Source organism: Rhodococcus sp. 27YEA6 (assembly GCF_044908235.1).
Classification (GTDB): domain Bacteria; phylum Actinomycetota; class Actinomycetes; order Mycobacteriales; family Mycobacteriaceae; genus Rhodococcus_F; species Rhodococcus_F qingshengii.
Genome location: NZ_JBIYCY010000006.1, coordinates 112608 through 313448, shown reverse-complemented (window position 1 = coordinate 313448; position 200841 = coordinate 112608). Strand labels below are relative to the sequence as shown.

Annotated in this window: 202 protein-coding genes and 2 pseudogenes (1 of these 204 cut by a window edge); 121 read left to right on the top strand and 83 right to left on the bottom strand. The window is 62.9% G+C overall.

The annotated features are described in order from the left end of the window. The first annotated feature begins 23 nt into the window (after nt 1-23). The 3 genes from ABH939_RS18820 (at nt 24) to ABH939_RS18810 (ending at nt 3343) form a co-directional block, all read left to right on the top strand. Complete coding sequence (locus ABH939_RS18820; protein ID WP_047268852.1) at nt 24-794, top strand: ABC transporter permease; 771 nt, start codon at nt 24-26, stop codon at nt 792-794. A 132-nt stretch (nt 795-926) separates the two neighbouring features. After that, entirely contained in the window at nt 927-2378 is a 1452-nt protein-coding gene (locus ABH939_RS18815; protein WP_007730129.1) for a M20/M25/M40 family metallo-hydrolase, read from the top strand. Nucleotides 2379-2491: 113 nt separating this feature from the next. Further along, nucleotides 2492-3343 carry an adenylate/guanylate cyclase domain-containing protein gene (locus ABH939_RS18810; protein WP_404649940.1) on the top strand — a complete coding sequence of 284 codons (852 nt, stop codon included), beginning with the start codon at nt 2492-2494 and terminating at the stop codon, nt 3341-3343. An 18-nt stretch (nt 3344-3361) separates the two neighbouring features. On the opposite strand, the gene thiD is transcribed toward ABH939_RS18810, so the two are convergent. Beyond that, nucleotides 3362-4204 carry a bifunctional hydroxymethylpyrimidine kinase/phosphomethylpyrimidine kinase gene (gene thiD, locus ABH939_RS18805; protein ID WP_003945044.1) on the bottom strand — a complete coding sequence of 281 codons (843 nt, stop codon included), beginning with the start codon at nt 4202-4204 and terminating at the stop codon, nt 3362-3364. 156 nt (nt 4205-4360) lie between these two features. Between thiD and ABH939_RS18800 the strand changes: the two genes are divergently transcribed. Beyond that, entirely contained in the window at nt 4361-4792 is a 432-nt protein-coding gene (locus tag ABH939_RS18800; RefSeq protein ID WP_231915197.1) for a GNAT family N-acetyltransferase, read from the top strand. A gap of 44 nt (nt 4793-4836) precedes the next feature. Here ABH939_RS18800 and ABH939_RS18795 read toward each other — a convergent pair whose 3' ends face one another. The 3 genes from ABH939_RS18795 to ABH939_RS18785 are packed head-to-tail and all read right to left on the bottom strand — an operon-like array spanning nt 4837 to nt 7205. Then, nucleotides 4837-5637 (bottom strand): exodeoxyribonuclease III, encoded by an 801-nt coding sequence (locus tag ABH939_RS18795; RefSeq protein ID WP_042926198.1) that lies wholly within the window; start codon nt 5635-5637, stop codon nt 4837-4839. A 16-nt stretch (nt 5638-5653) separates the two neighbouring features. Next, the gene (locus ABH939_RS18790) at nt 5654-6565 is read right to left on the bottom strand and encodes an N-acetyltransferase (RefSeq protein ID WP_081557539.1); all 912 of its coding nucleotides are present in this window, start codon (nt 6563-6565) and stop codon (nt 5654-5656) included. 40 nt (nt 6566-6605) lie between these two features. Then, nucleotides 6606-7205 (bottom strand): peptide deformylase, encoded by a 600-nt coding sequence (locus ABH939_RS18785; protein ID WP_003945053.1) that lies wholly within the window; start codon nt 7203-7205, stop codon nt 6606-6608. Between the two features lie 244 nt (nt 7206-7449). Here ABH939_RS18785 and ABH939_RS18780 point away from each other — a divergent pair, with 244 nt between their 5' ends. The 5 genes from ABH939_RS18780 (at nt 7450) to ABH939_RS18760 (ending at nt 11936) form a co-directional block, all read left to right on the top strand. After that, nucleotides 7450-7800, top strand: coding sequence for a DUF3263 domain-containing protein (locus ABH939_RS18780; RefSeq protein ID WP_007730120.1), 351 nt, complete (start codon nt 7450-7452; stop codon nt 7798-7800). A 53-nt stretch (nt 7801-7853) separates the two neighbouring features. Then, on the top strand, nt 7854-8450 hold the full coding sequence (locus tag ABH939_RS18775; protein ID WP_003945058.1) for a LytR C-terminal domain-containing protein: 597 nt from the start codon (nt 7854-7856) through the stop codon (nt 8448-8450). A gap of 95 nt (nt 8451-8545) precedes the next feature. Beyond that, on the top strand, nt 8546-9247 hold the full coding sequence (gene sodC, locus ABH939_RS18770) for a superoxide dismutase[Cu-Zn] (protein ID WP_007730117.1): 702 nt from the start codon (nt 8546-8548) through the stop codon (nt 9245-9247). 89 nt (nt 9248-9336) lie between these two features. Beyond that, the gene (locus ABH939_RS18765) at nt 9337-10461 is read left to right on the top strand and encodes a glutamate--cysteine ligase (RefSeq protein ID WP_003945034.1); all 1125 of its coding nucleotides are present in this window, start codon (nt 9337-9339) and stop codon (nt 10459-10461) included. 107 nt (nt 10462-10568) lie between these two features. Further along, nucleotides 10569-11936, top strand: coding sequence for a phosphatase PAP2 family protein (locus ABH939_RS18760; RefSeq protein ID WP_042926204.1), 1368 nt, complete (start codon nt 10569-10571; stop codon nt 11934-11936). Here ABH939_RS18760 and mnhG read toward each other — a convergent pair. From mnhG to ABH939_RS18730, 6 genes are read right to left on the bottom strand one after another with little or no spacing between them, the layout of a single operon-like run. Then, nucleotides 11902-12246: a monovalent cation/H(+) antiporter subunit G gene (mnhG, locus tag ABH939_RS18755; protein ID WP_003945045.1), complete on the bottom strand. Its 345-nt coding sequence runs from the start codon at nt 12244-12246 to the stop codon at nt 11902-11904. The two genes, ABH939_RS18760 and mnhG, sit on opposite strands and share 35 nt — an antisense overlap. Then, nucleotides 12243-12512: a monovalent cation/H+ antiporter complex subunit F gene (locus tag ABH939_RS18750; RefSeq protein ID WP_003945061.1), complete on the bottom strand. Its 270-nt coding sequence runs from the start codon at nt 12510-12512 to the stop codon at nt 12243-12245. The genes mnhG and ABH939_RS18750 overlap by 4 nt, the downstream gene beginning before the upstream one ends. Next, the gene (locus ABH939_RS18745; protein ID WP_003945063.1) at nt 12509-13081 is read right to left on the bottom strand and encodes a Na+/H+ antiporter subunit E; all 573 of its coding nucleotides are present in this window, start codon (nt 13079-13081) and stop codon (nt 12509-12511) included. The genes ABH939_RS18750 and ABH939_RS18745 overlap by 4 nt, the downstream gene beginning before the upstream one ends. Continuing rightward, nucleotides 13078-14778: a Na+/H+ antiporter subunit D gene (locus tag ABH939_RS18740; RefSeq protein WP_003945059.1), complete on the bottom strand. Its 1701-nt coding sequence runs from the start codon at nt 14776-14778 to the stop codon at nt 13078-13080. The genes ABH939_RS18745 and ABH939_RS18740 overlap by 4 nt, the downstream gene beginning before the upstream one ends. Continuing rightward, nucleotides 14775-15407: a Na(+)/H(+) antiporter subunit C gene (locus ABH939_RS18735; RefSeq protein ID WP_003945054.1), complete on the bottom strand. Its 633-nt coding sequence runs from the start codon at nt 15405-15407 to the stop codon at nt 14775-14777. The genes ABH939_RS18740 and ABH939_RS18735 overlap by 4 nt, the downstream gene beginning before the upstream one ends. Then, entirely contained in the window at nt 15404-18241 is a 2838-nt protein-coding gene (locus tag ABH939_RS18730; protein ID WP_404649939.1) for a Na+/H+ antiporter subunit A, read from the bottom strand. The genes ABH939_RS18735 and ABH939_RS18730 overlap by 4 nt, the downstream gene beginning before the upstream one ends. 181 nt (nt 18242-18422) lie before the next feature. Between ABH939_RS18730 and ABH939_RS18725 the strand changes: the two genes are divergently transcribed. Then, nucleotides 18423-18857: an NUDIX domain-containing protein gene (locus tag ABH939_RS18725; RefSeq protein WP_207624522.1), complete on the top strand. Its 435-nt coding sequence runs from the start codon at nt 18423-18425 to the stop codon at nt 18855-18857. Here ABH939_RS18725 and ABH939_RS18720 read toward each other — a convergent pair. From ABH939_RS18720 to ABH939_RS18710, 3 genes are all read right to left on the bottom strand, one after another. Beyond that, nucleotides 18814-20193, bottom strand: a complete 1380-nt coding sequence (locus ABH939_RS18720) for a hypothetical protein (protein WP_223304380.1) — start codon at nt 20191-20193, stop codon at nt 18814-18816. The two genes, ABH939_RS18725 and ABH939_RS18720, sit on opposite strands and share 44 nt — an antisense overlap. 67 nt (nt 20194-20260) lie before the next feature. Continuing rightward, complete coding sequence (locus tag ABH939_RS18715) at nt 20261-21688, bottom strand: hypothetical protein (protein ID WP_073512164.1); 1428 nt, start codon at nt 21686-21688, stop codon at nt 20261-20263. 9 nt (nt 21689-21697) lie between these two features. Further along, entirely contained in the window at nt 21698-22333 is a 636-nt protein-coding gene (locus ABH939_RS18710; RefSeq protein ID WP_042926208.1) for a TetR/AcrR family transcriptional regulator, read from the bottom strand. A 128-nt stretch (nt 22334-22461) separates the two neighbouring features. Between ABH939_RS18710 and ABH939_RS18705 the strand changes: the two are divergent. The 3 genes and pseudogenes from ABH939_RS18705 to ABH939_RS18695 all read left to right on the top strand — a co-directional run bounded on the left by ABH939_RS18705 (nt 22462) and on the right by ABH939_RS18695 (nt 25550). Then, nucleotides 22462-23729, top strand: a pseudogene (locus ABH939_RS18705) (cytochrome P450). A gap of 46 nt (nt 23730-23775) precedes the next feature. Next, nucleotides 23776-24528 (top strand): isocitrate lyase/phosphoenolpyruvate mutase family protein, encoded by a 753-nt coding sequence (locus ABH939_RS18700; protein WP_007730096.1) that lies wholly within the window; start codon nt 23776-23778, stop codon nt 24526-24528. 2 nt (nt 24529-24530) lie between these two features. Beyond that, nucleotides 24531-25550, top strand: coding sequence for a DUF2804 domain-containing protein (locus ABH939_RS18695; RefSeq protein ID WP_073512162.1), 1020 nt, complete (start codon nt 24531-24533; stop codon nt 25548-25550). A gap of 88 nt (nt 25551-25638) precedes the next feature. Here ABH939_RS18695 and ABH939_RS18690 read toward each other — a convergent pair whose 3' ends face one another. Further along, a complete protein-coding gene (locus ABH939_RS18690) occupies nt 25639-26877 on the bottom strand; it encodes a DUF222 domain-containing protein (RefSeq protein ID WP_404649936.1) in 1239 nt (412 codons plus the stop codon). A 198-nt stretch (nt 26878-27075) separates the two neighbouring features. Here ABH939_RS18690 and ABH939_RS18685 point away from each other — a divergent pair, with 198 nt between their 5' ends. After that, the gene (locus ABH939_RS18685; RefSeq protein ID WP_003941486.1) at nt 27076-27228 is read left to right on the top strand and encodes a hypothetical protein; all 153 of its coding nucleotides are present in this window, start codon (nt 27076-27078) and stop codon (nt 27226-27228) included. A 90-nt stretch (nt 27229-27318) separates the two neighbouring features. On the opposite strand, the gene ABH939_RS18680 is transcribed toward ABH939_RS18685, so the two are convergent. From ABH939_RS18680 to ABH939_RS18650, 7 genes are all read right to left on the bottom strand, one after another. Continuing rightward, nucleotides 27319-28941 (bottom strand): amidohydrolase, encoded by a 1623-nt coding sequence (locus ABH939_RS18680; protein ID WP_404649935.1) that lies wholly within the window; start codon nt 28939-28941, stop codon nt 27319-27321. A gap of 9 nt (nt 28942-28950) precedes the next feature. Continuing rightward, the gene (locus ABH939_RS18675; RefSeq protein WP_003941536.1) at nt 28951-31128 is read right to left on the bottom strand and encodes an AAA family ATPase; all 2178 of its coding nucleotides are present in this window, start codon (nt 31126-31128) and stop codon (nt 28951-28953) included. 21 nt (nt 31129-31149) lie between these two features. Then, entirely contained in the window at nt 31150-31980 is an 831-nt protein-coding gene (locus ABH939_RS18670) for a phosphatidylcholine/phosphatidylserine synthase (protein ID WP_029254795.1), read from the bottom strand. A 59-nt stretch (nt 31981-32039) separates the two neighbouring features. After that, entirely contained in the window at nt 32040-32753 is a 714-nt protein-coding gene (locus ABH939_RS18665; RefSeq protein ID WP_003941540.1) for a phosphatidylserine decarboxylase, read from the bottom strand. Nucleotides 32754-32825: 72 nt separating this feature from the next. Beyond that, a complete protein-coding gene (locus ABH939_RS18660; RefSeq protein WP_042450437.1) occupies nt 32826-33845 on the bottom strand; it encodes a MerR family DNA-binding transcriptional regulator in 1020 nt (339 codons plus the stop codon). Next, nucleotides 33835-34287 (bottom strand): hypothetical protein, encoded by a 453-nt coding sequence (locus tag ABH939_RS18655; protein WP_007733713.1) that lies wholly within the window; start codon nt 34285-34287, stop codon nt 33835-33837. Before ABH939_RS18655 ends, ABH939_RS18660 begins: the two co-directional genes overlap by 11 nt. A gap of 34 nt (nt 34288-34321) precedes the next feature. Then, the gene (locus tag ABH939_RS18650; RefSeq protein WP_003941500.1) at nt 34322-34792 is read right to left on the bottom strand and encodes an SRPBCC family protein; all 471 of its coding nucleotides are present in this window, start codon (nt 34790-34792) and stop codon (nt 34322-34324) included. A gap of 189 nt (nt 34793-34981) precedes the next feature. On the opposite strand from ABH939_RS18650, the gene ABH939_RS18645 reads away from it, so the two are divergent. Continuing rightward, complete coding sequence (locus tag ABH939_RS18645) at nt 34982-36373, top strand: amino acid permease (RefSeq protein WP_019744479.1); 1392 nt, start codon at nt 34982-34984, stop codon at nt 36371-36373. On the opposite strand, the gene ABH939_RS18640 is transcribed toward ABH939_RS18645, so the two are convergent. Next, entirely contained in the window at nt 36345-37598 is a 1254-nt protein-coding gene (locus tag ABH939_RS18640; protein WP_256083081.1) for an FAD-binding oxidoreductase, read from the bottom strand. The two genes, ABH939_RS18645 and ABH939_RS18640, sit on opposite strands and share 29 nt — an antisense overlap. Before the next feature lie 156 nt (nt 37599-37754). After that, the gene (locus tag ABH939_RS18635) at nt 37755-38900 is read right to left on the bottom strand and encodes a CdaR family transcriptional regulator (protein WP_003941492.1); all 1146 of its coding nucleotides are present in this window, start codon (nt 38898-38900) and stop codon (nt 37755-37757) included. Nucleotides 38901-38982: 82 nt separating this feature from the next. On the opposite strand from ABH939_RS18635, the gene ABH939_RS18630 reads away from it, so the two are divergent. From ABH939_RS18630 to groL, 3 genes are all read left to right on the top strand, one after another. Next, a complete protein-coding gene (locus ABH939_RS18630; protein ID WP_020906711.1) occupies nt 38983-39768 on the top strand; it encodes an HAD-IIA family hydrolase in 786 nt (261 codons plus the stop codon). An 81-nt stretch (nt 39769-39849) separates the two neighbouring features. Then, a complete protein-coding gene (locus ABH939_RS18625) occupies nt 39850-40407 on the top strand; it encodes a DUF6764 family protein (protein ID WP_019744475.1) in 558 nt (185 codons plus the stop codon). A 273-nt stretch (nt 40408-40680) separates the two neighbouring features. Then, entirely contained in the window at nt 40681-42306 is a 1626-nt protein-coding gene (groL, locus tag ABH939_RS18620) for a chaperonin GroEL (protein ID WP_003941476.1), read from the top strand. Between the two features lie 154 nt (nt 42307-42460). Here groL and ABH939_RS18615 read toward each other — a convergent pair whose 3' ends face one another. Beyond that, entirely contained in the window at nt 42461-42976 is a 516-nt protein-coding gene (locus ABH939_RS18615) for an endonuclease domain-containing protein (RefSeq protein WP_256083080.1), read from the bottom strand. Between the two features lie 885 nt (nt 42977-43861). Between ABH939_RS18615 and ABH939_RS18610 the strand changes: the two genes are divergently transcribed. From ABH939_RS18610 to ABH939_RS18580, 7 genes are all read left to right on the top strand, one after another. Then, nucleotides 43862-44005 carry a hypothetical protein gene (locus tag ABH939_RS18610; protein WP_153212751.1) on the top strand — a complete coding sequence of 48 codons (144 nt, stop codon included), beginning with the start codon at nt 43862-43864 and terminating at the stop codon, nt 44003-44005. Between the two features lie 49 nt (nt 44006-44054). Next, a complete protein-coding gene (locus ABH939_RS18605) occupies nt 44055-44186 on the top strand; it encodes a hypothetical protein (RefSeq protein ID WP_003941467.1) in 132 nt (43 codons plus the stop codon). 55 nt (nt 44187-44241) lie between these two features. After that, entirely contained in the window at nt 44242-44436 is a 195-nt protein-coding gene (locus ABH939_RS18600; protein WP_031331808.1) for a hypothetical protein, read from the top strand. A gap of 467 nt (nt 44437-44903) precedes the next feature. Further along, entirely contained in the window at nt 44904-46364 is a 1461-nt protein-coding gene (locus tag ABH939_RS18595) for a wax ester/triacylglycerol synthase domain-containing protein (protein ID WP_058038503.1), read from the top strand. 136 nt (nt 46365-46500) lie between these two features. Further along, complete coding sequence (locus ABH939_RS18590) at nt 46501-47946, top strand: wax ester/triacylglycerol synthase domain-containing protein (protein WP_404649934.1); 1446 nt, start codon at nt 46501-46503, stop codon at nt 47944-47946. 212 nt (nt 47947-48158) lie between these two features. After that, nucleotides 48159-48344 (top strand): hypothetical protein, encoded by a 186-nt coding sequence (locus tag ABH939_RS18585; RefSeq protein WP_223304379.1) that lies wholly within the window; start codon nt 48159-48161, stop codon nt 48342-48344. Between the two features lie 63 nt (nt 48345-48407). Then, nucleotides 48408-48551 carry a hypothetical protein gene (locus ABH939_RS18580; protein WP_003941503.1) on the top strand — a complete coding sequence of 48 codons (144 nt, stop codon included), beginning with the start codon at nt 48408-48410 and terminating at the stop codon, nt 48549-48551. A gap of 93 nt (nt 48552-48644) precedes the next feature. On the opposite strand, the gene ABH939_RS18575 is transcribed toward ABH939_RS18580, so the two are convergent. Then, nucleotides 48645-48848: a PspC domain-containing protein gene (locus tag ABH939_RS18575; RefSeq protein ID WP_003941534.1), complete on the bottom strand. Its 204-nt coding sequence runs from the start codon at nt 48846-48848 to the stop codon at nt 48645-48647. A gap of 145 nt (nt 48849-48993) precedes the next feature. Between ABH939_RS18575 and ppk2 the strand changes: the two genes are divergently transcribed. Continuing rightward, a complete protein-coding gene (ppk2, locus tag ABH939_RS18570; RefSeq protein WP_024487730.1) occupies nt 48994-49908 on the top strand; it encodes a polyphosphate kinase 2 in 915 nt (304 codons plus the stop codon). A gap of 51 nt (nt 49909-49959) precedes the next feature. Further along, complete coding sequence (locus ABH939_RS18565; RefSeq protein WP_020906717.1) at nt 49960-50793, top strand: alpha/beta fold hydrolase; 834 nt, start codon at nt 49960-49962, stop codon at nt 50791-50793. A 4-nt stretch (nt 50794-50797) separates the two neighbouring features. Here the strand turns inward: ABH939_RS18565 and ABH939_RS18560 are convergent, their stop codons facing one another. From ABH939_RS18560 to ABH939_RS18550, 3 genes are all read right to left on the bottom strand, one after another. Continuing rightward, nucleotides 50798-52849 carry a prolyl oligopeptidase family protein gene (locus ABH939_RS18560; protein WP_075832594.1) on the bottom strand — a complete coding sequence of 684 codons (2052 nt, stop codon included), beginning with the start codon at nt 52847-52849 and terminating at the stop codon, nt 50798-50800. Between the two features lie 84 nt (nt 52850-52933). Next, entirely contained in the window at nt 52934-53950 is a 1017-nt protein-coding gene (locus ABH939_RS18555) for an alpha/beta hydrolase family protein (protein WP_003941485.1), read from the bottom strand. 255 nt (nt 53951-54205) lie between these two features. After that, nucleotides 54206-55255, bottom strand: coding sequence for an alpha/beta hydrolase family protein (locus ABH939_RS18550; protein WP_021343370.1), 1050 nt, complete (start codon nt 55253-55255; stop codon nt 54206-54208). Between the two features lie 233 nt (nt 55256-55488). Here ABH939_RS18550 and ABH939_RS18545 point away from each other — a divergent pair, with 233 nt between their 5' ends. From ABH939_RS18545 to ABH939_RS18535, 3 genes are all read left to right on the top strand, one after another. After that, on the top strand, nt 55489-56475 hold the full coding sequence (locus tag ABH939_RS18545) for a dipeptidase (protein WP_285181723.1): 987 nt from the start codon (nt 55489-55491) through the stop codon (nt 56473-56475). A 49-nt stretch (nt 56476-56524) separates the two neighbouring features. Beyond that, on the top strand, nt 56525-57928 hold the full coding sequence (gene lpdA, locus ABH939_RS18540; RefSeq protein WP_003941477.1) for a dihydrolipoyl dehydrogenase: 1404 nt from the start codon (nt 56525-56527) through the stop codon (nt 57926-57928). A 183-nt stretch (nt 57929-58111) separates the two neighbouring features. After that, nucleotides 58112-59104, top strand: a complete 993-nt coding sequence (locus ABH939_RS18535) for an iron-siderophore ABC transporter substrate-binding protein (RefSeq protein ID WP_378637962.1) — start codon at nt 58112-58114, stop codon at nt 59102-59104. On the opposite strand, the gene ABH939_RS18530 is transcribed toward ABH939_RS18535, so the two are convergent. Continuing rightward, on the bottom strand, nt 59080-59529 hold the full coding sequence (locus ABH939_RS18530) for a helix-turn-helix domain-containing protein (RefSeq protein WP_007735410.1): 450 nt from the start codon (nt 59527-59529) through the stop codon (nt 59080-59082). The genes ABH939_RS18535 and ABH939_RS18530 overlap by 25 nt on opposite strands. A 118-nt stretch (nt 59530-59647) precedes the next feature. On the opposite strand from ABH939_RS18530, the gene ABH939_RS18525 reads away from it, so the two are divergent. After that, nucleotides 59648-60499 (top strand): SDR family oxidoreductase, encoded by an 852-nt coding sequence (locus tag ABH939_RS18525; protein WP_404649933.1) that lies wholly within the window; start codon nt 59648-59650, stop codon nt 60497-60499. Nucleotides 60500-60550: 51 nt separating this feature from the next. Here ABH939_RS18525 and ABH939_RS18520 read toward each other — a convergent pair whose 3' ends face one another. Beyond that, nucleotides 60551-62152, bottom strand: a complete 1602-nt coding sequence (locus ABH939_RS18520; protein WP_064074219.1) for an MFS transporter — start codon at nt 62150-62152, stop codon at nt 60551-60553. A gap of 68 nt (nt 62153-62220) precedes the next feature. Between ABH939_RS18520 and ABH939_RS18515 the strand changes: the two genes are divergently transcribed. After that, nucleotides 62221-62796, top strand: coding sequence for a TetR family transcriptional regulator (locus ABH939_RS18515; protein WP_003941498.1), 576 nt, complete (start codon nt 62221-62223; stop codon nt 62794-62796). Nucleotides 62797-62799: 3 nt separating this feature from the next. Here the strand turns inward: ABH939_RS18515 and atzF are convergent, their stop codons facing one another. The 6 genes from atzF to ABH939_RS18485 all read right to left on the bottom strand — a co-directional run bounded on the left by atzF (nt 62800) and on the right by ABH939_RS18485 (nt 68933). Next, nucleotides 62800-64509: an allophanate hydrolase gene (gene atzF / locus ABH939_RS18510; RefSeq protein WP_404649932.1), complete on the bottom strand. Its 1710-nt coding sequence runs from the start codon at nt 64507-64509 to the stop codon at nt 62800-62802. Nucleotides 64510-64526: 17 nt separating this feature from the next. Beyond that, nucleotides 64527-65228: a GntR family transcriptional regulator gene (locus tag ABH939_RS18505; RefSeq protein ID WP_075832604.1), complete on the bottom strand. Its 702-nt coding sequence runs from the start codon at nt 65226-65228 to the stop codon at nt 64527-64529. 76 nt (nt 65229-65304) lie between these two features. After that, complete coding sequence (locus ABH939_RS18500) at nt 65305-65838, bottom strand: carboxymuconolactone decarboxylase family protein (protein ID WP_404649931.1); 534 nt, start codon at nt 65836-65838, stop codon at nt 65305-65307. After that, nucleotides 65835-66641, bottom strand: coding sequence for an SDR family NAD(P)-dependent oxidoreductase (locus ABH939_RS18495; protein WP_404649930.1), 807 nt, complete (start codon nt 66639-66641; stop codon nt 65835-65837). The genes ABH939_RS18500 and ABH939_RS18495 overlap by 4 nt, the downstream gene beginning before the upstream one ends. Before the next feature lie 96 nt (nt 66642-66737). Beyond that, complete coding sequence (locus ABH939_RS18490) at nt 66738-67934, bottom strand: MFS transporter (RefSeq protein ID WP_075832608.1); 1197 nt, start codon at nt 67932-67934, stop codon at nt 66738-66740. A gap of 9 nt (nt 67935-67943) precedes the next feature. Next, complete coding sequence (locus ABH939_RS18485; RefSeq protein WP_039973481.1) at nt 67944-68933, bottom strand: LLM class flavin-dependent oxidoreductase; 990 nt, start codon at nt 68931-68933, stop codon at nt 67944-67946. A gap of 227 nt (nt 68934-69160) precedes the next feature. Between ABH939_RS18485 and ABH939_RS18480 the strand changes: the two genes are divergently transcribed. The 3 genes from ABH939_RS18480 to ABH939_RS18470 are packed head-to-tail and all read left to right on the top strand — an operon-like array spanning nt 69161 to nt 71034. Continuing rightward, nucleotides 69161-69790: a SipW-dependent-type signal peptide-containing protein gene (locus tag ABH939_RS18480; RefSeq protein ID WP_007735401.1), complete on the top strand. Its 630-nt coding sequence runs from the start codon at nt 69161-69163 to the stop codon at nt 69788-69790. Nucleotides 69791-69797: 7 nt separating this feature from the next. After that, nucleotides 69798-70415 carry a hypothetical protein gene (locus ABH939_RS18475; RefSeq protein ID WP_230359616.1) on the top strand — a complete coding sequence of 206 codons (618 nt, stop codon included), beginning with the start codon at nt 69798-69800 and terminating at the stop codon, nt 70413-70415. Between the two features lie 10 nt (nt 70416-70425). After that, nucleotides 70426-71034 (top strand): signal peptidase I, encoded by a 609-nt coding sequence (locus tag ABH939_RS18470; RefSeq protein WP_338927749.1) that lies wholly within the window; start codon nt 70426-70428, stop codon nt 71032-71034. A 352-nt stretch (nt 71035-71386) separates the two neighbouring features. Here the strand turns inward: ABH939_RS18470 and ABH939_RS18465 are convergent, their stop codons facing one another. The 8 genes from ABH939_RS18465 to urtA form a co-directional block, all read right to left on the bottom strand. Further along, complete coding sequence (locus ABH939_RS18465; RefSeq protein WP_042923314.1) at nt 71387-71608, bottom strand: hypothetical protein; 222 nt, start codon at nt 71606-71608, stop codon at nt 71387-71389. Between the two features lie 114 nt (nt 71609-71722). Then, on the bottom strand, nt 71723-72253 hold the full coding sequence (locus tag ABH939_RS18460; RefSeq protein WP_338927751.1) for a hypothetical protein: 531 nt from the start codon (nt 72251-72253) through the stop codon (nt 71723-71725). Between the two features lie 190 nt (nt 72254-72443). Beyond that, nucleotides 72444-73133 carry a GntR family transcriptional regulator gene (locus ABH939_RS18455; protein ID WP_020906727.1) on the bottom strand — a complete coding sequence of 230 codons (690 nt, stop codon included), beginning with the start codon at nt 73131-73133 and terminating at the stop codon, nt 72444-72446. A 1-nt stretch (nt 73134) separates the two neighbouring features. After that, nucleotides 73135-73827, bottom strand: a complete 693-nt coding sequence (gene urtE, locus ABH939_RS18450) for an urea ABC transporter ATP-binding subunit UrtE (protein WP_003941544.1) — start codon at nt 73825-73827, stop codon at nt 73135-73137. A gap of 3 nt (nt 73828-73830) precedes the next feature. After that, on the bottom strand, nt 73831-74667 hold the full coding sequence (gene urtD / locus ABH939_RS18445; RefSeq protein WP_064688302.1) for an urea ABC transporter ATP-binding protein UrtD: 837 nt from the start codon (nt 74665-74667) through the stop codon (nt 73831-73833). After that, nucleotides 74664-75770 carry an urea ABC transporter permease subunit UrtC gene (gene urtC, locus ABH939_RS18440; protein WP_007735392.1) on the bottom strand — a complete coding sequence of 369 codons (1107 nt, stop codon included), beginning with the start codon at nt 75768-75770 and terminating at the stop codon, nt 74664-74666. The genes urtD and urtC overlap by 4 nt, the downstream gene beginning before the upstream one ends. After that, nucleotides 75767-76651, bottom strand: coding sequence for an urea ABC transporter permease subunit UrtB (gene urtB, locus ABH939_RS18435; RefSeq protein ID WP_003941514.1), 885 nt, complete (start codon nt 76649-76651; stop codon nt 75767-75769). The genes urtC and urtB overlap by 4 nt, the downstream gene beginning before the upstream one ends. Before the next feature lie 54 nt (nt 76652-76705). After that, complete coding sequence (gene urtA, locus ABH939_RS18430) at nt 76706-77962, bottom strand: urea ABC transporter substrate-binding protein (protein ID WP_054781649.1); 1257 nt, start codon at nt 77960-77962, stop codon at nt 76706-76708. Nucleotides 77963-78229: 267 nt separating this feature from the next. On the opposite strand from urtA, the gene ABH939_RS18425 reads away from it, so the two are divergent. From ABH939_RS18425 to ABH939_RS18385, 9 genes and pseudogenes are all read left to right on the top strand, one after another. Continuing rightward, the gene (locus tag ABH939_RS18425) at nt 78230-78970 is read left to right on the top strand and encodes a TetR/AcrR family transcriptional regulator (RefSeq protein ID WP_003941474.1); all 741 of its coding nucleotides are present in this window, start codon (nt 78230-78232) and stop codon (nt 78968-78970) included. A gap of 126 nt (nt 78971-79096) precedes the next feature. Continuing rightward, nucleotides 79097-80281 (top strand): ABC transporter substrate-binding protein, encoded by a 1185-nt coding sequence (locus ABH939_RS18420; RefSeq protein ID WP_404649928.1) that lies wholly within the window; start codon nt 79097-79099, stop codon nt 80279-80281. 15 nt (nt 80282-80296) lie between these two features. Beyond that, on the top strand, nt 80297-81172 hold the full coding sequence (locus ABH939_RS18415) for a branched-chain amino acid ABC transporter permease (RefSeq protein ID WP_064688304.1): 876 nt from the start codon (nt 80297-80299) through the stop codon (nt 81170-81172). Beyond that, on the top strand, nt 81172-82200 hold the full coding sequence (locus tag ABH939_RS18410; protein ID WP_064688305.1) for a branched-chain amino acid ABC transporter permease: 1029 nt from the start codon (nt 81172-81174) through the stop codon (nt 82198-82200). Before ABH939_RS18415 ends, ABH939_RS18410 begins: the two co-directional genes overlap by 1 nt. Further along, nucleotides 82197-82970, top strand: a complete 774-nt coding sequence (locus tag ABH939_RS18405) for an ABC transporter ATP-binding protein (protein WP_064443299.1) — start codon at nt 82197-82199, stop codon at nt 82968-82970. The genes ABH939_RS18410 and ABH939_RS18405 overlap by 4 nt, the downstream gene beginning before the upstream one ends. 1 nt (nt 82971) lies before the next feature. Then, on the top strand, nt 82972-83676 hold the full coding sequence (locus ABH939_RS18400; RefSeq protein ID WP_210378194.1) for an ABC transporter ATP-binding protein: 705 nt from the start codon (nt 82972-82974) through the stop codon (nt 83674-83676). 9 nt (nt 83677-83685) lie between these two features. Beyond that, entirely contained in the window at nt 83686-85326 is a 1641-nt protein-coding gene (locus ABH939_RS18395) for a class I adenylate-forming enzyme family protein (RefSeq protein ID WP_404649927.1), read from the top strand. Between the two features lie 68 nt (nt 85327-85394). Beyond that, entirely contained in the window at nt 85395-86414 is a 1020-nt protein-coding gene (locus tag ABH939_RS18390) for an alpha/beta hydrolase (RefSeq protein WP_042923295.1), read from the top strand. Nucleotides 86415-86545: 131 nt separating this feature from the next. Then, a pseudogene (locus tag ABH939_RS18385) lies at nt 86546-87559 on the top strand (alpha/beta hydrolase); the annotation flags it as partial. Nucleotides 87560-87561: 2 nt separating this feature from the next. Here ABH939_RS18385 and ramB read toward each other — a convergent pair. The 4 genes from ramB to ABH939_RS18365 form a co-directional block, all read right to left on the bottom strand. Further along, on the bottom strand, nt 87562-88974 hold the full coding sequence (ramB, locus tag ABH939_RS18380; protein ID WP_003941547.1) for an acetate metabolism transcriptional regulator RamB: 1413 nt from the start codon (nt 88972-88974) through the stop codon (nt 87562-87564). A gap of 125 nt (nt 88975-89099) precedes the next feature. After that, entirely contained in the window at nt 89100-90359 is a 1260-nt protein-coding gene (gene fmdA, locus ABH939_RS18375) for a formamidase (protein WP_042923284.1), read from the bottom strand. Between the two features lie 94 nt (nt 90360-90453). After that, nucleotides 90454-90741, bottom strand: coding sequence for an FmdB family zinc ribbon protein (locus tag ABH939_RS18370; protein ID WP_037129638.1), 288 nt, complete (start codon nt 90739-90741; stop codon nt 90454-90456). Nucleotides 90742-90820: 79 nt separating this feature from the next. Beyond that, on the bottom strand, nt 90821-91444 hold the full coding sequence (locus ABH939_RS18365; protein ID WP_404649926.1) for a serine/threonine protein kinase: 624 nt from the start codon (nt 91442-91444) through the stop codon (nt 90821-90823). A 503-nt stretch (nt 91445-91947) separates the two neighbouring features. Here ABH939_RS18365 and aceA point away from each other — a divergent pair. The 4 genes from aceA to ABH939_RS18345 all read left to right on the top strand — a co-directional run bounded on the left by aceA (nt 91948) and on the right by ABH939_RS18345 (nt 97829). Then, the gene (gene aceA, locus ABH939_RS18360) at nt 91948-93237 is read left to right on the top strand and encodes an isocitrate lyase (RefSeq protein ID WP_003941533.1); all 1290 of its coding nucleotides are present in this window, start codon (nt 91948-91950) and stop codon (nt 93235-93237) included. 184 nt (nt 93238-93421) lie between these two features. After that, on the top strand, nt 93422-94318 hold the full coding sequence (locus tag ABH939_RS18355) for a 3-hydroxybutyryl-CoA dehydrogenase (protein ID WP_003941541.1): 897 nt from the start codon (nt 93422-93424) through the stop codon (nt 94316-94318). Between the two features lie 91 nt (nt 94319-94409). Beyond that, nucleotides 94410-96716, top strand: a complete 2307-nt coding sequence (gene metE, locus ABH939_RS18350; protein ID WP_003941510.1) for a 5-methyltetrahydropteroyltriglutamate--homocysteine S-methyltransferase — start codon at nt 94410-94412, stop codon at nt 96714-96716. 72 nt (nt 96717-96788) lie between these two features. After that, nucleotides 96789-97829, top strand: coding sequence for an NAD(P)-dependent alcohol dehydrogenase (locus ABH939_RS18345; RefSeq protein WP_003941488.1), 1041 nt, complete (start codon nt 96789-96791; stop codon nt 97827-97829). Between the two features lie 37 nt (nt 97830-97866). Here the strand turns inward: ABH939_RS18345 and ABH939_RS18340 are convergent, their stop codons facing one another. Next, nucleotides 97867-98661, bottom strand: a complete 795-nt coding sequence (locus ABH939_RS18340) for an RNA polymerase sigma factor SigF (protein ID WP_003941515.1) — start codon at nt 98659-98661, stop codon at nt 97867-97869. Then, nucleotides 98658-99089: an ATP-binding protein gene (locus tag ABH939_RS18335; RefSeq protein ID WP_003941553.1), complete on the bottom strand. Its 432-nt coding sequence runs from the start codon at nt 99087-99089 to the stop codon at nt 98658-98660. The genes ABH939_RS18340 and ABH939_RS18335 overlap by 4 nt, the downstream gene beginning before the upstream one ends. Before the next feature lie 247 nt (nt 99090-99336). Here ABH939_RS18335 and ABH939_RS18330 point away from each other — a divergent pair, with 247 nt between their 5' ends. Then, nucleotides 99337-99924, top strand: a complete 588-nt coding sequence (locus ABH939_RS18330) for an STAS domain-containing protein (protein WP_308216553.1) — start codon at nt 99337-99339, stop codon at nt 99922-99924. 55 nt (nt 99925-99979) lie between these two features. Here ABH939_RS18330 and ABH939_RS18325 read toward each other — a convergent pair whose 3' ends face one another. Next, the gene (locus tag ABH939_RS18325) at nt 99980-101248 is read right to left on the bottom strand and encodes a glycosyltransferase (RefSeq protein ID WP_404649925.1); all 1269 of its coding nucleotides are present in this window, start codon (nt 101246-101248) and stop codon (nt 99980-99982) included. A gap of 120 nt (nt 101249-101368) precedes the next feature. On the opposite strand from ABH939_RS18325, the gene ABH939_RS18320 reads away from it, so the two are divergent. Further along, on the top strand, nt 101369-101782 hold the full coding sequence (locus tag ABH939_RS18320) for a DUF6292 family protein (RefSeq protein ID WP_063314786.1): 414 nt from the start codon (nt 101369-101371) through the stop codon (nt 101780-101782). A gap of 22 nt (nt 101783-101804) precedes the next feature. Here the strand turns inward: ABH939_RS18320 and ABH939_RS18315 are convergent, their stop codons facing one another. Further along, entirely contained in the window at nt 101805-102374 is a 570-nt protein-coding gene (locus ABH939_RS18315) for a DUF2231 domain-containing protein (RefSeq protein ID WP_007735369.1), read from the bottom strand. 114 nt (nt 102375-102488) lie between these two features. Between ABH939_RS18315 and ABH939_RS18310 the strand changes: the two genes are divergently transcribed. After that, on the top strand, nt 102489-102710 hold the full coding sequence (locus ABH939_RS18310) for a hypothetical protein (RefSeq protein WP_039973486.1): 222 nt from the start codon (nt 102489-102491) through the stop codon (nt 102708-102710). A gap of 16 nt (nt 102711-102726) precedes the next feature. Here ABH939_RS18310 and ABH939_RS18305 read toward each other — a convergent pair whose 3' ends face one another. Both ABH939_RS18305 and ABH939_RS18300 read right to left on the bottom strand, forming a co-directional pair. After that, nucleotides 102727-103581, bottom strand: coding sequence for a polyphosphate kinase 2 family protein (locus ABH939_RS18305; RefSeq protein ID WP_054827968.1), 855 nt, complete (start codon nt 103579-103581; stop codon nt 102727-102729). A gap of 57 nt (nt 103582-103638) precedes the next feature. Continuing rightward, entirely contained in the window at nt 103639-104373 is a 735-nt protein-coding gene (locus ABH939_RS18300) for a TetR/AcrR family transcriptional regulator (RefSeq protein ID WP_003941527.1), read from the bottom strand. A 170-nt stretch (nt 104374-104543) separates the two neighbouring features. Between ABH939_RS18300 and ABH939_RS18295 the strand changes: the two genes are divergently transcribed. The 5 genes from ABH939_RS18295 to ABH939_RS18275 all read left to right on the top strand — a co-directional run bounded on the left by ABH939_RS18295 (nt 104544) and on the right by ABH939_RS18275 (nt 108846). Next, nucleotides 104544-105824 (top strand): DUF445 domain-containing protein, encoded by a 1281-nt coding sequence (locus ABH939_RS18295; protein WP_020968906.1) that lies wholly within the window; start codon nt 104544-104546, stop codon nt 105822-105824. A gap of 103 nt (nt 105825-105927) precedes the next feature. Beyond that, on the top strand, nt 105928-106434 hold the full coding sequence (locus tag ABH939_RS18290; RefSeq protein WP_003941483.1) for a helix-turn-helix domain-containing protein: 507 nt from the start codon (nt 105928-105930) through the stop codon (nt 106432-106434). Further along, nucleotides 106427-107254, top strand: a complete 828-nt coding sequence (locus ABH939_RS18285) for a heparin-binding hemagglutinin (RefSeq protein WP_003941552.1) — start codon at nt 106427-106429, stop codon at nt 107252-107254. The genes ABH939_RS18290 and ABH939_RS18285 overlap by 8 nt, the downstream gene beginning before the upstream one ends. A 95-nt stretch (nt 107255-107349) precedes the next feature. After that, nucleotides 107350-107646 (top strand): DUF2516 family protein, encoded by a 297-nt coding sequence (locus ABH939_RS18280; protein ID WP_003941505.1) that lies wholly within the window; start codon nt 107350-107352, stop codon nt 107644-107646. A gap of 168 nt (nt 107647-107814) precedes the next feature. Next, entirely contained in the window at nt 107815-108846 is a 1032-nt protein-coding gene (locus ABH939_RS18275) for an alpha/beta fold hydrolase (RefSeq protein WP_021333908.1), read from the top strand. Nucleotides 108847-108858: 12 nt separating this feature from the next. Here the strand turns inward: ABH939_RS18275 and purU are convergent, their stop codons facing one another. Continuing rightward, on the bottom strand, nt 108859-109746 hold the full coding sequence (gene purU / locus ABH939_RS18270) for a formyltetrahydrofolate deformylase (RefSeq protein WP_214514553.1): 888 nt from the start codon (nt 109744-109746) through the stop codon (nt 108859-108861). 64 nt (nt 109747-109810) lie between these two features. Between purU and deoC the strand changes: the two genes are divergently transcribed. Continuing rightward, entirely contained in the window at nt 109811-110476 is a 666-nt protein-coding gene (gene deoC / locus ABH939_RS18265; RefSeq protein ID WP_047268935.1) for a deoxyribose-phosphate aldolase, read from the top strand. On the opposite strand, the gene ABH939_RS18260 is transcribed toward deoC, so the two are convergent. Continuing rightward, the gene (locus ABH939_RS18260; protein WP_075835195.1) at nt 110473-111243 is read right to left on the bottom strand and encodes a DUF2993 domain-containing protein; all 771 of its coding nucleotides are present in this window, start codon (nt 111241-111243) and stop codon (nt 110473-110475) included. The genes deoC and ABH939_RS18260 overlap by 4 nt on opposite strands. Nucleotides 111244-111370: 127 nt before the next feature. Between ABH939_RS18260 and ABH939_RS18255 the strand changes: the two genes are divergently transcribed. The 3 genes from ABH939_RS18255 (at nt 111371) to ABH939_RS18245 (ending at nt 115820) form a co-directional block, all read left to right on the top strand. Beyond that, a complete protein-coding gene (locus ABH939_RS18255; protein WP_003941523.1) occupies nt 111371-111949 on the top strand; it encodes a hypothetical protein in 579 nt (192 codons plus the stop codon). A gap of 310 nt (nt 111950-112259) precedes the next feature. Further along, on the top strand, nt 112260-113696 hold the full coding sequence (locus ABH939_RS18250) for an Ig-like domain-containing protein (RefSeq protein ID WP_404649924.1): 1437 nt from the start codon (nt 112260-112262) through the stop codon (nt 113694-113696). Between the two features lie 81 nt (nt 113697-113777). Further along, entirely contained in the window at nt 113778-115820 is a 2043-nt protein-coding gene (locus ABH939_RS18245; protein ID WP_214514552.1) for an Ig-like domain-containing protein, read from the top strand. A gap of 70 nt (nt 115821-115890) precedes the next feature. Here the strand turns inward: ABH939_RS18245 and ABH939_RS18240 are convergent, their stop codons facing one another. The 3 genes from ABH939_RS18240 to ABH939_RS18230 form a co-directional block, all read right to left on the bottom strand. Beyond that, nucleotides 115891-116679, bottom strand: a complete 789-nt coding sequence (locus tag ABH939_RS18240) for a class I SAM-dependent methyltransferase (protein WP_404649923.1) — start codon at nt 116677-116679, stop codon at nt 115891-115893. Nucleotides 116680-116686: 7 nt separating this feature from the next. Next, nucleotides 116687-117187, bottom strand: coding sequence for a DUF2505 domain-containing protein (locus tag ABH939_RS18235; RefSeq protein WP_007735352.1), 501 nt, complete (start codon nt 117185-117187; stop codon nt 116687-116689). 76 nt (nt 117188-117263) lie between these two features. Next, nucleotides 117264-117761, bottom strand: a complete 498-nt coding sequence (locus ABH939_RS18230; protein ID WP_042452956.1) for a DUF2505 domain-containing protein — start codon at nt 117759-117761, stop codon at nt 117264-117266. A 74-nt stretch (nt 117762-117835) separates the two neighbouring features. Between ABH939_RS18230 and ABH939_RS18225 the strand changes: the two genes are divergently transcribed. The 4 genes from ABH939_RS18225 (at nt 117836) to ABH939_RS18210 (ending at nt 122522) form a co-directional block, all read left to right on the top strand. Beyond that, nucleotides 117836-118879, top strand: coding sequence for a UDP-N-acetylmuramate dehydrogenase (locus tag ABH939_RS18225; RefSeq protein WP_214514551.1), 1044 nt, complete (start codon nt 117836-117838; stop codon nt 118877-118879). Nucleotides 118880-118911: 32 nt separating this feature from the next. Next, a complete protein-coding gene (locus tag ABH939_RS18220) occupies nt 118912-120108 on the top strand; it encodes an Ig-like domain-containing protein (RefSeq protein WP_042452959.1) in 1197 nt (398 codons plus the stop codon). Between the two features lie 120 nt (nt 120109-120228). Beyond that, nucleotides 120229-121767: a hypothetical protein gene (locus tag ABH939_RS18215; RefSeq protein ID WP_214514550.1), complete on the top strand. Its 1539-nt coding sequence runs from the start codon at nt 120229-120231 to the stop codon at nt 121765-121767. Next, nucleotides 121764-122522: an ESX secretion-associated protein EspG gene (locus tag ABH939_RS18210; RefSeq protein WP_054187843.1), complete on the top strand. Its 759-nt coding sequence runs from the start codon at nt 121764-121766 to the stop codon at nt 122520-122522. The genes ABH939_RS18215 and ABH939_RS18210 overlap by 4 nt, the downstream gene beginning before the upstream one ends. 15 nt (nt 122523-122537) lie before the next feature. Here the strand turns inward: ABH939_RS18210 and ABH939_RS18205 are convergent, their stop codons facing one another. The 3 genes from ABH939_RS18205 to ABH939_RS18195 are packed head-to-tail and all read right to left on the bottom strand — an operon-like array spanning nt 122538 to nt 126598. After that, nucleotides 122538-123287 carry an SDR family NAD(P)-dependent oxidoreductase gene (locus ABH939_RS18205; protein WP_003942076.1) on the bottom strand — a complete coding sequence of 250 codons (750 nt, stop codon included), beginning with the start codon at nt 123285-123287 and terminating at the stop codon, nt 122538-122540. Nucleotides 123288-123302: 15 nt separating this feature from the next. Then, entirely contained in the window at nt 123303-125624 is a 2322-nt protein-coding gene (locus ABH939_RS18200) for an arylsulfatase (RefSeq protein ID WP_404649922.1), read from the bottom strand. After that, entirely contained in the window at nt 125621-126598 is a 978-nt protein-coding gene (locus tag ABH939_RS18195; protein ID WP_042452972.1) for a TauD/TfdA family dioxygenase, read from the bottom strand. The genes ABH939_RS18200 and ABH939_RS18195 overlap by 4 nt, the downstream gene beginning before the upstream one ends. Before the next feature lie 342 nt (nt 126599-126940). On the opposite strand from ABH939_RS18195, the gene ABH939_RS18190 reads away from it, so the two are divergent. Continuing rightward, nucleotides 126941-128212, top strand: a complete 1272-nt coding sequence (locus ABH939_RS18190; protein ID WP_074447122.1) for an ROK family transcriptional regulator — start codon at nt 126941-126943, stop codon at nt 128210-128212. 15 nt (nt 128213-128227) lie between these two features. On the opposite strand, the gene ABH939_RS18185 is transcribed toward ABH939_RS18190, so the two are convergent. Then, entirely contained in the window at nt 128228-128587 is a 360-nt protein-coding gene (locus ABH939_RS18185; protein WP_404649921.1) for a YybH family protein, read from the bottom strand. Nucleotides 128588-128657: 70 nt separating this feature from the next. On the opposite strand from ABH939_RS18185, the gene ABH939_RS18180 reads away from it, so the two are divergent. Then, on the top strand, nt 128658-129527 hold the full coding sequence (locus ABH939_RS18180) for a LysR family transcriptional regulator (protein WP_404649919.1): 870 nt from the start codon (nt 128658-128660) through the stop codon (nt 129525-129527). On the opposite strand, the gene ABH939_RS18175 is transcribed toward ABH939_RS18180, so the two are convergent. The 3 genes from ABH939_RS18175 to ABH939_RS18165 form a co-directional block, all read right to left on the bottom strand. Beyond that, a complete protein-coding gene (locus tag ABH939_RS18175) occupies nt 129493-130497 on the bottom strand; it encodes a tocopherol cyclase family protein (protein WP_007735336.1) in 1005 nt (334 codons plus the stop codon). The two genes, ABH939_RS18180 and ABH939_RS18175, sit on opposite strands and share 35 nt — an antisense overlap. Then, the gene (locus ABH939_RS18170) at nt 130494-130886 is read right to left on the bottom strand and encodes a PaaI family thioesterase (RefSeq protein WP_003942017.1); all 393 of its coding nucleotides are present in this window, start codon (nt 130884-130886) and stop codon (nt 130494-130496) included. The genes ABH939_RS18175 and ABH939_RS18170 overlap by 4 nt, the downstream gene beginning before the upstream one ends. A 64-nt stretch (nt 130887-130950) precedes the next feature. Next, nucleotides 130951-131724 (bottom strand): PIG-L family deacetylase, encoded by a 774-nt coding sequence (locus tag ABH939_RS18165; RefSeq protein ID WP_003942001.1) that lies wholly within the window; start codon nt 131722-131724, stop codon nt 130951-130953. Nucleotides 131725-131835: 111 nt separating this feature from the next. On the opposite strand from ABH939_RS18165, the gene ABH939_RS18160 reads away from it, so the two are divergent. The 8 genes from ABH939_RS18160 (at nt 131836) to ABH939_RS18125 (ending at nt 140327) form a co-directional block, all read left to right on the top strand. Further along, on the top strand, nt 131836-133062 hold the full coding sequence (locus tag ABH939_RS18160) for an MFS transporter (RefSeq protein ID WP_003942019.1): 1227 nt from the start codon (nt 131836-131838) through the stop codon (nt 133060-133062). Beyond that, the gene (locus ABH939_RS18155; RefSeq protein ID WP_404649917.1) at nt 133008-133835 is read left to right on the top strand and encodes an alpha/beta fold hydrolase; all 828 of its coding nucleotides are present in this window, start codon (nt 133008-133010) and stop codon (nt 133833-133835) included. Before ABH939_RS18160 ends, ABH939_RS18155 begins: the two co-directional genes overlap by 55 nt. A 42-nt stretch (nt 133836-133877) precedes the next feature. Next, nucleotides 133878-135206, top strand: coding sequence for a D-inositol-3-phosphate glycosyltransferase (gene mshA, locus ABH939_RS18150; RefSeq protein WP_065352118.1), 1329 nt, complete (start codon nt 133878-133880; stop codon nt 135204-135206). Further along, a complete protein-coding gene (locus ABH939_RS18145; RefSeq protein ID WP_338927764.1) occupies nt 135203-135700 on the top strand; it encodes a YbjN domain-containing protein in 498 nt (165 codons plus the stop codon). Before mshA ends, ABH939_RS18145 begins: the two co-directional genes overlap by 4 nt. Nucleotides 135701-135839: 139 nt before the next feature. Beyond that, entirely contained in the window at nt 135840-137441 is a 1602-nt protein-coding gene (locus tag ABH939_RS18140) for an AMP-binding protein (RefSeq protein ID WP_064688317.1), read from the top strand. Between the two features lie 46 nt (nt 137442-137487). Next, nucleotides 137488-138243 carry a phosphoglyceromutase gene (locus tag ABH939_RS18135; RefSeq protein WP_003941992.1) on the top strand — a complete coding sequence of 252 codons (756 nt, stop codon included), beginning with the start codon at nt 137488-137490 and terminating at the stop codon, nt 138241-138243. A 162-nt stretch (nt 138244-138405) separates the two neighbouring features. Then, nucleotides 138406-139641: a cell wall metabolism sensor histidine kinase WalK gene (locus ABH939_RS18130; RefSeq protein ID WP_003941938.1), complete on the top strand. Its 1236-nt coding sequence runs from the start codon at nt 138406-138408 to the stop codon at nt 139639-139641. Continuing rightward, nucleotides 139638-140327 (top strand): response regulator transcription factor, encoded by a 690-nt coding sequence (locus tag ABH939_RS18125; protein WP_003942020.1) that lies wholly within the window; start codon nt 139638-139640, stop codon nt 140325-140327. Before ABH939_RS18130 ends, ABH939_RS18125 begins: the two co-directional genes overlap by 4 nt. A 101-nt stretch (nt 140328-140428) precedes the next feature. On the opposite strand, the gene ABH939_RS18120 is transcribed toward ABH939_RS18125, so the two are convergent. Continuing rightward, nucleotides 140429-141214 (bottom strand): hypothetical protein, encoded by a 786-nt coding sequence (locus ABH939_RS18120; RefSeq protein WP_404649916.1) that lies wholly within the window; start codon nt 141212-141214, stop codon nt 140429-140431. A 66-nt stretch (nt 141215-141280) separates the two neighbouring features. Between ABH939_RS18120 and ABH939_RS18115 the strand changes: the two genes are divergently transcribed. From ABH939_RS18115 to ABH939_RS18105, 3 genes are read left to right on the top strand one after another with little or no spacing between them, the layout of a single operon-like run. Further along, nucleotides 141281-142231 (top strand): Ppx/GppA phosphatase family protein, encoded by a 951-nt coding sequence (locus tag ABH939_RS18115; RefSeq protein WP_003941975.1) that lies wholly within the window; start codon nt 141281-141283, stop codon nt 142229-142231. Continuing rightward, nucleotides 142231-143349: a hypothetical protein gene (locus ABH939_RS18110; protein WP_404649915.1), complete on the top strand. Its 1119-nt coding sequence runs from the start codon at nt 142231-142233 to the stop codon at nt 143347-143349. Before ABH939_RS18115 ends, ABH939_RS18110 begins: the two co-directional genes overlap by 1 nt. A gap of 7 nt (nt 143350-143356) precedes the next feature. Then, nucleotides 143357-144241: a sugar phosphate isomerase/epimerase gene (locus ABH939_RS18105; RefSeq protein WP_003941889.1), complete on the top strand. Its 885-nt coding sequence runs from the start codon at nt 143357-143359 to the stop codon at nt 144239-144241. On the opposite strand, the gene ABH939_RS18100 is transcribed toward ABH939_RS18105, so the two are convergent. The 4 genes from ABH939_RS18100 to ABH939_RS18085 form a co-directional block, all read right to left on the bottom strand. After that, nucleotides 144221-145654: an HAD-IB family hydrolase gene (locus tag ABH939_RS18100; protein WP_003941905.1), complete on the bottom strand. Its 1434-nt coding sequence runs from the start codon at nt 145652-145654 to the stop codon at nt 144221-144223. The two genes, ABH939_RS18105 and ABH939_RS18100, sit on opposite strands and share 21 nt — an antisense overlap. Continuing rightward, a complete protein-coding gene (locus ABH939_RS18095; RefSeq protein ID WP_218696068.1) occupies nt 145651-147987 on the bottom strand; it encodes a glycerol-3-phosphate 1-O-acyltransferase in 2337 nt (778 codons plus the stop codon). The genes ABH939_RS18100 and ABH939_RS18095 overlap by 4 nt, the downstream gene beginning before the upstream one ends. 3 nt (nt 147988-147990) lie before the next feature. After that, complete coding sequence (locus ABH939_RS18090) at nt 147991-149457, bottom strand: wax ester/triacylglycerol synthase domain-containing protein (protein ID WP_003941881.1); 1467 nt, start codon at nt 149455-149457, stop codon at nt 147991-147993. 155 nt (nt 149458-149612) lie between these two features. Further along, nucleotides 149613-150236, bottom strand: a complete 624-nt coding sequence (locus tag ABH939_RS18085) for a TetR/AcrR family transcriptional regulator (RefSeq protein WP_003942051.1) — start codon at nt 150234-150236, stop codon at nt 149613-149615. Between the two features lie 150 nt (nt 150237-150386). Here ABH939_RS18085 and ABH939_RS18080 point away from each other — a divergent pair, with 150 nt between their 5' ends. The 7 genes from ABH939_RS18080 to ABH939_RS18050 all read left to right on the top strand — a co-directional run bounded on the left by ABH939_RS18080 (nt 150387) and on the right by ABH939_RS18050 (nt 155811). Continuing rightward, nucleotides 150387-151025, top strand: coding sequence for a MerR family transcriptional regulator (locus ABH939_RS18080; protein WP_042453006.1), 639 nt, complete (start codon nt 150387-150389; stop codon nt 151023-151025). Beyond that, nucleotides 151022-151867: a thioesterase family protein gene (locus ABH939_RS18075; protein WP_042923249.1), complete on the top strand. Its 846-nt coding sequence runs from the start codon at nt 151022-151024 to the stop codon at nt 151865-151867. The genes ABH939_RS18080 and ABH939_RS18075 overlap by 4 nt, the downstream gene beginning before the upstream one ends. Before the next feature lie 34 nt (nt 151868-151901). After that, nucleotides 151902-152717, top strand: a complete 816-nt coding sequence (proC, locus tag ABH939_RS18070) for a pyrroline-5-carboxylate reductase (RefSeq protein WP_003941923.1) — start codon at nt 151902-151904, stop codon at nt 152715-152717. A gap of 126 nt (nt 152718-152843) precedes the next feature. Next, complete coding sequence (locus ABH939_RS18065) at nt 152844-153080, top strand: helix-turn-helix domain-containing protein (protein ID WP_003941845.1); 237 nt, start codon at nt 152844-152846, stop codon at nt 153078-153080. Between the two features lie 244 nt (nt 153081-153324). Beyond that, nucleotides 153325-153426: a 30S ribosomal protein bS22 gene (locus tag ABH939_RS18060; protein ID WP_003402602.1), complete on the top strand. Its 102-nt coding sequence runs from the start codon at nt 153325-153327 to the stop codon at nt 153424-153426. A gap of 217 nt (nt 153427-153643) precedes the next feature. Further along, complete coding sequence (locus tag ABH939_RS18055; RefSeq protein ID WP_007735316.1) at nt 153644-154777, top strand: NAD-dependent epimerase/dehydratase family protein; 1134 nt, start codon at nt 153644-153646, stop codon at nt 154775-154777. Further along, the gene (locus ABH939_RS18050) at nt 154774-155811 is read left to right on the top strand and encodes a lysophospholipid acyltransferase family protein (protein ID WP_042923247.1); all 1038 of its coding nucleotides are present in this window, start codon (nt 154774-154776) and stop codon (nt 155809-155811) included. The genes ABH939_RS18055 and ABH939_RS18050 overlap by 4 nt, the downstream gene beginning before the upstream one ends. Before the next feature lie 39 nt (nt 155812-155850). On the opposite strand, the gene ABH939_RS18045 is transcribed toward ABH939_RS18050, so the two are convergent. Further along, nucleotides 155851-156846 (bottom strand): HAD family phosphatase, encoded by a 996-nt coding sequence (locus tag ABH939_RS18045; protein WP_003941873.1) that lies wholly within the window; start codon nt 156844-156846, stop codon nt 155851-155853. Between the two features lie 200 nt (nt 156847-157046). Here ABH939_RS18045 and ABH939_RS18040 point away from each other — a divergent pair, with 200 nt between their 5' ends. The 12 genes from ABH939_RS18040 (at nt 157047) to ABH939_RS17985 (ending at nt 165801) form a co-directional block, all read left to right on the top strand. Continuing rightward, complete coding sequence (locus ABH939_RS18040; protein WP_003941953.1) at nt 157047-157307, top strand: glutaredoxin family protein; 261 nt, start codon at nt 157047-157049, stop codon at nt 157305-157307. 140 nt (nt 157308-157447) lie between these two features. Next, complete coding sequence (locus ABH939_RS18035; protein ID WP_007735314.1) at nt 157448-158335, top strand: redox-sensing transcriptional repressor Rex; 888 nt, start codon at nt 157448-157450, stop codon at nt 158333-158335. Next, a complete protein-coding gene (locus tag ABH939_RS18030) occupies nt 158332-159693 on the top strand; it encodes a glutamyl-tRNA reductase (RefSeq protein ID WP_003941867.1) in 1362 nt (453 codons plus the stop codon). The genes ABH939_RS18035 and ABH939_RS18030 overlap by 4 nt, the downstream gene beginning before the upstream one ends. After that, on the top strand, nt 159690-160664 hold the full coding sequence (gene hemC / locus ABH939_RS18025) for a hydroxymethylbilane synthase (RefSeq protein WP_019744374.1): 975 nt from the start codon (nt 159690-159692) through the stop codon (nt 160662-160664). Before ABH939_RS18030 ends, hemC begins: the two co-directional genes overlap by 4 nt. Before the next feature lie 60 nt (nt 160665-160724). After that, nucleotides 160725-162287 carry a bifunctional uroporphyrinogen-III C-methyltransferase/uroporphyrinogen-III synthase gene (locus tag ABH939_RS18020; RefSeq protein WP_003941969.1) on the top strand — a complete coding sequence of 521 codons (1563 nt, stop codon included), beginning with the start codon at nt 160725-160727 and terminating at the stop codon, nt 162285-162287. 75 nt (nt 162288-162362) lie between these two features. Continuing rightward, nucleotides 162363-163337, top strand: coding sequence for a porphobilinogen synthase (gene hemB / locus ABH939_RS18015; RefSeq protein WP_404649912.1), 975 nt, complete (start codon nt 162363-162365; stop codon nt 163335-163337). A 49-nt stretch (nt 163338-163386) separates the two neighbouring features. Continuing rightward, the gene (locus tag ABH939_RS18010; RefSeq protein WP_003942024.1) at nt 163387-164049 is read left to right on the top strand and encodes a hypothetical protein; all 663 of its coding nucleotides are present in this window, start codon (nt 163387-163389) and stop codon (nt 164047-164049) included. 57 nt (nt 164050-164106) lie between these two features. Then, nucleotides 164107-164262: a hypothetical protein gene (locus ABH939_RS18005; RefSeq protein WP_003941930.1), complete on the top strand. Its 156-nt coding sequence runs from the start codon at nt 164107-164109 to the stop codon at nt 164260-164262. Between the two features lie 15 nt (nt 164263-164277). Beyond that, complete coding sequence (locus ABH939_RS18000; protein WP_003942066.1) at nt 164278-164715, top strand: hypothetical protein; 438 nt, start codon at nt 164278-164280, stop codon at nt 164713-164715. Beyond that, nucleotides 164708-165223 (top strand): hypothetical protein, encoded by a 516-nt coding sequence (locus tag ABH939_RS17995; RefSeq protein ID WP_003941872.1) that lies wholly within the window; start codon nt 164708-164710, stop codon nt 165221-165223. Before ABH939_RS18000 ends, ABH939_RS17995 begins: the two co-directional genes overlap by 8 nt. Then, a complete protein-coding gene (locus tag ABH939_RS17990) occupies nt 165216-165488 on the top strand; it encodes a hypothetical protein (protein WP_007735305.1) in 273 nt (90 codons plus the stop codon). Before ABH939_RS17995 ends, ABH939_RS17990 begins: the two co-directional genes overlap by 8 nt. Nucleotides 165489-165519: 31 nt before the next feature. Continuing rightward, the gene (locus tag ABH939_RS17985; RefSeq protein WP_003942012.1) at nt 165520-165801 is read left to right on the top strand and encodes a metal-sensitive transcriptional regulator; all 282 of its coding nucleotides are present in this window, start codon (nt 165520-165522) and stop codon (nt 165799-165801) included. Nucleotides 165802-165813: 12 nt separating this feature from the next. Here ABH939_RS17985 and ABH939_RS17980 read toward each other — a convergent pair whose 3' ends face one another. Beyond that, nucleotides 165814-166425, bottom strand: coding sequence for a TetR/AcrR family transcriptional regulator (locus ABH939_RS17980; RefSeq protein WP_003942004.1), 612 nt, complete (start codon nt 166423-166425; stop codon nt 165814-165816). Nucleotides 166426-166679: 254 nt separating this feature from the next. On the opposite strand from ABH939_RS17980, the gene ABH939_RS17975 reads away from it, so the two are divergent. The 9 genes from ABH939_RS17975 (at nt 166680) to ABH939_RS17935 (ending at nt 176271) form a co-directional block, all read left to right on the top strand. Then, on the top strand, nt 166680-167426 hold the full coding sequence (locus ABH939_RS17975) for a 3'(2'),5'-bisphosphate nucleotidase CysQ (RefSeq protein ID WP_064074197.1): 747 nt from the start codon (nt 166680-166682) through the stop codon (nt 167424-167426). After that, the gene (cysD, locus tag ABH939_RS17970) at nt 167423-168328 is read left to right on the top strand and encodes a sulfate adenylyltransferase subunit CysD (protein ID WP_042453017.1); all 906 of its coding nucleotides are present in this window, start codon (nt 167423-167425) and stop codon (nt 168326-168328) included. The genes ABH939_RS17975 and cysD overlap by 4 nt, the downstream gene beginning before the upstream one ends. After that, entirely contained in the window at nt 168328-170229 is a 1902-nt protein-coding gene (gene cysN / locus ABH939_RS17965) for a sulfate adenylyltransferase subunit CysN (RefSeq protein ID WP_007735300.1), read from the top strand. Before cysD ends, cysN begins: the two co-directional genes overlap by 1 nt. Nucleotides 170230-170253: 24 nt before the next feature. Continuing rightward, nucleotides 170254-170613, top strand: a complete 360-nt coding sequence (locus ABH939_RS17960) for a nuclear transport factor 2 family protein (protein ID WP_283309987.1) — start codon at nt 170254-170256, stop codon at nt 170611-170613. Continuing rightward, nucleotides 170607-171398 carry an SDR family oxidoreductase gene (locus tag ABH939_RS17955; RefSeq protein WP_064074195.1) on the top strand — a complete coding sequence of 264 codons (792 nt, stop codon included), beginning with the start codon at nt 170607-170609 and terminating at the stop codon, nt 171396-171398. The genes ABH939_RS17960 and ABH939_RS17955 overlap by 7 nt, the downstream gene beginning before the upstream one ends. Nucleotides 171399-171420: 22 nt before the next feature. Then, complete coding sequence (locus tag ABH939_RS17950; RefSeq protein WP_311094558.1) at nt 171421-172566, top strand: sulfotransferase; 1146 nt, start codon at nt 171421-171423, stop codon at nt 172564-172566. Nucleotides 172567-172654: 88 nt separating this feature from the next. Beyond that, complete coding sequence (locus ABH939_RS17945; protein ID WP_404649911.1) at nt 172655-173716, top strand: DUF1214 domain-containing protein; 1062 nt, start codon at nt 172655-172657, stop codon at nt 173714-173716. Nucleotides 173717-173740: 24 nt separating this feature from the next. Beyond that, entirely contained in the window at nt 173741-175399 is a 1659-nt protein-coding gene (locus tag ABH939_RS17940; RefSeq protein ID WP_404649910.1) for an ABC transporter substrate-binding protein, read from the top strand. Beyond that, nucleotides 175396-176271 (top strand): TIGR03619 family F420-dependent LLM class oxidoreductase, encoded by an 876-nt coding sequence (locus ABH939_RS17935; protein ID WP_125050483.1) that lies wholly within the window; start codon nt 175396-175398, stop codon nt 176269-176271. The genes ABH939_RS17940 and ABH939_RS17935 overlap by 4 nt, the downstream gene beginning before the upstream one ends. Here ABH939_RS17935 and ABH939_RS17930 read toward each other — a convergent pair. Then, the gene (locus ABH939_RS17930) at nt 176262-176822 is read right to left on the bottom strand and encodes a TetR family transcriptional regulator (protein WP_003941925.1); all 561 of its coding nucleotides are present in this window, start codon (nt 176820-176822) and stop codon (nt 176262-176264) included. The two genes, ABH939_RS17935 and ABH939_RS17930, sit on opposite strands and share 10 nt — an antisense overlap. Before the next feature lie 131 nt (nt 176823-176953). Between ABH939_RS17930 and ABH939_RS17925 the strand changes: the two genes are divergently transcribed. After that, nucleotides 176954-177970 (top strand): hypothetical protein, encoded by a 1017-nt coding sequence (locus ABH939_RS17925; RefSeq protein ID WP_404649908.1) that lies wholly within the window; start codon nt 176954-176956, stop codon nt 177968-177970. 40 nt (nt 177971-178010) lie between these two features. On the opposite strand, the gene ABH939_RS17920 is transcribed toward ABH939_RS17925, so the two are convergent. After that, complete coding sequence (locus ABH939_RS17920; protein ID WP_404649907.1) at nt 178011-179942, bottom strand: acyl-CoA dehydrogenase; 1932 nt, start codon at nt 179940-179942, stop codon at nt 178011-178013. A gap of 59 nt (nt 179943-180001) precedes the next feature. Then, nucleotides 180002-180349 carry a hypothetical protein gene (locus ABH939_RS17915; RefSeq protein WP_007735283.1) on the bottom strand — a complete coding sequence of 116 codons (348 nt, stop codon included), beginning with the start codon at nt 180347-180349 and terminating at the stop codon, nt 180002-180004. A 110-nt stretch (nt 180350-180459) separates the two neighbouring features. Here ABH939_RS17915 and hemL point away from each other — a divergent pair, with 110 nt between their 5' ends. From hemL to ABH939_RS17880, 7 genes are all read left to right on the top strand, one after another. Beyond that, complete coding sequence (gene hemL, locus ABH939_RS17910) at nt 180460-181785, top strand: glutamate-1-semialdehyde 2,1-aminomutase (RefSeq protein WP_019744354.1); 1326 nt, start codon at nt 180460-180462, stop codon at nt 181783-181785. 66 nt (nt 181786-181851) lie between these two features. Beyond that, nucleotides 181852-182511: a histidine phosphatase family protein gene (locus ABH939_RS17905; protein ID WP_003941868.1), complete on the top strand. Its 660-nt coding sequence runs from the start codon at nt 181852-181854 to the stop codon at nt 182509-182511. Then, nucleotides 182508-183113: a TlpA disulfide reductase family protein gene (locus tag ABH939_RS17900; RefSeq protein ID WP_007735280.1), complete on the top strand. Its 606-nt coding sequence runs from the start codon at nt 182508-182510 to the stop codon at nt 183111-183113. Before ABH939_RS17905 ends, ABH939_RS17900 begins: the two co-directional genes overlap by 4 nt. A gap of 2 nt (nt 183114-183115) precedes the next feature. Then, entirely contained in the window at nt 183116-183964 is an 849-nt protein-coding gene (locus ABH939_RS17895) for a cytochrome c biogenesis CcdA family protein (RefSeq protein ID WP_007735278.1), read from the top strand. Next, on the top strand, nt 183961-185625 hold the full coding sequence (locus tag ABH939_RS17890) for a cytochrome c biogenesis protein ResB (protein ID WP_042453041.1): 1665 nt from the start codon (nt 183961-183963) through the stop codon (nt 185623-185625). The genes ABH939_RS17895 and ABH939_RS17890 overlap by 4 nt, the downstream gene beginning before the upstream one ends. Then, on the top strand, nt 185622-186584 hold the full coding sequence (gene ccsB / locus ABH939_RS17885; protein WP_003941951.1) for a c-type cytochrome biogenesis protein CcsB: 963 nt from the start codon (nt 185622-185624) through the stop codon (nt 186582-186584). The genes ABH939_RS17890 and ccsB overlap by 4 nt, the downstream gene beginning before the upstream one ends. A gap of 143 nt (nt 186585-186727) precedes the next feature. Next, nucleotides 186728-188371 carry an AAA family ATPase gene (locus ABH939_RS17880; RefSeq protein ID WP_404649905.1) on the top strand — a complete coding sequence of 548 codons (1644 nt, stop codon included), beginning with the start codon at nt 186728-186730 and terminating at the stop codon, nt 188369-188371. Nucleotides 188372-188396: 25 nt separating this feature from the next. On the opposite strand, the gene ABH939_RS17875 is transcribed toward ABH939_RS17880, so the two are convergent. Next, nucleotides 188397-188603: a hypothetical protein gene (locus tag ABH939_RS17875; RefSeq protein WP_003941996.1), complete on the bottom strand. Its 207-nt coding sequence runs from the start codon at nt 188601-188603 to the stop codon at nt 188397-188399. A gap of 165 nt (nt 188604-188768) precedes the next feature. After that, nucleotides 188769-188981 (bottom strand): BldC family transcriptional regulator, encoded by a 213-nt coding sequence (locus tag ABH939_RS17870; protein ID WP_003942029.1) that lies wholly within the window; start codon nt 188979-188981, stop codon nt 188769-188771. Between the two features lie 291 nt (nt 188982-189272). Between ABH939_RS17870 and ABH939_RS17865 the strand changes: the two genes are divergently transcribed. Both ABH939_RS17865 and ABH939_RS17860 read left to right on the top strand, forming a co-directional pair. After that, nucleotides 189273-189659: a DUF4229 domain-containing protein gene (locus ABH939_RS17865; protein WP_030535490.1), complete on the top strand. Its 387-nt coding sequence runs from the start codon at nt 189273-189275 to the stop codon at nt 189657-189659. Then, on the top strand, nt 189656-190759 hold the full coding sequence (locus ABH939_RS17860; RefSeq protein ID WP_003941980.1) for a PLP-dependent cysteine synthase family protein: 1104 nt from the start codon (nt 189656-189658) through the stop codon (nt 190757-190759). The genes ABH939_RS17865 and ABH939_RS17860 overlap by 4 nt, the downstream gene beginning before the upstream one ends. On the opposite strand, the gene ABH939_RS17855 is transcribed toward ABH939_RS17860, so the two are convergent. Then, a complete protein-coding gene (locus ABH939_RS17855) occupies nt 190657-191280 on the bottom strand; it encodes a GNAT family N-acetyltransferase (RefSeq protein ID WP_007728507.1) in 624 nt (207 codons plus the stop codon). The two genes, ABH939_RS17860 and ABH939_RS17855, sit on opposite strands and share 103 nt — an antisense overlap. Before the next feature lie 122 nt (nt 191281-191402). On the opposite strand from ABH939_RS17855, the gene ABH939_RS17850 reads away from it, so the two are divergent. The 4 genes from ABH939_RS17850 to ABH939_RS17835 are packed head-to-tail and all read left to right on the top strand — an operon-like array spanning nt 191403 to nt 193447. After that, nucleotides 191403-192140, top strand: a complete 738-nt coding sequence (locus ABH939_RS17850; protein WP_003941959.1) for a 1-acyl-sn-glycerol-3-phosphate acyltransferase — start codon at nt 191403-191405, stop codon at nt 192138-192140. A gap of 54 nt (nt 192141-192194) precedes the next feature. Then, complete coding sequence (locus tag ABH939_RS17845) at nt 192195-192446, top strand: HTH domain-containing protein (protein ID WP_003941869.1); 252 nt, start codon at nt 192195-192197, stop codon at nt 192444-192446. A gap of 5 nt (nt 192447-192451) precedes the next feature. Continuing rightward, entirely contained in the window at nt 192452-193018 is a 567-nt protein-coding gene (locus tag ABH939_RS17840; RefSeq protein ID WP_003941949.1) for a Clp protease N-terminal domain-containing protein, read from the top strand. Between the two features lie 48 nt (nt 193019-193066). Beyond that, nucleotides 193067-193447, top strand: coding sequence for a phage holin family protein (locus tag ABH939_RS17835; RefSeq protein ID WP_003941998.1), 381 nt, complete (start codon nt 193067-193069; stop codon nt 193445-193447). A gap of 12 nt (nt 193448-193459) precedes the next feature. Here the strand turns inward: ABH939_RS17835 and ABH939_RS17830 are convergent, their stop codons facing one another. Then, nucleotides 193460-194329, bottom strand: a complete 870-nt coding sequence (locus tag ABH939_RS17830) for a 1,4-dihydroxy-2-naphthoate polyprenyltransferase (RefSeq protein ID WP_007728497.1) — start codon at nt 194327-194329, stop codon at nt 193460-193462. 49 nt (nt 194330-194378) lie between these two features. Here ABH939_RS17830 and ABH939_RS17825 point away from each other — a divergent pair, with 49 nt between their 5' ends. Next, the gene (locus tag ABH939_RS17825; RefSeq protein WP_003941972.1) at nt 194379-197627 is read left to right on the top strand and encodes a BTAD domain-containing putative transcriptional regulator; all 3249 of its coding nucleotides are present in this window, start codon (nt 194379-194381) and stop codon (nt 197625-197627) included. A gap of 21 nt (nt 197628-197648) precedes the next feature. On the opposite strand, the gene ABH939_RS17820 is transcribed toward ABH939_RS17825, so the two are convergent. Both ABH939_RS17820 and ABH939_RS17815 read right to left on the bottom strand, forming a co-directional pair. Then, nucleotides 197649-198476, bottom strand: coding sequence for an ABC transporter permease (locus tag ABH939_RS17820; RefSeq protein ID WP_003941848.1), 828 nt, complete (start codon nt 198474-198476; stop codon nt 197649-197651). After that, the gene (locus ABH939_RS17815; RefSeq protein ID WP_003941960.1) at nt 198473-199480 is read right to left on the bottom strand and encodes a daunorubicin resistance protein DrrA family ABC transporter ATP-binding protein; all 1008 of its coding nucleotides are present in this window, start codon (nt 199478-199480) and stop codon (nt 198473-198475) included. Before ABH939_RS17815 ends, ABH939_RS17820 begins: the two co-directional genes overlap by 4 nt. Nucleotides 199481-199634: 154 nt before the next feature. Between ABH939_RS17815 and ABH939_RS17810 the strand changes: the two genes are divergently transcribed. Then, nucleotides 199635-200528 (top strand): hypothetical protein, encoded by an 894-nt coding sequence (locus ABH939_RS17810; protein ID WP_404649902.1) that lies wholly within the window; start codon nt 199635-199637, stop codon nt 200526-200528. Between the two features lie 54 nt (nt 200529-200582). Here the strand turns inward: ABH939_RS17810 and menE are convergent, their stop codons facing one another. Beyond that, nucleotides 200583-200841, bottom strand: partial view of an o-succinylbenzoate--CoA ligase gene (menE, locus tag ABH939_RS17805; RefSeq protein ID WP_404649901.1) — the end only. It continues 881 nt past the right edge of the window; the window shows 259 of its 1140 coding nt (coding positions 882-1140); the start codon falls outside the window, past its right edge — the gene reads right to left on this strand; it ends in the stop codon at nt 200583-200585.

Sequence of the window (200841 nt, the reverse complement as noted above, 5' to 3'; positions counted from 1 at the left end):
CAGGCTATGGGAGGTGCACTGTAATGGCTGTTCTCAGTGCTGAACGTATCAAGATCACCACGACCAAGTCGCCGCTGTGGTGCTCGGTCATCATCGTCGTGCTCGCGCTCGGCTTCGCGGCCATCATGGGCGCGGTTGCCAAGTCGGCTCTGACGTCCTCCGACGTCCAGGGAGCACCGGACCTCGACACCGCCGTTGCCACGGCCGGCATCTCGGGTTTCGGAATCATGGTTCTCATGATCATGGCGGCCCTCGCGGTCACCAGTGAGTACCGCTTCGGGACCATCCGCACCACCTTCCAGGCCGTTCCGAACCGTGCCTCGGTTCTGATCGCCAAAGCCGGCCTCATCGGTGCTTTCGGTGCTGTACTGACATTTGTTCTCGCCTTCGGCGCGTACGCCATGGCCAAGGCCATCGCCGGTACCGAGGCGAGTGCCGGATTGACTCTGTCGAGCGGCAGTGACTGGCGCGCGATCTACGGCATCCCGATCTACGCCTTCCTGTGCGTGATTCTCGCTGTCGGCGTCGGATCGATCATTCGCCAGTCGGCCGGCGCTATTGCGTTGCTCCTGCTCTGGCCGCTGCTCATCGAGAGCCTGTTCGGACTGTTCGGCAGCTTCGGCGAGAAGATCACTCCGTTCCTGCCGTTCGCGAATGCAAACCACTTCCTCAGTGCGAGCAGCGGTGGCGTCGACTTCCACTGGGGACCCTGGGGCAGCCTGATTTACTTCGCGGCCTTCGTTCTGGTGATTTTCGGAGCAAGTATCGTCATCGTGAATCGTCGCGACGCCTGATCTTGTCGCTCCCTCGGTAGGTGTTGTCGGGAGACCTACCGAGAACAAGGAGTGACAGCAGAGTAGGGACCCAGTACGAAAAACCATTCGTACTGGGTCCCTTTCCTGTGCTCCGGCCGATATCCTCCGAAGATGAGACTCTTCGGTGTGGTTGTGGTCGCAATGGCTGGAGCACTCGTGGTGAGTGGATGCGCGTCGGGAAGTGAAGCGGCCGTCCCGACAGACCCGGTTGCATTCTCCGAGACCGTCACGGTCGACGCCGTGACCGGGCATCTGGAGCAACTCGAGAAGATCGCCGCCAACAACGAGGGCAATCGATCGGCCGGTACCCCCGGCTACGACGCCAGTGTCGACTACGTGGCAAACCTGCTCGAAGACAAGGGTTTCGAGGTCAGCACCCCGGAATTCGACTTCAGCTCCTTCGATCCCGGCACCGAATCCCTGAAAGCCGCTGACGGCTCCGATGTTCCGGTGCGGGCGCTGACATATTCCACCTCCACGGGACCGACCGGAATCACGGCGCGTCTGGTGGCGATTCCCGCCGACGAGACCCCCGGTTGCGAGGCCACCGACTACGACGGCCGCGACGTGAACGGTGCAATCGTGCTGGTCACCCGCGGAGTGTGCCCGTTCGGCGACAAGCAGAAGATCGCCGCTGATCGCGGCGCGGCGGCGTTGCTGGTTGCCAACAACGAGGACGCAATGCTGGGCGGGGCTACCTTGGGTGAACCCGAAGACGCCCGCATTCCGACCGGCGGGGTGAGTAAGGCGTCGGGCGAGGCTCTTGCCGCAGCGCCCGGAGACCTCACGCTGATTCTCGACACGTCGACGGAAACGACGAAGTCGCGCAACGTGATTGCGCAGACCAAGACCGGCGCGACCGACAACGTGGTTGTCGTGGGCGCCCACCTGGACAGTGTGCCGGAAGGTCCCGGAATCAACGACAACGGAAGCGGTACCGCAGCCGTACTGGAAACCGCGCTGCAGATGGGAAGCTCACCGAGCATCGAGAATGCCGTGCGTTTCGCTTTCTGGGGAGCGGAAGAAGTGGGATTGGTCGGCTCCACCCGCTACGTCGAGGGTCTGAGCGATCAGGAACGGGCCGACATCGCCCTGTACCTGAATTTCGACATGCTCGGTTCGCCCAACGCCGGATACCTGGCTTACGACGGCGACAACTCGGATGCCGTCGGGGAGGGGCCCGGGCCCGAGGGGTCGGCGGGCATCGAGCGCACCTTCGTCGATTTTCTCGCCGGGCGAGGGATTGCGGCGGACGGAACGGACTTCGACGGGCGCTCCGACTACGGCCCGTTCATCGAGATCGGGATCCCGGCGGGTGGCGTGTTCAGCGGCGCGGACGAGCGCAAGACGCCGGCACAGGCCGAGAAGTGGGGCGGAGAAGCGGAGGAGACCTTCGACCCGAACTACCACAGTGCCCAGGACAACCTCGCGAACATCGATCGCGAAGCGCTCGCTGCCAACGCTTCTGCAGTAGCCTTCGGAGTTGCGACGTATGCCCAGGATTTGAGCGGGCCGAACGGAGTTCCCGTCGGCGATGCCCGGACACAGGCCAGAACCGAATGATCGACTGACCGAATGATCGACTGACCGAATGATCGACTGCGCGAGCGACCAGGAGGCCACTGTGCGAGAACCGCGGCAGCACACTGTCTGTAACTCTGAGTTACGCTTGAGTTATGGCTGATCTGTCCCCGGAGAGCACCGACACGACAGGTGCTTCTTCCTCCTCGGTTCGAGGCGTCGTCGACGTCGTCTTGAATTCTGCGGCAGAACTGAACCGTCGACAGCAGCTCATCGATGCGCTACGGCGGCTCAGGCGGGCATTACCCGGCGATCCCGGGTTCGGGGACCCGCTCTCGCTCGCCGGCCCCGGCGGTGCCCGCGCCGTGGCCCGCGTCGCTGACAGATTGCTCGATCAGAAACCGGCAGCCACTCGCGAAGTGAGCCTCGGAGCACTGCAGGTCTGGCAGGCAGCGCTGGAAAAGATGGGCCGCGGCCGCGGGGATCAAGAACTGACCATCGTCTTCACCGATCTGGTGGGCTTCTCCACCTGGTCGCTCGCAGCCGGTGACGGCGCGACGCTGACCCTTCTGCGTGCGGTGGCGCAGGCCGTGGAAACTCCGATCACCGACAACGGCGGACACGTCGTCAAACGGATGGGCGACGGTCTGATGGCAGTGTTCATTCGCCCGGATGCGGCTTTGAAGGCGGTGTTCACCGCGCAGGACGCGCTCGCGGAAGTCGATCTCGACGGATACACCCCACGCATGCGCGTCGGCCTACACACGGGTACCCCGCGTCAGATCGGTGACGACTGGCTCGGCGTCGACGTGACCATCGCCGCCCGCATGATGGGCCTGGGCGGCGACGGCAACGTCATGATGTCGGCGACGACTCTCGAGGAACTCGAAGCCGGCACCCTCGAGGATCTCGATCTCACGATCCGGCCATGGCGACGAGGGTTTTTCGCCACGACGCCCAACGGGGTTCCCGTCGACCTGGGAATCTGGCGCGTGCGCCGGAACTAGCGCCCTGGACCTCGAGCGCTAGACCTGGAGCCGCCAGAGCGGGGACACCGGACCGTGTCCCGCGCCGAGGTCGTACGACGCCTCGAGGCACTTGGTCACCCACTCTTTGCCGAACGCCACCGCGTCCGGAACGGAATAGCCGTGTGCGAGAGCGCAAGTGATCGCAGCAGCCAGCGTGTCTCCGCCGCCGTGATCGTTGCCGGTGTCGATCCGGGCACTGCTGAATTCGAGGAAACGGTCGCCGTCGAACAACAGGTCGGTGGACAACTCCGAAGTACGAAGGTGGCCACCCTTGACGATGGACCATTGAGCGCCGAGCGCATGCAGCGCTTCTGCCGCTTGGCGGGCGCTCTTGTCGTCGACGACCTCGATACCGGTGATCAACCGAACCTCGTCGAGGTTCGGAGTGACCACCGTGGCTGCCGGAATCAAGGTGTTGCGGACCGCGTCGAGAGCTTCTTCGTGCAACAGCGGATCGCCGTGCATCGACGCGCACACCGGGTCGACCACGAGCGGAATCGGACGGTCGCGGCCGATCCCAACCTCGGCGGCAACCGCGGCCACCGCTTCGATGATCGTCGTCGACGCGAGCATTCCCGTCTTCGCCGCACCGACGCCGATGTCCGAGACCACGACGCGCACCTGGTCGGCGACGATCTCCGGCGGAATCTCGTGGAATCCGCTGACTCCCACCGAATTCTGGACCGTCACTGCGGCGACGGCCACGCAGGCGTGCACTCCGCACATCGCCATCGTGCGGGAATCGGCTTGAATGCCGGCTCCGCCACCGGAGTCGGTTCCGGCGATGGTCAATGCCCGAATCGGGGTCTGTCCGGCGGGGGTCAGGGGCAGCAGCTTCACGACGACGAGCCTACCGATCGGACCTGGGGAAACGGCAGCTCGGTCCCACCTCTCGCGGGAACGACGGCGCGAACTGCGATTGCGATCCGGTCGTTCCCGGTGCAAAAATTGGTCGAACCCGGGACAGCGTCGTCGGTAGCTGATTCTATGAGTGGCATGGATCACAGTTATGGAGAGCGTGCGAACGCAGCTGTCGCCGATCGCGCAGGTGCACATCGTGCCGTGGAGGTCGCCGCAATGAACGACATCGAAAATTCGAAAACCGGAACCTCACCGGAAGTCACGCTCGTGGACAATCCGTCGCACGAACGATTCGAACTGCTCTCCGACGACGAGTTGGTCGGCATCCTCGGATACCGCGACGAAGACGAGATTTCGGGGAGCGGAGCCGAAGCGGGCGACGTGGTTGCGTACATGCATACCGTCGTCAAAGAGGAGTACGGCGGGCAGGGACTGGCAGCCGTACTCGTGCAGTTCGCAATGGACTGCGCCCGTGAACGTGATTGGTCGGTACGGCCCGTGTGTACCTATGTTCAGCGGTACCTCGGCGAGCATCCCGAGTATCTGGAACTGCTCGTCGAGGACTAGAAGCCCGAGGGTGCAAACAGACGATCAGGCTCCGAGATTCACGATCACCCGAGATTCACGATCACCGGAGCGTGATCGCTGGCGCCCTTGCCTTTTCGCTCGTTTCGATCGATCTCGGCCGCCTCGACGCGTGCTGCGAATGCCGGTGAGCCGAGGATGAAGTCGATTCGCATACCCTGCTTCTTCGGGAAGCGAAGCTGCGTGTAATCCCAGTACGTGTACACGCCGGGACCGGGTGTGTACGGGCGAACTACGTCCGCGAACCCGGACTCGGTGAAGGCGGTGAACGCAGCTCGTTCCGGCTGCGACGTGTGGGTCTTGCCCTCGAAGAAAGCGGGATCCCACACGTCGTCGTCCGTGGGAGCGACGTTCCAGTCGCCGACCAGGGCGATCTGCGCGTCGGGATCCTGCTTGAGCCAGCCCTCCGCGTCGTCGCGCAGCTTGGCCAGCCAATCCAGCTTGTAGGCGTAATGCGGGTCTTCCAGCTCACGGCCGTTGGGGACGTACAGGCTCCACACCCGCACACCGCCGCAGGTGGCACCGATCGCACGTGCCTCGCGGACCGGGTCTGCCTCGGGATCCTTGTCGAATCCGGGCTGATCCTCGAATCCGATCTGCACGTCGTCCAAGCCGACGCGGGAAGCGATGGCGACACCGTTCCACTGGCTCAACCCGACGTGGGCGACCTCGTAGCCGATTTCCTTGAAGCGTTCGTACGGAAACTGCTCGTCCTTGCACTTGGTTTCCTGCATTGCCAGGACGTCGACGTCGGATCGACCGAGCCAGTCGATGATCCTGTCGGTACGGGCACGGACGGAGTTGACGTTCCAGGTAGCGATGCGCACGAGGGCAAGCCTAGCGTCAGCCGCCGACAGGATCGGTGGCGTATCGGTAGCGGTGGTGTTCGACGAATCCGAGCTGCTCGTAGAGCGCGATCGCCGCGAAGTTGTCCGCCGAAACCTGGAGGTACGCGTGCGTCGCACCGTTCTCACGACCCCAGGAGAGTAGATCTCCGCAGATCAGCGACCCGATTCCGTGACGACGGTGTTCAGGGGCGACGTGAATGCCGGTCAGTCCTACCCAGCGTTTGTGGTCGGGTGCCTCGGTGAGCGCAGCGCGCCCGATGGCAAGCGTCGTGTCGGTGTTTCCGATCGCGCCGAAAGTTGCAGTGCCCACGACAGCCGTGAGGACCGCCTCGACGTACGCCGGATCGCCGTGGGTGTCGTACATCGACAGCCAGTTGTGGTCGGGGCGGTCGGCGAACGAGGTGACCGGAGGACCGAGCGGCAGCGTGACATTGCCCAGATCGGCGGCCATCACGATGGTTTCCTTCTCGCTGCTCCACCCGTCCGGAGCGGTGCCGAGTCGATCGGGGAGGAGCAGCAGGGTCGGCAGGCCGCGGTCACCGAACCACTGGCGTATCCGCTCGATGGTGCTCGCGTCGAAGCCTGCAACCGCCCCCGCACCACCGAGCGGCAAAGCCGAATTGGCGCGGCCGGTGACACCGTGACCGGCGCGCAGCAACCAACCGTCGATCCACGCCTGCTCGACCCCCGGCCACGCCGCCGCAGCAGCCGTTTCGAGGTTTCGAATCTCGCCGATGCGAATCGGGCGGGCCGAGAGACTCTTGAGCGCGATCACCTGATCGGCGGAGACCTGGACCAGCCGACCGTCGCCGGCGCGGACGGCGATGGGATCGGCGCCCTCGAGGATGCCGATGACGTCGGTCATGGGATGCGAATAGCCGGGTGGGAGCTTGTATCGCAAAACCACCCGGCTACCGATCGAAATGTTGCCGTTCAGAGCAGAATTCTCAGTCTTCGTAATCGTCGTCGTCGTGACCGAACGGATCGTCGACGGTCCCCGGCGTCCAGGTCAGACCGGGCTTGCCCCAACCGGAACGCTTGATGATCTTCTTGGCAGCGCGCGCGTTGCGGCCGATGAGTACGTCCGTGTAGAGGAAACCGTCGAGATGCCCGGTCTCGTGCTGGAGCATCCGTGCGAAGAATCCGGTGCCCTCGACCTCGATCGGGTTGCCGTCGGCGTCGGTGCCGGTGACCTTCGCCCAATCGGCGCGACCCGTCGGGAACTGCTCGCCGGGAACGGACAGGCAACCCTCGAAGTCTTCGTCCGGGTCGGGCATCGTCTGGGGGATTTCGGACGTCTCGAGTACCGGGTTCACGACGACGCCGCGTCGACGCTCGCTGCTGCGGTCGTCGCCGGGGCAGTCGTAGACGAAGACTCGCAGTGGAACACCGACCTGATTGGCCGCCAGACCGACGCCGTTGGCAGCGTCCATCGTCTCGTACATGTCTGCGATCAGTTCGGCGATCTCGGCCGGGGACTGAGTGACCGGCTCTGTCGCCTTGTGCAGTACCGGGTCGCCGACGATTCGGATGGGGAGGATAGCCATGCGGACAAGGATAGTGCGGCGCGCCCGCGTAGTTATCACGGCCCGCACACTCGATCATGGTTCAATGGTTGCTGAAGAACAGCGATGTAATTCGTTGCTCGGTCGGAACGTGGGCCGCGGGGGAAATTGTGAGTTACCTTCGGGCCAGGGGACCGGGAAACTCACGGCCGCGAGAATTCGGTCGGAAAAAGAACACCGGGCATACGAGTCTCGCTGACGCCGAGCACAGCAGTCGAGGAGTGACATGGACGGCGCAACCGCGCGTAGTCGGAACCAGTCCGAAGGCACTGGCGCCGACGATTCGGTAGTAGATACAGCAGGCATGCACGAGGTGGGCGAAGACGGCCTCACCCGCCGGGAGCACGACATCCTCTCCTTCGAGCGTCAGTGGTGGAAGTACGCCGGTGCGAAGGAAGAAGCCATCAAGGAGTTGTTCGACATGTCGGCAACCCGCTACTACCAGGTTCTCAACGCCTTGGTCGATCGCCCCGAATCCTTGGCGGCTGATCCCATGCTGGTCAAGCGCCTGCGTCGTCTGCGCGCCAGCCGTCAGAAGGCCAGGGCCGCGCGTCGCCTCGGCTTCGAGGTCACCTGAATCACGCGTACATATGATCGGGCTGTCCACGCACTGGCGATAAGGTCGACATCGTGAGTACCCCGAAAGAGCAGCCGTCCGGACCTCCGCTTCGCGCAATCGCCATGGTGTTGATCGCGTTGGCGATCGTGTTCATCGGTCTCGGAGCAGCCTCACTGGGTGGATCGAGCGACGGTGGATCGGGCGACGAGAACACCGCAGCAGAGCAGACCGAATCCTCGGCGCCTGCCACGACGAGCGCCCCCGCGCCGGCACCTGCCACTTCCAAGCCGGCAGCGACGACGCAACCCGCTTCGGGCGATACCACCACCACGTCGCGACCCTCGGGAACTGCGACGACCACGACTTCCAGCTCCGCGAGCGGCACCGACACGTCGAATGTCAGCGTTCGAGTTCTCAACAACAGCACCGTCTCCGGTCTGGCAGCAGGCACCGCCGAGGAATTGACGGCAGCAGGTTGGAACGTCGAGGAGACGGGTAACTACAGCGAGGGCACCGTCAGTACGACGACGGTGTATTACGGATCGTCCGCGGCGGAGAAGGCAGCGGCGCAGAAGATCGCGGCTGAACTCGGAGTCTCCGCAGAGCCTCGATTCGCCGGCATCGCGAACGCGTCACCTGGCGTGATCGTGATCGTGACCTCCAACTGACCGGTCGTGAAGGTGGAACTGACCCGTCGGTTCCAGCTACTACACGCGCCGTTATGATCAGAAGCACTTTCTCGCCACCTCAAAGGAGCGGTTCGATGGCCCCCAGCAGCACCCGGCGTATGTCCTGGCGCGTCGTTGCCCCTGTAGTCGCGATTGCCGCTTTCGGCTTGACCGCTTGCAGTAACAGCGAAGAGCCCAGCAGCGTCCCCGGCACGACTCCTCCGGTGTGGACCGGTGCAGCCGATCCCAGCGCGCACGAAAGCGCGGGCGGCCACGGTTCCGAGACGGCTCACGCCGGCGCTTCTGCCGAAACGGTCACCGCAACGCTGAACGGCACCGACGGCGCCAAGGTCGGAACGGTCACGTTCGCGCAGGAAGGTAGCGACGTCAAGGTCACCCTCGACGCCAAGGGCCTCACCCCCGGCTTCCACGGATTCCACGTCCACCAGGTCGCCAAGTGCGAGACCAATTCCGTTGCCCCCAGCGGCGGAGAGCCGGGTAACTTCCTCTCGGCAGGCGGACACTTCCAGGCCGAGGGTCACACGGGCCACCCGGCGAGCGGCGACCTCACTTCGGTTCAGGTCCTCGAAGACGGCACCGCCACGCTGGTCACCACGACCGATGCATTCACCGTCGACGAACTGGTCGCAAACGGTGGAACATCCGTCATGATCCACGCCGGAGCGGACAACTTCGGCAACATCCCGACGCGTTACGCGCCGGCACCGGACCAGCAGACTCTAGACACCGGTGACGCAGGCGGACGCGTTGCTTGCGGTGTCATCACCAAGAGCTGACAACTCACCTGAGTTTTGCATCACTTCCGGCGACTACCACGCAGTAGCCAGCACGGTGTTTTTACCGACACTGTGATTGGATTCTCTGCGTGGTAGTTCCATTTCCAGGTTCGCCGCGCCCGACGCTGGGCGTGGAGTGGGAGATCGCGCTGGTCGATCGCAAGACCAGAGATCTCTCCAACACAGCAGCCGAGGTGTTTTCGGCGGTCGAAGAGCTTGCCGGCTCCGAAACCCCGCACATCACCAAGGAACTACTGCGAAATACCGTCGAACTCGTCACGGGTATTCATTCGACGGTCGGCGAGGCGATGAGTGATCTCGACAGGTCACTGGATCTGCTGCGTCGCGCTGCGAATCCGCTGGGCGTCGACCTCATCAGCGCGGGCACGCACCCGTTCGCGCAATGGTCGACTCAGTTGGTCACCCGGACGCCCGACTACGACGAGCTCATCGAACGCACGCAGTGGTGGGGTCGGCAGATGCTGATCTGGGGCGTGCACGTCCACGTGGGTGTCTCGTCCGCGGACCGCGTTTTCCCCATCATCAACGCACTGCTGCAGCGCTATCCGCATTTGCTGGCGCTGTCGGCATCCTCGCCGATGTGGGCCGGTGTCGACACGGGGTATGCGTCCAATCGAGCATTGATGTTCCAGCAGCTCCCCACCGCAGGTCTTCCGTACCAGTTCGAGAACTGGGCCGAATACGAGTCGTTCATCGACGACCAGATGAAGACCGGTGTGATCACCAAGATCGGTGGCATGCACTGGGACATCCGTCCCGCGCCGAAGTGGGGAACCATCGAGGTCCGGGTGTTCGACGGCGTCTCGACACGCGCCGAACTGGGTGCCCTCGTTGCTCTGGTCCACTGCCTCATCGTCGATCTGGACCGCAGACTGAGCGCCGGTGAGACTCTGCCGAACATGCAGCCGTGGCACGTCAAGGAAAACAAGTGGCGCGCAGCGAGATACGGACTGGACGCCGAGATCATCCTCGACTCCGACGCAAACGAGTGCCTCGTCACTGACGATCTGGATCGCCTGCTCGACGACTTGGCGCCGATTGCGGTCTCACTCGGCTGCGCGGACGAGTTGGCGTCGGTGGCGGACATTCCCCGTCGCGGCGCGTCCTACCAGCGGCAACGTCGTGTCGCGGAAGCGACGGGCGGCGATCTGGTTGCGGTCGTCGACGCCTTGGTCGCAGAGTTGGGCACCTAGCAGGTTCACAGTGCGAAGGACTGTTTCGCGGACTGGAAATCCGGGCATACCAACCGTTTGTCCAGTGGGTGTCCATATTCAGTTCACACGCCGTTTACTATTGTCCGGTGTTGATAGACAGTTGGTCCCAACGAGGGGGCGCACCCGGACAGTCGGACCGTTCGTGGTCGAGTTCTCACCGACTCCTTCTGATCGGCACAGCAGCATTGACCGTGCTGGTCCTGGGCGTGCAGGCGTTCGCGTCGTACAAGGGCTATCTCGGTCCGGTGGAAAGCCTGTTCGGTGACTACTTCCTCGTTCCCCGCTCCGCGACCATGCCTTGGGTGGGCCTCGCTCTCGCGCTCGTCGGACTGAACAACAAAGAACGCATCTACGCGGTATCCGCGGCCGTCGTGATCGACGTGGTCGTCGGCGCGATCCGCTGGTTCTCGGGTGGACCGCTGACGATGGGCACCGGCGGCACCTGGGTGCTGACGGCCATCGCGGTGTACGCGGTGTGGAAGTTGTCCGGTGAGCGTCGACTCAGCGTTCTGCACGGCGTCGCTCTCGGCGCGTTGCTCATCATCGCGGCCAAGGTTGCCGAGACGTGGCTGGAGATCACCATTCTCGTCGGCACCGACGTGTGGGACGAGTACGTGTTCCTCGCCGACCAGGCTCTCGGGAATCCGTCGTGGGTGATGGGCCAGATCGTCGACGCCATGGGCCCCGTCGGTGCAGCAGCCCTCGACTGGATCTACGTCGAACTGCCGGTCGCAGTGATCGTGGTTGCTCTCTATCAAGTACGTAAGGGATGGCCGTCGCATCACCTGCTGCGCACGTTCCTGCTCATCGGGCTGATCGGCCCGATCTTCTACGTCCTGTTCCCGGTGGTCGGCCCGGTGTTCGCCTTCGGTCCGCGTGGGTTCGGATTCCAGATCGGTGACTACTGGCCGAACATCGTGCCCAACTTCGACTTCGCATCACCGTCGTCGCTGCCGTTCGACGACGCCGCACCGCGAAACTGCATGCCGAGCCTGCACACCGCGTGGGCAGTCGCGCTGTTCATCCACTCGCGCAGCGGACCGTGGTGGATTCGCAGCCTGGGATCGTTCTGGCTCGTTGCGACCCTGACCGCGACGCTCGGCTTCGGATTCCACTACGGCGTCGACCTCATTGCCGGTGCCGTCCTGTGCTTGACCCTCGATGCGGCGCTACGGGATCCGGAGCGCGGCTGGGGGTGGTTCCGAGTGCGTCTGTTGATCGGTGGCTCGGCACTCCTGGCGGGATTGTTGCTCTCGTACCGGTTCGCTGCGGTGCAGATGGCCGAGTACCCGGCGATCTTCGGGCCGCTGCTGATGGCTGTCCTGGTTCTCATGTCGGTGGCGTACTTCGCCACCTTCTTCGCCCGCCCCGGCACTGCTCTTGCGGTGTGGGGCGAGCGCGACGGCGAGTGGGATGCCGCTACAGCAGAGAGTCCGGGTCTTCCAGCTCGTTGATCTTCATGAGGTCGTCCTCTTCGCGCTGTTCGCGGTAGGCGACTCGGCCGACGCTGTGCGCGATCACGGGCGCCGTCAGCAGCGTGAAGATGCCCACCAGGACCAACATCCAGATGTCGACGCTCCCACGAAGCAGGAACACGGCGCCCATCAGGACCAAGATCAGTCCGACCACCTGAGGTTTCGTGGCCGCGTGCATACGACGCAGAGTGTCGGGGAAGCGAACGATTCCCACCGCGGCGGTCAGCGCGAGCAGCGCGCCGAGGAAGATGGAGATGGCCCCGATCGTGTCGAGGATGTTGCCGATCACTGGTCACTCACCCGGAAGCGCGCGACGGACACCGAACCGATGAAGCCAACCAGCGCCAGCGCGACGATCGCGGGAACGATGGTCGTGTCTTTGCTGTACGCGGCCCAGACCGCGAGTCCACACATCGAGACCGCGATGATCGTGTCCAGGGCGACGAGGCGGTCGAGTGAGCTCGGACCGTCGAGCAATCGGAACGTGGTCAGTACGGCGGCGATCAGCAGAATCACTCCGGAAATGATCAAGATCGTGGTGATGAACCCGTTCATGGTTGGTCCTCCTGCCGGGGTGCATCGAATTCGTAGTCGCGCTGGTGCCATGGGCTGGGTTGCCAGTCCGAATCACGTTCGAACGACGCGATGAACAACCGCTCGAGGTCCTCCACCGAGCGGTAGAACGCGCTGACGGCTTTCTGCGAGCCGACGTCGAGCACGTGGACGTAGACGATGCGTCGGTTCTGGTCGATCTCGAGAACCATCGTGCCGGGGATCAGGTTGAGAACGTCGATGCACAGCGTGAGAACCAGGTCGGACTTGATCCCGAGTTGGTACCGCAGAACTCCGGTGACCGGGGGCGGCGACGGGCGGATCGCCAGCCACGCGACCTGGATACTCGACTGGATCGCGTAGTACACGATCATCCACAACAGACGCAGAATCGACAGCAGATGTACCCGACCCTCGACCGGTACGCGGGGGAGGGGAAGCAGGACCATGATGATCAGGCCTACGGCGAGTCCGCCGAAGATGTTGCCGAAACTGATGTTGCCCCACAACAGGATCCATACGACCATCAGCCACAGCAGGATCCCGACGCGGAGTACCTGTTCGCGTTTCATCGCGGAGCCTCCTCGGTATTCGGGACGTCGGTGTTCGGGGCCTCGGTATTCGGAACGGCTGCGGGGTCGTCTGCAGCGACGGGAGCTTCGTCGACCGGCACGGGCCGGTGGTTGCCGAGAACCGCGTCGATGTAGATGGACCGGTCCTGCAGGTCCTTCGCCGCTCTGTCGCTGATGTCGATGATCCGGCCCGCGAACACCGTCAGTGCCAGACCGACGATGACGAGCCCGACCGTCGGAATCAGCATGAAGAGCGGAATCTTGCCGACATCCTCGCGGTCGACGAACGCGATGTCCTCTTCGGACTCGTCGATCAACGCTGACGGGCTGACGTCGGCGAGGTCACCTTCGGGCGCGTCGGCCCGGGCTCGCCAGAAAGCCTTGGTCCACACGCGGGCGACGGCGTAGAGCGTCAGCAAGCTGGTGATAGTGCCGCCGGCCACCAGAATCCAGGCAAGCGCGCTGGCGTCGGCCGCACCGGCCTGAAGGAGCGCGACCTTGCCGATGAAGCCCGAGAACGGCGGGATACCACCGAGATTCAGCGCCGGGATCAGGAAGACGATCGCGAGGATCGGGCTGGCCGCCGCCAGACCGCCGAGACGGCGCAGCGACGACGACCCGGCTTGTCGTTCGATCAGGCCCACGACGAGGAAGAGCGTCGTCTGCACGATGATGTGGTGGGCGACGTAGTAGATCGCGCCGGACAGCCCGGACGTCGTGGACAGCGCGATACCGAAGATCATGTAACCGATATGGCTGACCAGTGTGAACGAGAGCAGACGTTTGATGTCGCTCTGCGCGATGGCACCCATGATGCCGACCACCATCGTGAGCAGGCCGCACACCATCAGTACGTTGTCGAGTTCTCCTTGCGGGAACAGCAGTGAGTGTGCGCGGATGATCGCGTACACACCGACCTTGGTGAGCAACCCGGCGAAGACGGCGGTGATCGGTGCGGGCGCGGTCGGATACGAGTCCGGTAGCCACGCGGACAGCGGGAAAACCGCGGCCTTGATGCCGAACGCCACGAGCAGGACAGCGAAGATGGCGGTTCGTGTGCCCGGCGGAATGTTGTCGAAGCGCAGGGCCATGTCGGCCATGTTGAGGGTGCCGGTCGCCGCGTAGGCGAAGGCGATGCCCGCCAGGAAGATCAGCGAGGACACCATCGAGACCATCACGTACGAGACGCCGGCCCGGACGCGGTCGGCGCTGGCACCGAGCGTCAGGAGCACGAAACTCGCGGCGAGCAGAACCTCGAACCCGACGTAGAGGTTGAAGAGGTCACCGGCGAGGAACGCGTTGGAGATACCGGCAGTCAATGCGAGATAGGTCGGCAGGAAGATCGAGACCGGCTGGGCCTCGCTGCCGTCGCGAATACCCTGACCGATCGCGTAGATCATGACCGCGAGCAACACCACCGACGAGACCACGAGCATCATCGCCGAGAGACGGTCGACCACGAGTGTGATGCCGATGGGGGAGTCCCAGCCGCCGACCTGAACGGCCGTCGTACCGTCGCGGTCGGCGAGGTAGAGCAGCAAGCCCGACACCGCGACGACGCCGACGAGCGCGATCAGTGTGATCACGCGCTGGAAACGAGGACGTCGGCCGACGACCAGCGTCGCAGCTGCGGCCAGCATCGGGATCAAGACGGGCAGGGGCGCAAGGGCTCCCATCAGGTTGTCCGAGATGGTCATGCGCCTCCACCTCCCTCGATCTTGGTCTGGCGAGCGTCTTTGCGCCGCTTCTCGGATTCCTTCTTACGAGCAAGGTCGGTGGCCCAGTCGGGTACCGGTTCGTCCTCGAAGTCGCCGTCGTGGAGGTCGTCGTAGCATTCGATGTCCTCGAGGTTGACCAGTTGTTCGAGGGGAATAGGGTTGCCGTCCTTGTCGAATGCGTCGCCGCCGATGCTCGGGGCACCGGTGACCGGGTCGTCGGAGCGGTCGTGGTCGGGAGCGTCGGCAGGCAGGCGACGCTTGAGAACCTTGGTGTCCTCGGGATCGTCCTCGACGGCGTCGGCGGTGTTGATCTTGTAAGACCGGTACGCCAGTGCCAGAACGAAGCCGGCGATACCCATCGTGATCACGATCGCCGTCAGGATCATGCCCTGGGCGAGCGGATCCGCTATTTCCTCGTGGACCGAATCTCGGCCGACGATGGGCGGATTCCCGTCCGATCCACCGACGGTCAGGATCAAGAGGTTGATGGCGTTGCCGAATAGAAGTAGACCGAGCAGCATCCGAGTGATGCTTCGTTCGATCAGCAGGTAGACACCGGCCGACGTGAGGACGCCGATCAGGATCAGCATTCCGATGTTTGCGCTCATGGTGCTTTCACCTCGATTTCTGCGTCGAGGCGGGCGCCGAGACTTCGGAGTACGTCCAGGACCAGGCCGACCACGATGAGGTAGACGCCCAGGTCGAAGAACAGTGCGGTGACCAGTTTGACGTGGCCGATGAGCGGGAGTGTGAACTCGAAGACGGCGGACGAGAGCGCCGGGGCGCCGAGGAACAGCGACACCAGGGCGGTGCCCGCGGCCAGCGCCAAACCGAGGCCGAGAATCTTGCCCGCGTCGATGGGTACGGCTTCACCGAGTTCGTAGCGTCCGCCGGCGAGGTACCGAAGTACCAGCGCCAGGCCCGCCGTCAGGCCTCCGGCGAAACCGCCACCGGGGGCATTGTGACCGGAGAAGAAGAAGTAGATCGACAACACCATGATGGTCGGGAAGATCAACCTCGTGGTGACCTCGAGAACCAGCGAACGGTGTCGAGGATCGATGAGGTCTCCGCCGCGCAGCCACGTCGTGTCCGAGTTCGCCGCTGCCTTGTCGACGATGACGGAGGGGGCGTCCGCGACGCGCGGCGCGATACCGAACCGGCGGTTGCGGAAGACGAGGCTGGCGACGCCGGTTGCCGCGACCAGCAGCACCGAGATCTCACCGAGGGTGTCCCATGCGCGGATGTCGACGAGTAGGACGTTGACGACGTTCTTGCCGTTGCCCAGGTCGTAGGCAGCGTCGGGAAGCAGCTCGTAGATCGGACGAGTGTTTCGGGCATTGGTCGCGAAGGCCGCGATGGTGGTGACGGTGATACCGACGGCGACGGCGAGTGCGGCACGCGGCCACTTGAAGCCGATCGCCTTGCTCTCGTCGACTTCGGCGGGGAACTTCCGGAGCACGAGCACGAAGATCACCAGTGTCAGTGTCTCGACGAGGAATTGGGTCAGCGCGAGGTCGGGTGCGCCGTGCAGCGCGAACAACACGCCGCAGCCGTAGCCGGTGAGTCCGACGAGGATGACGCTGGCGAGTCGGTTGCGCATCAGCGTCGCGGCGATGGCGGCCGAGATCATCATCAGCGCGATCGTGAACTGGATGGGTGAATCCCACATCCGAAGGTCGACTCCGCCGCCATCGGTGTCGATGATCAGCAGGAACAGTGGCACAACGACCAGCGTCGCGAGAATCGTCGACTGTGTGCGGGGGAGCGAACCACGCTGAGTGGCACCGGTCAGGCGCATCGAGATGGTGTCCATGCCGCGCAGGGTCGCGTCGTAGATACGGTCGGCGTTGCCGAGCGGCGGGTGCTCGAAGTGCAGTCGGCTGATCTGACGCTGCGCGATGTAGAGCGCGATGCCGCCGGCGATGACGATGCAGGTGAGCAGCAGCGGAGTGTTGAATCCGTGCCACAGCGCGAGGTGGTAGTCGGCGTGCGGTCCGGGGGCCAGCGTGGTGGAGTACGGCGTCAGCAGCTTCTCGAGCTGGGGCGAGAGAATGCCGGCGGCCAGACCGAGAACAGCGAGCAGGCCTGGCGCGAACAGGAACAGCCAACCCGGCTTGTGCATCTTGCTCACGGCTGGGCTCGGCTTGCTCAGGGTCTTACGTCCGAAGGCGCCCCAGATGAAGCGGACGCTGTAGCCGACGGTGAGGATCGAGCCCAACACGATCACCGTGACGACGGCGATGGACGACCAGTGGCCGAGCGCGTTCGTTTCGAGCACCGATTCGAGTGCGGCTTCCTTGCCGACGAATCCGAGTAGCGGTGGCAGACCGGCCATGCTGGCGGCAGCGAGGCTCGCGATGATCGCGAGAGCGGGTGCCGCTTTACCCAGGTGAGCAAGTTTGCGCAGGTCACGGGTGCCGGTCGTGTGATCGATGATGCCAACGACCATGAAGAGTGCGGCCTTGAACATCGCGTGCGCCACGACCATCGTCATGCCGGCCAGGGCGGCGTCACGCGTGCCGATGCCGACCAGGACCATCATGAAGCCGAGTTGGCTGACCGTTCCGAAGGCGAGGACGAGTTTGAGGTCGTACGCGCGCATGGCTCGCCAACCGGCGAGGAGCATCGACAGCAGACCCAAACTGATGATGGTGATGCGCCACGGCGGCGAATCGGCGTACCCGGGAGCCAGGCGCGCGACGAGGTAGATACCGGCCTTGACCATTGCAGCAGCGTGAAGATAACCGCTGACAGGGGTTGGCGCGGCCATTGCACCGGGAAGCCAGAAGTGCAGGGGCACGATTGCCGATTTGGAGAGCGCACCGATCAGGATCAGGACGATCGCGACGGACGGGAGCCACCCCGTCGGCGGGTTCGCGACCAGTTCGGACAGGTTGTAGCTGCCGCCGACCTGGCCGAGGATGATCATGCCGACCAACATCGCCAGACCACCCGCGGTGGTGACCAGCAGTGCCTGGGTCGCGGCGCGGCGGCTGGTGGCGCGTTCGGCGTAGTGACCCACGAGCAGGAACGACAGGACCGTCGTCAGTTCCCAGAACACGTAGAGAAGCAGCATGTTGTCGCTGGTCACTAGCCCGAACATGGCACCCGCGAAGGCGACCATCTCGGCGGCGAAGATACCGAGTCGAGGTTCGTCGTCGGTGAAGTAGCGGGCGCAGTAGACCAGGATGAGCGTGCCGACACCCAGGACGAGCACGGCCATGATGGCCGAGAGCGCGTCGAACCTGAAGTCGATGTCCATCGACAGCCCTGGAACCCAGGTGATGTGCAGCGTCTCGACGGTGCCCCATTTGTCGATGACCCAGCCGAGGCCGGCGAGGGGGACTATCGCGAGGGGGAAGAAGCCGTTTCGCCCTAACCTGCGCACCACAAGCGGAGCCAAGAGGGCGGCAACGGCATGGGCAAGCAAGATAGCGAGCAAAAGGCACTCCGTCGTGTTGTCAGCGGGCGGCGGGGTGTCCGAACAAAATCGAACCTATCGGATTAACGAGACAATTCACCTTGTCGGAGAGGTTGTCTTTGCGTACATATTACCGGGCGTGGCAGTTTCGATGTGCAGCGAGTCGATTCGGACATCATCGGCACTCGCTGATACACGTAGGTTGGACGACGTGAATCCGTCGACACCCACCACGATCATCCGTACCGCTGCCCTTGCACACATTCGTGACCGCAAGCTGATCCAGACCCGCTCCGTGGGCAAGACGGCGTTCTACATGGCCGGCGGAAAGATCGACCCGGGGGAGACGCCCGAGCAGGCACTGCACCGCGAAATTCGGGAGGAACTCGACGTCGATCTGGTCGACGGGACGGTCACGTTCCTCGACGTCTTCGAGGCTCACGCTTTCGGACATTCCGCGGACACGGGCCTGCACATGAGTTGTTATCTGGCGGAGATGGCCGGAGACCCGCACCCGACCAGCGAGATCGCCGAGTTCCGCTACTTCACGCTCGCCGAGTACGCAGCGATGGACGAGGTGGCGCCCGGATCGCTCAAAGTGTTCCATCGCCTGGCGTCGATGGATCTGATCGACTGATCGGCGGAGGAACGGATCGATTGATCCGCCCCAATCGGAGACTCACGTAGGCGCAGACGGCCACGATGATCAGCGCCACGGCGTCGAGTATCAGAATGTCGGTCGAGATTTCGAACGGGCCGACCGTCGTGATGCCGTTGAAGGGCTTGTTCTCGTCGAGCGGCGTGTACGCCGTCCATCCGTAGTCGAACTGCGGATAGACGAGCAGGGCCAGCGCCGTCGGGCCGAAGATGACACCGAGTCCGACGAGTGCTCGCGACGCTCCGGTCCGCGGTGGCTCTCGGTACATCGCGCTGGCGATCGCGTATGTGACGACCGCAGCGGTGAAGGCGACAAGAAGATCGCTGATCGTGAGAACGTCACCGATCTTCGGCGACGGCGACGTGGCGTAGCTGACGATCCCGGCGACCGTGACCGTCAGGAGCAATCCGTAGCCGACGACCCGCGAGGGAGCGATCGCGCCGATCGCTGCCGCGGCGACGATGACGAGTCCGATCACGACGGCGGTGGAGGCGGGGGTTTTCGACCATTCCATGGCTTCGGTTGCGGGACGGTTCGCCGAGACCGCCGCCAGAGTTGCGACGGCAGCGGTACACATCAGCAGGATTCGACTGCCGTCGCCCAGCACCCGCGCGCAGATCACCGTGATCACCAGCGCGACGAGTAGTAGAGGCACCGCCGCCGTGACGGTGGTGATCTCGAACCACCAATTCGCAGCGACCCCGAAGAGAGTGAGCACCGCCGCGATAGTCACCGGTCGAACGGCCATCCGTTCCTTGGGGTGGTCCTTGTCGAAGTCGTGGAACCAGAACGCGGCGACGCAGGCGGCGGCCAAAGCGAGCGCGAGCAGTGTTGCCCCCAACACTGGTGGTTGAAACTGGTTGGTGTTGTCGGCGATGTAGTCCGCGTACCGCCGAGGAATAGCGTCTTCGTCGAGGAGTGAATCCGAGACATGCACGGCAACAATCGTTCCCGCGACGGAAGCGGCTCGGACCCGGGGAGCGGCAGCAACCGTGACCGCGCCGACAGCGACTCCCGCACCGACGGGTGAGAGTGCCTCGAAGTTGTGATCGTAGAGCCCGGGCAGTTCGAGTAGGAGTCCACCGAAGACCGTCATGGCCGCGGTCCGCAACCGGCAGCGGGCCATCATCGCGGCTGTCCCGACCGCGACGACAGCCAAGACGCCGGCGCCTATGGTCGAGATGGACCAGAATCGGTCGCCCGTCGAAATCGACGTCGACTGGCTGTTCACGAACGGTGCCAAGGCGACGACGGTGACGACGAATGCCGTCACACCACTCAGCGCGACGAGCAGCGTCCTGCGGGCGATGGGCACTGCTCCAAAATAGTCAATCCGGTACCAGTTGCACCGCAATAGCAGGTCTCAGTCCGGTGACGGTGTGTCAGTCGACTGGCTCCGGTTCGATCCGAGATTCCGTGGTGTCGACGGGTGGATGGGACCGTCGGAGGATCGCTGCACCGCAGAAGCCGATGATCAAGGCGAAGAGGATTGCAGCGCCGACGGTCTGAGGGGTGACGTAGTCGATGGTGATGCCTATTCCGCGTCCGAATAGTCCTCCGTTGGCGCTGACGTGCGCCGGGATGGGAAGTTCCATCAATCGCTGAATGTCTGCCGCTGTCAACTCTGGCGGCGCGGTGAGCTGATCGGTGAGAATGGCGATCGACGAGAAGGTCATTGCGGCAAAGGGAATGGCGAGTCCGAGTGTGGCGTCGACCAGGCTGCCGGGAGCCAGGGCACCGAACAGCAATCCGGCGGCGAGACCCAGCGAGGCGATCTTCAGTGCGATTGACCAGACACCGTGCGCGGAGTCGAAGGGCAGTAGTTCTGACAGCGGTACCGCAACGAGAACGGCGATGGGAACGAGGTTTGGCACCTGCTTGTGCAGTCGCAATCCGACGGCGACCGGCAGGGCTGCGAAAAGCACCAGTACCCAGGGGGACTTCAGGTCTCCCCAGTGGCCGGAACCCTTCGCGATGTCGACGAACAGCGGAGCCGACGCAGCGGCCAGAGCGGTTGCGGCCCAGAGGAACTTGCCACCAGCACCGGAGGTGTCGCCGAGACGGTAGGCGGCGATCCATGTCAACGCGAGCGCAGCGCCCGCTGCCAAGACCATGACGATCCAGGCAGTTGCCTCGGACGCGTACTGCTGGCGATCGATCACGGCGCCGAGCACTCGATGCCCGATCGCCAGCGCGGCGATCACCACGAGCGCGATGCGGATTTCGCCCGCGTCGGGCTTGCGGATCCGGAAGCCGGATTGCGCGGTCACTGCACAGGCGATTGCTGCTGCGGCCGTGGCGCCGATCAGCCACCACGACGGCTCACCTACCGAAGACGTACTCATTCGGCCCGTCCCGCCGGCGAACGTGCGAACCGCGAGGAAGGCGGCAAGCACGCCGAGGAGGGTGGCGTTCTTCGTGGCGGTGCGATCCCAACTGACGGCAACCACACAACCCAGAATCGCACCGGCTGCAACACTTTTGACGATGATCACGGCGATCAGCAGGTCCAGTGACGCAACCTCGGGCACGACTGCCCGAATGATCGCGATGACGGCGACCCCGACGGTGATCGCGATCCAGGCTGCCCGACGGGAGCCGCGACGCTGTGAGAGTGCGCAGGCAAGCACGGCAACCACGGCGCCGAGCCCGACAGCGGTGGGTCCACTGCTGATCCAGCGATCTACTTCCGACGGAGAGGCCACGATGGCCCAGTCACGGAGAACCGGATTGGTCAGGGCCAGCGCAGCGAGTATCCCGGACAGGAGCGCAGCGACGGTGGTGAGGATCGCTCGAAGATCGAGTGGCATCGGGCCAACCTATCGCGGCGCCGCGACATCGGTCGTGGGCGGCGTGAGTGCCGGAAACCAGATGTCGGTGAGAACGTCTGCTGCGACGTCCGCACCCGCGGTGATCGCGCCCTGTTCCGCCCAGCGAATGAAGAAGCGCTCGACCTGTGTCAGCAGGAGCTCGACCCGGAGTTTCGCCTCGTCGTGTCGGCTCTGCGGCCAGCGTGCCAGGTACGACGGCATAGCGTTGGGCAGTGCTGAGATGCCTTCGCGGGCCAGTGTGCGGAACTCGGGTTCGAGGACCATGGCCTCGTCCCACGCCCGCATCATGTGGTGGTGATCGCGGCACCAGTCGAGAGCGCGGTTGATCCAGCCGGCGAATTCTTCGCGCGAACCGGAATCGAGTACGTGGTCGAGATCCTGGAATATGGCGAGGGTGCTGGATACGACGGTGTTCGAGCCGAGCGCCTTGAGGATGTCGATCTTTCCGGGAAAGTGCAGGTAGAAGGTGGCTCGGCTGCAACCGACCCGGCCGGCGATGTCCTCGACGGTGACAGCCGCGTATCCGCGTTCGGTGAAGAGCGCGCCGGCGGCATCCACGAGGTCTGCGCGGGTTCGCTGCTTCTGCTTCTCTCGCAGCGTCAGTCTGCCGGAGGTATCTGTCATTACCAGGATCCTAGTGCCGCGGGGGCTCTCACGGGTCAGTTGCACGAGACTCTCCGTCTTTCACTTGACAGTCCGTTAGTGAAAGCTACTCTGTGGTGTAGCGCACATTCGACCGATCAGAGGACGCCATGACCATCTCGGACACAACACGCACGCCTGACCTGCCGGCCGGATTCGACGTCACCGATCCTGCTGTCCTCGGGGAGCGGATCCCTTTCGAGGAATTCGCCGAACTGCGTCGCAACGCACCCGTGTGGTGGTGTGAGCAGCCGCCGACGGTCGGTGGATTCCAGGACGAGGGCTACTGGGTGGTCTCGCGTCACGCTGACGTCAAAGAGGTCAGCCAGCGCAGCGATGTGTTCTCGAGCTGGGAGAACACCGCGATCGCGCGTTTCGCCGACGACATGCCACGTGAGGCCGTCGAGATGCTCCGGCATCTTCTGCTCAACAAGGATGCACCGGAGCACACCAAGCTCCGCAAGCTGATTTCGAAGCTGTTCACGCCTCGCGCGATCAACGGCATGCGCGACGAATTGGACCGTCGTGCACGGAGCATCGTCGACACCGCTGTGAGCGAAGGCCCGGGCGACTTCGTGAAGCAGGTTGCCAGCGAGCTGCCGCTCCAGGCGATCGCGGATCTGATCGGTGTACCGCAGGACGATCGAGACAAGCTGTTCAAGTGGTCCAACGAGATGATGGGCTACGACGACCCGGAATACCAGGGTGATCCGGCAGTCGCGTCCACCGAGGTCCTCGGATACGCGTACCAAATGGCAGACGCACGTCGTACCTGCCCGGCAGACGACATCGTCACCACTCTGGTCCAGGCCGACATCGACGGCGACTCCTTGAGCCCGGAGGAGTTCGGGTTCTTCGTGCTCATCCTGGCGGTCGCAGGGAACGAGACCACCCGCAACGCCATCACGCACGGAATGATCGCGTTCCTGGACAACCCCGAGCAGTGGGAGCTGTACAAGAAGGAACGTCCCAAGACGACGGCCGACGAGATCGTCCGTTGGGCGACACCCGTCACCGCCTTCCAGCGCACCGCGCTCGAGGACACGGAATTGGCAGGAGTGTCGATCAAGAAGGGGCAGCGCGTGGTGATGCTGTACAGCTCCGCGAACTTCGACGAGGACGTCTTCGAGAACCCGATGACGTTCGACATCACTCGTAACCCCAATCCGCACTTGGGCTTCGGCGGAACGGGCGCGCACTTCTGCATCGGTGCCAACCTCGCTCGTATGGAGATCGACTTGATGTTCAACGCGATCGCCGACAACGTCCCGGACATCACCAAGATCGGTGATCCGCGCCGTCTGCGCTCGGGTTGGATCACGGCATCAAGGAGTTCCAGGTCGATTACAAGAGCACAGGCTGCCCGGTCGCTCACTAGAGTCGGTAGGTGAGAGGTACACCCCACGATCTCGAGGAGCCACCGCATGACTTCGATCAACGACAAGGCAACTGCTCTATTGGCGTTGCACCAGCCAGGTAATCCGGTCATTCTCCCGACGGTATGGGACGCGTGGTCGGCGAATCTTGCGGTGGCTGCAGGTTTTGCAGCCCTGACGGTGGGCAGCCACCCGGTTTCCGATTCCATCGGCAAGCCGGACAACGAGGGCATCACCTTCGACGAACTTCTGCACCGGATCAAGCAGATCACCGGTGCGGTCGACGCCCCGATCTCGGTGGACATCGAGGGTGGTTACGGGCTCGAGCCGGCAGTTCTCATCGACGGGTTGATCGATGCCGGCGCTGTCGGACTCAACATCGAGGACACCGTTCACAGTGAAGGCGGACGCTTGCGTGAGGCCCAGGAGCACGCCGACTTCGTGGGTGGGCTTCGTCAGGCCGCCGACGCAGCCGGAGTTCACGTTGTCGTCAACGCGCGCACCGACCTGTTCGTGAAGCAGGTCGGTGACGAGTCCGATCGCGTCGATCGCGCCATCGCACGCCTCAAGCTGGCGGCCGACGCCGGCGCCGACGTTCTTTACCCCGTCGGGCGGCATGACGACGCGACCCAGCGCCGTCTGACGTCCGAGCTCCCACTTCCGATCAATGCGATCGGAATCCCGGATCAGGACGACCCGGCAAGTTTCGGTCCGCTCGGAGTGGCACGTGTGAGCTTCGGTCCGTTCTTCCAGATGGCATTGGCCAACCGTGCGAACGAGATCTTGGGACGCTGGAAGTAAGAATGCAGACACTGATGTCGCCCGGCCCGCTTCTCGACGATGGCGGACATTTGGTCGAGACGGGTTGGGCCCCATCGGAGATTCGCAAGTATCGACGCTCTGCGATCGCCGCTCCGAAGTTCCGGATCAAGGAGTGGGACTACTACTGCGTTCTTACTGCGGATTACGGCATCGCGTTGACCGTCGCCGACAATGGGTACATGGGCTTGCTCGGAGTCTCCTGGCTCGATTTCCGAACACCACACGAGATTACCGAAAACGTGATGCTGCCGTTCCCGATGGGAAGGCTCGGCCTGCCCGAAAGCGCGGACGACGGTGATGTGGTGGTGTCGAAAGGTAAAGCTCGCTTCGAGTTTCGCCATGTGGACGGTGGGCGCCACCTGATTGTCGACTACCCGGCTTTCGACGGTGGACGAGGTCTTCATGCCGATTTGTTCCTGGCGAGTCCTGCCGATGACCGGATGGTGATCGCCACACCGTTTCCGAAGGCGTCCCGTTCGTTTTACTACAACCAGAAGATCAACTGCCTGCCCGCTGCCGGGACCGTGCGAATCGGGAGCGACGACTTCACATTTCGCTCGGAGGACTCGTTCGGCGTTCTCGATTGGGGCAGGGGAGTCTGGACTTACGACAACACCTGGTACTGGGGTTCTGCATCCGGACTGGTGAACGGCGAGCGGTTCGGATTCAACATCGGTTACGGCTTCGGCGATACTACGGCGGCCAGCGAGAACATCGTGTTTGTCGGAGGGCGGGCACACAAACTGGACAGGATCGACTTCGGCATCCCGCAGGGAACGTACGACGGCGCTCCCTGGAACTTCTCGAGCAACGATGGTCGCTTCGAGATGACTTTCGAGCCGATCATCGACCGTGCCGCGACTTTCGACGTCGGGGTGCTGCGTTCGATTCAGCATCAGGTGTTCGGAAAGTTCTCCGGCACAGTGATCCTCGACGACGGTACCTCCGTGGTGGTTCGAGATCTCCTCGGATTTGCCGAGGAGGTTCGGAACCGCTGGTAGGCCGTACGTCTCCGCGAAGATGACGGAACGCAGCATGAGCACCGGGGCATGATCGTGCCCCGGTGCTCGCGTCTCGAGTTGTTTCACTTCAGGCTGCTGTCGGTGGGCCGTTCCCGCCGATCGGCTGCTGATACGGATCGATCGACATCGGTGGATAGAACACCGATTTGCGATCCGGCCCGATCTCGACCCGCCATTCGGTGTGGTGCAGTGTCCGATGATGATGACCGCACAACAAGATCAGATTGTCGAGATCTGTTGGGCCACCATCGTTCCAGTGAACAATATGATGAGCATCGCACCACCCCGACGGCGTCCCGCACCCCGGAAACGCACACCCGCCATCCCGAACCGCCAACGCCCGCCGCTGCGGAACCGTCGCCGTTCTCGCTTCCTTACCGCAGTCGAGCGGAACACCATTCGCATCCAACAAAATCCGCGTCACGGTGCAGTCGCACGCCAACATCCGCGCAGTATCGATACTGATCGGGCCCACCCAATCCGCCCACGCGAACCCCAACTCCTCAGTGGACGGCAGGAGGTCTTTCAGAACTTTAAGGTCCGTCATATCTTTTGCCGACGCAGTCACCGTGATGTGCGGTTTCACCCCGCCCTCGATCGGACCCAACCCCGCCCGCTCGTACCGCCGCAACAATTCGCAAAACCCATCCGCCCGCCGCAGCGCCGGCGTACGGGTGTCCTTGACCCCGTCCTTCTCCGGCGTCGGAGCCGACAGGCTCGACAACAACGTGATCAGACGCGCCCCGTTCACAGCATCCAAGTCACCCTTCGCCGACACGCGCCCGTACAAACCTTTCGACGCGTAGAACTCGTTACGCTCCGAATCCTCACCGACCGGAACCCCGTCCTCGCGCTTGCCGTACTGCTTCTCGATCCGCCGGATCGCCGCCCGCACCGCATCACAATCCGCAATGTTCTGCGACGCCAACCCCAACAGAATCCCGCGAGCCTTGTCCACATCCGCCAGGGTCATGTTCTTGGGCGGATGCTGACAAAACGACGCCACCTGCCGCGCCTTCAACGCATCCACGTCACCACGATGAAACGCATCCGCGACAACAGGTTCGAGCATCAACAACCGCGCCAACCCGACCAGCAGACTGCACTCACCGATCTCCAGATTCGTCGAACCGTGCAACCACTGTGCGATCGCCCGAAAACCCTTCCCGCCGAGAACTTCCCGGGAAAACATCTCCACGATCAGCAACACCATCCGCGACTGCAACTCGTGTCGGGCGCGCACCAGATCCAGAACCTCGCTCTTGAGGCCCTCGCCATCCAGCTGCCACGCTTCCCGACTGTCCATGCTAAAAGCCTAATCGAACAAAGTTTCGAACACAAGACTTGTATCTCGAAAACTGTTCCTATGCAATAATTTTCGACAATTCCGATTTTTGGGACTTTTCGGATCTTCATTCGATTTGCGGCAGGCAATCTCGACTGCCTCATTGCATGGACTCTGCTGACGCCGAGCACTCGGCATACATTCCGGCTTCATGTTGACGTGGACGAGGGCACTTGGACGCGTGGCCGCGCATGGGCTCTGTCGATTGCATTGGTTGCCTTGCCGTACTACCGCGACACGAACGAGCAGATCACGGCCTGGGCGAAACATGCGATCGCTCAGGTCGTTGACGACATCCGCACCGGACCCTGAGACCACTTGCGCCGTCTCCGTTTTCGCAACAATCCTTGGAACTCGAGCAGAGAAGGTTATCGGCCTTTGTCCACGGCGTTCGGCGACCGATCAGCCGATCGCGCTCAGGTCTCCGTACACCGTCCGACCCTCCAGGATGGTGGCGAGCACCGTGATGTCGGCCAGCCTGGTCGGCTCGACGTCGAGGGGATTTGCCGACAGCACAACAAGATCCGCGTAGGCACCGGGAAAGATGGACCCGATGTGATCTTCGCTGAACAGCTGCCACGCGGCGTTGGCCGTATGGGCGCGCACGGCGGCGTCCACGGGGATCCGTTCCTGGGGTGCCACGACGCGGCCGCTGGGCGAAAGCCTGGTGACGGCGTCCTGCATGTTTCGTAGCGGATTGGCGGGGGTGACGGGTCCGTCGTTGTGGAAGGTGAACCGTTGCCCGGCTGCCAGCGCAGAACCTGCTGCGGCCCAGACGGATCCGTATTCGGGGCCGAACAGGTCATCCACCAGAACGTCACCCCAGTAGTGCAGGTGGTCGATGAAGATGCTGACCGTGACGCCCAGTTCCGCCGCGCGGACGAACTGATCCGGACGCATCGCGCCGACGTGTTCGAGACGCAACCGGTGATCGGGCCGGGGGTGCTCCTTCAGAAGTCGTTCCCACGCGTCGAGAACCATGGTGATCGCGTCGTCGCCGTGGGCGTGGCACGCCATCTGCCACCCCTTGGCGAAGTAAGCGGAACTGATGTCGTGGATCTGTTCGCCGGTGTAGTTGGCATGCCCGTGCGTGCAGGCGATCCCGAGCGCACGGGTGGCTTCGGTATCGAGATACGGGAAACTGGTGGCGATGTTGCCGACCCACGGCGAACCGTCGGACCAGACCTTGATGCCGATCTGGCGCACCAGGTCGTTTCCGTCGCCCGGCGACGCCTCGGTAGTGCGTGCGTCGTTGGACATTTCGTAGAGCCGCAGGCGGGTGGTGAGCAGTCCGGCGTCGGCTATCGCTGCCAGGGCGGGCCGCATCTTGGGGTCGAACGACAATTCGGCGATGGTGGTGATTCCGGCGGCGTTCATTCGGGCGCATTCGGCCGCCACCAGTGCGGGGAAGTCGTCACCGATAGTGACTGCGTGGCCCGCGACTGCGAACACCGCAGGCATTTCGTACGCGGCTCCGTCGAGTGCGCCCGTCGCGTCGTGGCCGTACGATCCGCCGATCGGATCGGGGGTATCGCGGGTGATGCCGGCCTGCACTGCTGCCGCCGTGTTGAAATACGCGACGTGTCCCGAGTTGTGCATGATCACGAGGGGGTACTCCGGCGCTACGGAGTCCAGCCAGTCGATGGTCGGGTCGGGTAGGCCCTTCTGCAGCAACGGGTCCCAACCGTTCAGAGAAGCGCCGGCAGCACCTCGCGAACGAACAGTGTCGACGACGGCAGCAACTACGGCGTCCGCCTCGGCGATCGTGACAGGCCGGATGTCGACGACGTCAGGCCCGAGCACGATGGCTTCTTCCAAAGGGTGACCGTGTGGCTCGATGAACCCCGGCAGAACAGTGGCACCTCCGACGTCGACGACGCGGGTATCCGGCCCCACCAGTTCCTCGACGTCCGTGCGCGCGCCGACGGCTGTGATCCGGCCGCCCGTCACGGCGAGCGCCTGGGCGCGTGGTGCTTCCTCGTGCATGGTCACGATGTCGCCGTACAGAACCAGATCAGCAGCCATGGTCAGTCCTTATCGGTTGTCCGCGTACGCCTGTAGGTGTGCCACCTGCTCGGGATCGAGTGAGGGACGTACCTTCTCACGGGCGGTTGCCACGTCCGCGGCCGTCACGTCGGCCGCGTCCATGCTCCGACGCATGGCGGCGAGTGCAGCCTCACGCAGGAGAGCCGAGCAGTCTGCTGCCGAGTATCCCTCGAGATCGACGGCCAGAATGTCCAAATCGACATCTTCGGCGAGCGGTACCGACTTGCCGGAAGCACGCAGAATCGCTTTGCGGGCCTCCGCATCCGGCGGCGGTACGAATACGAGACGTTCGAGTCTGCCGGGGCGCAGAAGAGCCGGGTCGATCAGATCCGGTCGGTTGGTGGCGCCCAACACCACGACGTCGCGTAGCGGTTCGACGCCGTCGAGTTCGGTCAGCAACGCGGCTACGACGCGATCCGACACCCCGGAGTCGGAACTTTGACCACGACGCGGGGCAAGGGCGTCGATTTCGTCGAGGAAGATCAACGAGGGCGCCGAATCGCGTGCGCGCTGGAACAACTCTCTTACGGCCTTTTCGGAGGCGCCGACCCACTTGTCCATCAGCTCTGCGCCTTTCACGGCATGAACGCTGAGGTGCCCCGAGCTGGCAAGGGCACGAACGAGATACGTCTTGCCGCAGCCAGGAGGGCCGTAGAGGAGCACGCCGCGGGGTGGGTCGACACCGAGGCGCGCGAAGGAGTCGGGGTGCTGCAGCGGCCACAACACCGCCTCGGTGAGCGCCTGTTTGGTTTCGACCATGTCGCCGACGTCGTCGAGGGTGACGCTGCCGATCGACAGTTCTTCGGTACTCGAACGAGACAGTGGCCGAATCACTTCGAGGGCACCGACAAGATCTTCCTGCGTGATCTCCGGAGAATCACCGGATTTGGAGGCCCGCGTCGCCGCTCGCAAGGCAGCTTCACGGCAGAGCGCCGCGAGGTCGGCGACCACGAATCCCGGTGCGCGCGAGGCGATGGCGTCGAGTTCGAGGGTTCCGGTGGGCACGCGGCGGAGCAGGAGTTCGAGCAATGCCTTGCGGGTTGCGCCGTCCGGCAGGGTAAGTGCGAGTTCTCGATCGCAGAGATCCTGGCCGCGAAGGCGCGCGTCGACGGTCTCCGGATGGGCGGAGGTCGCGACGAATGCCACGCCCGGGGTTGCGACGGCGCTGCGCAGTTGTTCGAGGATCAGTGCGGACACCGGTTCCGCGGTGGCCGGAAGCAGAGCGTCGATGTCACTGATCAGCAGTACGCCACCGCCGCGCACGGCAGCAACGGCGTCGACGATTCGCTGCAGGCGGGTATTCGCCTCGGTGGCACCGACTCCCGGGCCGTCGAGTTCGACCAGTTTGCGCGAGGACAGGACCGAGCGGGCCAACGTGGCTTTGCCTACGCCGGCGGGGCCCGTGATGAGGACGCCGAGGTGCGGTGAGGCGCCGAGCGTACGGAGCAGTTCTGGTTCGTCGAGTGCCAGGCCGAGCCACTCGGTCAGCTTGGCTGCCTGCGCTTGCGCGCCGACGAGGTGATCCAGCGGAACCGACGGTGCAGGCTCGATCGCGACGGCGGCCGGACTGGAAACAAGCGCACTCGGTGTCAGTGTGCCCGCCGAGCCGGAACCCCAGTTGACTGCCGAATTCGGCTGGACGCTGACCGGACCACCGGCAGGTTCGACGGCCGTGACGGTGAGCAGTTCGGATGTCCACGCGACGCCGAAGGTACGGGAAAGCGCTTGGGTGGCTTCGGAAGTGCTCGTACCCGGACCGAGATCGCGGGGGAGGAGCGAGACCGTGTCGCCGACGCTGACGACCTTGCCCAGAAGGGCTTGTCGCAGAACCGTCGAGCTGATCGAATTTGTCGCCATGGACGAGCCGGTGACGGAGACGGATCGCGCTCCGTACACCGTCACCGGACCGACCACGACGGATGAGTTCTCGGTCAGGCCGACGTTCGACATGGTGACGTCATCGAGAAGGATCGTGCCTGCCGGGGTTCCGGTGGGCGCACGGCCCGCGACGGTCGCGGTGCCGCGGGCTCCCATGAGTGCGATGGCATCCCATTCGCGGATGCCCAACGCCGCCAACGCTTCGGGGTGCAAGCGCACTACCCCGCGGCGTAGGTCGGCGGCAGAGGTGTTGAGTCGAACGGTGAGGGCGAGTTCCGGCGAAGTCACCTCTCGAGAGTACGTCGTGGACTAGCGGGGTCGCCGCAATCCGAGACGAGCGGCCGAGCGGCGGCCACCGACGTTGGGTTGGCGTCGGATCGCGCGGCGTTCGGAAGGCTTGATGTCCCAGGTTTCGGGACGTGCTGCCACCCACCGCTTCGAGTGCACGGCAAACGGGATGTGCACCAGGTAGATCGCGATGAGAACGATCAGCAGGATGTACGGGTAGGTGATGAGTGCGGCCGCAGCCAACGTCACCAGGACGAGCAGGCCGGCCGCCATGTGCGGCGGCACGGATACCGACTTCATCGCCAGCGTCGGGATGCGGCTGACGATCAGTGCAGCCGAGAAGAGCGTCCACACGATGACGACGAAGTGCGAAGACCACCAGCCGTCACCCCACTGAGCCGTCGCGGCCAGGGGAGTGAGGGCGATGAGTGCGCCGGCCGGAGCCGGAACGCCGACGAAGTACTCACGTGCGTACGCGGGGACGTCGTCGTCGTCGAGCAGAGTGTTGAAACGTGCGAGTCGCAACACGATGCTGACCGCGTAGATCAACGCGATGATCCAGCCGATGCTGGTGCCGTCCAGCAAGGTCACGTACAGGACCAGGGCCGGGGCGACGCCGAAGGAGATGGAGTCGGCCAGTGAGTCGAGTTCGGCGCCGATCTTGCTGGTGGCGTCGAGCAGTCGCGCGATGCGGCCGTCGAGTGAATCGAGGACGGCAGCGGCGCCGATCATCGCGAGCGAGGTACCGGGTTGTCCGTCGAGAGCGAATTTGACGGCGGACAGCCCGGCGCACAGCGCCAGGATGGTGATGACGGACGGCAGCAACCGCACCGCCTGGGTGCGTTTGGGCATCTTCGCGCCGGGTTGGGCTGCTCCCGGCTTCTTCACGGCTGACTTCATCTTCGGCGTCTTCACGGCAGTTGCGCGATAACTGTTTCAGCACCGATCGTGCGTTGTCCCGGCTCGACCAGGAGTGTGGTTCCGGCGGGGAAATAGGTGTCGACGCGTGAGCCGAAACGGATCAGTCCGTACGTGTCGCCGATCGGCAGGACGTCACCGACACCGGCGTAGCAGACGATGCGGCGTGCAAGCAGTCCCGCGATCTGGACAACCGCAACGTCGTGACCATCGGCGGTTTCGATCAGCATGCTGTTGCGCTCGTTGACCTCGCTGGCGTCGGCGAGATCTGCGGAGAGGAACTTGCCTGCCTGGTGAACGACCTCTTTGACCGTTCCACCGACAGGGCTGCGCTGGACATGCACGTCGAGAACCGACAGGAAGATGCTGACGCGCGGGCGCGGCTCGCTTCCGAGATTGAGCTCGGCGGGCGGAACGGCGTTGTCGACCAACGCCACCTCGCCGTCGGCGGGTGCGACGACGACGCCGATGCGGTTGGGCGGCACCCGGTGCGGGTGACGGAAGAACGTGGCGCATGCGGCGGCGGTGGTCAGACCGGCTCGGCGCACCCACTTACGGTTGCGGCCCAGAGCTGCAACTCCCAGCGGGGCCAGCACGAACGGCAGGCCGGCGGGATGAAGTGGCGGAATCGCATGGCGAACCAGATCGACGATATGTCCGATCCCGGTGGGTTGCGGGGTTCCGGGGGGTGTGGGTCGGCGTGCCACAGGCTCCTCTAACTACTCGGTAGGTCTTCTGCTGGTCGCACTGACAGTACGGGGTGGTAGAGCATCCATAGATTACGTGAACGCCTTCTCTCCTACAGGCTGTAGTGGCATCAAGTACGAGTAGTACCCGACACAGTCGCCGGTGCGTATCGCCAGCGGGAGCGTCGCACCGCTTACTCGGATCACCAGTTGCCGCCCCGGTTGGGCTGCGGCGGCGTCGCGCAGTCGCTGCCGGTCGACCAGTACTCGGAACTTCTCACGGGGATCCGTTCCGCCCGGATCCACCCGGGCACCACCGTCTTCGCCGACGCTGACGACGGCACTGTCCTCGGTGCCGTTGAGCAGGGCGGCAAGGTGGTCGCCGCTCAGTTCGACGGCGTTGTGGTGCTCGCGCAGGATTCGGTGATCGGGGAACTCTCCGTCCTCGATCAGGGGGCTGGACACCTCACCTCCCGGATACGACGCAGTCACCGTGCGCGCGGAGAAAGTCAGCGTCACGACGCCGGCGACGTCGCGCAACAATCGCGCGAAGGTGACGGGAACGACAGCGGACACCGTCAGAGCGGAGTGAACTGTCACCTCGGCGACCGCGAGCCGGAACTGATCAGTGGTGACAAACGCAGCGACGCCGTCGTGAATGTCGAGGTGGACGCCGCGAAGTATCGGGAACTCCGATTCCTCGTTCACGGCGAACAGCACGGCGTCGAGTGCGCGTCGTAGATCCCACGAGTCGATGTCCACGCCGCCGGAGATAGGTAGCGCGTCGATCAGGCGGTGGATTCGTCCCAGTTCGGCCCGGGCGTCGGCGAGACCGTCCTCGAGGTTGCGCAGATGGGCGTCGAGGCACGAATGGGGTTCCGGTCCGGTCAGGACGGCCATCATGTCGCGGATCGGAACACCGACGCGCCGCATACCGGCGATCACGCGTGCGTCGCGGAGTTGGTCGTCGGTGTACCAGCGGTAACCGGTGTGCGGATCGACGGAATGCGGGACGAGCACGCCTTCCTTGTCGTAGAACCGCAGCGCGCTGATCGGGAGCGCCGACGCCCTGGACATCTCGCCGATCGTCAAGAGGGCGGAACTAGTGGTCACGGATCAATTCTGCCCGCAGTCGCTCGATAGCGCCCCTGATCATCCGGCCGTAACCGTCGTCGGCGAGTGTGCCGACCGACGCCTCGGCCTTCGTCAGATGCTCGACGGCCTCGGCGTCGCGTCCGAGTTTGCGGTAGTCGGCAGCCAGGTTGAGGTGCAGCGATGGATAGAAACCGGCGACCTGCAGCGATGCGTGGTGTTCCTGGGCTCGCGCGTCGGTCAACGAATCTGCAGCGTCGAGGGCGCGCAGGTCCCAGCAGAGCTCTTGAGCCGGATCGTCTTGAACGTCGGCCATGTAGTGCGCGAGGGAGACGATGTGGAGCGCATCGGGGGCGGCGCTGATCTCTTCCCACACCTTCTCGAACGCAGAGCGAGCCCCGGCTCGATCGCCGGAGCTCGCCAATTCTTGTGCCTGCGCTATCTGTGTCATCACGGGATCCATGGAACGGATCCTGATGCCTCGACCAGGTCGAGGGTCAAGCAGAGGTGCGTGCAGCCGCCTCGGCCTCGCTCTTCACACGCTTCAAGGTGGCATTCATGCCTTCAACGAGCTCGACCTCGAAGTCGGCGTTTCCGCCCAGGACGGTCTTGACGAGGAACTGCGAGACCTTCGACGTTCCGGTGGGAGCCTCGCGACGCTCGGTCACTTTGGTGCCGGTAGCGGTCGGCTCGAGTTCGTAGGACCAGATCGTGCGGTTCTCCGCGATGCGGAACGCCACCGACTTGTTGGGCTCGAAGCGAACGACCTTCGACGACGTCGGCCAGACCAGCAGGCCCTTGCGGTTGACGTTGATCGTCTTGGCGCCCTCACGCACGGTCCCGCCGATTACCTTCATCACCTTGCACTGGGGGCTCCATTCGCCCATGCGCTGCAGGTCGGCGACGATTGCCCACACGTCCTGCGGTGATGCGTCGATGTCGATGCTTGCTTCGAGGGTGTTGGACACAGTCTCTCCAGTCGAGTTGATGCTACGTAAAGTTACAAACACTTTTGTCGATCGTAAGCGATCCGTCAATGGACCATGTGTGTCAGGTCACTGTACGGCCGTCCAACAGGGTCGTGCGGGAACACGCGCGGTGGTAGCGGACAATGGTTCGCGCACGTATGACGATCCATCCGACTGGAGTACCGAGAAGTGAACAGCGACGCCGCGACGCAGGATGGCCTCAAGCGAGGGCTGACAGCGCGCCATATCCGCTTCATCGCCCTCGGATCAGCCATCGGAACCGGACTGTTCTACGGCAGCGCCGAGGCCATCAAACGAGCCGGCCCGTCGGTGCTCCTGGCCTACCTGATCGGCGGTATCGCGGTCTACCTGGTGTTGCGAGCGCTCGGCGAGATGGCGGTCCGTAACCCGGTTTCCGGTTCGTTCAGCGAGTACGCGAACAAGCACCTCGGACCACTCGCCGGTTTCATGACCGGGTGGACGTACACGTTCGAGATGGTGATCGTGTGCCTCGCCGACGTCACCGCCTTCGGCCTGTACATGCAGTTCTGGTTCCCGGACGTACCGAGATGGATCTGGGTTCTGGCTGTCGTCTTCTTCATCGGCGCGATAAACCTGTTGAGCGTCAAGGTGTTCGGCGAACTGGAATTCTGGTTCACGCTCGTGAAGATCACCGCCATCATCGCGATGATCGCCGGCGGCATCGCGATCATCGTGTTCGGATTCGGCGTTCACGACACCGATGCCGGAATCAGCCACCTCTGGTCGGACGGCGGGTTCTTCGCGACGGGCTTCGGCGGATTCGTCGCGTGTTTCGCGATCGTCATGTTCGCGTTCGGTGGCACCGAGATCATCGGTATCACCGCGGGCGAAGCCGAGGATCCGGCGCAGACCATCAGGAAAGCCGTCAACACGGTCCCGGTGCGCATCATTCTCTTCTACATCTGCACCCTCGCCGTCATCATGGCGATCATTCCGTGGCAGACCATCAACTCCGACAACAGCCCGTTCGTCCAGATCTTCGAGAACCTCGGATTGGGAACGGCCGCATCGATCCTCAACATCGTCGTCATCACCGCGGCCCTGTCCGCCATCAACAGCGACGTTTTCGGTGCGGGTCGCATGATGTTCGGAATGTCGCATGCCGGTCAGGCCCCGCAGGTGATGAAGAGAGTCTCCGCCAACGGTGTTCCGTGGATGACCGTTGTCATCATGACCGGTGCCCTGTTGGTGGGAGTACTGCTCAACTACCTGATCCCGGACCAGGTGTTCCTCGTCATCGCCTCGCTGGCGACCTTCGCCACCATTTTCGTCTGGATCATGATCCTGCTCTCGCAGTTCCGTTCCCGCGCTCAGATGAGTGCAGACGAAACAGCGGCACTGAAGTTTCCAGTGCCGCTGTGGCCGTACGGTCAAATCTTCGCGATCGTGTTCCTGGCTTTTGTCATCGTGTTGCTCGGCGTCATCGCCGATACCCGAGTTGCGCTGCTCGTCGGTGCCGGATGGCTGGTTCTGCTGACGGGCGCGTACTACAAGTGGGTGAAACCGGCTGTCAGCGCAGCGGATCGAAGTGGCGCATGACGGTCGGCGTCTGAGCGCCGGTCATCGAGTCGGCCACCATCTTTCCCGTCAACGGACCCAGAGCGATTCCCCACATCCCGTGACCACCGGCGACGTGCACGCGCGGCGAGCGCGTGGCTCCGATCAACGGCAAGCCGTCGGTAGTGCACGGTCGTGATCCCACCCATTCCTCTTCCCGCGCAGTCCAGTCGATGCCGCTGAGCATCGGCTTGGCTGCATCGATGATCGCCTGCACGCGGCGCGGATCCAGCGGCGCGTCAGGGCTGCGGAATTCCATCATTCCGGCCACTCGGAAGCGATCGTGCAACGGAGTGCATGCGACGCGCTGGGTGGGGAAATACACAGGGTTCTTGGGGAGGTGCTCGGGCTTGACACTGAAGCTGTATCCGCGTCCGGCCTGCACCAGTTTGCGCACACCGAACGGTGCTGCGAGCTTGTTCAAGCGGGCACCGCTCGAGATGACTACGGAGTCACCGTCGCGTGAATCACCGTGTGCACTGCGAACAGTGACTCCGCCGACCCGATCGTCGATCTGCGTGACGTCGAAACCGCTGACGATTTCTCCACCGCGTTCACGAACCGCGTCCGCCAACGAGTTCACGAACAACGGGGGATCGATGAAACGCTGATTGCGCAGGCGCAAACCGGCTTTCACACCCTGGCCGAGTGAAGGCTCGAGCGAATGAATCGCGTCGTAGTCGAGGAGGTCGAAGTCGACCTCGCCGCCCGCGGCCTCGACGTGATGGAACTCGTCCACCAAAGTCTGTCGGTCCTTCTCGGACGCAAACGCGGCGAGGAAAGGATCGGCCAGGCGGGTCAGCTCTTTGACGCCACCGTCGGCGAGTTCGTCGTACGCGCCCAAGGCTGTTCGGTTGACCTCGGTGTAGACCGACATCGCTTCCTGCCACTTCGACGGCGTGCAGTGGCGCGCGAACCCGACCAGGAACCGAATCAGCTTCAGATCGGTGGTCAGTGGCACGTACACCGGGGACGACGGGCTGAGCATCGCGCGCAAGCCGTATTGGAGCACTGCGGGTTCGGGCAGCGGAAGCGTCAATGCGGGGGCAAGCCAACCGGCGTTGCCCCAGCTCGCGTCGGCTGCGACGCCGTCGCGATCGACGACGGTGACCTCGACTCCACGTTCCTGCAAGAACCAGGCCGTCGACAATCCGACAACACCCGCACCGACCACGACCACACGATCGGGGCTCTGACGAGTTCCCATGACGCACTCCTTCTACAGACTCTGCTCGAACCGAGACGCCGGTCACATCCGGCTCTTCTCTCAAGCATGAATCGCGGGGGCGGCAAAAGGACTGGCCGTTCGGCCATCGTCGGAGCTACCTCGTTGTGGATTCGCACAACGCACCGCCGCGCCTGCTCAGCGAGCGAGTTTGAACTGCAGCATCAGAATCAAGCGGGTGTCGGCGTCGGTCAGGTCGACGCCGCACATCTCCTTGCCTCGACGCAGGCGGTTGCGGAGCGTGTTGGGGTGAACATGCAGTGCGGCAGAAGAATTCGCCACGTCACCGCCGTGCTCGAGAAAGGCCTTTGCCGTCGCGACCAGATCGCTGCCGTGCTGAGAGTCGTGACGTTCGAGGCTTCCGAGTGGTGTGGAGTCTCCGAGTCCGTCGATGATGTCGGCGACGTGCAGGGCGAGAACGGAGGCCAACGTGTCCCTCATTCCCGCGACGGTTCCGCCGGACCGGCCATGACGAAGCGCTCCGAGAACATGGTCGGTGTCCGAGCGCGAAAGATGTGATTCGCTTGCAGACTTCACTGTCCGACCGACGGCCACTGCCAGGAATTCGCGGCCACGGGCGCGGGTGAGGAAGTCGGCGGACAATCGGCGAGCGTTGGTCTCGTCGGTCGCGATGACAAGGTAGATGGTCTCGGACAGTTGAGCGGCAACGGCGTCGACGGCCAGAGTGTCGAGGTACAAGCTCAAGGACGCGACCAACCCCGCCGGCAGTGGTCCCGCAACGGTTCCGACGGCGACGACGGTGAGCGGGCCTGCCAACCGCAAGTCGTCTGCGGCGCGGAATGCGGGTTCGCCACCGCCGATCAGAGCTTGGACGCGCTGGGATTGGCGACGGCGTGTGCTGTCGACCCGGTCACGCTCCGAGGCGATTCTCTCGGCCACGACAGATACCGCGGATCGAAGTATCGATTCCTGTGTGGGCGTCGGTGTTCCGGCGAGTGCGACCCAGATCGAGCCGACGGGGTGATCGTTCTCGCGAACTGCGATGACCAGGCGCGGCGTGATCGCAGGGTCTTCGAGATCAACGTAGATTGGGTCGCTCTCTCGGTGGAGACGATCGAATACTCCTGCATCGGAGAGTAATTGGCGGAATCGGCTAGGTACCTGCCGGCCGAGGATCGTGCCGATGCGGGCTTCGTCCACGGCCTGCTCGCCGCCGGAGTACGCGAGGACAGTCGAGTTCTCGTCCTCGATCGTGACGGGAGCGCCGAGCAATTCGGCCAGAGAACCGGCAACGGAGAATAGGTCGTCGTCGCGCAGGTCCATGGGTGGGAGCCTACTGAGCGATCGACGGATTTCGGGTTCCGACGCCTCGGCAGGACCTCGATGGCGAATATAGGCTGGTGCAATGGCCGACATCGAAGGTGTTCTGTTCGATATCGACGGAGTCCTGCTCACGTCCTGGCAGCCGATCGAGGGAGCAGGGGAAGCCGTACGCGAAGTTCGGCGGCGGGGATTGGCCTGTGGGTTTCTGACCAACACCACTTCGCGCAGTTCGTCGCTCATCGCGCAGGGGTTGTGCGACGCCGGTATCGAGGTCGAGGCGAGCCAGATAGTTACTGCCGCCAGGCTCACAGGGGAGTACGTGCGGGCGACGTATCCGGACGCGCGGGCGTGGGTCCTCAATCACGGTGACGTGTCTGCCGATCTCGAGGGAATCGAATTCGACGACGCCGATCCTGAGGTCGTGATTCTCGGCGGTGCCGGCCCGGAGTTCACTCACGAGGCGCTGAGCCGAGTGCTCGAACTTCTGCTCGCCGGTGTGCCCGTCGTCGCGATGCACCGCGGGATGATGTGGGAGACCGTAGACGGCCTTCGGATCGACACCGGAACGTACTTGCCGGGCTTCGAGGAAGTGGCAGGTGTAAATATCGCCGCAGTGGGTAAACCGTCTCTCACGGGGTTCCTGACAGCCACGGAGCTGATGCATGTCGAACCTGAGGCGACGGTGATGGTCGGCGACGACCTGATCGGGGACGTCCTCTCCTCACAACGAGTCGGCTTGACCGGAGTTCTGGTGCGCACAGGCAAGTTTCGGCAAACAGTGCTCGATCTGTCGGTTCAGAAGCCTGATCATGTCATCGATTCGGTCGCGGATCTTCCGGCCCTTCTCGGGGTCGTCCTCGAGGCTTGACCAGGCGGGGGTGACGGACTTCACTCGAGCGGGTACTCTCGCGCCCGAATCCAATGAACTTGTTCCACGAAGGAGTTTTCTATGCCCTTGATCTCGTCAGTCTGGTTCCGTCGCTCATCCTCTCGAGTCAGCGGAATTTCCAGTAGTCGGTTGGGGGGCCGCCTGGCGAGAACAGGGGCTGTGATGACTGTAGGTATGGGGCTCGCCGCCGGGCTGGCGCTGACCGGTGCGGGAGCTGCTTCGGCAGCCCCCGTCACGTGTGTCTCGCCGCCGTCGGCCAATGACATCCAGGTCTCCGAGACCGCGAGCTGCGGCGCGCAGTCCGTCGGAGCCGGCCGTTCGCAGGCCGGTGCTGCCGAGAGCGGTACCGCTGTGAGCGTCGCCGCCGACAACGGCTACTCCAATTCATATGCAAACGGCTTCGGAACCGCGCTGGGGGCTTCTCGCGGTAACGGTCAGGCGCAGGCATTTGCGCTCGGCGGCGGTATCGCGCGGGCCGGGGCGGCTGACGGCAACGTCACCTTCGCCATCGCCGGTTACGGAGCGGGCGCTACGGCCGATGCCAACGGCGTCGACTGCGTCGGAGTGCTCTCGTTTGCGGTCAATTTGAGTAACGGACAGTTCTGCATCGCGGGCTGAGGCTCAACCTTGCACTCGGCACGCTCGAGTGCTAAAAATGCAGTTGGCACTCGCGAACCGTGAGTGCCAGGTCGAGGCAGTGAGACCGGGAACCATAGACACCCCCGGTCGTCCGTCGCGGGCACTGACTAGACCACAGGCGTAGATGGGTGACCAGGCAAATCGGTCGCCCGTGTAATGAGGTGACTGGTCAAACGGTCGCCTTGTGCCGATGAGGTGACCCGACGAGCGGTCACCTTGTGTGTCACCCCCTATCCGGAGGATCACTTCGCAATGGCAAAGATCATCGCGTTCGACGAAGAGGCACGTCGTGGCCTCGAGCGAGGCCTCAACGCCCTCGCCGACGCTGTCAAGGTGACGTTGGGCCCCAAGGGTCGCAACGTCGTTCTCGAAAAGAAGTGGGGCGCCCCCACGATCACCAACGATGGTGTTTCCATCGCCAAGGAGATCGAACTCGACGACCCGTACGAGAAGATCGGCGCCGAGCTCGTCAAGGAGGTCGCCAAGAAGACTGACGACGTCGCTGGCGACGGCACCACCACCGCTACCGTTCTCGCACAGGCTCTGGTCCGTGAAGGCCTGCGCAACGTCGCAGCCGGCGCGAACCCGCTCGGCCTCAAGCGCGGCATCGAGAAGGCTGTCGAGGCTGTCACAGCTCGCCTGCTCGAGACCGCCAAGGAGATCGACACCAAGGAGCAGATCGCTGCTACCGCCGGTATTTCCGCCGGCGACCCGTCCATCGGTGAGCTCATCGCCGAGGCTATGGACAAGGTCGGCAAGGAAGGCGTCATCACGGTCGAGGAGTCCAACACCTTCGGCCTGCAGCTCGAGCTCACCGAGGGCATGCGCTTCGACAAGGGCTACATCTCGGCGTACTTCGCCACCGATGCAGAGCGTCAGGAAGCCGTCCTCGAAGACGCGTACATCCTGCTCGTCAGCTCCAAGATCTCCACGGTCAAGGACCTGCTGCCCCTGCTGGAGAAGGTCATCCAGTCCGGCAAGCCGCTCCTGATCATCGCCGAGGACGTCGAGGGCGAAGCTCTCTCCACCCTCGTGGTCAACAAGATCCGTGGCACCTTCAAGTCTGTTGCCGTCAAGGCTCCCGGCTTCGGTGACCGTCGTAAGGCTCAGCTCGCCGACATCGCCATCCTCACCGGTGGCGAGGTCATCAGCGAAGAGGTCGGACTCTCCTTGGAGACCGCAGGCCTCGAGCTCCTCGGCCAGGCACGCAAGGTCGTCATCACCAAGGACGAGACCACCATCGTCGAGGGTGCCGGCGACGCCGACGCAATCGCCGGTCGTGTCAGCCAGATCCGCGCCGAGATCGAGAACAGCGACTCGGATTACGACCGTGAGAAGCTGCAGGAACGTCTGGCCAAGCTGGCCGGCGGCGTTGCAGTCATCAAGGCCGGCGCTGCTACCGAGGTCGAGCTCAAGGAGCGCAAGCACCGCATCGAAGATGCAGTGCGTAACGCAAAGGCAGCCGTCGAAGAGGGCATCGTCGCCGGCGGTGGCGTTGCACTTCTCCAGGCAGCTCCCGCACTGGACGACCTCAAGCTCGAAGGTGACGAGGCAACCGGCGCGAACATCGTTCGCGTTGCACTGTCCGCTCCGCTCAAGCAGATCGCATTCAACGCAGGCCTCGAGCCCGGCGTTGTTGCGGACAAGGTCTCCAACCTGCCCGCAGGTCACGGCCTCAACGCTGCGACCAACGAGTACGGCGACCTGCTCGCTGCAGGCATCAACGACCCGGTCAAGGTCACCCGCTCGGCACTGCAGAACGCAGCGTCCATCGCGGCTTTGTTCCTGACGACCGAAGCCGTTGTCGCTGACAAGCCCGAGAAGGCCGGAGCGCCTGCAGGCGATCCGACCGGCGGCATGGGCGGCATGGACTTCTGAGTCCATCTCCACCTAGCTCCTAGAGCCCGGCCCACCATTCGGTGGGCCGGGCTTTTGCTTGTGCGGAGGTATTTGCGGGCATTTTTGTCCACTACTGCGACGCGATCGCGGTTTCCCGTTGCGCGCTCGATGCTGTGTGCGTTTACGCCCGCGCTTACGCCCGGTTGTGTCGGCGTCTTCGGACCACTGTGATGATTTCGTCCGCCACAGCGTCGAGATGGGCCATCGCGGTGGCGGCGGAGTAACGCAACACCATCCATCCGTCGAGAACGAGTGCGTTCTGACGCCGTCGATCGTTGTTGAAAGTTGCGGGGTCGGTATGGAATTCGCGCCCGTCGATCTCCACGATCACCCGGGCTCGCGTGTCGACCAGATCGCCGAAGTAGGGTCCGACCCGAGCGTTGATCTCCAGGTGAACGTTGCGCGCAGTCAGTGCACGGGCGACTGCTCGCTCCGGTTCCGAACGAGTGAGCGGGCAACAGGTGCGGAGTTGTTCGCGTACGGCGGGGATCCCGTGCCTGCCGCGGCTCGCATCACACAGTTGGGCTATCGACTTCCACGGCACTCGGGTCGATACCGCCGCGTCGAAGAAGGCCTCGAGTGCGGGCCGTGGCAACGTGGTCGCGACGTCGATGAAGCACTGCTCGATCGGCACGATCGGTAAACCCATCCACTCATCCGACGAGACTCCTGTTCGTCGGTGAAGCCGTACCCACTGCGGACTGGCTGCTCGGACGCTGGGAGCCACGGTGGCCTCGACGAAGAGTGGTTCCTCCGGCAGGAGATCCCACAGCCAGGCTGCGCTGGTATGGCTGAGGACGGCCTCAGGCTTCCACAGTGTGACCGCGACGCACGCTCGAAGTATCCAGGTTCTTCGGTGGAGTACACCGACGGCAGGATTCGATGGAGTCGCCCTGACCGCGTGGATCGGGAGATCGAACTGCGCGAAGTGCCCTGCTCGAGCAACTGGTTTCTTGTGACAACTTCCACGTATGCACTGTGGCGGCAAGAGCCTGACGACGCGGATTCAGAAGCCACTTTGTGGATGGCCGCGTGTGTGTGGACAACCTCATGGCGTAACAGGTGTATCGAGAAGGTGGGGAACGAGAAGCTTCATCTATCCGAATGTTGAAGGATGTTTGATATTTTCCGTCCCGATTGTTCGCCTCCGCTAACCTGTGAAGTGCGGATACGTCTAGTTCTTTTGGTGGATAATTCTGTCCTGAATACCCTCAAGTACTAAGCCTTTCGGACGACGTAAATTCCGGTTGCTATTCCATTTTGCTCGATTTTCAGGCGTCTTGGACGCTAGACCTGCGAATATGGAACAGGTTTCAGATCCATCTGAAATTCTTGGGCAAAAAGCACCCAAACCGGATCCTATTGCACTACCTTGATGTCAGTCACAGCCGCGGAAAGTGGGCACCAGCCCCGGAGGATCTCGGCTTCATCGTTCGACTGGGATTCTTTAATTGCTGCTCGGACCGGTTCTTTGTGGGCTGCATCAAGCATTCCAATGTAAATGTTCCGTGAGTATTCGCGGCCAATCGAAAGCGTGGGATTCAATATGATCGTCATGTTCCTGCAGACAACGGCGGCATTGTTCACCGACCTGCTGGGTAACGTCTGGTCCGGTTCGCTCATGCCGGGAATCGACGGGGTCACCGGATCGTTGGTTTCGGCAATCGACCTCAGTTGACGGCACCTGCAAGTTCTTCTTCCAATGTTTTTGATGACAGGAGCGAATGATGGATCTGGGATCGATTGCGGACGTTCTCGAGGGCGAGGCCGGGGGGTTGATCAAAAACATTCTCGGGATGGCTTTGTTTACCCCGTTTATCGCCTCGGTTGACTTCGGCTGGTTCCCGAACGTCGACTGAGAAGTGAATTGCTTTAGCCAGTGAACGAAATCAATCTCAAGGAGTGTGAAATACGGTGGACACAGCTAGTTTGATAGGTGCGCTCGCAAGCGTTGACGTCGGATCCCTCGTGGATCCACTGTTCTACTTGGTCAAGGTCGTTGACGGAATCTTCGTGTCGATCACCGGAAGCCTCAACATGGGCGGTGCGCTCGGTGAGGCTGCGGCGGGCAGCGTCCAATCGGTCCTCGGCTCCGTAGCCGGCCTGTAAAAGGAGAAGGAGAAAAGATGTTCGATCTCTTCCTGGACTACCTGTCCAAGATCGTCGATTTCGGATCGGTCGATCTCGTGGGCACGTTTGTGAAGTATTTGAACGCGCTGTCGTCTTCCCCCACGCCATAGAAAGAACGGAATCGGTCATGCTGCAAACTTATTTAACCGGAATGATCACGTGGGTATCGAACATGCTTGGTCTCACTTCCACTGGAAGCAAGATCATCAAGGATCCTCCACAAAAGCCGTGATCACTCCAGCGACTGCATCATATTGTTCGGTTGTCGAGGACAGCATCGTAGCGGAGCAGTCAGGCGAACCTGCACAACCTGCACTTGCTTGAAACTTTGGTCCCCGTAGCCCTCTGGCTTCGGGGACCATCGGTTTTGCAATCACTGGCCTCATAGTCACAAGCTTTGCACTCAGGCGAATGTGCGGGCAACCAGCCGCGATACAAGGAGTTCAATGGGCGCGTCCAACACGTCAGGCGCAAGGATGGCGCAGCTGAACCCACGCGATGCCGAATTCATCTATCACGAGGGCGCTGGTCACCTGAACCATCTGATCGCTGTGTACTTCTTCGAGACATCGTTGCACCCAAGCGCGGAATTCACGGCAGAACAGGCAGTGGACTGGGTTACCGCACGCCTCGGATGTGATCGCATGTTCACTCAACGAGTCCAACGGACTCCGTTGGGACTGGACCATCCCTACTGGGTGACAGACCCTGACTTCGACGTCCGAAAGCACGTGTACGTCAACAAGATCAACGACACAGGATGGGCAGCGCTGCAAAAGCCGTTGAGCGCGTTGTTGACCACGAAGATGGACCTGCGCCGTCCGCCGTGGGAACTGCACTTCTTCGTAGGTTTGGAGGGACTTGAAGAATTGCCGGGCCGACTGACGGCGGTGGTGCTCAAGTCTCACCACAGTGCAGCTGACGGTATCGCCATCAGGACGTTGGGCGAGGCTATCTTTTCGGGCAAGGTGCAGCAGGCTGGGTCCGAACCGTCTGTGCCGTTTGTGCGAGCGAGGATATTCACCAAGTCGCTACTGGGGTTTCCCGGCCGAATATATCGCTTCGCAAGGCAGGTACCAGGCAACCGACGCGCTCAGAGAGATGCTGACGCTGCGAAGAAGGCAGGAGAATGGGTGGAGAGCCTCAACGAGAGGCCTGCAATTCGATTCAACGGCAAGGTGAGTGGAGCTGCCTCACTCGAACCGATGACAATGTCCGGGGAGCAGGTCCGTGAGATCAAGGATTCGGTGCCCGGTGCCACTGTCAACGACGTTCTACTCGCCGTTGTCGGAGGCGCTCTGACGCGCTACCTCACGGAAAAGGATGAAAGGCCAAGCGATTCCTTGATCGCGATGGTTCCTCGCTCGGTGCGTAAGGTCGAAGCGTGGGAGTCGGCGAATCAGTTGGTGGCTCTGCTGGTGGATATGCACACCCAGGTCGAGTCCCCATTGGAGAGGTTGGCGCTCATTTCGAGTTCGGCACGGTCGGAGAAGGCGCGCACGTCCCATCCCGCGGTCAGGCGTGCCGGGGCCGCAGTCGAGACCACGCCCGCGCCTTTGATGAGATTGATGGCGTATGCGCGCAAGCAGAACGATCACAGCCTCGATCGACCGCGTTACCAGCACACGATGGTGAGTAACATTCCACTCTCGGTCGAAGGGTTGACGCTTGCCGGCGCCCCGGGCGCGGCTGTGCTTGCAGTGCAAGCGCCCATCGACGGGGATGGGCTACGGCATTTCATGGTCGCCGCAGCAGGTGGGGGACTGACCCTCAACGTCATCGCGGATACCGCGACCATGCCCGATCTCCACCATTACATCGAACTACTGCGAGCAAGTTTCGATGACTTGGCAGCGGCAGCCGCGATGCAGACTGCGGATTCACCTAACCAAGAGGTTGCCTCCTGATCGATCGGAATCGCAGGCACCTTCTCCGATTGCTGGATTTGGTGACACCCAACGATTCCGAGCAGAACCCAGAGGATCTGCATGTCAGCTCGCTACAATTCGGACATTCGTTCAGCGTCGGAATTGAGGGGCATGCATGATCTTTCGGAACTCGTTGCCAGCCGCGGTATCTCAGATGGGACCGCGAGACGCGGAGTTCGTCTACAACGAGTCCGGCGGACATCTGAGCCACATGGTCTGCGCCTACTTCTTCGACACGACGGGCCATCCGCTCGCAGAGATGACGCACGACGACGCGGTTCGGTGGATCACCGAAAGATTCGGGTACTGGCCACTGTTCACGAGTCGACTCCAGCGAGTTCCGCTGGATCTGGACTATCCCTATTGGGTCCCGGCCGATTTCGACGTCGATGATCACGTGCACGTCCATCGTGCCCCTGTTGCCGGGTGGGCCCCGGTTCGTGAATTGCTCGGGCGCTCGCTCGGGGAGCCGATGGACCTGTCCCGGCCGCCCTGGGAGTTGCACGTCATGACCGGCGTGCACGGGATCGACGAGCTGCCGGGCAATCTGACGCTGATCATGCTCAAGACCCACCACGGGGCTGGTGACGGTCTGGCGATCCGCGATCTGACCAACCTTCTGTTCTCCGGTCCGCCGAAGCCGGAGACGAAGCGTGCCGGTTCGGGGCTTTCGTCGCTGGATTTGATCGGGCGCACGGTCGTCGGTTTGCCCGGCCAGGCGATCCGTTTCGGCCGGGGTCTGTCCGTGACAAAGGTTGCGGCCGAGACGGTTCGGGAGGCGGAAGAGGCCGGAGAGCTGCCTACGTACTCGGCCGACCGCCTACCGACCCGATTCAACGGCGTGCTGGGCGGAGACATCACGATCGATTTCCTGACGCTGGACGGCGCAGACATCAAAGCGATCCGAGCGGCCGTTCCGGACGTGACGGTCAACGACATCTTCCTGACCGTGGTCGCCGGTGCTCTCGACGCATACCTGTCGGAAAAGGGCGAGAAGTCGGCCAGTGGGTTGGCGGCGATGGTTCCCCGATCGATGCGGCAGATAGCCGAATGGGAATCGGCCAACCAACTGGCGCTGTTGACGGTCGATCTGCACACGGACGTCGAAAATCCGGTCGAGCGGCTGACACTGATCAGGGATTCGGCGCTGATGGCAAAGGGGCGGAGTTCGCACCCAGCCGTCCGTCGTTACGGCACACGCATCGAAACCTCGCCTGCGGCTCTGCTCAGACTCACCGGTCTCTCGCGTCGGCTCAACAAGCTGGACCCTTCGCACAAGGTCATTCAGAACACGACGATCAGCAATGTCCCGGTATCGGTCGACGGCAATGTTTTCGAAGGTGCGCCGGCGGTGGCAGTTCTCGGCGGGCAGGCGCCGGTCGACGGAGACATTCTGCGCCACTTCCTCATTGCCGCGCGTGGAGGTTCTCTGACGCTCAATGTCATCGTCTCGCAAGAGACGATGCCGGATATCGAGCACTACGTCGAATTGTTGCGGGTGGGGTTCACGACGCTTTTGCAGGCAGTTTCTGACCAAAATCGTGAGGTAGTCGAACGATAAAGTGCAACTTGCGTCGGAACTTGTGGTGAATCGACGATTTGTGTTCGGGAAATTTCTGTCGAATTCATCCTAATTAAGGTAATTGTCCGTAGTGGTGTCGAGTCGTTATCTCGCGGATTAATGTGACTGTCGACACGTCGAGTGTCTACCGCCGGACTGGTTCGATAATCGTCACCGACGGTAAAAAGAATCACCTACGCGAGGAGCTGAACATGGGTTCGTTGATGGATATTCTCGGTGGTCCGAATGGGGACGGTGCACCGATGCAGGCTTTGCTGACAATGCTGCTGGGATTGGACAATGTCGGTGCAAACCTCTTCGGTTCACTGGCTGACACCGCCGGTGGAATCTTCGGATCTCTCGACACCCTCAGCTTTACGCCGCCTGTCGTTCCCTGAGTTTTCTGATCGGCGTCATTTGCTCGTCCCAAGTGAACCACTGAACATCTAAAGGAGAACGTCATGCTTGAAGGATCTGTCATGGACGCTGCCGGCTCAGTCGGTGCGATCATCGGTCAGGGGTTGGGCAGCGTCAGTGGCCTGGCCGTCAAGGGTCTCGAGGCCCTCGCTGCGCTCAGCGGTGGAGAGTTGAAGGCCGCCAAGTAGATTGTTGATTTCGGGGCCTGCTCGTGTTGGCGCGTAGGCCCCGAAATACCTTTTGTCGGCGCGTAATTCTCGCCATGTCAGGTGCCGGAATCCTCAACCTAACGGCATGAGCATCCAGGCGGCGAGATATACCAAAGCCGCGGTTCCACCCGTGCAAATAGCGGCGATAACGGCGAGTAGACGGACAAGATTGACGTCGGCGCCGAAGTAATCTGCAATTCCGCCGCACACTCCGGCGAACATTTTCTTGTCGTTGGAACGGGTGAAGGGGCGAGGTGTGTTGCTTTCGAATGTCATGCTTCAATTCTGAAGCGAGATGGCACCGCGCACCATCGGGGACGACCCCCATCTGCACCCTGATCTTTTGAGGCCGCCGTGTCATACCCCGGTAGTTCATCCCAGCTTCACCGAACAGTTGCTGCGGGAGACTAACTTGTCGGCGGTGACCGATTTAGCAGAACGCCGACCGTTCCTCAGCGCCTTCGCGGATCTCTCGACCGCCGTCGATCTGGCCGACACCGCCGCCTTCACCGTCGACGACAATGACGACGACGATCCGGTGCTGCTGACGTCGCCGGACGGTTTCGAGGTCGACACCTGGCGGGAGGGCTACCCGTACGACGCACGGATGCCTCGGGACGAGTACGAAATGTCCAAGCGTCTGCTGCAGATCGAACTCCTCAAGCTGCAGAACTGGTCGAAGGAAACCGGCGCACGGCACGCCATCGTGTTCGAAGGACGCGACGCTGCCGGCAAGGGCGGAACGATCAAACGATTCATGGAGCACCTCAATCCTCGCGGCGCACGGGTCGTCGCATTGGAGAAGCCGTCGGCCCGCGAGTCGACGCAGTGGTACTTCCAGCGCTACGTGCAGCACCTTCCGGCTGCCGGGGAACTGGTGATGTTCGATCGGTCTTGGTACAACCGGGCCGGGGTCGAGCGGGTCATGGGTTTCTGCACCGACGAGGAGCATGAGCGATTTCTGCGCCAGGTGCCGTTGTTCGAGCAGATGCTCGTCGACGACGGCATCAGCTTGATCAAGTTCTGGTTCTCGGTTTCCCCGCTGGAGCAGCGCACGCGGTTCGCGATCAGACAGGTCGATCCCGTGCGGCAGTGGAAGCTTTCGCCGATGGACATCGCTTCTCTGGACAAGTGGGATGCGTACACGGCGGCGAAGGAAGAGATGATCCGGTTCACCGATACCGACACCGCTCCGTGGACCGTCATCAAGAGCAATGACAAGAAACGCGCACGGATAAACGCGATGCGTCACGTGCTCAGTCAGTTCGATTACGACAACAAGGATTACGAGATCGTGGGTACTCCGGATCCGCTGATCGTGGGAAGCCTCGAATAGTCGGCGCGTGGGCTCTGCCCATCCGCGGCGTGGGTGGTTAGTGTGAGTTGAATGGAGACCGTACCGATCCAACTCCCCGACGGCACCGTGACCCCGATCCGTCTGTTTCCCGGACCGAACGACGACGCACCCGTGGTGGTGATGTTGCCCGGGCTCGGAGTTCCCGCCGGGTTCTACGATCCGGTGGCGCAGGCCCTGGTCGAAGCCGGCTTCAATGCGGCCATCGGTGAACTGCGTGGCCAAGGTGACAGCAAACCGCGCCCGAGCGCGTCGAGTGTTTTCGGATATCAGGAACTGGTCTCGATCGATTGTCCGGCGACGTTCGAGGTGGTGCGTGAGCGGTTTCCGGCCAGCACACCATTTCTGATGGGGCACAGCATGGGCGGCCAGATCGGGGTCATGTACGCGTCGAGGATTCGGGGCCGGCTCGGCGGACTGATCCTGGTTGCCTCCGGATCGCCGTATCACCGCGGATTCCCCGGAATCCGTGCGCCCGGACTCTATCTGGGTTCGTCCGCGATGTCGGTGACAGCCAACATCGCCGGCTTCTGGCCTGGAGACCGGGTCAACGTCGGCGGCTTCGGTCGACAGTCGAAAGTACTGATCACCGATTGGGCCCGGTTCGCCAGGACCGGTCGCATGGAACCCGTCGGTGCGGATATCGACTACGAGGAGCGGATCGCTCGCCTGACCTTGCCGGTTCTGTCGATCACGATCGAAGGGGACGATCTCGCTCCACGCCGGTCGGCAAAGAACCTGGTGGACAAGCTCTCCGGGGCCCAAGTGACGATGACGCACATCGACGAACCACTCGGTCACAACGGTTGGATACGCAATCCCACCGCTGTGAGCGAGCGCGTCGTCGCGTGGTTGCGCGACCGCTGAAAGATCAGGCGAGTTTCTGCCAGAGGAACTCGTAGGTCAGCGCAGTCTTGAAGGCCAGCTGAGCATTGTCCGCGGCGCCGCCGTGGCCACCCTCGATGTTCTCGAAATACAGCACCGGCTTGCCCAGCTCTTCCAGCCGTGCGGCCATCTTGCGGGCATGCGCGGGGTGGACGCGGTCGTCGCGGGTGGACGTCGCGATCAGGATCGGTGGGTACGACGCGGCGGCGTCGATGTTCTGATACGGCGAGTACTCCGAGATGAATGCCCACTCCTCCGGGACATCGGGGTCACCGTATTCGGCCATCCACGAAGCGCCGGCCAGCAGGAGATGGAATCGGCGCATGTCCAGCAGCGGGACCTGACAGACGATGGCGCCGAAGAGCTCGGGGTACTTGGTCAGCATGATGCCCATCAGCAGGCCGCCGTTGCTACCGCCCTGAGCTGCCAGAAGATCCGGGGTCGTGATTCCGCGATCGACGAGGTCTCTCGCGACGGCAGCGAAGTCTTCGTGCACCTTGTGGCGCCCGGCCTTGAGAACCTGTGTGTGCCAACCGGGTCCGTACTCGCCGCCACCACGAATGTTCGCAACCACATAGGTTCCGCCCTGCGTCAGCCAGGCACGGCCCAGAGAACCGCTGTACGACGGTGTCAGCGAGATCTCGAATCCGCCGTACCCGTAGAGCAGGGTAGGGCCGGGCTCGCTACGCGGACTGCGCACCACGAAGTACGGAACTTGGGTGCCGTCGGCAGAGGTGGCGAAGAACTGCTCCGTGGTGATGCCCTCGGCGTCGAAGAACGCGGGAGCCTGCTTGAGGGCAGTGGGTTCGGTTTCGCCGATCACGCCGTGCAAAAGAGTTGCAGGGGAGGTGTATCCACTCGAATTGACGAAGTACTCGTTGCTGACATCAGGGTCGGTGTCGAGAATTTCGATACTGGTCAGTTCTGGAAGCCCTTCGAAAGGTCGATCCTCCCAGCCGTTTTCGCCCGGCGTCAGGATTCGCAGCGTCGTGCGCACGTCGGTCAGGACCACCAGAATCAGATGATCGCGTGTCCAGGTGTAGTGCTCGAGCGAGGAATGTGCGTCGGGTTCGAAGATCGATGTCAGTGCTCGTGAGCCGGCAAGGAAATCGTCGTAACGGATGGCAAGCAGTGCGCCGGTCGGATATTCGGTGTCCTCGACGGCCCACACGGACTTGGTGCGGATCAACAACCACTCGTGGTGAATCGAGATCCCGGCGTCCTCGGGGACGTCCACGAGCACCAGTTCACCGTCGGGGCGAACTTCGAAATGCTGAGAGTTGTAGAAATCGACCGAGCGAGTGACGAAGTCCCGTTCGAACCCGGGCGTCGGATCGTGCGAAGCCGAGATGGCCACGTCCGTGGCCTGGCCCTCGTAGACGGTCTCGGCGCTGGAGAGGGGAGTGCCGCGCTTCCACCGCTGGGCCAGACGGGGATATCCGGAATCGGTGAGCGACCCCGGTCCGATATCCGTTCCGACGTAGACGGTATCGATGTCGATCCAGTCGATGTCGGTCTTGGCCTCGGGAAGGTAGAAGCCGGGATTCTCGCCCTCGGGAGCGAGGAACTCGCGCTTGTCGATGTCGAACTCGCGAACGACCGCCGCGTCTGCCCCGCCGCGGGAGAGGCTGATCAATGCACGGTTGCGGTGTGGCCGTAGAAGTTGCGTGCCCTTCCAGACCCAGTTCTCGCCCTCGGCCTCGGCCAGGGCGTCGAGGTCGACCAGGACGTCCCATTCCGGGTCGTCGGTGACGTACTGATCGAACGTCGTGCGTCGCCACAATCCGCGAACGTGGGTGCTGTCGCGCCAGAAGTTGTAGAGGAACTCACCTCGACGGCGGACGTAGGGGATTCGCGCGTCGGTATCGAGGATCTCGCGCACGTCGCTCTGTAGTCGATCGAAGCGCTCGTTGTCGGTGAGCTGCTCCTCGGTCACGGCATTGTGCTGACGGACCCAATCGAGTGCAGACTCACCGGTCACGTCTTCGAGCCAGAGGTAGGGGTCGTCGCCGGTGGTGGGCTGCTGATCGGAAGTCATACGTCCATTCTTACTGCTCGCTCCCGACAGCACTCGACCCCGCTCCCGAAACACTGGAGCGGGGTCGAGTGAGAACGAATCGGGTCAGACGCCCAGGGAGTGAGCGAGCATCGGCCAGGAGTTGTGGAGATCGTCCTGCCAGTAGCCCCACGAGTGGGTGCCGGTCGGCTTGAAGTCGAAGGTGGCCGGGATCTTCAGATCGCTCAGGCGGTAGGCGAGGTTGTGGGTGCAGTAGTTGACCGCTGCCTCGATGACGCCGCCGACGATCGCCTGGTTGGCGAGCGCACCGACCTGACCGTTGATCGCGGGATTGGCGAGAGTGTCGTGTGGGCCGGGGAGTCCGGAGCCGGTGGAGACGTAGAGTTCGGTGCCGCGGAGCTTCTCGGCGTTGAGGACCGGATCGTTGTCCTTCCAGCCCTGACCGTCGAGCGGGCCCCACATGTTGGTGATGTCAGCTCCACCGCGGGTACCTGTGACAAGTTCGATCGCACTCTGACCGACGGGGGTGCTGGTCTCAGCGCATCCGCTGTACGCCCCGACTCCCTTGTAGAGGCCGGGAGCCGCGATGGCGAGGTTGAGGACCGAGGTCGCGGTCATGGAGATCGCGGAGATCGACTGGACCTTGTTGGTGTTGAACTCGGCGTCGATGACGGGCGGGAGTTCCTTGGTGAGGAACGTCTGCCACTTCTGGCGACCGAGAACCGGATCGTCGTTCACCCAGTCGGTGTAATAGCTGAACGCGCCTTCGAGTGGAGTGACGACGTTGACGTTCTTGTCCTGGAAGAAGTTCATGACGTCGGTCTTGCGTTGCCAGGTCGCCGAGTCTTCGCCGCCGCCTGCACCGTTGAGCAGGTAGAGCGTCGGGCGGGGTTCGCTGCCATCTGCGGGGAGGATGACCTCGAGCGGGATGTTGCGATCCATCGCCGGGGAGAAGACCGAGATGGTGACCTTGCGGTCGCCGGTCTTGGTGTTGCTCACGACGTGCGATCCGGACGTGTCACCGCCCGCAGAAGCTGTCGCCGGACTGATCAGCATCGGCAGCACCGTGGCCACTGCGAGAGCTGCGATCACACTGCCACGCTTGAAAATTCGAGCACGCATACGTTCGGATCCTCCACCTGAATGTCTTCGGATCCGGAACGGATCGAAGTGCCTGTGAGCCCTTACTGGAACAGGTTCACTTTTTGTTATGTGTCAGTAAAGCAGAGCGGGCGCAGAAAGTGACGCGATTCGATTGCCTGACAATTGAATTGGCCCCGGAACTAACCCCCGAATTAACCCCCGAATCGGCCCAGACAAGCACTCGACCCCGCTCCCGGAAGTGCAGGGAGCGGGGTCGAGTCGGAACGATTTCGGTCAGATACCCATCGAACGAGCGAGCATCGGCCAGGAGTTGTGGAGATCGTCTTCCCAGTAGCCCCACGAGTGGGTGCCGGTCGGCTTGAAGTCGAAGGTGGCCGGGATCTTGAGATCGTTGAGGCGGTAGGCGAGGTTGTGGGTGCAGTAGTTGACTGCTGCCTCGATGACGCCGCCGACGATCACCTGGTTGGCGAGTGTGCCGACCTGTCCGTTGATCGCCTCGTTGTTCAGGGTGTCGTGCGGGCCGGGGAGTCCGGATCCGGTGGAGATGAAGAGCTCGGTGCCGCGGAGCTTCTCGGCGTTGACGACGGGGTCGTTGTCGATCCAGCCCTGGCCGTCGAGGGGGCCCCACATGTTGGTCACGTCAGCGTCGCCGCGCATGCCCACAACCAGTTCGATGGAGGACTGGCCGACCGGTGTGCTGGTCTCGGCGCATCCGCTGTATGCACCGACGCCCTTGTAGAGGCCCGGAGCTGCGATGGCGAGGTTGAGGACCGAGGTCGCGGTCATCGAGATCGCGGAGATCGACTGGACGCCGTTGGTGTTGAACTCGGCGTCGATGACGGGCGGGAGTTCCTGGGTCAGGAACGTCTGCCACTTCTGACGGCCGAGGGACGGGTCGTCGTTCACCCAGTCGGTGTAGTAGCTGAATGCACCTTCGAGCGGGGTGACGACGTTGACGTTCTTGTCAGCGAAGAACTCGTTGACGTCGGTCTGACGCTGCCACGTCGCCCGGTCTTCGCCGCCGCCTGCACCGTTGAGCAGGTAGAGGGTCGGGCGGGGTTCGCTGCCGTCTGCCGGGAGGATGACCTCGAGCGGAATGTCGCGTCCCATGGAAGGTGAGTACACCTTGATGGTGGCGATGCGCCCGTTGTCCGTGCGGCTCGAGAGCTTGGAACCCGTTGTGTTTGCCTTGGCAACAGTTGCCGTGGTGGTCGACGGATCTCCGCCTGCGGACGACACTGCAGGGCTGATCAGCATCGGCAGCACGGATACTGCGGCTACAGCGGCGACCAGACGGCCACGCTTGAAAGTGCGAGCACGCATACGTTCAGAAACCTCCACCTAAAATTCCTTCGAATCCGCCCAGGAGTGAACGGTCCTTTGTTGCTGTTCCCGTACGGGAATTCATGCTGGGTACATGCTCTGTCGATAGGTACAGGGCGTGTGAGTCTTGTAAGTTCTACCGCATCGGTGCGTTATCCGCCAGTGAACCAGAGATTTGCTGAACGTACGACCAGTTTCAGGTGAATTTCCCTGATCATCGACGGGATTAGTGAGTGAACCGGACATATCCACTATGGGAACAACATTGTTGCCTACCTCTGCAGTCGAACGCGTCTGTCGAAGATCTTCTCCGATATCAGCGCCCAGCGGGGAGTTACGTTTCGGTGAACGTCGGTTACTCGCCGCAGACTCGCGCGGACTCGACGGCAATCGCCAAGAGTTTCGCGTGGCAGGCGCGGGTCGAGTTCCCGGAGATCACCCCTGTCTTCACCGTCGACGGCGTCGTCGAGATTCAGGAGTCCGGCGGAATCGCCCTGGCCTTCGACCTGGAGGACTCGAATCCGCTGGAGGGAGACCTGGCCAACGTCTCGTACTTCTACGACCTCGGAGTCCGCTCGATGTTGCCGACGTATAACTACATGAACGCTGCCGGCTGCGGCTGCTTGGACCTGGCGGACACGGGGTTGAGTGGATACGGCCGTGACCTGGTTGCCGAGATGAATCGCGTCGGAATGACGGTCGACGGCTCACATTGTTCTGTACAGACGGGGTTGGACATCTCAGCTATCACCCAGCGAGCAATGATCTACAGCCACTCGAACCTCCGAAGGTTGTGGGAGCATCCGCGCAACATCACCGACGATCAGGCCAGAGCGTGTGCGGAGACCGGCGGCGTCGTCGGGATCAACGGCGTGGGCATATTCCTCGGCGTCAACGGACCGGATGACGACCAGGCTCGGCTGTCCGCGATGGCCGACCACATCGAAGAGGCTGTGGGACTCGTCGGCATCGATCATGTCGGGATCGGCTCCGACTTCTCATTCGACGCCGACGACTTCCGCGAAGAGATCGAGCAGAACCCGTCGTCGTTCTCCGAGGCGTACACCGCGTGGGGGCCACTGCAGTGGACTCCTCCGGAGGACGTGCTGACACTTGATCAGGTATTGCGTGAGCGGGGCTTCGACGAGCCGTCGATCGAGGCCGTGTACGGCGGAAATTTCGCCCGAGTTGCCCGAGAAGTGTGGGCTACCGACGGGTAATACGACCATCTGGGGACAGCGAAACGATGCAGGACTACCCTGGTGAATCGTGACCTCACACTATGACGTCGTTGTCCTCGGAGCCGGCCCCGGTGGGTACGTCGCTGCTATCCGCGCGGCACAACTGGGCCTGAGCACCGCCATCATCGAGCAGAAGTACTGGGGCGGTGTATGCCTGAATGTCGGCTGCATTCCGTCCAAGGCGCTTCTCCGTAACGCCGAACTCGCGCACATCTTCACGAAAGAAGCGAAGACGTTCGGCATGTCCGGAGACGTGTCCTTCGATTTCGGCTCCGCTTTCGATCGCAGCCGCAAGGTCGCGGACGGGCGAGTCAAGGGCATTCACTTCTTGATGAAGAAGAACAAGATCCCGGAGTACGACGGCAAGGGCACGTTCGTCGACGCCAACACCATCAGCGTGGAGCTGAGCAAGGGTGGCACCGAGACGATCACGTTCGACAACGCCATCATCGCGACCGGTTCGTACACCAAGCTGCTGCCCGGTACCTCGCTGAGCGAGAACGTCGTGACCTACGAAGAGCAGATCCTCACCCGTGACCTTCCGGGTTCGATCCTCATCGTCGGTGCCGGCGCGATCGGCATGGAGTTCGGTTACGTCCTCAAGAACTACGGCGTCGACGTTACGATCGTCGAGTTCCTCGATCGGGCACTGCCCAACGAGGACGCCGACGTCTCGAAGGAAATCGCCAAGCAGTACAAGAAGCTCGGCGTCACCATCAAGACCGGTGCCGCTGTGCAGTCCATCAGCGACGACGGCAGCAAGGTCACCGTCTCGATCAAGGACAACAAGTCCGGCGAGATCGAGACCGTGGTCGTCGACAAGGTTCTGCAGTCCGTCGGCTTCGCACCGCGCGTGGAGGGCTTCGGTCTCGAGAACACCGGTGTCGCGTTGACCGATCGCGGCGCCATCGCGATCGACGACTACATGCGCACCAACGTCCCGCACATCTTCGCCATCGGTGACGTCACCGCCAAACTGCAGCTCGCGCACGTCGCGGAAGCTCAGGCTGTCGTCGCTGCCGAGACCATCGGCGGCGCGGAGACGCAGACACTCGGTGACTACCGGATGATGCCGCGTGCGACGTTCTGCCAGCCGCAGGTCGCCTCGTTCGGTTTGACCGAGGAGCAGGCCAAGGCCGAGGGCTACGACGTCAAGGTCGCGAACTTCCCGTTCGCTGCCAACGGCAAGGCACACGGTCTCGGTGACCCGACCGGTTTCGTCAAGCTGATCGCCGACAAGAAGTACGGCGAACTGCTCGGCGGGCACCTCATCGGACCGGACGTTTCGGAACTGCTGCCCGAGCTGACCTTGGCCCAGAAGTGGGACCTCACGGTCAACGAGTTGGCACGCAACGTCCACACCCACCCCACGCTCAGTGAGGCACTGCAGGAAGCGATCCACGGCCTCGCCGGCCACATGATCAACTTCTGACGGCAGGGCCTTCGGCCCCGTGCGCCTTTTCGGTAGTTCGCACTACCGGAAAGGCACACGGGGTTTTTCGTCTTTTGTGTCGAGTTGTGTTGCGAAACCGCCATCTGAGGCCTTCGAGTCGGGGTGTAGGCGCGCAACGCATTAGCGTCCCGAGTCGAACATCCGGCTTTCGAAGGACCACTCATGAAAACTCGTTCCGTACTGCTCGCGGCTTGCGTCGCGCTGACGCTCTCCGCCTGTGGAACCTCAGGTGACTCCGGATCGGACGCCGAAGCTTCGGGTGCCGCCGAGGCGGGGGCGTTCCCCGTGACCGTCGACCACGCCTACGGTTCGACGACGATCGACGCGGAGCCTATGCGCATCGTGACCATCGGATGGAGTGGCCAGGATTCGGTGATCGCACTGAACAAGGTTCCGGTCGCCATGGAGAGCTTCTCCGGCGACGGCATCGAGAACAACATCCTGCCCTGGGATGCTTCGCGTCTGAACGGTGCAAAGCCTGTTCTCATGACGACCAATCCCGATATCCCGTTCGAGCAGATCCTCGGGCTCGATCCCGACGTGATCCTCGCCGTCTACTCCGGCATCGACGAGGGCGAGTACAAGCGCCTCAGTGACATCGCGCCGACCGTCGCGTTCCCCGACCAGCCGTGGGATACCGCGTGGGACAAGCAGATGAGCATGATCGGTGCAGCGCTCGGACAGCCGGAGCAGGCTCAGACGCTGATCGACGAGACCGGGGCGTACTTCGAGAAGCAAGCCGCTGATCACCCACAGTTCCAGGGCAAAACCGCAACGTATGCAATGCGCACCGACGAGGGCCTGATCGTCTTCTGCGGCACCGACCCGCGGATCCGTCTTCTCGGCCAGCTCGGGGTGAAGACCTCGCCCGGTGTCGACGCAGTGTGCACTTCCGGCGACAGTTCGGTGTCCGTGGGCATGGAATCCATCGACACACTCGACGCCGACGTCTTCATTCTCGTCGACGCCGACGGCACCAACCTGGACAAGCTGATGTCCTTCGGTCCGTTCGCGAACATGACCTCGGTGTCGAACGGCCGTCTGGTTCGTCTGGTCGGAATGGACTACGCGATGGCTACGTCCGCTCCGACGGTGCTGAGCGTTCCCTACGCATTCGACGAGTTCATCGCTCAGCTCTCGGACAAGTTGAGCTGATTCCGGGCGTCGTACGACGCTTGTGACGCAACGATTTTCGGCACCTGCGATTCGAGTAGTTCGATCAGGGCCGTGATCTTTGCGGCGACGTCGGCGCCGAGTTCGGTCAGGCTGTATTCCACTTTGGGCGGGATGGTTTCGAGTACCTCACGGTGCACGAGGCCATCCCGCTCGAGTGTTTGCAGGGTCTGTGAGAGCATGCGCTCGCTGACTCCGTCGACGCGTCGGCGCAGGGCACTGAACCGGTACGGGCCCTCGTTCAATGCCGCCAGCGCGAGTGCGCCCCAGCGTCCGGTTGCATTCTGCAATGCCGCCCGAGAGTTGCATCCGCGAGCGAAGACGTCAGCCTCGAGGGTTGGGTCCACGACGTCGGCATTCGGATCAGGAGTCTGGGCAGCACGTGAAGGTGAGTCGGTGCTGGTCATGAACCCAGGCTACTACTGCACGATCCGATAGCGCTAACTCGCCGTGTTGCACTTACGAAAAATAAGTGCATGATGGTTGCAGAACGCATTTACGCTTCAACCTGGATCGGGAGTTCGCATGAGCATTGCAGTCACCGGCGCAACCGGAAACCTCGGACAACTGGTAGTCGAGTCGTTGATCGAGCGGGGAACCGCCGCGTCCGACATCGTCGCAGTGGTCCGCAATCCACAGAAGGCGGAAAGCCTCGCCGCCCGCGGAGTAGTTGTACGCCAAGCGGACTACGCCGATGCCTCGGCGTTGGAAACCGCATTGGCGGGCGTCGACAAGCTGGTGCTGATCTCGGGAAGTGAAGTGGGGTCACGGCTCGCGCAACACACCAACATCATCGACGCGGCGAAGGCTGCCGGCGTCGGATTCATCGCCTACACGAGCATCTTGAATGCTCAGGACACGCCGATGAAGCTTGCGGCCGAGCACAAAGCGACCGAGGACGTGCTCACTCGGAGCGGTATTCCGTTCGCGCTGTTGCGCAACGGTTGGTACTGGGAGAACTTCACCAACGACCTGGCCGGTGTGATCGAACGCGGCGCACTGGTCGGTGCGGGAGCGGAAGGCAAGATCGCGGCTGCGGCGCGTGCGGATTACGCCGACGCCGCAGCAGTAGTCGCGACCACCGATGGCCACGAAGGCGCAGTGTACGAGTTGGGCGGCGACGAGAGGCTCAGCTACGCCGAATTGGCCGCAAAGATCAGCGAATTCGCGGGCAAGCCCGTCGCGTACCAGTTCGTGGACGAGCAGGCATACGAAGGCATTCTCGAGAGCGTCGGACTGCCTGCACCGGTTGCGCAGATCCTCGCCGATTCCGATGCTGCAATTGCCAAGGGGGCGTTGGACACCGAGTCTGGCGACCTGCAGAAGTTGATCGGCCGCAGCAGCACTCCGGTGGCTGAGGTGTTGAGGAAGGCCTGACCTGCTGTGCGCCTTTATTAACCGCGGGCGGTTAATAAAGGCGCACAGGGGTTACCCCATGTGGACTGCACCCTCGGCGGGCAGATCACCCTTCTTGGCGCGGACCAGAACCAGCACTACCGGTGCGATGATCGCCAACAGGACTGCCGCCCAACCGAATGCGGCCGAGTATCCGGATACCTCGGCGCCGAAGAAGTAGTCCGTCATCGAGGCGACGAAGTCCTGCACCGGCTGGGGGAGTAGCGCCAATTGGTCACCAGTCGGGATGGTCGCGTTCGACATGTCGACAGGAATGCCTTCCGGCGGGATCGGCGCCGCGTTGTCGGCGGTGAAGGCCGACTTGGCCGAAGCGTAGATCGTGGTGAACAGTGCGGTTCCGAGTGCGCCGCCGATCTGCAGGGTGGCGTTGACCAGGGCACTGGCAGCGCCGGCGTCGTGGTCGGGGACACCGATCAGTGCGAGGTTCTGCATCGGCACCATCAGCAGACCCAGTCCGAAGCCGAAGATCGCGAGGCCGGGGAACACGTGCGTCCAGTAGGAGCTGTGTACCTCGATCTGGGTCAGCATGAGCAGTCCTACTGCTGCCACCAGCGGGCCGGCGACCATGAGCGGCTTGGGGCCGATCTTGGTGGACAACTGCGCTGCGATGGTCGACGCCAAGACGATGAAGAACGCCATCGGCAGCGATCCGACGCCGGCCATGACCGGGCTGAATCCGAGCACGATCTGCAGGTAGAACGTCAGGTACAACGTGCCGCCGAGCAGGGCGGCGCCCACCAGCATGGAGCCGATCAGAGCAGCGCCGCGATCACGATGCCACGGAACGCTCAGCGGTAGAAGCGGATTCTTGCTGCGGCTCTCGACGACCACGAAGATGGCGAGGAAGACCAGGCCCAGTGCGATGAACAGCAAAGTGTCCGCCTGACCCCAGCCGTGCTCGGCGCGTGTGAATCCGTAGACCAGTGAGCCGAGCCCCAGGGCGATGAGGACAGCGCCGGGAAGGTCGTAGCTCGTGTCGCCGTGCGCTTTGGTTTCCTTGACGATCGGGACGGCTGCAGCGATGGCTATCAGCGCGATCGGGATGTTGACGAGCAGGCACCAACGCCAGTCGACGTACTGCGTCAGCACTCCACCGAGGAGCAGGCCGATGGCAGCGCCACCGCCGGAGATCGCGCCGTAGACGGCAAAAGCCTTGGCGCGCTCCTTCTCTCCGATGAAGGTGGTGGTGAGCATCGACAGCGCAGCGGGCGCGAGCAGTGCTGCGAAGACGCCCTGGCCGGCGCGAGCGATGAACAGTTCGATACCGCTCTGCGCGATGCCGCCGATGCCGGAGGCAACCGCGAAGCCCGCCATGCCGACGATGAAGGATCGCTTTCGGCCCCAGTAGTCCGCGATACGTCCGCCGAGGAGCAGCAGCGCACCGAACGCCAAGGCGTACGACGTGACCACCCACGCGCGGTCAAGGTCGCTTATGCCCAGTTCCTCCTGGGCTGCCGGTAGGGCGATGGAGACGATGGTGCCGTCGAGCACCACCATGAGTTGAGCGAACGCGACGATGCAGAGCACCAGCCAGCGACGTTGATGATTCGGATTCTCGGAGACAGCCGGGATCGGTGGCAGAGTGCCGCCGTCGACGTGGGACGTGGTGGTCATTGGAAAAAGGTATTCCAGCCTTCTCGGGTGAGTCAAACGAAATAGTTCGTTCGGTTACCATCATCACTATGGCTCCCACTGACGTGACCGCGACGAAACAGCGAATCCTCGACGCTGCGCAAGAAGAATTCGGCACCTACGGGCTTGCCGGTGCGCGCATCGATCGGATTGCGAAGAACGGAAACGCCAGTAAGGAGCGCCTCTACGCCTATTTCGGTGACAAGGTCGCGTTGTTCCACGCGGTGCTCGACGTCGACTTCGAGCAGGCGATGGAATCCGTCGAGTTCACCGGTGAAGACATGCCCGCGCATGCCGTCGAACTGTTCGACGCAATGCTCGGCAAACCACAGATTCAACGGATGATGATCTGGGGTCAATTGCAGGGTGAGGCACCACGGATGAAGAAGCTGGCCGAGGAACATTCCAGCTGGGTTCCGCGAATGGCCACGATCCGCAAGGCTCAAGAAGACGGCCTCATCTCGAAGCACTGGGACCCCCAGGACCTGATCACGATGCTGTTCGGCCTCGTGTTCGGCTGGGTGGTGGCCCCCGGTGTGGCCGACAACCAGAACGTCGACGCCGACGAGATCGCGCGCCGCCGTGAAGTGGTGCGCGAGGCCGTCACTCGAATCTGCAAGCCGTGACTGTCAGCGAGAGAGGTACGCGGCCCAACCGCCGTAGTCGGTGATGTCAGCTGCGCCGTTTACGGCGTCATGAGTGCAGCTGAAACCGACTGTCGTTCTGCCGTCGGATAACTCGACGCTCGTGAGCGCCATCGGTGCAGGCAAGGCGGCGAGGAACGTTCCCAGCCCGGCCGGTGAGATTCGGAAGATCTCGCCGACGACCGGTGCGCCGAGTCCAGGGCCACGGCGTACCAGGCCGGGCTTCGGTGGCGTCGTGTCGAGAGCGAAGAGCCGGTAGGCATCCGAGGTCGTGACGGTTTCGACGTACCGCGCGCCGAGGTCGACCAACTGTGTGTTGAGGGGTTGCCCGCGCAGGTGAGCGCCGAATACTGCGAGGTCGATTCCGGTATCGACGAGGGTGGGTGAAGGCGCACCGCCGAGTCGCGCAGCGAGGTCGATGGCGATCTGGTCGTCGAAAGCGGGTACGACGAACATGACGCCGAACGGGTGATCTTCGGCAGTGCGGTGTCCGGGCGCCGCGACGGCCGCCATGTCGAGCAGGTTGCAGAAGTTGGTGAAAGTTCCCATCCGGCGGTTGATTCCGAACGGATCCTCGGTCACGGCGGCAATCGTCGGGTGTTCGGTGGTGGTGGGAAGCAGTAGGGCGTCGAACCCGGCGAGGAGTTCCCGGGCGGCAGCCTTGGCGCGGGTGAGAGCATCGAGATCGTCGACTAGCTGGTATCCGGTGGGGTGCTTCGCACCGAGCACGATGTCGGACACCGCGGGATCTGCTCCGGCAGGACGAGTTTCGAGGAACTCGCCGGCAGCGGCGTACCGCTGCGCCACCACGGCGCCGTCGTAGAGCAATCGGGCCGCGCCGAGCAGTCCGGATATGTCGACGGTCTCGGTCTCGGCGCCGCCGGCTACCAGAGCTGTCACAGTGTCCTGAAATGCTGCTGTATACGACGGGCTCAGTTGAGCGAGATCCTCGATTCGGGGGACGCCGACGCGGGGATTCGGCGCCGCCGCGAGACGAACGTCGGAAGGCCAGACGCGGCTGCGGGGATCCCGAGGTTCGTGGCCGATCATGATTGCCGCTGCCGCGGTTGCCGATTCGAGGTCGTCGGCAAATACCGTCAGAGCGTCGTAGTCGACGCAGGCGGGCACTACTCCGTGGGCGGGGATGACGCCGAGCGAGAGCTTGAGTCCGTAGATCCCGTGGAACGCTGCCGGCACCCGGCCCGAACCGGCAGTGTCGGTGCCGATTCCGATGTCTGCAATTCCCAGCGCGACAGCGACGGCGGATCCGGAGCTACTACCGCCCGAGATCAACTCTTCGTCCCAGGCGCAGCGAACGGCTCCGTACGGACTGCGCGTTCCGACCAGTCCGGTGGCGAACTGGTCCAGATTGGTCTTCCCCAGAACAACAGCCCCGTGCTCGATCAACCGCGCAACGGCACTGGCGGTTTCGTCCGGCGAATACGCGAATTCGGGGCACGCCGCTGTGGTCGGCAGACCGGCGACGTCGACGTTGTCCTTGACGGCGACCAGACGCCCAGCCAGAGGAAGATGCTCGCCCGTGGCGATTCTGGCTTCGACCGAAGCGGCATCGGCAAGCACATCTTCCCTGCGGCGCAACGTGATCCAGACTTCGGGGCGATCTACTTCCTCGATCCGCTGGAATGCCTGCTCGACCCGGGCTGTCGGGGTGAAAACTTCTGCCGCGATGGTCATGGTGTGTACTGCTCCGATCAGTCCGTGATGTTGGCGAGTGAGAGCGCGGTGATCGCGCGGGTCACCCGGTCGAGGACGACGTCGAGAGACTCGCCGATGTGCTGGTGCAAAAGCGTGCGGGCCTCGGGCAGATTGCCGGCACGTAGTTCTTCGAGGATTCGAATGTGCTCCGCGATCGAGGTGTCGATGCGGCCGTTGACCATGAAGTCGTACATCCGAACGTGCCGGATACGGGAATTCACCGACAGCAGCGACGCGACCAGTTCATTGTTTCCCGACGCCCTCAGTACGGCGACGTGGAATTCCTCGTCCAGTTCGACGAACCCCGGTTCCTGAGCGGGCGGATCGAGAGCCAGGGCACGCCACCGCACCAATTCGTCGTCGAGGATTGTTCGGTCGTGCCGGATCGTCGGATCTGCGATCGCCCGGGTAATTCCTTGTAGTTCCAGCGTGATTCGGAGTTCATACAGATCTCGGATCCGCGGGATACTCGGGCGCACGGCGGAGAACCCGTACTCTTCCCGGCGCAGGAGTCCATCGGCGCACAGCATCGTCAACGCTTCCCGTACTGGTGTGCGAGAAATGCCGAAACGCGTGGAGAGTTTCGGTTCCGTCAGGCGCTGATCGAACCTGATAGTCCCGTTGACCAGTTCGGTGCGTAGTTCCCGGTAGACCACCTCACGCAGTGGCTCCGGCGCCGTATTCATCCCTGTCGACATACCTGTATACGCTATTGATCAGGTGTTTCGTCCAGATGTCTTCGGGTTAGAGCTGAGTTACGGCCTCCGCGGAACTTCAGGAGAAGTCGCGCTGAACCCGCAAGGTTCCGATCGTGGTGGCCAGGCCGTCGTACTGGGTGACCAACAAGGTGAATTCGATCAACCGACGATCGTCGAGATGCTGCGAGAGCGTTCCCCACGTGTCGTCGGTGACGTCCTTGGTGGTGACCAACTCGTCGACCGCAGTCAAGATCGCACGGTGACGCGGACTCAACTCGGAAGCGCCAGGGCCCTCGATGATTCGGGCCAGTTCTTCTGCGTCGATTCCGGCTTTGCGGCCGAGCCTGATGTGGTGATCCATCTCGTAACCGCAGTCCCGCAGGTGCGCGACCCGCAGGATGATCAGTTCGGTGTCGTGGCGAGAGATCTTGCCGCCGGGCATGAGTGAGCCGGAGTAGTGCAGCCAACCGCGGAAGAGTCCACCCGTGCGCCCCAAGGTGCTGAACAGATGCGCATCGGGTGCTCCGGCAACCTTCGACAGGACACGCCAGATTCCCCAGTTGATCGGACCGAGGTCCTTGAATCGGCCGGGCGGGATGCGGGGGTTCATGCGACTCCACGGATGTGAGAGGGACGGAGGTCGATAGCTCGTTGCGCGATGTGGCGAACCGCGGCGCTGCGGCGGGGCGCGTGTACGCGTGACTTCCGGCCGACGATACCGCGCTCGAACGCGTCGACGGCGTCAGCGACGGTCGTGGTGCCGACGCTGGCGAGGGTTCCGCGTGCTCCGTCGAACGACAGTGCGGTGGTATCGGTGTCGATGTCGCCGATATACGCGACGCCCACCTTGGTGCCGAGGTGTTTCATTTCCAAGCGCAACGCGTCACCCAAGGCTTCGACGCCGGCGCGCGAAGCACCGAACGGTCCGCGAAACGGATGCTTGGCGGCGCCGTGAGCCGAGGCGACCACCAGGGCGTAACCGTTTTCGTGACTGATGTGCGGACCGGCTGCGCGCAGGGTGTAGTACGTGCCCATGAGGTTGACTTCGACGGCGCGGCGCATGTCCGCAGGGTCGCCGCCGAGGATCGACGAGTTCGCCTCGACACCGGCATTGGCGACGACGACGTCGATGCCTCCCAGCTTCTGAGCGATGTAGTCGACGCCGCGAGATACCTGCTCGAGGTCGGCGACGTCGCACAACTGCCACGGCGCGCGGCCGCAGGAAGTGGCGACTTGCTCGAGAAGTTCCGGCTCGAGGCCGAGCAGTCCCACGGACGCACCACGGTCGTACAGGCGTCTGGCCAGCGAAGAACCGATATTGCGGGCAGCGCCGGTGATCAGGATGCGCCGACCCGTCAGGTCGTCCGCACTACTCTTGGCCGATTCGGCCTTGCCCGCCTCGCTCTTGCCCATTGCTGTGTCCCTACGCAGTGACCTTCTGGTCCTCCGACGCTAACACCGCCGGGTAGCTGCGACTGCAAGTACCGCCAACTCCGTCCGAACGGGTGTTCAGACCGATGCGGCTTCGAGACGCGGATGTGACGAGGAAGCCTGGGTCGACCGCAATCGACGGAATCGGACCACGGCAACGACGGCGGCAACAGCGGCGAGGATCACCAACGGCAGCGACGGACCCATCGTGGGTTCGATGACAACCAGTAGCACCGGCAGTCCGAATCCGAGATAGGTGCCGACGTAGAAGATCCCGGTCAGGGCGCCCCGCGAGGCGGGGGGAGCCAGCGACTCGAGGTCGAGCAGTCCCTCGCGTAGACACAGCCCGTAGGCCGTACCGAGGACGAGCGCGCAGACGATGAACAACCCGAGCGCGGGGTGCGCGCCGCCGACGGCGACCAGGCAGTATCCGAGCGCCGCCAGTGCGGCGCCGACCGTGCCGGCCTGAGGACCCCAATTGCGATGGCGCGCAGCGGTTTGAACCAGGATTCCAGCACCCAGAGTCAGCGCCGCCGCGAAACCCGGAAGGAGAGGACCTGAGTAGCGGTCCCCGAGCCTGGCCGTCATGGTCACGAAAGACACTGTTGCGCTGGCGAACACCCATGGCGCCAACGGAAGTGCCCAGAGCAGTGCGACCTTCACACCGGTTCCCGACCGCTCTGCGCGGTCGGGAATCTGTGTGAACATTGCAGCTTTGGTGGGAGCAGGTGTACGACTCCACACAGCTGCCGCGGTAACCGAACCCACCGACAAGACGGCCGAGACGACAAAGGGCGTAGCGAGTGGGAAGGCGGCAAATTGTGCCAACAGACCCGAAAATAGTGGTCCCAGTGCAAAACCCGAGGTGAGTACTACGCCCGCCATCACGGTTCCGGACTTGCCGCGAAGGTCAGCCGCCCACGCGGTGCCGGCGCCGATTGCCAGACCGGCACCGATACCGACAACGAGGCGCCCGACCATGAGCCCGGGCGCGTCGTGCCAGAGAAGAAGAATCAAGGTTCCGAGCGAGGCTATGAGCGCTCCGGGCAGGACGACTACAGCTCGGCCGACGCGATCCGACAGTGCTCCACCGGTTAACAGGCCGGGTAGGAGTCCGAGCGCGTAGATACCGAAAACACCGTCGAGCACGGTATGCGAAAGACCCTCGTCCACCCGGAGAACCGGGATGAGCGAAGCAAAGTGGTTGGCGGCCCAACCCGTCGAAAGTAGAACTGCCAGTACCGAGATGAACCCGCGACGGGATGGATCGCCCATACCGGCAGCTTAGGCGGGTACCAGATCGCTCACGTCGGCGAGGAGTTCGAACGTGCGCAACCAAGCCTCGCGGTTGGTGCCGGTCGACACCGTGATCAGCTCGTCGGCCTGTGCATGCTCGGTGAACTCGTCGAGGTAGGCGCGGACCTCCGTGGGCGTGCCGATGGCGCTGTACTTGGTCATCTGCAGAACCTGCTGACCCGCGGGGGAGTCGAGCAGCATGTCCGCTTCGTCGTCCGTGAACTTGCGTCCGCGTCCGAGAAGAAGGCTGACGCGCGAACGCTTGGCCGCGAGGAAGTCCTGCTGAGCCTGCTCATGGGTGTCGGCGGCGATGACGTTGACGCCCGCGATGACGTACGGCTCCGCCAACTGCTCCGACGGCTTGAACTCGCGTCGATAGATCGCGACGGCGTCGCGCAGGGCGTTGGGGGCGAAGTGCGAGGCAAATGCATACGGCAGGCCGAGCATCGCGGCGAGCTTGGCTCCGAACAGTGACGATCCGAGAATGTAGAGCGGAACGTGAGTGCCCTTACCGGGAACGGCATTGATTCCGGGGACGCGCGAAGTGTCGCCGAGGTAGCCCTGAAGCTCGAGTACGTCCTGCGGGAAGCTGTCCGAAGAACTCGGGTCGCGTCGCAAAGCCTGCATGGTCTTCTGATCACTACCGGGCGCGCGACCGAGACCGAGATCGATGCGACCCGGGTGCAGAGTCTCGAGGGTGCCGAACTGCTCGGCGATCGTCAGCGGCGCGTGGTTGGGCAGCATGATTCCACCGGCGCCGAGGCGGATTTTGCTGGTGTGCGCGGCGACGTGGCTGATCAGAACGCTGGTGGCCGAAGACGCGATGGAACCCATGTTGTGGTGCTCGGCATACCAGATTCGCTTGTAACCCCACTCCTCGGCACGCTGCGCCAAGGTCACGCTGGCGTCGAAGCTGTCTTTGGCGGTTTCGTTGTCGCCGATGTGGGCGAGATCGAGGATGGAAAGTGGGACGGCCATGAATGTGGTGCCTTTCTCAGCGAATAGAACGCAAACGTCGTTGGAAGGTGCAACCATCTGGCCGGCTTTCCTATTTCCGCCTGGTCAGCGCCCACGGATGGTGGCGAGGCGGACAAGGCGTGAAGTTCTTGTCTCGACTTCGGTCATTTCGGATATTTCGGATGAAATTGGGGGCTAGATTTCCCGAATCGGAGGTTCTTTCGCATTCCAAGTGAATCGAGACCAGCATGGCCACTGATCGGAAGGCTGTAAACAAGCGCAAAGTACGTGCATTACTTGCCGGAGGACTTGTCCTCGGTATCGGCGCCGCTGTCACCTTGGCGGCGTGGACAGACAACGTTTTCGGCGACGCGCAGTTCAAGACGGGAAGTTGGAATCTCCAGGGCAGCTTCGACGGACTGACGACCTGGGGTGAGTATCAAGTGGACGCTTCCGCCGGCCACTTCCAATTCAGCACGGGATTCGACGCACTCTCACCCGGAACGACGGTATACGCGCCGGTAGCGCTTCGGATCGGTCCCACGGCCAGCACTTCCGGCGCGACGGTACAACTACTCGGTGCAACGGGCGGTGATACCGACCTCAAACCCGCCCTGCGGTACTCGGTGTATCGAGGTGTCCCCTCCACGACCTGCACGGCAGCGGGAATTGGAGCAGGAACAGCATGGGTAGGCACGACAGCCAGTCCGGTGGCCTTGACGGCAGGTTCGGGTTCGGATGTCACCTTGCTAGGCACGGGCGTGCCGGTGGAACTGTGCTTCGCGGTCACGCTGCCTGCCGGAGTCGACCCTTCGATCGTGTCGGGCAAGAACACCGGGCGCTTGCTCTGGCAGTTCACCGGCCAGTCCACCCCCTGACGCCTGCGTGGTCACACGGCGAATGCGTCAGGTGTACGCACTGGCGGCCTCGGGACTCGTCCTGGGTATCGGTGCAACCACCGTGGCGGCCAGTTGGGTGGACAGCACGATGGGCGATGCATCGTTTCGCACCGGAACATTCGGAATCGAGTCGAACGTCGGCGGCGGATGGTCGTCGCATTCATCCAGTGCCCCTGGCGTTTTCACGTACACGCCCTCGGCGCTCCTGATTCGCCCCGGTGCGTTCTCGTACGGCCCGATATCTCTTCGAACAGTGCCGGTCTCGCCGGCAGCATCCGTCACTCTGCAGGCGGCCACGGTGGCCGGCGACTCCACTCTGGCGTCGGCGCTGCGGTATCGGGTGGTCAAGTCGACGACCTGTGATGCGTCGGCCTTCTCCACGGGAACACCACAATTCGTGGTGGGAAGTGCGACGGTGTTTCCGTCGCTCTCAACTGGTTCCGCAGTCGGGGCCATCGCGCTACCCACCGGTGGAGCGTCCCCGGGCGCCGCGGTGGCGCTGTGCTTCGAGATTTCGCTGCCCGCAACCTCGGCTAATTGGAGCAACTCGGCGCTGACCGGTAAAACGGCAACTCCCACTTGGCAGTTCAGTGCAACACCCTGAAGGAGCTGCAATGCCAACACATGCCCGGGCAACACATGCCCGGACGAAGAAGCGTTCGATCCCCACGATCATCGGGGACTGCATCCTTCAGGTTCTTGCAGTCGGTGGGGTCATCTGTATCGCTTTGGTGATCTGTGCCTTCGTTTTCGACATCACACTGATCATGTTCAAGACCGGATCGATGTCGCCGACCATTCCAACCGGATCTCTGGCAGTTGTGCGGGAAGTACCGGCAGATTCCGTCGAGGTGGGCGACGTCGTCACCGTCGATCGGGGAGTGTCCGAACTGCCGGTGACCCACCGGGTCGTCTCCGCTCGTACCCAGGACAACGGCATCACGATTCTCGATCTCAAGGGTGATGCCAACGCTTCGGCTGATCCCGCGGTATACGAGGTCACCACGGTCCGAAAGGTGCTCTGGCACGTTCCGGGATTGGCGCGGGTGATCGTCTACTTCTCGAATCCTCTTGTTCTGGGGGCGATCACGCTGACCATGGCCGCTTTGGTGGTCGCGGTATTCTGGCCGCGCAATACCGATGACGACGATGATGCCGACTCGGCCGACCCGAAAACCGAACCCATTCAGGTTCTTCTACCGCCAGACGGCGGTAGACAATGAAGCGTCGCCACCTGTTTTCAGTCATCGTATTGGCAGTTGCGGTTGTTCTGGGCTCTGGTTTCTCGTCTCACCCACTCCTCGGAGAGACAGAAGCGGCGTGGACAGACTCCGAGTACGTTACCGGCCCGATTTCCACCGGTTCATGGACGACGAGTGGGTACGGCAGAGGCGCCGGCGGGCTCGGGTTGTCCAGTGGCGGAATCGTGATAGATCTTTTCGGCAGTTCGATGTTCGAAGGTGTCTCACAACAGAACACGATTGGAAAGGACCTGGACACAACCAATCTGGTGGTTGCAAAGCTACTGGGCGTCAACTCGTTGTCCCGGACCGGATCGATCTCGTCGTGCGCTGCCTACTCGGTCGGGCAGCCAGCGAGCGGCCGCTGCCAGTCGGCAATTGTTTCGGATACCGATGCGACGTCGACACTCACCTCGATGACCGTGACAGTGAACTTGCTGTCTCTACTGGGGGTTGATCTGGTCAGTGCGCCGATAGTCACTGTGGCATCGCCGATTACGGCAGGGGCTGCGTGCGATACCTCGAACAGGGCATCGGTATCGGCGAGTAGCCCCACGAATCAGGTGACGGTGGGATCTCGCGTCCTCACGATTCCACAGCCTGCCGAGAACGCATCGGTGACGGTAACAGGGGCGGACGCCACTGTGAACGCCGCTGGCTTGGCGACGATTCAATACACGAACATCAAGCTCGTGAGCACGCGAACGTCCACGGCAACAACGGCGCAATCGACGCTGAGCGTGAGTCTTTCGATGGCAGCTTTTGCGATTCTGGGGGCGCAGATACTGGGCACCACAAACGTGACATTCAATCTTGTAACGGCCCAATGCGGAATTGGCAGCGCGACATACCCGGTCACGCCGCTGAGCCTCCCAACCGGATTTGCTGCGCGTGCGGTCAGCCCGACGTCTACTTCGGTGAGCGAACCCCCGTCATCGACGACTTCTTCGACCACGGCAGCTGAGACCACGGCAGCTGAGAACACGGCAGCTGAGAACACGGCAGGGATGACGACCACCGCGTCTGTGCCGACACCGACAGCAACCCCGACATCGACAGCAACCCCGACAACGACAGCAACCCCGACAACGACAGCCGCACCAACTACGAGCACACCGGCTCCGGCGGATCCAATCGGGACAGCGATCCACGGCCCCGCCGATTCGAGTATCTCCGCCTTCACCACGGAAGACGGACTCACCTGCGACGTTGCTCCTGATGCGGACTACACGAGCGAAGTTGCAGTCGAATGCTCGGACGGCACAACGGGTACGGTGCCCGGTTCTGTACTCGGCCCGAAGCCAACCGTACCGGGGGAGTACCTCAGGATCCCCCTGACGAGAGACCACGTCACCGAAGTCTTCACCCTGAAGTCAGCGACACGACGCTGATCAGTTCCGCACAGCGTTGGCCATGGCGGCCAACGAGAGGGCCTGCCGAGCGCGGTCGAGGACAACCGCACGAGAGATGTCGATGTGCGACACCAGTGCCTCGTGTGCTTGCGGAATCTTGCCGTCCAGCACCAGTTCGACGACGGAGATATGTTCCTCCACCGTGGCCTTCATACGGTCGGGAGTCAGGTAGTCGAACATCCGCACGGGGCGCAGCTTCGAGTTGACGGCCTGCAAGGCGTCGACCAACGCGTGGTTTCCGGACGAGGCGAGGAGCGCGATGTGGAACTCCTCGTCGAGCGTCACGAAGCCGGCGTCCGGTACCGGCATCTGTTTGAGAAATGCGTACCACTTGTCGAGTTCGGAACCGAGCGCGTCTCGATCATGAGCGGGGGCCTCACCGTCTAGTACCCGCCGAAGCCCGTGCACTTCGAGGAGTATGCGCAGCTCGTAGAGGCCACCCAACTCGTCGAGGTGCGGTCGGTACGGAAAGAGTCCATGTTCGTCGCGCTCGACCAGCCCGTCGGATTCCAACTTCGCGAGCGCTTCGCGCACCGGTGTTCGCGAGACACCGTAGAGATGAGCCAACCGTTCTTCGCCGAGTCGTTCGGATGGCGCGATCTGACCCGACATCAGATCGTTCCGGATCGACCGATAGACCTGCTCGCGCAGCGGCGGGCGCACACTCATGTCAGATTGCCATCGCTCGACGAACCGCCTCGGTGGACGTGGTGCCGCCCTCACCGGTCGAGGTCACGTGTCCCGCCGCGAGAATGCTGTAATGCTGCGCAGATTGGAGCGCGAAACCGATGTGCTGCTCTACGAGGAGGACACCGAGATCGCCGCGTTCGGTGAGTTCCATGACGGTCCTTTCGATTTCGGCGACCACGTTGGGTTGAATGCCCTCGGTCGGCTCGTCCAGAATGAGGATCTTGGGCTCGGTGATCAGGGCGCGAGCGATGGCAAGCTGTTGTCGCTGCCCACCGGAGAGAAGTCCCGCGCGACGGTCGAGGAGCGTGGTGAGTGCGGGAAACAGATCCAATGCCTCTGCGATGAGTGCCTTTCCGCGTTTGCGCCCGTCGGCGACCACCCGAAGATTCTCGGCAGTTGTCAGTTGTCCGAACGACTGCTGACCCTGGGGTACGTAGGCAAGTCCGCGAGCGACGCGGGCGCTCGGCCGTAGACCGGTGATGTCCTCACCGTTCAGAAGTACCTTTCCCCGTGTAGGTTTGATCAGACCGACGGCGGCGCGCAGCAAGGTGGTTTTACCCGCACCGTTGTGACCCATGACTGCCGCAACTCCGTCGCTGGGAACCAGCAGGGATACGCCGTGGATCACTTCGGTGCGTCCGTAGCCGGCGCGGATGTCGACGAGCTCGAGCATGATTCAGTCCTCCGGGGTCGGTTCGGTGTCGGCGCCGAGATCGGTTCCGGCAGCGGCTGTGCCGAGGTAGACCTCTTGCACCTTGGGGTCGGCTTGGACCTCCGCCACAGTTCCTTCGGCGAGTACTTTCCCAGCGGCGAGCACTGTGACGGACGTGGCGAAGGATCGCATGAAGTCCATGTCGTGCTCGACTACGACGACGGTTCGCGCACCGCCGATGCGCCGCAGAAGGTTCCCGGTCTCCTCGCGCTCCTCCAGGCTCATCCCAGCGACGGGCTCGTCGAGTAGTAGCACGGAACAGTTCTGTACCAACAACATTCCGATCTCGAGCCACTGTTTCTGCCCGTGCGCCAGAATGCCCGCGGGAGTGTCTCTGAGGTGCTCCAACCCGGTTGTCTCCAGCGCCTCTTCGATCTCGGGAAGCACACCTTTGCGTTTTCTGAGCAGGTTCCACGGTGATCGGCCGGCTCCGGCCGCGATGTCGAGATTCTGCAGCACCGAGAGCTCTTCGAAGACGCTTGCCGTCTGGAAGGTTCGCCCGACGCCGAGGCGGGCGATCTTGTGAACCTTCTTGCCGAGCAGTTGCTCGCCGGACTTCGTGATGGAACCCGTCGCGGGAACGAGTCCGGTGATGGCGTCGACCAACGTTGTCTTTCCAGCCCCGTTCGGGCCGATGAGAAACCTCAGGTCGCCCTGCATGAGGGTCAAGTCGACGCCGTCGACGGCCTTGAAACCGTCGAAGCTGACCGAAAGATTTCGTACTTCGAGGTACTCGGACGACATTCCGGCGTTGCCACCCAGTGCCGGTGTGGGTTCGCTGGTGGCGGTTGTGTTGGTCATGACGACACCTCCACTGGTTCGGGTTGGGAGACCTTGACCGGCGGGTCGGCCGGGGTCTCACGCTTCTTGCGGTGGCGCATCAGGGCGAACAATCCGGCCACACCTGCCGGGAAGAACCCGACCACGACGATGAACATCAACCCTTGTGCGTAGATCCATCCCGAAGGGAGTTTCTCCGAGAATGTCGACTGCGCCCACGCGACGCCGATCGCACCGAGTACCGGACCCAGAAGCGTTGCGCGGCCACCGATCGCGACCCCGATGAGAAAGGCGATTGACGGAACGATCCCGACGTCGGCGGGGGAGATGATGCCCACGATCGGAACGAACAGCGCACCGGCGATACCGGCGAGGAACGCCGCGGTCACGTAGGCGACCAGTTTGATGTTCGCCGGATCGTATCCGAGGAAACGTACGCGCTCCTCTTGATCGCGGACGGCGACGAGGAGTTCGCCGTATCGGGAGTTCATCAGCTGGCGAATCAGAGCGACCGATGCGAGAAGAACTCCGGCGGCGATGAAGAACAACATCTGCTTGTTCGCCGGATCGTTGAGGTTGAAACCGAAGAACGTGCGAAAGCGGTTGAGGCCGTTGCTGCCACCGATCGACTGCTGGCCGATCAAGAGGATCGCGAAAGCCGCGGCGAGTGCTTGCGAGAGGATCGCGAAGTACGCGCCCTTGACTCTCCGCTTGAACACACCGAGTCCGAGGAGAAAGGCAACAGCGGCCGGCAGGAAAAGGATGGCGAAGATCGCCACGAATGGCGAGGCGAACGGTTGCCAGTATCCCGGCAGTTCGGTCTTGCCGGCGATGGACATGAAGTCCGGGACCGCGTCGCCCTTGAGTTCGGCATCGGCGATCTTGAGGTGCATCGCCATCACGTATGCGCCGATTCCGAAGAAGACGCCCTGGCCGAGCGTGAGCATTCCGCCTCTGCCCCAAGCCAAACCGATACCGACAGCGACTATGGCGAAGCACAGGAATTTGGCCAACAGTGACAGCCTGAAGTCCGAGAGCACAGCCGGAGCGACGGCGAACAGCACGATCGCGGCAAGTGCGAAACCGCCCCACACCCGAATTCGGGAATTGTTCAGGATGCTCATACGAGGCTCCTCGTCTTGACTGCGAACAGGCCCTGCGGTCGAACTTGAAGGAAGACGACGATGATGACGAACACGATCACCTTCGCGATCGACGCTGTCGTCGAGTACTCGATGAACGAGTTCAAGATGCCGAGGGCGAAGGCTGCGATCACGGCTCCCTTCATCTGACCGAGACCGCCGACGACAACAACCAGGAAGGCGTCGATCAGATAGGACTGGCCGATGGTCGGGCTGGTGGAACCGATGAGCGTCAACGCGACACCCGCGACGCCGGCGAGCCCGGAACCGAGGAAGAAGGTCGTGATGTCCGTACGACGAGAGGAGATTCCGCTCGTCTCGGCCAGATCGCGATTCTGGACGACGGCCCGGATGCGTCTACCCATCGACGACTGCTTCAGTGCGACCGAAAGTGCGATCACCGCTGCGATCGCCAACACCAGAATGAAGATGCGGGTTTTCGGCACCACGGCGCCGAAAATATCGACCCCGCCCGAAAGCCAGCTCGGCGCCGAAACATTGACTGCCGGCGCGCCGAAGATGTCGCGCGCCAACTGCTGAAGGATCAATCCGACGCCGAATGTCACCAACAGCGTGTCGAGGGGTCGGTGGTACATCCGCGATACCAGGACCACTTCGAGCACAACACCCATCAGTCCGCCGACGACGAAACCGACGAGCAGAGAAATGATCAACGATCCCGTTGCATTCGAGATCACCTGCTGCACTACGTATGCGGTGTACGAGCCGGCCATGATGAACTCGCCGTGTGCCATGTTGATGACACCCATCTGCCCGAACGTGAGAGACAACCCCAACGCTGCCAACAGGAGAATCGATCCGATACTCAAACCCGTGAACAACTGCCCGATCACAACATCCATGACAGACGCTCCACCTCTCTACTCGTCGATTCCGTCAATTCCGCCTTTCGTCGATCAGCTACCGAGCCCCTCAGCCCAGGGGTAGTTCTTCAGGTACGGATCCGGCTCGATCGGCTGTCCCGAATCCCAGACCGTGTAGATCAGTCCGTCGGAACGGATTTCGCCGATCCGGGCAGTCTTGGTGATGTGGTGGTTGTCGCCGTCGATGGTGACGAGTCCTTCGGGCGCCTGGAAGGTCACACCGTCGGCGTTGTCCTGAATATCCTTGACCGCAAACGAGTTGGCCTTCTCGACGGTGTTCTTCCAGAGGTAGACGGAGGTGTATGCCGCTTCCATCGGATCGGACGTGGGCTTGTCCTGGCCGAACTTCGCCTTGTACGCCGCGACGAACTTCTTGTTCTCGGGGGAGTCGATGGTCTGGTAGTAGTTCCACGCCGTCAGCTGGCCTTCGACGTTCTGGACTCCGATACCACCGATCTCTTCCTCCGCAATGGAGACGGAGACGACGGGCATGTCGGCGGGCTTCAGGCCGACATTCGAGTATTCACGGAAGAATGCAACGTTGGAATCGCCGTTGAGTGTGTTGAACACGGCATCGGCGTCGGCTGTGCGGACCTTGTTCACGATGGTGGAGAAGTCGGTCGAACCCAGAGGCGTGTAATCCTCGCCCTTGATCTCGATGCCGTTCGCTGCCGCGTACGCCTTGATGATGCGGTTGGCGGTCTGCGGGAACACGTAGTCGCTGCCGACCAGATACAGCGACTTGACGCCCTTCTCCTTCAGGTAATCCAGAGCCGGGATGATCTGCTGGTTGGTCGTTGCACCCGTGTAGAAGATGTTCTTCGAATCTTCCAGTCCCTCGTACTGGACCGGGTAGTAGAGCAAAGAGTTGTTGTCCTCGAACACGGGCAGCATGGCCTTGCGGCTCGAGGAGGTCCAGCCACCGAAAACTGCTGCGACGCAATCGCTGCTGATCAGTTTCTCGGCCTTCTCGGCGAACACTGTCGGCTCCGACGCGCCGTCCTCTGCCACGATCTGGATCTTCTTACCCAGTACACCGCCGGAATCGTTGATCTCCTGCACCGCCAACGAGATGGAGTCGCGGACCGTCACTTCACTGATGGCCATGGTGCCCGAGAGTGAATTCAGGGAACCGACCTTGATCGTGTCCCCCGAGGTGTCGACGCACGACGTAGCCGTCGAATCTCCCGATGCGGTGTCTGTTGCCTTGCTTCCGCAGCCGGTGAGAACCAAGCCCAGCGCGGCGAGAGCGGCCGGCGCGGCAAGGGTGCGCTTCGAGAAGGTTCGCATGTACGGGCCTTTCGTGTCGATGGCTCTGGCAGACAATGGCTCTGACAGATCTGTATCCGGAGTGCGTATACAACGCTGTATTCGTCGAGTGCACAGAGTAGGTGGAAGTTGTTGCGGTGGAATGACTGTCGGTGACAAGTGTGTGTCCGGTGTTTCGATTGGGTGTCCAGGACCTCACACCGCAGGTCAGCGAGGGTGCGGTGTTAGCATCGACGAGAAATTGATCAAGCACTCGCTTGACGATCGGAACGTCGGAAGGATCTTCTCGTGCGCTCGACCCGACGGGACGAAATACTCGCTCATGCGGCCAAGCTGTTCAGTGAGCGGGGGATCGCCGCGACGACGGTGCGCGACATCGCCGACGAAGTCGGGATCCTCTCCGGCAGCCTCTATCACTACTTCGACTCCAAGGATGCGATAGCCAACGAGATCGTCGTCCGGTTCCTCGAAGATCTCAACGTCCGGTACGAGGACTCGATCGAACCGGAAGGTTCGGCTCGAAATCGCCTGGCCACGATGGTGTCGGTCTCCTTTGCCTCGGCGGTGGATCACCCGTATGCCACGGAGGTCTATCAGGGAGAAGCCATACTTTCGTCGCAACCGGCGGACGCGCCCATCACCATCCTGGTTCAGAAGGCACACAGCTACTGGCGATCGGCTATCGCTCGCGGAATTGCCGACGCGGAGTTTCGGGAAGACATCGATCCCGAACAGTTTCACCGTCTCCTGCGTGAATCCGTCTGGTCCACCGTCGCGCAGTATCGCCCACAGCTTTCCGAATTGGCCGAAGATCTGCAGCGCAATCTGATTTCGGTTTTCCTGGACGGCTTTGCCGCACGTTCCGTCGACGGTGAGCCGGTGGCACGCATTGCGCGGCGCACGGCGAAGAAGGAAGCGCAGACCGAATCTCCCGACTCGGACCTTGCCGAACTCCGCTCTGATGTCGACGAATTGAAGTCCGTCATTCGCGAACTCAGCTCGTCGATCCGGCAGCTGCAGAAGCCGTAACACCGCAGTTCCTGCGCGTGTAGTTCGGATTTTGACTATCAGTGTGACCCAGTGCATACTTCTGTCCACACTCGTAAATCAAGCGCTTGTTTGATTTACCAAGCACAGTTTGGACGGGAGTTCGATGTGAGACTCGGAAAGGCGATCGCCGTCTGCGCGGCAGTGGTCCTCGGGGCGAGCGCGTGCGCATCTGCCGGTGTCATTCCCGAAGACACCATCGTCATCGGTTTGGACGAGGACTCCACCGGGCCCGGTGCGTCGTACAGCACGATCGCCGGCAAGACGGTGCGGATGACCGTCGACCTGATCAACCAGGCGGGCGGAATCAACGGTAAGCAAGTCGAATTGGTTGTCGAGAACGACGAGAGCAGTCCCACCAAGACCCCGTCGATCATTCGGAAGTTGGTCGATCACGGGTCCAGTGCGGTCATCCTCGCCACGGGCAGCGGGTCGGTGCTGCAGGCCAAGTCGATTCTCCAGCAGTCGAAGATTCCTGCGATAGCTCCGGTCGTTCTCAGCGACGCCTTTGCCTCGGCGCCCGACAACGACTTCTCGTTCATGATTCCGAACTCGTTGAAGCAGTACGCCCAGGTGTACTGCGGGGCTTTCGAGAAGATGGGGTACAAGTCCCTGGGAATTCTCGGTGACGCGAGTGCATCCATCGACGGAATCATCAAGACCCTGCGGCCGGCGCTCGAGAAGTGCGCGAGAGTGACGGGCGTCGAAAAGGCGCCGGTCGATGCCGCGGACATCACCGCACAGGTCTCACGTCTCGCGGAAACCGAACCGGACGCGATTCTGGTCGCCAGTATCGGCGGGCACTTCGAAATCCTCGCGCACAACACCTTGTCGAAAATCACCCCGCAGACGCAACGCTTCTCACTCGCTTCCATCGGAAACCAGCCCGCATCTTGGGCTTTGGCGGACTCGAAGGCGTTGAGCGGCATGGTGTACATGGGCTCGCTCAGTGAGAACAACCCGAGAACCGCCGAACTGCGTCGCAAGGTGCAGGCGGTGAAGGGGCCTGATTATCAACTGACCGCCTACGACGCACAGGCGTACGACGCCGTCATGATGTTGGCCGAGGCAATCGAAATTGTCGGCGACCACCGAGATCGGACGGCCGTTCGTGATGCTCTTCAACAGGTTTCGGCACTTCCCGCCAGCTTCGGCCAGGACGGATTGACACTGTCGTTCTCCTCGCAGGATCACCTGGCTCCGGACAGCCTCTGCGGCCTGGTACTCGTCGAATTCGGTGAGGACAACAAGCCTGCCCGTCCGTGGGATTCCTACCAGCCCCCGTGCGGATAATCGAGGAGCCTTGACATGACAGACGCACAACTGTGGCTCGCAGCCATCGAGATCGGTGCATTCTTCTCACTGATAGCCCTCGGAATGTATCTCGTGGTGGTCGGCGCCGATTTCTTCAACTTTGCGATGGGCCCGTACGCGATGGCTGCGGCCATGGCGTCGAGTTGGGTCGCGATCAATTACGGGCTCGCTCTCTGGATTGCCATGCCGCTGGGGATCGCGGTAGCGGTGGCGCTGTCGATCCTGACGGAAAAGCTTGTGGTCAAACAGGTTCAGAAGCGTTCGGGTCGTGGGGAACTACCGGCGTTGGTGGCGGTGACCGCAGTACTGTTCGGGATCCAGCAGCTCGCCGGCACGGTCTTCGGCCGAACACCACTTCCCGGACAGAAGATCTTCGACTTCGATCCGATATCGGTGCTCGGTGCCACCGTCGACAGTTCGACCGTTGCACTCGTCGTCGGAACTGCCGTGATCTTCGTCGGTATCGGACTGTGGCTGAACCGGTCCACCTCGGGCCGTCTGCTACGCGCCGTCGGCGACAGTCCGGATGCCGCCCGCGTCCTGGGCTTGCCGGTGGATCGGGTACGCCTCATCGCGTTCACCCTCGCGGGTGTGATCGCCGCCGTCGCCGGACTTCTGTTCGCTCCCAAGGCCGGTGTTCAGTTCACGAGCGGTCTGTCCTGGACGCTGACGGCATTCATCGCACTCGTCATCGGTGGTACCGGCCGGAGTTGGGCTCCGCTGATCGGCGGAATGGTGTTGGGCGTCGTCCAGGTATTCGCCCCGTACTACTTCGGTGCGAGTGCTGCGCAAACCGCGATTCTGCTGATTGCCCTGGTGTTCTTCGCTTTCCGTCCGGAAGGCTTGCTCTCGAGGAAGGTTCGCGTCTGATGGCCTCGCTTTCTACCAGTCCGCTGACGTCAAATCCGCCCGCTACATCCGGCCGTTCCCGGACGAGGATGCTCGCCCTGTCACGAGAAGCGCTGATCACCGTGGTCGTGGTTGCTGCCGTGCTGCTGTGGATGGGGCCGAGTCTGTACCGGCAGGATCTGGTGTTCCTCGCTGCGACGTATTCGCTGATCGCACTCGGCATGTACGTGCCATTCGTGCTCGCGGGATCACTGTCGATGGCGTACAGCGCGTATGCGGCGATCGGCGCGTATGCCGTTGCGCTGATCTCGGTTCGGACCGGGTTGTCGATGTGGTGGGGATGGATTCTCGGCGCCCTCGCCGCTGCAGCGGTTGCAGTACTCCTCAGCTTGGCAACGCAGAAACTCTCCGGCTTCTACCTTGCCGCGGTGACCTTGTTGTTCGGTATCGCTTTCGAGCACTGGTTGATCGACGGGCCGAGTTTCACCGGCGGATCGGCCGGGATCTCGGGCGTCGAGACTGTGACGATGTTCGGCTGGGAGCCACCGCGCTACGCATTGGTCGTGTTCGCGATCTTGTTCGTGTGTCTGATCGCGGTCGCTGTCGATCGACTCCGGAAATCGGTGTGGGGGCTGATGTTGCAAGCTGCCCGCGACAATCGTAATGTCGCACGGTCTTCCGGCGTCAATCCTGCGCACCTGACCGTCGTGGCGCTGGCGATCGGTGCTGCGATCGCGTCGACCGGCGGATCGCTGTTCACCGTGTCGGTGCAGGCTGTCACTCCTGAAACCTTCACTCTCAGTATTGTTTTCCTCGCAATCTTCATGCCGATCATCGGCGGTCGCGGTTCGGCGTGGGGTGCTCCGCTCGGTGCATTGATCGTGGTGATCGTGACGCTGAACATGCCTGGGTACCAGGGAAGCGGCGAACTCCTGCTTGCCGGAGCCGTCCTGGTGATCCTCATCGTCGCGCCTGGTGGGGTGATCGGGTGGAGTCAGAACGTTCTGGGTCGAATGAACCGTCTGTACAAGGAGCGTGGCAATCGATGACTCGGCTACTCGAAGTGAGCGGGCTCCACAAGTCCTACGGCGGCGTCCGCGCTGTCGACGATGTCTCGTTCAGCGTCGGACCGGGAGAGGTGATCGGCCTGGTCGGCCCGAACGGGGCAGGCAAGACCACCCTGGTGGACTGCATCTTCGGCACACAGCAAGCAGATTCCGGAACCGTCGCGCTCGCCGGTGCTGCCTTGACGGGGCCGTCGGAGCGCCGTGCACGGCAAGGGCTCTCGCGCACGTTTCAACATCCGCAGCTCGCGGCGGAACTCGACGCCGTCGACAACATCATCCCGGGACTGTACGGGCACAAGATCACCTCACCGCTGCACTCGCTGTGGTGGGCGATCAAAGGACCTTTCGAGAACTGGGACCGGACAGCACAGCGGGCCCGGGAGATTGCTGCGCGATACTCGGTCACCGACGTCGAGAGTGCTTGCGGGGATCTCAGTTTGGGCGCGCAGCGTCTGGTCGAGGTGGCGCGGGCGATGGCGACCGAACCCGAAGTCCTCCTGTTGGACGAACCGTTTGCCGGTGCGGATCACGACGGCATCGCTGCCATCTCCGGTGCCGTGCGATCGATTGCCGCGCAGGGCAAGGGAGTAGTCCTGGTCGATCACAACGTCGATCTCATCGCGGCGCTCGCCACCAAGATCGTGCTGCTCAATTTCGGATCAGTGGCGTTCTACGGACCACCGCAGGAGTGCTTGGCCAGCGACGCGATGCGAGAAGTCTATTTCGGTTCCGAATACGAGGAAGGCGCCTGACATGCTCGAACTCGACAGAGTCACAGTTCGATACGGATCCGCTGTCGCCGTCCGGGAAGTCTCCCTTGTCGCCCCCGCCGGTGAAGTGACAGCGATCGTCGGGCCGAACGGTGCGGGCAAGACCAGCTTGGCGGGATCCATCTACGGCTCGGTTCCCGCCACCGGGACAATCAAATTCGATGGTCGAGAGATCCAGAAATTATCGGCACTGGATCGTGTCCGCAGCGGATTTGCCTACGTTCCCCAAGGCAGGCAACTGTTCATGCGAATGTCCGTTCGCGAGAACCTACGCGTCGGCGCAGACCTGCTGGGATTGAAAGCCGAAGCCGTGGAAACAGCTTTCGAGAGGTTCCCGATCCTGCGTGAACGCTCGGAGAGTTATGCCGGGGTCCTCAGCGGTGGTGAGCAGCAGATGTTGGTTCTGGGGCGGGCCCTTCTGGAAACCCCGAAGGTGTTGCTCCTCGACGAGATGATGACAGGACTGGCACCGAAAATCGTCGCGGAGCTGCGAGCATTGGTCGGGGGTCTGGCCGCCGAGGGTGTGACCGTCATCGTGACGGAACCGGCACTTACTGCACTGAAATCGGTTGTCGACCGCGGATATGTCATGCAGCGCGGCGAACTCGTCCGCGAATGCGATTCCGAAGCGACACTGGACAACGCGTACAAACAATCGATGGGCGTCCTCAGCGCCGACGGGAGATGATCGACGATCATGCTTGAAACGAAGACACTCGACTTCACCGTCGGTGAATTCGCCACGAATCCGGACCGCTTCGCCGGCGTCAGCATCAGCGAAATGGTCAGGCATTGGTCTGAGACCATCCCGGACGAAACCGCCTTTGTCACTCCGGAATCGAGGGTGTCGTGGAAGCAGTACGACGCGGCTGCCGATGCGATCGCGTCGGCGCTGGATCTAGCTGGTGAGGGATACGGACATGTAGCCGTGTTGCTCCCCGACACCGCTGTATTCCATGCGGCTCTCTGCGCAGCATTTCGTACCGGCCGCGTCGCCGTCGGAATCGGTTCGCGCTCGGGCATTCGCGAGATCTCTCATCTGATCGCCCGCTCGGAAGCCTCCGTACTCGTCACCACTCGCACGCTGCGCGGCGTCGATACCGCCGAACTCGTGGCGAGTCTGCGGGCAGAGCATCCCGGACTGGACGTCGTCTTCGCCGACGAACGCGCCGACGTGAGTTTCGAACGCGTGAGCGCGAACGGCGAACTCACCTCGTTGCCGGTCGAGCTAAAGCAGTTCCCCGCACCCAGTCCGTGTTTTGTCACGTCAGCCGTTTCGATGCTGAACTCGACCTCCGGCACAACGGGCCTACCCAAACTGGTCACACAAACCGAGGATCGTTGGGTTGGTTTCTCCGAGATTGCCGCCGAGGCGGCGGCGATCGGTTCGGATGAGGTGTTCCTCGGCGCGGTTCCAGCACCTTTCGGATTCGGCCTCTGGACTTCGCATTTCCTGCCGGCACTACTCGGTGCTCGCAATGTCGTCATGGAACGCTTCGACGTTTCGGTGATGATCGAGTTGATCGAGCGCGAACGGGTGACTGCTTTGAATTGTGTGAGTACACAATTCAAGATGCTGTTGCGTTCGGAGGCCGCGGAATCGGCCGATCTCTCGTCACTTCGTTTCATGTTCACCGGTGGTGAAGCCGTGCCCTATTCGGAGGCGCTGGCATTCGAACAACGTACCGGAGCGGCTGTCCTGCAGTTCTACGGATCGAACGAAACCGGCGCCGTCTCGGTGACGACGGTTTCGGACGATTCCGACACCCGACTGAAGACGTGCGGCCACGTCATCGATCGCATGCAAGTTCGTGTATTCGACGATGCGGCAAAGGAAATGACCGGCTCCGTCCGCCGCGGTCAGCCTGGGGTGAACGGACCGCTGATGTGTCAGGGCTATTGGGGGGACACCGATGCGAACGACGAGTTGTACACCGATGACGGTTGGATGCTTCTCGGCGACATCGTCGAGATCGACGAGACAGGACGGGTGCGTGTGGTCGGGCGCAAAGCCGACATCATCATTCGTGGCGGCAAGAACATCTCCGCGGTCGAAGTCGAGGAGTACGTGCGCGCGCACCCTTCGGTGGAGTTGGTCGCCGTGGTCGGGGTCGACGATCCGCTGTTCGGTGAGAAGGTCTGTGCGGTCGTCGTGTCCGCCGATGACGATCTGAGTTCGGAGGATCTGACCGCCTGGCTGCAGAGCCGAGGAGTGACCCGCGAGTACATACCCGAGTACGTGATGACGGTCGCCGAATTGCCGATGGCGGCAGGCGGCAAAGTAGCCAAGGGTGAAGTCAAGGCACTCGCGCAGAGGCGGATCGCTGAACTCGGCTGATCGCACTTGGCGGTACCGGCTTCGCGTTACGCTGATCCGGACATTGTGCCGAGAGTGAAGGAAACCCGATGACGAACCCTTCACCGCATCGGTGGCGCAGGCGCTTGCTGTGGGCTCTGGCAATTGTGTTCGTTCTGGTCGGAGCCGTGGTTCTGGCCTTCGTTCTGAGCCCGAGACCTGGCGCACTCACCGTGCGATGGGTCTTCGATCGTGATGCGGTGAAAGTCACCGAGGCGCTCGAGAAGCACGCGCCCGAAGGCGTCGACTCGATCAAGGACCAGCAGTACCGCGCCGATGACGACGACGCATACCTGGATGTCTACTTTCCCGCAGCGACGACGACCGCATTGCCTACGGTGATCTGGACTCATGGCGGTGCCTGGATCTCGGGAAGCAAGTCCAACTACGCGCCGTACTACGAGTTGCTGGCCTCGCGTGGCTACACAGTTGTGTCCCTGGACTACTCACTCGGACCTGAGCACCACTATCCGACGGCAGTGCGGCAGCTCAACGACGCTCACGCGTACGTCGTCGCGAATGCGGAACGGCTGCATGTTGATCCGACGACGGTCGTTCTGGCCGGTGATTCTGCGGGAGCGCAACTCTCGAGTCAGCTCGCCACTCTCATCACTGATCCCGCCTATGCGAACCGTGTGGGCGTGGTCCCGTCGCTGCGGCCGGATCAGTTACGTGGAGTAATCCTGAACTGTGGAATCTACGACGTCGGGAACATGGTCGGCGGACCCGGCATCATCGGTTGGGGAGTTGACCGGTCCCTCTGGGCGTATACCGGCGTGCGTGACTTCATGAGTACCGACGCAGCGGATCAGATGTCGACCTTGAACCACGTCACCGATCGATTTCCGCCTGCCTACATCAGCGGCGGCAACGCCGATCCGTTGACGGATTCTCAGTCGAAACCGATGGCTGACAAATTGACCGGGTTGGGAGTTGCGGTCGACACACTGTTCTATCCGGCCGATCACGTTCCGGCGCTCGGTCACGAGTATCAGTTCGATCTGGACAATGCCGACGGTCTCACTGCACTCGATCGCACGGTTCAGTTTCTCGAGGCTCATACCGGCTAAATGTCGGATTGTGGTGAACCACTGCGAAAATGGTCATTTTGGACAAAGCTCCGCGGGTGCGTTGCCAGGGAATTCTCAACTAGTCCTTTTGGTCTAGCCTGGGTGAATCCGATCCGACCCCAGGAGTTGTTGTGCGCGCGTCTTCCCCCGACAGACGGCGAAGGCGCATTGTCGGAACCGCGGCGGTATTCGTCGTCATTCTGCTGTCCGGGGTAACCGCGGCACTCGTCAGTCCGTGGCCAGGAGTTCTCGTCGTACGGTGGATGTCAGCGGGTGGCTCCGAAGCGACACACGCACAACTCGACAGACATGCACCATCAGGAATCGTCTCGGTCCTCGATCAGTCGTACCGCGAAGGCGACGACGATGCACAACTCGACGTCTACTACCCGTCGGAGTCCACTTCGGCGCTACCGACGGTGGTCTGGGTGCACGGCGGCGGCTGGATAGCGGGTTCGAAAACCGACACCGACGGTTACTTCAAACTACTGGCCGATCAAGGGTTCACTGTGATTTCGGTGGACTATTCACTGGGGCCGGACGCGTATTACCCCACCGCAGTGAATCAGCTTAACGACGCGTATCGATTCATCGTGAGCAATGCGGACAGGTTGCATGTCGATTCGAACAACCTCTTTCTTGCCGGAGATTCGGCAGGCGCGCAGTTGTCCAGTCAGTTGGCGACCGTCATGACCAGCCCTGACTACGCGTCGGAAATGGGTGTGGAGCCGGCATTACGTCCCGAGCAGATACGCGGAGTTGTCCTCGACTGTGGGGTCTTCGATCTGAAACCGCTGCTGTCACAGGGGAAGTACTTCGGTTGGGGCGTCGACAAGCAATCGCTGTGGGGGTACCTCGGAACGAGGGACTTCGACGGGTCGACTGCAGTGCGTCAGATGTCGACACTGGGTCATGTGACCTCGGACTTTCCAGCGACGTTCATCACCGGCGGAAATGTCGACCCACTGACCGCCAGCCAGTCGAAACCCATGGCAGAACGGCTCGCCGATCTGGGCGTCGAGGTCGATGCACTGTTCTACCCGGACGATCACGAGCCTGCACTCGACCACGAATATCAGTTCGACCTCGACACCGTGGACGGGATGGTCGCGTTCGATCGCACAGTCGCGTTCGTACGCGACCACGGTCAGCGAATCACGTACGGCGAAATCGAACTCCGGTGCTCGCTGATGTCGAGGTCTTTACCCAGCGGAGGGAAGGCACGCTGCGGACAATTGAGGCGTTCGCAGACACGGCAGCCCGAGCCGATCGGCGTTCCCGGATTCGACTCGTCCAGATCCAGACCGTCGCTGTAGACGAGTCGGTGGGCGTGTCGAATCTCGCATCCCAATCCGATGGCGAAGATCTTTGCGGGCTGTCCGTATCGAGCCGCTCGACGTTCGACCGTGCGCGCAACCCAGAGGTATCGACGACCGTCGGGCATCTGCGCGATCTGAGGCATGATCTTGCCCGGATATGAGAACGTCTCGTAGACGTTCCACAGCGGGCACGTACCGCCGCTGGTGGAGAAGTGGAATCCGGTGGCGGACTGACGCTTCGACATGTTTCCGGCACGATCGACACGCACGAACATGAACGGAACCCCGCGAAGTTTGGGGCGCTGCAGGGTCGAGAGGCGGTGGCAGATCGTCTCGTAGCTCGCGGAATAGAAGGCAGACATGCGCTCGATGTCGTACCGGAAGTCCTCGGCAACCTCGTGAAACTGGCTGTAGGGCAGCACGGTGGCCGCGGCGAAATAGTTGGCCAAACCAAGCTTCGCCAGGGAAACCGACGCTTCGCTGGTGAAGTTGCCCTCGGCCACCAACGAGTCGAGCAGGTCGCCATGCTCGAGGTATGCGAGTTCTGTCGCGAACTTGAAGACCTGTTGCCCGCCGGAGAGTCGTGCGGAAATTTCCAGGACCCTGGTGTCCGGGTCGTAGCGATGAAGTATGTTCTCGCCCAAGTCGACTCGTCGAACGATCTGCACGTCATGGACGGACTCGAGGCGTCTGGCGATCTCGCCGGCGACGTCGCCACGGTGAAAGCGCATCCGGGCAGTGAGTTCTTCGGCCGCGGTGTCGAGATCGTGGATGTAGTTCTGTCGCTGATAGAAGTAGTCGCGCACTTCCTCGTGCGGCATGGTGATCGAACCGCTGCCGCTGCCGTCGGAAAATCGGTCCTCCGTGGCTGCGGCGAGCTGGGCCGTCGTGTTCCGGAAGCGGCGATGCATGTTCACCATCGCCTTGGCCAGGCCCGGGTGTGTGGAGACCATCTCCGCGATTTCGTGGGCGTCGGCGTCGATACCCATCTCCTGATCGAGGGCAACTTCACGCATTTCCGCGATCAGGCGTGTGTCGTCCTGCGGGGAGAAGAAGGTGGTGTCGACGCCGAAGACTTCACTGATTCGCAGGAGCACCGGCACGGTGAGTGGCCGGACGTCGTGCTCGATCTGATTGAGATAGCTTGCCGAGATCTCGAGCGTCTTGGCCAGCGAAGCCTGACTCAACCCGCGCTCGGTCCGCAGTTGGCGGAGCCGGACACCGACAAAGGTTTTCGACATTTTCCCAGGATACGAGTGACAGTCCGGCTTCGCAAAGGTGGGTTCGCAGTCTTCGCACAGGGGCTCCGCCCCCGTGAGTGGTTGAGGAGCCTCGGCACTCCCTAACCACTCACGGGGCCGGAGGCCTAGACCCTGTTCTCCGAACGCGGGGCGCCGATTCCGGGATCGATCTGGAACGGCCCGCTCGACGAGGGTGCAAGGGGGAAGTCGAAGATCGCAGTCGGGAGATAGACCGTCGAACACGAGTTGGGGATATCCACGACACCCGACAGGCGGCCCTCGATCGGCGCCGCGCCGAGTAGCAGGTACGCCTGCTCTGGCGCGTACCCGAACTTGGTCAGGTACTCGATCGCATGCAGGCACGCACGCTGGTAGGACAGATGTGAATCCAGGTACTTCTGTTCGCCGTCCAACGTGACGGAAGTGCCCGAGAACGCAAGCCACTCGGAATACTGCGGATCCGTGTTGCCCGGCATGAAGATGGCGTTCTCGGAAACACCGTAGGTATCCATTCCGCCCTTGATGATGTCCACACGAAGATCGATGAAGCCGCCCATCTCGATGGCACCGCAGAAAGTGATCTCTCCGTCGCCCTGGGAGAAGTGAAGATCGCCGACCGACAGATTCGCACCGTCCACGAATACCGGATAGAAGATTCGGCTGCCCTTGGTGAGGTTCTTGATGTCCTGGTTTCCACCGTTCTCGCGAGGGGGAGCGGTGCGCGCCGCCTCGCCGGCCACGCGTGTGTACTCGTCACCGGTCAAGGTTCCCAGTACTGCATCGCGGGGCTCGGGCGGAAGTGCAAGCGGGGGAACCCGATTGGGATCGGTGGCAATGAGGGCGCCCTCGCGGGCATTCCACTTGGCGAGCAAGGCTGCCGACGGAGCCGTGCCCATGAGTCCCGGGTGGACGATGCCCGTGAACGAGACGTGCGGAATGTGACGCGACGTCGCCGTTTGGCCGGAGAAATCCCAGACGGCTTTGTACGCATCGGGGAACTGTTCGGTGAGGAAGCCGCCGCCGTTGTTCCGAGGGAAGATGCCCGTGTACCCCCAGCCTTGGCCGGCCAACGGACCCGAATCTTCTTGGGGGATAGGCCCGATATCCAAGATGTCGACGATCAAGAGGTCGCCGGGCTTCGCGCCTTCGACGGCAAAGGGGCCGGACAGCGTGTGGACCGTGGTCAGTGGTGCATTGAGAATGTCGTCGGCCGAGTCGTCGTTGTGTATTGCGCCGTCGAACCATTCGCGGCAATGGACACGAAACGCATCACCGGGTTTCACCGTCACCGCCGCTGGGATGTCCGGGTGCCACCGATTGTGGCCGACGATTGCCTGGTCGGTGAATTTCTTGGCGGAATCGAGTGGAAACAGCAGTTCAGGCATATGCACTCCTCATTCTCGAAGAAACGGAAAACTCGTGGCGGCAGGACTTTCGTGTCGGATCGGGCCTCATGGCGAGGACGCGCGGTGAGGACGCTCAGGGGCGAGGTAGCTTGCGGTGCAACGGATTGGACGTCGTCGGGGCAGATTGCCGGCCGCGGCCGGGTAGCGACCCACTGACCACGGCAGGCTCGTGAGCCGATCGAGCAGTGCTGTCCAGTAGACCCATCGCGGCCGACGACGCGTGACTCAACCGGGGAGACGAGACCACCCGCTTGGACTCGAGACTGCACTGGGGGCAAGTAATCGACTGGGGCACTTCGGCCATCGCGAACGACCGCTCGAGCGGGCCGCAGCCGGTACAGCGAAACTCGTACAGAGGCATGCGGTCACGCTATCGGAGGATCCGTAAGTGCGACACTGGAACGACACGCACCGGGTTGCCGATGCCGCAATTGCGCCCGTCAGCGCAAGTACACAACCGCGTTGTCTCCGCCGGTACAGGTGACGATGCCGGAGGTCGCCTTGCATGCCATCGTGTACTCCTTGCCGTTCACCGGACTACGTGCGGACACGGTGCTGGATGCACCGGTTGCACCGGAGTTCCCGTAGGCGATCCGAACCGCCTCGGCAAACTCACATGAAGTTTTGCCCCCACTTGTCGCGGACTCCTTGTAACTTCCGGCCGGCTGCCCGCCGGGGCAGGCGGACGCACCGGCCGGGAAGTTCGCGGCGCGTGTGGTCGTCGGGGATGTCGTGCTGGGAGCGGTTGTCGTGGTGCCGGGTGTGTTCGCGGCGCTGATGGTGGTGTGGGCGGCGCCACCGGCGGCCGAGTTGGGGACGTCCTTCGGCCAGAGGACCCAGGCAAGCCCGCCGAAGAGAGCCAACACAGTGATGACTCCGATTACGGATACCGGAATCACCCAGCCGGGCCGACGCGGCGGCGGATTTCCACGTGGCGGTGCAGGCGGGAATCCCTGGGGCGGGGGATACGACTGCGGCGCGGCTCGGTAGCCCAACTGCGGCGGCTGTGGACCGGATTGCGACCATGCCTGGTTGTTCGGTGGCCGCTGATAGTTGTCGGGCACCGCTTTATCGCCCGGTCGGGGGCGTCGAACGACAAGTCATGGTTCGACAGCATATGGCCGGCGAACGGGTTGTCTCCGGCTTTCCCAGGGGTAGATCCCGGAATTGTCCTAGCGAAGGCTGTTGCCGAGGAGTGATTGCGGTCACTCGCGGGTAGTGAAGTTGGCTCCGAAGTAGCGGACGGGCCTGTTCCGAGTGGCGTGCGAACTGCCGGAATTCGCAAGCGGCGGAGTTGAGTGCATTTCGTTCACAGCCTGCGGTTTCTTTCCTACTCGCCAGTACGGAACCTGTCCGATTGGGTAGTACCAGCCGCGTAGGAATCTTCACAGACTTAGCAAAGTGTGTTGAAAAGGTAGCGAAGATTGGCATTAGCAACAGGTAGACGGCACTTTTTCGATGTGCCATTCTCGGTAAGTACACAAGAAGGGCCTGGCAAGTATGTGAAGTAGTACGCACGTACTGCTCACAACAGGCCGGACCAGCAGATCAAAGAGATGGAGTCTTGATGTCGACCACCGGCACCCCGAAGACCGCAGCTGAGCTCCAGCAGGATTGGGACACCAACCCTCGCTGGAAGGGCGTTACTCGTAACTACACGGCCGATCAGGTCGTCAAGCTCCAGGGCACCGTCGTCGAGGAGCAGACCCTCGCTCGTCGCGGATCCGAGATCCTGTGGGATCTCGTGAACAACGAGGACTACATCAACTCCCTCGGTGCACTTACCGGCAACATGGCTGTGCAGCAGGTTCGCGCCGGCCTGAAGGCCATCTACCTCTCCGGTTGGCAGGTTGCCGGCGATGCGAACCTCTCGGGCCACACGTACCCGGACCAGAGCCTCTACCCGGCCAACTCGGTTCCGACCGTCGTCCGTCGCATCAACAACGCACTGCTGCGCGCCGACGAGATCGCCAAGACCGAGGGTGACACCTCCGTCAGCAACTGGCTCGCTCCGATCGTCGCCGACGCCGAAGCCGGCTTCGGTGGCGCTCTCAACGCTTACGAGCTGCAGAAGGCCATGATCGGCGCCGGCGCTGCCGGTGTCCACTGGGAGGATCAGCTCGCTTCGGAGAAGAAGTGCGGCCACCTCGGCGGCAAGGTGCTCATCCCCACGCAGCAGCACATCCGCACCCTGACCTCGGCTCGCCTGGCTTCCGACGTTGCGGACGTTCCGTCCGTCATCATCGCCCGCACCGACGCTGAGGCTGCAACCCTCATCACCTCCGACGTGGACGAGCGCGACCGCCCGTTCCTCGACGGAACCCGCACGGCTGAAGGCTTCTACGGCGTCAAGAACGGCATCGAGCCCTGCATCGCTCGCGCCAAGGCTTACGCACCGTACGCAGACCTCATCTGGATGGAGACCGGCGTGCCGGATCTCGAGGTTGCAAAGAAGTTCGCCGAGTCCGTTCGCAGCGAATTCCCGGACCAGCTCCTGGCCTACAACTGCTCCCCTTCCTTCAACTGGAAGGCGCACCTGGACGACGCGACCATCGCGAAGTTCCAGAAGGAGCTCGGCGCAATGGGCTTCAAGTTCCAGTTCATCACGCTGGCCGGCTTCCACTCGCTCAACTACGGCATGTTCGACCTTGCCTACGGCTACGCCCGCGAAGGCATGACGGCATTCGTCGACCTGCAGGAGCGCGAGTTCAAGGCTGCCGAAGAGCGTGGCTTCACCGCCATCAAGCACCAGCGTGAGGTTGGCGCCGGCTACTTCGACACCATCGCCACCACCGTTGACCCCAACACCTCGACGGCAGCTCTCAAGGGCTCCACCGAAGAGGGACAGTTCCACTAAGAACTGACTTCGGGTGGGGGAGAGGCTCGGCTTCGGGTCTCTCCCCTGCTTGTATCACCGCACTACTTTCTCTCGTCTTCAAGGCAGTTCCGATTGCGTCGGCCACCAGCGTCGACGCAGTTCGAAGTGCTTGTTTTGCAACACCTTCACCAGACAAACTCCACGAGACAAACAAGGAGCTGACGTGACCAGCGAAAAAATTCAGCGCGTCGGCGTTATCGGCGCCGGAATCATGGGTGCCGGAATCGCCGAGGTGTGCGCCCGCGCACATGTCGATGTTCTGGTCTTCGAGCAGACTCGCGAGCTTGCAGCAGCCGGGCGTTCACGCATCCTGCGTTCGCTCGACCGCGGCGTGAGCAGCGGAAAGATCACAGAACGTGAGCGTGAGCAGGCCGCATGGCGTCTGCGTTTCACCTCCGATCTGGGAGATTTCGCGGACCGCCAGCTCGTCGTGGAGGCCGTCGTCGAAGACGAGAAGATCAAGAGCGAAATCTTCGCCGAGCTCGACGCGGTCGTGACGGACCCGGATGCGGTTCTCGCGTCCAACACGTCGTCGATCCCGATCATGAAGCTCGGCATCTCGACCAAGCGTCCCGAGCGAGTCATCGGCATGCACTTCTTCAACCCGGTTCCGGTTCTGCCGCTCGTCGAATTGGTGACGACGCTCAAGACCAGTGCCTCCGTCTCGCAGCGCGCCGAGGCTTTTGCCAGCGACATCCTCGGCAAGCAGGTCGTCCGCAGTGCCGACCGCTCCGGCTTCGTCGTCAACGCACTCCTGGTGCCGTACCTGCTCTCGGCGATCCGCATGGTCGAGTCGGGCTTCGCGACCAAGGAAGACATCGACAAGGCAACGGTTCTCGGCCTCGCGCACCCCATGGGTCCGCTGGCTCTGACGGACCTGGTCGGACTCGACACCGTCAAGTCCATCGCCGACTCCATGTACGAAGAGTTCAAGGAGCCGCTGTACTCCGCTCCGCCGCTGCTCCTGCGTATGGTCGAAGCCGGCTTGACCGGCAAGAAGTCCGGCGCGGGCTTCTACGAATACGCCGACAACGGTCGCTCCACCAAGCAGGCAAGCTAAGGCCCAACGCCCCTGTGCGCCTTTCTGGTAGTTCCGGCTACCACAAAGGCGCACAGGGCGCTCGCGCCCCTCGGTTAGAAAGGTCGACCGCATGTCCAGCAGCACTGCAGCATTCGGCTCCAGCGTCCTGGGGTATCCGCGCATCGGGCCGCGCCGTGAGCTCAAGCGCGCCCTCGAGTCCTACTGGCACGGCACTTCGGACAAGGACGCACTTCTCGCGGTCGCCAAGGAACTCCAGGAATCGACCTGGAGCGAATTGGCTGCGACGGGATTGAGCCAGGTTCCCGGCAACACCTTCTCCTTCTACGATCACGTGCTCGACAATGCGCTGCTCTTCGGCGCAGTGCCGGAGCGGTTCAAGCCGCTCGAGGGCGCCCTCGAGCCGCTCGATTTCTACTTCACGATGGCCCGCGGCCGCCCGGACTTCCCGCCTCTCGAGCTGGTGCGCTTCTTCGGTACGAACTACTACTACCGTCAGCCCGAGATCGACGCGAACACTGTGTTCTCGCTCAACTCGGATGCACTTCTCGACGAGTTCGAACGTGCGAAGGCGCGCGGCATCGAATTGCGCCCCGTCATCATGGGGCCCGTCTCGCTGCTTCTGCTTTCGAAGGTCGGACCTGCCACCGAGAAGTCCGATCCGAACTTCACCCCGCTCGACCTGTTGGACGCGCTCCTGCCCGAGTACGAGAAGCTCTTCGAGCAGCTCGCCAAGGCCGGTGCGACCTGTGTTCAGTTGGACGAGCCTTCGGTCACCGAGGACCGCACCCCCGAGGAGCTAGCCGCTCTGGGACGTGCGTACGAGAAGCTTTCGACGGCCCCGCTGCGCCCGCGCCTGTTGGTGACGGGTCCGTACGGCAAGTTCGGCGAAGCCCTCAACATCTTGGCGCCCACCAAGATCGAAGCCTTCGGTCTGGACCTGGTGCACGGCAAGATCACGGCCGAGGAACTGGCCGCGGTGCCGAACATCAAGCGCAAGCGCATCTACGCGGGCGTCGTCGACGGTCGCAACGTCTGGCGCGTCGACAGGTTCAACACCTTGACGTACCTGAACGAACTCAAAGACGTTGTGCCTGACCTCGTCGTCTCCACGTCGTCGTCGCTGCTGCACGTGCCGTACGACGTGCTCTCCGAGTACGACATTCCGGGAGACGTCGCAGACCGTCTGGCTTTTGCGAAGCAGAAGGTCGGCGAAGTCGTCTCACTGGCGAAGGCGCTCACCGAAGGTCCTTCGGACAAGTGGCGTAAGCGTCCGACGAAGGTGCACTTCAAGCTCAAGCACGCTGTCCGTGCTCGGGTGAACGCGATCAAGCCCGAAGATCGTGTGCGTGCACCGTACGAGGAGCGTCGTAAGGCTCAGCAGGAACGGTTGAATCTGCCGTTGGTGCCGGCCCAGACACTGGGTTCGTTCCCGCAGACCGACGCGATTCGCCAGGCTCGTTACGAACTCGGCCAGGGGCGTTTGGAGTGGGACGACTACTACAAGCGCATCCAGGAAGAGATCGAGCGCACAATCCGTCTGCAAGAGGACATCGGTCTCGATGTTTTCGTGCACGGCGAGCACGAGCGCAACGACATGGTCCAGTACTTCGCCGAACTGCTCGAGGGCTATGCCTTCACGCACAACGGTTGGGTTCAGGCCTACGGATCTCGGTGCACGCGTCCGCCGATCCTCTACGGCGACATCGCACGTCCGAAGCCGATGACGGTCGAGTGGATTGCGTACGCGCAGTCGCTGACCGACAAGCCGGTCAAGGGCATGCTGACGGGTCCGGTCACCATGATCGCCCGTTCGTTCGTTCGCCAGGATCAGCCGCTCTACGAAACGGCAGAGCAACTGGCACTTGTCATTCGAGACGAAATCGCGGATCTCGAAGCTGCCGGAATCGCCATCATCCAGGTGGACGAACCGGCAATTCGTGAACTGCTGCCACTGCGTGAGGACGGCCGGGAGGCCTACCTGGAGTGGGCCGTCGACGCGTTCCGTCTGGCAACAGGTGGAGCGAAGCCGGAAACACAGATCCACACACATTTGACGTACTCCGCTCGGTCGTCGGTGGTCGACGCCATCGAACGGTTGGACGCCGATGTGACGGCTATCGTCGCGACCCGCTCCATCACGTGGGTTCTCGAAGCACTCAAGGAAGGCGCGCTCACGCACGGCGTCGGCCCCGGTGTCTACGAATCTCGCTCGGCTCGGATTCCCGACATCGACGAACTCGACGAATTGCTCACTGAGGCAAGCGAATCGATCTCTCTCGATCGCTTGTGGGCAAACCCGGACGGCGGCCTCAAGACCCGCCATCCGTGGCAACTCGAGCCTTCGCTGCGCAATATGGTTGCGGCCGCGAGGCGCCTGCGTCGTCGGGCCGAGCAAGCCGAGCGCGACGCCGGGTAAGTCACGTAAAGAACAAGTCATGGAGGGGCCTGCGAGTTGCAGGTCCCTCCATGCACGGGTAGGCATGTGTGCATGGTTACTGCTGCTGCTTATGCCGCGACGTCCGCTGACGGTCCCCTCGAGAAGACCACTGTCGAACGCCGCGAGCTCGGTCCACTGGACATTCTCATCGACATCAAATTTGCCGGCATCTGCCATTCCGACATCCACACCGCTCGCAACGAGTGGGGCGGAGCCAAGTACCCGATCGTCCCCGGACACGAAATCGCCGGCGTCGTCGCCGCCGTGGGGTCCGATGTCACCAAGCACAAGGTCGGCGACCGAGTGGGCGTCGGCTGCTTCGTCGACTCGTGCGGGGAGTGCGACGCCTGCACCGCCGGTGAAGAGCAGTACTGCCGCAAGGGTGTGACGGGTACGTACAACGCCACCGGCCGCGACGGCGAGCGCACTCAGGGTGGCTACTCGACGCACATCGTCGTCACCGAGCACTTCGTGCTCTCGATCCCGGAGGGCATCGAACTCGACGTCGCAGCGCCGCTCCTGTGCGCGGGCATCACCTTGTACTCACCGCTGCGGCACTGGAACGCCGGCCCCGGCAAGAAGGTCGCCATCATCGGTTTCGGCGGCCTCGGGCACGTCGGCGTGAAGATCGCCAAGGCGCTCGGAGCGGAAGTCACCGTCCTGAGCCAGACGCTCGGCAAGAAAGACGACGGGCTTCGCCTCGGCGCCGATCACTACTACGCGACCAACGACCGTGAGACGTTCAAGGCTCTTCGCGGCGAGTTCGACCTGATCCTCAACACGGTCTCGGTCAACCTCGACATCGACGCCTACATGTCCTTGCTTGCCATCAACGGCACTCTCGTCGAACTCGGCCTGCCCGAGAAGCCGATCGAAGTTCGAGCATTCTCGCTCGCCGCAAACCGTCGTAGCCTCGCCGGTTCCATGGTCGGAGGTATCCCGCAGACACAGGAGATGCTCGACTTCTGCGCCGAGCACGGCATCGGCGCAGAAATCGAACTGATCCCGGCGAGCGACATCAACGACGCTTACGAGCGCGTGATCAAGAGCGACGTCCGATACCGATTCGTGATCGACACCGCAACGATCTGACCCGCCCGGTCCTGCTCAGTCGAATTGTTCGCGGAGCTCAGTCGAGTTGCTCGCGAAGATTACTCAATGTCTTCGCGAGCAACCTCGACACGTGCATCTGGGACACACCGACTTTCTCGGCGATCTGTGTCTGCGTCAGATTTCCGAAGAATCTGAGCATCAACACCGTCCGCTCTCGCTCGGGCAGCTTGTCGAGAAGCGGACGCAACGCCTCGTGATTCTCGACGTTCTCGAGAGCTGCGTCGTAGTCACCGAGTGTTTCCACGAGCGGGAGATCGTCGGTGTGATTGGACGCGGCACCGTCGACCGAGACCGTCTGATACGCGTTGCCGGCGATCAAGGCCTGGGCAACTTCTTCGCGTTCGATCCCCAACGTCTCGGCCAACTCGTCGACGGTCGGCGCGTGCCCGAGCTGTTGTGACAGCTCGCTGATGGCCTGCCCGAGTTGGAAGTGCAACTCCTTCATCCGGCGGGGAACCCGCAATGCCCAACCGGTGTCGCGGAAGTGTCGTCGAACCTCGCCCATCACGGTGGGAACTGCGAAGGAGACGAAATCGGATCCGCGCGTGGAATCGAAACGGTCGACGGCGTTGACCAGACCGAGACGCGCCACCTGAACCAGATCGTCGTGTGCCTCGCCACGACCGTCGAATCGTCTGGCGATGTGCTCGGCCAACGGTAGGCATCTGGTGATGAGTGCAGTGCGCACTCGTTCGTACTCCGGGCTGTGGGGCTCGAGGGTCCGCAGTTCCTCGAAAACTGGTATTACGTCCCGATATTCGTCGGTGGACCGCCGACGCGGGCGTGACGGGCCGTCTGCGGAAGCGGTCACAGGCGCCCGCTGAGGGCCTTGGTGAACTTCATGGTGGTGATGTAGCCGACGCCGCCGAGGTTCTCTTCCTGGTCGAGCGAAATCGAATCGGTGAGTTCGGTGAGGATGTGCCACCCGAACGAACGCTGACTGCTGTCCTCGTACTCCGTGGTCGTCGTGGACACGGACACGTGCAATTGCGGGGGCGTGAAGACGAACCGACACACCAGAACCGAATCAGGCGCAGCGCGAACGATCAGATGCGTACAGATTTCGTCCATGGCCAGTTTGATGTCGGCGATGGCGTCGAGGTCGAAGTTTTCCTGAATGGCAACGGTGGCGGCCAGTGCACGCAAAATCGACAGCTGATCGAGAGTCGCTTGAATCCTCAACTCCACAACTGGCTGAGTCTGATCCTGATCGGGCTCGAGTGCGCTGAGGTGTGCCATAAGTTCTCCGGATCGTCGTACCAGGGGTCGCGGTGAAGTCTGGTGCCGAGAACGATACCCATCCCGACCTTCACAGTGACCCCCGAACACGAAATTTGGTCGATGGTGGTGCCGGGGTAAACGACACGATTCTGCTCACGACCGTTGGCGATCGCAACATCGGATTACCTCGCGGAACCGCAGACCAAACCTCATTTTTGTTCGGAACACCGAAACGAATGGTCGCAACGCACTTGTGACGTCCGTCATGCTGGCGTACTGTTTCAAACCGAGGTTGAGCACACAGCCGATGAGGGATTTATCCGTATTTCTGGAGACCCGTTCATCGTGCGTCTCCTTCGGAGGTCCCTTCTCTTTTGCAGAGTGTAAACCGTTGCGGGATGGGAGAACCATGACTGTTGTTCCAGGATCATCTATTTCAGGCTTTACGAACGCGGCGAAGGGATCGGTAGACTACGGACCTCCCGCGACCGGGACAGCGACCGCATCGTTTCACGCGCACCGCATCAGTGCACACACCGCTGTGATCAAAGTTCGTGGTGAGATCGATCTGATGAGCGCCAATGCTTTTCGTGACTTCTTGACGTACCACGTGGCCGCGGACCGGACGCTGGTCGTCGATCTATCCGAACTCGAATTCATGGGGACGTGCGGCTTGTCCGTACTGTCGGTCCTGTCGACGCGATCACGCGACGTGGGCGGCACACTCGCGCTCGTCTGCGCCCGCCCGGTGCAAAGGTTGCTCAAAGCAGCTGGTCAGGAGTCGATGTTTGCCTGCTACGAGTCGCTCGATCATGCAATCGGACTCGAAGAGACCCGACGTTTCCCCGCTTGATCACGCAGTTTCAGTCCAAGCTTCGTGAAATTCAGTTTCGTAGAGCCCGTCAGCGTCAGTGCACGTCACTTCGGTGAGTGCCCTTGTGTTGGCGGGCTCTCGGCGGTGCTGTGACGCAGCGGCCGTAGGTGCGGACCACTTCGGTGGCGACGTGATCCCACGAATACGATTCGCACGCTCGGGCCCGGCTCTGCCGTGCAAACGCCGCGCCTTCGTCCTCGTCGTCGAGAAGATGGCGGACTGCGCGCGCGGTTTCCACCGGGTTGTTGACCGGGACCCGACGCCCGGTGAGTCCGTCGATCACCGTATCCCGCAGTCCGCCAACAGGAGTCGCGACTACGGGAACTCCGCACGCCATTGCTTCCAGTGCCGCGATTCCGAACGGTTCGTATCGAGGGGTGCACACGAGGGCGTCGGCCGATCGCATCAGTTTCGGTAGTTGGCGGTGCGGAACCCGTCCCAACAATTGGACTCGATCTGCGACGCCGAGGCGCTCGGCGAGCTTGACCAAGCGGATCGCCACTTCGTCGGTGCTCAGTTGCGCGACGGGTGGCCCGCCGATCACCACCAACTCCGTATCCGGCAGCGAAGCCAGCGCGGCGACGGCAACATCGAAGCCCTTCTGCTCCACCAGTCTTCCGACGCAGATCAATCGATGCGGTGCGGTTTTCTTCGCGGCGGGTCCCTCCGGGGTGAATGCTTCGGTGTCCACGCCCGAGGGCACCATCGTGGTCCGTGATCGTGGTGATCCCTGCCGGACCAGATCGAAGATTTCGTCCGAACTGGTCGCGATGACATGGGTTGCGCCCCTGGCGATCAACGGTTCCAGGTGAGTCCGCTCCGAGGGGCTGTCGTCGGCTGCTCCGAGGTGGCGGTGCGCCGCAGATCCCAGGGAATGGAATGTCTGAAGTACGGGGATGCCGAGCGATCGGGTCGCGAGTTCCGTTGCCACACCGGACATCCAGAAGTGCGAGTGCACCACATCGGGTCGGTCGGTACTCCACTGAGCGCGCAGAATGCTGGCAAAGGTTCCAAGGTGAGGGAGGATATCGGCATCCGGGAGAGCCTGCGTCGGGCCGGCCTCGAGATAGTCGACGGAGTACCCGGCGCGGGCGCGAACGCGGTCCGGCCCACCGACGTGGGCACGCCTGGTGAAGACGGTGACGTCGTGTCCGGCACGAACCAAGGCGGCAGACAGTTCGTCGACGTGCAGGTTCTGTGCACCGGCTGCCGAGCAGCCCACCGGTGCGAGTGGATCGGCGTTCACCGACACCATGGAGATCTTCAGCATTCGTCCGGGAGCCATAGCGGGCGAGTACTTCATCGGGTCCCCTCTCCACTTGATCGGTTCGTCTGGGGATACCCGGAGTCCGTGATCTGAACCGGGTTTCGACGCGGTCAGCGCTGGGCACATTCCAAACACGATGGCGAGGAGTGAGGTTCGATGACAGAACAAATGCTGGTCGACGCAACCGTCGGACTCGGGTTCGAGCGGTACGTACAACGGGTGGCGGTCGGTGTGGGGGCCGGCATCGAGCAGTGGTGTTGCAGGCGCGAGCACCCTCTGGAGGCTTACATCGCATTGGACCGAACTGTGCCGCGTTTCCCCGGGCGCGAGGTGGCTTTGCTGTGGGAGGAGACGTGCGGTTGGGCCCTGGCCGTGGAGACCAGATCAGGGGAGGACCTCATCGTTCTCGGATATCTGGGCGAACACGCAGTGCCGACCCCGGACGCCGTCGCCGATTTTGCCGCGACACTGGGCGCGCGCAGCCCACACTGGGTCATGAACAGACCATTGGCGGATTCGGACGAGACCGCGCGAGAACTGCGGAGCTACTCCGGAAGTGCTTACGCCTGAACAGTATCGAGGTCCGATCGGCTCAGTTGACTACATCCAGGATGGGATCGAGAACCGGAGTCGCTGCAGCCTCGACGGCCGGATCGTCCATTAGCTTGAAAACGATGTGACCACCGAGCGCGCCACCGACACCGACCGCGGTGAGCCCCAGCACCGACAGCACTCGCGCCAGCGCGAGTGAGTCCTTTCCGCGTAGCCTGTACGACGCCGCAAAAGACCAGATCCCCACTGCATTCGACGCCGCGTGCACCAGCCCCACTCGGCGTGCGACGTCGCCACGTTCGGACCAGTCCAGCCATCCCGTCAGCAAAGCCGGCGGAGTCGAAACCAATCCGAGCCCGATCAGCCGTCGTGCAGTCTGCGGATCGCCTAGAACATCGAAGATCAACGAAGCCGTCCACGCGCCCGCGGGAATGGTCACGAGGGCAGGATGGATGGGATGCCCGACGGCGGCGCCGCGCAGAAGTGCCGCGACAGTGCGCGATCGGTCGGATCGCTCCGTGATCTCGAGGATTCTGCGCCTGAGGCCAGTGGACGGACCGTCCAGTCCGCGAGCGGATTCGATTCCGCGATAAAGAGTTCCGATGTCCATGTAATTCGGCTACCCGGCGTAGACGTCGGGAAACCTCGAGGCGGCAGTGTCTTGTCGACCGTCATGCTCCGGCGTACGGTCGAAACGAAAGAGATCCGACCGGAGGAGCGAACGATGAAGCTCAATCTCTTTGCAGCGTGGGCGTCGTATTTCCTGGTGCTGGCCACAGTGGTCTGCCTCGGCAGTTTTCTGGTGGCGGCAGGTTCAGGCCAGGGTGGTTGGGCATTGATCGCCGGCCTCGCCGGCGTCGCGTGCATCGGCCTCGCGGTAGCCCTGTACGCCAGTACTGTGCGTCACGACCACAAAGTGCACCGCGAATCCCCACACCTGTTCTGATCAGGCCTGCTTCTGATCAAGACTGTGCGAGTCGTGCCTTCTCCGCCTCGATGTCGAAGTCGGCAGGGGGCCAGTCGAGATCGAGCTTTTCCAAAGCGTCGATCAGTAGCTCCGTGACCGCAATGCGGCTGTACCACTTCCGATCACACGGCACGACGTACCACGGCGCGTGCTCGGTCGACGTCTTGTCGAGCATTGCCTGATACGCCTGTTGATATGCAGGCCACAAACCGCGTTCGGTCACGTCGCCGGGGTTGTACTTCCAATACTTGTCCGGGCGGTCGAGACGTTCTTCGAGTCGCTTCTTCTGCTCGTCGAGCGAGACGAACATCGCGACTTTCACGATAGTGGTTCCGGCGTCGACGAGTTCCTTTTCGAACTGGTTGATCTCGTCGTAGCGCTTGCTCCAGACATCCTCCGGGACAAGATCGTGGACGCGCACTACCAGGACGTCCTCGTAGTGGGAGCGATCGAACACACCGAGATAGCCGCCGCGGGGGAGTTCCTTCTTGATCCGCCAAAGGTAGTGATGTTGCTTTTCCTCTTCGGTCGGGACGCCGAAGGCCGCGTGCTGAACTCCCGAAGGATCCACGTGACCGATCACGTGTCGGACCATGCCGCCCTTGCCTGCGGTGTCCATTCCTTGCAGAACCAGCAGGACTGAACGACTGTCCCCTGACCGGCCGTTGGCGTACAGCAACTCCTGCAGGTCGGACAGAACCGCGCCGCGCTCCTCGAGCAGACGTTCGCCGTCAGCTTTGTTTCCGGTGAATCCCGGAGTGCTGTTGCGATCGAGTTGATCGAGTTCGAACCCGGGCTCCGCCCGCAGGGTCTTGGCGGCCGGTGTTTCCCACAGCGAGTCTTGTGCCATGCCGAAAGAGTGCCACAGGATCGCGCCCGGCGGCTCGAAAGTTCGGTCTCGGGCGAGTCAGTCCTCGGCAGGCTTGACGAGGGGATGCGGAACCGACTTGAACTTGGCCGGTGATCCGTTGACCGCCGCTATGCCGGTGATGCCGCCCCACGTCATCATCGTGAGGTAGTCGATCAGCGATTCCGCGGACATCGACTTGTTGGAGATCCACCAGTGCGTCGCGAGCTGAATTCCGCCGACGATCCCGAACGCCCACGGCAGCGAACCGCCGGAATCCATCTCCATCTCGCGAAGACGATTGCCCAACACCGTGGAGAGCAATTCGGCGATCATGCGCTCGGAATCGGCAACGACGTCGCGGTTGGCGCCGGCGCCGTTGGCCATGACGTAGAGGTAGATGTCGGGGTCGGATGCCACCGTCTCGACGTATGCGGTGATGCTCGCCTGGGTGAGTTCGAAATCGTCGAGATCGCCACTGATCGCTTCGTAGATACGCGGCGACAGGATGGTCTCGACGTACCGCATCATCGTGGCGGTCGTGAGGTCGCTCTTGTCGGCGAAGTATCGGTAGAGCACGGTCTTGGAGACACCGATCTCGGACGCGATCTCGTCCATGCCGATCTCACGGCCGCGCGCGCGGATGGCGGCGATGGTGCCGTCGACGAGTTCCTCGCGGCGAGCGATCTTGTGCTCACGCCAACGACGCTTCCGACCGTCGGATTTCTCGGGCTTCGCATCAGCAACGACTGGGCCGTCTACCTGCTCGTTGTCCTGCACGGCATTCTTGGCCACGAGTCATCTCATATCTGTGGTGCGAGCCACGTCCGATCGGTCTACTTTCCGGTCCAGCTTAATGTCCGCGCCTTTATCTCGGGCACTCACATCCGCAGTTCGGGGGATTAGGTCCTGCAGAATCGGACTTCGTGTCGCTCGCGCTACGCCGCGTCACACCTTTCGGCACAATGGCGAGGGTGCAGCAACTGAGCCTCTCCGCCTTCGACGACGCCGCCAAGCGTCGGGACCTTCGCAAGATGAAGGTCTTCGCTACTGGCCTTCTGGGCTTCGCGACGGTGGTCTACATCTTCTGCCGGTGGCAGGAATCCCGCGGCGCCGGAGAGTGGGTCGGGTACGTCCGGGCCGCGTCCGAGGCAGGCATGGTCGGCGCGCTTGCCGACTGGTTTGCCGTCACCGCGCTCTTCCGTCATCCGATGGGCCTTCCCATCCCGCACACTGCCATCATCAAGCGTAAGAAAGACCAGCTCGGAGCCAGCCTGAGCTCATTCGTCGGTCAAAACTTCCTGGCTCCCGAGGTTGTGTCGGCCAAGGTGCAGCAGGCGCAGATTCCGCTGCGGCTCGGCACGTGGATGGCCGAACCTGCCAACGCCGCTCGCGTCGCCGCCGAGACGTCGACGGTCTTGCGCGGCATGGTCGAGGTTCTTCGCGACGAGGACATCGCCCAGATCATCGACAACACGATCGTGAAGCGTCTGGCCGAGCCCATGTGGGGACCGCCGATCGGCCGAGTGCTCGGTGAACTTCTCAAGGACAACAAGCAACTGCCGATCATCGAATTGCTTGCCGAGCGGGCACATCAGTGGGCTCTCGGCAGCCAGGAGACGATCGATCGTGTGATCGTTCGCGATTCGCCCGCGTGGTCGCCGAAGTTCGTCGACGCCATGCTGGGGGAGAAGATATACAAGGAACTCGTCGAGTTCACCTGGAAGGTCCGTTCCAACCCCGAACACGAGGTACGCCTCGCCGCCAACCGCTTCCTGATCGACTTCGCCGATGATCTGCAGAACGACCCGGAGACCATCAAGAAGGCCGAGGGGATCAAGGCCGAGATCATGGGTCGCGAGGAAGTGACGGGTCTGGCGTCGTCGACATGGCAGGTTGCCAAGCGGCTCATCATGGAGTCCGTCGACGATCCGAACAGCACCCTGCGGACCAAGGTCGCCGAGAACGTCGCCGGCTTCGGAGTCAGGCTGCGTGACGACGAGTCCATGCGTGAGAAGGTCGACGGCTGGCTGGTGCAGGGCACCAAGTACATCGCGGAGAACTACACCGACGAGATCACTGGAGTCATCAGTGACACCGTCGAGCGGTGGGACGCCGACGAAGCGAGCCAGAAGATCGAGTTGCAGGTCGGTCGAGATCTTCAGTTCATCCGTATCAACGGCACCGTTGTGGGCTCGATCGCCGGACTGCTGATCTACACGATTTCGACGCTCATCTTCGGCTGAGCTGTCCGGTATGTGACGTCCACCACGAGTGCTAGCAGTAGTGCTTGCAATAGTTAGCACCCTCTCCTATCCTGGGAAATGTCCACTGGAAAGGGAGGACGCAATGCCAGCGAAGTCGACGAACTCCGATGACGGAGATCGTGAATCATCCGGTGCCGCAGCCGGAGCAAGCGACTTGGCAGCTCGCGTCGTCAGCTCTGCGGCACACGACATCGGGGGGTTCATTCGTGCACAGCGGGAAGCCGCCCAAGTTTCGATGCGCCAACTCGCTCAACTCGCCGGCGTCAGCAATCCGTATCTGAGTCAGATCGAACGCGGATTGCGCAAACCGTCGGCGGACGTACTGGCGCAAATCGCCAAGGGCCTTCGAGTCTCATCAGAAGTGCTGTACGTCCAAGCGGGATATCTCGAGCAACGCCCGCACAGTCCCATCAGGGACGCGGTGTTGGCCGAGACGGCCATCAACGAACGGCAGAAGCAAGTACTGCTCGAAATCTACGACTCGTTCTGTCGCGAGAACGAGTCGTCAAGACCAGCCGCAGCGCCCGATTTCGCTGAATCGGCCGCAATTCCAGACACCGAGACTTCACTAGGAGAACAAGATGACTGACAAGAACGCCATCGACAGCGTCAAGACCTCGCTCTACGCCGCCGTCGGCGCAGGCGACCTGGTTGTCCAGGCCGTGGCCGATGTAGTTGCTCAGGTTCGTGAGCGCGCCGAGAACACCCAGGGCGATGTCAACGGCCGTGTCGACGGTGCTCGCGAGAAGCTCGCTTCCGTCCAGGGTGACGTTGCCGAGAGTGTCGATGCGCTGCGCGAGCGTCTCGCCGGCCTGCCGTCCGAGCTGCCCGAAGAGCTTGCCGAGCTACGCGAGAAGTTCTCACCCGAGGAACTCCGCAAGGTCGCCGAGGCATACCTCAAGGTTGCCGGAGATCTGTACAACTCCCTCGCAGAACGTGGCGAAGACGCAGTCGAGCGCATCCGCAAGCAGCCCGCAGTCGAAGAAGGCATCGCTGCTGCAGAGTCGGCACTCGGCGACGCCGTCGAGCTGACCGAAGACGCACTCGGAACCGTTGCTCGTCAGACGCGCGCCGTGGGCGAGCAGGCTGCCAAGCTGGCCGGCCGCGCTGCCGGACGCATCTCCGACACCGCAGAAGAGGTCGGCGAGAAGATCTCTGACGCCGGTGAGAAGATCGCCGACGCAGGCGACGAGGCTGCACTGAAGGTCCTCGACCTCGGTGACCAGGCTGACGAGGCTTCCAAGGAAGCTGCCGCTCGCGTGACCGCTGCTGCTTCCGACGTCCAGGAGCGCGCGACCACCGCCGCGAAGAAGGCCGCTCCGGCCAAGGCTGCACCCGCCAAGGCTGCTCCGGCCAAGGCCACCGCACCGGCTCCGGCCAAGAAGGCTGCTCCGGCCAAGAAGGCCTGATTTGCCCAGCTCCACCTGACGAAGGCTCCCGCGCTCAGCCGAGTGTGGGAGCCTTCGTGTTCGTCGGGAACCGGATGAGAACTTAGGATGTAGTTGTGACTCAAGTCGATGGGCTAGTCGGTCTGATCTTTCTCGCACTCAAAGTGCTCGCATTGGTGGGTGCTGTCTACGCGATCGTTCATGCCGTCAGGCAGCGTCCTGACGCTTTCACCGCGGTCAACAAATTGACCAAGCCGATCTGGCTGGGAATTCTGATCGTCGCGGCATTGATTCTCTTGGCGACGTCCCCTGTCGGGCTCCTGGGCATCATCGCGGTCGTTGCAGTGTGCGTGTATCTCGTCGACGTTCGCCCGCGGGTGGACGACATTCAGCACGGCGGTTCTCGCTGGTAGTTTGCCGCACTCCCGCTCATTCCGAGCCGTGGTTCCCGGCTCATGGTGTGCTGCCCCACTCTTCTCTCCAACGCTGACAACGGGCGTTGTTCGAGTGATAGTGTCGGTTAACGGCAGTCACACATAGATTGCATCCGTCTGTCGTCAGCAGCAGTCAGGGGTAAATGCATGTCCAGTCGTTCGCGCACCACAGAGCTTCGAGTACTGGCAGGCGCCGTCGGAGTGGGAGCACTCGTCGCGGCCGTCGCTGGGATCCGTCATCGGCGATCCACGCGTGGGTTGACTCTGTCGAGCGACGTCGAGCCCAATGCACTCCTGAAGACTCCGACTCTCAAAGCTGACATCAGCGAACTGACCACCGACGACGGTGCGATCATCAATGTCCGGGCTTACGGTCCCGTCGACGGCGATCCGATCGTTCTCAGTCACGGCTGGACGTGCTCCACCGAATTCTGGTACCCGCAGGTCAATGCGCTTGCCGGCGAATATCGGGTCATCACCTACGATCAGCGCGGTCACGGCCGCAGCACCGTCGGCAATCTTCCGCTCGGCCCGGACGTCCTTGCCGACGATCTCTCTGCAGTGCTGGCGGCCACCGTTCGTGAGGACAAGAAGGCCGTCATCGTCGGTCACAGCATGGGCGGGATGAGCATCATCGCCTGGGCGGGTCGTCACCCCGACGAGGTCAAGAAGTACGCGTCGGCGGTCATGCTCGCGAGCACCGCGAGCGAAAGGTTGATCGCCGAGACCACGGTCATCCCACTGCCCAATCGTTTCCCTCGCGTGCCGGTCCCCGTGGGCCGCGCCATCCTCAGTTCGCCCGTTCCGTTCGTCTCCTCGGGCGCCATGACGAAGGCGATCCAGTACGTCTCGATGTCACCGAACGCGACCAAGGCCGAGATTCAGTTCTGCGAGAACATCGTTCGTGAGTGCAAGCCCCGCATCCGTGGAGGTTGGGGAGCAGCGCTGAGCACCCTCGACATTCACGAGGGACTCGACAATCTCGAAGTGCCGACCACCGTGCTCGTCGGTTCGCTCGACCGGCTCACTCCGCCGGTCCATGCGCGCAAGCTTGCGCAGGTCCTCGACGACGCCGGCAACCTCGAACGATTAATCGTGTTGCCGGGCGTCGGTCACATGTCGTCGATCGAGAACATCGACGAGTTCGACAAGGAAATCGTGCGACTGCGCAATCTCTAGCGCAACGCAGCTCTAGCTGAAGACGACCGTCTTGCGCCCGTGGACAAGCACACGATCCTCGAGGTGCCAGCGCAGTCCGCGGGAGAGTACGAGCTTTTCGATGTCTCGACCCTGACGGACCATGTCGGCGACATCGTCGGCGTGGTCCACACGGATCACGTCCTGCTCGATGATCGGACCGGCATCGAGTTCGGCGGTCACGTAGTGGCAGGTGGCGCCGATCAACTTCACGCCGCGGGCGAACGCCTGGTGATAGGGGCGGGCACCGATGAACGACGGCAAGAAGCTGTGGTGGATGTTGATCGCGCGCCCGGCCCAGTGCTCGCACAGTGATTCGGGCAGCACCTGCATGAATCGGGCAAGAACCACGGCGTCGGGATTGTGAGCGTCGACCAGGGCGCGGACCTTCGCGAAGGACGGTCCCCGTTCTGCCGGGTCCTTGGCGAACGGAACATGGTGGAAGTCGATCCCGTGGCGCTCGGTGACACTGCGCAGATCTTCGTGGTTTCCGATGACGGCGCTGATTTCTGCGGGGAGTTCCCCACCCGCGGCGCGGCCAAGGAGGTCATGCAAGCAGTGACCTTCCTTGCTCACGAGCAACACGATCTTCTTGGGTGCGCCGGAGTCGTGAAGAGTCCACTCGGTTTCCGGACCGATCTCGGCCGCAACAGCTTTGAACCGTTCACGAAGCTCGTCGATGCTCATGCTCACCGACGATGCACGGACCGCCTGACGCGTGAAGAACCATCCGGTGTCGGCATCGGCGTGGTATGCGGCCTCCACGATCCATCCACCGACGTCGGTGAGAAAGGTCGAGATGCGTGCGACGATGCCCGTGGTGTCGGGGCAGCCGAGGGACAGAACATAGCGACGATCATCGATCGATGGTGCAGCGGTCATGCGGCCTAGTCTCTCAGGTGCGGCTGCAGCGACGGTCGCGTGGTGGTGTGCCAAGCTTTCCAACATGTCTGAAGCTGCACTCACTCGTTCCCAGGTTGCCGCGATGGTGGACCACACTCTCCTCAAACCCGAAGCCACCGCGGCCGATGTGACCGCCCTGATCGACGAAGCACGCAGCCTCGGTGTGCTGGCTGTCTGTGTCTCGCCGTCGATGTTGCCGATTCGCGCCGAGGGACTTGTGACGGCGGCCGTCGTCGGATTCCCGTCGGGGAAGCATCATTCGCTGGTCAAGGGTGCTGAAGCGCGACTGGCCGTCGATCAAGGCGCAGCCGAGATCGACATGGTCATCGACGTAGGAGCGGCGGTCGCCGGCGACTACAGCGCGGTGTTGGCCGATATTCTCACCGTCCGCGAGGCGATGGGGGAGAGTGCGATCCTCAAAGTGATCCTCGAAACCGCAGCGCTGTCCGACGAGGCCATCGTCGAATGTTGCCGCGCAGCTGTGCGTGCCGGGGCGAACTTCGTCAAGACCTCCACCGGCTTCCACCCCGCGGGTGGAGCGACGGTCGAGGCCGTCGCACTGATGGCGCAGACGGTCGGCCCGGGCGTGGGAGTCAAGGCCAGTGGCGGAATACGTACGACGCAGGCAGCGCTCGACATGATCGCGGCCGGCGCCACCCGCCTCGGACTATCCGGAAGTCGAGCAGTATTGGACGGTCTGGCCGACTAGGTCAGCAGGCCGCAGCTGTCCGGAACCGCCGAGGTGTTCTGGTTGTTCGCGTCGGCGACGGGCATGGCGTAAGCGCCGCCCTCCAACGAGATCAGGATAGCGTCGTCGGTGACGGTCAGCTTCGTGGGCTTCATGTCCAGCGGGTAGGTCTGCAGGCTGTCGGTGAGTGTCTGGACGATGCCGTCGACCAGATCGGTCGGCAGACCCAATCCGAGAATCTCGGCGCCGACGGTCTGGACGTCGACCACACCGTTGGTGACGGTGGGCTTGACCGTGAGCTTCGCGAGCCCGACCGGACCGACGTCGAACGCGAGTGTTCCGGCGCTCGAGTCGGCGGTGACGCCGGAGACGAGCCCGCCGAAGGTCTGTTCCTGCAAGGTGGCGAGAATGCCTGCGGTAGACCAGGTGACGTCGGCGCTGGAGCTGCCGATGGTGCCGCTGTTGCCCGCCGAGGGCTGCAAGTTGATGTCGTTCACCTTCGCGTGAACCTGCATTCCCGTTGCGGGGCCGAACGAAGAGTCGTCACTGTCGATGCTGATGTACGGCACCTTCTTGTCGACTGCCTGCAGGAGTACGGGCTTCCAGCTCAACCCGACGTCGACCTGGGATCCCAGTTCGCTCTGGAACTGATCGGCCATGCAGGTCTTCACCTGGTTGCGTACGTACAGTTCTCCACCGACGAGCGCCGCGACGAGTACGGCGATCACCACGAGAAGGATGATGAGCACTCGGTTGCGCGGACGAGGGTTGTTCGCTGCGACAGTCATTCGCCAGATTCTTCCCGACGAGTCTGAACGAACTCTGTGAATACGCACTTCCTCATTCCTGTGATGCGCGACACACTCGCCCGTAGTCTGTTCGAAACGGCGTTTTCGACGGTCACCGGAGGTGGTCATGGCTTCGGACTACGAATCACTCGAGCTGCTGGCGCTGCGACAGTGCGGATTTGTCACGGCTCTCCAGGCATCCGAACTGGGTTTCGGTCTGGCGTTGATGGAAGAAATGACGGAATCCGGAACATGGACATGTGAGTGTCGCGGACTTTTTCGCCTCGAACGCGTCAGACATACCGCCTTGGACGAGTTCGCGAAGTGGTGCACGTGGTTCGCCGGTAGCGCCACCGTCTCGCACTACAGTGCCGCAGATCTGCATGGCCTCGGGCACCTGCAACCTCGCTTCATTCACCTCTCCGTTGCGCACCCTCTCGCGGCGCCGACCCGTCAGGTAGCGCTGCACCGACTGCCGCTCGCGGACGACGAGTGTGAACAGATCGGGCCCATCCGCATCACCACGCCTTTGCGTACCGTGCACGACCTCGCTTCCGGTGGAATTTCTCAAGTCCTGCTCAACGAAGTAGTCGCCGATGCGGTCGCGATAGGTCGACTGGACGCGCACGAGCTGTATCTCTCGTGTGAGAACGCGAGCGTCGACGTTGCTGTTCGGGTCGAGTTGGCTCTGGCCGCAAGCCTGTAGCCGAGAGAGATCTTCGAGGCTCCTGCGACCTTCTGGCATCACGCCCGAAATCGAATATGACGCCGATATCAGAGATTTGTAAATCGCTATTTTCGGGCGACTGTTTTGTCTTTAGCGCAGGTAAGAACGCATCCAGATGTGCGGTTCGGGACGTTCAGCCCACTGTTATTGCAGTTCGGCGATGTCGCCGATGAACTAAATCTGCGAAAAGCGTAGTTACTTTACAGTCAATGGGATAACGTCACGGCATCGAAAGCAGACGGACGCTTGTCCTGGACGCCTGTCTGCCCCGTTGTCGAGAGGGATCTGGATGTCCGTGAGTGGTGTTCGTCGTGTTGTCGGTGGGTTGAGTGTTTTTGCTGTTTCTGCGGGCTTCGCGGTGGTTGCGGGCGTCGGGGTTGCTGGTGCGGCTCCGGTGACGGCGGAGTTCAATTCGAGTGGTTACAAGATCACACGAACGATCAGTAACGCGACGCCGTCGGAAGGTGATGTGATCACCTCTACGACAGTGTTCAAGCGGACCGACTTTGTGGTCAATTACCTCTACGCGGTTCGGGATTTTCATCCGTCGTGCATGACGTATGTCGAGGGCTCGGCGAAGGTGAACGGGAAGGCCTATTCCCCGGAAACGCCGGTGAGCGCTGATTCTGTGCGTGTGAGCGCGAGCATCACGGATTGGCCGTTGTATCAGAACAATACGAAGTCGTTCGAGTTTCAGTATCGGGTCGGCGCAGGATGTGAGCGCGGGACCGATCTGGCAAGCACAGTGCATTTCGACGGTTCGGCTTGGGTGAATGACACGACAAATGGTCGTGGTCCTTCGGTCAACATTCAGAAGAACGTCTCGACGACAGCACTTGCGCCCGTCGGTGGCGCTCAGGTGGGGCAACCGGTGACGCTGAGCGCGACGGTGACCGGTGGTGCCGACTGTGATTCGGTGGAGTTCTTCGACGCCGCCACCAAGATTGGTGCGGGTACCCTCGCCAATGGTGTTGCAACACTTGCCTGGACACCGACCACCCGTGGAGACCACTCGATCACAGCGAAGTTCGCCGACACGGCGCGTGCCGTCGGCTCCGCTTCGGCAGCGCTGATCGTGAACGTTTCGCAGGCCGATGCTCAGTCCAGCACGACTCTGGCGCCGATCTCGGGCGCGCAGGTCGGCAAGTCGACCAATCTCAAAGCGACTGTGTCCGCGTCGGGCACCGGTGGAACGGTCACGTTCAAGGTCGGCGGAACGGTGCTCGCTTCGGTGCCGGTGGCAGGCAACGGTGAAGCGACCTATGCCTGGGTTCCGACGGTCGCCGGTGCACAGACGGTGGAAGCCGTATTCGCCGGTCGATCCGGTGTCACCGGGTCGAGTACCACCGCGAATGTGACAGTCGCCGAACAGCCCGCCGGAACAACAAGCTCCACAACAGATCTCAGCGTAGTAGCGGGCCAGGTCGGCGTTGCCCAGACGATCTCCGCTCAAATCAGCCCCGCCAATGCGGGTGGCACAGTCACCTTCAAGGACGGCGAGACCGTCATCGGCACGGCCACGGTCGATTCATCCGGAAAGGCCAGCCTTTCGTGGAAGCCCGCAACTCAAGGGCAGCGAGTTGTCGCGGCGGAGTACTCGGGCGCCGGCACGGTGACGGCATCGTCCGATCAGGTCTCCGTCCAGATCGCCGCACCCGTCGACGGTGAAGAACCAGGCAACGGCACCGGTTCGCTCGGCAGCCTCGGCAACATCTTCGGCTCCTAGCAATCGATACCCGGTGATGCCCCGCCCGCTTCAGGTGGTGGGGCATCACCCATATCCCTCACTTCTCGAGAAGGAAAATCTATGTCTGTAGGTTCTGCACGTCGTGCAGTTGCAGGTCTGAGTGTGTTTGCTGTTGCTGCGGGTTTCGCGGTGGTTGCGGGTGTCGGGGTTGCGGGAGCTGCGCCGGAGACACCGGGTTCGTTGACGTGGAATGCGAACAACTACGAATACACGCGGACGATCAGCAATGTGACTCCGTCCGAGGGCGAGACGATCACCGTGAAGACTGTGTTCAAGCGGAAGAACATCGTCGTGGATTACCTGTATGCGATCAAGGATGTTCATCCGACATGTCTGACGTACGTCGAGGGTTCAGCGAAGGTGAATGGTTCGACGCGGAGTGTCGAGTCCAAGGGTGCTGATTTTGTTCGTGTGAAGGGGTCACTGACAGAGTGGCCGCTGTACAACAACGACTCGAAGACTTTCGAGTTCAAGTACACGGTGGGCGCGGATTGTGCGCGTGAGGTGCCGTTGGATACTTCGGTGCATTACAACGCGTCAGTGACGAGTTCCGATTTCCAGAACAAGGGCCCGGCGGTGACGGTGTCGAAGAACATTTCGACGACGACGCTGTCACCGACCAGTGGCGTGAAGTTGGGACAACTTGTTCCGCTGAGCGCGACGGTGACCGGTGGTGCCGACGGTGATTCGGTGGAGTTCTTCGACGGTGCCACCAAGGTCGGTGCGGGCGCGCTCGCCAATGGTGTTGCAACGCTTGCCTGGACACCGGCTGACGTCCGAACCCACAGCGTGACGGCCAAGTATCTCGGTAATGCAAAGGTGGCGACCTCCACGTCGTCAGCTTTCGACGTCGTAGTGTCCGAAGCGGACAAGAGCACTGCAACCGCGATCACCGGTCCCGCAAGTGCAGTTGCAGGTGAGTCCGTGACCGTCGAGGCTACGGTGTCGCCCACTCCGGCGGGTGGCACGGTGCAGTTCAAGGACGGTGCAACCGACGTCGGCGGCGCCGTTCCCGTCGATGCCAACGGCAAGGCTTCGCTGACGAATTCCTATGTAGTCGGAGCGCATTCGATCGTGGCGGTGTACTCCGGTTCCGGTGTCTACCAGACTTCGACATCGGCGCCACATGCGCTGACAGTCGCTCCGGTGGTGGTCGAGGAGAACACAACGACTACCCTCGTCGGCCCGTCGACAGGTTCGACAGGGGAGGCCTTGTCGTTCACTGCCTCCGTCTCGACCGGTGCTGCAGGCGGAACCGTGCAGTTCAAGGAAGGTGGCAGGGATCTGGGATCCCCGGTTCCCGTGGATGCCTCAGGTAAGGCAACAACCACGCCGACCTTCAACGTGGCGGGTGAGTACGGCATCACCGCAGTGTTCTCGGGTTCGGGTAACTACTTGGGTTCGACATCGAACGCCCAGACCGTGAACGTCAAGGCGCCGGCTCCCACCGACCAGCAGACCCAGACGGTCTTGACCGTTCCGGCGGATGCAAAAACCGGTACGGCAGTTGGTCTGTCCGTAACCGTCACGCCGACGCCGGTGGGCGGCACAGTGCAGTTCAAGGACGGCTCGGGCAATCTCGGCTCGCCGGTGCCGGTCGTCGAGGGCAAGGCGTCGATCATGCACGAGTTCGCGAGCGTCGGCACGCACGACATCACGGCCGTCTACTCGGGTGCAACAGGATCCCTCACCTCTACCTCGGCCGCTCAGTCGGTTTCGGTCACGGCTCCGGCCGCGGAGGATCAGGAAACGTCCATCACCGTGAGCGCTCCGGCGTCAGCGGTCAAGGGCGCGAAGGTCGATCTTGTTGCGGCAGTGGTACCTACGCTCAGCGCAGGAACGGTCCAGTTCATGGACGGAACCACCCCGATCGGTGGACCGGTTGCGGTGGTGAACGGTAAGGCCACGCTCTCGCACACCTTCACTGAACTCGGAGATCGCCGAATCACCGCGGTGTTCAGTGGAACTGACGGCTATCTCGGTTCCGAGACCCAGGCCGCAGTCACCGTCAAGGTAACGGCAGCGTCCGACGGCGGCGATCCCGGCAACGGCGGCAGTTCGACCGGTTCACTGGGAAGCCTGGAAAACATCTTCGGGTCCTAGCCCGACGCCTGCACACGGACGCCCCGCCGCGGAGAACGCCTCCGCGGCGGGGCGTTTCCCGTCTGTGAGTTCAGGGATTCGGCGCTACGACGTGCCAGGGCACGGTCAGGATGCAGTCACGAAGACGTCGCCGCGCGGGTTGCACGGGAATTCCTTGTGCCCGAAGAATTTCCAATGCGGCGGCCCAACGATGGCGAGGTCCGAACGAGGCGTGCGGCGCGGCGGTGGCCCAGGCTCGATCGGCCGCGCTGAGCAACGCGTGGATCGGCTCACCGGGAACGTTGCGGTGGATGAGAGCCTTCGGGAGACGTTCCGCGATGTCGGAAGGACGCTCGATGTCGAAGGGGTCCCAGGCCAGTGTCAGGGTCAATGGACGATCAGCGTCGAGAAGCACCCAAGCGCAACGCCTCCCGAGTTCGTCGCAGGTTCCGTCGAGTAGCAGCCCGCCCGGTGCGAGACCGGACTGAATGTGTGACCACGCAGAGTCCACAGCCTCCTCCGGGTACTGCCGGAGCACGTTGAAGGCGCGTACGAAGACGGGTGTGAGACCGGCAAGTTCGAATCCACCACGGGCGAAGCTGACACCGTCACGACTCTCGACCACGCGGGCGGGGTCGATCTCGAGCCCGATGACGCGTCGATCCCGCCGGACAGCGGTGAGGCGGCTTGCCATCTCGAAGGTGGTGTCCGGCCTCGCCCCGTACCCGAGGTCGACGATCAACGGATCGGTCGCGTTGTTCAGGGCGTGCGCGATAGTGCGGTTGTGCACGATCCACCGGTCACTACGTCGCAGTCTGTTGATTCCCGTCGTGCCACGGGTGATGACCCCCTCGAGCTTCGGGGGTGGAGCTTTCTTCACGCCGGGTTCAGCGTGCGGCGAGCCAGGTCGCGGTGACCTGGGCTTCGGTGCGGAACAGATCTACGAGGTTGATGAGCATCAGTTGCTCCAACTTCGCGCCGATGAACGGTATGAAGACCTTGGCCTCGGACGTGGTTCGCAGCGTGGACCCGGTATCGGTCGCGAACAACTCCATGGTGCCGGACAAACTCCCCGGCCCGGCCGGGATGGACGCTTCGTACGTTCCGGTCACGGTGTCACCGAAGGCGCCGTACGACTCCTTACGAGTGATGACAAGATCCTTCTTCATCACTGTCTGAGCGATGTCAGGCAAATCCGTGCGCGGAAGAATGTGGTGGAGCACGAGATCGATTCCGGAATCGGTGACCTCGAAATGTTCCACATGGTTCTCGGAATGCTTGCGCATCTCCTCGACACGGGCCTCCCAGTACGAGCGGTCCGCCAGCGCCGCATAGACCTGCTCGGGGGAGTGCTGATAGCGGGCGGAGTAGTCGATGCGGCGAGCCATGATCGGAAAGAATACCGGTTACACGCTGTGACAAGCCAAATCGGCTGTATCCACAACTGCCACCGCCCGCAGGGTTTTACTTCGTGATCCACTCCCGGGTGAAATCCTGTTCGGCTTGGATGAGCCGGACAACCTCGTCGACAATCGCACTTTCGATCTTTCCGCCGAGGAACGGGATCTTGACCTCGACCTCACCGTCGATCTCGAGAGTGGCGGAGTTCTCGTCACCTGTCAGCACCTGCGTGCCCTCGACACGGGCGGGAACGCCGTCGACGTGGGCGGAGAAGGTGCCGGTGGCCTTGCCGTCCTTGAAAGGCGCCATCGTTTCACTGCGCTTGATGACGATGTCGCCGTTGACGACTTTCGACACCATGCTGGGGAGATGCTCTGCGGCAATGATCTGCGACATCGTGACCGCGACGGTCTCGTCGCGAACGGTCAGCTCTTCGATCGTTGCGCCGGGACCACCGACAGCGACGATTCGGTCGCGCCAGTACTGCTCGGAGGTCACCGCCTCATGGACCTTCTCGGCGGGGACTGTGTACTTCGACGAATGCTCGATGCGACGGCTCACGATTGTGGAGGCTACCGTTTATCGATGTGTGGGACGTAACCATTGGCAGACGCGTCGTGGAATCAGGCGCTTTCGTGTCCGAGAACGTTGACTTGTCGGGATTGACGACGCTCCGAATCGGGGGACCGGCGCGGCTGCTCGCCGAATGTCCGACGACGCAGTCGTTGATCGACGTCGTGACGCTGCTCGATCGCGAGCAGATCCCGACGCTGATTCTCGCCGGCGGATCCAATCTCGTGATCTCCGACTCGGGATTCGACGGAGTTGTCGTTCGTGTGGCCAACACCACCGTGAGCCTCGACACGGACCGCGTCGTCGCCGAAGCGGGCGCGGTGTGGGACGAAGTAGTCGGTCAATCGGTCGCCGCGGAACTGGGTGGCCTCGAGTGCCTGTCCGGGATTCCGGGCTCGACCGGTGCGACGCCGGTGCAGAACGTCGGCGCGTACGGCGTCGAGGTGGGCTCGCGACTCCGGCGAGTTCAACTGCTCGACCGACGCAATGGCGAAGTGTCGTGGGTCGAACCGTCGAAACTCGACTTGGGTTACCGGTCGAGCGTTCTCAAGCATTCCGATGCAGCAGTGGTTCTCGCCGTCGAATTCGATGCGTCGACCGACGGACTGAGTGCCCCGCTCGCGTACCGCGAACTGTTCACCGCACTCGGGGCCGAAGAAGGCGAGCGGTTACCTGCGTCGCAGGTCCGCGAGGCAGTTCTGGGTCTTCGGACGGGTAAGGCGATGGTGCTCGATCCGTACGACCACGACACTTGGAGCGCGGGTTCCTTCTTCACCAACCCCGTGGTGCCGGACGACAAGCTGCCCGCTGTGCTCGGAGCAATAACCGAACAGCTCGGAGACGTCACCGTGCCGCAGTTCCCGGGCAGTGGTGGAACCAAGCTCTCGGCCGGATGGTTGATCGAACGGGCCGGATTCTCGAAGGGTTATCCCGGTGAAGATGCACCGGCCAGGCTGTCGACGAAACACACCTTGGCGTTGACCAACAGAGGGTCGGCAACGAGCGCGGATGTGGTCTCGCTCGCGCGGACAGTGCGCGACGGCGTCGAAGCCGCGTTCGGTGTCCACCTGGAACCGGAACCGGTAACTGTGGGCTGCACCATCTGATTCCTGACGGAGCCCGCAGGTAGCCTGTTGAAGTGCATGAGCTGGGTGGTAGGAGAAGTCGTTCGCGTCTTGTTGCGTTGGTAGCTGTATTGCTCGCTGTGATGGTGGCCGTCGTCGGCTGCACGATCGGTGGCAAGGACGGACAGGGCGGCGCGGCGGCCGCCGAGCCAGCACCGGTGGCGACCGTGGTGTCGACGCCGGCGCCCGGCACCAAAGATGTCAGCCCGGTCGCCCCCGTCTCGGTGGCGGTGACCCAGGGAACGCTGTCCGACGTCAGCCTCAGCAATGCGGCCGGTAAAGCCGTTGCAGGACAATTGTCGCCTGACAAGACATCGTTCACCGTCAGTGAGGCACTCGGCTACGGCACCACGTATTCGTGGTCGGGCTCGGCAACCGGGACCGACGGTAAATCCGTGCCAGTCCAAGGGAGCTTTACGACGGTTGCCCCGGAGTCGACCACCGGCGCCACCCTCAACATCGCCGACGGCCAAGAAGTTGGTATCGCGGCACCGATCACGTTGCAGTTCGACAACTCCGTCGTCGACAAGGCGGCCGTCGAGAAGGCGCTTGTCGTGACCACCGTGCCGCCCACCGCCGGATCGTGGGCTTGGCTGGCCGACGACAACGGCGGATCGCGGGCCCATTGGCGTCCGGCCGATTACTGGGTGCCGGGCACGACTGTCCATCTGGACGCCAAGCTCTACGGCTTGAACTACGGCGGTGGCGCCTTCGGCGACCAGGATCTCACGCTCGACTTCACGATCGGTCGTAGCCAGATCGTGAAGGCGAATGCGCCCAGCCACCGCATGCAGGTGGTGCGCGACGGTCAGACGATCATGGACATTCCCGTCAGCTACGGCGAGGGAAACGAACCTCGCAACGTCACGCGCAGCGGCATTCACATGGTGACGGAGAAGTACGAAGACTTCATGATGTCCAATCCGCCGTTCTACGAGAACGTGCGTGAGCGTTGGGCCGTGCGCATCTCCAACAACGGCGAATTCATCCACGCCAATCCTGAGACCACCGGGGTGCAGGGCTCGTCGAACGTCACGAACGGTTGCATCAACCTGTCGACATCCGACGCGCAGGAATACTTCGGAACCGCCCTCTACGGTGACCCCGTAGAGGTGACCGGCACGTCGATCGACCTGTCTCCTGCGGACGGCGACATCTACGACTGGGCAATCGATCTGCCGACCTGGAAGTCGATGTCGGCACTGCCGTAACTCTGTACTGCGGTAAATCCGTGGATGAGGGAACCGTCCGGGCTCTGCTTGCGTCTGTACAGGTAAGTGCTGTCGGCTCGGGGGAGTCCGACGGGGGTTTTCGACTTCAGGGGGACAGCGGTGGGCATTCCATTTCTGGAAGACGTGCTGGGAAGAATCTCCGAAGCGACGCAGGCCGTGCCTCCCGGCGTGGCGGCATTGCCAGTTGTCGGCACTCCCATCGCGAGCGCAATCGCTACATCTGCTCTGGTGCAATCCATAACCGACGACCGCGGCGCGTTCGACGACGAGATGGCTGCTGCGACCGTCGACGCCGATGTGGAGCGCGCACGAGCCTGGGGTGAGCGCGATGCCCTCACCGCCCAGACGTCGTCGCTCGAGTACAGCGAACACGCAATCGTGGACGACGATCCGTTCGATGCGATGTCGCACTCCGAAATCTTCGACCACGTCAACGAGATGAATCCGGCAACCCTGAGTGCGATCGGTGAGGCTTGGAAGGCCATTGCAGGCCGGGTCGAAGCCGGCATCGGGAAGTTCCAGAACGACGTGAACGGTGCGATCACCGAAGGCTGGCAGGGGCGCGGCGGCTCGGCTGCGCTGGAAGCAGTGCTGGCCTACTCGGCTGATGCGGGTGAGCTGAAGGTGCGGGTCGATCTGATCTCGAACAAGATCGAGGAGGCGAAGATCGCACTCGACGAGGCCAAACGCTCGATTCCGGCCCCCGACGGCGCCTCGACGGTCGAGAGGTTTCTCAGCATGGTTCCCGGGGCTACATGGAAGCAGGCCCAATACGAAGCGGAAGAAGCCGAACGTCAAGCGCGCCAGGTGATGAAGGACGTGTATCTGCCGTCCATGAAGCGTGCGGACGATCAGGTGCCGATCCTCCCGGCCGCATTCAATCCGGTCACCGGCGGTGGAGGGGCTGGAAGTGGCGGGGCTGGAAGTGGCGGTGCATTCGGTGGTGGTGGTGCCGACGGCGGGAACTTTTCGGGTCCAGGAAACGGGCTCGGCACGCCATCTACATCGGGTGGCGGAGTCGGTGGGGGAGCGGACGGTGGAAACTCCGGCGGTGCAAACCCGGCCGGAGACGGTTCCGGTCAGAATCCATCCGGCACCGATTCCGGAAATGGTGACAACCGTAGCGGCGTTGATGCCCAAGGGAATCCGAACGTCGATGCAGTTCGATCCGGAACCGATTCCGACCCGGCCGGGACCACGGCGGCACATGCCGGCCCACTGCCGGCCGGTGCAGCGCCAGGTGGCCTGGCAGGTGCAACTCCGAATGGCGCTCAGCTTGGTTCCGGAACGCCGTCAGGCCTGGTAGGTAGCGGTTCGGGTGGTGGTCCTGCTGGTGGAATCGGTACCGGAGGCTTCGGGCCAGGCGGAACCGGAGTCGGAGCCCTCGGCCCTGGCGGCACCGGTGGCCTCGCCGGTGGCGGGCGTGGGGGCGTCAACGGAACTGGCGGTACCTCGGCGACGGGCGCGCAGAGCGGTCGGGGCGCGATGGGTGGCGTCGGCGGCATGGCACCGGGACGAGGGCAAGGGCAAGACGAAGACAACGTTCACGACACCCCCGGCTACCTCGTCACCGTCGAGAACGGCAATGCCCTGGTCGGCGACCTACCGATGGTCTCCCCGGCGGTGCTGGGCGAATGACCACCATGCAGTGGCAGTTCACCGGCCTCGAATTCCAGATTCTCTGGGAAGCGGTCGGACGTGACCGACTCCCGTACCCGCTGCGGTTTCGTCCGACGGCCGAAACCATGAACGAGCTGACAGAAGAGCGACGTCGAGCGGGAGCACACCTGGCTTGGTTGCTCGACGATCGGCTGCATCACGTACTCGGTGCTCTTGCGAATCCTGATGCTCGCGTGGAGGTTTCCGGTTTTCACGGGCAGAACATGAGTACGGTGACGCGATTGCACGGCGTTGTTGCCGGCGACCTGGGGGTGCTCCTGACTCAACTGCCCGGCAGGACTGTCGACTGTGGCTCCGACGTGGTTTTCACCGTGGTACGCCCATCGGCAATTCCACGGATGCTCGTCGATCACCTGCCGACCTGCCCCGCTGGATCGGAGCGTGGTGTGAGCATCGAAAGGCCGAAAACTTCCGGTAGAGCGAGCTTTCTGAGCAGTGCTGCCGGTGCGCGCGGGAGCGAGGAAGTGAGCAGATTCTTCGGCCGAGAGCGGACCTCGATCGGTGAAGTCACCACATACCCGGGAGGAGCGGTGGACAGCAGACCGACAGACGACGGAATAACGTTCCACTGGTACGACTATGCCGGAGATGGTCGGTACATCGTCACCGCTGATGAAACCGTAAGTGCCCGTAGCGCTTCCACGGAAATGACGGAGGCCGAGATTGCACGCAATCTCGGCCTCGTCCTGCACCGGGTGATTCGCACTGGTTAGTCAGAACGATTCGAACTAGCTGGTGGTGCGGTGGAACCGACCGGGGCTTGCCTGATCCCTCGGCTTGACGATGATCTGATCGAGGTTCACATGTGACGGCCGCGACGCGACAAAACCGATGATCTCGGCGATGTCCTGCGCCACCAACGGTGTGATTCCCTCGTACACCTTGTCGGCCTTGTCCTGATCGCCCTCGAACCGGACGAGTGAGAACTCCGTCTCGACGGCTCCCGGCGCGATTTCGGTCAGTCGAACGGGCTTGCCCAACAGTTCACCACGCAATGTCCGATGAAGGACGGCTTGAGCGTGCTTGGCGGTGGTGTAGCCCGAGCCGTTGTCGTATGCCTCCAGCGCGGCCACCGAGGTGATGGTCACGACCAGACCGTCACCCGAATCGATCAGCTTCGGCAGCAGTGCCTTCGTCACACGCAACGTGCCCAGAACATTGGTCTCCCACATCCACCGCCAGTCGTCCAGATCGGCGTCCAGGACTGTTGCCAGACCCTTTGCACCACCCGCGTTGTTGACCAACACGTCGACACGTGGGACCACGGCCGCAAACGCGTCGACGGAATCCTCGTCGGTGACGTCGAGTTCGAGAGCGGTACCACCGATTTCCTCGGCGATCTTCTCGAGACGATCGACGCGGCGAGCACCGATCACGACGTGGAATCCCTGAGCTGCCAGGGTGCGGGCGGTGGCCTCACCGATTCCGGAGCTGGCTCCGGTGACTACGGCGATGCGGGCATCGGAAGAAATGGTCATGATGCAATCGTAGGGCTAGTCGGCGGCATACTCTGCTTCCCGTTCGATGGATTCGATGTGACGACGCGGTACTTGTATCCGACCGGGTGTGTAGGTGACGGCGCGCAGCGCGCCGCTGTACCGGAAGGGACCATGGCGTCGTCGTACCTCCCACGACACAGGTCCCCTGGCGTCGACACCGACCGAGATACCGGTCCACGGCGCCATTCCCACCAGTTGTACTTGCCCGAGCAGCCGGCCCGCGTGAATGCCGTCGACGCTGACGTGGAGATCCCAACGCAACCGCGGTACCACCGTCACCGACAGCTCGATGCGTTTGGTGCCGAGCGCCAGCGGTCCGGCGTCGACAACGGAGTAGGAACCGAACGCGTTGTACCCGAGATGCAGGTGCCCGTCCTCGACGTAGAGAAGGTACCCACCCTGCGGATCGCCATGGGCGACAAGGACACCGGCGTCACTTTCGCGGTAACCGTCGAGTTCGACCGTGACGTCGAAGTCGCGGAACCCGATCAGCTTGGATGAGCGGTAGCGCTCCAGCGGGGGCGTTCCGGCAAGTAGTCGCACCGGGCGTGAGAGTGCTCCTTCCTCCGGACGGCGAACCGCGCCGACGGTATTGCCGAGTAGAGGAAACACGGTGTTCGCCCACGCCGAGTGGTCCCAGGCCTCGGCGAGTTCGCGAACCTTGTCGGGAAACCGTGATGCCAGGTCGTCGAGCTCGGTCGGGTCGGTGCGGACGTCGAACAACTGCCAGTGCGGTTTGTCGATGTCCGCCGGGGTGAGAGCCAGCAGTTTCCAGCCGTCCTTGTAGTAGCCACGGTTGCCGGTCATCTCGGTGTACTGCTCGGTGTGAGTGCTCGGAGCGGCAGACGAACGCAGAACGGACGCGGAAGACACCCCGTCGAACTCTTTCACCGGGAGCCCGTTTCGCACACTGGGTGCGTCGATTCCGGCCAGTTCGAGCAGCGTAGGGGTCAGGTCGGTGACGTACGCGAACTGGTCGCGAATCCCGTTGTCGTCTGCTCCGGGTTTCAATCCAGCGGGCCAGGACAGGAGAAAAGGAACACGGATCCCGCCGGCAAAGGATTGCCCTTTGTAGAACCGGAACGGGGTGTTGGACGTCTGTCCCCATCCACGTGGATAGTGGACGCCCAATTCAGGTCCGCCGATGAGGGATTCGTCGTGGGGGACATCGCCCACCCAGTCCGGATCCTGAATATGCGCGAACTGTGCGAAGTAGCTTCGGGTCCCGTCCGAACCGCCCTCGGCGGTGCCGCCGTTGTCGGAGGTGAAGACGATGATCGTGTTGTCGAGCTCGCCGAGTTCGTCCAGGGTGTCGACGATGCGTCCGACGCTCTGATCGATCGAGTCGACCATCGCCGCGTACACCTCCATGTAGCGGGCGAACCTGGACTGCACTTCCGGCGTGAGTGATTCCCATTCGGGGACGTCGAAGCCGGGTTCGGAGTTTCGCGGTGCTTGTTGCGTACCTTCCGGAAAGAGGCCTTGCACGAGCTGAGAGGCGAACCGCGACTCGCGGATTCGATCCCACCCTTCGTCGTAGCGGCCGCGGTACTTTTCCTGGTCGGCAGGCTTGGCCTGCAACGGTCCGTGCATGGCGACGTGTGCGAAGTAGAGGAAGAACGGCTTGTCCTGATCGTGGGCGCGGAGGTCCTTGATGTACCCGACCGCTTTGTCGGTCAGATCGTCGGTGAGGTAGTACCCCTCGGGGTACTCGTCCACGTCGACCACAGAATTGTCGGAGATCAGTTGATTGGGATAGTAGAAGGAGTTGAGGCCTTCGAGTGAGCCGTAGTAGCGATCGAAACCGCGCTGCGTCGGCCAGGAGTCACGACTTCGTCCCGGGGCCAGGTTGGCGTCGCGTACGAGGTGCCACTTGCCGACGGCATAGGTCGCATAGCCCGCGCCGCGGAGGATTTCGGGGAGTGTCTGGACGTCGTCGGCCAATTCCAGACGCAGTCCGGGGTAGCCCGGATCGGCGTTGGCGACAAAACCGTACCCGGCGCGGTGCGGATTCAGGCCGGTGAGAAGAGCTGCGCGCGACGGCGAGCAGAGGGGCGTCGTGTGATAGTTGGTCATCCGAATGCCCTGCGCGGCAAGGCGGTCGAGGGTGGGAGTCTCGATCTCGGAGCCGAACGGCCCGATGTCGCTGTACCCCATGTCGTCGATCAGAACCACGACGATGTTGGGTGATCCGGGAATCGGGGTCGTGGAGGTGGGCCACGACGGGGTCGAATCGGCTGCGGTGCGGCCGATTCGACCCTCGAAGCCTTCGTATCCGCGGGCGTGCGGAGGAGGGGCGGAATCCGGTGAAGTCATGGGAGAGTCGAGGCGCCTTCGATGATCGAGTATTCGGAAGCGTCGCCGGCGATGCTGCGGCTTCGTTCCCCGTGGATGTTGACCGGGATGTCGCCGGCAAGGGTGATGCGCTCCAGACGCCGGTACTGATCGTCATAGTCGGCGATCGCGTAGTGCTGGGTGGCGCGGTTGTCCCAGATCGCGACGTCACCCGCTTCCCAGTTCCACCGCGTCGTGTACTCGAGCTTGATGGCGTGATCCTGCAAGAGCTTGAATACACCGTTCGACTGTTCGGTGCTCAACCCGACGAAGTTCTTGACAAAATGTCCGAGGACGAGCGTGCGTTCTCCGGTTTCGGGGTGGACCCGCACCACCGGGTGTTCCGTCTCGAAGTACGTGGACTGGAACTCCTCGCGGTAGGCGGCCGTGCGATCTTCGGTGAGCCGCTCGGCGCTGGTTGCCGCATAGTCGTAGACGTTCGTGTGGCGAGCCCAGAGGTTCTCCGCGAGCGCCTTGAGCGGATCCGGCAGTCCGTTGTAGGCGGCTACCCCCGACGCCCACGTCGTGGAACCGCCGTATTCGGGTAGCTGCACCGCGCGCAGGATCGAAGCCTTGGGGATGCGGTCGACGAAGGTGACGTCGGTGTGCCAGCTGTTGGCCTTGCCCAGGTCCGAGTCGATGGGCAGAACTTTTGCGCCGTGCGACTTCACGGTGGGGTGGGCAGTGGTCGGGGTACCCAGCAGCTGGGCGAACTCGTACTGCGAATCGTTGTCGAGGTGGTCTTGCCCGCGAAAGAAGATCACCTTGTGTTCGAGAAGTGCTTGCCGGATGAGGGAAATCGTCGCCGGGTCGAGATGCCCGCCGAGAGTGATTCCGTCGATTCGGGCGCCGATATGCGCGCCGAGGGTGGTGACAGTGCCGCGAGCGGCGTCAACGGCCGCTCCGTTCGTTGATGCCGAATTCGTGAGGGTCGGCTTGGCGAAAGCTGTAGACATGGTGCACCTTTCGTGGGGAGTGTGCCCACCCAAACACGCGAGATTTCGCCCCGACAGGGTTGCGTTCAGTGTGATCGTTACCGCACCTGATTTGTGAATCTCGGTGAAGCTGCTACTTTTGGAGCCATGTCGACCGACCAGCCTGCCGCTTTGCGGGTCACCTATGTGACCGCTGCGCTTGGTTCGCGTCTGCCTCTGGCGCGAGAGCTGTGTTGTCGCCGCCGTTCTTTCTGCAGCTAATTTCTGCGCCTTTTCTGTCTATTTCTTCGTGTGACCAGTGGAAACGCTGATTTCTCGGTCGACAGAGATATGCGCCTTCTCCTCCTTCTGCAAGGGACAGCCATGTCGACACCCACAATCTCCGCCATTCCGAACATCCGATCGCGAACCGCGCTCTCGGGAACCCGGACCCGTACCCAGATAGTTGCGCCCGAACTACGCATCGCCGACGGTCCGTCCGCGACTGTGTTGCGCATTGCTCGATCCCGTGGGCCGCTCTCACGTGACACTGCGGCAAAGGCATCAGGGCTGAGCATCGCCACCGTGAACCGGCAGGTCACGAGCCTGCTGGACCTCGGGATCCTGCGCGAACGCGCGGACCTGACGGCATCCGGAGCAATCGGGCGTCCGCGAGTTCCGTTCGAGGTCAACCACGAGCCTTATCTGACAGTCGGCATCCACATCGGTGCCGTCGTCACCAGCATCATTGCCAGCGACATTCGAGGAAAGGTGCTCGGCGCCGTCGAGATTCCGACGCCTGCCACCAATTCTGCTGTCGCGCTTGCCACGATTGCGCGCTCGGCCAAATCCTTTGCCTCGCGGTGGCACAAGCGTCGTCCGCTCGCCGTCGGCGTGGCCATCGGCGGTCGCGTCGATTCAGCGACCGGAGTCGTCGATCACCCGCGTCTGGGATGGAAGGGCGCCAAGGTCGGGTCCATCATCGGAGCCGGCTTGGATCTCCCTGTATCGGTAGCCGCCCACGTCGAGGCGATGGCCGCGTCGGAACTTCTGCTCAGCACCGACCGTGCCGAAGCCCCGACGCCGGGCACTACCGGCCTGTACTTCTACGCTCGTGAAACTGCCGGTATCGCAATCACTTTCGAAGGGCGAGTACACACGCCGTCCAGCGGACCCGGTTCGATCGCGCACCTCCCCACCGGTTCGTCCGCACGGTGCACCTGCGGAGCCGTGGGTTGCCTTGAAGCGACGATCAGTGACCGCGCCGTAGTCGCGCAGGCTTTGTCTTCGGGCGCCGTGATCCAGGGCAGCGAGCGTGTCACGATCGCGGACGTCTACCGGGCAGCGTCGTCGGGTTCCATTCCGGCACACGAGCTTCTGGTTGATCGAGCACGCGTCCTCGGCCGGACAGTGGCGATGCTGCGTGACCTGTTCAACCCGGATCGGGTGATTCTGGGTGGTCAGGCATTCACCGACTATCCGGCCGGGGTGCCCCATGTCGCCGAGGCCTTCTCGACGGCATCCTCCTTGGAGCGTAAGGACATTCGAATTACCGGTTTCGGCAATCGGGTTCAGGAATACGCTTCCACGGTCGTGTCACTGAGCTCGCTGTTCGCCGATCCGGCGGCGGCCATGCGGCGTGCGTCGGCCGTCTGACTGCGAAGAGGGCAGTCAGAGTTCCGGTCGATCGAGCACCCGCAACCACGAACCGTCGGGCTGGCGGCGCGCCACCTGTGTGCGTCCGCCGGTTCCGTCGGAAGGTTTGGTCGAGGTCATGGCGAGGTCGTCGCTGATCACCGTTGGTAGGGCTTCCTCGACGGTGAATCTCGGTGCAGCTGCCAGCATCAGAGAGATCACCTCGCGGATGGCTTGGCGGCCCACGGTGAGTGATCCGGGCGGGAAGGCCATCACCGCATCCTCCTCGTAGAGTGCGGCGACGGCGTCTGCGTCACCAGCGTTGGCGAACTGCACAAAAAGCTTCGCGATGTCTTCCGGGGTTCCGGCCTTCTGAACGTCATCTGTTGTTGTCATGCTTCCATCGTTCTACCGCACAGGTGATAAGTCCAAGATCTAGTTTGTCTCGCAGCTAGAATCAACAGTTATGGAACTTCGGCAGCTCGAATACTTTGTCACGGTAGTGGAGGAAGCCAACTTCACTCGCGCCGCCGAGCGGCTTCACGTAGCCCAACCGGGTGTGAGTGCGCAGGTCAAACGGCTGGAACGTGAGTTGGGGCAGGAATTGCTCGATCGTAGTGGTCGAACCGTTTGTCTGACCGACGCCGGGCGAGCTGTCCTCCCGCACGCCTACGCTGCACTCGCTTCCGTTCAGAGCACCCGCGACGCTGTCGATGCCTTGAACGGACTGGTTCGGGGTTCCGTTTCGGTCGGGATGGTTACCGCCTGCGCTTCCGCCGACCTCACAGATCTGCTCAGTCGGTTGCACACCAGACACCCCGGACTGGACATTTCGCTGGCCGAGGACGATTCGCGCAGTTTGCTTGCCGGAGTGTTGGACGGAACCTTCGACATAGCCGTCATCGGGGTGGCGGGCAAGCTGCCGGAAGGGCTCGAATCGAGGGTGATCACCGACGAACGACTGGTGGCCGGAGTGGCGGCGGATCATCCGCTGGCCGAGGTGTCGTCTCTGCCGTTTGCCGAACTCGCGACGCAATCGGTCATCTGTCTGCCGGAGGGAACCGGCATCAGAACGTGTCTGGACTTCGCGTGCGCCGCAGCCGGCACCAAGCCGACGGTTGCGCTCGAGGCAAGCAACCTCGGCATCATCGTTTCATTGGCAGCGCAGGGGCTGGGAATGGCCGTGCTTCCGGAGTCGACAGTGGGGGAGTTGCATCGGATCGATCTCGAACCGGAAGCACGATCTCGGCTGGAATTGGTCTGGCGTTCGTCGGGCGGCAAGAATCCGGCGGCCTCTGCTCTCATCGATCTTGCGAGAGCTGTTCCCGCCGAGTGAGTTCGGCCTGCGCCCGATCCAATCCGCCGTGCTCGAGAGCAGCCAACCTCGACCTGTCCTTCCAGACGATGGTGCCGCGTCGCCGGACGATGACCGACATCGTTCCACCGAGATGCTCGAGCGCTCCTGGCACGTTTCGACGCTCGGCAGGTATCGGAACAGGAAGTATGTGTGCGTCGGCGATGGGTGCGGTCCCGTCGATGTCGACGCTCCACTTCCGGCTGTAACCCCGAAGCGTCCAGCGATCGTCGGACACCGTCGTCTCCACCTGTGACGTCAGAGGATTACCCAGCCGCAACACCGTTCCGTCCGGTAGCGCGGCAACGACGGCGGTGACTTCGGTGCGCAGAGGTCCGGCGCTGACCTGTCCGCCGGCAAACGCCACGCAGGCTCGAGGATCGGTGAACCCCTGTGCCTGTCCCCACCACCAGGATTCCGGGAATCCTCCCTTTCCCCAGTTCTTCTCGCCGTACACCTGCGCTCCGGTGAGATCCCAGCTCTGTCCGTCGATGACGGCGCTTCCCTCGACCCGGCCGCCGAGCAGCCACGGATGCCAGTACTGATTGAGTGCGGGAACTGATTGGAAGTAACTCGACCCCCCGAAGCGGCGGTGCGGCCAGAATCGCTGATTGCTGATGCGTACGTCGAGATGACTGTCGCCGAAATCGACCTGGAGTCGATCGGCATTGCCGCGGAAAGCGTTGTCGGCGTAGGCCCCCAGGATACGGGGATCGGCCGATCCATTCGGATGCTCAGCAGTGCGGAGGAATCCGCCTGGGTGTGCCGCGAGGCCGAGCGTCGACCAACTGCCGCCGTCGGCCTTGTTGATTCCGGCGAGCGCGATCACCACCCGTCCGCTGTCTGGCATCGTGAATCGCCAGAAGTAACCCTCCATCGCAACGTCATGGGAGGCAAGCAGATTGCCGTACGGCAGGGTGGCACCCGAGGCGCGGTACGCGGGAAGCTTCACGGTCCCAGTACTGCCTGTGATGCGGTGACCTGAGCGACGAGGCGGCCCTCGTCGTCGCGGATCTCGGTCACCACCGCGACGGTGCTGCGCCCCGCGTGCAGTGGCCGGGCGGTGGCGGTGACCGTGCCCTTGCGCACGCCGCGAGTGAAGACGGTCGACGAACTGGTGGTGGACGTACTTGCGCCGGGCGGCAGATTGAGGAATGCACAGACGGCGCCGACGCTGTCTGCCAGCGTCATCAAGGCGCCGCCGTGCATTCCGTTGCCGGCGGTGGTGCGGTGGCTGTCCCAATCCAGATGGCCGACAACCTGTTCGGGTGCCGCGCTGTCCAACTGAATTCCGGTGTGAACTGCAAAAGGCATGCTCGCGACAAGTTGTTCGAGGTCCATGCCTACCGATGTTAACGAGCCGCCGAAACCTCCGTCGGGACTTCGGTTTATCGAGGGCGGTGACTCACAGGGGCAGGGCGGTTTCCGACAGCCCTTCCGGCGCGTTGCGACGACGGAACCACTCGGTGCCGAATGCCGCGGCGAGCTGCTCCGTCGGCATTTCGAGGAACGGGCCGAAATCGCCGACCTGCGTTGCGTGCGCGTACATGGCCGCGCGCTTGGACGAGATCACCGAACTGACGTCGACCGCGGTGGTGAGTTGGTCAGCCGGAAGCCCGAACGATTCGATGTCCGGCGGCTGCGCCTCCTCGGTCCACTCGGGGTTGGCCTGCATCAGCATCTTCATGTGATCGCGGTTGGTGGACGCCTCGTAGACGAAAGGCGTGCCCGCGAGTTCTGCAGCACGAACGCCGACGTGGTGGACCTGGATGTGATCCGGGTGGCCGTATCCGCCGTTGGGGTCGTAGATGGTCAGGACATCGGCGTTCTCTTCACGAAGAACCTCGGCCAGACGCTCGGCGGCCTTCTCGACGTCGACGTTGCAGAACGCTTCCGGATTCTCGTTCTCGGGCGTACCCACCATCCCCGAATCCGGGTAGTGCAGGGACACGACGCGACTGGCACCCAACGCGTCGGTGGACGCCTCGAGCTCACGGCTGCGGCGCTGAGCCAACGTCTCGTATTCGTCCAACAGTCCGTCGGGGAATTCACCGAGAGCACCGTCGGTAGCGGTGACGACTACGACGCGGTGACCTGCGTCGGCGGCCATTCTCATCACGCCGCCCGTAGTGAAAACTTCGTCATCGGGATGGGCGTGGAAACACACCAGAACACTCATTCGCGCAATCGTAAGGCAAGTTACCGACAGGTCAACCCGAGCGCACAGTGAAAACGATTTGTCGAGTCGGCCTCGGCTCTGTGAACCTTGTTCAGTGCACGAGAAGCTGACATGAGCGAATCTACCAACAAAGGCCTGCTGAGCGCCTACCGCGAGATCTTTGCCGCCCCCGGATCGGTCGCCTTCTCGGCCGCCGGATTTGTCGCAAGGCTGCCGATCGCCATGATCGGTATCGGAATCGTGACGATGATCTCGCAACTTCGTGGTGACTACGCGCTCGCCGGCGCGCTCGCCGCGGTTTTTGCGCTCTCGTCGGCGATCATCGCGCCCGCGGTCTCGCGTGCGGTCGACCGCTTCGGACAGCGAGCGGTCCTGCCGATTGCCGCAGCCGTGAGCGTCACCGCGATCGGGGCGCTCCTGCTCGCAGTCCGGATGGAAGCTCCCGACTGGCTGCTGTTCGTTCTGGTCGTCCCCGGCGGCGCCACTCCGACGATCGGCGCGATGATTCGCGCCAGGTGGGTGGCGATCTATGTCGGAAAACCTCAGCTGCGCACCGCCTTCGCCTTCGAATCGGTGGTGGACGAGCTCTGCTTCGTGGCGGGCCCGGTCATATCGGTAGGTCTGAGCATCGGGCTCTTCCCCGAGGCTGGACCACTGGCAGGGTTGATCCTGCTGGTCACCGGAACCCTGCTGCTGGTCATACAGCGCGGAACCGAACCGAAGGTGCATCCGCGTCGACCCGGCCGCGGACGATCGGTTCTCGGTAACCACGTGATGTGGATCGTCATCGTGATCATGGTGATGCTCGGAACGATCTTCGGCGTCATCGACGTCGGCGCCATCGCGTTCACCAAGGAACAGAATTCGCCGGGGTCGGCGACGCTGGTCCTCGCGCTGTTCGCCGGCGGTTCGGGAATCGCGGGACTGATCTTCGGGTCGATGCACCCGGCGCGATCGCTGCGCGGGCAGTTGATGATCGCGTCCTCGGCGGTCGCCGTTCTCAGCGTCCCGCTTCTGTTGGTCGGAAACGTGGCCGCACTTGCGGGTGCCTACGTGCTGGCGGGCGCGACCATCGCACCGACGCTCATCATCGCGACAGCCCTGGTCGAACAGATCGTCCCGCCGGAAAAGCTCACCGAGGGAATGACCCTGACGGTTACCGGCCTCGGCGTCGGCGTGGCGCTCGGGTCTGCGCTGGCCGGACAGCTGATCGATCGCTACGGCGTCCCGTCGGCCTACATGCTCGCCGTCGGCGCCGCAGTCGCAGCCTCTATCGTGACGGCATGTCTATTCGTGAAGCCGTCAGCGTCGACGGCACGTCCATCGTCTATCGAGTAACCGGAAATTCGGCGGGGACCCCGCTGGTGTTGCTGCACGGCTGGGCTCAGTCCTCGCAGTGCTGGGGCGAGCAGGTCCTCGCGGACCTGGCCGCGGACTATCGGCTGATCGCCGTCGATCTGCGCGGCCACGGTTACTCCGATGCGCCCGAATCCGGATACGACGATTCCGCGAACTGGGCCGGCGACGTCGCGGCTGTTCTTGCGGCCGAAGGCGTCACCGAGAACGCGATCCTGCTCGGCTGGTCGTACGGCGGTCTGGTGATCTGCGATTACCTGGCAGCGCACGGCACCGGCGCGGTGGCGGGTGCGGTTCTGGTCGGGGCGATCACCAGCATCGGGCGCGGCGAAAAAGGTGGCAAGGTCGGCTCGGCGATGCGTAGCGCAGTTCCCGGCGCGATGTCCGAAGATCCCCGCGAGGCGATCCGTGCACTCGGCGCTTTCGGCAATGCTCTCACCGGCCCACCCGAGGGCAAGGGTGCAGCGTCGCAGGCCTTGTTCGGGTACAGCCTCTCGACGCGTCCGCGGGTGCGCGCAGCACTGTTCAACCGTGCTGTCGGTCACGACGACTTGCTCCGCAACCTGGATATCCCCGTTCTCGTTCTGCACGGAACCGAGGACTCCGTCGTCGACGTGAGCGCAGGTAAGCACGCCGAGGAACTGATTCCCAAGTCCCAGGCGTCGTACTGGGAAGGCTGCAATCACGGCCCGTTCGTGGAGAATCCGACACGATTCGTGTCCGAAGTGCGAACCTTCATCTCGAGCCTCGGTTAGAGTTCGCGCCCGGTGAGGGGGCAGTATGGAGTCGTGACGCCCATGCACATTTCGCGCCCTCGCCGGGTGGCCGTTCTCTCGGTCCACACCTCGCCATTGGCGCAACCCGGCACCGGTGACGCGGGTGGGATGAACGTCTACGTTCTGCAATCCGCCATTCAGCTCGCCAAACGTGGCGTCGAGGTGGAGATATTCACCCGCGCGACGTCCTCGGCCGACGCACCCGTGGTGGACGCCGCTCCCGGAGTGCGGGTTCGGAACATTGCTGCTGGTCCCTTCGAAGGGCTGGACAAGGCGGATCTGCCGACTCAACTGTGTGCCTTCGTCGCAGGAGTTCTACGGGAGGAAGCGCGACACGAGCCCGGGTACTACAGCCTGATTCACTCGCACTACTGGTTGTCCGGTCAGGTCGGCTGGCTGGCCCGTGACCGCTGGGGCGTGCCCCTCGTACACACCGCCCACACCCTCGCGGCGGTGAAGAATCTTTCGCTTGCCGAGGGAGACACCCCGGAGCCGGCAGCACGTCAGATCGGCGAGCAGCAAGTAGTCGCCGAGTCCGATCGCCTGGTCGCCAACACCACCGACGAAGCCAAGGCGCTGCACGAGTTGTACGGCGCAGATCCCACGCGTATCGACGTCGTGGCTCCCGGCGCCGATCTCACCCGCTACCGACCGGGCGATCGCGATTCCGCCCGCGCGTCGTTGGGGTTGGACCCGGGCGAGATCGTCGTGACTTTCGTCGGCCGGATCCAACCTCTGAAAGCGCCGGACGTTCTGCTGCGTGCTGCCGCCGAAGTGATCAGCCGTCGCCCCGAGTTGCCGTTGCGCATCCTCGTCGTCGGCGGGCCGTCCGGAACTGGCCTCGCGCGGCCGGACGTGCTGATCGAACTGGCACGCTCACTCGGCATCACCGCGCAGGTGACGTTCTTGCCGCCGCAGGCTCCTGAGCGTCTCGCCGATGTCTACCGTGCCTCGGATCTGGTTGCGGTGCCGAGCTATTCGGAGTCCTTCGGATTGGTCGCCATCGAAGCTCAAGCCTGCGGAACTCCCGTGATCGCCGCCGACGTCGGCGGACTGGGAGTAGCCGTACGCAACGGGGAGACAGGCCTGCTGGTTCAAGGACACCGCACCGAAGACTGGGCCGGCGCCCTCGAATCTTTGGTGACAGCACCGACGCGCTTGGCCGAACTCGCCGCGCAGGCACCGCGTCACGCCGAAAATTTCTCGTGGGAACACACCGCGGACGGTTTGCTCGAGAGCTATCGCAAAGCCGCAGTCAACTACAACAACGGAACCGGTCCCAGCGACTTCTCGCCCCGCCGTGCGCGGGGTCTGTGGCGTCTGCGCCGGACCGGGGGAGTGCGTACATGAGCAGCATTTCGGACACCATCGAGCAGGCCCTCACCGAGCGTGAACTCGACTTCACCAGAAAAGGCGACGCGCATTTCATCGTCGAACTTCCCGGTGAACACAAACTCAAGACGTCGACTCTGCTCACCGTCGGCAATCACGGTGTGCGGGTCGAGGCCTTCGTGTGCCGCAAGGTGGACGAGAACTTCGAAGGCGTCTACAAGTTCCTGCTCAAGCGCAACCGCCGTCTGTACGGGGTGGCGTACACACTCGACAAGGTCGGGGACATCTACCTGGTCGGCAAGATCGCGGAGCATGCCGTGACCGGCGATGAACTCGACCGAGTGCTCGGTCAGGTTCTCGAAGCCGCCGACGGCGATTTCAACGTCATCCTCGAACTCGGCTTCTCCTCGTCCATCAAGCGTGAGTGGGCGTGGCGGGTGTCGCGAGGCGAGTCGCTGGCGAATCTCGAACCGTTCAAGCACCTCATCGAGGAAGAGCCCGCGCAGAGCTGATCGAGCGGGGTGAGACACATCGCGAATGTGTCACGTAAAGTGACCTTTACTTGTGACTGTCGTCACGGAATAATACTGTTCCCGTGAGTCACAGTAAGTTGGTCACACCACCCCGCCGCGCAACTTTTCGAGGAGCACAGTGAGCTTCAAGAGTCCGTTCCCCGACGTTGAAATCCCCAACCTCAGCGTCTACGACTTCCTGTTCGGAAACACCGACCCCGCAGACCTCGACAAGACGGCATTCGTCGAGGGCAGTTCGGGCGCAGTCACCACATACGCTTCGCTGATCGCACAGATCAACGGCGTTGCAGGCGCTCTTGCAGCGCGCGGACTCGCCGTCGGCGACGTGGTCGGGCTGCATTCGCCCAACGTCCCGGCCTTCGGTTCCGTCTTCCACGGCATCCTTCGTGCCGGTGGCGTCGCGACCACGATCAACGCGCTCTACACCGCCGAGGACATCGCCAAGCAGCTCACCGATTCCAAGGCCAAGTTCCTCTTCACCGTCTCGCCGCTCCTGCCGCAGGCAAAGGCCGCTGCTGACCTGGTCGGTATCCCGGCCGAGAACGTGTTCGTGCTCGACGGGGCCGAAGGCCACCTCTCGCTGCGTGATCTGCTCGGCGAGGGTGCAGCGGCGCCCGAGGTCTCCTTCGATCCGGCCACCCAACTCGCGGTGCTGCCGTACTCCTCGGGCACCACCGGCCGACCCAAGGGGGTCATGCTCACTCATCGGAACCTCGTGGCCAACGTCTGCCAGATCATTCCGCGGATGGGTATCGAGACCGACGACAAGATTCTCGCGGTCCTGCCGTTCTTCCACATCTACGGCATGACTGTCCTGCTCAACGCTGCGCTCTACCGCCGCGCGAGCCTCATCACGATGCCGAAGTTCGATCTCGTCGAGTTCCTGCGGATCGTCGCCGAGCAGAAGTCGACGTACATCTTCGTCGCACCGCCCGTTGCCGTCGCGCTGGCCAAGCATCCGCTCGTCGATCAGTACGACCTCTCGAGCGTGCACACCATCTTCTCCGGTGCGGCCCCGCTCGACGCGGCGCTCGGCAAGGCCGTCGCCGACCGGTTGAACTGCCACGTCCGCCAGGGCTACGGCATGTCCGAGATGAGCCCGGTCTCGCACGCGATCCCGTTCGATCGTGACGACATCGCCCTCGACACGTGCGGTCCGACCATCGCCAACATGGAATGCAAGCTCGTCGACCCCGGAACGGGCGAAGAGGTCGCGTACCCGGCTCTCGGCTCGGACGGCGTCAGCGAGCCCGGCGAACTGTGGTGCAAGGGCCCGAACATCATGCTCGGCTACCTCGGCAACGACCAGGCCACCAAGGACACCCTCGACGACGACGGTTACCTGCACACCGGTGACATCGCGACCGTCGACGGCGACGGCGTCGTCAAGATCGTCGACCGCCTCAAGGAACTGATCAAGTACAAGGGCTACCAGGTTCCCCCGGCGGAACTCGAGGCCTTGCTGCTGACCCATCCGCAGATCGCCGACGCCGCAGTGATCGGTGTGCTCGACGCCGAGGGCGAAGAGGTCCCGAAGGCATTCGTCGTGCTCCAGGACGGCGCCGAGTTGACCGAAGCCGACGTGATCACCTTCGTCGCCGAGCGCGTCTCGCCGCACAAGAAGGTCCGCCAGGTTTCATTCATCAGCACCGTGCCGAAATCCGCGGCCGGAAAGATCCTCCGCAAGGATCTGCGAACTGCGGAAGTTGCTCCGAGCTGATTTCCGGACAGGGTTGATCAAGAAGGGTTCCGGTACTCGTGCCAGGATGAACGCCATGAGTATCGGAACCCTGGTCCTGCTCCGCCACGGCGAGAGCGAATGGAATGCACTCAATCTGTTCACCGGCTGGGTGGACGTACACCTGACAGACAAGGGCATGGCCGAGGGCAAGCGCGCCGGCGAACTGCTCGCCGAGCACAACCTGTTGCCCGACGTTCTCTACACGTCTCTGCTGCGCCGCGCGATCAGCACAGCCAACCTCGCGCTCGACGCCGCCGATCGCCACTGGATCCCGGTAGTGCGCGACTGGCGTCTCAACGAGCGCCACTACGGCGCTCTGCAGGGCAAGAACAAGGCGCAGACCAAGGAAGAGTACGGAAACGAGCAGTTCATGCTCTGGCGTCGTAGCTACGACACCCCGCCGCCCGCCATCGAAGCCGGCAGCGAGTACAGCCAGGACACCGATCCCCGGTACGCGAACCTCGACGAGGTTCCCTTGACCGAGTGCCTGCTCGACGTCGTCAAGCGTCTGATCCCGTACTGGGAGGACACCATCTCCCAGGAGCTGCTCGCCGGTCGGAACGTGCTGGTCACCGCGCACGGCAACTCGCTGCGTGCGTTGGTCAAGCACCTCGACGGCATCTCGGACGAGGACATCGCGGGCCTGAACATCCCGACCGGAATCCCGCTGCGTTACGACCTCGACGAGAACCTGAAGCCGCTCAATCCCGGCGGCACCTACCTGGATCCGGAGGCCGCAGCTGCCGGCGCCGCCGCGGTGGCGAATCAGGGCGGAAAGTAGCAACCCGATGATGTGCGTCGAGGCCCCCCGAACAGTGATTTCGGGGGGCCTCGGCCAACAGCAGATGAACGACGAACCAACGCCGTCCACCTGGCGGATTACACGGGTGGGAACGTCCGAACCCGCCGTAACCGACTCTTCGCGCGAACGTACGATTGCGCCGTGAGTGTCGTGATTGCAGTGCTGCTGGTCGTGGTCGCCGGCTTGGTCGGCTACCTCGTCGGCGGGGTGCTGGTACCCAGGCTGTCGTCGCGCCAGAGTCAGCGCTCGGACGAACAGACCGGGCTCACGATGTCCCAGGTTCTCGACCTCATCGTGTTGGCTTCGGAAAGCGGTATCGCCGTCGTCGACGGTTTTCACGACGTCGTGCTCTTCAATCCTCGCGCCGAGGAACTCGGCCTCGTCAAGAATCGTCTGGTCGACGAGCGAGCTTGGCGGGCTGCTCAGGAAGTTCTGCGGACGGGTCAACCCGTCGAGGTCGATCTGACGGCGCAGACCGCTCAGCGGGGCCGCGACAAGATCGCGGTACGTGGCACGGCCCGGTTGCTCAGCAAGGACGATCGCAACTTCGTGGTCCTGTTCGCCGACGACGATTCCGAGCAGGTCCGCATGGAGGCGACCCGACGCGATTTCGTCGCGAACGTCAGCCACGAACTCAAGACGCCGGTCGGTGCGATGAGCCTGCTCGCGGAGGCGCTGCTCGAGTCCGCTGACGACCCGGAATCGGTGCGCCACTTCGGCGAACGGGTGCTCGGTGAGTCGATTCGTCTGGGCAAGATGGTCACCGAGTTGATCGCACTCTCGCGTCTGCAAGGTGCCGAGAAGCTGCCGGATCTCGACGTGGTCGACGTCGACACCGTGGTGTCCGAAGCACTGTCGAGGTCGAATCTGTCGGCCGAGGCCGCCGGGATCACGGTCACCACCGACCATCCGAGTGGGCTGGAAGTACTCGGGGATCAGACTCTCCTCGTCACGGCATTGTCCAACCTCATCGAGAACGCTATTGCGTACTCGCCCAAGGGTTCTCCGGTTTCCGTCAGTCGGTCGGTACGCGGCGACAATGTCGCGATCGCAGTCACCGACCGAGGAGAAGGCATCGCGAAAGCGGACCAGGAGCGAGTGTTCGAGAGATTCTTCCGCGTGGACAAGGCGCGGTCACGGCAGACCGGTGGAACCGGTCTGGGGCTGGCGATCGTCAAACACGTCGCGGCCAATCACAACGGCTCCATCGAACTGTGGAGCAAACCGGGTACAGGGTCTACCTTCACGTTGCAGATACCGGCACACGTGGAGTCGGACGACGACATCGACTCTGACGACGCGGGAACCGCCGGTTCCACGCGGATCGGCAGACGAGAACAAGGCAGTAGAGAAAACGGCATGGAGGCCAAACGATGACGAGTGTGCTGATCGTGGAGGACGAGGAGTCCTTGGCGGACCCGCTGGCGTTCCTGCTCCGCAAGGAAGGCTTCGAGACCACCATCGTCAACGACGGACCGTCGGCGTTGGCGGAATTCGATCGCTCCGGAGCGGACATCGTCCTGCTCGACCTCATGCTGCCCGGCATGAGTGGCACGGACGTCTGCAAGGCGCTGCGGTCGCGCTCCGGCGTCCCCGTCATCATGGTGACGGCGCGTGACAGTGAGATCGACAAGGTCGTCGGACTGGAACTCGGTGCGGACGACTATGTGACCAAACCGTATTCGGCGCGTGAGCTGATCGCTCGCATCCGTGCGGTGCTGCGCCGCGGGGTGGAGAACGAGGCGGACCTCGCCTCCGACAACGGGGTGCTCGAGGCCGGACCGGTACGGATGGACGTCGAGCGCCACGTCGTGCAGGTCGCGGGTAACCCGGTGACGTTGCCGCTCAAGGAGTTCGATCTCCTCGAGTACCTGCTCCGCAACTCCGGTCGGGTGCTGACCCGCGGACAGTTGATCGACCGCGTCTGGGGCGCCGACTACGTCGGTGACACCAAAACCCTTGACGTACACGTGAAGCGGTTGCGTTCGAAGATCGAATCGGATCCGGCCAAGCCGGAACATCTGGTCACGGTCCGTGGATTGGGTTACAAGCTCGAAGCGTGATCGAACCTCGTCGAGAAGAAATGTCGAGGAAGAAATGTCGAGAAGAATTCAGCCGCTCACACGATCGTGTGAGCGGCTGAATTCTTTTTGTTCAGGCGGAGTCAGCCCTGAGCTTTGTTCTGAGCGATCGTGGTCGCCGGATGGACTGCGATGAGGCCGAGGCCCGCGCGACGCCTGCAGAGGCGAGCCAGCTCGTCGTACGCGCGCTTTCCGAGAAGTTCCGTCAACTCGGGCCCGTAGGACTGCCAGACCTGCCGCTCCCCGACATGAGCGTCGGGGGAGCCGGAGCAGTACCAGGCGAGGTCGTCGCCGCCCTCACCCCAGCCGCGGCGGTCGTACTCGGTGATCGTGGTCTTGAGGATCTGGACGCCGTCCGGCCGGTCGACCCAGTCCTGGGTGCGGCGGATCGGTAGCTGCCAGCACACGTCCGGTTTCACCTCGAGCGGCTCGATGCCCTTCTTGAGCGCCATGGAATGCAGAGCGCAGCCCTCGCCTCCGGCAAAACCCGGCCGGTTGAGGAAGATGCACGCTCCTTTGTAGCGGCGGGTGCGCAGCGCGGGCTCGTCCTCGAGGTCATCTTCTTCGACGTAGCCCTTCTTGCCGAGACCCTTTTCCATGAACTGCCAGTCTTCGGCTGTGAGCAGTTTCACTGACGCATCGAGCTTGTCCTGATCTTCCTGATCGGAGAGGAAAGCGCCGTGCGAGCAGCAACCGTCGTCCGGGCGGTCTCCGATGATGCCCTGACACGCCGGCGTGCCGAACACGCAGGTCCAATGCGAGAGCAACCACGTCATATCAGCGGAAATGAGGTGTTCGGAGTTATCCGGATCGACAAATTCGACCCATTCGCGCGGGAAATCGAGATCGACCTCGGGGCTCGGAGTCATCTTGTGGGACCGGTCTGGGTTACCTGCTGTCACAAGGGCCGACCGTAGACCCAGTAACGTGGCGATGTGCGACTAGGGGTACTCGACGTCGGAAGCAATACCGTCCATCTATTGGTTGTGGACGCCCATCGGGGCGGCCACCCAACACCCATGAGCTCGACCAAGTCCACGTTGAGGCTGGCAGAAAACACTGACGACCGCGGCGATATCACCACGTCAGGAGCCGATCGGTTGGTCTCGACGGTTTCCGAATTCGCCGGTATCGCCAAGACGTCCGGGTGCGAGGAAATGATGGCTTTTGCCACTTCCGCGGTCCGTGACGCCAACAATTCCGAAGCCGTACTCGCCCGCGTCCGCGCCGAGACCGGAGTCAACCTCGAGGTTCTGTCCGGGGTCGACGAAGCCCGCTTGACCTTTCTGGCCGTGCGCCGCTGGTACGGCTGGAGCGCCGGACGCATCCTGAACCTGGACATCGGCGGCGGCTCGCTCGAACTCACCGCAGGTGGTGACGAGGATCCGGACGTCGCCTTCTCACTGCAACTCGGTGCCGGACGGTTGACGCGCGACTGGCTACAGGCTGATCCGCCGGGCAAGCGCCGGGTCGCTGTATTGCGCGACTGGCTGGACGCGGAGTTGGTCGGACCAGCCAAGGAACTGCGCGCCGCCGGCGACTGGGACCGCACGGTCGGGACTTCGAAGACCTTCCGATCGTTGGCTCGGCTCACCGGCGCGGCCCCTTCTGCCGCAGGCCCCCGGGCAAAACGGACCCTGACTTCCAGCGGACTCAGGCAACTCATAGCCTTCATATCCAGGATGACGGCGGCGGACCGTGCAGAATTGGAAGGAGTGAGCTCGGATCGGTCACAGCAGATTGTGGCCGGCGCGCTCATCGCAGAGGCAACCATGCGGGCGCTCGGAGTGGACGAATTGGAAATTTGTCCCTGGGCACTGCGTGAGGGTCTGATTCTGCGAAAGCTCGACACAGAAATGGGCGGTGAATTGGTGGTGAGTGCTTGATGACCGAGGACAGTCAGCAGATTTCCGTAGCGGAACTGCTCAAGCGGAACGGTCAGAGCGTCGAATCCCGAGGTGGACGACGCCGGCGCGGCGTAGCCGGTGGCATCTCCGTCGCCGAACTGACGGGTGAGATCCCGATCGTTCGCCAGTCGGGATCGCGCGCGGCCGCCGAGCCCGAGTCCGACGAACCAGCAGCCCGGCCCGAAGCCGCTGCGCCGGAAAACTCTGCACCTTCAGCGCCGGCCGAGGCTGTCGCGGAAACCGCCAAGTCAGCCGAACCGGCACCGAAGGTTCCCGCTGATCGCACCGCAGCCTTCGCCGTCTCGTTCGACGACGACGATGACGATGACGAGCCGCAGGCACCCAAGGGTGAGTCGAAGCCGGTTGCTGCGCCGCCGGTCACCACTCCGAAGCCGACTTCCACGCCTTCGCCGGGACAGACCTCGAAGTCCTCGCCCGGACAGTGGGTGAGCCGGGCACCGCTCAACTCCTCGTCACCGACGCAGGTAACGCAGGAACCGGCCCTGCTGTCGGGTCAGACCCTGGCGGGCGACCTGATGCGTCAGGAGCGCGCCGCAACGCAGTCGCCGTCGTTGCGTCCGCCGATCCTGCCGCCGCGTGTCCCCACTCCCGTCGCCAAGACACCTGCACAGACCGCTCCTGCTCCGGCCGCGCCGGAAGAGAGCACCGAACTGATCGACAAGATCGCAGACGCGGATGCCGGCGAGGCCGAATCCACCGCCGTGGTCGATCTGGTCAAGGCACCGGCAGTCGCTGACAGTGCAAAAGACTCCAGTGCCGTCGCGGAGTCCGATGTCCAAGCCGAATCGGCAGCGGAAGAGGCAGGCGAGCGTAACTCGATCCGTGAATGGGCAGTGCTTGCCGGTCAGGTGGTTGTTGCACTGATCGTCGGCGGCGCGATGTTCAAGGGCTTCGAGAAGCTGTGGGACATGCTGCCATGGGTGGCGTTGGTGCTCGCGCTGATCGTGATCGTCGGCTTGGTTGCCGTCGTGCGGGTTCTGCGGAAGACGGACGACATCACGAGTTTCGTGATCGCGGTGGTCGTCGGCATGATCGTGACGCTCGGTCCACTGGCGTTCTTGTTGACCTCGGGTTGATCGGACGATGATCGGGGGATCGCAGCGCATGGTTCGTCGGCCGATAGCCGTCGGCCTGTCGACGGCTTCGGTATATCCGGAGAACACGGAAGCAGCATTTCGCTACGCCGCTGATCTCGGATACGACGGTGTCGAACTGATGGTGTGGGCCGAATCCGTGAGTCAGGACGTCGGTGCTGTCGCTGCCCTCGTTCGCAAGTATGCGATTCCGGTGCAGGCCGTGCATGCGCCGTGTCTGCTGATTTCGCAGCGCGTGTGGGGTTCCGATCCGGTCGAGAAGCTCGAGCGTTCGGTGCGCACCGCCGAAACCTTGGGAGCGACGACGGTGGTCGTCCACCCGCCGTTCCGGTGGCAGCGCAAGTACGCCGAAGGCTTCGCGGAACAGGTTGTCGATCTCGAATCGAAGAGCAGCGTCGTGGTGGCGGTGGAGAACATGTTCCCCATGCGCGCCGACAGCTTCTTCGGCGGCAAGGACAAGTCCGCGGAGCGTCTGCGTAAACGTGGCGGTCCAGGGGCAGCGTTGTCCGCGTTCAGTCCGTCGTACGACCCGACCGATTCCGATCATGCTCACTACACACTCGACCTGTCGCACACCGCGACGGCGGGCATGGATGCCCTGGAGTTGGCCTCCCGTATGGGCAAGGGGCTCGAGCACCTGCACCTGGCCGACGGTCGCGGGGCGTCGATGGACGAGCACCTGATTCCGGGGCATGGCTCACAGCCGTGCGCGGAGTTGTGTCAGCAATTGGCTGCGAGCGAATTCAGCGGCCAGGCAGTCATCGAGATCAACACGCAGAACGCGCGCACCCGGCGGGAGCGGTCGTCGATGCTGGCGCAGGCGCTCGCGTTTGCACGCGAGCACCTGGCACGCTCAGCGGTGGCCGGCAAGTAGCGCAGCTTCGAACTGCGCGCGTACCTTCTCGACGTGTGCGTCGAGGTCTTTGGTCTCCCAGCCTTCGGTCGAGATGGGATCGAGCACCGAGACATAGACCGGGCCTGGATGGGCGACAAGCGAATTGCGCCACATCCGTTCACCCGCGTTGTGAATCACCACGGGCACGATCGGCACACCGGCTTGGATCGCCAAGTGGAATCCACCCTTCTTGAAAGGGCCCAGACGTGGCGTCGGAGAACGGGTGCCCTCCGGAGCTATGACTATCGAGACACCATTCTTCAGCTTGTCGACTGCCGGTTGCAGTGCAGCCTTCGCCTTCGTGGTGTCGGTGCGGTCGATGTAGGCGACGTCGAGCAGTGCACCGACGGGCATGAACCGCGGATCGCTTGCCGCTTCCTTCTTCGCGACGCCGGTCACGTCACGCTTGATCACGGTGCCCAGGACCAACATGTCCAGGGAACTCTGATGGTTGAACATGAACACCGCCGGGCGGTGATCCCACACGTTGTGCTCGCCGTCGATCTCGACGTCGATGCCCAGCAGTGAGAGCGAGATGTCGGGGCCGTACGTGCCGACCAGGTTCGCACCCAGTTGACGGTTCCCGGTGACAATGCCTGCCGACGCACCGAGGGCGGCGGTGGCAGCAAGCGCGCCCATGGCCGTCGCCGTTCGGATCGTGGAGATCGGTGTTGCGCCTCGTTGCGGTTTACGCAGGCTGACCGAAGGCCAGTGATTGCGCAACGCGATCTTGGCCAGACCACGATCGGGATTCAACGCGACAGGTCGCCCGACGGCCTCGAGCATGAAGACGTCTTCGACACCGTTGGAGTACGCAAACGCGTTCTTCAGATCGGCGCCCATCTTCTCGGCATAGCCTGCAAGGGCATTGGCCTTGGCCGGCCCCCACAGTGCGGGCGAAGACAGTTCGCCGGTGAGCATGCCGTCGACGACTTCGGGTTCGGTGCACAGCACGTCTTCGATGTCGAGATCTTCGGCGACGTACTTGGCCTGGAACGGAGTCGCCGACGTAGCCATCACGATCGTGTGGCCGGCTCGCCGGTGTGCCGCCAGTAGCCCGCGGGCTTCCGGGTAGATCATCGCGGCGATCTCCTGCTTGAACAGCCGTCGGCCCCAGTCGTTCAGTTCCTCGACGGTACGGCCGCCCAAGGCTCGAACGCCGATGTCCATCAGTGCTCCGACGTCAGCGCCGCGGAATTGGGTGTCGATCGCGGCACCGGTGGTGCGCAAGAGTTCGCCGACGCTGATATCCAAGCGTCGCAGGCGGTCTCGGTACACAACGCTGGCCGAGTACCCGCTGATCAAGGTGCCGTCGAGGTCGAAGGCGGCGATCGTTCCGGGCCCGGGCGGGGCGGCTTCGATGGCGGAGTGCAGACGCTCGAGTCCGGTCACAGTCCTACTTCCTCGTTCGCGGCGGGCGCTCGGTTTGCTTCTGGAATGGTCACTACCGCAGCGGCGTCCGGTACCGGCATCGCCACCTGATCGAGTCGTGCATGCGCGAGTGCGCGAAGGTGACGCAGGCGCTCGACCTGAACCTTGATCTCGGCAGCGAATGCCAGGCGCCGGGCCCGGACTCCGTCGTCGTCGACTTCGATCAAGTTACGGTTGCGCGCCAAATTCAGTGCGGTGGCGAACAACTCACCGGAGACGGATTCGTTGCTGGCGATCTGCTGCCGCAGTCGACGCTGATGTGCGACGTCGATGCAGTTGCTGATGAACGACTTTTCGTCGAACGATGTCGAAATCGGCGCGAGCACAAGCTGATCGGCGACAACCTGGTACGCCTCGAGGAACGGTTGGAGCACGCGGTGCGCGAGGTACGGGCGAACCGTCTCGATCATGTGCTCGGTTCGTTTGTCGTCGGCCATGACGGTTTCCCACTCGGGGTCGATCAGCGTCAGCTCGGTCCGCATCTCCTGCTCGAACGTGTCCCGGTCACTGAAGAAGAACTCGAATTTCAACAAATCTCGGATGCGCTTGGCCTCTGCCCACCCGTCCCCGATGGGGTCCTCGAACCGCTCTTCGACGGCTGCCTGAAGTACGAGTTCGGTGATGGCACGCACGACAAGAAAGTGAATCGTGTTGTTGCGGTAGAAGGCAGCGACAAGATGCTGGTCCTTGCCGAGGTAGAAGACCTGCTCGCCGCCCCGATCGAAGCGCTCGAGCACCCCGGAATCGACGTGTGTCTGCAATGCCTTCTCGATGACACGCGGATCGGACAGTTCGACGTCGCCGGCGATCGGAAGATTTCGCGCGGTGATGTAGCCGAACAGCGGCGTGAGAATCGCGGTGAGTTCACGAACTGTCAACGCCCGGTCTTCGATTCCGAGGAACGCCAACATCGCCAGTGAAGACACGGTCACCGGGGTGACCTCGTTGATGCGGTGACACACCTCGATGCCGGCCTTCTGAATGGCGAGGCGCTGATCGGTTTCCTGGCTGAGTGCGTCCGCGAGTGAGAGCGGCCGGCCGATGGTCACGTGCGCGACACCGTTGCGTTTTCCCTGGGCGCGTACGTAACCCACCATCCAGCGCAGGCCTTCCGGTGTCTTCTCGGCGCCGAGCGCCTCGGCAGCCATGGCCCCGACCTCGTAGAGTTGGTCGTAGCTCAGCGCAACCGGGACGAGGTACACGTCGGACGCTCCGCTGACCTGAAATGCCTTGGTCAGGTAGGTCAGGAGACCGAAGCGCGGCGGGCGTAGTTTCCCGGTACGTCCGCGTCCACCTTCGATGTACCACTCCAGATTGAAGCGCTTGGTCAGCAGATAGCGCATGTACTCGTGCATCGACCATTTGTAGACCTCGTCGTTGCCGATGCTTCGACGAATGAAGACGGTGCCGCTGCGCTTGAGGATCGAGCCCATGGGCCAGAAACTGATGTTGAGGCCGCCCATGACGTGATTGAGCGGCAAGCCGTTCGCGATCAACGCCGGACGCAGGACGAGGGGATCGAGGTACGAACGGTGACTGGGGAGGAAGACCAGTGAGTGTTCCTTGTTCAGCTCACGGAGTTCCTCGAAGCGGCTCGTGTCCACGTCCAGCTTGTAGGCGCGAGCGAAGTAGCGGCCCAGGCGATCCCACACCGCGATGGCTTGGCGACTCTGGGTGGCAACCATTTCTTCGAGAGCTTCACGTGCGCGGCGATCGACTTCGGCGACGGCGATGTTCAACCGGTCGGCCAAAGCCATGACCTCGGTGGCGAATCGGCGGGTGTCGGTGATCTCGTCGACGACGAACCGTGACACCTTGTACTGGCCACCCAGTAGGCCCAATTCGGCGCGTTCGAGTGCCAGAGCGGCCTGCCGTCGGATGAACTCCGGTAGCGAACCGCCACCGCTCTTTTCGAGGCGGCGCTCGAGATCGCTCAGTGGTGCGGGTTCACCTTCGATGACCTGGCACCGAGAGGGGTCGGTGCGCAGGGTTCTGCGTTGTGCACCGCGTCCGGGGTGGAGAGGATCGCGTGGTGCCAGCGCATCACGTAGTCGCACCGCGACGTTGTGCTTGGTATGGGTGTCCGGGATCCACACCACGCGAAGCGGCGCGAGCATCGGGTCGTCGGTCCGCGCCGCCAGTTCGGCCAGGGTCTTGTCGGTGATGTTGACGGTGACCGGCCGTGTTTCGGATTCGGTTGCCTTGTCGGCAAGCCACTTTCGCAGCACGCCGGCTTCGGCCTCTGTCATGGTTTCGGTGAGGTACACGCGCGGGTTGGTCGTGTTCTCGCTCATGACTCACGCACCTTCCGTTGTGACTCCGAGAGCGACGATCTCGTCCAGGCTCTCCTGCAAGCACTGCATCAGCAGCGCGGGTTTTGTGATCGCGGCGGTGTCGAGATTGATTCCGATACAGCACACCCCGACGTGGGAGACCAGTGTCGCCATTGCCGCGCAACCGGGCGCCGGGCCGAACGGGAACATCCGCTCGATCTTCGCTCCGGCGAGATAGACCGGTACCGGTACGCCGGCGACGTTGCTGGCCTGCAGGTCCAGACCCGTCGACTGGGACAGATACCAGTTCGCGAGTAGATAGTTCGGCAGGCGAGCGAGGATCGGGGCGGCGACGTCGATAGCGTCCAACGCCGGTTCCTCACGCAGACTCAGAACGATCTCTCGCACCTGCCTGATGCGTTTGGCCGGATCCGTTTCGGCGACCGGGCCGTTGAAGCGAACGGCTGCAAACCGGTTGCCGCCGTTGGCATCCGCGCCCGTGCGCATGCTGATCGGCATACCCATCGGGATGCTCTCGACGGATTGTCCGAAGGCTTCGTGGTAGCGATGGAAGCCGCCGAGCAATGCGGCGACGTAAGCGTCGTTGAGTGAGCCGCCGGCAGCTTTTGCTCCGGCCTTGAGCTCGGGAACACCCACTTCGAGAGTTCCGAACCACCGTCCGAGACCACGATCGTGGAGCAGAGGGGAACCGGAACGAGCTGGGGGAGTGACGATCTTGCGGAGTGAATTGGCGTAACCGAGGACCTCGGAAGCCGTCGTGATCGGACTCGAGATCGCCGTGGTCGCAACATTGGTGGCACCGCGGACCAGCTTGGCGATACGCGAGGGCGCACGCCGGATCTCGCTGACGACCTCCTCGCCGAAGGCGCCCACCGATGACAGATGCTCAGGAGCAGGCGGTGTGCGGTCGGGCTTGTTCGGAGTGGGGTCCGGGCGTCTGCTGTGCAGGAGCGTCATCATCTGGATGCCGCCCATGCCGTCGGTGATGGAGTGGTGAGTCTTGACCACGAACACGGCGCGACCGTCGTCGAGACCTTCGATGAGCAGCGCGCTCCACGGCGGTCGAGCCTTGTCGAAAGGTTCCGTCGCAAGGTGACGACACATGCGCAGTGCGTGATCGAAGTCCGCCGGTGCAGGTAGGCGGACGCGTCGTAGGTGGTAGCCGATGTCGAACTCGGGATCGACGGACCACACCGGATTGCCCAGCTGCATTGCCGGTTCCACTGCTCGCATACGAATACGCGGAACCACGTGCGATGCCCACTCGACTGCGTCGAGAAGTCGATCCCAGTCCGGGGCACGATCGAGTACCTCTACCGCAACGATCGGTGAGCGCAGTTGCGGCTGCGCCTCTTCCATCCGCCACATTCCAGTCTCGAAGTCGGACATCGTGCGGTTCGCCCCCCAGGCGACCGCGGAAAGGTCGACGTCGACCGCGCTAGGAGGAACAAATGGATTGCTGTTGGCCATACGTCAAGAACTCCCTCGGTCTGCGGATCCACCCCGCGCATCTCTGCTTCTAAGTGTGGACCCGCGACCGTGGGCGCGTCCCGGTTTCGGTGTCAGCCGACAGGTGTGACGTTCGTCAGTTAAGGGCTAATCGGACATGCCGGGAAGTTCAGTGCTCAAGAAGTGACGCCGACGGCTTTCAGGGCTATCTCGCGGTAGAGAACACTGACTTCGCGCGGAGTCTGCGGTCCGTCGAGTCGATACCAGAGGACGACGGACTGACACATTCCCAGTAGTGCACGGCCCGTTCCGGTGATGTCCGGGACCGTGAACTCACCGCTCTCGACGCCTGCCGTCAGTACGTCGACGAGTAGGTTCTCGAGCTTCTTTCGCTTGGCGGCGTAGCTCTTTCGTTCCGCGTCCTCGAGGTATCGCAGTTCGGAATCGAGGAAGGCTATGTCGGAGCGACTGGTCATGTGCAGAACACACGCCTCGACGAGATTGCCGAACTGTGCCGTCGGCGACGGTCCGGCAGCGTCGACCGCAGCGCTCGCGCGTGCGGTGACGTTCTCGATGCCCGGTTCCATCAGCGCGACGAGGATGCCCTGTTTGTTGCCGTGGTGGTAATACAGCGTCGGCACGGTGACACCGGCACGTTTTGCGATGTCACGAACCGACGCTCCGTGGTAACCGAGTTCGTGGAACACCTCGAGTGCGGCGGTGAGCAGGGGAGTCAGCGTCAGTGGTTCCACGATGCGCCACTGTTCGTCGGGCTGAGCCTCCGACTGCAAATCCGTCATTCCGCCTGTTCGCTCCGTTCGGAAATTTCTGGTGGTGTGACTAAAGAAGGTTCAACCCTAGCGCAAGGCGTGTCCTCCTTACCGATGCTCGGCCACCATTGGATAGCATCACTATCCAGTAAAGGGTCGAGCGAGTTGGACGGAGGAGCGGTGAAGGTTTCCGAACTGGCCGCACAGTCCGGCGTTGCACTGGCCACTATCAAGTACTACCTCCGTGAAGGTCTGCTGATGCCGGGTGAGCCGACCAGCGCAACGGGAGCGAGGTACGGCGAACAGCACGTCCGGCGACTCGCGTTGATCAGGGCCCTGGCCGGGGCGGGACTCGCGATTCCACGGATTCGCGCGGTGCTCGAACTGGTGGACACTGACGAGCGATCCGAATTCGAGACTTTCGGCCGCGCAATCGCGCAACTACCCCCGTACGTCGAACCTGAACCGGATCCAGAGTTCCCCAGAGCTCGCAAGGTTCTGGAGTTTCTCGGTCAGGTTTTCGAGCCGAGGTACGTGGCGGTCGCGCACCTCGAGCGGGCACTGATCGGCCTCGAGGATGCAGGACTGAGTCTCTCGGACGAGCGCCTGCGCGCCTACGGCGACCACATCCGAGGGATTGCCGAAGTGGAAATCGAGCTGATGCCTACCAGTTCGACCGAGGACGGCATTCGCTATGCGGTCCTCGGAACCGCCATGTACGAACCCGTCCTGACAGCTTTGCGACGCCTGGCGCACCAAGATTTGGCCGCACGACATTTCCCGCAACACCGAGAAAGCACCGAACAGGAAAATCGATGAGCACCAGTCCCTTTCAAGATCTCAATCGCCTCACCTCGCTCGGCGACGGGCGATACACCGCAACGATCGATTCGATCTGGACCATCGGGCCGAAAGTGCACGGCGGCTCCATGATGGCTGTGTGCGCCGCTGCCGCGCGTCGATGTCTGCGAGACGGCGCAGGTGAGAACGACTCGCTTCTGAAGATGCAGCCACTCGCGGTGAGCGCCAACTATCTGTCGGCCCCAGATCCGGGTGAAGTCGAACTGGAGGTGATCGTCCGAAAGCAGGGGCGCCAGGTCGCGTTGTTCGACGTCGAGTTGAGCCAGGCGGGCCGCAGCGCTGTTCGCGCGGCGGTCACGCTCGGATTCCCCGATGACGGCGACCCCACCTTCGTCACGGCCTCGTCGATCGACGACATGTCACCGGAACCGCCGGAGAGTGCGGTGGCAGTCATCGGCGATCACCCGATGGCGCAGGTCGTGCATGTCGGTCAGGGTTGCGACATGCGAATCGACACCACCTCGGCGCACTTCCTGACCGGCAGCCAAGGCGAGGCCGAGGTCAGGATGTGGGTCCGTCCTCGACCCGAGGACGAAAACGACCTCGACACCGCTGTGCTGTTCGCGATCATGGCGGGTGACATCAGCGCGCCGGTGACGATGAACCGCGGCCTGTTCGGGTGGGCGCCGACCGTGCAGTTGACGACGTACCTGCGCCGACTGCCGACGCCGGGATGGCTTCGCGTGCGGGCGAGCTCGGATGTTCTGGGCAGCACGTGGTTCGAAGAGGATCATGCTGTTCTCGATTCGACGGGCGCAGTCGTCGTCCAGAGTCGTCAATTGGCGATGATGCCCCGCTAGGGTCGATCGCTGCGGTCGTGGCAGGCTGTTCGCCATGACAAGAATTGCGATTATCGGTGGCGGCAAGATCGGCGAGGCGCTGATCTCCGGGCTGTTGCAGGCCGGCCACGCCATCAAGGATCTGGTCGTCGCCGAGCAATATCAGCCTCGCGCAGACGAATTGATCGCCGAATACTCCATCCGCGTCAGCACGGTCGCCGATGCCGCCGAGGGTGCGGACGTCATCGTCATCGCGGTGAAGCCGAACGACGTCGAGTCAGCGCTCACGGCGTTGACGAAGGTCGATCTGGACGGCGACCTCGAACAATTGATCGTTTCCCTTGCGGCGGGAATCCCCACGGGATTCTTCGAAACGCGTCTGCCCGCAGGGTTCCCGGTCATCCGCGTCATGCCGAACACCCCCATGTTGGTCGGGGAGGGCGTGAGCGTGCTCTCGCCCGGACGGCACGTCAAGGCCGAGCATCTCGAGCTCGTACGCGGCATCCTCGGCAGCGTCGGCAAGGTGGTCACGGTTCCCGAATCGCAGATCGACGCGGTCACGGCTGTCTCCGGTTCCGGCCCGGCCTACTTCTTTCTGGTCGCCGAAGCGATGATCGACGCGGGAGTCGGTCTCGGCCTGACGCGCCCGGTCGCTACCGAATTGGTGGTGCAGACGATGGTCGGTTCCGCAGCGATGCTCGATCGCACCGGCGACAGCGCGACGGATCTTCGCGCCGCGGTGACGTCACCGGGCGGAACGACGGCTGCGGCACTGCGTCAGCTCGAAGCGGGCGGCCTGCGGACGGCGTTCTTCGATGCCTTGGATGCCGCCAAGTCGCGCTCGGCCGCGATGGGTGCAGCTGCGGATTAGTCGTCCGTTTAGCCACACCCGTCGCTTTAACCCCACCAGTACAGCTAAGCTCGACTTAGTACGTACGTGTCTGTTCCGCCGGAGGGGAAGCCGGCGGCGCGAGTCGTGCTGGAGGTATGTGGATTAATGGTGTCTGCAAACAAGCCGTCCATGGGTTCGTCCCACGACGGAAAGCCGGCAGTGGCCGGCACGCAATTCCTCACTGTTGCTGAGGTAGCAACTTTGATGAGGGTGTCGAAAATGACTGTGTACCGGTTGGTACACAGTGGCGAATTGCCTGCTGTACGAGTGGGCCGTTCGTTCCGTGTACATGCGAAGGCAGTACACGATTACCTCGAAACCTCGTACTTCGATGCCGGCTGACCAGCCGGTTCGAAGAGGATGACCTCGGCGTGAGCCGAGTCGCGGGCACAGCGGTTGCTGTGCCGGAGGCTCGGTTTATGCCGAGTGACTCCACACCGGTACGATGAGTCACTGTCGTACCAGCAAGCTGGTGTCGTAAGGCGCTGAGCTAGTTAAAACGAGGGCCAGGCGCCAATTGCTTGGCGCAGGCGTACGTGACCGGCGTGCGCAGGAACGCTAGAGAAGAACGTGAGGGACACCCGCTATGGGTTCAGTGATCAAGAAGCGTCGCAAGCGCATGTCGAAGAAGAAGCACCGCAAGCTGCTTCGTCGTACCCGAGTACAGCGCAGGAAACTCGGTAAATAAGCAGTACCTGTTGATGCCCGCCACCCCTTCCGGGGTGGCGGGCATCAGCATATTCGGGGGGAAGCGATGTGTGCCACGTCTCATTGGCTGGGCGGTTTGTCTTGAATGGCCGAAATTTGGGTAGTCAGCGCGGGACCCCCTCTGCCCGTAAAGTGGGGGAAAATCGCGGGAGGGACGCTTCGGCAGAGCGCGTTTCTACTGGATATGGGGGTACTTGGTGGTTGAAGGTGACAACACTTCAGGGGGCACGACGCCTCGCGTCGTACTGGTGACCGGGGCGAGCAGATTTCTCGGCGGCTACCTGGTGACCAGGCTTGCGCAGAATCCGTCGATCGAGCGTGTCATCGCCGTCGACGCCGTCAGTCCGAGCAAGGACATGATGCGCAGAATGGGCCGCGCGGAATTCGTGCGAGCAGACATCCGCAATCCGCTGATCGGCAAAGTGATCCGAAACGCCGAGGTCGACACCGTCGTGCACGCGTCGACGCTTCAGAAAGCCCCCAAAGCCGGCAGCCGCGCCGCGATGAAGGACATGAACGTCATCGGCGCCATGCAACTGTTCGCGGTCTGCCAGAAAGCGCCGACGGTTCGCAAGGTGATCCTGCGCTCGGCTTCGGTCGTCTACGGGTGCAGTGCCAAGGATCCCGCTCAGTTCACCGAAGAAATGAGTGCGCGCCGCCGGCCGCCGGGCGGATATGCCCGCGACAGCCTCGAGATCGAGGGATACCTCCGCGGAATGGGGCGTCGGCGCCCGGACATCTCGGTCGGGATTCTGCGGTTGGCGCCGTTGATCGGACCTCAGCTGACTGCAACCGTCGGGCACTACGTCACCGCCCCACTCGTGCCCACCATCGTCGGGCGCAACGCGCGCCTGCAATTGCTCCACGTCGAGGATGCCCTCGCGGCGCTGGAGAAGGCGACCATCGGACACGCTTCGGGTACGTACAACATCGCCGGCGACGGAGTGGTCATGATGTCGCAGGCGATCCGCCGGGCAGGCAGGGTGGAAGTTCCCATGCCGCTCGCTCTGTTCCGCAGCGTCGGGAGCGCGTTGGTGGGGTCGTCCATGAGGCTGTACACCGACGAGCAACTCGAGTACTTCCGGTTCGGCTGCGGACTCGACACCACTCGCATGCGCAGCGAGCTGGGGTTCGAGCCGCGATGGACCACCATGCAAGCACTCGACGATTTCATGCGTGCGATGCAGACGCGCCGGATCATCAAGTCCGAGTGGATCGATCGGGCGGAGAATGCGTTGACCACCATCCTCGGCGGTGACACCGCCGCGGCGGCAACAAGTGCAGACGTGATGCACATGCCGCTGTCGGGACGAAGTGCGGTGAAGGGGTGACTGACGTGGCGAAGGTAATTCCCCTGCGGCCCAGCGCAACTCACACCGGAAAGTCGGCAACTTCCCGTTCGCGTGAGTCCGTCACCGGTGCGGAGCGTGACATCCGTGAACAAAGTGAACGTCGGCATCCGTCCGGAGTGTCCTCGGCGGCCGACCACGGCGGTGAGAGCACGTTCGTCGATTCGGCCAGGTCGGCGATCGTCGACCAGATCGCCTCGGCAGCAGAATTCTTCCGACGTCGGGTGTCGGGCGACTACGAGGTCGACGAGTTCGGATTCGACCCGCATTTCGCGGACAACGTCGTCATGCCGATGTTGCGCCCGTTGTTCGAGAAGTGGTTTCGCGTCGAGGTCAGTGGGATCGAGAACATTCCCCTCACCGGGGGAGCGCTTGTGGTCGCCAACCACGCCGGTGTGATCCCGATCGACGGACTGATGACGTCGGTTGCCGTGCACGATCACCATCCAGCGCATCGTCCACTGCGAATGTTGGCTGCGGACATGGCATTCGAGATGCCAGTGGTGGGTGGACTGGCGCGCAAAGCCGGTCATACGTTGGCCTGCAACCCCGACGCCGAGCGTCTGCTCAACGACGGTGAAGTCGCGGCCGTGTTCCCGGAAGGATTCAAGGGCATCGGGAAACCGTTCAGTGAGCGGTACAAGTTGCAGCGGTTCGGGCGCGGTGGCTTCGTGTCGGCCGCAATGCGAACCGGTGTTCCGATCATTCCGTGCTCGATCGTGGGTTCGGAGGAGATCTATCCCAAAATCGGTGATCTCACCACACTCGCACGCGTTCTCGGTCTTCCGTATTTCCCGGTGACACCGCTGTTTCCACACTTCGGGCCGCTCGGCCTGGTTCCGTTGCCGTCGAAGTGGTACATCGAGTTCGGAAAGCCCATCGTCACCGACACCTTCGAGAGCGGTGCCGCCGACGATCCGATGGTCCTGTTCGAGGTCACGGACCACGTCCGGGAAACCATTCAGCAGACGCTGTATCGACTGTTGGCCAAGCGTCGCAACGTCTTTCTCGGCTGAGTTCGGTCCGGATCGCTGCTCGATCCGGACCGAACCCGCTCAGACGTTCTGTTCTTTGCGCCTGGCGAGAATTGCCGCGAGCGCCCCGCCGACCGCTCCGAGCACCAGCGCCGTCGGTACGCCGATCTTGGCGGCCTTTCGTCCGGTGCGGAAATCGCGAACTTCCCACCCGCGGTTCTTCGCGAGTTCACGAAGATCTGCGTCGGGATTGATCGCCACCGGTGTCCCCACCAACGAGAGCATCGGAACGTCGTTGTGGCTGTCGGAGTAGGCGGAACAGCGCTTGAGATTGAGTCCTTCACGCACCGCCAACGTCCGTACGGCGTGCGCCTTGCCCATGCCGTGCAGGATGTCGCCGACGAGTCGGCCGGTGAAGACGCCGTCCTCACTCTCGGCGACAGTGCCCAAGGCGCCGGTCAATCCCAGTTTCTCGGCGATGACCTGAGCCAGTTCGACCGGAGTTGCCGTCACCAACCACACCTGTTGTCCGGCGTCGAGGTGCATCTGGGCCAACGCCCTCGTGCCTGGCCAGATCTTGTCGGCGATGACCTCGTCGTAGATCTCCTCGCCGAGGCGGGCGAGTTCGGCGGTGGATCGACCGGCCACGAAGGACAGTGCTTTCTCGCGGCCTTCGGCGACGTCGTCGCTACTTTCTCGGCCGGTGACTCGGAACTTGATCTGCTTCCACGCGAAATCCACCAGATCCGAGGTCTTGAGATACTTTCGTGCAGCGAGACCACGGGCGAAGTGGATGATCGACGCACCCTGCACCATGGTGTTGTCGACGTCGAAGAATGCGGCGGCCGTGAGGTCGCGCGGAACGGCCGGGGGCTCTTCGCCGGTTTCCGGTTCTGTGGGGTTGGCAGCTTCGTGCAATGCCAGAGCTGCGTCAGCGCTCGCCTCGCCGGCGAGATTGGCTCGAACTTCCGACTCACTCGGGCCCAGCGGATTCTTCACATGGCGACGTCCGGGGAGAATGACCCCGGCAAGCCCTGATCCGAATCCGGAGCCGTTCGGTAGTGATCGCGCAGGCACCCGCACCTCCCGTGTTGCATTCTCGAGCAGAGAACTCTTCGAGTCAGCCTATCCTCCGCGATGAGGCCCGATGGGTTGGATGGTGACCTTCCCTGTGGTGTGTGACGTTCCTCTCCGCCGATTTGGCACCGAGTGGGGCTCCGGAGGCACACTCGACCGATCAAGTAGATGGCGTCCCCGTAGAAGAAAGGTATGCGTCGATGACTGCAGCTACGCATGAAGTGACCCTGTTGACACGCGCAGGATGCGCGTCCTGCGTCGGCGCGGCGGAGGTCCTGCGACGGGTCTGTTCCGAGTTCGAGCTGGAATTGACGTGCATCGACGTGGACGAAGCTGCCGCGACGGATCCAGAGCTGAGAGCGGAGTACGGAGACAGATTGCCCGTCATTCTTCTCGACGGACGCGAGCACGGTTACTGGGAAGTCGACGAGGAGCGCCTTCGTGACGATTTACGCAAGTAAGGCAACCCTCAAAGTTGTCCGCGGAGCCGCTTTGCAGGTGAACGGCACATCGAACCCGTCTCGAGCAACTTTGTGCATGGGTTCACAAGCGGTTACCGTGGTGTGAACATTCCCCCGGAGCATCGTGGAGGTCGACAGTCGTGTCGACCGGACGAGGAGCCAGCGACGTGACCGAACCGCACCAGACGCATGAGCCTGTGGCTCAGCGCGTCACCGGCGCTGCGGGCTCTTCCGTCACCGACGCTTCCAGCGCCTCGGTTACCGACCCGATCGCTCAGGATCGCGTCATCCCCCAGGCTACGGTGACGCGCTTGGCCGCATACCTGCGGGTCCTCGGAGTGATGTCCGACCGGGGTACCTCCATCGTCTCGAGCGAGGAACTCGCGCAGGCGTCAGGTGTCGGATCAGCGAAGTTGCGTAAGGATCTGTCGTTCCTCGGACCCAACGGTGTCCGTGGCGTCGGGTACGACGTCAACAGGCTCCGCATCCGCATCGAGCGTGCACTCGGACTCGATCGTGGGCACAAGGTCGTTCTCGTCGGAGTCGGAAACCTCGGCAAGGCGCTGGTCGGCTACGGCGGATTCAGCCGCCGCGGTTTCGAGATGGTCGGACTCTTCGACAGTGATGCAGATCGAATCGGAAGCAGAGTCGGGGATCTCGTCGTGCGCAGTACCGAGGAACTGACCGTCGCCTGCCGTGAACTGAATGCGACCATCGGCGTCATCTCCACACCGGACGAGGCAGCTCAGGGCGTGTGCGACCAGTTCGTCAGCGCCGGGCTGCGCTGCATCATGAGTTTTTCGCCGATCGCCCTCGACGTTCCCGATCACGTGGAACTGCGACGTGTAGATCTAGCCGTCGAGATGCAGGTTCTCTCCTTCAACAGTGCGCGCAATGCCGATCAGGCATCCAGCGCGCCGCGAGTACGAGTGGCTCACGCCGCATCCGCTTCGTCAGTCCCATCCACCAGTTCACCCGCTCCGGTCGGAGCAGGTTCGACAAGAAACGGATCAGTGATCGCGCCGTGAGTGTTCTGCTTGTCGGGGTCTCGCATCGAACCGCGCCCGTCCCGGTGCTCGAGCGAGTAGCTGTCACCGACACCGATCGTCCGAAGCTGATCGACAAGCTTCTGGCGTCTTCGCACATCTCCGAAGCGATGATCGTCTCCACCTGTAACCGGGTGGAGGTCTACGCGGTGGTGGACGCGTTCCACGGTGCACTCACCGAGGTCGGTGAAATCCTGGCCGACCATTCGGGTCTCGACCTGACAGCGCTGCACGCTCACGCGTACGTCCGCTACAGCGAAGCAGCCGTCGAGCACCTCTTCGCGGTGGCCAGCGGCCTCGATTCCATGGTGATCGGCGAACAGCAGATCCTCGGCCAGATCCGTTCGGCCTACGCATCTTCGGATGCGCAGCAGGCCGCCGGACGCGTCGTCCACGAACTGGCTCAGCAGGCACTGCGCGTCGGCAAGCGAGTGCATTCCGAAACCGGAATCGACTCCGCCGGAGCATCAGTCGTGTCGGTGGCTCTCGATCGTGCAGCGGGCATCATCGGTGAGGGCGGCCTGGTCGGCCGCACTGCCGTGGTTGTCGGTGCAGGCTCGATGGGCGGTCTGTCGGTTGCGCATCTCACCCGCGCCGGAATCGCACGCATCGTCGTCGTCAACCGGACACAGGAACGCGCCGAGCACCTGGCAGAGACGGCACGCTCCAACGGCGTCGACGCCGACGGTGTTGCCTTCGATCAGCTTTCGGCCGCGATGGCGCAGGCAGATGTCATGGTCACCTGTACCGGCGCGGTCGGGGCAGTGGTCACCCTGGCGGATGTGCACCGCGCACTCGCCGAGCCCGATCGCGACAACACCAAGCACCTCGTCATCTGCGACCTCGGGCTGCCGCGCGACATCGATCCCGCCGTCGCCGGCCTGCCGGGTGTGACCGTTCTCGACATGGAGACGCTGCAGCGTGATCCAGCGGCAGGCGCCGCCGCCTCTGACGCAGATGCCGCACGCACCATCGTCGCCGGCGAGCTTGCGACCTACCTTGCCGGACAGCGCCTCGCGGAGGTCACTCCGACCGTGACGGCTTTGCGTCAGCGCGCCGCCGACGTCGTCGAAGCCGAACTGATGCGACTCGATTCGCGTCTGCCCGGCCTGGACGATCCGCAGCGCGACGAGGTTGCACGCACCGTGCGACGCGTCGTGGACAAGCTGCTCCACGCCCCGACCGTGCGCGTCAAGCAACTCGCGTCGGCCCCCGGCGGCGACTCCTACGCAGCAGCGCTGCGCGAACTCTTCGAACTCAGCCCCGGATCTCCCGCGGCCGTGGCCACACCCACCGATCTGGTGGACGGCGACCGCACTGGAAGGGACCTGCAGGCATGAGCGTCACCACCCCTCGATCGGGGAGCCCGCTGCGGATCGGCACTCGCGGAAGTCTTCTCGCGACCACGCAGGCCGGTACCGTGCGCGATGCCCTCATTGCGGCCGGACATCCCGCCGAGTTGGTCATCATCAAGACCAAGGGCGACCAGTCCACCGATCCCGTCCAGAAGATCGGCGTCGGAGTGTTCACGGCAGAGCTTCGAGAAGCCTTGCTGGACAACCGCGTCGACGTTGCGGTGCATTCCTACAAGGACTTACCGACCGCGCAGGACCCGCGTTTCGTCATCGCGGCGATTCCGCCACGCGAAGATCCGCGTGACGCGCTCGTCGCCCGTGACGGTCTGGTCCTCGGGGAGCTTCCGGCCGGTTCCAAGGTGGGAACCTCGGCGCCGCGCCGTGTTTCGCAGCTGAAGGCACTCGGTCTCGGCCTCGACATCGTGCCGTTGCGGGGCAACCTGCAGCGCCGTCTCGGCAAAGTCGAATCCGGTGAACTCGACGCCGTGATCCTCGCTCGCGCCGGCCTGTCCCGTATCGGCCTGCTCGATCTCATCACCGAGAATATCGAGCCCGTGCAGATGCTCCCCGCTCCGGCGCAGGGTGCTCTGGCCGTCGAATGCCTCTCTGCCAATGCGGAATTGGCGGCGATCCTCGCCGAGCACGACGACGCGGGTACCCGGGCGGCAGTTACGGCCGAGCGCGCCCTGCTCGCCGAGTTGGAAGCCGGCTGCACCGCTCCGGTGGGAGCGATCGCGGAGATCGTCGAATCCCTCGACGACGACGGCAGAATCTTCGACGAACTGTCGGTACGCGGCTGCGCAGCCGCCATCGACGGTTCGGACGTCATCCGTACCGGCGCCGTGGGTGCGCCGGACAAGGCCGAGGAACTCGGCCGAGCGGTAGCGCGCGAGTTACTCGAACTCGGCGCCCGCGAGTTGATGAACGTGACTACAGGCGAGGCAGCCGATGTTTGACGCCCCACTTTGCACTTGCACCAAGTTCCCATTTCGATACAGCGCACTGGAGAATCACCGATGACCCGAGTCCGAAAGAACACTCCCGGACGGATCCTGTTCGTGGGATCGGGACCGGGCGACCCCGCCCTGCTCACCGTTCGCGCACGTGACGTCCTCACCGGCGCCGCAATGGCATTCACCGATCCGGATGTAGACAAGGGCGTCGTCGCACTCGTCGGCATCGACATGGGCCGCGACGAGGAGACCGGCGAGCTGATCGCGGACGTGCGTCCGGCACTCGGCGAGCCTGCCGAGGTTGCAAAGACATTGGTGCACGAGGCCAAGAACGGCCACGACGTCGTGCGTCTGGTCTCCGGCGACCCGCTGACCACGGATTCCGTGATCGCAGAGGTCACCGCAGTCGCCCGCACGCAGGTTCAGTTCGAGGTTCTCCCGGGTCTGCCTTCCGGTTCGGCTGTGCCGAGCTACGCCGGCATGGCGCTCGGCTCGGGTCACACCGAGGCCGACGTTCGCGGTGAAGTCGACTGGGCTGCTCTGGCCGCTGCACCGGGACCGCTTGTCCTGCACGCGACGTCCGGACATCTCGCCGAGACCGCCAGCGCGCTGGTCGAGAACGGCTTGGCCCCGCAGACGCCTGCTGCGATCACCGTCCGCGGTACCACTCGTCAGCAGCGAACCGTCGAGGCAACTCTCGCGACGCTCAACGAAGCCGGATCCGAACTGGTGGGCTCGCTCATCGTCACCGTCGGCAAGGTTGTCGCGCAGCGCAACAAGATGTCGTGGTGGGAATCGCGCGCTCTGTACGGCTGGACCGTCCTCGTGCCGCGCACCAAGGATCAGGCCGGCGAGATGAGCGACCGTCTGGTCACTCACGGAGCGATCCCGATCGAGGTTCCGACCATCGCCGTCGAGCCGCCTCGCAGCCCGGCTCAGATGGAGCGTTCGGTCAAGGGACTCGTCGACGGTCGCTACCAGTGGGTCGTCTTCACTTCCACCAATGCTGTTCGCGCAGTGTGGGAGAAGTTCGAAGAGTTCGGCCTCGACGCTCGCGCCTTCTCCGGTGTGAAGATCGCCTGCATCGGTGAAGCAACCGCAGCCAAGGTGCGCTCGTTCGGCATCAACCCCGAGCTGATCCCGACCGGTGAGCAGTCCAGCGAAGGCCTGTTGGCCGAATTCGCCCCGTACGACGACGTTTTCGATCCGGTCAACCGGGTTCTGTTGCCGCGGGCGGACATTGCGACCGAAACCCTCGCAGAGGGCCTGCGCGAACGCGGTTGGGAGATCGACGACGTCACCGCCTACCGCACCGTCCGGGCAGCGCCGCCGCCGGCCGAGACCCGCGAGATGATCAAGACCGGTGGATTCGACGCCGTCTGCTTCACCTCGTCCTCGACCGTGCGCAACCTCGTCGGCATCGCCGGCAAGCCGCACGCCCGCACGTTGGTCGCGTGCATCGGCCCGAAGACGGCCGAAACCGCTATCGAGTTCGGTCTGCGCGTCGACGTGCAGCCCGAGACCTCGCAGGTGGGACCGCTGGTGGAGGCTCTCGCCGAGCATGCTGCTCGTCTGCGCGCCGAAGGTGCTTTGCCGCCCCCGCGCAAGAAGTCTCGAAGGCGCTAGCGCATCCGTGAGGGGTTGAGGAGTCTGTGGACTCCTCAACCGCTCACAGGTTCCGACGAAGGAGGGCTACTTCTCGTGTTTCCCACTCATCGCCCTCGCCGGCTCCGGCGCACTCCTGCGCTCCGGCGACTCGTGGCAGAGACCTCGCTCGAACCCCGGCACCTCGTTTTGCCGATGTTCGTCGCCGACGGCATCGACGCACCGCGTGAGATCAGTTCCATGCCAGGCGTTTTCCAGCACACCCTCGATTCGCTGCGGTCCGCAGCAGTGGAAGCGGTGGAAGCCGGCGTCGGTGGCCTGATGCTCTTCGGTGTTCCGAAGGCGGAGGACAAGGATCCCCAGGGGTCCGGTGCCTCCGATCCCGACGGAATCCTCAATGTCGGATTGCGCGCTCTGGCAGACGAACTCGGCGATTCGACGGTCATCATGGCAGATACCTGCCTCGACGAGTTCACCGATCACGGCCACTGCGGCGTGTTGACTGCCGGCGGCGCTGTCGACAACGACGCGACCTTGATCCGATACGTCGAAATGGCTCTCGCGCAAGCTGAATCGGGTGCGCACCTGCTCGGACCCAGCGGCATGATGGACGGTCAGGTGGCTGCGATCCGTGGTGCACTCGATGCTTCGGGGTATGTCGATGTCGGCCAGCTCGCCTATGCCGCGAAATATGCGTCAGCGTTCTACGGGCCGTTCCGTGAAGCCGTCGGATCCTCACTGCAAGGCGACCGTCGTACGTATCAGCAGGACGGCGCCAATCGCCGCGAGTCGATGCGCGAGGTAGACCTCGACGTCGCCGAGGGCGCCGACATGGTGATGGTCAAGCCTGCAATGTCCTACCTGGACATTCTGCGTGAGACCGCCGACCGGTCCCCGGTTCCGGTCGCTGCGTACCAGATCTCGGGGGAGTACTCGATGATCACTGCGGCCGCGCAGAACGGGTGGATCGATCGGGACGCGGCGATTCTCGAATCGCTCATCAGCATTCGCCGCGCCGGTGCCGACGTGCTCCTCACCTACTGGGCGTCGGAAGTTGCCGGATGGCTGTGACGGAGTCACGCATGGTGGCTGCGCCGGTATCGACCGATACGCTGGTGTCATGACCGAGCAGTGGCCGCCGTCGCGCCAGGAACCGCCCCGCCGGGAACCTCCCTACGAGAACCAGCCGTTCGAGAATCAGCCGTACCGCGAACTCGGACCGATGCCGACGGGTCAGATCCCGGGATACGGCCCCGGTTACAACGGATACCCGGGACCTGCGCCGAAACCCGAGCCGCCGACGGACGTCGTGACTGCGATTCAGTTGTGGTGGGCTGTGACGGCGCTCGGGTTGGTCCAGGGCGGCGCGATGATCTGGATGCTGCTCGGGCAGAAGTCGATGTTCGTCGACGAGATGCTCAGAAATCAGGCAGCTGTCGACGCCGGTCTGACGCGTTCCGACGTGGAGGGCATGTTCCCACTGGTCATCGTATTCTCTGCGGTTTTGGTCGTGATCGTCACCGCCGTGTTCCTTCTGTTCGTGCGCGCGATGAGTCGCGGCAAGAACTGGGCTCGAATGTTGCTGACGTTCTGTGGCGTCTTCATGCTGGTCTCCGCGATCCCGGTGATCTTCGGGCTCGGCGGAGACGGCGGCGCGGCCACTCTGCTGTTCGGCGGAGCGGAAATCCTGCAGGCAGTTGCTGCTGTCGGGGCGATCGTGATGATGCACCGAAAAGAGTCCAATCCGTACTTTCTTCGTTTCCCCCCGGCGGGGAACCGGTAGGTAGCTCGGGGTACTGTGAAACGGGTCACTGAAGTAGTAGGGGAGAGGTCGGACGCGATGAGTTCTCAGGAAGCCCTGCGTACGGAAAGCACCCACGACGCGCCACTGCGCCAACGTGGTTCACGCACCGAAGTGATCTTGTTCGCGATCCTCGGAGCCTCTGTTCTGGTGACACTCCTGATGCTCATGATTCCGGGCATCGTCAGCGGATAGCGCACACTTGAACCCGTGAGTATCTCTACGAAGGTCAGGCGCCCGACGGCTGTCGAGGCAGCATTCTGGCTGTGGATCGCCAGCGCGTTCCTGCTCATACTCTTCGGCCTGATCAATGTCACCAGCGCTTCGTATTCGTTGCGTGAGCAGTTCACCGATCAAGGCGTTTCGGCCGGAAACATCGACATCTACGTCACCTTCGTGCGGGTGTCAGGGCTGGTTCTGCTGTTGACCGGCCTCGCGATCGGCGGCCTCGCCGGTCCCACTCGCGCCGGAAGGGCGTTGTGCCGACGGATCCTGGTGATCGTGTCCGGAGTGTTCGCGGTGCTGCAGATCGCGCTGGTCGTCGCCGGGATCAGTACCGTGCTCGCGCTGGTTGTTCCCGTCATGCTGATCTGTGCCTGCGTCGCGATCTACCGCGACACCACCCGAAGTTGGTTTGCCCGTGGCTGATCGCGCGCCGGAAATCGGCCCGGACGTTCTGTACTACGAACCGGGTTCTCGGTGGTGGGCCATCGCGTTCGGTCCGATCTTCTGCCTGATCGCCTTGGTCATCGAACTGTTCACCGGCCCGGTGGTGCATTGGTTCGGTCTGGCGATGTTCGCCGTGATCCTCACCGGATTGGTCTACGTGCAGGTGATCGCAGCACGGCGGCACGCGAGCGTACTTCTGACCGCGACCACGTTGCGTCAGGGAACCGAAGAGGTGCCGATCACCGAGATCGCCGAGGTGTTCCCGGAGTCCGACGACGCTGCCTACGAGGACGAAATGGAACCGTGGGAAACGGCACGCGCGCTCGGTGAGCTGTCCGGAGTGCCCAGGCGTCGGCACGGTATCGGCTTACGTTTGACCACCGGGGGATTGGTGCGGGCGTGGGCAAAGGACGATCAGGCACTTCGCGAGGCGTTGAGTCAGGTCGTTGTGGTTGGTGTCGAACCGGACGGGTCTGCCGATGACTGAGCCACAGCCATCCCCGCGTGTCGACGTGAAGACGTGGATCGGTGTACTCGGTATCGTCGCCGCAACGATTCTGGCGGTCGTGTGCTGGCGAGCGGGTACGACGACGTCCGACTTCGGACCGATACTGGAGGGCGCTCCACCGTTCGAGAGCACGCACTACGACGGTCTCTGGATCTCGGGCGCCGGGTTGTCGATTCTGGTTGCGGGGCTGATGGCCATCGATGTCGTGCGCCGCGTCCGGGTGGGCTTCGTCGCATCGCAGTAGCCCTCATACGGGTAGGGGGTATAGTTGCGGTATGAGTAGTTACAGCCCCGAGCAGGACGATCTGCTCAAGCGCCTTCGTCGTATCGAAGGTCAGGTAGCCGGAATTTCACGCATGGTCGCAGACGACCGGTACTGCATCGACGTGCTCACCCAGGTATCCGCCGCGACGAGCGCGTTGCAGTCCGTGTCCCTGAAGCTTCTCGACGCCCACCTTGCGGGTTGCGTCGTCGAAGCTGCCAAGCAGGGTGGTCCGGAAGCGGACGTCAAGATCAAGGAAGCTCAGGCGGCCATCGCTCGCCTCGTTCGTTCGTAAGGTGTCGGTCCGTCACTCCGTGATGGACCGCGCGAGCGCCCGGGCGGAGAAGCTCACGAAGTACTCGGGTGTGACTTCTTTGGCGATGTTGATGACGATGGTGTCCGACAGGCCTTTGAGTCCGGAGAGCACGAGATGGATCAACGCGGGGTCGTCGATCAACCGGCTCCCTTCGGCTGCAGCAGATTCGGTGAGCGCTCGAATCAATGCCGAGTTGTAGACCGCTACGGATGCGTGAAGTTCCCGCATGCTTTCTCGGTCGGACCCGGCCATGCCTTCGATGTCGCGCCAAGTGGTGGTGAGTCGACCCACCCGTGCCCAGTGCCGAGCAAACTCGGAAATCATGGACTCGAGTAAGGCGCTCAGTCCCTGCTCGCGAGGGAGCGAGTTCACGAAGTCCGCCATTTCCAGCTGACTTTCGCTGAGGAGGGCGGCGAAGATGTCCTGCTTGTCGACGAAGTACTGGTAGATCAGGCCAGTGCTGGTGCCGGCTCGTTTGGCGACAGCGCGGATCGTGAGCGCGGAGTAGCCTCCTTCGTCCAGAAGCGAGATCGCCGCGTCGAGAGTTCGGCGTCGACGCACTTCGGCGTCGCCGTAGATCGACTTGCTGCTGGTACTGCTCATTTGATCACCGTAGTCGCGGTGGTCGGCATCCTCAATTCACATCGAACACTGTTCGTTGTCGAGCGCCGTCCAGAATTTGATGTGACTCAGATCATAGAATGAACATTGTTCGAAATAGAATGAACATCGTTCATTCTGGTGTTACGGTATGGCGCAGACCACATCGAGGCCAGTGCAAAGTGCTGGACACTCTGCGGTCGGCCTGACCTTTCTTCCCGTATCGATCGGGAGGTCTACACAGTTGTGGAGTACCTATGACACGCACTAACGATGAACGCGCGGCGATCGACATCGCCGCTGCGGCTGGAGAACTTCTGCTCGACCATCGGAAATCCCTCGGCGAAAACGACGGTGACGTCGCGACTTTCAAGAACGCGGCCGATCGGCTCAGTCACGAATTCATCGTCGCCGAACTTGCCCGACGCTTTCCTGCGGATGCAGTGCTGTCGGAGGAAGGGGCTGACGACCTCGCGAGGCTGGCTGCGGATCGGGTGTGGATCGTCGACCCTCTCGACGGCACCCGTGAGTACGGCGAGGCCGGACGACCGGACTGGGCCGTTCATGTTGCACTGACCGAAAACGGTGTCCTCACAACGGGTGCGGTCGCAATGCCTGCCCTTGGCGTCACCTATTCGAGCAGCGATGATCGAACCGAACGGGATGCCGCGACGCCGGTTCGAGTCGTCGTATCGCGGACGCGTCGTCCGGAACCGGTCATGCGCATGGCCGACTCGATGGGCGCGGAGTTGATCGAAATGGGATCCGCCGGAGCCAAAGCAATGGCGGTCGTCTCGGGTGAGGCAGACATCTATGCACATGCGGGCGGACAGTACGAGTGGGATTCGGCGGCGCCCGTTGCTGTCGCACGTGCTGCGGGACTGCATGTTTCGCGTATCGATGGCAGCGAACTGCGCTACAACCAGGAAAACCCGTGGTTGCCGGATCTGCTGATCTGCCGACCCGAACTCGCCCCGAAAGCACTGGAGGAACTGGGCCGATGACCGCGACACTGACGCACCTCGAACGACTCGAAGCCGAGAGCATTCACATCATGCGTGAAGCTGTTGCCCAGAGCGAGAACCCGGTGATGTTGTACTCGGTGGGCAAGGACTCCGCCGTGATGCTGCATCTGGCGCGCAAGGCCTTCTATCCGTCGAAGCTGCCGTTTCCGCTTCTGCACGTCGATACCACGTGGAAGTTCCGTGAAATGTACAAACTTCGTGACAGTACCGCTGCTGCAGGCGATCTCGATCTGATCGTCCACACCAACCCGGACTGCGTGAAGCAGGGGATCAACCCGTTCACTCACGGCAGCGCTGTCCATACCGATATGTGGAAGACCGAAGGCCTCAAACAAGCCCTCGATCACTACAAGTTCGACGCTGCATTCGGCGGCGCCCGACGTGACGAAGAAAAATCCCGCGCCAAGGAACGCATCTTCTCGATCCGATCAGCTGCGCACCGTTGGGATCCCAAGCGGCAGCGACCGGAACTGTGGCGGATGTACAACGTCCGCAAAGCGCCGGGCGAGAGCCTGCGCGTCTTCCCCCTCTCGAACTGGACCGAGCTGGATGTGTGGGAATACATACGCCAGGAAGAGATTCCGATCGTTCCGCTGTATTTCGCCGACAAGCGGCCCGTCGTCGAGCGGGACGGTGCGCTGATCATGGTCGACGACGACCGGATGCCGTTACTGCCGGGAGAGACCCCGGAACTCAAGAGCGTTCGTTTCCGCACCCTCGGCTGCTACCCGCTGACCGGAGCCGTCGAATCGACCGCAACGAGCCTGACCGAGATCATCTCGGAAATGTTGCTCACCACCACTTCCGAACGCCAGGGACGGGTCATCGACCACGACTCCAGCGCGTCGATGGAAAAGAAGAAGCAAGAGGGGTACTTCTGATGACTGTTTCCTCGGATCTGATCGCTGACGACATCGAGGCGTACCTCGAACGTCATGCAAACAAGAGCATGCTGCGATTCATCACGTGCGGCAGCGTCGACGACGGCAAGAGCACCTTGATCGGCCGTCTGCTCTACGAATCGAAACTCGTCTTCGACGACCAGTTGACGGCGCTCGAAGCCGATTCGCGCAAGAGCGGAACCCAGGGGGAGGGGCTCGATTTCGCGCTCCTGGTCGACGGCCTCGCCGCCGAACGTGAGCAGGGCATCACGATCGACGTCGCCTACCGATACTTCACGACCGAGCGACGCAAGTTCGTCGTCGCCGATACTCCGGGGCACGAGCAGTACACCCGAAACATGGTGACGGGCGCGTCGACCGCCGATCTTGCTGTGATCCTTGTCGATTCCCGCAAGGGGATACTGACCCAGACCCGCCGGCACTCGTATCTGGTGTCGTTGCTGGGGATCAAGCACGTGGTGCTTGCCGTGAACAAACTCGACCTCGTCGACTACTCGCAAGAGGTCTTCGATGCCATTACCGCGGATTATGCAGAGTTCGCTCACGAGATCGGTCTGGACGGGTTCGTCGCCATCCCGATGTCGGCATACATGGGTGACAATCTCACCGAGCGCAGTGCGAATACCCCGTGGTACTCCGGACCAAGCCTGATCGAGCATCTCGAAAGCGTGGACATCGACGATGCTGCCGCCGCGGCTCCGTTCCGGATGCCGGTGCAGTGGGTCAACCGGCCGGACCTCGACTTCCGCGGATTCTCCGGCCAGATCGTTTCCGGCACCGTATCTCCCGGAGATCCCATCCGCGTGCTCCCCAGTGGAAAGACGTCCACAGTCGAGCGCATCGTGACCATGGGTGGCGACCTCGACGTTGCCGGTGCGGGCCGCTCGGTCACCATCACGCTCGCCGACGAGATCGACATCAGTCGCGGTGATGTGCTGTCCATCGGCGACAATCCGCCGGCCGTAGCCGATCAGTTCGAGGCCTGCATCGTCTGGATGGGTGAGGCTCCCATGCTGCCCGAACGGCCGTTCCTGTGCCAGATCGGTACCGTCACAGTCACTGCGCGCATCACCAAACCGAAACACAAGATCAACGTCAACACTCTCGAGAAGACCGCAACGACTACTCTCGCGCTCAACGAAATCGGTGTCTGCAACCTCAGTTTCGATCGACCGGTCCCGTTCGACCCGTACGTCGGCAACCGTGACACCGGTAGCTTCATCCTCATCGACCGCCTTACCAACGGCACTGTCGGTGCGGGCATGATCACGCACTCGCTGCGTCGATCGGACAACATTCACTGGCAATCCGTCGACGTCGACGAGGCCGCGCACACCAGGCTCAAGGGACACCAACCCGCAGTTCTGTGGTTCACCGGTCTCTCCGGTTCGGGAAAGTCGACCATCGCGAACGATGTCGAGCGTCAACTGCACGCACTCGGCGCGCACACCTACCTCCTCGACGGAGACAACGTCCGTCACGGGCTGAATCGAGACCTCGGATTCACCGAAGCCGACCGCGTCGAGAACATCCGTCGCGTCACCGAGGTCACCCGACTGATGGCGGACGCCGGTCTGATCGTGCTCGCGTCCTTCATTTCACCGTTCGAGGCCGAGCGTCATGCCGCCCGCGAATTGATCGGCGACGAACAGTTCGTCGAAATCTTCGTCGACACCGCTCTTGCCGTCGCAGAGGAGCGAGATCCCAAGGGTCTGTACAAGAAGGCTCGACGGGGCGAGTTGGTGAACTTCACCGGAATCGATTCGCCGTACGAACCGCCGCAGAACCCTGACATTCACATCGACACCAGTGTCACGACGACCGAGGACGCTGCGATCGCGATCGTCGACCATCTCCGCGCCCGCGGAACCATTTCTTGATCCGCCTGAACACGAGGAGCATCCATGCCTGACAGGGCTGAAATAGTTTCTGCCGTAGAAGATTACGTCAAGTGTCTCGGAAGTCACGACGTCGACGGACTGGTTGCGCTGTTTGCGCCCGACGCAGTTCAACACGAACCGCTGGGGGTCAAGACCTACCGCGGCATCGACGAGATTCGCGAATTCGATACCGCGAACGCGCAGGTCGATTTCACAGTCAGCCTGCTCGGTCCGATTTCGGTGACGGGAAAGTACGCAGCGATGCAGCTTCGGGTGCAGCGCGCCGGTATCCCTGACTTCGCTGCCACCGACGTGTTCGAGTTCGACGAGAACGGCAAGATCATCTCCCTGAGTGTTGTTCTCGATCCGCAGGCGCTGTGCTGACCCATCAGGGCCTGCTGGCAGGCAAGGTTGTCGTCGTCTCGGGAGTGGGCCCGGCGCTGGGTCGTTCGATTGCGCTGCAGAGTGCGGCGGCCGGAGCGAAGGTTGTTCTGGCTGCCCGCACACCCGAGCGCTTGGAATCGGTGGCAAGGGAGATTCGAGACCGCGGCGGAATCGCGTTGGCCGTACCGACGAACCTCACCGACGTCGATTCGATCGCTTCGTTGGCGGAGACAACTGTCGCTGAGTTCGGTGCGGTGCATTGCTTGGTGAACAACGCATTTGTTCAACCCGCGCAGGTCCCGCTCCTGGACGCCGACGTGGTGTCCATCCAGTCGGGCATCGACATCAACTTGCTCGCGGCGTTGAACGTCACCAGAGAATTTGCTCCGGCATTGATCGAGTCGCACGGGTCCGTCGTGATGGTCACGTCCATGGTGTTGCGCAACCAGCTTCCCGGGTTCGGGGCCTACCGCATCATGAAATCCGGGCTCCTGGCAATGGCACGCAGTTTGTCGATCGATCTCGGTCCCAAGGGCGTTCGAGTCAATTCGGTTGCTCCCGGCTATATCTGGGCGGACTCGGTCAAGAACATGTTCGAGAAGAAGGCGGCGGCGGCAGGAGTCGACCCCAAGGTGATCTACGACGAGATCGCAGCGGGCGCCGATCTGCGCCGATTGCCGGAGCCAGATGACATCGCAAACGCTGTCGTCTTCCTCCTGTCCGATTCAGCCAGGGCCATCACAGGGCAATGTCTCGACGTCAACTGCGGTCACACGCACCACTGATCAACTCATACAAGGACTAGCCATGACACAGGATTACGACGGCATCGGTTCCATCGATGACCTGCACCAGGCTGCGCGCGAGGCGGCCGGGTACGAAAACTTCGGCAGCGAAAGCTATCTCGAAGGACTTCGAGTTCTCCTCGAGTCGTTCCAGAACGAGGCCGACCTCACTCCTCACGGCAAGGTGATCGCTCGCAAGATGATCGTCGGAGCGCTCGCGGGTCGCCTGACCAGTGAGGCCGGATTCGCGAAATATCCAGAGCACGTAGATGTTCCGATCGAACGCCCGATCTTCGTGGTCGGGTTGACCCGCACCGGCAGCACCGCGCTGCACCGCTTGCTCGGTGCCGACCCAGCGCATCAGGGCGCCGAGATGTGGCTCGCCGAGACGCCGCAGCCGCGCCCCGAGCGCGACAAGTGGTCGGAGAACGAAGATTACGTTCGCTCCGACGCCTTCTACCGTGCTCGCCAGCGTAACGAGGCAGACCTGATGAAGGTTCATTTCATGGGGGCGGAGGAGGTCGAGGAATGCTGGCGGCTGCTGCAGCAGACGATGCTCTCGACCGCGTTCGAGACGGTGGCGTACGTGCCGAGTTACACCCGGTGGCTGGCGGAGCAGGACTGGACCGAAACATATGCGCGGCACAAGAAGAACCTGCAGTTGATCGGGCTGCACGACCAGGACAGACGGTGGGTGCTCAAAAGCCCGAGCCATGTCTTCGCGATCGACGAGATCATGTCGGTCTATCCGGATGCACTGTTCGTTCGGACCTTCCGGGACCCGTTGACATCGATGGCGTCCACCTTCAGCCTCGTAGAGCAGGGCGGACACGACATGTCGAGGGCCTTCGATCGTCCGGCCATCGGGCGCACGCAACTGGAGTTGTGGGCGCGAGGGAATGCGAACTTCAACAATGCCCGTAGCCGTTACAACCCCGATCAGTTCATCGACGTCGACTACAAGGACTTCATCGCCGATGCGGTCGGCACCGTCGAGAAGATCTATGCACAGTTCGCCCTGCCCTTCACAGACGACGCCCGCGCCGCGGTGGAGGCGTCGCATCAGGCCAGCCTTGCCGAGCACCGTCGTCCGTCGCATCGCTATTCGCTCGAGGATTTCGGCGTGAGCGCTGCCGACGTCGAAGCGAAGTTCGCCACCACATCCTGAAGGCCTCCGGCCCTGTGCGCCTTTTTGGTAGTGCCGACTACCAAAAAGGCGCACAGGGCGAAGCCCCAACCGAAACAAGGAGATTCACATGAATGCTGTTTGGGAAAAGTTCTGCGCAGATCTGCTCGAGGTCGGAAAGGTCCTGGAAGACGAGATCGTCCCTCAGGATCCGCTGACTCAAGCCGAGGGCGTCCGCTACCTGAGTCGGTTGCTTCGGTACGGCACGATCAACTGTGTCGAGTACACCGATCCACGGTGGCCGCAGTTCTCGTCGGCTCCGAACCCGAACATGATGACGAAGATCGGTGCCGACAACCCGGACAACGTCTACATGCGCGCCAACATTTCCGGTAAGTACAACTACCGGATCATCGGCACCCGAGGCACCGTCCCGCTGATCACCTTCGGCTCGCGCGTAAATCGGTACCACATCGACGGCACCATGCTGCAGACCGGCGATCTGCATATCCACGACCTCGAGGTCGACGAGAACGGCCGTTTCGAGTTCATCGCGAGCGTCGACAAGCCCGATGAGGGCGCTTGGCTGCCTTTGGCGCCCGACAGCAACCTCATCTCCGTTCGGCAAACTCACCAGGATCGGCGCAACGAGGTCATCGGTGATCTGACCATCGAATGCCTGAACCCGGACGGGGAGTTCGTCCCGTTGACTCCGGAAGAGATCGGCGAGCGCCTCACCAAGTCCGTCGGGATCGTGAAGGGGATGGCGGAGACCTTCCTGGAATGGTCGCGCAAATTCCAGCCGCACACCAACGAGATCTTCGACTGGGGACAGGACTACTTCCAGGATGCCGGCGGCGATCCGACGATCTTCTACTTCCACGGTTACTGGAAGCTCGCCGAGGACGAGGCGTGGGTCATCGAGACCGAGGTTCCGAACTGCGAGTACTTCAACTTCGTGCTGCAGAACTTCTGGGTCGAGTCCCTCGACTACATCCGCACGAACATCTACATCAACAATCACACCGCGAAGCTCAACGACGACGGCACCATGACAATCGTCGTGGCGGCGAAGGATCCGGGTTATGGCAACTGGATCGACACCGATTCGCATGCCGAGGGGACATGGGCGCTGCGCTGGATCAAGGCGGACTCGCACCCGATCCCGACGTCGAAGGTAGTCAAGATCTGACACGCTGACGGAGATTGGGAACGTATGTACACCAGGAAGATTAGGTTCGGCCCTCGCTTTGTCGCGCTCGGGCTTGCCGGTGCATTGATGTTGGCCGGCTGCGCGTCGAGCAGTGGGGACAACTCGGGATCGGCTTCACCGAGCAGTAGTGGCGCAGCTGGTTTTGTGGGCGCCCCAGATGTGGGGGAGCGGATCGACGGCGGTGTTCTCACCTTCGGGTCCTATTCGTTCCCTTCCTCGTTGGACCCCACGAGAACGCAAGCCGCCGGTTCGACCGGCGGAACCGAAATGGCCGCGATTTACGACACGCTGGTACGCAGCGACTCCACAAACGGGAGCTTCGTGCCACAACTCGCGAAGACACTGTCGAACAACAGCGACTTCACCTCGTACACCGTCACTTTGGCTGATGGCCTCACCTTCAGCGACGGAAGTCCGCTCGACGCGGAAGCGGTGAAGTGGAGTATCGATCGATTCGTGGCAGGCAAGGGTGATGTATCGCAGACCTGGCTCAACATCGTGGATCGGATCGAGACGCCCGACGCCACCACAGTCGAATTCGTGCTCGAGCGGCCCTGGCGTCAATTCCCGGCGCTGTTGTCGCTCGGGCCCGGAATGATCGTTGCGCGAAGTTCAGGGGGAGAGGCAGGGTCGGTTTCAGGAACCGGGGAGGGAGCGTTCACACCGATCGGGGCGGGTCCGTTCACCTTGGCCAAGTTCGCCCCGCACGAAGAACTGGTACTCGTCGCACGCACGGATTATCAGGGCGGTAAACCTCCACTGGACACAGTGCGGTTTGTTCCCACGTCGGGTGCGCAGTCTCAGTACGAATCGTTGAAGAGCGGCCAGATCGACATGACGTACATCCTCCGCGACGAGGCCGTGATCGAACAAGCTCTCGACGACGGATACTCGGGTTACCTCAGTCCGACCGGACAGAACGGGATCGGCACGATCAACAACCGTGAGGGCAAGCCCGGGGCCGATGTTCGCGTCCGTCAGGCGATCGCCTACGGGGTGGATCCGGCGGCGGTCAATACCCGGGCGAACAACGGATTGGGCACCGCCAGTTCCGAACTGGTCCCGCAGACGTCACGTTGGTACAACAACACAGCAGGCATTCCGTTCGATCAGGTGAAGGCAAAGGCGCTGCTCGATCAAGCGAAGTCCGACGGGTACGACGGGAAACTCCGCTACCTCACCACCTCGGAGCCGAGCCAACAGGCGACGGCACTGACGGTTCAGGCGTCGCTGAACGCGATCGGTTTCGACGTCACCATCGACTACGCGACCGATGTGACCGATCTGGTTCGACGGGTATACAAGGACCACGATTTCGACATGACCAGAGGTGGCGCTCCGGTCGGAGAAGAAGCGCCGTACCTCAATTTGTACAACAGTATGGCCAGTGATTCGAAGAACAACCCGTCCGGCTTCGCGGACCCGGAGATGGACGCGATGATCACAGCTGTGCAGACGGCATCGACGGACGATGCTGTCCGCGAGGCGATCAGCAAGGTGCAGGAGTACGCCAACGCGACTGTGCCTTACGTGATCTGGGGGCCGGCGTCGGTGTTGACCGCATGGGACGGCAACGTTCACGGCGTCGTACGCAACATCACCGACATCATGTTCTTGGGCGGCGCTTGGATCTCGCCCAACGGCGAAACGGTGGAACGATGAAGTGGTCCTTGGCCGGTGCGATGATCGACGCCCTGGAACTGTGCGAGTTGGCGCAGGTCGCCGAAGAGGTGGGGTTCGACGGAATCGCGATGCCGGATTCCGTGTTCTATCCGGAGCAGGTGTCGGCGCCGTACCCGTACACTGCTGACGGGAAGCGGATGTGGGCGCCCGAGACGCCGATGCCTGATCCGTTCATTGCCATGGCGGCGATGGCGGCCGTCACATCGCGAATTCAGTTCTACACCAACGTGTTCAAACTTCCACTGCGCGATCCGCTGTTGACTGCCAAGCAGGTCGCGACCATGGCCGTGATGTCGAGGAACCGCGTCGCTCTCGGCGTCGGTTTGTCCTGGATTCCCGAGGAATTCACCTTCACCGGTACCGAGATGCGCACCCGCGGCGCGCGTACCGACGAAGCCATCGAGATCATCAAGGCGGTGTGTGCGGGACGTGGGCCGGAATGGGTCGAATACCACGGCAAGCACTACGATTTCGACGCTCTGATGATCAGTCCTGCTCCGGAAATTCCGGTTCCGATCTACATCGGTGGGCACAGCGAACCGGGGTTGCGCCGTGCAGCCAGGCTGGCTGACGGTTGGATGTCGGTGAACACGACCAAAGCCGAATTAGCCTGCGCCATCGATCGTCTCACGGAATTGCGGGTCGAGTACGGTCGTGCCGATGTTCCTTTCGGCGTCAACGTCTCGCCGACGGATGTTCGTGATCTGGACGGATATCGCGAACTCGAGACTCTCGGAGTCACGGAAATCAGAGTTTTGCCCTGGTATCGCTACGGAGTTGACGCCGGTGATCGTCAGGGACGACTCGACTCCGTTCGGCGGTTTGCCGAGGAGGTCATCGCTCAGTACTGATCGATCAGCGTCTGCATCGCCCGGCCGTAGAGTTTTGCCAACTCGTCGCGATCTGCGGACTGGGGGATACTTTCGTCGCTGAGGACGCTCAACAGCCCGGACACCTGGGCGGAGACCAGGAGTGCGCGGGTGTACGCGTCTTCGCCGTCTAGACGAGCGGCGAGATTGGTGGCGAATACTCCGGTCATGTCTCTGAGTCGCTCCCGGATGCGTGGACTGTCCGACGCTCGCATGAGCGCTGTGTACACCGACAGCATCCGGGCGTCGGCCTTGCCCAGGACGAAGGCGGCGATTCGCTCACCGAGGGTGTCGAGTGGGCCGTCGAACTGGCCTTCGAAGTAGTCCGCAACCGGCGTGGTTTCCAGGAACAGTGCTTCTTTGGACCCGAAATGCCGGATGACCAGGGCTGGATCGATTCCGGCAACTTTGGCGATGGCGCGAACTGACGTGCCGCCGAACCCGTGCTCGCCGAACAGTTGGAACGCCGCCGCGCGAATCGCCTCGGATGTCGAGGGTTGCTCCTGCTCTGGCGTGTGCCTCGTGGGTGTCACGACATCGACCTCTGTGCTCGCTCGCCGACCGCGTTGTCAACGGCGTTGACTATAACGTGTCAACGGTGTTGACTGTTGAGTCTGTCAACGGTGTTGACAGCTAGATGCGGTTAGTGAAGAGAGCGTGGAATATGACAGATACCGACGTCCGAGTACCCAGCGAAGAAGTTGTCGATCCGCCGACCAATTGGAAGATGGTGGGCAGTGGACTCGCATTTCCGTTGTTCTTCGTCATCATGTTCTGCCTGTGCTACGTCAGCGCCTTCCATGCGCCGACGCCGAATCAGGCACCGATCGTGGTGGTCGGGTCGCCGTCCGTCACGGCCCCGCTGATCGACGGAATCCAGGCTTCGTCGGGTGACAAGTTCGACATCGTTGCCACAGCCAACGCCGCCGACGCACTCTCTCGGATCGACAACCGCGATGCGATCGGCGCCATCGAGATCGGTGACACCGTGACCGCACATATCGCCACCGGCGCGGGCGCCTCGACGGTTTCCGTGGTGAGCAGCTTGGCGCATTCGGTTGCGGAGCAGACGGGGCAGCAGGTCACGGTGATCGACTCGGCGCCTGTCACGGCGCGAGACTCCTCGACCGTCGGACTCTTCTACTTCCTGATCGTCTGCACCCTCGGTGGCTACCTGACCATCACGGTGCTCAGTCAGGTTGCGCCGAGAATGCGGTTGCGCGAGCAGTATTCGATCCTGGCCGGTGCGGCGATACTCACCCCGCTCATAGCCTTCGGCATCACCAGCACCTTCATGCACGCCTTCGGGGCGTCGTTCGGCCAGATCCTGCAACTGCTGGGAATCTCGATGGTTTACACGTTCACCGTCGGTGCGGTGAGCATCCTGCTCAATCGACTGCTCGGCCAAGCCGCGATCTTCGCGGTGCTGACGGTGCTCGTTTTCATCAACTTCCCGAGTTCGGGTGGTGCCATTCCGGTGTCGTTCCTGCCCGGATTCTGGCAGCACATCCATTCGTTCTGGCTCGGATCGGCAGCCATGGAGCCCATCCGCTCCGTCATCTACTTCAGTGGCAACGGCGCCGGACCGCACCTGCTCGTTCTGGGGATCTGGCTGGTCGCGGCACTCGGCCTGACCGGACTGCTCGCCTCTCGCCAGTCGAAAAAGGCAGCAGCGCACTGAGTGTGGTGGGGCCGGCGATTGCCGACCCCACCCGAACCCTTTACTTCAGCCGTACCGCGTCGGTGCCCGGTCCGTCGAGCATCGCGGACCCCAGCAGGATGTCCGGAATGCCGAACCCGTCGATCAGTGTCTCGACGTGGGGGCGCAGGGTGCGGCAACGCTCGTTGATTCCGCGCGTCACGGCCTTCGAACGCTCCACCGACAGATGCCGGTGCTCCATGAACCAGGCCTTGTCCTCTTCGATCACGGACAGTGCGTAGAGATCGCACACCTCGCCGAAGAGTTCCTTTGCGGTCTCGTCCTCACACGAGTCGATGCCGGCGACGAATGCTTCCAGGATGACGCGCTCGATGTGCGCCTGAGCGGCTTTGAGCACGTGGTCCTGCACGAAGTTGAACGCGTCGAACGGGTTCTCCTCGCGCTTCTGCGCTGCCTGCAATCGCCTTGCCGCAGTGGCGAGTAGGTACTCTTCGCGGTCTTCGAACATCTTCATCTGGGTGCCGCGATTGAAGAGGCTGCCGTCCTCTTCGTTGTCCTGGCGAGTGTCGACGATCGTCTGCAGGATCTGCTGCGCTGCCGTGCGTTTCTTGACCACGTCGGAGACCGTTGTAGCGGCGAAGCGCATCCAGTCGACCGGGCTCATGCCGCGGACTTCGTCGGCGTAGGAGGTGAGGAGTTCTTTTGCGACCAACTGCGTCAGAACGTGGTTGTCACCCTCGAACGTGGTGAAGACGTCGGTGTCCGCCTTGAGTGCGGTGAGGCGGTTCTCGGCGAGATAGCCTGCGCCGCCGCAGGCTTCGCGTGCCTCCTGGATGGCCCGAGTGGCATGCCAGGTGTTGGCGGCCTTGAGTCCGGCGGCGCGACCTTCGAGTTCGCGCTGCTCCTGCGGATCCGGGTCGTCGCTGCTCTGGATCTCGTGCATCGCGGCTACGAGTTCGTTCTGTGCGAACTGCAGAGCGTACGAGCGGGCGATCAACGGCAGCAGACGCTTCTGGTGGACGAGGTAGTCCATGATCAGGACTTCGTCGTCACTCTTCGGAGCACTGAACTGCCTGCGCTGCAGGGCGTATCGACCGGCGATGGCCAATCCGACGCGGGCGGCCGCTGCCGCGGAACCACCGACGGTGACACGTCCACGAACCAGTGTGCCGACCATCGTGAAGAAACGACGGTTCGGGTTCTCGATCGCCGAGCTGTACGTGCCGTCCTCGGCGACGTCGGCGTAACGGTTGAGTAGATTCTCACGCGGGATGCGGACCTGGTCGAAGACGATGCGGCCGTTGTCGACTCCGGGCAGTCCACCCTTGAGCCCGCAGTCGGACGTCGTGACGCCGGGGAGGTCGTTGCCGGCGTCGTCACGAATCGGCACGACAAAGCAGTGGACGCCCTGACTTTCGCCTCCGGTGATCAGCTGTGCGAACACCGCTGCGACGGTGGCGTGCTGGGCAGCGCCGCCGATGTAGTCCTTGCGAGAGGACGGAGTGGGGGAGTTGACGACGAACTCGCCCGTCTCGACGTCGTAGGTCGCCGTGGTTTCGAGTTCCTGGACGTCGCTGCCGTGACCGGTCTCGGTCATCGCAAAGCAACCGAGCAGGTCCAGATCGATCAGCGGCTTGACGTACGCCTGGTGGTGACGCTCGGTGCCGAGGTTTTCGATGGCGCCGCCGAACAGACCCCACTGGACGCCGGCCTTGACCATCAGTGAGAGGTCGGACATCGCGAGCATCTCGATGCTGGTGACGGCGCCACCCGCGTCGCCCGTTCCGCCGTGAGAGACGGCGAAACCGTTTGCGGCGTACCCGAGATCGGCGAGGACCCGCATCTGTTCGAGAGCCTTGGAGCGCGCAATGGCGGTGTTGGGTGTGTAGTGCGGAGCAAAACGTTCGTCGTTCAATTCGCCGCGAACGCGCTCACGCACCTCCCGCCAGCGTCCGTCGAGTGTTGTCCTGAGGTGGTCCGCTGTGGTGGCCATGGAACCGACGATAGCGCGTAGCGCACCGCGGGCAACCCGGTTCGATCCCAACCTCACATTCAGCAGGAGCCCGCGGCACCCGCTTCGATTCCTTGGCGGAAGAGTTCCTTCTCGCTCTCGGACATAGCCTGGTACGAAGGGTCGTTCTCGACGATCTTCAGGAAGTCGGCGCCCGCCGTCTGGGTCGACGTGTCGCCGCTCTGAACACGCTGCTGAACGTAGACGGACACCGCCGAACACCCGCCGAGAAACGCGGGGTCGGTGCTCGTCGCTGCGGTGGTTCGAGCCGAGTCGGTGGCGCTCGGCGGCGACGAAACTGTCGCCTTGTCGTCGTTCGAAGCGTCCGAACCACACGATGTGAGAAGAATCGCAGCCGAGACCATCAGCGTCGTCAACAGTCGCTTCATGTCCGGAATCGTCTCACGCGGGGCCCGGTTCGACCGGAAAACTCGCCTCGAGCACCGAAGTCCTACACCCTGTCGTTGTCAGATTCGACAGAACTGGGACACTGGAAGCCGTGACTGTGTCTTCCGGTGATCCCGACGTGCATGCAACGAACTCCGCTCGGCTCTTCGAACGTGCCGGCAACGTGATTCCGGGTGGCGTCAACTCGCCCGTCCGCGCGTTCGGTTCGGTCGGCGGAACACCGCGATTCATTCGCGAAGCATCCGGCTACACCCTCACCGACGTCGACGGAAACAATTACGTCGACCTGGTGTCGTCCTGGGGTCCGATGATTCTCGGGCACGCTCACCCGGCAGTCGTCGAAGCCGTTCGCGAAGCAGCCCTCGGAGGTCTCTCCTTCGGTGCGCCGACCGAAGGCGAAGTTGCCCTCGCCGAGGAAATCGTCGCCCGCGTCGCGCCCGTGGAAAAGGTTCGCCTGGTCAACTCCGGAACCGAAGCCACGATGAGCGCAGTCCGCCTCGCCCGCGGATTCACCGGACGCACCAAGATCATCAAGTTCTCCGGTTGCTATCACGGCCACGTCGACGCCCTTCTCGCCGACGCCGGATCCGGCCTCGCGACGTTCGGGCTGCCGACCTCTCCCGGCGTGACCGGCGCTCAAGCAGAAGACACCATCGTCGTGCGCTACAACGATCTCGACGCGGTGGCCGCGGCCTTCGCGGCCAATCCCGGCGCCATCGCGTGCGTCATCACCGAAGCTGCCGCCGGAAACATGGGCGCCGTCGCACCGCTTCCCGGTTTCAACGAGGGTCTGCGTCGTCTCACCCGTGAGCACGGCGCACTCCTGATCATGGACGAGGTGATGACCGGATTCCGCGTCAGTGCCTCGGGTTGGTACGGCATCGACAACGTCGCAGGCGACCTCTACACCTTCGGCAAGGTCATGAGCGGCGGACTGCCCGCCGCAGCATTCGGCGGCCGCGCCGACATCATGGGCCACCTCGCACCGGACGGTCCCGTCTACCAGGCAGGCACCCTCTCGGGTAACCCCGTAGCCGTCGCCGCCGGACTCGCGAGCCTGCGCGCCGCCGACGCCGAGGTGTACGCCAAGCTCGGCCGGAACGCGACCGCCCTCGGCGACCTCATGACCCAAGCACTCACCGCCGAAGGCGTCGAACACCGAGTGCAGTACGCAGGCACCTTGGTGAGCGTGTTCTTCACCGAGAACACGGTGACCAACTACGACGAAGCCAAAGCCGCGCAGACCTGGCGATTCCCCGCCTTCTTCCACGCACTGCTCTCCCGCGGCGTGTACCCGCCGCCGAGCGCGTTCGAAGCGTGGTTCGTCTCCGCAGCCCTCGACGATCGAGCCTTCTCGATCATCGCCGACGCCATGCCTCACGCAGCCAAGGCCGCAGCTGCTGCCGTCAAGCCCTGACCAGTTCCCATTCCAGAACACCCGCACGCTTCCGACATCCATCATCTTTAGCGAGGACCCTCGACTGTGACCGACGCCGATCACCCCGACCACACGTCCACCCGCACCATCGTCCACGTCCTGCGCCACGGCGAAGTACACAACCCGCGCGGGATCCTCTACGGACGGCTCCCGGGTTTCCGGTTGTCGGTGGCGGGCGAAGCTCAGGCTCGTGCGGTCGCGTCGGTGCTCGCCGATCACGACATCACCCACGTGGTCGCGTCGCCGCTGCAGCGGGCACAAGAGACCGCGACTCCGATCGCCGAGGCACACAAGCTCGACATCGTCACGGACGAAAACCTGATCGAGGCAGGCAACGAGTTCGAGGGTCTCAAGGTTGCCGTCGGGGACGGTGCGCTCTCGCGTCCGCGTCACTGGTGGAAACTGCGTGACCCGTTCACCCCGTCCTGGGGCGAGCCCTACCTGCAGATCGCGCATCGCATGCTCGCAGCCGTCAATGCCGCACGCGTCGCGGCAGTCGGACACGAAGCCGTCGTCGTCAGCCATCAGCTTCCGGTCTGGACTCTGCGTCGATTCCTGCAGGGTGAGCGTCTGTGGCACGATCCCCGTCACCGTCAGTGTGGACTGGCGTCGTTGACGTCACTGGTCTACGAAGGCGACACCCTGGTCGACATCGTCTACTCCGAACCTGCCGGCGCCTCCGACCCGAGAGTGACAGGAGCATGATTTCGCGCCGCATCGCCGCAGCATTCGCAGCCGCTGCGTCGGCGATGCTTCTTCTCTCGTCCTGCGCGACCGGCGACGACGCCGTCGCACAGGGCGGAACTTTCGACTTCGTCTCACCGGGCGGACAAACCAAGATCTTCTACGATCCGCCGTCCGACCGAGGCACCATCGGCAAGCTCTCCGGGCCCGATCTGATGAACGAAGGTCAGAAGGTCGGTGTCGAGGACTTCGAGGGCAAGGTCGTCGTTCTCAACGTCTGGGGTCAGTGGTGCGGACCGTGCCGCGCCGAAGCCGACGACCTGGAACAGGTCTACGAGCAGACCAAGGATTCGGGCGTGCAGTTCCTCGGCATCAACGTCCGCGACGACACCAAGAACAAAGCGCAGGACTTCGTGGTCGACAACAAGGTCTCGTACCCGTCGATCTACGACCCGTCGATGCGTTCGCTGATCGCCCTCGGTGACGGCTACCCCACGTCGGTCATTCCGACGACGATCGTCCTGGACCGCCAGCATCGCGTCGCCGCGGTGTTCCTCCAAGAACTTCTCGCCGAGGATTTGCTGCCCGTCGTCCAGCGAGTAGCTCAGGAAGACGCGCAGTAAAGATGACAACCACGACCACTACGCTGCTGGCCGGCAGCGACACATTGAGTGCCGGTGTGGGCGAAGCGTTTCAGAACGCGGCGTCGTCCGGTCCGCTTCTGCTCGCCCTCGGCGCCTGTGTGCTCGCCGGTCTGGTGTCGTTCGCTTCACCGTGCGTCGTGCCGCTCGTTCCCGGCTACCTGTCCTACCTGGCCGGCGTCGTCGGTGCCGACGCTCCCGCGATCACCGCCGAAGAGGCGAAGACGCGGACGATCACCCGGAGCAGTCGACTGAGGGTGGCCGGTGCGGCCGGACTGTTCGTCGCGGGCTTCACCGTTGTGTTCGTCCTCGCGACCGCGTCGGTATTCGGCGTGATCTCCACGCTGCTCGTCAACCGCGAGGTCCTGATGCGAGTGGGCGGTGTCGTCACCATCGCAATGGGTCTCGTCTTCATCGGGCTGATTCCGGCGCTGCAGAAGGACGTTCGTTTCGAACCGCGTCGCGTGTCGTCACTGGTGGGTGCGCCGCTGCTCGGGGGAGTGTTCGCTCTGGGCTGGACGCCGTGCCTCGGTCCGACATTGGCAGGCGTGATGTCCGTAGCGGCGGGAACCGACGGGATGACCGCCGCGCGTGGTGTCACGTTGATCGTCGCGTACTGCATCGGACTCGGCCTGCCGTTCATCATCTTGGCGCTGGGATCGGCGCGCGCGCTGACCGGCGTCGGCTGGTTGCGTCGTAATGCACGCACCATTCAAATTTTCGGCGGAATCATGTTGGTGGCAGTGGGAATCGCCCTCGTCACCGGCGCGTGGGACCAGTTCGTCGGCTGGGTTCGCGACGCATTTATCTCGGAGGTGACGCTGCCGATATGACAGCTGACGACAATAACGACCACCCGAAACCCGTGCTGCCGAAGCAGTCGGTGATCGGTCGAGTCGTTGCACTCGGGCGCAACACCTGGCGCGGGCTCACCTCGATGCGGACCGCGCTGGTACTGCTGTTCCTCCTCGCGCTCGCTGCGATCCCCGGCGCCCTGCTGCCACAGCGAACCCTCAACGAGGGCAAGGTCACCGACTACATCGCCGCGCGTCCGACGCTCGGTCCGTGGATGGACCGCCTCGAATTGTTCGACGTGTTCAGCAGTTTCTGGTTCACCGCGATCTACGCATTGCTCTTCATCTCGCTGGTCGGCTGCATCCTGCCGCGTTGCGTGGAGCACGCGAAGGCGCTGCGCACCCGTCCGGTGAATGCGCCGCGCAATCTTGCTCGCCTGCCGCACCACACCACGAGCGTCGTGGACGGCGAGACTCCCGACGAACTTGCTGCCCGGGTGTCGAAAGAACTGCGCGGGTGGCGCGTCGAAACGCGTCGCGGCGATTCGAAATCACGACGCGAAGGCGAGATCACCATCTCGGCGGAGAAGGGATACCTCCGCGAGTTCGGCAACCTCGTGTTCCACCTCTCGCTGGTCGGATTGTTGATCGCGATCGCCGCGGGCAAGTTGTTCGGCTACGAGGGCAATCGCATCGTCATCGCCAACGACGGCCCCGGGTTCTGCACGACCTCGCCGGCAGTGTTCGACTCCTTCGTCGCCGGTCTGAGCCTCGACGGCACCGGCATGACCCCGCTGTGTGTACGTGTGAAGAATTTCCAGGCCGACTACCTCGAGACCGGTCAGGCCGAGATGTTCACCTCGGACATCTCGTACCAGGCAGGCGACGACCTCGAGTCCGATACCTGGCGGGACACGACCATCCAGGTGAACCACCCGCTGCGGATCGCCGGCGATCGTGTGTACCTGCAGGGACACGGATATGCGCCGACGTTCACCGTCACGTTCCCGAACGGTGAGACCCGCACCGAGACGCTCCAGTGGCGTCCGGACGACGCCACGACGTTCCTGAGCAGTGGCGCGATGCGCTTCGACCCGCCGGGCGGCATGTATCCCGATGCGGACGAGCGTCGGAAGAATCAGATTGCCATCGAAGGATTGTTCGCGCCCACCGCGCTGTTCCACGGCAACCTGCTGTCGTCGAGTTACCCGGCGATGAACGATCCGGCAGTCGCCATCGACATCTACAAGGGCGACACCGGACTCGATACCGGTAACCCGCAATCGCTGTTCGAACTCAACACCGAACTGATCAATCAGGGCCGACTGGTCAAGCAGGATCGAGTCAATCTGTTTCCGGGGGAGAGCGCGACGCTTGCCGACGGAACCCAGGTGCGATTCGATGGTGCCGTCGACTTCGTGAACCTGCAGGTCTCCCACGATCCCGCTCAGGTGTGGGTGTTGGTTTCGGCGTTGACCATGATGGCGGGCCTACTCGTCTCGCTCGTGATCAAGCGTCGCCGCGTCTGGGCACGTATCTATCCAGATGACGAACGACGTACTGTAGTAGAACTTGGTGGGCTTGCCCGCACCGACCACGCAGGCTGGGGCGACGAGTTCGACCGCCTCGCCGACCGCTTGCTGAAAAGCAATCCGACCACCGCGGTGAACCAACCGCACGCGCAGGAGAACGCCCGATGACAACGAACGAGACACTCGCGCAGTACAGCGACTGGGCCTTCAAGTCCGCCTTCACCGTGCTCGTGCTGGCGTTTGTGCTGCTCATCGTGCAGTACGCGTCGGCCAGAGCAAAGGCGGTTCAGGACAAGGAACTGGTCTCCGCCGGCGGTGTCGACGCATCCGTGCCTGGCAGGGTCGCGGAGACTCCGAGCAAGTCGCTCTCGGAACGATTCGGCGGAATGGGCCGAGCTGTCCTGGTCGTCGGAACGGTGCTGATCATCGCGTCGATCGTGCTCCGCGGATTTGCGACGGAACGATTCCCGCTCGGCAACATGTACGAATTCGTGGCGATGGCGTGTGCGGCGTCGTTGCTGGTCGGGCACGTCCTGTTGATCAAGCCGGCGTACCGTCCGATGTGGGTCTTCCTGCTGGTACCGGTTCTGATCTTGATGTTCCTCGCCGGCACGGTCCTTTACGCCGACGCGGCTCCCGTGGTTCCGGCGCTGCGCTCGTACTGGCTTCCGATTCACGTGACGATCGTCAGCGTCGGTTCCGGAATCTTCATGATCGGCGGTATCGCGAGCCTTCTGTTCCTGCTGCGACTGAAGTTCCCGCCCGGTGACGAAGGCACGAGCATCGGTGGCCGGATCGCAGAGCGACTGCCGGATGCCCAGACTCTCGACCGCTTGGCGTACAAGAGCACGATCATCGCGTTTCCGCTGTTCGGCGCCGGCGTCATCCTCGGTGCCATCTGGGCGGAAGCTGCGTGGGGACGCTTCTGGGGTTGGGATCCGAAGGAGACGATGTCCTTCATCGCCTGGGTGATCTACGCGGCCTACCTGCATGCGAGGGCAACGTCCGGGTGGCGGGAGACGAAGGCCGCCTGGATCAACATCGCCGGTTTTGTTGCGATGCTGTTCAATCTCTTCATCATCAACATGGTCGTCTCCGGCTTGCACTCCTACGCGGGACTCACCTGATCCTCTCGAGGTACCGTGGGTGGCTGCCGACCGGTCTGTAGGTATTACCGGTAGGTACGTCAGGGGCGGGCAACAGTTACGATGCAGCTTGGCGAATTACTAGCTGTCTGGTAGCTGTGGGATCGACGAGGGGGAGCGGCGAGATGGCCGACAAGATTGAAGACGCCGGAGCAGGATTGTGGGAGCCGGTGCGCCCTGCCGAGCCGACGCGGCGCGAGCCGCGCGCATCCGCGCCCGAGCCGTCATCGGACTCGGTTCCCAGCGACGTTCGTAGTCTCTTCGTGGCCCCGGTCGACTCCGGGCCGCTCCAGCAAGTCGCCGGCCAGGCGCCCAGTGCACCCGCCGCTCCGCCGCCGACGACGACCCCAGCGGCTCCGGTGACAGGTCCCAAGACTCCGGTCATCCAGTATCCGGCAGCGCAGCCAGGCCCGATCAACGGCCAGTTCTCGACCTCGCCTGCGATGCCGATGCAGACCTACGAACCTACGAATCGTGGAGGGTCGCTTCCGGATTCACGAACTGGCGTTCCGCAGCCTGTTCAGAATTCGCAGCCTGTTCGGAACCTGCAGCCTGTCCAGAATTCGCAGCCCGGCCCGACGGCGCATTCATCCGCGAGACCGCTCCAGCAACCGCAGGCACCTTTTTCGCCCGGCGTCCATCCGCCCAATCCCGCGATTCGGCAGTTCGGTCATCCCGGCGCTGCGCCGGTGCAGAACGGCCACGCCCTCCAGAATGGTCAGGCCGTGCCGATGGCCCCGCCGACGGCGCCACCTACTCGCGCTCCGATGCCGCAGACCGGACTCACCTCGGCTCCGGACAGTCGCTTCGAGTCCGCTCTCCCGATGACTGCGCAAGATCTCTCGGCTGCGCTCCTCGTCAAGCGGCCTGTCCGGCCTGCCCCGGTGGGCGGCTGGCGCAAGGCGCTGTACACGTTGTCAGGCCGATCGGTGAACCTCGGAAACGGTGCAAAAGAGCAGCACCTCGTCGAGTTGACGCGCCAGATCAACCAGCCGCTGCAGGGCTGCTACAAGGTTGCGGTGCTCAGTCTCAAAGGCGGCGTCGGTAAGACCACGACCACAGCGACACTGGGGTCGATGTTCGGCTCGATCCGCGGCGATCGCGTCGTCGCTGTCGATGCAAACCCCGACCGGGGAACGCTGAGCCAGAAGATCCCGCTCGAAACTCCGGCAACAGTGCGAAACCTGCTGCGCGACGAGAACAGCATCGAGAAGTACAGCGACGTCCGTGGCTACACATCGCAAAATCGACACCGGCTCGAAGTGCTTGCCTCCGACAGCGATCCAGCAGTTTCAGAGGCCTTCAGCGGTGGGGACTACACGCGCACGGTCGACATGCTCGAGAAGTTCTACAGCATAGTTCTGACCGATTGCGGCACCGGATTGATGCACTCGGCGATGCAGGCCATTCTCGAAGGTGCAGATTCGTTGATCGTCGTCAGTTCCGGTTCCGTCGACGGTGCACGTAGCGCCTCCGCAACACTTGACTGGCTCGACGCTCACGGTTACAGCAGGCTGGTCGCCACGTCCGTAGCTGTCATCAACGCGGTACGGCCTCGCTCGGGCAAGGTTGATCTGCCGCGGGTCGTCGAGCACTTCGAGCAGCGCTGTCGAGCGGTGAAACTGATTCCGTTCGATCCGCATTTGGAAGAGGGCGCCGAAATCGATCTGGACCGGCTGCGTCCAGGTACTCGGGAAGCGGTGCTGGAGTTGGCTGCGGTGGTTGCGCAGGACTTTCCGGCCTCCCCGTTCGCGTTGACGGGGCGGTAATCGGATAGCCGGGCGAGCCCGGACGCTACGTCGACGCGTCAGTCGGCGGTACGTCCGGACCTTCCGTGCGCTTGCGTCGTGTTTGCTGGTTCACATTCCACAGGAATTCGGGATCGTCATCCGGCCCGCGTACACCGCTCACCGGGGTGCGCGTCGACGGATCGGGCCCGAATGCCTTCCACATCAGAACGATCAATGTCACCAAACCCACCAACGCCAACAGATACAACACGGCGCACCTCCTCAGGGAACTGAAGTCGAGCCTACTCAGTCTCCGCCCCGCTTCACCAGAAGTGGTGCGGACAAGCGTTTCGGCTCAGTGCGCTAGTGCTGTATCTGTCGGGTACTGCAAGATCTGTCGGGTACTGCAAAGTGCTTCGAAGTGAGCCGAGTTTGCTCAGTTGTTGTCTGCTTCGGTGGTCAGCGAGCGCAGAAGCTGCATGACCTCGGTCTCACGGAATCGACGATGTCCTCCTGGCGTGCGAAGCGAGCCCAGTCGTCCTGCGTGTGCCCAGCGGGTCACGGTCTTGGGATCGACATGAAACAATGCCGCTACCTGTCCGGGCGTCATGAGTGCGTCTGCGGCGGTATTGAAGGTTGGTGCGCTCATTGTGAGGTCCTCCATGTTGATGTCGAACGTTTGACGAACAGTGATTCCGAACCGAGCAGTGATTCCGAACTTTGGTTCCGAACCGGTGTGTCGACCAGTTGCCAAAAACCTGCGTCGAGTTTGTTTCGAAGTCCTTCGCTCACATTCGACCGTTTTCTGAGTGGTAGCGCAATGTTTGCACAGATATAGCCGGGTAGTCGATCTTTCAAGAAAAAGTAATGTTTAAGTAAAGGACAAAATGGATATAGCGGGCTCGGTCCCACCCGTATTCGGAATGGGTAACCTGAGAGGGTGAGTCAGTTGTCTGAAAACCCCGAAAATGTTCCTTCTGAGCCGGTCAAGGCCAGTAAACCTTCCGCAAACTCTGGGCAAGCAAAGTCGGCTTCCGGGCCGGTGACCAAGGGTCAACTAGCCCGCGACGTGGTGCTGTACTCGGTCGCTCGGCTGCTGCTTGTCGTCGTGATCGGTGCCGTCATCATCGGTGGCGGAAAGCTCGCCGGCACGGACGTTCCCTTGATCGTCGCGGCGCTGTTCGCAGTTCTGATCGCGCTGCCGCTGTCGTTGCTGCTCTTCGCGAAACTGCGCAAGCGTGTCAATGCGGGCATTGCGGCGGTCGACGCCCAGCGTCGGTCCGATCGTGACGATCTTCGCTCCAAGCTGCGCGGAGACGGGCGGTGACCACGGGGTCGCTCGACGTCGACCGTCGGACCTCACGCCAGTGGGTCGACAACGCGGTGCGGTTGATCGAAGCCGACGCGCAACGCAGCGCGGACACTCACCTGCTGCGCTATCCGCTGCCGAGTAACTGGACCGTCCAGCTTTATCTGAAGGACGAGTCGACCCACATCACGGGGAGTCTCAAGCATCGACTCGCACGGTCGCTTTTCCTCTACGCGATCTGCAACGGCTGGGTTACCGAAGAGACCACTGTCATCGAAGCGTCGTCCGGATCGACGGCTGTCAGTGAGGCGTATTTCGCGAAGTTGCTGGGCCTGGATTTTGTCGCGGTGATGCCCGCGAGCACGAGTCCCGCCAAGATCGCGTTGATCGAGGCGCAGGGGGGACGTTGTCATTTCGTGAGCGATCCGTCGTCGATCTACTCGGAATCGCATCGGCTCGCGAGTGAGTTGAACGGTCACTACATGGACCAGTTCACCCACGCCGAGCGCGCGACGGATTGGCGCGGAAACAACAACATCGCCGAATCGATCTTCACTCAGCTCGAACACGAGGAACATCCGATTCCCGACTGGGTGGTCGTCGGAGCCGGGACGGGCGGAACCGGTGCCACGATCGGCCGCTTTCTTCGTTACCGGAAATTCGACACGGGGCTGTGCGTGGTGGACCCGGAGCACTCCGTGTTTTTCGACGCGTGGCGAGCGAGCGATCCGTCGATCGTCGGTACTCGAGGTTCCCGGATCGAGGGCATCGGCCGTCCGCGCGTCGAACCGTCTTTTGTCGGTCAGGTGGTCGACCGAATGATCAAGGTGCCGGACGCAGGCTCGATCGCGGCCGCCCGGCATGCCAGCGCAGCCCTGGGGCGCAAAGTGGGCGGCTCGACGGGGACGAACCTGTGGGGAGCTTTTGCGTTGATTGCCGAAATGATGGCGGCCGGGCGCAGCGGCAGCGTCGTCACCCTCCTGTGCGACGGCGGAGAGCGTTACTCGGGCACGTATTACAACGACGAATGGGTGGCTTCGGAAGGGATCGACCTGCTCGGCCCGACGACAGTGCTGGACGAGTTCGTACGTTCGGGTGCGTGGACGGCCAGTTCCTGAATCGCCGGCGCCGGACCGTGTGACGGGCGGCTCATCGTCACGCGCGGCCAGGCGTCCAACCCGGACGACTGCTCGTCCGTTCTGATGCGTATCAGGCCGGGGGAGAGCGTGTTCTCGGCCAGGCGCACGAACCCGAGGCGCTCGTAGTACGGCGCGTTCCACGGAACGTCGACGAACGTCGTCAGAGTCACGAGATCGTGGTGATGGTCCGCCGCCCATTCGGTGACGGCGTCGATCAGCTGTGCTCCGAGGCCTTTCCGGGCATGATCGGGGTGAACGGAGACCTGTTCGATATGCGCGCCGCCGTCCACGATCTCGACGAGTGCGTACGCAACGGGCACGTCGTTCGCGTCGGTCTGAACCCAGATGTGCTCGGCTGCGAGAAAATCGTTCAACTCGTCGAGCGTCGGCGGTGGATCGTCTGCGATGGCGTCCATCCCGATGTCTCGGAACGGTTCGCCCGCGGCGACCTCGATCTGTTGCAGTGCGGGTAGGTCGGTGGATATGGCCGAGCGGATCACAGAAACCGTTTTACCTCGAGAAGTGCGTTTCTCCCAGCGCTACGCCTTCTGTAACGCAAACCTACGCAACCGTAGGTTGTGTATCGTTTGGTCAAGGGGCACTTCTCCAGCGAGGGCGGATCATGGGCAATCCTGAAGTTTCACTCGACAATTACGAGGCTGTGTACGAGTACTACCGCAGTCATCAGCAGAACCGATTCGTGGCGAAGCTCGCTTATGCCGCATTGGCGCTGAAGTACCGCCCGCGAGTGAGGTACGCGCCGGGTGCGGAAGCTGCGCTGAAGACTCTCCTGGAACGTAAGACGCAGTTGGTCGTGGCAGTCAATCATCTGACCGAGAGCGACCAGTTCACGCTCGCCGCGACCGCGTGGCGTACTCCGTTGCGTCGAGTGATCGGACGGACCCGGGTCCTCGCCAAGGACGAACTCTTCGTTGATCCTTCACAGCGCAAGAAGGTCGACATGATGGGCAGCATCCCGGTTTTTCGCAGCAAGAACTACGGCCTCCGGGCTGTTTCGGATGCCGGCCGAGTGATGATGGACGTCGCGGCCGAGCGGCTGGGCAACGGGGACTGTCTGGCGATTTTCCCGGAAGGGACGTGCAACACCGAAGATCCGACGCGGTTGCAGCACGTCAACAGCGGAATCGGCCACATCGTCGCGCGCGCCGAGAAGTTGGGATGCTCACCGGCTCTGGTGTCGATCGGCATCAATTACGGTCCGGTGGCCGGCGACGTCAAGGCTGCGAGTGTCTTTGTCGGAATGCCGGTGACCGAACTTCCGGACAAGCCGATGGATATCGCCCGAACTGTGCAGGCTGACTTGCAGGTGGCAGTGAACGGGGCCGTCGCCGGATACTAGGCGCGCCTGTCAATTTTGGTTGACAGATTCCGGTTGTCAACCTAAATTGACATCATGACCGAAGCAACCTCTCTCGCTGCTGCCGCTGGTAGCCCGGATCCCACCGAGGGATTGCGTGCTGTTCGAGCGCTGCGTCGTCTACTCGAAAAACTCGAGGCCATCCAGGTCGCCAATGCGCGCCGTCACGGATGGTCCTGGCAGGCGATCGCGGAAGCTCTCGAGGTCAGCCGTCAAGCCGTCCACAAGAAATACGCGTCCGCGCAGTCGGAATCGATGCTGCGTTCACTGCGCGAGAAGGGCAGGTAATTGCCATGTTCGAAAGGTTCTCCGCACAGGCTCGAGGCGTCGTTGTCGATGCTGTCGCCGGCTCCGGTCCGGTCACGCCGATGGAACTGTTGACCGCGCTGCTCACCTCTGATCGGGGCATCGCCACCGAGGTGCTCACCGAGTCTGGTGTCACGCTCGACGTGATCCGCCACGCCGGCGCCGGCTCGAACGAAGGTAGCTCGAACAATTTCGACGACGACGCCGAGATACTCAAGTCGATCGGCATCGATCTCGATGCGGTTCGGGAGAGTCTCGAGCAGTCCTTCGGCGAAGGTGTGCTGGACGAGACTCCTGTGCCGGACGGCGTCGACACTTCTCGCAAGAGCCGATTCGGGTTCCCTCGTTCACGATTCGAGAAGGACTCCAAGAAGGTGTTGGAACTCTCGCTCCGTGAAGCGCTCGCGCACAAGGACAATCGCATCGGCGCCGAACACATCCTGCTCGGCATCCTGCGTGTCGCCGACGGGCCTACCCGGCAGGCCCTCGAAACGCAGGTCACGATGTCGGTGATCCGTGAGCGGTTGGAAGCGAAGATGAATCGCGCGGCCTAGATTCGGCACGGTTCCGCATGCACGGGAGGGATGTGCCAGCATTCAGACATGACATTTCTGGCACGTCTCATCATCAACGGCATAGCCATCTGGCTGGCGTCGGCGTGGGTCACCGGCATCACGATCGCCAACCACGACAACGGCACCTGGGGCACGGTTCTCGTGATCGCGGTGATCGCTTTGATCTTCACGGTGGTCAACGCGTTCATCAAGCCGGTAGTGCAGCTTCTCTCGCTACCGCTGCTCATCCTGACTCTCGGATTGTTCACGCTCGTGATCAACGCCCTCATGCTGATGCTGACGGCGTGGATCTCGTCCGGAACGTCCTACGGCTTGACGGTCGACGGCTTCTGGACGGCAGTCTGGGGCGCGCTGATCATCTCGATCGTGAACTTCCTGCTCAGCGCGTTCGTCCCGGACAACCGTTGAGTCCGTCGACTTTCAGGCGAGACTGAGCGCAACTGCGGTCGCGGCACCCCAGACGAGCATGGCGAGTCCGGTGTCGCGCAACGCGGGGATCAGGGCCATACCCTGCCCGCCCGAACGCAGTGGGGCGTTGGCTCGGATTGCCAGTGGCAACGCCAGCAATCCGAGCAATGCCCACGGAGTACGCAGGATCAGCAGCAGGGTCGCGACGAACGGGACGGCCAGCAGGATCACGTGCAGCGTGCGTGTCCTGGCGTCGCCGAGCCGGACTGCGAGAGTGATCTTTCCGGACTCGGTGTCGGTCGGGATGTCTCGAAGATTGTTGGCAACGAGCACCGCGCTCGAGAACGAACCGATGGCAATCGCGCCGGCCAGCCCGGCCAGATCCACCCGCTCGGCCTGTACGAACTGAGTTCCCAGCACTGCAATCAGTCCGAAGAAGATGAACACGGCGATCTCGCCGAACCCGCTGTATCCGTAAGGCTTCTTGCCGCCGGTGTAGAACCAGGCACCGATGATGCAGAACACGCCGACCGCAACCAGCCACCAGGCTGTGGTCGCCGCCAGAACGAACCCGGCTACCGCGGCAACGGTGAAGCAGCTGATCGCCGCGGCCTTCACAGCTCCGGGACTGACCAACTTCGATCCGACCAAGCGCAGTGGCCCGACGCGGTCGTCGTCCGTTCCGCGGATTCCGTCGGAGTAGTCGTTCGCGAAATTCACCCCGACGATCAAGGCCAAGGAGACGATCAGTGCCAGGAGCGCCTTCCACCACACTGCGAGGTCCAGGGACGCCGCGGCTCCGGTGCCGACCAGCACGGGCGCAATCGCGTTCGGGAGTGTGCGCGGCCTCGCGCCTTCGATCCATTGAGCAGCTGTTGCCATACAACGATCTTTGCACTGTGCAATACGATCGAACGCGGTGGATCAGCACATGACTCGAGACGTGAGTGAGCGCGCCAGGTACGCGCAGTCGGGCGAAGACCTGGCAGACATTGCCTTGCTCGGACCCGTTTCGACCAAAGTGGGCGATCGTCTGGTTCCGTTGCCGGGTCCGCGAGCTCGAACTCTGCTGGTTGCGCTGGCTCGCAATCCGGGTGAGCCACGTACCGCGCAGAGCCTGATCGACGACGTCTGGGGGCTGGAGCCGCCGCGCTCACCGATGAACGCCCTCCACACTCAGGTCTCGCGCCTGCGATCTGCACTCCCGGACGGGGCCCTCGAAGTCACGGCGGCCGGATACCGGCTCACTCTCGCTCGGGAGCGTGTCGACCTGGCCAGGGCAGCGGACGCCGCCCGTGGTCTGCGCACCGTCGGCGCCGACGCGTCCGAAGCGCTCGCAGTCACGACCGCGTCATTGCGCCTGTGGCGCGGTACCCCCGGGAGTGACGTCGTCGGCGACGTTGCAGATCGTCTGGCGCTCGACGCAGGCCGGGTGTACGACGAACTGGAGACGGCGCAGATCGACGCGTTGCTCACATTGGGGGAGTACGCGGCAGCCATTCCCCTGGTGCGCGGACGCCATCTGGCGAGCCCATTCGACGACACAGCGGCCGAGGCGTTGATGCGTGCGCTCGCCGGAGCAGGCCGAGTCAACGAGGCACTCGAAGTGTTCGCGGAGTTCCGCAACCACCTCGCCAATCGCCTGGGCGCTGATCCGTCACCCGCACTGGTGACTCTCAACGCGGAACTTCTCGGGGCACCTGCGGCTACACCGCGGGCCGCCCGTGCGATCGGTCTGCGCGCTGCCCCCAACACCTTGCTCGGTCGCGACAACGACATCGACCAGATCGAATCCTTGCTCGCCCGCTCGCGCGTCGTCACCATTCTCGGACCTGGTGGCGCCGGAAAGACCCGTCTCGCACACGAATTGGGCCTGCGCGGATCCGTGAACCAGCCGGGCGTCTCGGTGGTCCTCGTGGAGTTGGCGTCGTTGCGCAGCAGCGAAGATGTCATCGCGGCCATCGGAGGCACCCTCGGAATCAGCGAATCCGATCTGGCGCCAGGCAAATTGACCGTCGGCCGAACGCATTCGGCGAGAGAGCGACTCAAAGAGGCGCTGTCCGCCGGTCCGATGTTGCTCATCCTCGACAATTGTGAGCACGTGATCGGCGCGTGTTCGGAGATCGTGGCCGAGATGATCGCGGCCGGTCGTCAGCTGACGGTTCTGACCACCAGTCGTTCTCCGCTCATGATCAGTGCCGAGGCGGTGTACCCGTTGCCGCCGTTGGCGATCGAAGACGGAACCGGCTCGGCAGTCGAACTCTTCTCGGCGAGAGCCCGTGCGGTGCGGCCGTCTGTTCATCTGGACGTCGACGCGGTAGTCAAGCTGTGTACGACGCTCGACGGACTCCCGCTGGCGATCGAGCTCGCTGCCGCGCGGGTCCGCACCATGAGCGTCGACGAGATCGGTTCGAGACTGCGAGACAGGTTCGCGTTGTTGCGCTCCGATGATCCGACGTCTCCGGATCGGCATCGCACCCTGCACGCGGTGATCGACTGGAGCTGGAATCTGTTGGGCAGCGGGGATCAGATTGCTTTGCGTCGATTGTGCCGATTCCCGGCCGGCTTCACCCTTTCTTCGGCGCAGGCCGTTGCCGGGTGGGGCGAGTTGACCGATGTGGCAAGTGCCGTCGAAGCGCTGGTGAATCAGTCACTTCTTTCCGTCAGCGACGGGCAGGGAGATCTTCGGTACTACATGCTCGAGACTGTCCGTGAATACGGCGAGGAGCAACTCGCCGCGTCCGGGGAGGGACCGGAAGTGATTCGGCGCCTCGACGACTGGGCGATTGCGATCGCCGAGGATGCCGTCGTGCGTGCACGGACGGATCAGCTCCGTCTGATTGCCGACCTCGATGCCGAGCACGACAACCTTCTGGCTGTACTTCGCTGGGCCGTGGAACGCGGCGACGCGGTGACCGTAGCCAACGTCTTTCCCGTCCTCGCGATTCTGTGGGCCGTACGAGGATCGAACTCGGAAATCTCGAACTGGGCGTCGAAGATCGTCGGGGCGACCGCGGACAACGATCTGCGCGACGTGAATGCAGAACTGGTGGGCGCTACGTTCATCCTGGTGGCGATGCATCTCTTCTTCGGAGAGGCCGATCGAAACCATGCCCGTGCGCGGATCCGACTTCGAAAGCTGTTGCGTGAGCGCGATGATCTCGGTCCGTTGTTCGCATTTCTGATCAAGCTGACCACGAGTGGGATCGCCAACCACAAACTTGCGCGGTTGGTGGCCGAAGGCGTTCGCAGTTCCGATCCCGAGACCCGCATGGCGGCGTTGTCCGCGCGTTCGAACATGCGGGAGAACATCGGAGATCTGCGCGGTGCGTTGCTGGACGGGGAGACTCTGTTCGACTACGCCACCAGCATCGGTGACGAGTGGGGTCTGGCGATGGCGGCCCAACATGTCGGGTCGGTTCACAGCCAATCCGCCCGCTATGGCGAGGCCATCGAGTTCTACGCGATCGCGGCGGCGTCGATGGAACGCCTCGGTGCGCGTGACGAGGCGATGCAGCTCATCTGCTTTCAAGCCGGAGCAATGATCGCGGCCGGTGACACCGCTGGTGGTCGGGTGCTTCTCGATCGTGCACGTCCGGCATTGGCGCACTCGGGTGGGACCGGGGCCATCGAAACCGATCAACGGCGCGCAGCGCTCATAGCGAGTATCGCCGAGGCGGATCTCGCGGACGGCCGTATCGACGAGGGCTTGGCTCGGTATCGAGAAGCGCTGGAGCTGTTGGGTTCTGCGATCGAGAACATCTTCGGTGATCCCTTCGTCGTTCTGCTCGGTGCCGCGGCTGTGTGCGCTCACGCAGTTCACGGCAGGCACGAACTGGTGGCAGGCCGCGTTCTGCAGATGAAGGAGTCGAGTGCACTCAAGCTCGATCCCAACGGTTACGCGGACCTGCCGCTCGCGGGTTCGTTGGCGTCGGCGATCGGGTCGTTCGATCTTGTCACGGGCAACATCGAACGCGGAGTCGAACTGATGGCTTTGTCGTTGAAAATGCCGGGGAGACAAGACTTCGTCTCGCTCCATCACGCGCGCCTCTCCGACTTCGCGGTTGGTCTGGTCGGAGCCGACAGGTGGTCTGTGGAAACCGAGAAGGTATCGGGTTACTCACGCAGAGCGGTCCGCGAAGCAGTGTTGGCTGCGCTTCGCGGACCGGTGCTGGATTAGGTCTGGACGATGGTGCGGGACTTATGTCTTGCGCATGTACATCCGCACGGTCAAAGGTGCCATGACGGCAACGATCACCGCGGCGCCCACCAGCGACCACACGACGTGGATACCGAAGTGGCCGTCGTTGGCCAGCTCGCGAACCGCGGTCACCAGGTGTGAGACCGGATTGACGTTCACGAACTTCTGAAGCCAACTCGGCATGGTGGCAGGATCGACGAACGCATTCGACAGGAACGTCAGCGGGAACAGCACGAGCATCGAAACACCCTGCACCGTGGACGCTTTGTTCATCAGCACGCCCATGAGAGCGAAGATCCAGCTGATGGAGAACGCGCACACCATGACCAGGATCGCGGCAGACAGAATGCCGACCACGCCGCCTGCGGGGCGGTAACCCATCGCGAAACCGACGATGAACGTGATGGTCGTGGCGATGCCGTAGCGCACGACGTCGGCGAGCAATGCACCGGACAGCGGGGCGATACGAGCGATGGGAAGGGACTTGAAGCGGTCGAACACGCCCTTGTCCATGTCCTCACGAAGCTGAGTGCCCGTGACGATGGAACCGGTGATGACGGTCTGGACGAGGATGCCGGGGATGATCGTCGGCAGATATGCCGTCACGTCACCGGCGATCGCGCCGCCGAAGATGTAGGTGAACATCAACGTGAAGATGATCGGCTGGATGACGACGTCGAACAGTTGCTCGGGGTTGTGCTTGATCTTGAGAATTCCGCGGTACGCCATCGTGAACGTGTTCGCGAAGCTCTGCTGCAGGCTGATGCGGCGGGGTGCGGCATCCGGCTGGGCTATCGGCGACCGGGGTTTGGTGAGGGTGGTTGTCATGCGACGCTCCGATCGGAGTCGTTGTCGGACTGGGCGTCGTTGCGTCCACCGTCTTCGGGCTGGTGCCCGGTGATGGTCAGGAACACTTCGTCCAGGCTGGGTTTCTGTACGTTGATCTCGTCGACGGCGATACCTTGCTCACGCAGACGGATCAACAGGTCCGCCGTGATCGACGGGTCGCTCAGTGGTGCGGTGATCCGCCCGACCTCGGGAGTGACACCCACCTCGACGCTCAGCGCAGCGGCGATGAGCGAGCGAGCCTCCTCGGTGCGATCACGATCGACCAGCTTGAGTTGGAGCGAGGAGATCCCGACCGAAGCCTTGAGTTCGTCGGCGGTGCCGTTGGCGATCACGCGGCCGCGGTCGATCACCGCGATGCGATCGGCCAGTTGATCGGCTTCGTCGAGGTACTGCGTGGTGAGCAACACCGTCGAACCCTCGGCGACGAGTCGCCGGATGGTCACCCACATCTGGGCGCGGGTGCGCGGATCGAGGCCGGTGGTGGGCTCGTCGAGAAACAGCAGCGGCGGGCGCGCGATCAGGCTTGCCGCCAGATCCAGGCGTCGACGCATGCCGCCGGAGAAGTTCTTCAGCGGTTTGGTCGCGGCCTCGACCAGATCGAACTCCTCGAGGAGTTCCAGGGACTTGGTGCGCGCATCGCGGCGGCTCAGGCCGAGCAACCGCGAGAAGATCACGAGGTTCTCGGTCGCCGTCAGATCCTCGTCGACGGAGGCGTACTGACCGGTGACGCCGATCAGGGATCGGACCGCGGTGGGTTCACGGCTGACGTCGTGGCCGAAGATGCGCGCCTCACCGCCGTCGGGGCGAAGGAGAGTGGCGAGCATGCGGACGGTGGTGGTCTTGCCGGCGCCGTTCGGCCCGAGGACGCCGAACACCGAGCCGGTGGGGACGGTGAGGCTGACGCCGTCGACCGCGCGGTGCTCGCCGAACTTCTTGACGAGTCCGTCGGCCTCGATGGCAAGAGGCGAAGCTGTGTGGTTCATGGGATGAAGCTTGGCAGACCGATCTTGCATGGACCTTGCGTGGAACTTGCGGTTACTTGCACAGTGCGCGAGGTCGGTGCTCCACAACCGGCAAACAATCCCCAGACGGATCTTGCTTGTCGGTGTGCGGGCGCGGCGGCATCACGCTCGCTGCATGGAGATTCTTACGCGGGCACAGGCTCACCGGGACGGCACCAGCGACGCGCAGTTGCAGCGAGCGGTCAGGCGCGGCGAGCTGCACCGAATCGCAGCGGGGATCTACATGCGCGCCGATCACTTCCGCGAACTCGATGCGAGAGCACGCCACCGCTGCGCTGTCATGGTAGCCACCGAAAGCTGTGGACCAGGCGCAATCGTGAGCCACGTTTCGGCAGCGGTCATGCACGGATTGGATTGCGGCGGATTGCGATTGGACACCGTGCACATGACGCGTAACCGGTGCTCGGGTGGGCGGAAGAGTCAAACCTTGCATCTTCATCCGGCAGTGGTCCCGGCCGAGGAGGTCGTGCTGATCGACGGCGTCGCAACCACGTCGCTTGCGCGAACGTTCGTCGACCTCGCACGGACGACGCCGTTCGAGACCGCCGTGGTGATCGGTGATTGCGCCCTGCGACGTGGGATGAGGCGTGAGAACGTCGACGCTTCGCTCGATCATGCGCGCGGACGGCTGGGAATGAGTCGCGCTCGAGTGGCGGCGACGTTCATCGAACCAGGTGCCGAGAGTCCGGGGGAGTCCATCAGCCGGGTACGCATGCGCGACGACGGTTGGCCGATGCCGACCCTGCAGCACGAGATCCGTCACGGTGGCCGGTTCATCGGGAGAGTCGATTTCTTCTGGAAAGAGCACGGTGTGGTGGGCGAGTTCGACGGGATGGTCAAGTATCGCGGCGACAATCCGGGGAGGGCGGTAGAGCGCGAGAAACTGCGGGAGGACGCGATCCGGGACGCGGGGTTCGAGGTGTTCCGGTGGGTATGGGCGGATCTTCGCGACTTCGAACGTGTCCGCGAAAGGTTCGAGCGGGCTTGCCTCCGCGGAGCCGCGCGCTGATTGTGCAGCCGCGGCGCTGATCAGGCCTGCGGCTGAACAATCGGGCTGCGGCTGCTAGCTGAACCGAGCCACCAGGGCGGCGCGGTCGAGCTTGCCCGGTCCACGCAGGGGGAGCGCGTCCACGACGAAGAGTTCCCGCGGCGCCGCGGTGACGTCGAGTGTCCGCTGAGCATGTGCGCGCAGTTCGTCGAGCGTCGGAGCTTCGCCCTCGGGTACGACCACGGCCACCACCCGCTGCCCCAGCCGCGGGTCCTCGATGCCGATCACCGCGCACTCGCGAACGGCGGGGTGATCGGCCAGCGCGGCCTCGACC

Bases quoted from the DNA above. Each gene is read 5' to 3' on its own strand.
- ABH939_RS18145 (WP_338927764.1), top strand. From the start codon at position 135,203: ATGAGCAGCATTTCGGACACCATCGAGCAGGCCCTCACCGAGCGTGAA.
- hemC (WP_019744374.1), top strand. From the start codon at position 159,690: ATGAGCGTCACCACCCCTCGATCGGGGAGCCCGCTGCGGATCGGCACT.
- ABH939_RS17935 (WP_125050483.1), top strand. From the start codon at position 175,396: ATGAAGTGGTCCTTGGCCGGTGCGATGATCGACGCCCTGGAACTGTGC.
- ABH939_RS18330 (WP_308216553.1), top strand. From the start codon at position 99,337: ATGCTGGCGTACTGTTTCAAACCGAGGTTGAGCACACAGCCGATGAGG.
- ABH939_RS17960 (WP_283309987.1), top strand. From the start codon at position 170,254: ATGCCTGACAGGGCTGAAATAGTTTCTGCCGTAGAAGATTACGTCAAG.
- ABH939_RS18595 (WP_058038503.1), top strand. From the start codon at position 44,904: ATGGGCGCGTCCAACACGTCAGGCGCAAGGATGGCGCAGCTGAACCCA.
- ABH939_RS18820 (WP_047268852.1), top strand. From the start codon at position 24: ATGGCTGTTCTCAGTGCTGAACGTATCAAGATCACCACGACCAAGTCG.
- cysD (WP_042453017.1), top strand. From the start codon at position 167,423: ATGACCGCGACACTGACGCACCTCGAACGACTCGAAGCCGAGAGCATT.
- metE (WP_003941510.1), top strand. From the start codon at position 94,410: ATGTCCAGCAGCACTGCAGCATTCGGCTCCAGCGTCCTGGGGTATCCG.
- ABH939_RS18520 (WP_064074219.1), bottom strand. From the start codon at position 62,152: ATGACCACCACGTCCCACGTCGACGGCGGCACTCTGCCACCGATCCCG.
- ABH939_RS17990 (WP_007735305.1), top strand. From the start codon at position 165,216: ATGACTGAGCCACAGCCATCCCCGCGTGTCGACGTGAAGACGTGGATC.
- ABH939_RS18390 (WP_042923295.1), top strand. From the start codon at position 85,395: ATGACGAACCCTTCACCGCATCGGTGGCGCAGGCGCTTGCTGTGGGCT.
- ABH939_RS18690 (WP_404649936.1), bottom strand. From the start codon at position 26,877: ATGGACAGTCGGGAAGCGTGGCAGCTGGATGGCGAGGGCCTCAAGAGC.
- ABH939_RS17925 (WP_404649908.1), top strand. From the start codon at position 176,954: ATGACAGATACCGACGTCCGAGTACCCAGCGAAGAAGTTGTCGATCCG.
- urtA (WP_054781649.1), bottom strand. From the start codon at position 77,962: ATGCGAACCTTCTCGAAGCGCACCCTTGCCGCGCCGGCCGCTCTCGCC.
- ABH939_RS18745 (WP_003945063.1), bottom strand. From the start codon at position 13,081: ATGAAACGCGAACAGGTACTCCGCGTCGGGATCCTGCTGTGGCTGATG.
- ABH939_RS17940 (WP_404649910.1), top strand. From the start codon at position 173,741: ATGTACACCAGGAAGATTAGGTTCGGCCCTCGCTTTGTCGCGCTCGGG.
- ABH939_RS18575 (WP_003941534.1), bottom strand. From the start codon at position 48,848: ATGACATTCGAAAGCAACACACCTCGCCCCTTCACCCGTTCCAACGAC.
- ABH939_RS18200 (WP_404649922.1), bottom strand. From the start codon at position 125,624: ATGACTTCACCGGATTCCGCCCCTCCTCCGCACGCCCGCGGATACGAA.
- ABH939_RS18250 (WP_404649924.1), top strand. From the start codon at position 112,260: ATGTCCGTGAGTGGTGTTCGTCGTGTTGTCGGTGGGTTGAGTGTTTTT.
- ABH939_RS18090 (WP_003941881.1), bottom strand. From the start codon at position 149,457: ATGGCCAACAGCAATCCATTTGTTCCTCCTAGCGCGGTCGACGTCGAC.
- ABH939_RS18155 (WP_404649917.1), top strand. From the start codon at position 133,008: ATGTCTATTCGTGAAGCCGTCAGCGTCGACGGCACGTCCATCGTCTAT.
- ABH939_RS18670 (WP_029254795.1), bottom strand. From the start codon at position 31,980: ATGCCCAAACGCACCCAGGCGGTGCGGTTGCTGCCGTCCGTCATCACC.
- ABH939_RS18085 (WP_003942051.1), bottom strand. From the start codon at position 150,236: ATGACGGATTTGCAGTCGGAGGCTCAGCCCGACGAACAGTGGCGCATC.
- ABH939_RS18410 (WP_064688305.1), top strand. From the start codon at position 81,172: ATGGCCTCGCTTTCTACCAGTCCGCTGACGTCAAATCCGCCCGCTACA.
- ABH939_RS18075 (WP_042923249.1), top strand. From the start codon at position 151,022: ATGAGCACCAGTCCCTTTCAAGATCTCAATCGCCTCACCTCGCTCGGC.
- cysN (WP_007735300.1), top strand. From the start codon at position 168,328: ATGACTGTTTCCTCGGATCTGATCGCTGACGACATCGAGGCGTACCTC.
- ABH939_RS18700 (WP_007730096.1), top strand. From the start codon at position 23,776: ATGACTTCGATCAACGACAAGGCAACTGCTCTATTGGCGTTGCACCAG.
- ABH939_RS18170 (WP_003942017.1), bottom strand. From the start codon at position 130,886: ATGGACCTCGAACAACTTGTCGCGAGCATGCCTTTTGCAGTTCACACC.
- ABH939_RS18715 (WP_073512164.1), bottom strand. From the start codon at position 21,688: ATGCCACTCGATCTTCGAGCGATCCTCACCACCGTCGCTGCGCTCCTG.
- ABH939_RS18395 (WP_404649927.1), top strand. From the start codon at position 83,686: ATGCTTGAAACGAAGACACTCGACTTCACCGTCGGTGAATTCGCCACG.
- ABH939_RS18815 (WP_007730129.1), top strand. From the start codon at position 927: ATGAGACTCTTCGGTGTGGTTGTGGTCGCAATGGCTGGAGCACTCGTG.
- ABH939_RS18580 (WP_003941503.1), top strand. From the start codon at position 48,408: ATGCTTGAAGGATCTGTCATGGACGCTGCCGGCTCAGTCGGTGCGATC.
- ABH939_RS18400 (WP_210378194.1), top strand. From the start codon at position 82,972: ATGCTCGAACTCGACAGAGTCACAGTTCGATACGGATCCGCTGTCGCC.
- ABH939_RS18550 (WP_021343370.1), bottom strand. From the start codon at position 55,255: ATGCGTGCTCGCACTTTCAAGCGTGGCCGTCTGGTCGCCGCTGTAGCC.
- purU (WP_214514553.1), bottom strand. From the start codon at position 109,746: ATGACCGCTGCACCATCGATCGATGATCGTCGCTATGTTCTGTCCCTC.
- urtC (WP_007735392.1), bottom strand. From the start codon at position 75,770: ATGAGCATCCTGAACAATTCCCGAATTCGGGTGTGGGGCGGTTTCGCA.
- ABH939_RS18415 (WP_064688304.1), top strand. From the start codon at position 80,297: ATGACAGACGCACAACTGTGGCTCGCAGCCATCGAGATCGGTGCATTC.
- ABH939_RS18735 (WP_003945054.1), bottom strand. From the start codon at position 15,407: ATGAGCGCAAACATCGGAATGCTGATCCTGATCGGCGTCCTCACGTCG.
- ABH939_RS18210 (WP_054187843.1), top strand. From the start codon at position 121,764: ATGACCACCATGCAGTGGCAGTTCACCGGCCTCGAATTCCAGATTCTC.
- ABH939_RS18625 (WP_019744475.1), top strand. From the start codon at position 39,850: ATGCCCTTGATCTCGTCAGTCTGGTTCCGTCGCTCATCCTCTCGAGTC.
- ABH939_RS18325 (WP_404649925.1), bottom strand. From the start codon at position 101,248: ATGAAGTACTCGCCCGCTATGGCTCCCGGACGAATGCTGAAGATCTCC.
- ABH939_RS18190 (WP_074447122.1), top strand. From the start codon at position 126,941: ATGTCGACACCCACAATCTCCGCCATTCCGAACATCCGATCGCGAACC.
- ABH939_RS18305 (WP_054827968.1), bottom strand. From the start codon at position 103,581: ATGGCACAAGACTCGCTGTGGGAAACACCGGCCGCCAAGACCCTGCGG.
- ABH939_RS17810 (WP_404649902.1), top strand. From the start codon at position 199,635: ATGGAGATTCTTACGCGGGCACAGGCTCACCGGGACGGCACCAGCGAC.
- ABH939_RS18695 (WP_073512162.1), top strand. From the start codon at position 24,531: ATGCAGACACTGATGTCGCCCGGCCCGCTTCTCGACGATGGCGGACAT.
- ABH939_RS18500 (WP_404649931.1), bottom strand. From the start codon at position 65,838: ATGAACCCCCGCATCCCGCCCGGCCGATTCAAGGACCTCGGTCCGATC.
- ABH939_RS18345 (WP_003941488.1), top strand. From the start codon at position 96,789: ATGGTTACTGCTGCTGCTTATGCCGCGACGTCCGCTGACGGTCCCCTC.
- ABH939_RS18810 (WP_404649940.1), top strand. From the start codon at position 2,492: ATGGCTGATCTGTCCCCGGAGAGCACCGACACGACAGGTGCTTCTTCC.
- ABH939_RS17850 (WP_003941959.1), top strand. From the start codon at position 191,403: ATGGGCAATCCTGAAGTTTCACTCGACAATTACGAGGCTGTGTACGAG.
- ABH939_RS17980 (WP_003942004.1), bottom strand. From the start codon at position 166,425: ATGAGCAGTACCAGCAGCAAGTCGATCTACGGCGACGCCGAAGTGCGT.
- ABH939_RS18095 (WP_218696068.1), bottom strand. From the start codon at position 147,987: ATGAGCGAGAACACGACCAACCCGCGCGTGTACCTCACCGAAACCATG.
- ABH939_RS18455 (WP_020906727.1), bottom strand. From the start codon at position 73,133: ATGAGTGTGCGCCCGCCGCTGCGCGAGCAGGTCTATCGGTCGATCCGG.
- ABH939_RS18505 (WP_075832604.1), bottom strand. From the start codon at position 65,228: ATGTCGACAGGGATGAATACGGCGCCGGAGCCACTGCGTGAGGTGGTC.
- ABH939_RS18020 (WP_003941969.1), top strand. From the start codon at position 160,725: ATGACCCGAGTCCGAAAGAACACTCCCGGACGGATCCTGTTCGTGGGA.
- ABH939_RS18125 (WP_003942020.1), top strand. From the start codon at position 139,638: ATGACGAGTGTGCTGATCGTGGAGGACGAGGAGTCCTTGGCGGACCCG.
- ABH939_RS18255 (WP_003941523.1), top strand. From the start codon at position 111,371: ATGGCTTCGGACTACGAATCACTCGAGCTGCTGGCGCTGCGACAGTGC.
- ABH939_RS18285 (WP_003941552.1), top strand. From the start codon at position 106,427: ATGACTGACAAGAACGCCATCGACAGCGTCAAGACCTCGCTCTACGCC.
- ABH939_RS18635 (WP_003941492.1), bottom strand. From the start codon at position 38,900: ATGGACCTGCGCGACGACGACCTATTCTCCGTTGCCGGTTCTCTGGCC.
- ABH939_RS18010 (WP_003942024.1), top strand. From the start codon at position 163,387: ATGACCGAGCAGTGGCCGCCGTCGCGCCAGGAACCGCCCCGCCGGGAA.
- ABH939_RS18120 (WP_404649916.1), bottom strand. From the start codon at position 141,214: ATGACTCCGAGCCCCGAGGTCGATCTCGATTTCCCGCGCGAATGGGTC.
- ABH939_RS17880 (WP_404649905.1), top strand. From the start codon at position 186,728: ATGGCCGACAAGATTGAAGACGCCGGAGCAGGATTGTGGGAGCCGGTG.
- ABH939_RS18780 (WP_007730120.1), top strand. From the start codon at position 7,450: ATGGACGGCGCAACCGCGCGTAGTCGGAACCAGTCCGAAGGCACTGGC.
- ABH939_RS18320 (WP_063314786.1), top strand. From the start codon at position 101,369: ATGACAGAACAAATGCTGGTCGACGCAACCGTCGGACTCGGGTTCGAG.
- ABH939_RS18565 (WP_020906717.1), top strand. From the start codon at position 49,960: ATGGAGACCGTACCGATCCAACTCCCCGACGGCACCGTGACCCCGATC.
- ABH939_RS17835 (WP_003941998.1), top strand. From the start codon at position 193,067: ATGACATTTCTGGCACGTCTCATCATCAACGGCATAGCCATCTGGCTG.
- ABH939_RS17830 (WP_007728497.1), bottom strand. From the start codon at position 194,329: ATGGCAACAGCTGCTCAATGGATCGAAGGCGCGAGGCCGCGCACACTC.
- aceA (WP_003941533.1), top strand. From the start codon at position 91,948: ATGTCGACCACCGGCACCCCGAAGACCGCAGCTGAGCTCCAGCAGGAT.
- ABH939_RS18195 (WP_042452972.1), bottom strand. From the start codon at position 126,598: ATGTCTACAGCTTTCGCCAAGCCGACCCTCACGAATTCGGCATCAACG.
- ABH939_RS17900 (WP_007735280.1), top strand. From the start codon at position 182,508: ATGATTTCGCGCCGCATCGCCGCAGCATTCGCAGCCGCTGCGTCGGCG.
- groL (WP_003941476.1), top strand. From the start codon at position 40,681: ATGGCAAAGATCATCGCGTTCGACGAAGAGGCACGTCGTGGCCTCGAG.
- ABH939_RS18160 (WP_003942019.1), top strand. From the start codon at position 131,836: ATGAGCGAATCTACCAACAAAGGCCTGCTGAGCGCCTACCGCGAGATC.
- ABH939_RS18800 (WP_231915197.1), top strand. From the start codon at position 4,361: ATGGATCACAGTTATGGAGAGCGTGCGAACGCAGCTGTCGCCGATCGC.
- ABH939_RS17950 (WP_311094558.1), top strand. From the start codon at position 171,421: ATGACACAGGATTACGACGGCATCGGTTCCATCGATGACCTGCACCAG.
- ABH939_RS17840 (WP_003941949.1), top strand. From the start codon at position 192,452: ATGTTCGAAAGGTTCTCCGCACAGGCTCGAGGCGTCGTTGTCGATGCT.
- ABH939_RS18515 (WP_003941498.1), top strand. From the start codon at position 62,221: ATGGCTCCCACTGACGTGACCGCGACGAAACAGCGAATCCTCGACGCT.
- ABH939_RS18180 (WP_404649919.1), top strand. From the start codon at position 128,658: ATGGAACTTCGGCAGCTCGAATACTTTGTCACGGTAGTGGAGGAAGCC.
- deoC (WP_047268935.1), top strand. From the start codon at position 109,811: ATGTCTGAAGCTGCACTCACTCGTTCCCAGGTTGCCGCGATGGTGGAC.
- ABH939_RS18315 (WP_007735369.1), bottom strand. From the start codon at position 102,374: ATGGACATCGGAACTCTTTATCGCGGAATCGAATCCGCTCGCGGACTG.
- mshA (WP_065352118.1), top strand. From the start codon at position 133,878: ATGCACATTTCGCGCCCTCGCCGGGTGGCCGTTCTCTCGGTCCACACC.
- ABH939_RS18105 (WP_003941889.1), top strand. From the start codon at position 143,357: ATGATCGGGGGATCGCAGCGCATGGTTCGTCGGCCGATAGCCGTCGGC.
- ramB (WP_003941547.1), bottom strand. From the start codon at position 88,974: ATGTCGAAAACCTTTGTCGGTGTCCGGCTCCGCCAACTGCGGACCGAG.
- ABH939_RS18040 (WP_003941953.1), top strand. From the start codon at position 157,047: ATGACTGCAGCTACGCATGAAGTGACCCTGTTGACACGCGCAGGATGC.
- ABH939_RS18785 (WP_003945053.1), bottom strand. From the start codon at position 7,205: ATGGCTATCCTCCCCATCCGAATCGTCGGCGACCCGGTACTGCACAAG.
- ABH939_RS17945 (WP_404649911.1), top strand. From the start codon at position 172,655: ATGAATGCTGTTTGGGAAAAGTTCTGCGCAGATCTGCTCGAGGTCGGA.
- ABH939_RS18165 (WP_003942001.1), bottom strand. From the start codon at position 131,724: ATGAGTGTTCTGGTGTGTTTCCACGCCCATCCCGATGACGAAGTTTTC.
- ABH939_RS18310 (WP_039973486.1), top strand. From the start codon at position 102,489: ATGAAGCTCAATCTCTTTGCAGCGTGGGCGTCGTATTTCCTGGTGCTG.
- ABH939_RS18535 (WP_378637962.1), top strand. From the start codon at position 58,112: ATGAAAACTCGTTCCGTACTGCTCGCGGCTTGCGTCGCGCTGACGCTC.
- ABH939_RS18065 (WP_003941845.1), top strand. From the start codon at position 152,844: ATGGTGTCTGCAAACAAGCCGTCCATGGGTTCGTCCCACGACGGAAAG.
- ABH939_RS17890 (WP_042453041.1), top strand. From the start codon at position 183,961: ATGACAGCTGACGACAATAACGACCACCCGAAACCCGTGCTGCCGAAG.
- urtD (WP_064688302.1), bottom strand. From the start codon at position 74,667: ATGACCAACACAACCGCCACCAGCGAACCCACACCGGCACTGGGTGGC.
- ABH939_RS17870 (WP_003942029.1), bottom strand. From the start codon at position 188,981: ATGAGCGCACCAACCTTCAATACCGCCGCAGACGCACTCATGACGCCC.
- ABH939_RS17815 (WP_003941960.1), bottom strand. From the start codon at position 199,480: ATGAACCACACAGCTTCGCCTCTTGCCATCGAGGCCGACGGACTCGTC.
- ABH939_RS17920 (WP_404649907.1), bottom strand. From the start codon at position 179,942: ATGGCCACCACAGCGGACCACCTCAGGACAACACTCGACGGACGCTGG.
- ABH939_RS18630 (WP_020906711.1), top strand. From the start codon at position 38,983: ATGGCCGACATCGAAGGTGTTCTGTTCGATATCGACGGAGTCCTGCTC.
- ABH939_RS17975 (WP_064074197.1), top strand. From the start codon at position 166,680: ATGACACGCACTAACGATGAACGCGCGGCGATCGACATCGCCGCTGCG.
- fmdA (WP_042923284.1), bottom strand. From the start codon at position 90,359: ATGCCTGAACTGCTGTTTCCACTCGATTCCGCCAAGAAATTCACCGAC.
- ABH939_RS18655 (WP_007733713.1), bottom strand. From the start codon at position 34,287: ATGGATCCCGTGATGACACAGATAGCGCAGGCACAAGAATTGGCGAGC.
- urtB (WP_003941514.1), bottom strand. From the start codon at position 76,651: ATGGATGTTGTGATCGGGCAGTTGTTCACGGGTTTGAGTATCGGATCG.
- ABH939_RS17845 (WP_003941869.1), top strand. From the start codon at position 192,195: ATGACCGAAGCAACCTCTCTCGCTGCTGCCGCTGGTAGCCCGGATCCC.
- ABH939_RS18260 (WP_075835195.1), bottom strand. From the start codon at position 111,243: ATGACTGTCGCAGCGAACAACCCTCGTCCGCGCAACCGAGTGCTCATC.
- ABH939_RS18525 (WP_404649933.1), top strand. From the start codon at position 59,648: ATGAGCATTGCAGTCACCGGCGCAACCGGAAACCTCGGACAACTGGTA.
- ABH939_RS17915 (WP_007735283.1), bottom strand. From the start codon at position 180,349: ATGAAGCGACTGTTGACGACGCTGATGGTCTCGGCTGCGATTCTTCTC.
- urtE (WP_003941544.1), bottom strand. From the start codon at position 73,827: ATGCTCGAGCTCGTCGACATCCGCGCCGGCTACGGACGCACCGAAGTG.
- ABH939_RS18640 (WP_256083081.1), bottom strand. From the start codon at position 37,598: ATGGGAACTCGTCAGAGCCCCGATCGTGTGGTCGTGGTCGGTGCGGGT.
- ABH939_RS18495 (WP_404649930.1), bottom strand. From the start codon at position 66,641: ATGGGCAAGAGCGAGGCGGGCAAGGCCGAATCGGCCAAGAGTAGTGCG.
- ABH939_RS18110 (WP_404649915.1), top strand. From the start codon at position 142,231: ATGACCGAGGACAGTCAGCAGATTTCCGTAGCGGAACTGCTCAAGCGG.
- ABH939_RS18480 (WP_007735401.1), top strand. From the start codon at position 69,161: ATGGCCACTGATCGGAAGGCTGTAAACAAGCGCAAAGTACGTGCATTA.
- ABH939_RS18485 (WP_039973481.1), bottom strand. From the start codon at position 68,933: ATGGCCGTCCCACTTTCCATCCTCGATCTCGCCCACATCGGCGACAAC.
- ABH939_RS17820 (WP_003941848.1), bottom strand. From the start codon at position 198,476: ATGACAACCACCCTCACCAAACCCCGGTCGCCGATAGCCCAGCCGGAT.
- proC (WP_003941923.1), top strand. From the start codon at position 151,902: ATGACAAGAATTGCGATTATCGGTGGCGGCAAGATCGGCGAGGCGCTG.
- ABH939_RS18405 (WP_064443299.1), top strand. From the start codon at position 82,197: ATGACTCGGCTACTCGAAGTGAGCGGGCTCCACAAGTCCTACGGCGGC.
- ABH939_RS18290 (WP_003941483.1), top strand. From the start codon at position 105,928: ATGCCAGCGAAGTCGACGAACTCCGATGACGGAGATCGTGAATCATCC.
- ABH939_RS17985 (WP_003942012.1), top strand. From the start codon at position 165,520: ATGAGTAGTTACAGCCCCGAGCAGGACGATCTGCTCAAGCGCCTTCGT.
- ABH939_RS18615 (WP_256083080.1), bottom strand. From the start codon at position 42,976: ATGGGTTTACCGATCGTGCCGATCGAGCAGTGCTTCATCGACGTCGCG.
- ABH939_RS17895 (WP_007735278.1), top strand. From the start codon at position 183,116: ATGACAACCACGACCACTACGCTGCTGGCCGGCAGCGACACATTGAGT.
- ABH939_RS18235 (WP_007735352.1), bottom strand. From the start codon at position 117,187: ATGGCTCGCCGCATCGACTACTCCGCCCGCTATCAGCACTCCCCCGAG.
- ABH939_RS18295 (WP_020968906.1), top strand. From the start codon at position 104,544: ATGGCGAGGGTGCAGCAACTGAGCCTCTCCGCCTTCGACGACGCCGCC.
- ABH939_RS18560 (WP_075832594.1), bottom strand. From the start codon at position 52,849: ATGACTTCCGATCAGCAGCCCACCACCGGCGACGACCCCTACCTCTGG.
- ABH939_RS18275 (WP_021333908.1), top strand. From the start codon at position 107,815: ATGTCCAGTCGTTCGCGCACCACAGAGCTTCGAGTACTGGCAGGCGCC.
- ABH939_RS18680 (WP_404649935.1), bottom strand. From the start codon at position 28,941: ATGGCTGCTGATCTGGTTCTGTACGGCGACATCGTGACCATGCACGAG.
- ABH939_RS18750 (WP_003945061.1), bottom strand. From the start codon at position 12,512: ATGAACGGGTTCATCACCACGATCTTGATCATTTCCGGAGTGATTCTG.
- ccsB (WP_003941951.1), top strand. From the start codon at position 185,622: ATGACAACGAACGAGACACTCGCGCAGTACAGCGACTGGGCCTTCAAG.
- sodC (WP_007730117.1), top strand. From the start codon at position 8,546: ATGGCCCCCAGCAGCACCCGGCGTATGTCCTGGCGCGTCGTTGCCCCT.
- ABH939_RS18205 (WP_003942076.1), bottom strand. From the start codon at position 123,287: ATGACCATTTCTTCCGATGCCCGCATCGCCGTAGTCACCGGAGCCAGC.
- ABH939_RS18585 (WP_223304379.1), top strand. From the start codon at position 48,159: ATGGGTTCGTTGATGGATATTCTCGGTGGTCCGAATGGGGACGGTGCA.
- ABH939_RS18710 (WP_042926208.1), bottom strand. From the start codon at position 22,333: ATGACAGATACCTCCGGCAGACTGACGCTGCGAGAGAAGCAGAAGCAG.
- ABH939_RS18470 (WP_338927749.1), top strand. From the start codon at position 70,426: ATGCCAACACATGCCCGGGCAACACATGCCCGGACGAAGAAGCGTTCG.
- atzF (WP_404649932.1), bottom strand. From the start codon at position 64,509: ATGACCATCGCGGCAGAAGTTTTCACCCCGACAGCCCGGGTCGAGCAG.
- ABH939_RS18740 (WP_003945059.1), bottom strand. From the start codon at position 14,778: ATGACCATCTCGGACAACCTGATGGGAGCCCTTGCGCCCCTGCCCGTC.
- ABH939_RS18370 (WP_037129638.1), bottom strand. From the start codon at position 90,741: ATGCCTCTGTACGAGTTTCGCTGTACCGGCTGCGGCCCGCTCGAGCGG.
- ABH939_RS18335 (WP_003941553.1), bottom strand. From the start codon at position 99,089: ATGGCACACCTCAGCGCACTCGAGCCCGATCAGGATCAGACTCAGCCA.
- ABH939_RS18185 (WP_404649921.1), bottom strand. From the start codon at position 128,587: ATGACAACAACAGATGACGTTCAGAAGGCCGGAACCCCGGAAGACATC.
- ABH939_RS18060 (WP_003402602.1), top strand. From the start codon at position 153,325: ATGGGTTCAGTGATCAAGAAGCGTCGCAAGCGCATGTCGAAGAAGAAG.
- ABH939_RS18245 (WP_214514552.1), top strand. From the start codon at position 113,778: ATGTCTGTAGGTTCTGCACGTCGTGCAGTTGCAGGTCTGAGTGTGTTT.
- ABH939_RS18555 (WP_003941485.1), bottom strand. From the start codon at position 53,950: ATGCGTGCTCGAATTTTCAAGCGTGGCAGTGTGATCGCAGCTCTCGCA.
- ABH939_RS18605 (WP_003941467.1), top strand. From the start codon at position 44,055: ATGGATCTGGGATCGATTGCGGACGTTCTCGAGGGCGAGGCCGGGGGG.
- ABH939_RS18530 (WP_007735410.1), bottom strand. From the start codon at position 59,529: ATGACCAGCACCGACTCACCTTCACGTGCTGCCCAGACTCCTGATCCG.
- ABH939_RS18590 (WP_404649934.1), top strand. From the start codon at position 46,501: ATGATCTTTCGGAACTCGTTGCCAGCCGCGGTATCTCAGATGGGACCG.
- ABH939_RS18135 (WP_003941992.1), top strand. From the start codon at position 137,488: ATGAACGCCATGAGTATCGGAACCCTGGTCCTGCTCCGCCACGGCGAG.
- ABH939_RS18005 (WP_003941930.1), top strand. From the start codon at position 164,107: ATGAGTTCTCAGGAAGCCCTGCGTACGGAAAGCACCCACGACGCGCCA.
- ABH939_RS18490 (WP_075832608.1), bottom strand. From the start codon at position 67,934: ATGGGCGATCCATCCCGTCGCGGGTTCATCTCGGTACTGGCAGTTCTA.
- ABH939_RS17825 (WP_003941972.1), top strand. From the start codon at position 194,379: ATGACTCGAGACGTGAGTGAGCGCGCCAGGTACGCGCAGTCGGGCGAA.